Genomic DNA, 201,820 nt, shown 5'->3' on the forward strand with positions numbered 1-201,820 from the left:
GAAACTGACGGTTCTTCCCTCTTGCTGCCACAGGTCATCCTCGGAAATGCCCTGTCACCGAGATTATCGTGTCTCACTTGAGGGGTGCAGTCCAGCACTGTCACCGCGACTCGGATTTCGCGTGTTTTGCCAGACGGGGTCGCTGGAGCGGCAGGGCGGATCAAGCTGCAGGCCTTGCGAAGGCGTCGCGGTCCGGCGACGCTTCGATTTTGCGCCACTGTGCCGGAGTGATGCCCATGTGGCTCTTGAAGGCGCGCTGGAACGCCGCTTCGGATTGATACCCGACAGCTTCAGCCACGGCGCCGGTCGAAAGCGAAGATCTTTTCAGTTCGTTCGCGGCGAGCGCCATCCGGATATCGGTCAGGAGATCAGCGGCTGAGCGCCCGAGCTTCTCCTGGAATTGCCGCGCGAGCGTGGCTCGCGACATGCCGCACAGACGCCCCAGCTCGGGCAGCGACCATGCGCGCGCCGGCTCCTTGAACAGAGCGGCCACCGCCGGTGCAAGGCGCGGATGACCGGCCAGGGCAAGCAAACCGCGCGGCGCGTCGTCGGTGAGGCTGGCGAGCCGCAGCACGAGCGCGAACATCGCACTCGACAGTGCGTTCAACATCGCACGTCCACCGAGACGATCGTCTGCGGACTCGCTGCGCATCAAGGCGACGAGGCCGGCCAGTTGTCCCGCCGCGTCGCTGTCGCCGGCGCCAACGCCGGCATGCACGACGAGGCGCGGTGGCAGATAGCTACGTAGCAGGCGGTCATGCGGCGGCGCGATGGCAAAGTGTCCGCACAACAGGTCGAGCCGTTCCCCCGAGCCGAGATTTTCGCTGATCGTGAAATTGAGAGACGCGCGATTGCGCGCCGGCAGCGGCGCGGCGCCGCTGCCGTCGTGCATGACGTGCCGGGGATTGCCGGGAAGCAGCAGAATGTCTCCGGGCTCAAGTTTCAGCGGCCGGCCCTCCGCCGGATCGTCCAGCATCGCCGAGCCGGCAAGCACGGCGTGATACGGAATTTCGTTCGGCTCGCCCGGCCCCTGATCGATGCGCCATGGCGCGCCGTAGGCGCAGAGCAGGTCGAGCCGCCCGCGTACGGGCATCATCTCGAACAGCCGGCTCAGCCAATCCATCGCAATCTCCTGAACAGGCTCAAATTGACTCCTGAACAGGCTCAAATTGAGACGATTAAGCATGTATTCGGGATTTATCGACATTCAAAGTATCAGGCCGGGACCCTATTGTCACCCTGCAAACGTTCACCAACCCAACAAGGAGTGCCAACAATGTCCCGTCTTTCCGTTCCCAGTTTCGAAACCGCAACCGGCGCGACCGCTGAAGTCTATGGCCAGATCAGGAAGGCGATCGGCAGCGTGCCCAACACCTTTGCCGCGATCGGCGCCCATGGGCCGGATGCGCTCAAGTCCATCCTGCTCGCCGACAGCGTGCTCGCGTCGGGCTCGCTATCGAAGCGCGACCAGGAAACCATCAAGCTCGTCATCTCCGAGGTCGCCGGTTGCGACTACTGCGTGGCCGCGCACAGCCTGCTTGGCAAGCTCGCGGGCCTGAAGCCTGATGAGTTGAAGCGGATCCGCGAGCGCCGGGCGACCGGCGATGACAAGCGCGACGCGCTGATCCGGTTCGTCCGCAAGCTCGCGCAATCCAGCGGCACTGTCAGCGACGCGGATTTCGCCGCGATCAAGGCTGCCGGCTACACCGACGCGCAACTCGTCGAGATCAGCCTGGCCTTCGCGACCACCGTCTTCACCAACGTGTTCAACCGCATCAACGACACCGAGATCGACTTCCCCGCGCTCGCCTGAAGCGACCGCCCAGTCAGATCTTGAATGAAAGGATCACGACAATGACCGCGATTACCGACAACATGCAAAATCCGTTTGTCCGCGCGCTGCAAAAGTCCGGCCTGCTTGCGGAGGATCTCGACTACCACCTCGTTCGAGCGTCGATGGTGATCATGTTTCTCTTCTTCGGCTACCAGAAATGGTTCCCGTATGAATTCGAGCGACTGGTCCCATTCATCAGCAACGGGCCGCTGATCTGGTGGCTCTATCCCGTCTTCGGTCACGCGGGCGCCAGCTATTTCCTTGGCGCCTCGGAGTGGACGTTCGGGACGCTGCTGCTCGCCGGCTTCTGGGACAAGCGGCTCGGCGTGCTCGGCGCCCTCGGCTCGACCGGTACCTTCATCGCGACGGTCACGATCATTCCGTTCATGCCGGATGGCTGGGACGTCGCTGCGGGAGGATTCCCCGCGATGACCGGCAACGTCCCCTTCCTGATGAAGGACGTCGTTCTGCTGGCAGTGTCATTCTATCTGCTGAGGCAGGATGTGGTTCGGCTGATGCGGCGATGACTTCAGCCGACGAAAGATGTCAAAGGCGCAGTCATCGCCTGCAAGCCGAAGCGCGACGAGACGTAAGCCTCGCCGCGCTTCGCGAAGGCCCAGCATGCGGCGCTCTCACTCAAAAAAATCGTTGAGAAAAGCTGCTGCCAGAGGCTGAGGCGTTGGCATGAAGGGTTCTGTGCACGGTCACCGTAACTCCACCGTAACTCGCCAGCCCAGAGCGTCACGCGCTTTGGAAAGCAGCTCCCTCGGCGTCGCGAGGAATTGCCACCGACATGATCACGAGTGCCGCTTCGATCCGTCCGCTCCGCCCTGGGGCGGAGTCGTACTCGGCTAGGTGCCAGAGCCTCGCTGCTCCAATCTCTTCTTTTCCCGCTTTTCCAGTTCCGATCTGACTCTTTGATCGAGAAGATCAAACCGGTGGCCCTCGATCAACGAATTGGTGCGGCCGTTTCCTCTCGGATAGAACGTATCTGTCGACTTGAGGCAGGTGACTTCGGGTGGATCGAGCCGGAGCAACTTGAAGTCGTCCTCGCGGCTTCTCGCATCGACGACGCAAAGTGCATAGGCCGCACGCCACTGGGCATTCAGCTCGTAGCCGCCCTTGACGTCGTTCAGCAATTCATCGACCTTTTGCTTTTCAGTTTTTTGCGTGGCTCTCGCCTTCGGGAAGGCCATGCTGATTTTGACCTTGTGCATATCCAGGCGCGACCCGGCGAAGTTTGTACTGGCGTTCACCAGCCGGAACTCCTTCGGGACTGGCGCGAGCGTCACGGCCCCGCCAACCCTTCCATCGAACGCCGTGGTGAAGGTGAGCTCGTCGGTGAAGGTATCCAGGGCGCCCTCCTGAACTGCAATCTTCAAGAACGACGTCACGGCGCGCGCCAAGCCGATCGAGCCGGTGATTGGATACAGCCCGCGCTCGGGTTGAGGCTCGAATGGCGGACGGCCCGTCGGGGTGTTGGGAAAGTACTCGACGGAGCGGTTAATGTCGTTGCAGAAATTGTACCAGTTCTGCGTCAGAAGGCCCTTGAACGTGTCCTGGTTCTTGAACGTGCGTTTGGCCTGTCTGGTCGTATTGGCATTGCCGCCAGCGCCGACATCGACAGTGCCGGCCGGGTTGAGCACAGGCAACCTGAAGCCGACGCTGGCATCGGCATGGTTGGTTTCCGTGATGTCGAAGGTCCATTCATAGGCAATAGCAATATCCATGTATTGCTCCCAATCGTCTTGCTTCGCGGTATTGGGAAAGCGCTTGTGCAGCAGCTTCACATTGTCCTCACCGCCAGTCTTGTCACCGATGGTGTTCGGGTCGAATCTCGTCACCGGCGGATCCTCGTCCGCAAACCAGACCTCGACCTGGTGGACGAGGCCGAGCCTGAGCTCGCAACGGGCGGCTGCCACGATCGCTTCCGTCGGGATCGGGGACACGTCATCCACCAGCGGATGGATCGAGCACCCCGTCAGCGCTGTCACGGCGAGAACCGCGCAGATGCCACCCGCGCCGCTTGATGGTCTGCAGCCACGTGCGGCCGCTCGTTTCAATGGCCACAGATCGAAGTTGCGACCACGCCCCAATTGACGGATCGACTCGACGATACTTGTACGCATGACGCCCCCAACTTATCGCTCAAAATACAACACGTTGAAAAAACACAACCAGCCCAGGTGAGTGCGCCGAAGGTGCCGGCCTGGATCAGACCGCTTCATTGCAAGTCACCAGATAACCCCACACGACGAACGGTTCGCGCTGTCTCGAGCGGCGGCAGCGAACCGGTGGCGCCCTTCACAGCCCGTCAATTTCGGAGCGGTCTCGCCCGTTGCCGGGCTAGGGCCGCGCAAGCCTGCATCGTTGGTCATAAGGCCACGCACGATCGAGCCCCACGACGCACCATTCGAGCTCATAGCTTGGGCCATCCGCAATGATCGCGTAGTAGAGCGGGTAGATCAGGCGCTCAGGGCCGCGCCACGCCTTGATCTGCCCTTCGCAGAAACGGCGCGGCGGCGTGAGGTATTGTGGCCATGACTTCCAACTGGCTTTGCCTGTGTGAATGCCTTCGAAGCCCGAGGCTGAATGTCTGCCACGGTATTCAGCAGCGATCCGATCGATGACCGCAGGATCATTGCAGCGGGGCCCGGAATACCACGCGGACGGCCGATTGCCCTTCGCGACCCCGGCAGCGGACCAGGCGGGCGACGCGCACAACGTGCTTGCGATCATGAAGCACAGTGCCGTGGCTCCAGCGCATCGCACCGCATGCTTCCACGCTTTGGCGGCCTGGAGCAGCGCGATCGTTGACAGAAACGCCGTAGAGGGAATGAATCCGATCCGCCCAAAAGCCGACGACACGGCTGCGACAGATCTCAAATGGTGTGGCGTTGTCGCCAGACGCCGACGCGTAGCCCCCATGTCCGCCCCCGCAGAACAACAATGTTAAGTTGCAACGTGCGGCGACAGATTGTCAAGGGCCGCTTCACGAGGCGTCCTGGATTGCCGAGGTGCTTTGCGCTCGGGCCGACGGAAGCGGTTCATCGGCATCGCCGACTGGCCGATCGAGAGCGGGACTGAAGCAACCTCGGACCTCAACGACCTGGGCATCAAGGCGGACGACATCCAGTACGCAGCTCTCGCGAAACCCATCGCGTGCGAAGCGACAACCAACTACGACGGCAATCTCCGCTCGGCGATTATCCGCACAGGCGCAAAGGCAACGCAATCCACCACGTCGAACAGCACTTCAATGCTGCGATCGAACGCCCGCGCAAAGGCAATGGCATCATCGCACCGTTCGTCGGCGATGCCAGTGCCGAGCGTGCAATGGGGCGTCCAAGCGCCGGGCCGGTAATGAGGGCGACAATGTGCTGGATCGATTGCCGCGCTGATAGCGCCGTGGATGCGGGTCAGGGTCTCGTTCACCGCCGGCTCCGCCCAAAGGACAAGCGGAGAACCTTCGAACCAGCGAATACATTTGAATTCGATGCGCAGTTGCGTTTCGCCAGCAACGGCTGCCTGCATGGCGTCCCACGCAGTCTGTTCGTCGATCGCAAGCCCGTCGTAGATCGCAAACGTGACATGCGGACGGTAGCCGAGGGCGCGCATCGACGGCTCGACTTCGAACGCGGCGACTTGATCCCACAGCCGTTCGATCTCATTTGCGGACTGGTTATCGGCCCGGATGTTGATCGCCAATGCCACAGGTTCACCAGCGGGTGGAACAATCAAATCGAGATCAGGGGAAGGCTCGCTTCGGAAATTGGCGCTCCCTAGGGGAATTGAACCCTGTTTCAGCCCTAAGCGAGCCAAATAATGGTCCTTCTCCGTTCGCCAGTCATTCCCCCGGCGAGCGATGATGATCTGGCGCAGCGATACAGCTATCTGCTCGCCGTTCCCAAGCCGATCATCGCCGGCATCAATGGTGCAATCGCGGGCGTTGGTCTTTGCATCGTGCTCTATTGCGATCTCCGCTTCATGGCCGCGGGCGCAAAGCTGACCACGTCCTTTGCCCGGCGCGGCCTGATCGCAGAGCACGGCAGCGCCTGGATGTTGCGTCAGCTGATCGGCCCGATGAATGCCGCAGATCTTCTACTTTCGGGGCGTGTGGTCGAAGCTGCAGAAGCCGAGCGGCTCGGCCTGGTCAGAATGCTGCCCGCAGACGATTTCCGCGAAACCGTTCAACAAACGGCATCGGATTTCGCCAATCTGTGCTCGCCCCGATCCATGCGCATCATCAAACAGCAGCTGACGGCGGCTCCTCGGCAAACGCTGGCCGAAGCCACGCAGTTCGCAAACAGGGAAGTCGCGATCTGCCGCGGAACGGAGGACTTCAGGGAAGGCGTTGCCCACTTCCTCGAAAAGCGAGCGCCGCGCTTCACCGGCGAGTGAAGGTGCGTTCGAGGACGCCAGCGGCGATCGAGACCGAGGCTTGATGAGAGATGGCGCTCGGCTGAAGGGGCCGCCCGTCGACCACAGCGCCAAATAAGGGGGTCATGCCCTCTCATTGCGCAGCCGGCGATAAGATTGAGGGCACGCGCTCCGATCGTTGCCGTAGATGCTGATATGCCGGCACTGCGATGCAACCATCTACCGCAAGAAAGCGCACAAAATCGTAGTTTGGAGTGCAAAATCGCAGCCTTGGTAGCGGGAGACCGCTACATGGCCAAACCCACTACTGTGGAGGCGCTGTTCTCATACCGGAGGGCAGCTTAACTCCCGACCTCGCGCCTTGATAGCCCGCCAGAAGCCGCCGTTCTTACGCGGTCCCCGCACGCCCGTGCGTCGACGTAAAATTCACGATTCCGACGGAGCCGCTGATTAAGAGTCGAATGAGCTTTCTGCAAAATCAATTTCCATTCCGACAAACACGTTGTCCAGCCTGCATTGAGCCCGCAGCAGAATTTCTCTTTGTCGGAATGTCGGGCTGAGGCCGGAGTATACAGCGATTCAATACGAGTTTGCGCGGCTGCTGCGAGCAACCATCAGCAAAGATACCTAGATGTTCATCCCGCAAGTGCACGTCGCGTATGCCAATCAGTCACAGACTGGAAGGCGTGGCCCGCGCGCGCGAGAACATCTTCCGACAAATGCGGTCCCACCAGTTGCATACTCAGCGGCAAGCCGTCCGACGCCATACCGTTTGGCAGGGTTATGGTTGGACTGCCCGAAAAATCGAACACCGCGGTGAAGCGCAGAATGCTCATTAGAACGTTCGGATCCGCACCGTATTCGCCCATTTTGGTAAGTGTGGGGATCGGCACGGGCATAGTAGGGATCAGTAGCAAGTCGATCTCGCCGAACAGCTTGGCCAGACTGCCGGAGAAATTCAGCCGCTCGTGATGGATCGCGGCAATCTCGACGCCGCTCATCGACCTGCCCTGATCGATCAGCTGCGCCAGGTCTGGGCCATATTCTGATTTCCGCGACGGATAGGTTTCGAGGTGGGCCTCCGCCGTCTCGATCGAGCACATGGGAATCCACATGCTGACAAGCTTTTCGTAGGACGGGAACTTGACCTCACGAATGTCGGCGCCAAGCTCCGCGAGCGTGCGCTCGGCCTCCAGCAAGGCCGCGACGACCTGTGGATCGATCCCCTCCTGGGTATATTTGCGATCTACACCGATCCTCACACCACGTAAGCCGTTCCCGATCCCGGCCAGATAATTCGGTACGGGCGCTTGCAGCGCGGTCGGATCGTTCACATCAGCGCCCGCGATGATTCCGAGCATGGCCGCGGCGTCTGCAGCACTGCGGCACATAGGTCCGACATGGTCGAGCGAATCCGCCAACGGAAAAACGCCGTGTCGACTGACACGCCCCCATGTCGGCTTGATCCCAGTCAGCCCGCACGTCGCCGATGGAAACCGGATCGAGCCGCCGGTATCGCTGCCGATCGAGCCGAAGCAAAGTCCAGCCGAAGTCACCACGCCCGATCCACTGGAGGAGGAACCGACCCAGTAATTGACGTTCCAGGGATTGAGCGGCGCCTGATCATCGGGATGGTGGCTGGTATAGGCACCCTCTGTCATTTTGAGCTTGCCGAGCGTAACGGCTCCGGCGAGTTCCAGACGGTCGACGATCGTCGCGTTGAACGAGGGCACGAATTTGGCATGGATCGTGGTGCCGCCCGCGGTCGGCGCGAATTTGGTGTAGCAGAGATCCTTCAACCCGATTGGCACCCCGTGCAGCGGGCCACGCCGGATTCCTTTGGCGACTTCCGCGTCGCAACGCTTCGCCTGCTCCATGGCGCGTTCAGCAAGGACGAGCGCATAGCCGTGGAACTGGCCGTCGAGTCTCGCGATCCGGCTCAACATCACCTCGGTCACTTCCGAGGGTCGAAGCTCGCCGCGCTGGAACAGCCCGGAAATCTCTACGATCGATTTGTAGTGAATCGGATCTGCTGACATCTGACAGCCCTGCTCTTGTCGGGAATACCTATTTCTCGCCGGTCCCGCTGACGGCCCGGTCTTGCGACGGCTCTGATCTCGCTTGGGGCCTAGAACTGAACCCCGCGCGTGAGGGCACCGTCCACGACAAGATTGGTCCCGGTGATGAAGCTTGCCGCCTTGCTGGCAAGGAACACGGCGCCGTTCGCCATCTCCTGCGGCGTGCCCATGCGGCCGGTCGGATTCAGCGCCAGCGCGGTCTTGTACAATTCGGGATTGCCGTTCTTGATCATATTCCAGACACCGCCCTCGAAATAGGTGTTGCCCGGCGAGACCGAATTGGCGCGGATGCCCTTGCCGGCAAGCTGGAAGGCCAAGCCTTGGGTATAATGGATGATCGCGGCCTTGAACGTGCCGTAGGGACCACTGGCGAAGTCCACCTCCCGCCCCGACACGCTGGAAATGGTGACGATTGCGGCGGCTTTGCTCTTCTCGAGATACGGCATCGCGGCGTTGACGAGCCGTACCGTGCCCATCATGTCAGTGGAGAACTCCTTCTCCCAGCTCTCCTCGTCCTGCCCGATCGAAAGCGCGCTGACATTGGCGACGACGACGTCGATGCCGCCGAGCTTCGAGGCCATGTCCTCAACCCAGGCTTTGAGCGCCGGGCCTTTAGAAACATCAACCGCATCACCGAATGCTGCGACGCCCTTCGCCTTGATTGCGGTGACCGCACTGTCGACGTCGGCTTTATTGCGCGCGCAGATGCCGACATCGGCACCCTCCGCCGCGAACGTGTCGGCGATCGCCCTGCCGATTCCCTTGGTGCTGCCGGTAACGAGTACTTTTGCTCCCTTGAGTCCCAGATCCATGTTCATTCCCTCCGTTATGCATGACTCACACGCGCGGTATTCGCCGTCATCCGGCGCTATCGCTCAGAGCAGGAGCTGTCCGCGGACGTTGTCCTCGTTGACCTCGCTGCCTGCGAGCGATTGCGTGATCTTGCCCTTCTCCATGATGTAGCAGCGCTCGGCGATCGCGAGGATGGTATCCAGATTCTGCTCGACGAAGATGATGGTGGTGCCGAGCTCATCGCGAAATGATTTCAGTGCCTCGCAGATGTGCTGGACGATCGAGGGTTGTATCCCTTCGGACGGCTCGTCCAGAATCATCAGCGATGGATTGCCGATCAGTGCCCGGCCGATGGCGAGCTGCTGCTGCTCGCCGCCGGACATGGTGCCAGCGGCCTGCCGCCGGCGCTCCTTCAGGCGCGGAAAATACTGGTAGACGAGCTCCGGAAGCTTCTTGCCCCTGGTTCCGCCGATGAGCTCGCCGACCTGCAAGTTCTCCTCGACGGTCATCTGCGGAAAGACGTCGCGGCCCTGAGGGATGTAGCCGAAGCCTGCTCGCGCCCGCGCATCAGCTTCAAGGTGAGTTATGTCACGCTCCATGAACGAGATTGTGCCGCGCCAGCTCTGCAGCAATCCGATCAGGCATCGCATAAGCGTGGATTTGCCAACGCCGTTACGGCCGATCACGCCGACAATCTCACCGCGTGCGACCGACATGGTGACACCCTGCAGGATCGGCGTTGCCCCGTAGCCGGCCCATAGTTCCGAGACATCGAGGATCCGGTCAGTGGACATGCTTTCAGTGGACATGGGTCTTACCCAGATAGATTTCCGCGACCTTCTCGTCCGCAAGGATCGTCTCGAGGTTACCGCGCGCAAATATCTTGCCGAGATGCAGAACCGTGACTTGCTGAGCGACCTGGCGGACGAACGCCATATCATGCTCGACCACCAGCACCGTCATGCCCTCCGCATTGAACGACTTGATCAGTTCGCCAGTTTTGAAAGTCTCTTCCGAAGACATGCCGGCGGTCGGCTCGTCCAGTAGCAACAGCTGCGGCTTCAACGCCAGCGCCATTCCGATCTCGAGCCATTGCTGCTGGCCGTGCGATAGCGCTCCTGCGAGTTTGTCGCCGTCTGGCGCGAGATTGAGCAGCGTCAGAAGGCGATCCTCTTCGGCAGCGCGCTCCGTGCCGGACATTCGCCCCTGTAAAGCCGTTTGGATGTTCTGCCGAACCGGCAGCTCCTTGAACACACTCGGGGCTTGCATCTTGATACTCATGCCGCGCTGCACGCGCGCATAGGGACGCTCGGCAGTGATGTCGACCGTGTCGAAGAAGATGCTGCCCAGAGTTGGCGGGTAGAGACCCACAATCAGCTTGAACAGCGTGCTCTTGCCGGCACCGTTGGGGCCGATCAGGCAGTGGACCTCGCCGACATTCACGGTGAGGTCGACGTCGGACACGGCGGTCAACCCGCCGAAGCGCTTCGATACCCCTTTGACTTCCACCAGGGCCATGATCAGAATTCTTTCGACTGCAGGCGAGCAGTCTCCGTAAGGCTCGCGCCGGCATCGCGCGGCCCTCGCCCGCCCCACCAACCGGCAGCAAGCTTGCCGATACCGAGCACAAAACCCTGCGGCGCCAGCATCACCGTAGCGAGCAGCAACGCTCCCATCAGCACCAGCGCCGCCTGCTGACTATAGACCGTGATGGTCTGAAACCCGAACAGCAGCAGGAACGACCCGACCAAAGTTGCGGTAAGATCGCTTCGTCCGGAGAAGGCGACCCAGACAATCGGCATAGCGGCCGCTGGCAAGCCGATGCTCGACGGCGTGATGAACTGGCCCCACGATGTGTACAGGGCACCACTCAGCCCTGCGAGGCCGCTGCCGATCACGAAGGTCAGAAGTTGATATTTCCTGACGTCATAACCTAGCATCTCGGCGCGCTGCGGGTTCTCGCGCGTCGCCACGATGACGTTGCCGATGCCTGAATTCACCAGCATACGCAGCGCCAGATAGATGATGACGATCAACGCAATCATGACGTAGTAGAGCGCAGATCCCTCGATATAGAAGTCGCCGACGGCAAGAGGGTCCATGCCCTTCATCCCGTTGAAGCCGTTCAGCCGCGCCGGCCCGATGTGCCATTCCGGCCCCGCTGTCTGACCAAGGAAGAAGGCGAGCACAAGCGTCGCGGATAAGGTGACGATGCCGAAGAAGATGCCGTTGATACCGCCCCAGATCATAAAGTAGCCGAGAATGCCGGCTGCCACCATCGAGATCGCCACAGAGAAGACAAGCGCAGCGATCGTCGCCGTTCCGCCGCCCATGTTGATCGCGAGCACGCCATAGCCGTAGCCGGCAATGCCGAAGAACAGGGTCTGCCCGAACGACAGCATGCCGCCATAGCCCCACATCAAGCAGAGGCCCAGCGCCATGAAGATCCAGATCAGGAAGTAGGCAAAATTTCCGACATCATAAGAGTCGGCGAACAGCGGATAGCTCAACGCACCTGCCAGCACGACAAAGAAGCAGGACCAAAAGGTCTTTCCGCGTCCGAGCGTCTGTGGGCCTTCGAGCAGCTTGAACATCAAAATCGTCCTTTAGCGCCCACGACGAACCAGCACACTGGAGAGACCTTCAGGCAGCACCCGAATGATCAGGATGACGGCCACCAGCATGCCGATCTGTCCGATGATCTGACCGTAGCTTGCGTTCAGCGCCATCCGGATCATCGCCAGGAATACCGCGGCCGGCGCCGTTCCGAGCAGCACGTTCGCTCCTCCGATCACGACCGTGACGAAGCTTTCGACGACGAAGGTCGCACCCATGGTCGGGATCAGCGTCATGGTCGGCGCGTACAGCGCCCCGCAGAGCCCAGCGAGACCGGTGCCGATCCCGAAGCTGATCGCGTAAATGCGGCCGGTGCGCGCGCCCAGCGCCTTGGCCATCGCCGCATTCTGCATCGTCGCGCGCGCGATCACGCCGAAGCGCGTCTTCATGAAGATGATGTAGAGACCGGCAAGCACCGCCACCGCGCAGCCGAACAGCACCAGACGATAGGTCGAGAAAGTGTAGCCTCCGATCGCAAAGCTCCCCTCGGGCGTGCCTATGCCCCGCACCGCGGAGCCTATGATCAGGAGCATGGATTGCGTCACGATGAGGCTCAGCCCCCAGGTGGCGAGCAGGGAATCGAGCGGCCGCTTGTAGAAGCGCCGCACGATCAGGAATTCGACCGCGACACCGATGAGCCCCGCCGTCAGCGCCGCCAGGATCTGTGCAATCGGAAGGGGCACCCCCAGATTGACCAGACCCACGGTGACGTAGGCACCACACATGATGAACTCGCCGTGCGCCATGTTGATGACGCCCATCATGCCGAACACGATGGCAAGCCCCGCGGCCGAGAGGATGAGGAACGCGAAGACGTCGGCGAACTGATAGAATAACGAGAAGAGTTCAGCCGACATTCCGGTCCCTTTGCCCATCCGCTTGTTCGCGGCGCCGCGTCGTTGCGGCGCCGGCCTGACTTGACATCGCGATGCACATCACGAGCAAAATCCGTGCCCGTCACGTCTCACGACTTGTTCGGAAGATGACTAGGCGTGTACTGATCCTTGTCGTTCTTCTTGGTGAGATCGCAGCCGATCTGTCCGAGCCAGTAGGGCTGGATCGTTCCGTAGTCCTTCTCCACCGTCACTTCGTGCTTGGGCCCGACCGAGATCAGGCGCATGCGGTGCGACGTGTGTTGGCTCTTCGGATCGATACAGACCTTGCCTTCGGGCGCATCGATACAGGCATCGCCCGTTGCGATCACCTTCCGCATGTCATCGAGCTTGGTCGACTTCGCCTTCTCGACCAGCGCCTTGTACATGTAGAGCGCATTGTAAGCGTTATAGCCCATGTCGTTGATGTAGAGCTCGTCCGGGAATTTGGCGTGCCAGCGCTTCTTGAACTCGTTGGCCTCCGGCGTATCGATCTCCTCGAACCAGTTGGCGGTCGCATGCATGTTGTTGAGTGCCGGCGGCTTGAACCGCTTGTGCTCGAAGCCGAGCATGACCTTGATCGACGACCCCATCGGCAGATTGAGGTTGGCCGCAGCCGCCTGCTCGAAGAAGGAGTCCTGTGCCGCACCGACATTGATCGTCAGGAGCCAATCCGGCTTCGCCTTCTGGATGTTCTGGATCGTCTGCGCGAATTGCGACACCCCGAGCGGAATGAACTCTTCGCCCACGACCTCGCCGCCCAGATCCTTCATGATCTTGCGGTTCCACTCCGCCGAGATCTGACCGAAATTGTAGTCGGCGGCAATGACATAGACTTTCTTGCCGAACTTCTCGACCATCCAGGGAATCAGCGTCGAAAATTGCTGCTCGGGCACCGCCCCCATGCTGATCATGCTGGCGTCGCAGACGCCGCCTTCATATTGATTGGTGTAGATATACGGCGTCGAGGTGCGGTCAACGATCGGGCGCAGCGCCTCGCGCGAGGCTGATGTAATGCCGCCGATCAGGACGTCCACCTTGTCGCGATTGAGCAGACGGCGCCCGAATTCCTGATAGCGAGCGTTGTCGCCTTGCGGATCGAGATGGATCAGCTCGATCTGCCGCCCAAGGATGCCGCCGTTCTTGTTGATCTCCTCGACGGCAAGCTGGGAGCCATGGAGCTTCGGCATCCCCATGAACGCGAGGTCGCCGGAGACGTCCTCGAGCAGACCGACTTTCAGCGGCTCTGCCGCCTGGACTAACCCCAGCGCCGATGTTCCAAGCAAAGCGCCAAGCAGAGCGATACCAATTCTACGTCCGGAGTTCATGTTGATGTCCCCTGTCCTTGAAGATGATTGAATGTCATGGCTTGAGGTAATTTTTCAGGATCGACGCGCCCATCGTGTATTTGGGGTCGACCATGTTGCCGAGCCGCATACGGCCGGCCTGGCTGAGCAGCATGTAGGCGTCGATCTCGTCGAATCCATAATCGGCGGCCATCCACCGCACTAGCTCGCGATAGGCGATGCGCGCCGCGTCCTCGAGCGGGCGGGCGCTGCCAATCGTCATGATGAAGTCACGCGTCTCTAGCCGGGGCCACGCAAAGCTCCAGTTCTTGATCAGGTCGATCTGCAGCGTGACGGTCGCGCGTTGTTCGAGAGCGACACCGGACAGTTCGCCGTCGCCCTGCGTCGCGTGGCAGTCGCCGACATAGAGCATCCCTCCATCGGTGTGCACGGGGAAATAGATGACGGCGCCAGGGGCGACGTCGGGCAGATCCATGTTGCCGCCGTGGTAGTCCGGCTGCAGCGACGAGATGGCCTCGATCTCCGGTGAGACACCGATTGTTCCGATGAACGGCTCATAGGGTAGCGTGATCTTGTCGTTCCAGCGCACGCCATTCCTGTCGACATGCAGCTTTTTCACGCGTTCCGGCAACGGCGGATTGAGCAACGCCGTTGAGGCGGTCCCGACCAGCCCGCCGAATTCAGGAATGATGCAGGTCGTACCTGCTGGTTGCTCGCCCCGCGTCTCGACATCGCGGATATAGATTGCAAGGCAATCGCCCTTCTTGGCGCCCTTGACCGCGATCGGTCCGCATTGCGGGTTCAGGTAGGGGAAGTTCAGTTTGGCAGTGGGGCTGTCGCTTTCGCTGGTGAGCACCCCGCCAAAGGCGTCCTCGGTTTCTACGACCACCACCCCGCCTGGATCGATCGACAGGGTCGGCTTTGCATAAGGACCGTAGACATAGTGGAAGCCGCCCTGCTGCTCGATCGTCAAGCTATGGGTTGCGCCGGTTGCACCCTTCGCGACCGCGCGTTTGGCCATGATGGAATTCTTCAACCAGTCTTCAGCGGGCATTCGAATGGCTCCTCAACTCAGATACCGGGATGACGCTTGTGCCAGTCGGTCACGCGCTGGAAGGCGTCGCCGGCTCGAACGAGACTGGCTTCGTCGAAGTGACGGCCGACGAACTGGAAGGCGACCGGACCGCCATTCGCCGCGAAGCCGCCCGGCAGCGTCACTGTCGGGCTCCCCGTCATGTCGAATGGGCATGTGAAGCGGAGCAACCCGGCGATCAGCGATGCGTCCTCGCCCAACGATCCCATTTTGGCGAGCGTGGGTGCTGCGAAGGCCTGAGCCGGCAGCGCGATGAGATCGACCGCCTCGAACAGCAGGCGGACCGCGCCGCGGAACGCTTCGCGGCGCAGCACGATCTTCTGATAGTCCATGCCCGATTGTTGCCGGCCGAGATCGAGCAGACCTGCAAGCGCTGGCCCATACTCGTCCATGCGCGACGGATAGGTCTCCTCATGCGCGACAGCCACCTCGATGCCGCACAATGGGAACCAGTCGTCGATCACCGCCTTCGGATCGGGGAACGTGATCTCCTTGATTTTCGCGCCCAGATCTGCCCCGACGCGGAGACCTTCACCAAGCACCTTTGCCGCGGCATCGTCGGTGCCTTCGCTGGTCCAGCGCCGGTCGACACCGATCGTCACACCGCGCAAATTGTCGGACAGATCTGCGAGATAGTCAGGGACCGGCAACGGAACCGATGTGGTGTCCTTCGGATCCTGGCCCGCGATCACGCCGAGGATCGCGCCGCAATCGACTGCGCTGCGCGCCATCGGCCCGATATGATCCAATGTCGCCGCGAGTTCGAACGCGCCGTAGCGGCTGACGCGGCCCCAGGTCGGCTTGAGGCCGGTGGTGCCGTTGGCAGCAGAAGGAAAGCGAATCGATCCGCCCGTATCGGTGCCGAGCGATCCAAAGCAGAGCCCCGCAGCGGTAGCGACGCCAGAGCCGCTTGAGGATGCGCCGGGCCAGAGATCCGCATTCCACGGGTTCTTCGGCGGATCGATCTTCGGATGATGGTCGGCGTAGGCTCCCTCGGTCTGCTGCAACTTGCCGAGAATGATTGCGCCAGCATCCTTGAGCCGCGCAACGACGGTTGCGTCCTCGCTCGGACGGAAGTCTTGATGGATCGTCATACCATGGGCCGCTGGCGCACCCTTGGCCCAACAAAGATCCTTCACCGCAATTGGAACCCCATGCAGCGGCCCTCTGACCTTCCCGGATGCGATCTCCTTCTCGGCGGCGGCCGCTTGCGCAAGCGCGGACTCCGCCATCACGTAAGCGTAGCTCTTGAGCTTGCCGTCGAGTTGCTCGATCCGCCCGAGCATCGCCTTTGTCACTTCGACCGACGACAGCTCCTTCGCATGGATCTTCTGTCCGACGTCGACGAGCCCGAGGTAGTGGAGGTCTGTTGTCGCCATCGCTCATCCCCGCGTCCAATACAACGCAGGCGCGGGCTACCTTGCCGCCGCGCATGCGTCATCGTTTTGGCGACCCGGATGCATCGCCAATGTCCTGGCGGCAAAACGAAAAAAGCCACCCGCCCCTCCCAAACGAGGTGACGAATGGCTCAAATGCCGCGGCTATGATCTGTCGCAGAGGGCCCGACATCGAACGATGCACTTGGTGCGGAGAGCTGGACGTCATCGGCCAGACCGGCGCACGCGAAGTTCGACAGGAAACCCTGTAGGCAAAAATCTAAGGACCTGCCTACCGTATTGTCAACGATGCTGTCTGCCTAAATTTCGCGAAGCTGCTGCGCAGCAAATCGGCAAGTCTATTGCGCTCACATCAGTGATGATGATTTCATCTATGCGTTGCGCCAACGAAAGCTATCGATGACAAAGCCGTCCATTCCCGTTGGTATCGTCTGTTCGCAGTCCGGGCCCTATCAGGCTATGGGTCGCGAGATCCTCAAGAGCGCCCTGATGGCTGTCGACGAGATCAATAGCGCTGCCGACTTCGATTTCTCGATCACCGCCCATGTCCGCGATCCCCGCGGAATCATCGCGGAATATCATACGGTCTGCGACGATCTCATCCGCAATGTCGGCGTCGAGCACATCGTCGGTTGCTATACGTCGGCATCGCGAAAGCAGGTCCTGCCGATCGTGGAGCGCACCGATCGCCTGCTTTGGTATCCCGCGCGCTACGAGGGATTCGAATGCTCCGACAACGTCATCTATGTCGGGGCGTCACCAAATCACAACGTGCTGCCCCTCGTCCGCTACGTGCTCAACAATCTGTCTCGCGAGTTCTTCTGCGTTGGTTCCAATTATGTCTGGACCTGGGAGACCAATCGCGTCACCCGCGAACTCGTAAGCTCGGCCGGTGGCCACATCCTGGCCGAACGGCTACTCGAGCTCGGTGAAGACGCCGTCGGACATATCGTCGACGAGATTGTGCGCAAAAGACCTCCGATCGTGTTCAACACGCTGGTCGGAAGCTCGAGCTATGATTTCATCCACGCTTTCCACGCCGCGACCGAAGCTGCAGGGCTCGATATCCCGATGCTGAGCTGCAGCCTGTGCGAGCCGGAACTTGCGATCGTCGGGCCGGCATCGACGGGCTGTATTACATCCTCGGCCTATTTCGAGAGCATTCGCCTGCCCGAGAACCGCGCATTCGTCGCGCGCTGGAAGGCGCGTTACGGCGATGGCAGCAGCCCCTCCGTCGACGGGCAATCTGCCTATGTCGCGGTTTATCTGTTGGCGCGGGCACTGCAACGCGCGGGCACCTCGAATATCGGAGAGGTCCGGCGCGCCGCGGCCGGCCATCGCTACAATTCGCCGCAAGGGCAGGTCTGGATCGACGGCAGCAACAACCATTGCGTCCTTACACCGCGGCTCGCCGTGTCCAATCCCCACGGACAGTTTGATATCTTCTGGGAAGCCGACGCCCCTGTTAAGCCTGATCCTTACCTGACGCAGCTCGACGTCGCCGTCAGCCCGTCGCGGGAGACCACGACGGGCGGGACTTCGCCGAATGCGCCGCATTTGCGGGTCGTGAAATGAGCAAGCCGTCTTCATTTTCGCTGCGCGGACGCAAGGCGCTGGTCACCGTCAAGGACGAACGCGACACCTCGATCGTCAAGCGTCAATTTGAGCGACTCGGGGTCGAAAGCATCGCGTGGACGCCTTCCGAAGCGATCGACTTCGTTCCGGACGTGGCCTTGATCGACGACGAATTCCTGCCGCTGGCGCGGCCGGCACAGCGCGTAGTTCACGGGCGATGCCCGGTGATCGCCCTGGTCGGCACGGAAACGCCGAGTCGGCTGAAGCTAGTACTCGAACTCGATCCGGCGGCGTTTTTGGTCAAGCCGCTGCGCTCGGCCGGCATCTACGCGGCGCTCGTCATGGCGTTCGAGCGCAATGAACGCACGAACGAATTGCAGCAGCAGGTTGTCAAGCTGGAACAGCGCTTGCGGTCGCGTCGCATCGTGCTCGCCGCAGTGCTTCAGGTCATGCACTCCCATTCACTCGCGGAGCCAGCCGCCTTTGCGCTGATCCGTCGATCCGCGATGGAGCAGCGCAAGACGATCGAGGAACTTTCGGCCGAGATTACGGCGCGAGGCTCTTTGCCCAGAGCAACTGGCTAAGCAGGCAGGTCAACCGATCTCCCGACGTACTTTGGCCGCCGCATCGCACATCGCCTTCAGCTTCCCGAATGCGAGGACATGTATTTCATCCCGCAATCCGGCGCCGGGACAAGACGGTCCGGTGAGACATGTTTAACGCGATAAAGGGCGCGAAAGCCAAAAGCATCGTATGCCTCTATCCCCCAAACCGCAATCGTCGTCGGATAGCTTATTCCGCTTGATCGATGAAGGCCATCAATCCCGCTTTGGGTCAAGATGCCGACATTTGCTGCAACGCGGACTACTTCCGTCTCGGACCAATTCCGACAAAATTTGTCCGCTGGTTATGTAATGCGGTCAGAGGCGGGACCGACCATCCTCGAACGGCGCGCCCCGTGAGAATTGGCAGGTTTGGCGTGTCCGGAATACATCGACTGCTTGAACCGGCAGGACTGGGCTCAGCTTCAGCGGTTTGTCCATGGCGAGGTGCACTACAATGGCGAACGGATTGGACTGTCTGGTTATCGCGAAATGCTGGAAGGAGATTTTCGTGAGATTCCGGATCTTCAGTTCGACGCTCAACTCCTTGTCTGCGAGCCCCCGCACATATCAATTAGGCAATATGCCCGGCTGGTGCACCGTTGGGTCGAAAGCATCGGCTTGGAGCGAGCATTTTTTGGCACGCATTCGATGAGGCGGACGAAGGCCGCCCAGATTTACCGCAAAATCGGAAACCTCCGCGCCTTGCAACTTCTCCTCGACCATACAAAGTTGGAGAGCACCGTCCGATATCTCGGGATTGAGGTAGATGACGCTCTAAATATCGCCGAGCAGATCGAGCTCTAACAGCCTCCGGTGGCTGTCGACGAATCGTAGAGCGTCATCGCCAGCATCGCTGATATCGCGTAGCCCGCGCGTCGGCGGGACGTCTGCGCTACTCATAATCGTAAGACTGCAACGCTCAAGGACGCGCGTTAATCTAATGTGGTATAGTTTTTGCTAGTTTCGTGTTAGCTTGATGGCGCGCGCGCTGGTTCGCAGCGTCCGCACATTCGTCAAGCCAACCAACCCCACGAGGAAGACATGGCAAAAAAAGCGAAGAAAGCAAAGAAGACTGTCAAGGCGACCAAGAAGGTCGCCAAGAAGACCAAGAAGATGAAGAAGTAAGCACGCGGTTTTCCGCAAGCCAAAGCCGCCGCGGTATCGCGACCACCATCGCTGGTGAGCTTGACACATCGCAACATGTCTCTGGCCGAAAACGCGGCGACGATCAGACCGGCCCCATGTGCACCCAGCTCAAGAAGCCTACGACTGATGCACATGGGTCCGGTTTTTTGTATCCGGTCGTTGGTCGGGTCGCGCGTCGCACCCGTGTCAGTCGATTCCTCGGATTGCGACTTAGCGCCCTTCGCCCATCCCTTCGTTGAATAGGCGGCGTCGGGACGCCTCCAGCGCTCATGCATTGACGATAGCGACCGGCTGCTTTGCGCCAACAGCGGCCGCTCGTGGTAGTGCCCAGCTTTGACCTTGACGCCATTTCGCAGCGGGTGCAGCAGCCGCTAGGCGTCGGGAGTTGCTGCGTGATCACGCTCACCTCGTTCAGAGAGTTCAACGAGGGGGCGGAGATATCGGGTTAGCAATTGATGAGCGCGCGCCCCTCGCCTGCATTGCCGCCATCTGGACCAACTGGACGCCGCTCGCCGACACCATGAAGAAGAAGTCGGCGAGGAAGGAAGGCGGGAACAACCAACGACCTCTTCACGTTCCTCACGCCGGAGCCGCATTTGGAAGTTGGCGCTATCATCCTCGAGCAATGCCGGTGATTCTCACGACGCCGGCCGAAGTGGAGAATTGGATGAGGGCGTCATCCGACGAAACCGACGCACGATCTGTTGGGACGGTAAGAACCCCTGCGGACAGGCATTTGTGAGCACTTGGCTTAGCTTGCGATTTCGCGGGGGTCATATGGAGCCGATGTCGATCGATTGGCGCGGCGGCGCCGCATTGTCCTGGCCAACCGCCGCCGAACTCTCGGCGAGCGTTATCCCGCCCCGGGATTGCTTTTGCGTGAGCTTGAGAATGCCAAGTTAGTCTTGCAGCGCAAGGTATTGTCATGGCCACCGGTCTTGCGCGCGCAGACCTGAGCCGCTCCATCGGACGGTAGGCAATTACAGTGGGATGGTGTAGGCGTCAGGACACACTTCGGCGGACGTCTTGCTCAATGTTGAAGCTGGAGGTCGGTGACCGAGCTCCTGAAGAGTCCTGGTTGAAAGAAAGTCATGACGTCCCGTCGTTCCAGCCTCTATGGACCAACCAATCAACCTGACCAGGATGCGAATCTGACTACGGCCTATTACCCTGATGCGACGTGGCAGCACAGGACGCCGTCAGAGTCGGGTGTCGGTCCCAACCTCCTGAAGCGCGCGATCGATTTTGCAGTCGCCGGAGAGACGAAGGCGCCTCGTGACCTGGTGATGAACCATTATCAAACCTTTGGCCGCGAACCGTTCGGCTACGCGATCGGGCCGATCCGGGAACGGGGAGATCCGACTGGAATCATCATTCACAAGGGCTACATCGTGGCCGAATGGGGAGAACCGCTGAGGGTCGATATGACTCACAGCGTGACCAAGAGCTTCCTTTCCAGCGTCGTCGGAATTGCCGTCGAGCGGGGCATGGTCAAAAGCGTCCATGACGTCGTACGGGATTATGTCCCACCGGTGCAGCTCTACACCTCGTCTTCGACCACCAACAAATCGGATCGGCTCAACGCGTCGGATCTGCTGTTCCCGTTTGAATCGCCGCACAACCGCACGATCACCTGGGACGATCTGTTGCGACAGACCAGCGACTGGGAAGGCACGCTATGGGGCAAGCCGGACTGGGCGGATCGGCCTGGCGACAATCCGGCGGAATGGGGGACGTTGCCGCGCAACAAGCCGGGCACATTTTATAAATACAACGACACCCGCACGAATGTGATGGCGCTCGCAGCCCTCAACGTCTGGCGGCGCCCGCTGCCACAGGTTCTGAAGGAAAACATCATGGATCCGATCGGCGCCTCCAGCACCTGGCGCTGGTTCGGCTACGAGAATTCCTGGGTCGTTCTGGATGGCACCGTAATGCAGTCGGTTACCGGCGGCGGGCACTGGGGCGGAGGCATGTTTATCAATGCCTACGACATGGCTCGCTTCGGCTACCTCACGCTGCGTCGCGGCAAGTGGAAAGATTGTCAATTGCTCTCGGAGCAATGGATCGATCAGGCACGCACGCCTACCAAGCCGGAGCCGATCTACGGGTATATGAACTGGTTTCTGAACACTGACCGGAAGCGCTGGCCGAGTGCTCCGGCCACCGCTTTTGCCCACGTCGGCAACGGCACCAACATGGTCTATGTCGATCAGGAGCACGATCTCGTGGCCGTAGTTCGCTGGATCGATCCTGAGGCCATCGACGGTTTCCTGAAGCGGTTGCTGGCGGCAGTCGAACAGGGATAGAGGGCGCCATCGCTCGGCAAAGACCGCCGTGGCGGCAGGAGCCGCAGCGAGGACGATGGCATGCGGGTTGCTTCTATTCCGCGACGCGTATGTTCCTGCGTCGTCTGCTTCTTTTCGGAGTTGGGAGGACAATAAATGCGATCGGATACCTGGCTCCGCGGCCTGCTGCTGGCCGCCTGCACGACACTGGCAATGGCGGCCCCGGCGCGGGCGCAAAAATCGGCTGACACACTGCGCATCACCTGGCGCGATGCCATTCCCGATGTCGACCCGTACTATAATTCGCAGCGCACCGGCATGGTCGTGGCATTCCACGCTTTCGATTGTCTGGTGTATCGCGATCCCGTCACCATGGAGATGAAGCCTGCTTTGGCTACGTCGTGGAAGCAGGTCGATGCCACCACAATCGACTTCACCCTGCGCGAGGGCGTGACGTTTCAGAACGGCGACCCGTTTACTGCGGACGATGTGGTCTACACGATCAACGATATCATCCGCGACAAGCAGGTCGCAATCCCGGCCTATTACACATCCTATGCCGGCGCCGAGAAGATCGACGACTTTCACGTGCGCCTCAAGCTGACCGGTGTGTCGCCGGCCGTGATGGAATATTTGGCGATGGTCACGCCGATCTGGCCGAAGGCCTATCGCGAGAAAATCGGTGCCGATGCCTACGCCCGGGCTCCGATCGGCACCGGCCCCTACAAGATCACCAAAGTCGACGGCACCACCGAGATCGATATGGAGCGGTATGACGGCTACTACGCCGGCAGCCCCAAGGGCCGGCCTGCGATCCGTTATATCAAGATCCACGAAGTGCCGGATGCCACGACTGAACTGACCGAACTCCTCGGCGGAAAAGCCGACTGGATATGGGGCTATAATGCCGATCAGTTCGCGAATATCGCGCGGATGCCAAATCTGGAGGCGGTGCGGTTCGGCACCATGCGGGTCCATTTCATGACGGTCGACGGCGCCGGCCGTTCCGGCGCCGACAATCCGCTGACCAAGCTGAAGGTGCGGCAGGCGGTCATCTCGGCCATCGACCGCGGTACGATGGCCAAGCAGCTGATCCAGGGCGATTCGCAGGTCATCGACACGCCGTGTTTCCCCAGCCAGTTCGGCTGTGACGTATCGGCGGCCGTGAAATATCCATACGACCCGGCCAAGGCCAAGCAGCTTCTGACCGAGGCCGGCTATCCCAACGGCTTCGATACCGAACTCGTGTCCTATGCAACACCGCAGGTAGGCGCGGCCGTGCAGAACTATCTCAAGGCTGTCGGCATCAACCTGCGCATCCAGCAGCTCCAGATCGGCGCGGCCATCCAGCTGGCGGAAGCCGGCAAGGCGCCGTTGTATTCGGGGAGTTGGGGCAGCAATTCCGTCAACGATACCTCGGCGTTCATGCCCTATTGGCTCGGCGGCGGATTGAACGACTACGCGCGCGACGCCGATGTGCAAAAGCTGTTGAAACAGGCCGGAGCCAGCATTGATCCGGAGGAGCGTCGCAAGGCCTTTGGCGAGGCGATCCACCTCGCCACGGAACGCGTTGATTTCGTGCCGCTGTTCAGCGACGTCCGCTATGTCGCATTTTCAAAGCAGTTGAATTTCCGGGGCTTCCCGGACGATGTGCCGCGGTTCTATCTGTCGACCTGGAAATAGCGGCGGGCGCCTGCCCTATGACGGGATTGCCAGCAGACATTCGACCAGACGGCCATCCTTGCGGATGTTGTCCGGCATCGTAGCGGCGCATTTCGCCAATGCGCTCGGGCAACGCGGGTGGAAACGGCAGCCCGGCGGGATATTGGTGGGATCCGGGTAGGCATCGCCCAGGCCGACATCGGGAATGCCGAGAGCCGGATCCGGTGTCAGCACGGAGGCCAGCAGCGCCTGTGTGTAGGGATGCGTGGGGGTGCCGAACAGCTCCTGCGCCGGCGCCTGCTCGACGATCCGGCCGAGGTACATCACCGCCACTTCGGTGGCGATGTATTCCACCACCGCCAGGTTGTGGCTGATGAAGAGATAGGTCAGTCCGAGCTCCCGCCGCAATTCCGCCAGCAGATTGAGAATCTGCGCCTGCACGGAGACATCCAGCGCGCTGGTGGGCTCGTCGCATACAACGATGCGCGGATGCAGCACGAGGGCACGCGCGATGGCCACACGCTGCCGCTGGCCGCCGGAGAGCTGGCCCGGCATGCGCTCGGCCATCTCGCTGGAAATCCCGACGCGCGCCAGCATCTCCATGACGCGATCGACCTGCTGCGCCTTCGGCAGATTGCCCTGGGAGGCCAGCGGCAGGCCGACGATGTCGCGAATGCGCTGGCGCGGGTTGAGCGAGGAGTACGGGTCCTGGAACACGGGCTGGATCAGTCGGGCACGTTCGCGGCGATCCATGCCGGTCAGGCTGCGTCCATCCACCAGAATCTCGCCCGAAGTTGGCGGCAACAGACCCATGATGAGCCGGGCAAGCGTTGACTTGCCGCAGCCTGACTCGCCCACCACCCCCAGCACATCGCCCGTTGGGAGTGAGAACGTCACCCCATCGACCGCGCGCACCGGACGACGGGCAGCGGCCATGCCGCTGCGCTGCTGGAATTCGCGGTACACGTTCCGAACTTCGATCGCATGGGTCATGCCGCAGCAGCCCGCTTCCAATCCGGCGGCAGCCGGCAGCGATAGCAATGATCACCGCCGGCGTCGCGCAGCGGCACTCTCTCGGCGCATTCCGGCGCAGCCAACGTACAGCGGTCACGAAATCCGCAACCCACGTAGCCCGGCGCTATGCGAGGTACCACGCCTGGGATGTTGCCCAGCGGCTCGCCCGTCCGCGTCATGCCGGGCACGGGAATGCAGTCCAATAGCCCGCGTGTGTAGGGGTGCGTGGGCGCGGCGAACACCTCGGCCACCGTACCGGTTTCGACCACCTCGCCCGCATACATCACCGAGACTCGCTGCGCCATCCGCGCCACCACGCCGAGATCGTGCGTAATCAGCAGCAATGCCAGCCCCAACTCCTGCTGCAGCTTCTGCAGCAGCCGCAGGATCTGCGCCTGTACCGTCACATCGAGAGCCGTTGTCGGTTCGTCGGCGATCAGCAACTCCGGATCGCACATCAGCGCCATGGCGATCATCACCCGCTGGCGCAGGCCGCCCGAGAGCTGGTGGGGATATTGCCCGAGGCGCATCCCCGGAGCGGTAATGCCCACGCGCGCCAGCAACTCGGCCGCCCTGTCCATGGCCTGCCGCCGTGCCGCCCCACGATGGCGTTCGAACACCTCGGACATCTGCGATCCGATCGTATAGGCCGGGTTCAGGCTCGTCATCGGTTCCTGGAAGATCATCGCCATCTTGTCGCCGCGCAGCCGCGCAGTCTGCCGCTCGGACATGCCCAACAGATCCTGCCCCTGAAAGCGGAGGTGATCGGCGGAGCGGGCGATCCCGCGCGGCAGCAGGTTCATCACCGATAGCGCGGTAACGGATTTGCCGCAGCCGGACTCGCCGACCAGGCAATGCGTTTCGCCGCGCGCCACCACCAGCGTCACGCCCCGCACGGCTCCGGTCTGCGCGAAGGAGACGCCCAGATTGGCGACGCTGAGAACCGGGTCCGGTACGACGGGTGTCATCGCCGCATATCCGCCCCGAGCAAGTCGCGCAGTCCGTCGCCCAGCAAGTTGATGCCGAGCACGAGCACAAACAGCGTGACCCCGGGGGTCATGATCACCCACGGGCTGAAGAACATGTATTCCTTGGCTTCGGCGATCATCAGCCCCCAGCTCGGCAAGGGCGGCGGCACGCCGAGACCGAGAAATGATAGGGCCGCCTCAAGCAGGATCGCCAACGCCATTTCCAGCGTCGCCACCACCACCAGATGATTGGCGATATTGGGAAGCACCTCGCGCAACAGAATATGCAGGCGCGATGCACCGGCAGCCTGGGCGGCGGCGATGTAATCGAGGTTGCGCACCTGCATTGCGGTGGTACGTGCCACCACGGCGAAACGATCCCACAGCAACAGCCCGAGCGTCAGAATCACCACCGCAAGCGAACTGCCAACCAGCGCCACCACCGTCAACGCCACCAGGATCAGCGGGATCGACAGGCGGCAGGTAATCAGGAACATCACGACGTCGTCGGTCCGCCCGCCATAAAACCCACCGATGATTCCCAGCGTGATGCCGATCAGGCCGGATGTGATGACGGTCAGTACGCCGATCAGCATGGAAATGCGCGCACCATAGATCAGGCGCGACAGGTAATCGCGCCCGATCTGATCCGTGCCCAGCAGATGCTCCGGTAGGCTGCCGTCCATCCACACCGGGGGGATGAGGCGCAGGTTGAGGTTTTGAGCGAACGGATCATGCGGCGTCAGACAGGGTGCGAAAATCGCGACCAGCATCGCAGTGCCCACGATCACCGCGCCCAGGAGCGTGGCGAGGTGACGAGAGGCAGCTAACCGTCGGCGGCCCGACCGGGCTTGTGCGATCAAAACACTCATCCGCGCAGCCTCGGGTCGAGCACCGCATTCATCATGTCTGCCAGCAAGGTCAGCACGATGTAGATGACCGCCAGGAACAGAACGACGGCCTGCACCACCGGGAAATCATTTTTTGTGATGGATTCCCAGGCCAGATAGCCGACGCCCGGCAGTGCGAACACCGACTCAACCACCACGGAGCCTCCCAACATGAAGCCAAGCTGCACGGCCGCGATCGACACGACAGGCATCGCCGCATTGCGCAAGGCGTGCTTGAGGATGATCTTGGGCCGGCTTAACCCCTTCGCGCGCGCGGTGCGAATGTAATCCGCTGCCAATGCGTCGATCATTCCTGAGCGGGTCAGGCGCATCAGCGCCGGGATCGCCGAAAATGCCAACACGATCCCCGGCATGATGTAGCCCTGCCATGTATCGACGCCGGAAATAGGCAGCCACTGCAATTCCAATCCCAGCAAGACGATCATGACCAGACCGAACCAGAATCCCGGCATCGCCTGCCCCAGCAGTGCCACCATCATGATGCCTCGGTCCATCGCCGAGCCCTCTCGCACCGCCGCCAGAATGCCGAGCGGCAGGGCGACCAACAGCGCGATAGAAAGGCCGGTCAGGCCAAGCGTCAGAGTGACTGGCAATCGGTCGCGGATCAGTCCCCATACCGGGACGTGGTAGAGGAAGGATCGGCCGAGATCGCCCTCGGCAGCGTGGCCGGCCCAATCGAGAAACTGCACCACTAAGGGCCGGTCGAGGCCATAATTCCGGGTAATGATCGCGATGTCGGCTGCACTGGCGTTCGGACCTGCGATAGACGCGGCCAAGTCGCCGGAAAGGCGAGTCAAGATGAAGCTGACGACCAGAACGGTGAGACACACCAAGGCGGCCAGCCACAGTCTGCGGACGATAAGCAAGATCATAGTGGAGGACTACGATAGCGTGCGGGTCGCTGCAAGTTCTGATATAGAATCCTTAGCAACGGCGACATCCGCATCTGCCAATTGTTTTCTGCTTATCCACGCAACGTGCTCGCCAATTTGCCCAAAGCAGCAACGACCACCGCTCTCGCTGTGTACGAGCTAAGAAGTTCATTGCGTTTTAATTGAAGCAGATCTCTAACTGGAGGTACGCCATAACTATTACCTGCCGCGAATTGGGACTGAACTCTTTAGCGGAGGAAAACGCCTTAACGATACTGCTGCCGCAGCGGGCTGGCTTTAGCTAGCTGCAGCCGCAGCCGTGTGATCCGACTCGGATTGCTTTCGGCGAGAAGGATATCGCCGTCGGGCGTCCCGGAGATGCCGTGCGCGCCATTGAGAATCGGCCGACAGCGGCCGAGCCGCTCGCCTTTGGGGCCGACTTTCTGCAGACTCGGCACCATGTCGCTGACGTAGGCGCAGCCCTCATCATCGCCCCAGATTGCGACGGGCTGGTAGAACCCACCCCAGGTTTCGAGGTGCTTGCCCTCGCGGTCGAAGACCTGCACGCGGTTCGAGCTGCGGTCGACCACGACGACACGGCCGTCCGCAAAGGTCCAGATCGCATGCGGCCAGCCGAACTGACCATCGCCCGACCCGTGGCTGCCCCAGCTTGCGATCAGAGCGCCGGCAGCATCGAAGCGATGGACCCGGCTCGCAGCGTAGCCGTCCGAGACATAGATCTCGCCCCAAGCCGAGACATGCACGTCAGTCGGATGGTTGAAGGGCGCAAGCGGTACACCGCGTTGGCCTAACCCGCCGAGCCGTTCGCCCGCTGGCGAGCATATGATCACCTCATGCATGTCACGGTCGACTGCGAGGATGCGCCCCGTGGCGTCGGCCGTCAGCATGTGGGAATCGGCGATCAGATCGCCGCCCCAACCCCTGAGATAGGCGCCGTCGGGCGCCAGCTCGATCACGCGCGGGTCGTTGGGATGCACCAACGGATCGTGCCGCAGCATCACGAAGACATGCCCGCGCGGATCGACGGCGACGTCGGTAACAAAGCCCGTGTTGAGCGGCCAGGAGCCGAAGGGACGCTCGACGCGATAGAGCCTGTCTCCGAGTTCAACAATCAGTTCATGCATGGCCAAGGCTTTTCCTTCAGGCGAGTTTACCGGCGAAAGGATGCGTTGCTGCCCAGTGCCGGGCAATGTCTAGCCGCCGCGTCACCCATACCTCTTGATGGCCCTGGACATAGTCGAGGAAGCGCGCGAGGCCGGCCGCGCGCGCCGGATGGCCGATCAGGCGCATATGCAAGCCGACCGACATCATCTTCGGCTGCGTTGCGCCTTCCGCGTAAAGCATGTCGAAGGCGTCCTTGTGCCACGCGAAATAATCGGCCGACGTGCCAAAGAACCCGGAGCCGAACTTGCCATCATTGTTGACGAGCGAATAGGGAACGACCAGATGCGGCTTGCCGTCGACGACCTTCCAATAGGGCAATTCGTCGTCGTACGCGTCGGAATCATAGAGAAAGCCGCCCTCCTCTACCACCAGCCGGCGCGTGTTCACGCTCGGCCCATAGCGGCAATACCAGCCGAGCGGTCGCTCCCCGACCGTCACCTTGAGCGAGGCGATCGCCCTGGCGATGTGCTCACGTTCGTCCTCCTCGCTCAATTCATAGTGCTTGATCCAGCGCCAGCCATGGCTGCAGACGTCGAAGCCCGAGGCTCTGATCGACGCCGCTGCCTCGGGGTTGCGTTCGATCGCGAGCGCGCACCCGAACACAGTCAGCGGCAGGCCGCGCTCCTGGAAAAGTCGCATCAGCCTCCAGAAACCGACGCGGCTGCCGTAGGCGAACATGCCTTCGCCGGCGAGATCGCGCCCTTTGACGCCTGCCGGCAGGCCCGACGACTCTGTCAGGCCGATCTCGGTATAGCCTTCGCCGTCCTGCACGGAAGGCTCCGAGCCCTCCTCGTAGTTCATCACGAAATTGATGGCCACGCGCGCGCCGCCCGGCCATTTGGGATCTGGCGGGTTCGCGCCGTAGCCGATCAGGTCGCGGTCATAGGTCATGGCCAGTCTCCGGGTCTTGGAAGGTCGTGAGGTTCGGGATTCTACACGCTCATACGTTTCCGTTAGCCCGATCAGCCAGTCCATGACGATAACCAGCACCGGCGTCGCCAGGAGAAGGCTGCCGGCGATGGAGCCGATCCGCACGTCGAGCATCGATTCCATCATGGAGGTCGTGATCACGATCAGCACCGGCCCGACCAGAATCAGGATGCCGAGACCGGCCAGGATGCCGATCAGCCATGAATAGCTGACGTTGTTGAAAGTCGAGCTTTGCATCGTCTGTCCCCAGGTCGTCTACGCGAAGCGGCCGAGCCAGCCTAGCGCCATGATGCCGGCCAGCACGTTGAACAGCAGCGTCAGCGAGACCACAGACAACCATCGAGTTCTGCCAGATCAGCGCCGGCAGCGATCTGTGACGGCATCGGCCGCTCCTATTCTGCTGCAGCGAACAATGAGCGGCAGTCTATGGCAAGCTTTTCTGGCGAGGCCTTGATCAAGCGCTCCTCGATCGCGCTCAAGTGATGGTTCGTGGCGGCGACAGCGCCGGTCACATTGCCTTTCTCGATCATGTCAATCAAGGCTGCACGCCACGGCGTTCGCGATCGAGTAGAGCGCTTTCAAGCGCCCCTTGGATCCGGGAGTGAAAACCAGTTCGCCTCTGCATCACGCGCGTTGTGGTACGGCGACGCAATCAAATCGAGGCGAACCGCCGCTGTTGGATCGTGCTCGCTCCGGTGTGGCCGCGGCCTTCGGGTGGAACAACCATTGTCGACGGGTCGATCGCCTGCCTAGAAAATCGTCAACTAATTGCTGCGTGCGAATAAATCTTCAGCAACGACAGGTCGGCTCGCGACCGGCTATAGCCCAAGGCTTGCGGGATTCAACGGCTTATCCGGCTGGCACGCATCGTGCTTCGCTCATGGTAGCGCAGCATCGTTCCGGCGATCGCTCCAGGTTGGCGTGCCACGCACTGTAAAGTCCATGCGATGATCGCATCCCGCTACCGGCTTGGCGTGCGCGCGCCGAGCCACCACAAAACTTCATATCAGAGGCGGCTTGGGCGCATTGCGCACAAGCATCTCCACACGATTGGAAGCCTCGCGCGCGCAGAGTTCCACTGCGGCTTCGCCCCATTTCCGATGCAACAACCGTCACAACGGAGGGAGTAATCCATGTGCGATCGAACCGGCTGCATGCACCCGCCGAACTTCCGAACGATGGACTTCAGCCGCCGCAAGGTGCTCAAAGCTGCGGCGGCGACCACGCTGACGATGGCCGTCGGTGGCGGCTTGATGGGCGCGGCTCACGCGGCGGCGAATACCCTCAAGTCCACCCATGGCACCGGCTTCTGCAATCTCAATATCTTCCTGTCTCACGCCTTACAGACTGCGAAGGATGACGGCGTCGAGATACAATTCATCAACACGCCGACATTTGCCGAACAGGTCACGTTCCTCGGCATCGGTCAGGTCGATGTCGGCCTGATGCCATACACGAGCTTCATGGCGCTGTTCGATGCCGGCGCTCCGGTCAAGATCGTCGCCGGTGGCGGCATCGAGGGCTGCGTGATCGTTTCGCAACCCGGACTGGACAGCCCAGAGAAGCTGAAAGGCAAGACGCTCGGCACCTTCCAGCTCGATACGCTAGAGGTCATGCCTTACGACTTCCTCAAGAAGCACGGCGTCAGTTTCAAGGACATCAAGGTCCGTTATATGGGAACCACCCCGGAGGCGGTCGAGGCATTCAAGGCGGGCGCGCTCGACTGGATCTGCACCATCGAGCCCTATGGCACCGCGCTGCTAAACGACGTCAAGGGCTCGCACAAGCTCACCGACGGCACCGACATCTATGGCAAGGGCTATACCGACTGCGTGCTGGCGTGTCGCTCCGACCTGATCAAGCAGAATCCCGCCGGACTCAAGGCCCTCATCAAAGGCATGATGAAGGCGCAGGCGATGGCCGAAACGAAACCGGAGGAAACTCTCACCCAATTGGTCGGCGCCTATTACAAGACCTCGATGGAGAACGCCAGAATTGCGATGGGCAAACAGCCAGCGGTGGTCGACGCACGCAGCCAGACCCAGTTCATCCTCGACCGCACCGACTCGCTGGTAGAGATGGGTTACATCAAGAATAAGCCCGGCCGTGACGCGATCGACTGGACCCTGCTCGAACAGGTCATCGCCGAGAACAAGGAACTCTACGCTAGTCTCAAATACAAGTCGGGATGAGCGGACCGGTGACCGACGTCGCTCACCCACCGGAAGGAGTAGCTGGCATAGCCGGCGCCAATGCGTCGCAGCGGCCTCGCCGATTCGTGCTGCCGGAGGCGGTCATCCGCGCCGCTCCGCGCATCGGCTGGGCGCTGATGTCGGTCGGCCTGTTCGCCGGGATCTGGGAACTGCTCTGGCTGTGCGGGGTGACGGACCCGAAACTGCTGCCGCCGCCTCATATCTTTCTCGGCAACTTCCCCGAGCAGGCCAAGTTCTTCAATACGGCGCAACGCTGGCAGATCGGCGTCGGCCTCAACACCGGTCCATCCGCCGGCATGGCGCTCGTGATCACCGTGCTGGCGTCGGCGGCGCGGGTGTTCGCGGGATTGCTGATTGCGTCGGCCCTGTCGATCAGCATCGGCGTGGCGGTGCGGTATTTTCTCGTGGTGGAGAAGCTCGCCCTGCCGACCATCACGCTGTTGTCGCCGGTCTCGCCGATCGCTTGGCTTCCGGTCGCGATCTTCGTGTTCGGCATCGGCAACGCGCCGGCGATCTTCATGGTCGTGGTCGCGCTGTTCTTCCATATGGTGCTGGCCACCGTCAGCCAGATCGACGGCGTCAATCGCAACCTGATCAATGTCGCACGCACGATGGGCGCGTCGAAATGGCAGATCTACAGCCGGGTCATCGTGCCGGCGATCCTGCCAGGCCTGCTGATGGTTCTACGTCTTAATATGTTCGGAGCCTGGATGGTGGTGCTGGTCGCCGAATCCACGGGCGTCGGATATGGCCTCGGGCAGGTGATCATGCTGGCGCGCAACACCTTCAATCCCTCGCTGGTGTTCTTCACCATCGCGCTCATCGGTCTGCTCGGTTTCTGTTCCGACTCGCTGATGCGGCTGCTGCAACGAAAGATCCTGTATTGGGTGCCCGAGACGACGGGGGTGTTGCGTGGTCTCTAAACCGTTCAAGCCGATCTCATCCCAGGACGCCGTGGTCTGCCGCAACGTCAGCAAGGTGTGGGCGGAAGGCACCAAGCGGGCGCATGTCGCATTGAGCGACGTGGACCTCGACGTGACGCCCGGCGAGTTCATCGTCCTGCTGGGTCCCTCCGGCTGCGGCAAGAGCACTCTGCTCTATCTGATCGCCGGCCTGGAACGGGAATCTGGCGGCGAGGTCTGGTCGTTCGGGGATCGCGTCGCTGGTCCGTCGCCCGAGCGCAGCCTGATTTTCCAGGAGACCTCGCTGTTTCCATGGCTCACCGTGGGGCAGAATGCCAGCTTCGGCCTCTCTATCCGCGGCGACAGCGCTGAGGCCCGTAGGACCGCGGCGCGCGAGGTACTCGCCCGCGTCGGCCTGACCGAGGCGATCGATAAGCGGCCCGACGAACTGTCCGGCGGCATGCGCCAGCGCGTCGCCGTCGCACGCGCGCTGGCGATGCGGCCCAAGGTGCTCTTGATGGATGAGCCGTTTGCGGCGCTCGACGTGCAGACGCGAGCCAAGATGCAGGATTTCCTGCTCGACGTCTGGCGCGACAGCGGCGCGTCGGTTCTGTTCGTCACCCATCACATCGATGAGGCAGTGGCGCTCGCAGATCGGGTCGTAGTGTTCACGTCGCGTCCAGGTCGCATCAAGACGATCGTGCCGGTCGATATTCCGCGCCCGCGGGATCCGTTTTCCTCCGAAGCCGAACTGTTGCGCCGGCAACTGACCGAGCTGATGCGTGACGAGGTCGATCGCGCCTTCGCTGAGCAGGAAGCGCTTGCCGCCACCGCCTGACCAAGACGACCTGACCAAGCCCCATCCCGCACGTCGCTCGCGCCAAATCCGGAGCACCGCCATGTCCACCTCCCTCATTCGCAGCCGTGCCATCATCGCGCAGGCGCTGGATCGCCAGACTTGGCAACAGATCGACGACGGCGCCGTGCTGCAGGAGGACGGCGTCATCGCCGCCGTCGGCACGTACGCGGACCTGCGCAAGCGCTATCCGAACACGGTCGTGATCGGCAGCGGCGACGAGATCATGCTGCCGGGCTTCGTCAACGGCCACCATCACGTCGGACTGACCCCGGTTCAGCTTGGCTCGCCCGACATGCCGCTGGAATTGTGGTTCATCACCCGCATGGTGACGCGCAATCTCAACATCTATCTCGACACGCTCTATTCGGCGTTCGAGATGATCGCGTCCGGCATCACCACGGTGCAGCACATCCACGGCTGGATGCCGGGCACACTCAGTGAGGTGGAAGCCAAGGCCGAACAGGTCGTCCGCGCCTACGAGGATATAGGCATGCGGGTGTCCTACTGCTACGCAGTGCGCGATCAGAACCGACTAGTCTATCAGGCCGACGATGCGTTTGTCGCGAGCCTGCCGAAGGAGCTGCAGGGACCGATGAAGCGCTGGTTCGAGCGTTTCAAGCTCGGTCTCGACGACGCGATCGGTATGTTCGAATCGATGTACGCTCGCCACAACAACAAGCCGAGGGTGAAGATCCAGCTTGCGCCCGCGAACCTGCACTGGTGCTCCGACAAGGCGCTGACCGTGCTATCGCAGACCTCGAAGAAATACCAGGTGCCGATGCACATGCACCTGCTCGAGACCTCGATGCAGAAGGAATATGCCTGGTCGCGCGGCGGCTGCACCGCAGTCGAATACATCGACCGCTTCGATATGCTCGGCCCGCACATGACGCTGGGCCACGGCGTCTGGCTCAGCGAAAAGGACATCGCGCGCATAGCAGAGGCCGGCGCTTGTGTGTGTCACAACTGCTCCTCCAATTTCCGGCTTCGCTCCGGCATCGCGGCGCTCAACCACTTCGAGGCCGAAGGGATCAACACCGCGATCGGTCTCGACGAAGCCGGCATTAACGACGACCGCGACATGCTTCAGGAGATGCGGCTGGTGCTGCGCGCCCATCGTGTGCCCGGCATCGGCGACGAGGTTCCCACCATGGCGCAGGTGTTCCGGATGGCGAGCATCGGCGGCGCAAAGACCACTGGATTTGGCGAACAGATCGGGACGATCGCGGAAGGCAAAGCCGCCGATCTCTCCCTGATCGACTGGAAGCAGATTTCCTATCCGTATCTCGATGAGGAGATGCCGATGCTCGACGCGGTCATTCAGCGCGCCAAGACCGACGGCGTGCGCACCGTCATGTGCAACGGCGAAGTGATCTACGACAATGGCCGCTTCACGCGAGTCGATCGCGAGAACGCGCTCAAGACACTGCATGACGAGCTGCAGCACGCGCTAAGCGATGATGAGGTCGAACGGCGCAATCTCTCCAAGGCGCTGCTACCGCATGTGAAGAAATTCTACACCGGCTATGTGGATCCCGCGAAACACGAGCCGTTCTACCGGCAGAGCTCGCGACTCTGACGCGGGACTCAACAGGCGTTTGCCCAAGCTGCCATTGCTCACGAAACTGCTGACGTTGGTTGTGGCAGTCCAGGACTCCATTGTATGATTGCGCTACCGTGAGGTTCGCCAGCCTAACTTTTTTTGAATGACGGCTTACTGGATATCACCGCAACGATACGAATCGACGCCGTTGCGGAAGTCCGTGAGACTTAGAACCCAGTCGTCAATGCTTGGTCGACAAGGGAGAGCCGCTCCACAACCGTCCCCGCGAACAGCACCGCGCCGGGTGCGATGACGGCATTGGCGCGGATCTTCACGCCGTCACCGACCACAGCTCCGAATTTGCTTTTGCCCGTGTCGACACGTTCTCCCTTGTGGACGAATGTGATCGTTCGGCCAGGCCATTCATTGCGGTGATTTGCGATGATGGATCCCGCCTCCAAGTTGACGCCGCAGCCAATGATGCTCTCGCCAACGAAGTTGAAGTGAGCGAGTTTCGATCCCCGAAACAGGAAAGTAGCCTTAAGCTCGCCACCAGGCCCGAGAGCGCACTCGGCCTCCAACCAGCCCCCACCGCGAATCAGAGAACGTGCCGCCACGTAGCAGCGCGGGCCAATGATTGCCGGCCCTTTGATGGTGGCGCCAGCCTCAACGCACGCTGTCACGTGAACCGCGACGCCATCCCTAACGCGATAGTCGGCATCAAGCCGAGCCTGAAGCTCTTCCACTATGGAATCTGCTCGCTCCGTGAGTTCCAACGGCGCACCCACACCCAAGCCTCCAAAGACCGAGGAATCGAACTCCGCGATGTGCTCGCTTACGAATTGCATGAACCACCCCTTGATTCTGCGCATGTTGAGCAACGCTGTGACGGTCTGTAATCCACCGACGTGAAAACCCTTTGTCCACGGCTGCGCCCGAGAGAGCGGCCGCAACATGTCCGAGATTGGCCCGACCAAGCGGTTTCGATAAACCGCACAAGCAGCGAAGGTCCCTCTAAACAGCCGCTGCGATCGAGCTATTGTGCATGAATTCTCGGATGAGCGAAAAGACCGTTCCGGGGTCGTCGCATGAATGTCGTGGCCGCAGCCGGCTAGCCGTTCGAAGCGAACCAGATGGGAAGGGCAGCGAGCGGGCCGTCGCCTCCGCGAGCAACATAGGGACGATAAGGTCGTGCTCAGCGCCGATCATCGAATTGCGAAGGTTTCCCGAGTGCCCTCTGCCCAAGAGGGCGACCCCGATTGGGCAGCTTAGGCCCCCAACCCTGAGAGCTGGGGCCCCTTTTGGGGACGCATGCTTTATCGCTCCCCACCCTCCTTAGGGCAAAGGCCAAGCCGATCGGATATCGATTTCGGGTCAATCGCGTCACTTTGGCCGCGTGCCGTTCTCTTCCGGTCTACCCCTGTGAACGGACATCATCAGACCGCCCCGGCATGTCTCAAACGGGCCCTTTTCGGACTTGCCGAGACGCGGCACCGATGTCTGGTTCTGAAGTCAATGCGGACATCGCAACGCTTGCGTGCGCGAGGTGGGTTTTTCAGTAGTGCCGAGTCACCCGAAGACCAATTCTTCCATAACAACGCATACGCGAACGCAGCCGATTTGACCAAAATCTTCCTCAGTCGGTCGCGGACGAGCCGCGTTGGCTGTTATCCGGATCCACAAGTGGCAAGCTTTTCGTGCCTTGGGCGCGGCGGGCCAAGAAAGGCGCCTCGGCGCCGCGTCGATCGGCAGCGACGCTAGGCCGGTCGGGGCGAATTTGCGTTGCTTGGGTCAGATGCGCTGGCCGCGTCTTTTCCCCAGGATTTGGCCAGGACAATGAAAGGCATTTCGATCAATCTCCAAAATATCCAGGCCATCGGAGTGGTGTAGCCAACGGCCAGCAAAGAAGTGGCGAATGTGGATCGCGCGCCCGATCGAGCTCCCAAAGAAAGGCCGATCGGTGCAGCAAGTAAAAGCTGTACGAGATTGCGCCGGCGAACCGCGCAGGCGCGGTGTCAAGCACAGCGAAGAGCCGGTTCTTCTGATCGATTGCGATCAGGTAAATCAACGCTGCCGCGCCGATGCTTTCGCCAAGGATGGTTGGCGCAGTCTGTTTTCTCAGTCCGCAAAGAAGTAAGACGGTTAGGGCGAGAGCTACAGCCAGAGCGTAAAATCGCGGTTGATGCCGTCTTTGCGAGCCGAAATGCAACAAGACGCCGATGACGAAAGCATAGAGCGGGGCGAGATTGGTGAACCCGCCGAGCAGGTGAGCGTAGGGTCCCCAAAAAGAGATGGCGAACAGGACCAAACAAAGCGCGATCAGCGGTGGCGGTCCTAATCTTTGATGCACGCCAAAGCATAGAAGAATGAGTGGAGATGCCAGGCACTCCACCGTCATCGACCACATCACCCCGTTGATGTCGCTCCGGACCATCAGGGCGTTGAGGACGATATTGGTCCAACTAAACGAGGCTTCGAAGCCGACAAAAAAGTAGAGCGCGGAGAGCAGGAGAACAGTTGCCGCTGCAGCTGGCAGAAGCCGGAATATTCGGTTGCGAAAAAATCTAACAACGCCGCGCAGGCGATGGGTCTAGGCACTACGCCGATGATCGGGTTTGATCCGGTCGGCGTGTCACGTGAGTTTAGTCTCGGCGATAATGAGGTCCCGGCACTCCTCGTTGCCGTCGGCTATCCGACGGAGGCGAATTGGCCGCAGAAGCCGCGTCGGCCGATCTCGGACGTGCTCGCGTTCGCGTAACTCTTCTAACCAGCCCCGGTCGCGTTTCACACCAGCCTCGTCGAGCTCTCGGGAGATCGGTTGTGCGGTGAAGGCGGCCGGCCTGTCGCGCACGAGCGCCGGGAGCGCATCCATCGCTGCGACCGACAACCGACAAATACGTGATGGCAATCGTACAACCTTTAAATCGGTGCTGATGAGGCAAAAATGCACCTCAACCCAGAGTCCCTCAGCTTTGCGCTGTCGATTTGAGATCTCGGCAGCATCGCCCGTGCCGCCAATATCCTTGACATGAAACAAGCGATTCTGAGCCGAGAACTCACGGCCCTTGATCGCGCAGATGTCCGATTTATTCGCCCCAATATCCAAATCTACGACGCACACGTAGTCGACCTGTACCAACGGGTCTGCGCGCATTATCTCGTTGGGGTGCAGAAACAAAGTTTGCTGGCGCTCCCTAGGGGAATCGAACCCCTGTTTCAGCCTTGAGAGGGCCGCGTCCTAACCGCTAGACGAAGGGAGCGTGTGGGCTAGCCAATAACCTCGAAATTTGTCCGCCGCAAGGACCCGAACGGGCCTTTTACGGCTCATTGGCAAATTTCAGCTTTCCCGCCGGCCTCAGTGTGTGGGCGTCGAAGGTGCGGATTTCGGTGACCCCGCCGACATCGAGCGTGATCACCAGCCGGTCGCCGGCGACCCCGGTCGAGACGATTTTGGCGCCCGTCGGCAGGGTGGCGGTGACATCACTGGGCGCCTCGGGCGCCCTTCCCTCCGACTTGAAAAGGCGGTAGCCCACCGCGATCAGCACGGCGCAGATTGCCAGCGCCGTGGTCAACCCCGCGATCAGCATCATCCGCCGCACCCGCGCAAACAGCGCGGCCTGCTCGGGGCTCGGGTCGGGAACAGCGGTATCAGACGTCGTCATGGAAAGCTCAGGTTCAGCGCGGAGGTTGGAGGTCGTGGTCGGCGGCGACGAGGGCTCGGCCCGGCTCGACCGCGTGCTGGCGGCGCGCCTTCCGGACTTGTCGCGATCAAGGCTGAAAGCCCTGATTCTGGCGGGCGCGGTGAGCCTCAAGGCCGCCGCGGTCCGCGACCCCGCTTATCACGTCACTTCGGGCGATACGATCATAATCGACGTGCCGGAAGCGGCGGCGCCGGAGCCCAAGGGCGAGGACATCGCGCTCGATATCGTGTTCGAGGATGACGACATCATCGTGCTCAACAAGCCGAAGGGGCTGGTGGTGCACCCCGCGGCCGGGCACGAGACCGGGACGCTGGTGAATGCGCTGATCGCCCATTGCGGCACCTCGCTGTCGGGCATCGGCGGCGTGCGCCGGCCCGGCATCGTGCACCGGCTCGACAAGGACACCACCGGGCTGATGGTGGTCGCCAAGAACGACCTCGCGCATCAGTCGCTGACCGCGCAATTCGCCGACCACGGCCGGACAGGTGCGATGCGGCGCGGCTACATGGCGTTCGCCTGGGGTGTGCCGGGCCGCCATCGTGGCACGGTGGATGCGCCGATCGACCGCCACCCGTATGCGCGGGAGAAGATGGCGGTGCGCCAGAGCGGCCGCGAGGCCGTGACGCACTGGGAGATCTTGCAGAGTTTTGCCGGGCGCGACGGCAAGCCGATCGCGACCCTGCTCACCTGCGAGCTCGAGACCGGGCGCACCCACCAGATCCGCGTCCACCTCGCCCATATCGGCCATCCTCTGTTGGGGGACGCGGTCTATGGCCCGCATTTCAAGACCAAGGCGAACCAGCTCGGCCTCGAGTCGCAGGCCGCTTTAACGGCCCTTGGACGGCAGGCGCTGCACGCCTATCTGCTGGTATTAGAGCACCCGAGAACTGGAGAACTTCTTCACTGGGAGGCGGCTCTGCCGGAGGATTTGCTTCTCCTGGAGGGCGCTCTGAAAGCGGCGCTATGACGCGGGCGGTTTAAGAAAAGCTTGACATTACAAAAAGTTATAGCAGCCACACGGGGACGTGACGTCAGCAATCCTTCCCTTTTTGACCCCCGATAGGGTATATTGCGCCTGCGTTGAAATGACCAACGCGGAACATCGCAGCTACGACTGGCTTTAACCAAGCGGTCGTCTGCCTGGCCCGCCGCTATCGGGGGCCTGAACCTGTTTGGAGGGCGCACTATGGCCCGTACCGCTGCACTGCCGGTCCTCAATGGAGAATCCGGCCTCTCTCGCTACCTCGCCGAAATTCGCAAATTTCCGATGCTGGAACCCCAGCAGGAATACATGCTCGCCAAGCGTTGGCGTGAGCATGACGATCGCGAGGCGGCGCACCAACTCGTCACCAGCCATCTCAGGCTCGTGGCCAAGATCGCCATGGGCTATCGCGGCTACGGCTTGCCGATCTCCGAGGTCGTCTCGGAAGGCAATGTCGGCCTGATGCAGGCGGTGAAGCGTTTCGAACCCGAGAAGGGGTTCCGTCTCGCCACCTACGCCATGTGGTGGATCAAGGCGTCGATTCAAGAGTACATCCTGCGTTCATGGTCGCTCGTGAAGATGGGCACCACCGCGAACCAGAAGAAGCTGTTCTTCAACCTGCGCAAGGCGAAGAGCAAGATCAACGCGCTGGACGAAGGCGATCTCCGCCCGGACCAGGTGAAGATCATTGCCAAGCGTCTCGGCGTCACCGATCAGGACGTGATCGACATGAACCGCCGCCTCGGTGGCGACGCGTCGCTCAACGCACCGATCCGGGACGACGGCGAAGCCGGCGAATGGCAGGACTGGCTGGTCGACAATACGCCCAACCAGGAAGCCATGATGGCCGAGCACGAGGAGTATGATCACCGCCGTGACGCCCTCAACGGCGCCATGGGCGTGCTCAACCCGCGCGAACGCCGCATCTTCGAGGCACGCCGCCTCGCCGATGACCCGATGACGCTGGAAGACCTTGCTGCCGAGTTCGGCGTATCGCGCGAGCGCGTCCGCCAGATCGAGGTCCGCGCCTTCGAGAAGGTGCAGTCCGCGGTCAAGGGCACGATCGCAAGGGCAGAACAAGCCGCGCTGGAAGCCGCGCACTAAGCGCGGTTTCGCTAGCGCCAGAGAATGGCGGATCGAGAAGAGACAGAAAGCCGGCGGCAACGCCGGCTTTTTTGTTGGGTGGAGAAGTGCGGCACTTCCGGAGGCGCCAGCCGGACCCGCCCTTGAACCCTTGCTGCCGGTCAACCGACCAAAAAACATCGGACCGACAACATCAAGCGAACGGACACGCCCCGTGTCGATCATCCTGCAATCCACCGTCGGCGGCTTCTCCGCCCAGTTCATGCGCAAGCTGCCGCTGGTCGAACAGGCGATGCGCGAGCACGGGCTCGATCCCGCCGAGTTCGTGATCTCGAAGGACAATGCGTCGACCGCGACGGTGCCGTTCGTCGGGCCCTTCTTCTACGATTACAGCGTGTTCTTCGGCGACGACCAGTTCACCGTCACCGAGCCGAACGACATGGTGTTTCTGGACTACTTCTTCAAACGCGTGCTGGCGGCCGACGAGCCGCCGGAATTGCCGCGGCGGCCGGGATTGATGCAGCGGTTGTTCGGGTGGATGACGCAGCCGGTGTAACCCCTCTCGTCATTCCGGGGCGCAACGAAGTCGCGAGCTATGATGCGCAATTGCGCATCTGAGAATCCATCAGGCGACAGCGTTGGTGGATGAATGGATTCCGGGCTCGCGCTGCGCGCGCCCCGGAATGACAGATCTCTACTCACCCCACTGCCGCGCCAGCGTCGCGAGCGCGCAGCCTTCGCAATAGCGCGCGTCCTTGTAGTCGATCCAGTTGTGCGCATAGACGTGATCGAGCGGGATGCCGTAGCGCGCGCGCAGGACCTGCACGAGGATCTTCCACGCCGCGACCTGCGCCGCGGTCGGGCCCGTCGTGACATCGGGATAGTTGCCGGCGAACTCGACGCCGATCGAGTTGTCGCGCACGACCTGATGGTAGGTCGGCTTGTTGTCGATGTATTTGTTGTCGTCGCGGTTGGCGCCGTCGGTATGGGTTGGCACCAGGTTTTCCGCGACCGACCAATAGACCGTGCCGTCGGTCTCGACCCAGACCATCACGCCGCGCCGGGTCGGGTTCTTGAACTGCGCCTCGGCGCCGCCGCGCGCCGAGCCCGTTGGCCCCTCGGTCTGGTGCACGATGATGTTGCGCCACGCATGCGCCTGCTCGACGTCACCCCACGGCGCGAGCCAGACGATCTTCAGGCCGCGAATGTCGGGCGTGCCGGAGGCGCGCGCGAGCTTGGCGAGCTCGGCATCGGTTGCGGCGGCGGGAGCGATCAGGGCAATAGCGGCGAGAACCGCCGCGACCAGGCGAGACATCATCATGCGGGGTCCAATGCGGATCCCAACCTAGCATGGCCTCAGGCGAATTTGCGGGCGGCCTCGACCCGTCCGGGCGGCTCGGGCGAGAGCGGCGGAGCCGGATCGTAGACCGCAAAATCGTTCTTGCCGTTCTTCTTGGCGGCATAGAGGGCGTGATCGGCGTGCGCGATCAGCCGGTCCGGGAATTGACCGATGCTGCGATCCCATTCCGCAACGCCGATCGAAATCGCAATCGGGATGTCCTTGGCCGTGCAGGCTGCCGCATCCTGGCGGCAGACCTCCAGCACGCGGCGGGCGATCAGCGCGCCTTCGCGCAAGGAGGACGACGGCAGCACGACGCAGAACTCGTCGCCGCCGGTGCGGGCGAGCATGTCGCCCGGCCGCAGCCGCGTCTGCGCCATCAGGGTGAAGTGCTGGAGGCAGGCATCGCCCGCGGCGTGTCCGTGGGTGTCGTTGATGGTCTTGAAGCCGTCGAGGTCGATCACCAGCAGCGAGAACGGCTCGCCGCTGCGCTCCGAGCGGGCGCATTCCTCGGTCAGGCGCTGCAACAGATGGCGGCGGTTGGCGACGCCGGTGAGATCGTCGAGCAGCGCGAGGTCGGCGACCTCGTTGCGCAGCCGGTCCATCGCCATCAAGAGGAAGCCGAAATTGAGCGTCATCGACAGGAACAGGAGCCCCAGCACCATAACGGCGTGGGACTGGCTGCCGGCGACCGAGGAGAAATCGCCGCCGAGCAGATTGCCCGCAGTACGAGCCGCAAGGATCGCGATGATGGTGATGATCACAATGCCGGACAGCCGGGCGCCGGGACTGACGCGGCCTTCCGGCGGCAAGAGCAGGAGGCGCAGCGACAGCAGCAGCGGCAGAGCCTGACCGAGCGTGTAGCTGAGCATGCGCAGCTGCATGTGGTCGAAGACGATCTTGAAGAACACGACACCACTGAGGCTCAGGATCCCCGTCGCGACCATGACACGCCAGGTTACCGGCCGGTCGTAGAAGCGCTGAATGCCCACGGCAGCAAGGCAGCTCGCCGCGATGATGCCGGCAGCTCCGAACAGAAGCGGCACAGGAGAGTCGACGAACAGGCGGACCAGCGCCGTCATCGCGCCCGCCGCACCGACGAAGGCCGATGCCATCCAGAACCGCGCCGCCTCGAATTTCGGATAGGAGCGCGTCACATAGGCCCAGATCAGGCCGAGCGCCAGGAAGTTGACGACGAAGACGGTCCAAAGCGTCGGTACGTTCAGCATGGCGACCGCGGCACGCGCAGCGTCCCGCCCTCCATATCCGGCTGCCGTTCGTCCATGACCTGCCCCCGTGTTCTTGCGGGAGACAATGCGCGGTTCGCGCTTAACGGAATCTCACCACGATGTTCTAAAGCGCGCCTTTGGTTTTGGATTCATGAACGGCGCGCGCCGATTGTCGGATCGTTAGGCATGTCGCGGCGTGCATGGGCGGTGGTGCCGTGGCGTGCTGCGATGCGGATTCGCGGACAAAAAGCAGCCAAAAATGCATCTGAGCTGTGGATAACGTAATGACATGGATATGACAGTGCGGGGCAGGCGCCCGCGAATCTGCTGAGTTTGTCAGCGAGGATGTTGCGAGGCTGGCCCTCCGCCGAGCATCCCTCGTGTCGCGTTCCACCATTAACCCTTGAGAGGATATTATGGCTAAGAAAGCGAAGAAGGCGGCGAAGAAGAAGGCGAAAAAGGCCAAGAAGGCGAAGAAGAAGTAACGCAGCTTCTATTTCTTTTGCCCGGGTGGAGCCTCGCTCCTCCCGGGCTTCGGGTCAGGTTGAATGAGTTTGAAGGTGGCGGGCGCGAGGCCCGCTTTTTTACTGGCGCCTTGTCGCGACCCGCTCCGCTCTCTCACTCCCTCGCCCCGCTCGCGCTGAGAGGGTGGGGTGAGAGGCGCTTCCATAAAGACGGTGACAGTCGGACTCGCGGAGAGTCCCCCTCACCCGGATTGCATCTTCGATGCAATCCGGCCTCTCCCCGCAGGCGGGGAGAGGCGAAGCAGCTATCTTTCCGCGAACGCCAGCTTGGCGCCGAGTAAGGCAAAGCCCGCCGCAAAGCTGCGGCGCAGCCAGGCCATCACGCGGGGACGGGAGATGACGCGTTCGCGCACCGATGCCGCGCAGAGGCCGTAGACGACGAACACCGCAAAGGTCATCGCCATGAAGGCGCCGCTCAATTCCAGCATCCGCGCCAGCACATGCGCCTCATCCGCCGCGATGAACTGCGGCAGGAAGGCGAGGAAGAAGATCGAGAGTTTTGGGTTGAGGATGTTGATCAGGAAGCCTGTGACGATGACGCGGCCGCTCGAGCGCTCCTTGATCTCGCGGTCGACCGAAAGCGCCCCGGTCTCGCGCAGCGCCTGCCAGGACATATAGAGCAAGTAGAGTACGCCGCACCATTTCAGCGCGGCAAAAGCGAGCGCGCTGGTGTGGAGCACGGCGGCCAGGCCCAGCATCGCCGCCGTCATATGCGGCACGATCCCGAGCGTGCAGCCGAAGGCGGCAGCTAAGCTGGCGCGGGAGCCGCGCGTGAGCGCCGCGGCCAAGGTGTAGAGCACGCCGGTCCCGGGGGACACGACGACGATGAGCGAGGTGAGCAGGAAGGACAGGGTCATGAGCAGACCCTATCACCGCGCCTCCTGGCAAGAAAGCCAGTAACGCGGATGATGCGTCAGGACAGTTGCGCGAGCTCGGCCTCGCGCAGCACGTCGAGCGGTGCCCATGGCTTGGCCCAGAACTTTGCGCCGTCAGGCAAGGCCTGCGCCAGAGGCCGACCGGAGGTGACGACGACGTCGAGCTTCGGATTGCGGTCCTTGGCGACATGCGCCAGTTCGACCCCGTTCATGCGACCGGCGAGTTGCACGTCGGTCATCATCAGGCACAGCACACCCGCGCTCTTTTCAAGCACGAGCTCGGCGGCCTCGGCACTCTCGCACTGGATCACCAGGTAGCCGCTCTCTTCCAGCAGGAGACTTAGCATCTCCCGCTGCATGGCATCGTCCTCAACAATCAACGCGGTCGCTTGATATGGCTGTGACTGTCCCATTGGACTGCTCCATAAATGCTCGCATCCGCTCAACTAACGTAGGTTAAGGACACAGGGCGCGATATGGTTCAGTTCCAAACTGAAAATATGTACAGATTAGCTCCGATTTCGCGATTGAGGCAGCCAGCGTGACTGTGATTCGCGGCGCGATCGCCTCACGTCTCCGGCGCGCGAGTCTCTCCATTGGCCCCAGCTTGACCGGGGCATCCAGCTCGCCGCGGCTTCTCCGTATCCTTCACCGCCTCTGGATACTGGATCACCGCTTTCGCGGGTGATGACACTGCGTGTATGGCTTGAGCGCGGCGTCTCTCAGACTCTCATCACTGCCCCACCAGCCGGTCGGCAAAATACCCGATCGTCTTGCGGTAGATCAGCGCCCTGTTCCACTCGCGCATCGCCTCGAAATTGGCGGTGCCCTCGCCGTAAGGCGCTCCCATCTTGAAGCCGTTGGTGTGGAGCAGATTCGCGGTCGAGGCGAGCACGTCGGGGACGCTGTGGCGGAGGTCGACGCGGCCGTCGCCGTCGAAGTCGACGCCGTAATTGACGTAGGACGACGGCAGGAACTGGGTCTGGCCGATCTCGCCGGCATAGGCGCCGATGAGATCGCGCAGCGGCAGATCGCCGCGTTGCACGATCTTGAGCGCGGCGAGCAGTTCGCCCTGGAACAGCTCGGTGCGGCGGCAGTCATGCGCCAGCGTCGCCAGCGTGCGGATCACCGGCAGCTTGCCGATATCGCCCTTGCCGAAATCGCTCTCCAGGCCCCAGATCGCGACCAGTATCTGCCGCGGCACGCCGAACTGCTGCTCGATGCGCGAGAGCAGCGCGGCGTGACGCTGAAGCAGCGCGCGGCCGCCATTGATGCGGCCGGGGCCGACGCGGGTCGAGACATACTGCTCAAAGCTCTTGTTGAAAGTGTAGCGCTGGCGCCGGTCGAAGGCGAGCACGGCGCCGTCCTCGGTGATCCCGCTGAAGGCCGCGCTGGTCGTGCTCGCCGAGACGCCGGCGGCCTGCGCTTCCGACGTCATGCTGGCGACAAAGCTGTTGAAGTCGCCGCCGCAGCGCGCGGCCTCGGCCGGCCCGCCAGCCAGCGAGAGGATGAAGGCGGCGGCCGAGGCGTATCTCAACATGCGGGAAAATCCTCAAAATCTTGCACGAAACAGCACGCGATCATGCCCGGGAACAGGAGTCCCGTCAAAGCGGCAAATCCCGCCAGAACCGATCGCTGCGTGCGTGCGACTAAAGAGTTGCGCTCGCCTCATCCCCAACCGATCGAGATGACCACGCCCATTCCGCGCCGGATGTTTGCTGTCCTCGCGTTGCTCTCGCTCCACGCCGTTACTTGCTTGGCTGCGACACCGATGCCTGCGGCGTTGGTGGAGCAATGGATTCTCAGATGCGCAATTGCGCATCATAGCTCGCGACGTCGTCGCGCCCCGGAGTGACAGCGAAACTGACGCGGCACACGCGCAACATGAAGTGTGCATCGCAAAGACGGAACGCATCTGCATGCACCGGATGAGACCTTCTGCACGCGCGCCGGACCGAGATGCACATCAACGCGCTCTCACACGTAGCGCGATGGCTCTCGCTGCATTGCGAGAGCAGAAAATGAACAAAGTATTTCGGCTATCCAAACATCTCGTTCAGGAACGTACGGGAACCGGCGACGACGTTCGCCGCATATCTGATCCGCTCGCGGCGACATCAACGCGATGACAATTTATCTTGCCAGCGCATGGCGCAAGTTATAGCGTTCTATTTTAGGTTGTTGCCCTGCCAGCCCCGGGCGACGCTGAAGACCCAAAATAAACGGCGGGCTTTCTCGGCCCGCCGTTTATTGACGCAGGGTCGGCATCGGACCACACGAGGCGATTGACGCTTCGATCGGGCGAGCGGATTTCGGCAAATAGTTGCGCAGAGAGCTCCCGGATCAGCGCTGGCAGCCCTCAAAGTCATTTGACTGTAGCGCACTTATCGACGACAAGCCGGCCATGGCCAAAAAACCCGGAACCAATCCGAAGGGCGAGTTCGCCTTTTTCAACGTCCTCTATGAGGACGGCTCCCAGCGCTCCAACCGGCGCGTGCCCGCGGAATTGCTCGGAGGCCTCGAGGGCGATGAGCCCGCCCGCGGCTTCATCATGGAGCAGGACCGCGAGATCGGCGAGAAAGCCGGCCGCCCGCCGCTGGCGATCAAGAGTATCGACCGGGTCGGCGCGAAGAGGAAATAGGCTGCGCCCGCGCAATACGCGAAGCGTCGGCACAAACAAGAACGGCGGGCCTCGGCCCGCCGCTTTCGTGTGGATAGCTGCCCGGATTGCCTCCGGGCATGCCTGAATCAGTTGTCCAAAAAGCTCCGCAGCTTCCTTGACCGCGACGGATGCTTCAGCTTCCGCAGCGCCTTGGCTTCGATCTGGCGGATGCGCTCGCGGGTGACCGAGAACTGCTGGCCGACTTCTTCCAGCGTGTGGTCGGTGTTCATGCCGATGCCGAAGCGCATGCGCAGCACGCGCTCTTCGCGCGGGGTGAGGGAAGCCAGCACGCGGGTGGTGGTCTCGCGCAGGTTCGACTGGATCGCGGCGTCGATCGGCAGGATCGCGTTCTTGTCCTCGATGAAATCGCCGAGATGCGAATCCTCTTCGTCACCGACGGGCGTTTCCAGCGACAGCGGCTCCTTGGCGATCTTGAGGACCTTGCGGACCTTCTCCAAGGGCATGCCGAGCTTTTCGGCCAGCTCTTCCGGGGTCGGCTCGCGGCCGATCTCGTTGAGCATCTGCCGCGAGGTGCGCACGATCTTGTTGATCGTCTCGATCATGTGCACGGGGATGCGGATAGTGCGCGCCTGGTCGGCGATCGAACGGGTGATCGCCTGCCGGATCCACCAGGTGGCGTAGGTGGAGAACTTGTAGCCGCGGCGGTACTCGAACTTGTCGACGGCCTTCATCAGGCCGATGTTGCCTTCCTGGATCAGGTCGAGGAACTGGAGGCCGCGGTTGGTGTACTTCTTGGCGATCGAGATCACGAGACGGAGGTTGGCTTCCACCATCTCCTTCTTGGCCTGGCGGGCTTCGCGCTCGCCCTTTTGCACGGAGTGCACGATCTTGCGGAACTCGACGATCTCCAAGCCGGTCAGCGCGGCGAGCTGATGAACCTCGTGACGCAGGTCCTTGATGCGGTCCTTCTCATGATGGACGAAATTCTTCCAGCCCTTTGCCGAAAGCTTCGAGACACGGTTGAGCCAGCGCGGATCGAGCTCCGAACCGGTGTAGTTACGCAGGAAGTCCTCGCGCGCCACGCCATGGCTGTCGGCAAGGCGCATCAGGCGGCCCTCGTGCGAGACGAGGCGCTTGTTGATGTCGTAGAGCTGCTCGACGAGTGAGTCGATACGCGCCTGGTTCAGGCGCAGCGACTTCACCTCGACGATGATCTCGTCCTTCAGCTTCTTGTACTTGCGCTCCTGGTGCGGCGAGAGCGACTCGTTCTGGAGCTGGTTCTGGATGTCCTGTTCCTGAAGCTTGCGCAGCTTCTTGTAGCTGTCGGCGATCTTGTCGAAGATCTCGACGACCTTCGGCTTGAGTTCGGCCTCGATGGCCGCAAGCGACATCTGGTTCTCGAACTCGTCGTCGTCCATGTCGGACTCGGCGGCGGACTCGGCCGGATCCTTTTCCTCGCCGGCTTCGGCGCCACCGGCACCAGGCTGCGCGGCGCGGAACGGGGTCGGCGACGGCGGCGCAGCGGGGGGAGCAACATGCGCGGGCGCACCGACTGCCGCAGCAGCCTGGCCGCCTTCAGCGGGCGCTTCGCCGTTCTCGCCGTTGGGACCGCCGATCATCGCAGTGTTCATGCCGGCCTTGGCATCGGGCCCGGCATAGGTCGCTTCGAGATCGATGATGTCGCGAAGGAAGATCTTTCCTTCGTTCAATTCGTCGCGCCAGATGATGATGGCCTGGAAGGTCAGCGGGCTTTCGCAGAGGCCCGCGATCATCGCCTCACGGCCGGCCTCGATGCGCTTCGCAATCGCGATTTCACCTTCGCGGGACAACAGCTCGACGGTGCCCATCTCGCGCAGATACATGCGCACGGGATCGTCGGTGCGCTCGCCCGGCTCGCTCTTCTTGACCTCGGTGACGGCCTTCTGGGTGACCTCGACGAGCTCGTTGTCGGTCTCGTCCTCGCCGCCCTCGTCCTTGTCGTCCTCGGCCTCGCTATCGTCGGCCTCGGTGACGTTGATGCCCATGTCCGAGAGCATGGACATGATGTCCTCGATCTGCTCGGGCGAGGTCTGGTCGGACGGCAAAACTTCGTTGAGCTGATCGAAGGTCACGAAGCCGCGCTTCTTGGCCTGCTTGATCATCTTCTTCACTGCCGCGTCGGACAGATCGAGCAACGGCGAGGGCGCGTCCTGGGAATCCTTCTCCGGAGCATCCGCTGCCTTGTCGTCTTTTTCCTTGTCCTTCGCCTGCAGCGTCTTTGCCTTGGTGGCCATCCATTGCTCCTAAACGCGTTTCACACAGACGTTCGCCGCGCCTGCCTGAAATCGCTTGAACCTGTTGCTCGACGCTCTCGCTTCGTCAGATCTCGACACGGAAAGGGCGGCGCGAACATCTGATCGCCACCCCCAACTTTCTCTCGCCGGATTTGCCTAACGCTTCGTGAGCACCTTTGTCGCAGCGGATGCAGGTGAAGTGCCAACAGCTATTGCGCGGATTCATTCCTGACGCGTCTGTTCTGCCTGCGGCCGCCTGGGGGCCAAAGTGCTACAAGACCGTTAAGCCTCGATTAACCCTGTTTTTGCCGCCAAACCTTGGATTTGGCGAGTCTTTTAGCGGTGCCTAGCCCGGCCGTCCGCATGATTCTTTCATCACACGCTCTTCTGGAACCGGCCCGACAGCTCGCCAAAACCCTCGATCAGGGCCTCGGTGCCGTCGACTTCGCCTATCCGAGCCTTGACGTCACGCAGCCACGCCAAATTGGCCTCGCTGGGGTCCTCCCCCAAGGCCAGCTCGGCGTCCTTCAACTCTCTAAGTAGTGAATGGTATTGCCGATGCAAGGCAACGAGCTGATGCCAAGTGGAAAGAACGTCATCCCTCGCCGCACCCTCGCGGGCCCCCCACACGGCTTGCGTCGTGATGCCGTTCTCAACTCTTTGAAGAAGCTGTGAAAATCCGCCCTTCTCGATGTCGGATCGCATCTTCTCGGCCTGCTCACCAGGGTCCGGGCTGTGGTGATGATCGTTGGCGAAGGCGGCGATGATGCCGGCCCGGAGCTTGTGAGCCTCGGGATGGGCGAACTCCAGGGCGGCCACCTCCTCGAGGTGGTCGTGCAGCAGCCAGGGGTGATTGATCAGGATTTGCAGGATCAGGGCTTCGCGGCGGGAAATGGCGCTGCGCTGGCCCCGCATGATCGGGCTTGCCGCCAGTTGAGGGCTCGCCGCCTGGTAGGGGCCGGAAGGGAGCTGGACCGGACCAGGACCGCCGCGGCGGCCTTGGCCGCCAAATCCCTGGCCGCCGAATCGATTCGCCTGTCCACCGCCGCGAGGCTGGAACGGGCGCCCCGCGGCGCCTGAGCGGAAATTGCCGCGGCCGGCAAAGCCGCCGCGTCCACCCTCGGGCGCAAAGGTGCGCTGGAGCCGCTCGGCAAGATCCTGGCGATAATAGCGCCGCACCACCTCGTCGCGGATGCCGTTGGAGAGCTCCTTGATGCGCGCCTCCAGCGCGGCGCGGCGCTCGGGCGTGGCAAAATTGCCGCCTTCGAGCTCCCGCGACCAGAGCATATCGGCGAGCGGGCGCGCCGCCGCGATCACCTCTTCGATCGCACCACGGCCGCCGGAGCGCACGAGATCGTCGGGGTCCTGCCCTTCCGGCAGCAACGCGAAGCGCAGGCTCTTTCCCGGTGCGAGGAATGGCAGCGCGAGGTCGGCGGCGCGATAGGCAGCTTTCTGCCCAGCTTTGTCGCCGTCGAAGCAGAGGATCGGCTCGTCCGCCATCTTCCAGAGCAGCGCGAGCTGGTTTTCGGTCAGCGCCGTGCCGAGCGGCGCGACGCTGCCTGCAAAGCCCGCGGTAACCATGGCGATGACATCGACATAGCCTTCGACCACGATCAGCGCCGCGCCGTTGTGAGATGCGGCGCGCGCGGTCTGGTGATTGTAGAGATTGTCGCCCTTGTGGAAGAGCGGCGTTTCCGGCGAGTTCAGATATTTTGCCGCAACGTCCTTCTCCAGCGCGCGCCCGCCAAAGGCGATGACACGGCCGCGCAGATCGGTGATCGGAAACATCACGCGATCACGGAAGCGGTCGTAGGGTACGGGAATGCCGTCGCCGGCAACGAGCAAGCCGGTCTCGACCATGTCGTCGACGGAAACGCCGAGCTTGCCGAGATGCTCCTTCAGCGCAAAGCGGTCTAGCGACGCATAGCCGAGACGGAACTGCAATTGCGTCGCCGGCGAGAGCGCGCGATCGGCGAGATAGCCGCGCGCCTTGGCGCCGAGGCGGGAGGCCAGCGTCTCCGCGAAAAACTTCGCCGCGAGATCCATGACGTCATGCAGCGACTTGCGCCGCTGCTCGTGCCGCGCTGCATCGGGCGTCACCGCCGGCAGCGGCAGCCCCGCCATGTTCGCCAGCCGCTCCACGGCCTCGGCGAACGGCAGGCCGTCGGTCTCCATCACGAAGGTGATGATGTCGCCGTGGTTGCCGGAGGAGAAGTCGTGGTAAAACCCCTTCTGGTCGTTGACGTAGAAGGATGGCGTCTTCTCCTGCTGGAACGGCGACAAGCCCTTCCACTCCCGCCCGGCCTTCTTCAGCTTGACGCGCTTGCCCACGACCTCGGAGACCGAAAGCCGGGCACGCAGTTCGTCGAGGAATTGGGGCGTGAAGCGCATGGGCTCTGTGTAGCGCGAAACCGTATGAGTCGGGCGAAGGATCAGGGATATAGGTGCCGACCGCCTAAAAGTTAGGTTTGTCAGGATTATACGCGCTGTTCACAGCCCTCTCCGTCATTCCGGGGCGATGCGACGGGACCGCGCGGAGAGCGGCCCGGAGCATCGAGCCCGGAATCCATTTCTCCCAGCATTCGGGCGGGATTCCGGGCTCGCGCCAAGAGGCGCGCCCCGAAATGACGGTGGAGAGAGGCCTTGAACCCCGACCGGTTCCACGCTTCCATGGGCCATGTTCAGGACGTTTCGGGGCGGCCAGAGCGGGGGTTGGCGCGTCACCTCGATTTCGCCCGTGACGGGCGAGCCCCTGCCCTTCATGCCGGCGCTGTCGGTGATCGACGGGGATGCCGTCTCGTTGCCGCTGGTGCCCTCGCGCAATGCCTGGCGGCTGGTCGGCGTCCCGAGTTCGCTGCGCTACACCGAGCGCGCGGAGAAGCAGCAGCTCACAGCTATGCAGGCCGGGCTCGGCCGGCGCGAGGCCACTTCCGCCGCGCTGATCCCGATCCGCAAGTCGCAAGCCTGGTGGGAGCTGACGCAGGAGGAGCGGCGCAGTATCTTCGAGGACAAGTCGCACCACATTGCCAGCAGCCTGCGCTTCCTGCCCGCGATCGCGCGCCAGCTCTACCATTGCCGTGATCTCGGCGAGCCCTTCGACTTCCTCACCTGGTTCGAATTCGCGCCCGCGCATGCCTCGCTGTTCGAGGAGCTGGTCGCAATGCTGCGGCGGACGGAAGAGTGGACCTACGTCGATCGCGAGGTCGACGTCCGCGTGGTGAAGGAAGTGCTGTCGGCTTAGAGCATGATCCGGAAAAGTGCGCAGCGGTTTTCCGAGAAGATCATGCTCAAGAAATAACTAGTGTTCGAGGAAACGGCCGGACTCGATGCGCGGCAGGTCGGTGACGGGCCAGTTGTAGATGTAGGTCCAGGCCTTGTCGGTGGCGCCGTCCGGCACCGTCACGTCGATCAGTCTGCGCAGATATTCCGTCGGCTCCGGAAAGCCTTCGCCGCAAGCTTCATACATGTCGAGCTCACGCAGGAGCTCGTCGGGGGCGCGCAGGTGGAAGAGTTCGCCGTGGACAAGATCGGACGGTGCGTCCGACAGCAGCAATCCCGGATAATGCTTCACGAGAACGAGCCTGCCGCGGCAGGTCGCTTCACCCAGGAAATCCGCATGGCCCGCAAGCAGCCGCGCCATCGGATGGTCGAAGCCGCGCATCAGGGTGCCGTAGACGAAGAGACGATCGGAGGTCATGGCGGGTGTCTATAGCTGTGAATTATCCGGAACGACAGCGCCAAGCCGTCGTCCCGGCCCTCGCCGGGACGACGTTGGCGAGACATTACGCTCGACATCCGCTCGCGAGCGCGCAGCGCCACCTCACCCCACCTTCGCCACCTCGTCGCTCACCACCTCGAACTTCTTCAGCTCCATCCGGCCGAAGCTCGTCGAGAGTGCGACGTCGGCGGCGTCGCGCCCTGTGGCCATCAGGATGCGGCCCATGCGGGGGACGTTATGGCGGGCGTCGAAGGTGAACCATTTGCCGGAGAGCCAGGCCTGAAACCATCCGGAGAAATCCATTGGGGACGGATCCGGCGGAATGCCGATATCGCCCATGTAGCCGGTGCAATAGCGCGCGGGGATACCCATGCAGCGGCAGAAGGCGACGGCCAGATGCGCGAAGTCGCGGCAGACGCCGGTCTTCTGTTCATAGACGTCGTGCGCCGATTTCATGTGATGGGCGTGTTCGTAGCCGAAGGTGACGTGGCCGTGCACCAACTCCGTGATGGCGCAGACGCGCTCCCAACCAGGTTTCGTCTTGGCGAACAGCGACCAGGCGACGTCAGTGAGCTTGTCGGTCTCGCAATAGCGGCTCGGCATCAGATAGAGCATCAGCTCGTTCGGCAGCTCTTCGATCGGGACTTGCTGCGCGCCCGACATCACCTCGTCGGGCAGGCCGGTATCACGCACCAGCGCGCTGCCCTTCAGCGTGACGCCGCCGGCGGGCGCGACGAGGCGGCCGCACACATTGCCAAAGCCGTCGTGATAGAAGCGGATGGGAACGTCGGGCTCCGCAACCACCGTCTCCTTGCCGATGATGTCGGCCTGTCGCGAGGGGTGGATGTTGAGCATGATCACCATCGGCGTCGGCTGCGCTGCCGCGTAGGTGATCTCGAAGCCGACCTTGATCTGCATCTATAAGACCTCTGCCTCCATCTCTTCCTCGGTGTCCTGGTCGTCCGAGACCACCTTGATGGTCACGTCCATGGCTTCGAAGGCATCCCCGGAGCCGATATAGACGCCGTGCAGCGGGATCGCCTGGCGCGGATCGCGGGCGACCGCGACGCGGATGAGGTCGCGGGTGCCGACGATGCCGTTGGTCGGATCGAACTCGATCCAGCCCGCGCTCGGCAGATAGACCTGCACCCAGGCGTGCGTCGAGCCACCGCCGACGTGATGTTGCTCGATATCCTCGGGCACGAAGATGTAGCCGGAGACGAAGCGTGCGGCGAAACCGAGGTGACGCAGCGCTTCGATCATAAACAGCGCATAGTCCCGACAAGTTCCCGTGCCCGACTGCAAAGTGTCGAGCGGATGCTGCGTGCCGGGCTCATGGCGCTTGCGGTATTTGAACTGCTCGCGGATGCCGTGCGTCATGCCGCTCAGGATCTTGAAGGTCGGCGACGGCGAGTCTTCGTCGAGGAAGCCGCGCGCCCACTCCGCGATCTCGCCGTCGGGATCGGCATATTGCGGCGTGATGTACTGGACGAGATCGGGAAACTCCTCGTCGTCGTAGACGAAGGGATAGAAATAGGCTGCATCGTCCGGCGTCAGCGCGAACTCCTCCACCGGATTGTGCTCGACGGTGACGTGCCAGTCGAAGGTCAGCGTGTCCGCGCGCTCGTCGAAATTGGCGATCGCAACCGAATTGCCGAACACGTCGTGGATCCAGTGCAGCGACATCGGCGTGGGCGAGATCTCGAGCCTCGAATCGAGCACGCGCAGATCATGCCCGTCGCGCGGACGCAGCATGATGCGGTGTTCGCCGAACGCCACCGGGCGGTTGTAGCGATATTCGGTCTTGTGATGAATCGTCAGGAGCGGCATCGTGAGGCAATCATGGTGTTTTTGGGCGGGCCAATCTATAGCGATTCTGCCCAATTCTTGGGGCGACTGCTTTTTCCATAGGCAATCAGGATGGCTTTAGACACAGCTGAGGCGACCGATCAACTCCTCGGCGAGGGTGACATTCCGCCAGTGCATGAGGTCAATGCGGGGGGAGCATCGCCCTTCCTGCTCACCTCGGACCACTACGGGCGGGTGCTGCCCCGCGCGCTCGGCGATCTCGGCGTCGCCGAGCGCGAGCTGACGCGGCACATCGCCTGGGACATCGGGATTGCGGGAGTCGCCGAGCGGCTCTCAGAAATGCTCGATGCGCATCTGGTCGCGCAACGCTATTCGCGGCTCGTGATCGACTGCAACCGTCCGCCGGGCGCGGTGAGCTCGATCCCCGTCATCTCCGAGGCAACGGCGATTCCGCGCAACGAGGGCATTTCGGAGCATGAGCGCGAGGCGCGGCGGCGCGAGATTTTCGCGCCCTATCATGGCCGCATCGATGCCGTGATCAACGACCGCGTGCATGCGAAGCGCCCGACGGTGCTGGTGTCGCTGCACAGCTTTACGCCGGTCTATGCCGGCGTCGCCCGGCCCTGGCACATCGGCGCACTCTATAACCGCGACACGGTGCTGCCGCATCTCCTGCTCAAGCACCTGCGCAGCGAGAGCGACCTCGTCGTCGGCGATAACGAGCCCTATGCGGTGAACGACCTCACCGACTACACCATTCCCGTCCACGGCGAAGCCCGCGGCCTGATCAACACCGGCATCGAGATCCGCCAGGAGCTGATCGCGGACCAGTCCGGCCAGCAACAATGGGCGGAACGGCTGGCCAGGATCTTTGCGGAAATTGAGGTCGAGTTAAAGGCAGAGAGGCTGGTGTAGCCCTCACTTCGCCCTTGTAAGCGCCAGCCAGATTCCGCCGCCGATCATGAAGCCGCCTGAGACGCGTGACATCATGCGTGTGCGGCGGGCCGAGAAGAATTTTCGCGCGCGGCCGGCGGCCGTGGCGTAGAGCGCGTCCGTCATCGCCGCCGTCACCATGAAGGTGGCACCTAACAGGGCGACTTGCGGGAAGTGGGCGCGGTTCATGTCCATGAACTGCGGAATGAAGGCGCCGAAGAACACCAGCACTTTCGGGTTCGACAGCAGCACAAGAAAGCCCTGGAGGAAGAAGCCGCCGCGCGGCGGCGCTGGCGGCTCGTCGACCTTGACGCCTTCGACCGGCGCCCAGATCAGCCTGACGCCGAGCCAGATCAGATAGGCAGCACCAGCAAAGCGCACCCAGTCGAACCAGTAGCCCATGGTCGCCATCAGCGAGGTCAGGCCGATCGCGACGACGCCGATGACGATGGCAAGGCCAGCCTGCGCGCCGGCGACATTGGTCAGTGCCGCACGGGTGCCGTGGCGCAGGCCGTTGGCGATGACGAGCGTGACAATCGGGCCCGGCAACAGCGCGAGCGCGATGCAGGCGGCGAGGAAGGCGAGATAAGCTTGCAAGGACATCATGGCGGAGACTCGCTAAGGGCGGTTCGGGTCATTAATGCATGGCGGAGACAGGAACGGAAGCTATGACTGTCTGCAACACGCCGGCCTCAAACACCGCCGTCATACCCCGCGAAGGCGGGGGATATCCAGTACGCCGCGGCTTCTCCGTATCCCGCAACCGCCTCTGGAATACTGGATCACCCGCCTTCGCGGGTGATGACAGCGGTGGATGTGGTGCAGGTGTGCCACCATCACCTTCCATCCAGCGCAGCGGTCACCCACCGGTTCATCTCCGGTGTTTCCAGGAAAGCGAGCGCCGCGCGCTGCACGGCATTCGCCTCGCCCGCGCCCTGCGCCACCGCAACGAGCAGGTCGCAGCGGCGCGAAAGCGCGATGCCGGCGGCGGCGCGGCGCGTGCCGTCGGGCATGTCGACATCATAATGCCTGATGCGCCCCTGCATGGCGGCGATGCTCACGATCTCGCCCGGCGCGATCGCCGCGAAGCGCGGACTGATCAGGTCAATGTCGGTCACACGGTCGACCTCGTCGTCATCGGCGACGCCAGTGTCGCAATTGCAAAAGCCGCGTTTGGCGCGGACGTAGAGTTCGGCGCCGTCACAGTCGCCCACGATACAGCGGAACGCGCGGCCCGAGGGCCAGCCGTCGCGGGGAAACGGCCACGCAATCTCCTGCCAGTGCGCGGCGCGTTCTGTCTCGTATGCATGCACGCCCGACAGCGCTCCGAGAGCGATCACGGCAATCAGCATGGTCGCGGCGCGCCGCATCGTCAGTTCTTCGGCAGGCCGGCGACGGCGCGCGCGGGCCCGGTCAGTTCGAGGATATGCAGGCCCGTGTTGGCGCGATCGACGATGTAGATGTAACCGCGATCATCCGTCTCGACGTTGTTGGTCTGGATCGCAACCTTGCAGCGCTCGCCGCCCTCAATGGGAATGCAGCGTTTGTCGGTCGCCTGCGTGATCGAAGGAATGAAATAGCCGACTTCCCTGGGATGATAGGGATCGCGGATATCGAGCGCGCGCACGCCGGCATTGAAGAAGGCGATGAAGGCCATCTTCTTGTAGTAGACCGGCGCCATGCTTTCGTTCGAGGAGTGCGAGCCGAAGCGGCCGCCGCGCTGGCAGAACTGACTGCTTGCCTCCGGCACGGTGTAGCTCGAGATCATCATCGGCCGCGTCTCGGTGGTGACGTCGGCGAACCACACCATCTGCCGCGCCTCGCCGCATTCGTTCAAGATCGCCTCATCCACGATCATGACGATGTCGCGGGTCTTGCCGTCCTTGTCCTCGGCGAATTCGGCGACGGGCATGTCGAGCATCGGAAACGTCGTGTGGGCGCCGTTGAAGGCCGACATTGGCATCCGCGAAATCTCGGGATAGCGCAGATTGTCCGGCGTCGGCTCCTTACCGCCGTTCAGGAGTTTTTCGCGATCGACGATCTGCAGGATACCGCCCTTGTTGGTGCCGTAGCCGAAATAGACTCGGTTGCCCTGCGGCCCCGTCGAGATCGGCCCGTGCAGTTCGGTCGGCACCACGCCGGTTGACCCCGGCTCCTGACCGGGGAGACCGAAGTCGCGGATTTTTTGCGGATGCGCGGGATCACTGAGATCATAGACCTGCGTCATGCGCCGCGTGCGCCAGTCCGGCGCGCCCGAGACGAGATAGGCAATGCCGGTGTCGCATTCCCACCAGCTCTTGTGCGTGTCCTTCAAGCCACCGAGGCGTGTGATCAGCACGGGGCTGGCGGGATCGGCGACGTTCCAGATCTCATGCGCCTCGCTGCCGAAGGTGCGCAGCATGTAGACCGCATTGGGATCGCCCTTCGGCAACGACTTGCCATCGCAAACCCGCACCATCTGCGCGCCGCCGGATTCATACTTGCCCTCCTGCCCCGGCAGGTGCCGCAGATATTTGGGATGCGCGGGATCGGTGACGTCGACGATCGAGGTTCCGTTCGGCTCGGCTTTGCCCGTCATCGGATTGACGGGCGCGGGCACGACGTCGGTGCCGCCATGATGGCCGATATAGGCAATCCAGCGGTCGCCCTGGTGATGGATGGTCGGCTGATAGGCGCTGCGTGCCTGGAGATCGTCGGTGCCGACGAGCTTCATGTTGGAAGCTTCTGGCGGCGCGCCGATCGTCTGCTTCTCGGCGTAGGCCGTGGTGCTGCCAGCAAAAAGGACGAGGCAGGCAGCAAGTGGGACGCAACGGAACATGAAGTCCTCCCGGAACCAATCTGCGTTGGCTGAGCTTCGAGGCTAACACAGCCGGCGAGACGCGCCAAAGACACCATCTTGACATGCAACTATTTAGTTGCCTATTATCATCGCCATGGATGAAGTCTTCAAAGCGCTCGCCGACGTATCCCGACGGTCGCTGCTGGACAGGCTTCACACCAGGAACGGCCAGACGCTGAACGAACTCTGCGAGGGCCTCGCGATGACGCGTCAGGCCGTGACGAAGCACCTTGTCATTCTGGAAGAGGCCAATCTGGTCACGACCATCAGGCATGGCCGCGAGAAGCTGCATTACCTCAATCCGGTGCCGATCCATCAGATCGGCGAACGCTGGATCAAAAAATTCGAGCGTGGCAAGCTCGCCGCACTCAGCGAATTGAAACGCCAGTTGGAGAAGCGCGATGAGTAAGCCGCAATTCACCTATGTGACCTACATCGAGACCACGCCGGAAAAACTGTGGGAGGCGCTGACGTCGAGCGAATTCACCAGACAATACTGGTTCGGCGCCGAGGTCAGGTCAGACTGGAAGGTCGGCTCACCCTTCGCGCTCCTGCTCGACGGCGAGACCACCGATTCCGGTGCGATCCTCGAGGCCGATCCGCCGCGGCGGCTGTCCTACAGCTTCAAGCATCAGAAATTCGAAGAGCTGCGCGGTGAACCGATATCACGCGTCGTCTTCACCATCGAACCGTTCGGCTCGCTCGTGCGTTTAACCGTGCTACATGACGGTTTTGTCGAGGGCGGCAAGTATCTCGGCGCCATCTCCAATGGCTGGCCGGCGATCCTGTCCGGGCTCAAGAGCCTGCTGGAGAGAGGCCAAGTGCTCGCCATTCCGCGCGCGGCGCTCAAGAAGGGATTTGACGCGAAATGACCCTCGATCAGTTCAAGCCGCTCACGGTCTACACCATCTACATCGCCTCCACGCCCGAGAAGGTCTGGGAGGCGCTGACGTCGGCCGAATTCACCCGCAAATACTTCTTCGGCAATGCCGTGGAAGTCGAGCCAAGGCTCGGCGGCGCATTCATCGTTCGCACGCCCGACGGCGCCGTGCACATCAGCGGCGAGGTGCTCGCATACGACCCGCCGAAAAAGCTCTCGGTCACCTTCAACGTCAACTGGCCGGAGTTGATCGAGAAGCTCGGGCCAACCCTGGTTACCTACGACATCGAGCCGGTCGGCGACGCGGTGCGGCTCACCATGAGCGAGGGCCATGACCGGCCGCTCAGCGACGACATTCTTGCCGGCGGCCGCTCGGGCTGGCCCGCGATCCTGTCGGGGCTGAAGAGTTTGCTGGAAACAGGCAAGGCGCCGCAGATCAAGATGGCGCCACCGGCGCAAATGCTGGCGGCATTGAAGGCGATGGGGATCAGGACGCCGTAGGCACCCCGTCATTGCGAGCGAAGCGAAGCAATCCAGCAATGCATCCGCGGAGAGATTCTGGATTGCTTCGTCGCAAGAGCTCCTCGCAATGACGGCGTTTGTTGAAGCAACCTACCCCTTCGCCCGCAACTCCCGTCGCAGCACCTTGCCCGTCGCCGTCATCGGCAGCGTCTCCGCGAACTCGACAAACCGCGGATATTCGTGGGCGGCGAGCTGCACCTTGACGAATTCCTGGATCTCGCGCGCGAGCGCGTCGCTTGGCGTAAAGCCCGGACGCAGCACGATCCAGGCCTTGATCGATTCCGTTCGGATCGGATCGGGAATGCCGACCACCGCGGCCATCGCCACCGACGGATGCTTCATCAGCGTGTGCTCGATCTCGGACGGGCCGACGCGATAACCGGCGGTGGTAATGACATCGTCCTCGCGGCTGACGTACCAGAAATAGCCGTCGTCATCCTGCACGCCGAGATCGCCGGTGAGCAGGAATTCGCCGGCATATTTCTTCGCCGTCGCCTCCGGATTGCGCCAGTATTCGATCATCGTGCACGGGCACGGCTGGCGCACGCCGATGATGCCGCGCTGTCCCCGCGGCCGCTCCTCGCCCTTGTCGTTGACAATGCGAACGTCAAAACCCGGCGTCGAGCGGCCCATCGAGCCGGGACGGATCGGAAACAGGTTGGAATTGCTGCCGATCACGAGATTGCACTCGGTCTGGCCGAACACCTCATGCGCATCGATGCCGAACGTCTCGCGCACCCAGCCGAGAAGCTCGCCGCCGAGCGATTCACCGCCAGTAAAAATGCTGCGCAGCTTGACGCCGGAATGCTTCACGCCGGCCTGCCGCATCAGCTTCAGCGCGGTCGGCGGCAGGAAGACGTTGCGGACGCCGAGGTCGGCCATCATCTGCATCGCCGCCTGCGGTTCGAATTTTCGCGCGCGGTGTCCGACCAGGGGGATGCCGTGATACCAGAACGCGAACAGGCCGTTGACGAGCCCGCCGATCCAGGCCCAGTCCGCCGGCGTCCACATAAGATCGCCGGGCCGCGGCAGGAAGTTGTGGCACATCTCGACATTCGGGAGATGGCCAAGCACGACGCGATGCGCATGCAACGCACCCTTGGGATTGCCGGTCGTGCCTGAGGTGTAGATGATCAGCGCGGGATCATCGGCGGACGTGTCGACCAGTGCAAAGTCATGCGATGCGGCCTTCACCGAATCCCAGAATGACTTCGTGCCCGCCGGCGCGCGTTCGCCGACCACATAGACGTTCTTCAGGTCCGGCAGGCGATCGCGGATCTTCGCGAGCTTTTCCCAGCCACCTTCGTCGGTGACGATCGCCTTGGCTTGCGAGTTCGACAGGCGGAATTCCAGTGCGTCCTCGCCGAACAAGGCAAACAGCGGGATCGAGATCATTGCCGATCGGAACGCCGCCATGTGCGCGATCGGCAGCTCCAGCGATTGCGACAGAAACACCGCAACGCGGTCGCCGCGGCCGAGCCCGTCCGCCTTCAGCACATTGGCGAAGCGGCGCGACATCTCCGCGACCTCGTCGAACGAGGTGCGCGTGGTGGCGCCGTTCTCGTCGACATAGACCAGCGCGAGGCGGCCGGTGCCATCGGCATGGCGGTCGCAGCAGGCCTCCGCCATATTGAAGCGCGCCGGGACGTCCCAGCGGAAGTTGCGGTAGAGCTCGTCGTAGGTTGCGGCTTCGGTGAGCATGGTCGTTTCCCGGCAGCGTCGTCATGGCGGGGCTCGTCCCGGCCATCCACGTTCTTGTTTAGCCCTGAGTTTAAGGGCGTGGATACCCGGGACAAGCCCGGGCATGACGATGCGGAGGCATCTTGCTCCCTAACAGCGCACCGTCCGGAAGAAATTCCTGACCTCACCGACATACAACTCGGGCTGCTCGAAGGCCGCGAAATGGCCACCCTTCTCCATCTCGCTCCAATGCGTGACGTTGTGGAAGTTCGGCTCCATCCAGCGCCTGACCGGCGTGATGATTTCCTTGGGGAACACGGCGACGCCGGTCGGGACCTTCACGAGGGGCGTGGTCCGGCGCTTGCCAAAACTTTCCCAGTAGAGCCGCGCGGACGACGTCGCGGTCTCGGTCACCCAATAGAGCATGACGTTGTCGAGCAGTTCGTCCTTCTCAAAGATGTTTTCGGGGTGGCCATTGCAATCGGTCCAGGCCCAGAATTTTTCCAGGATCCAGGCCGCCTGCCCGCTCGGCGAATCCGTCAGCGCGTAGCCGAGCGTCTGCGGCCGCGTCGATTGCTGTTTCGAATAGCCGGAGTCGAGATCGACATAATGCTTGAGGCCTGCGAGCGCGCGCTTCTCCTCCGGCGTCGGTTCACCACCCTCGACCTTCGGCGCCGCGTTGAAGGCGAGCGTGATGTGGATGCCGGCGCAATGCTCGCCGTCCTGCATGCCGAGCGAGCTTGTCACCGCCGAGCCCCAGTCGCCGCCCTGCGCACCGTAGCGCGCATATCCGAGCCGATCCATCAGCTTCGCCCAGGTCGTGGCGATGCGGTCGACACCCCAGCCGGTGGTCTTTGGCTTGGCGGAGAAGCCAAAGCCCGGCAAGGAAGGGCAGATCACGTGGAAGGCATCCGCGGGATTGCCGCCATGGGCGACAGGATCGACCAGCGGCGCGATCACCTTCTGGAATTCGACGATCGAACCGGGCCAGCCATGGGTGATGATCAGCGGCAGCGCGGATGGCTCCATCGAGCGCACATGCAGGAAGTGGATGTCGAGCCCGTCGATCTCGGTCGTGAACTGGTCGAAGCGGTTGAGCTTTGCCTCTCGCGCGCGCCAGTCGTAATCGTTCGCCCAGTAGGTGCAGATCTGCTGGATCCACTTCAGCGGCGCGCCCTGGCTCCAGTCATCGACCAGCTCCGCCTCCGGCCAGCGCGTGCGGGCGAGACGCGATTTGAGATCGGTCAGGATGTCGTCGCTGATAGCGATGCGAAACGGTTTAATCGCGCCGGTCATCGTTGCCTCCCTTGTCATTCCGGGGCGCGCGAAGCGCGAGCCCGGAATCCATTGATCAACGGATTCGGTGGCACGATGGATTCCGGGCTCGACGCTGACGCGTCGCCCCGGAATGACGACCTAACCCGTCAGCGCCGCCTTCACCAAACCAGAGGCCTTGCCGAAATCCATCTGGCCGGCGTACTTCGCCTTCAAGGCCGCGATCACCTTGCCCATATCCTTCATGCCGCTCGCGCCCGTCTCGGCGATGATCTCCGAGATCGCCTTCTTCACGTCGTCATCCGACATCTGCTTCGGCAGATACGCCGAGATCACCGCGATCTCCTCGCGCTCCTGCGCGGCGAGCTCGGCGCGGCCGCCCTTGTCGTAGAGCTCGACGGACTCCTGACGCTGCTTGATCATCTTCTGGAGCACGGCCAGCAGGTCGGCATCCGACAGCGGCGGCTTGCCGTTGCCGCGCGCCTCGATGTCGGCGTTCTTGATGGTCGAGTTGACCATGCGCAGCGTGGAAAGCTTGCGCTCTTCCTTGGCCTTCATGGCCTGCTTCACCGCATTGTTGATGTCGTCGCGCAACATGGCCGTAATCCTCTCAATCCATTGCGCCTGATCTAAGCCGTTTGCGGCAAAGAGGCCATACCGGCCCCGTCGCACTCCGGTTCATTGTTTCCGAAACGGCGCCGAAACGGCGCAAAAATTACCATTTCCAGCTTAAGTGCCTGGGACTACCTGTCAAATATGCAAAAACGCATGTGAATCCGCCCTCTCCCGCTTTGACGGCGGCGCTCGCGGCGACTATGAAGCGGGCTCATGACACATCATGATAACGATCCCGCCTGGCCGGACCACAAACCGACCGCGCTCCTCGTGCTCGCCGATGGCACGGTGCTCGAAGGCTTTGGTCTCGGCGCCGAAGGCCATGCCGTCGGTGAAGTCTGCTTCAACACCGCGATGACCGGCTATGAGGAGATCCTGACTGATCCCTCCTATGCCGGGCAGCTCATCACTTTCACCTTCCCGCATATCGGCAATGTCGGCACCAACGAGGACGACATCGAGACGGTGAACATGGCCGCGACGCCCGGCGCGCGCGGCGTGATCCTGCGTACCGCGATCACCGATCCTTCGAACTACCGCGCCACCAAGCACCTCGACCAGTGGCTGAAGGCGCGCGGCATCATCGGCCTCTCCGGCATCGACACCCGCGCGCTGACCGCGCTGATCCGCGACAAGGGCATGCCCAATGCCGTCATCGCGCACGCCAAGAACGGCGAGTTCGACCTGCATGGCCTCAAGGAAGAGGCGCGCGAATGGCCGGGGCTCGAGGGCATGGACCTCGTGCCGATGGTCACTTCCGGCCAGCGCTTCACCTGGGACGAAACGCCGTGGCTCTGGGAAAAGGGCTTTGGCCGGCAGGACAAGCCGGAGTTCAACGTCGTCGCCATCGACTACGGCATCAAGCGCAACATTTTGCGCCTGCTCGCCGGCGTCGGCTGCAAGGTGACGGTGGTGCCGGCGACGACGTCATCCGAAGACATTCTGGCGATGAAGCCGGACGGCGTGTTCCTGTCCAACGGCCCGGGCGATCCGGCCGCGACCGGAAAATATGCGGTGCCGGTGATCAAGGACGTGATCAAGTCGGGCACGCCAACGTTCGGCATCTGCCTCGGCCACCAGATGCTCGGCCTCGCCGTCGGCGCCAAGACCAGGAAGATGCATCAGGGCCATCACGGCGCCAATCATCCCGTGAAGGACGAGACCACCGGCAAGGTCGAGATCACCTCGATGAACCACGGCTTTGCGGTGGACGAGAACACATTGCCGAAGGGCGCGACGCAGACCCACATCTCGCTGTTCGACGGCTCCAATTGCGGCATCCAGCTCGACGGCAGGCCGGTGTTCTCGGTGCAGTACCATCCCGAGGCCTCACCGGGCCCGCGCGACTCGCACTACCTGTTCCAGCGGTTTGCCGACCTGATGCGGCAGAAGAAGAGCGCGTAAGGCGCGCTCTCGCGCCCCGGGCGCAGTGCAGCGCGCTACTCTTCGCGGCGTGATGCGCTGCTGAACCGGGGCCCACGGCTTCCGCACATTCTTGGTCCCGGCTCTGCGAAGCAGCGCTTCGCGCTGCATCGCGTCCGGGACCAAGAGGAACGCAATGCGGCTGGCGTCGGTTAATAAGCACGGTCCTTTCGGGAGCCCCGCCATGTCCGTCACCCGCGACAATGCCGAGCCGCGCGCCATCGTGTTCGAGGACGATGGACTCGTGCCGAACAACATCCTGCCGTTCCTCGTCTACCGGGGCGCGGTCAAGCTCGATCCAAAACATCCAGAGGAGACCATCGAACACCTGTTCGGCGCCAACGGCTGGGGCGGCACGTGGCGCAACGGCGTCTACGACTATCTGCACTATCATGCGACCGCGCATGAGGTGCTCGGCGTCGCACGCGGCGGCGCGCGGGTCCGCTTCGGCGGCGATCGCGGCCAGGAGCTGGAGATTGCGGCGGGCGACGTCGCGATCCTGCCGGCAGGCACGGGACACCAATGTATCAAGGCAAGCGGTGATTTCTGTGTGATCGGCGCCTATCCGCCGGGATCGAAGATGGAGATCACGCGGCCGACGCCGGAGAATCATGCCAAGGCGCTGAAGACGATTCCGAAGGTCGCGCTGCCGCCGGCCGATCCGGTGACGGGCAAGGACGGAGCGCTGATGCGTCTGTGGCGATAGTGAGTCACGAACCTGGCTGCACACTCCGCCGTCGTCCCGGCGAAGGCCGGGACGACGTTGTTGAAGCAGTCCGGCGAAAAACTACGCCTCGTTGCCGCCTTCCTGGCGGGTGGCTTCGAACAGGAACCAGGTGCGGCGCTCGGTCTCGTCGATAAAGTTTTCGAGGATGCTGGCGCTAGCGACGTCGCCGGCATCGTCGCAGACCTCGTGCGCCTTGCGCATCGCGCTCGCGACGTGCTTGTTGTCCTGCATCAGCTCACGCAGCATCTCGCGCGGCGGGACGTAGTCCTCGTTGTTGTCCTTGATGGTCTGGAGCTTGGCGACCTGCCCGATCGACTTCAGCGTCGTGCCGCCGATCTTGCGGACGCGCTCGGCGAGCTGGTCGGTGGTGGCAAAAATCTGGTCCGACTGCTCGTCGAGCAGCAGATGGTAGTCGCGGAAGTGCCGGCCGCTGATGTGCCAGTGGAAATTCTTGGTCTTGAGATAGAGCGCGAAGGCGTCGGCCAGCAGCACGTTGAGCGCCTCGGAAACCTTGTTGACGGCCTGGGGCTGCAGATCTGTGGGGGTGTCGAGGTCGGGCGAGACCTTGTTGTTGGTTTTGCTCACGGGATACCTTCCTGTTAGGACGCGGACATTGACGGCGCGCCGTCGCACCCCTAACGCAAGGCGGGCAGCGCCGGTTCCTCTGTCGGAACCGTTTGGCCGGGACCCTTCGGATACCATGGACGATTGGATCGATTATTACGACTCCACGCACACGATCTATGTCAGCAAGCTGCATCGCAATTTGCACTTCCAGATCATCGCGCGGGACATCATCGACTACATCACATCGCCCGAGGCGACCGTGCTGGATTATGCCTGCGGCGAGGCACTGTCGGCGAGCCAGGTGGCGGCGGCCTGCGGCAAGCTGATCCTGGCCGAGCCCGCACCGGGTGTGCGCGGCCGGCTGATCGCGCGGTTTGCCCCGAACACGAAGGTCCGCGTCCGCTCGCTCGACGACGTCCGCAAGATGCAGGACCAGTCCATCGACCTCGTCATCATGAATTCGGTCGCGCAATATATGACGGCGGAGGAGCTCGATGCCGCGCTCCGCAACATCCGGCGATTGTTGACTCCATCCGGCAAGCTGGTGCTCGGCGACATCCTCCAGCCCAATGTCGGCATGGGCCGGGACGTGATGGCGCTGCTCAGCTTCGGGCTTCGTCACGGCTTTTTGAAAGACGCGCTGGTCGGGTTGGTCAGCACGGCGCTGTCAGATTACCGTCATCTGCGCTCGCGGATCGGGCTTCAACGCTACAGCGAGGATGAGATCACCGCCAAGCTGAAGGCGGCGGGCTTCGCGGTGCAACGCGCCAACACCAATATCGGCCACAACCGCTGGCGCATGACCTTCATCGCCCGGCCGCCGTTAGTCCATTAAGCTTCCTGGGTCCGTTAAGTTCTTGGGTCCGTTAGGCTTAACAATTGGCTTAGGTGGCTTGTCTCACTCCGATCGGCAATGATCGCTGCGGCCCGGTGGCGGAAGCGTCCACGCGAGAGCAGTGCAATGCTCTTTATCCTGGTTCAAATCCAGGCCGGGTCTCCAGCCTTCGCAGCTGACGCTGCTTCGGCTCGGCAGGCCCTATCGTAGCGAAGGCTGCCGCGGCGAAGCCCGAAGGGCGAAGCCGGGCTCGGCTCGGCAGGCCCTCCAACAAAAATGTCTTCAACCCCCCTCTACCACATCACATTCGGACACAAGCTGAAGCCGGTCGGCGTCCTTGGCTGCGGAGCTGAGCACGGCGTCGAGCAGGCCGGGGAAGCGCGCCTCCAGATCCTCGCGGCGGAGCCGCATGAAGCGGTTGGTGCCGGCCACGCGCGTCAGCATCAGTCCGCATTCGCGCAGCTTGGCGAAGTGATAGGCGAGGTTGGATTTGCCGCTCAGCCCGTTGAAGTCGCCGCAGCGGAGCTCGCTGCTGACACGTTCCTGCTGGGCGAGCTGGTAGACGATCGCGAGCCGGATCGGATCGCTCAGGCAATCCAGAACCATCGGCAGCTCGATCTGCTCGCGGGTGGGGTGAAGAGGCGTGCGGCTCATGATCCGGAATCATAGCGACGCAACCGCAATGTTCAATAGTTCTTGAACCAATTGACACCGGAACCTTTGCGTTTGATAGTTCAATAAACATTGAACTAGGGATCATTTCCGATGAGCGTCTTCTGGCTGGCCCTAGCGGCCTTTGCGATCGGCACCGAAGGCTTTGTCATTGCGGGGCTTTTGCCGGCGATCGCCACTGACCTGTCAATTTCGATCTCAGCCGCGGGCCAATTGGTCACCGCCTACGCGCTCACCTATGCCGTGGGCTCGCCGATCCTTGCGGTGGCACTGAACAACATCGACCGCCGCACCGTGCTGGCCTTGGCGCTCACGACCTTCATCGCCGGAAACCTCGCTGCCATGGTGGCTTCTAGCTACGCCCTGCTGCTCGCTTCCCGAATGCTGATGGCACTTGGCTCCGGGCTGTGCATGCCGACGGCGCTCGCCGTGTCCGTGGCGGTTGCCTCGCCTGAACGGCGCGGGCGCGCGGTGGCGCTGGTCACTTCGGGCCTCACGGTTGCAACCGTGGTCGGCGTTCCCCTCGGCAATCTCGTCGGCAGCCTGTTCGGCTGGCGCGCGACCTTTGCCATGGTCGCCGTGATTAGCGCGGTGGCGCTCGCCGGCCTCCTGCTCGGCCTGCCCCGCGGCCTGCCGCGGAACACGGCCTCGCTCGCCGAACGGCTGGCGGTAGCGCGTCACAGCAGTATCTTGGTTGCGCTTCTCATCACGGTGCTCTGGGCGCTCGGCGGCTTCACCGTCTTCACTTATTTCGCAGTCCCGCTGCACGGCCTCGGCTTCGATGCTTCGCAAATCAGCGTTGCGCTGCTGGTGTTTGGCGCCGCCGCTGCGATCGGGAACATGTTCGGCGGCGTTTTGGCCGACCGGCTGGGCACGCTCGCCACCGCGGCCCTCGGGCTCGCCGGCATGGCCACCGCGCTGATTCTGCATTCGCTGGTCCTGAAATTAATGCCCGGCCAAGCGCATTACGCCGTGCTCGGCGCGATCTTCCTCTGGGGCATCTCGGGCTGGGCGTTCTATCCGGCGCAGGTCGCCAGCATGATCCGGATCGAGCCCCAGGCCTCGATGATCGCGCTCTCGCTCAATGCTTCCGCCATGTATTTGGGCTTCGCCATCGGCGGTGCCCTGGGCGGCGCGGTGCTAGCCACCCTCTCGCCAAACGACCTCGGCTGGATCGGCGGGACGAGCGTTACGGCCTCGCTTCTGGTGCATCTCGCCCGTGGTTGGCAGACGCGGCCAAAACCCGTCAAAATTGCTGGTTGATGGGCGTTTTTCGGGGTTTCGCCGCCCCGGAAACTGGTCTAAGACCCACCCGCGCGCGAGGGAGACCACCGCGCTCTCGACCACAGGGGACGCGCGGTAGCGCGCCCTTTTTTTGTGCCCAAATTCCACTTCGGCGAGAGTTGATGCCCAAACGTACAGACATCACCACCATCCTGATCATCGGCGCCGGTCCCATCGTGATCGGCCAGGCCTGCGAGTTCGACTATTCGGGCACGCAGGCGGTGAAGACGCTGAAGGAAGAGGGCTATCGCATCGTCCTCGTCAACTCCAACCCGGCCACCATCATGACCGACCCGGAATTGGCCGATGCGACCTATATCGAGCCGATCACGCCCGAGATCGTCGCCAAGATCATCGAGAAGGAACGCCACGTCATTCCCGGCGGCTTCGCGCTGCTGCCGACCATGGGGGGCCAGACCGCACTGAATTGCGCGCTGTCGCTGCGCCGGCAAGGCACGCTCGAGAAGTTCGACATCGAGATGATCGGCGCCACCGCGGATGCGATTGACAAGGCGGAGGACCGCCAGCTGTTCCGCGAGGCCATGACCAAGATCGGGCTTGAGACGCCGAAGTCGCGGCTCGCCAACGCCTCCGAGCTGAAGAAGTCCTTCCGCGACAAGTACCAGGCCGAACGCGCGAAAGCGTCCGGTGCGGCGCTCGAAGAGCTCGAGCGGCAATGGACTCTCGGCGAAAGCGACCGCCGCAAGCGCTACCAGGAATATGCGCTCGGCCAGGCGCTCATGGCGCTGTCCGAGATCGGCCTGCCCGCGATCATCCGTCCCTCCTTCACGATGGGCGGCACCGGCGGCGGCATTGCCTACAACAAGGAAGAATTCCTCGACATCATCGAGCGCGGTCTCGACGCCTCTCCCACCAACGAAGTGCTGATCGAAGAATCCGTGCTCGGCTGGAAAGAGTTCGAGATGGAGGTGGTGCGCGACAAGAAGGACAATTGCATCATCGTCTGCTCGATCGAGAACCTCGATCCGATGGGCGTGCACACCGGCGATTCCATCACGGTTGCGCCGGCGCTGACCTTGACCGACAAGGAATACCAGATCATGCGCGACGCCTCGCTGGCGGTGCTGCGCGAGATCGGCGTGGAGACCGGCGGCTCCAACGTGCAGTTCGGCGTCAATCCGGAAGACGGCCGCATGGTCGTCATCGAGATGAATCCGCGTGTTTCTCGTTCTTCGGCATTGGCTTCGAAGGCCACAGGCTTCCCGATCGCCAAGGTCGCGGCCAAGCTCGCGGTCGGCTACACGCTCGACGAAATCGCCAACGACATCACCGGCGGCGCCACGCCGGCCTCGTTCGAGCCGACTATCGACTACGTCGTCACCAAGGTGCCGCGTTTCGCCTTCGAGAAATTCCCGGGTGCCTCCACCACGCTGACGACGTCGATGAAGTCGGTCGGCGAGGTCATGGCGATCGGCCGCACCTTCCAGGAAAGCCTTCAGAAGGCGTTGCGCGGGCTCGAGACCGGGCTGACCGGCCTCGACGAGATCGAGATCGAAGGTCTCGGCCACGACGACGACAAGAACGCGATCCGCGCCGCGCTCGGCACGCCGACGCCGAACCGCATCCTTCAGGTCGCCCAGGCCATGCGGCTCGGCTGGTCGAACGAAGACATCTTCAATTCCTGCAAGATCGATCCGTGGTTCCTCAGCGAGATGCGCGGCATCGTCGACATGGAAGAGAAGGTCCGCAAGAACGGCCTGCCGGGCAACGCCTTCGGCATGCGCTCGCTCAAGACCATGGGCTTCTCGGACGCGCGGCTCGCGGTGCTCGTGGCGACAACCGAGGCCGAGGTGACCGCCAAGCGCCACGCGCTCGGCGTCCGTCCCGTCTACAAGCGCATCGACACCTGCGCGGCCGAATTCGCCTCGCCGACCGCCTACATGTATTCGACCTATGAGGCGCCGTTCGCGGGCGCGCCGGCGGACGAGAGCGCACCGTCGGACAAGAAGAAGGTCATCATCCTCGGCGGTGGCCCGAACCGCATCGGCCAGGGCATCGAGTTCGACTATTGCTGCTGTCACGCCTGCTTCGCGCTGCATGATGCCGGCTACGAATCCATCATGGTCAACTGCAACCCGGAGACGGTGTCGACCGATTACGACACCGCCGACCGGCTCTATTTCGAGCCGCTCACTGCCGAGGACGTGCTGGAGATCATCGCGAAGGAGCGCACCAACGGCACGCTGCACGGCGTAATCGTGCAGTTCGGCGGCCAGACCCCGCTGAAGCTGGCGCGCGCGCTCGAAGCCGCCGAGGTGCCGATCCTCGGCACCTCGCCCGATGCGATCGATCTCGCCGAGGACCGCGACCGCTTCAAGCGCGTCCTCGACAAGCTGCGTCTCAAGCAGCCGAGGAACGGCATCGCCTATTCGGTCGAGCAGGCCCGCCTGGTCGCAACCGATCTCGGTCTGCCGCTGGTGGTGCGTCCTTCCTACGTGCTCGGCGGCCGCGCCATGCAGATCATCCGCGAGGAGAACCAGCTCGGCGATTATTTGCTCGGTACGCTGCCGGAGCTGGTGCCGGCCGACGTCAAGGCGCGCTACCCGAACGACAAGACCGGGCAGATCAACACCGTGCTCGGCAAGAACCCGCTGCTGTTCGACCGCTATCTGTCCGACGCGACCGAGATCGACGTCGACTGCCTCTGCGACGGCAAGGACACTTTCATCGTCGGCATCATGGAACACATCGAGGAAGCCGGCATCCATTCCGGCGACTCCGCCTGCTCGCTGCCGCCGCACTCGCTCGATGCCAGGATGATCGAGGAGCTGGAGCGGCAGACGCGCGAGCTGGCGCTCGGCCTCGACGTCGTCGGCCTGATGAACGTGCAGTACGCGATCAAGGACGGCGATATCTATGTGCTCGAAGTCAACCCGCGCGCCTCGCGCACGGTGCCCTTCGTCGCCAAGGTGGTCGGTACGCCGGTCGCAAAGATTGCCGCGCGCATTATGGCCGGCGAGAAACTCGCCGACTTCAAGCTGAAGAAAGCAGACTTCAAGCATGTCGGCGTGAAGGAATCGGTGTTTCCGTTCGCCCGCTTCCCCGGCGTCGACACCGTACTCGGCCCGGAGATGCGCTCGACCGGCGAGGTCATGGGCATCGACCGCTCCTTCGCGGTGGCGTTCGCCAAGAGCCAGCTCGGTGGCGGCACGCGGGTGCCGCGCAAGGGGACCGTGTTCGTGTCGGTGCGCGAGAGTGACAAGACGCGCATTGCCGACGCCGTGCGCGAGTTGCATTCGCTCGGCTTCAAGGTGCTGGCGACATCGGGCACGCAGCGCTTTCTCGCCGATCAGGGCATCCCGACCGAGAAGGTGAACAAGGTGCTGGAGGGGCGGCCGCATATCGTCGACGCCATCACCAATGGCGACGTCCAGCTCGTCTTCAACACCACTGAAGGCCCGCAGGCGCTCGCCGACAGCCGCTCGCTGCGGCGCGCGGCCCTCTTGCATAAAGTGCCGTATTACACCACTCTTTCCGGGGCCGTGGCGGCCGCGCAGGGCATCAGGGCCTATCTGGGCGGGGACCTTGAGGTTCGTACCCTGCAGAGCTACTTTTCAGACACCTGATCATTAGCGGCGGCAAAGCCTCCGCTAAGTGATTGGCGATGAAGCCACAATGGCCGGAGGAACTGTCCGGTCGGGTGGCAGTTCTGTTCCGTTGCCAAGCCCATATCTGTCAATGTCCGGTGGCCCATGTGTCGAGCCTCCGGAGAGACCGACGAATCAAGGTTGCGGGCGCCCATCCGCGTATTGGGGCGCTCGATCGAAGGACGAGAGAGAAGATGGAAAAGGTTCCGATGACCGCGGGCGGCTTTGCCGCGCTCGGGGAAGAATTGAAGAAGCGCCAGTCCGAAGACCGTCCGCGCATCATCGAGCATATCGCGGAAGCGCGCTCGCACGGCGACCTGTCGGAAAACGCGGAATATCACGCCGCGAAAGAAGAGCAGTCCCACAATGAAGGCCGCATTGCCGAGCTCGAGGACAAGCTCGCGCGCGCCGACATCATCGATATCTCGAAGCTGTCCGGCGACACCATCAAGTTCGGCGCCACCGTGACGCTGGTGGATGAGGACACCGAGAAGAAGGCGGTGTGGCAGATCGTCGGCGAGGTCGAGGCCGACGCCAAGAAGGGCCGCATTTCCATCACCTCGCCGCTCGCGCGCGCGCTGATCGGCAAGAAGAAAGGCTCAACCGTCGAGGTCAACGCACCCGGCGGCGCCAAAGCGTATGAGATCACCAAGGTGGAGTGGCGGTAGGGATTTGCCGTCGCGCGTGACGATGTTTTGAAAGGGCCGCGCAATCCGCGCGGCCTTTCTGTTGCTCCGTGTTGCTGTTATGAGGCGGGGTGCGCCCTCACCGCTCGTCATTGCGCAGCGAAGCAATGCAGACTGTCACCACGGAACGATTCTGGATTGCTTCGCTGCGCTCGCAATGACGGGAAGGCGACAGCAAAGCCTTTGGTGTCGTGTCCAGGACAAGCTGCAACGCGTCAGCGTTGCGGCGCGGAGCCGGGATCCAGGGTCGCCGCGCGATCCGCTGCTGCATGGGCCCCGGCTCTGCAGCGCACCGCTGCGCTGCGTCCGGGGCGCAAGATCGGAACAATGGGGAGAAGATGCAGCGAGCTACCTTCGCCCCTTCACATCGAGCGGCACCGCCGCCTCGTATTTGGAATTGTGCAGCACCAGCGAGGTCCGCACGTTGCGTACGTGGGGGGCTGCGGTCAGGTGCGTGACGAAATCCTGGAACGTCGCCATGTCGGGCGCGACGCATTTCAGGATGAAGTCGACCTCTCCCGACAGCATCCAGCATTCCCGAACCAGCGGCTCGGCGCGGACGAACTCCTCGAAGGCGCGCAAATCCGCTTCGGCCTGGCTGGACAGGTGCACGGCGGCAAACACCGTGACGTCGAAGCCGAGCTTCCGCGCGTCCAGGAGGCCGCGATAGCCCTGGATATAGCCCTCCTCCTCCAGCGCCCGGACGCGGCGCAGGCAGGGCGGGGGCGAAATACCGACCCGTTTGGCCAGCTCAACATTGGTGATTCGACCGTCGGCCTGGATCTCGGCGAGAATTTTGAAGTCGATCTCGTCTAGGTTCCGCGACACGTGATTGGAACTCCTGGCCTTACGGCGGTATCGGGTGGGTCTGTCGCAATCCTCATAGCCCAGTCTGAGTCAAATGAGCAATTTTATTGCGCGTGCAGCGCAATCGACTTTTGTTCCTTGTTGGAAAAATCCGCCGCCAGGGAATGCAATTCTTGCATAGCTCACCAGAAGGCTTAGATTAGCTCTGATATTTCAGCGCCTCCGCGAGGCCTCCCGGCACGTTCCGCGCCCGCGCTGCAAATCCCCCGTGAAAGGCGTCCGTGAATATGTCCGCCCCTGTCCATGCAAAGGTCGTCATCATTGGCTCCGGCCCCGCCGGCTACACGGCGGCGATCTACGCTGCCCGCGCAATGCTCGAGCCGATCCTGATCCAGGGCATCCAGCCGGGCGGCCAGCTCACCATCACCACCGACGTCGAGAACTACCCGGGCTTCGCCGACGTCATCCAGGGCCCATGGCTGATGGAACAGATGGAGAAGCAGGCGCTGCACGTGGGCACCCAGATCAAGACCGATCTGGTGATCAAGCTCGACACCTCGCTGCGGCCGTTCCGCCTCACCTGCGACTCTGGTGACGTCTATCTCGCCGAATCCGTGATTCTCGCCACCGGCGCCCAGGCGCGCTGGCTGGGGATCTCCTCCGAGGAGACCTTCAAGGGTTTTGGCGTCTCGGCCTGCGCCACCTGCGACGGCTTCTTCTACCGCGGCAAGGACGTGATCGTGGTCGGCGGCGGCAACACCGCGGTCGAGGAGGCGCTGTTCCTGACCAATTTCGCCTCGCAGGTCACGGTGGTTCACCGCCGCGACCATTTCCGCGCCGAGCGCATCCTCCAGGACCGCCTGTTCAAGCATCCCAAGATCAAAGTGGTCTGGGAAAGCGCCATCGACGAGATCTGCGGCGAGGCCAACCCGGGCAAGGTCACCCATGTCCGCCTCAAGAACGTCAGGAGCGGCGCGCTGACCGAGCTGAAGGCCGACGGCGTCTTCATCGCCATCGGACACGCGCCCGCGACCGAGCTCGTGAAGGACCAGGTCAAGCTCAAACCGTCGGGCTATGTCGAGGTCGCCCCGAACTCGACCGCCACCTCGATGCCCGGCCTGTTCGCCGCCGGCGACGTCGCCGACGAGACCTATCGCCAGGCCGTGACGGCCGCAGGCCTCGGCTGCATGGCCGCGCTCGAGGCCGAACGCTTCTTGGCCCTGCGCGCCAGCGAGCGCGCGGCAGCGGAATAACGATCATGGCTCGAACACGCGACGGATTTACGGATATGGACTGGGACAAGCTGAAGGTGTTTCACGCGGCGGCGGAAGCGGGCAGCTTCACGCATGCGGGCGAGCAGCTCGGCCTCTCGCAATCGGCGGTCTCTCGCCAGGTCTCGGCGCTGGAGCAGGAGCTCTCGGTCTCGCTGTTCCATCGCCACGCCCGCGGCCTGATCCTCACCGAGCAGGGCGACCTCTTGTTCCGCACCGCGCATGACGTTTTCATGCAGCTCCAGGCGGCGCGCGCGAAACTGACCGACAGCCGCGAGCGGCCGAGCGGCGATCTCAAGATCACCACCACGCCCGGCGTCGGCATCAACTGGCTGATCCCGCGGCTCGGCGAATTCACTGCGCTCTATCCGGAGATCCGGATCTCGCTGATCGTCACCGACGAGGAGCTGGATCTGTCGATGCGCGAGGCCGACGTCGCGATCCGCACCCGCAAGCCGACGCAGCCGGATCTGATCCAGCGCAAGCTCTTCGCGATGGGCTTCCACGCCTATTGCTCGCCGGACTACATCAAGCGCTTCGGCACGCCGCGTACGCTGGAGGAGCTCGACTCCCACCGCATCATCACGCTCTCCGACGGCAACTTCGCGCCGCATCTTCAGAACCGCAACTGGCTGGTCGAAGCCGGCCGCAACGGCAGCGGTCCGCGCGAGGCCTATTTCAGGGTGAACAACATCCTCGGCCTCGTGCGCGCCTGTCAGCAGGGCCTCGGCATCGCAGCACTTCCGGATTACCTGATCGAAGAACAGAGCCGCCTCGTGCAACTGTTCGGCGAATCGGATTCGATTCAGCTCGATACGTATTTCGTCTATCCGGAAGAGTTGAAGACGGTCGCACGCGTGCAGGTGTTCCGCGACTTCGTGGTGAGCAAGGCGCAGCGCTGGCCGTCCTGATTTCCGCATGTCTGACATGCGGCTTGGACGGTTGCTGCATGGCGCGAGGCAAGCCCATAATGTTTCCACGCTGAGCCTTCGCGTTGCGCATTTGTCCCCCTCCTCCAGTGGCGCGGGAGTTCAGTAATCCCTCTTGGAAGGTGATTGTGTCGGCCTCACGTGGCCAATACCTTAAGCCGGGCTCGTTCGAGCCCGGCTTTTTTTCATGCAATTCGGCATTCGCCTTCCGCGTGTATTGACAGTTCCACGCATACCCCGCATCATTTGCCAATGATCACGAAGTCGTGCGCAATCGTCTGGAAAAAAGGCCCCCATTCGGGGACCTCGGATTTTTGCGCGCGCTAAACGAACTTCGTCATCGCTGCAAATCCCGAAAACCCCGCCGCCTGGACGGGGTTTTTTCATGTGCCCTCCGTCTCAGGTTTTTTCCCGAGAAGGAGAAGGAACATGACTGACCTACGAACGCATATGCACGGGCTCTGGCTGCCGCTGGTGACGCCGTTTCGTGACGGCCGTCTCGATGAGACGTCGCTGCGGCGGCTGACGCGGCACTACGCCGGAGAGGCCGTCGACGGCTTCATCCTGGGGGCCACCTCCGGCGAAGGCATGACGCTGCGGGATGCCGAGCTCGAACGCCTCGTCGCCATCGTGCGCGACGAGATGGCAGCCGGCCGCCGTACCATTCCGATCTGCCTCGGCCTGTCCGGCGCCGACACGTCGCGGCTGAAGGACCGTCTCGACGAGACCGCGGACTGGCCGATCGATGGCTATCTGATCGCGAGCCCCTATTATTTGCGGCCATCGCAGCGCGGACTGCTGGCGCATTTCGAAGCGCTCGCCGATCACGCCGCCTGGCCACTGGCGCTCTACAACATTCCCTATCGCTGCGCGGTCAACATCACCAACCAGACCATGCTGCGGCTTGCCGAGCATCCCAACATCGTCGGATTGAAGGATTGCGGCGCGAACCGCGAGCAATCGATCGCGCTGCTGCGCGACCGGCCGAAGGGCTTTCGCATGCTCACCGGCGAGGACGCCAATTACTTTGAGGCGCTCACTGACGGCGCCGACGGCGGCATCCTGCTCTCCGCCCACATCGAGACCGCAATCTTTGCCGCCGTTCACACTGAAGTGAAGCGCGGCAATCACGAAGCGGCGCTGGCGCGCTGGCGCGAGGTCACTGAGCTGACGCGCCTGTTGTTCGCCGAGCCGAGCCCGGCGCCGGCGAAGTACTGGCTGTGGCGAACGGGCCTGATCGACAGTCCCGAAGTGCGCCTGCCGATGGTGGAAGTGAGCAGCGAGCTCGCAGCCCAACTCGATCGCGAGATCGAGCGGCGCATGCAGGTCGCGGCATAGACCATGTCCCCGCCATCTCGCGCAGCTTGCGACTCCTCAAACGAGGCTGCCGGCGTTCGCGCCAGCAGCCCTGGACTCCGCTGGTGGACCCGCATCCTCGGGGCCGCATGGCAATGCCTGTCAGGAACGGACCGGTACAAATGGGTCGACAAATGTCCGCTCTCCGAGAGGCTGCGCCGCGACATCGGCCTGACGAAGGACGTCATGACATCGGTGTGGGACCAGATTGACGAGATCCGGCGGAAGCATGGTGGATGGGTAGCGGCGTAGATCCTGTTACCCTCCCCTGGAGGGGGAGGGTCGGCGCGCGATCGAGCGAAGCGAGACGCGTGACGGGGTGGGGTGATCTCTCAACTCGGGCAGTACGCAAAGTGGAGAGGCTGTCACCCCACCCCGCTTCACATCTCGCTGCGCTCGCTGTGAATCGACCCTCCCCCTCCAGGGGAGGGTAAGAAGCACGTGGTTAACCGCGCGCGAACGGCCTTCGCAGCCGCCGCATGGAGCATCCACGGCTCGTTTACGCAATGGCGCCTATCGTTCCGCTGCAAAGTCTTCAAACAGGGGGAATAACCATGGGGCAACGCAGTCGTCCGACGGCGGCAGACATCTTCGCGTCCGCTGATCTCTTGCAGGGAATTCTGGTGGTGTCGTCGTTCGGCTTCTGGGCCGTGATGCTCGGCCTGATGCCGGTGCTGCTGTTTCGCGTCTGGCTCGCCTGACACTCACCCCGCGCGGATGGTTAATCCGCGGGTCACACCTGTGTTCAAATGCCAGCGGAGTTGCGACCGGGAACTTAAAACATCTCGCGCGACACTTGAGCCCATAAGCGAAGAAATCGCGGGGGCGTTTGTGAATAGTCAGAATGATATGGCGTCGCATTACGACGCCGGGCAGCAGAGCTTTACCACCGGGGACATTCTCTGGACCGTCGGCATCTGGTCGGTGATCCTGACGCTGACGCCGGTGATCGTGTTCTACATGCTGATGGTGGCGTAGAGCGCGATCGTCATCCCCAAAAACGCAAAACGCGCGGACGTCCGCGCGTTTTTCGTCCGGGGAAATGAATGATGAAATTATGCCGCCTGCTTGTGCATTGCGCCGGAAGCCGACGCCGTGCCGCGAATAGCCTTCACTGAACGCTCGATCGCTGCCCACAGCCTTGCAATTTCCTGAGCCGCACGGCTCTCGGACTGATATTCCTGCGCGCCTTCGCCGTGGCTCAACGCCATCAGCAAATCCGAACGGTTGGTGATCTGGCCGCCCCACACCGGTGCACGGAATTTGGCGAGCGCTTCGCGGGCGATGGCGACGATCGGGCTTTCCACATCGTCGCGACGGGCCGGCGCACCGTTGAGCACGACCGCGTAGGGCTTGCGCGCCGCGCGGCACATCTGGATGGTTTCCTGCACCGCGTTGACGTCGAACACGCCGGGACGCGCCGGAATGATCACCATCGTCGCGTTCCTGATCGCGTCATCGACGACGGCCGACAGGTTCGGCGGCGTGTCGATCAACACCCATTCATATCCATCGCGCTTGGCAGCGGAGACGATGCCGCTGACAGAGTTCACCGCAGACTTGATCGGCGGCTCGTTGGTGCCACGCAGCTTGTGCCACAGCGTGAGCGATCCTTGCGGATCCGCATCGACGAGCAGAATAGGCTTAGTCGCCTTGATCTGCGCGGCGAGATGTGCGGCCAGGGTACTCTTGCCCGAGCCGCCTTTACGCGATGCAAAAACAATAACGTTCATACCTCTGGCCTCCAGATTGACCCCAGGCCATGAAAATGAATCACCGCGCTGATTCGTGAAAGAAAAATTTATCAGGAGTTGCGTCACAGCCACGAAATAACAAGGCGTGTTGGCTTTTGAGTCACACTGCTTCGCGCGACGACGGACACAAACCGTCGCGAAGCGCCCTTCACACGGGTAATCGTGCGTTTTTTGAGCAACGACGAGGGAAAAAGCGGAATGCAACCTCGCCGCGCAAAACATTTCGCGACTCTTTCCCATCGGATGCAAGCGCAATTGCAGCAGGCGTGCGCGCTATCAGGCGAACAAAAGGAGTCCAGTGGCTGTCGCGTGGCTGGTGCCTGAGTCATTTTGACGCGAGGGGGAGGTGCAAGACGCTGCAGGCCTGCCGCGAAGGAGCGCGCGAGGCAGCGCTCAGGCGTCTTCGGGCTTTTTCTTCCTGGTCGCCCTCGGCTTGGTGCTCTTCCTGGCCACGTGAGGCTTGATGTTGGTCGGCTGGCTGGCGCGCATCTCACTTGGCTCCGGTCCCTGCCGGAAGAACGGCCGGCACTGCGGCGAGAGCTGCGCCTTCTTCTGGATCATGCAGGCGGTGATGGCGTCGACGTTCGGAACGAACTCGCCGCACAGCCGCATCGCATCCGGCGTGCAGGCCTGCTGCTCCTCCGGCGTGTAGGCAAAGCCTGCACCCGGCTGGATCAGCACGGCCAGGGCAACCCCCGACACGGCAGCAATCAAGGACTTCTGGAAACGGAACGCCGGCATGATCCCCCCAAATGTCGAACAGGGAGGATAGTGGGTGAACGCCTGTTCGTTGGCAACCGAGGGGGGATGCGAAAACCGGGAGCTGTGCGGTCTCGGCAACAGCCGATCCAACCCGGCACGACTCCAGGCGTAATACAGCTAACCCTTTGGCGGACCTGGCGAGATCGGGTTCGGCCCAAGGCTTCGGCGACCGTCCGACAAAAAACGCGAAAACAACCCCATGCACAGTAGCCAAGCCCAGGCGGCGCCTTGCGGATTTTACGAAGCCCTTTTGACTCGTCGGGCAAAACAGGGGCATGATGCCATCATCGAGAGCGCGTGGGGTTGTCGGCCTATATCCCCGTGAGGGGAGGACCGCATGGCCACCGTGTTGATCGTCGCGCCGGTGTTTGCGCTGATCGCGGCCGGCTATGCGGCGGTGATGTTTCGCTTCGTCTCCGAGACCGCACACAAGGGCATCTCCGAATTCGCCTTCAGCATCGCCATTCCCGCTTTGCTGTTCCGCACCATCGTGGTGTCGGAATTCCCCGATGTCAGCCCCTACAGGATGTGGGGCGCCTATTACGGGGCACTGGCCATCACCTGGATCGCGGCGCTGGCAATCTCGGCCTTGTTGCGCGCGCGGCGCGAGGACCGCGAGGACGGCGTCGTGTTCGCGATCGGCTCGGTCTACGGCAACATCGTGATGCTCGGCATTCCGCTGACGCTCTCGGCGCTGGGCAACGAGGCCGCGGGGCCGATGGCGCTGATCCTGTCGGTGAACACGCCGCTGCTCTGGCTCTGCGGCATCCTGCAGATGGAATTGGTCAGCCGCAAGCAGACCGGCTCGGCCCTGTCGGTGATCCGGCCCGTGCTCGCTGATCTCGCGCGCAATCCGCTGATGCTGGCGATCGGCTTCGGCGTCGTCTGGCGCTTCACCGGGCTTGGCCTCAATCCCGTCGTCGACAGGACGATTGAGCTATTGGCGCAGGCGGGTTCACCGGCAGCACTGATCGCGCTCGGCATCAATCTGTTCCGGTTCGAGGTCAAGGGCGAGACGTCGACCGTCGTCGTGATGAGCGCTCTGAAACTGCTGGCGATGCCGGCGGTGGCGTTCGTGCTGGTGCAACTGTTGAACCTGCCGCCGCTAGCAGCCGGCGTGGTCGTGCTGTTCGCGGCGATGCCGACCGGCGCGAACGCCTACATTTTCGCAGTGCAGTATCAGCGTCTGGTGAACCCGGTATCGGGGGCGGTGGCGCTGGGCACGCTGCTGGCTGCGGTGACGTTGCCGGTGGTGGTGCTGATGGTGGCGGGGATCAGGTAGTTCCGTCCTTTGTCCGAACAGCCGGCCCCTTATGCCTGCGATCGGAGCCCCCAGAACGCGATCAGCAGAAGCGCCGCCGCCCCGATCCCGAGCAATACGAGAATTGCTTCCAGCATGACGAATCAAGCCCGACCGTTTGCACACGAACATACACACGGCTGGGCTCCTGTCATCAAGGCGGCTCTTGACGGTGAAAGGGCCCGCCCGGCGCAGCCGTCTCTCGCATACGCAAAAACCCCCGGCGCGCAAACGCCGGGGGTGTTCTCAAAGCAATCAATTGGTCTAAGCAATGGCTCGCCTATAACAGACAATGCCGGTTGCGCTTGTGAAGTAGTTCACAGATAGCAACAGAAAATCCCGCTAGCTTGAACGGAAGCGCTGCGGCCAGCGCCGGCATTTCTTGTTTCTGTCATCTAAGTTCGCCAGAATTACAGGGCCGGGATTTAAAGCCCCGGCCAGGGGAATACCGGCGTCGCGGGGCGAAGATATTCCGCTCCGGAGACGTCTTGGAATGTTGCCTCGGGACCGCCTCACCCCGTGAAGCAAAAAGGAATGAATTAGTACCCGTCAAAGGAAGACGATGATGATTGACGATCAGTTGGCGCGTGCGCATCGCAACAATATCCGACGCTATCGCCACTTATTGCAAACGAGCCTGACAGAGTTCGAGCGCCAGTTTGTCGAAAGACGCTTGAACGAAGAGCAATCGAAGCTGGAGATATTGCTCGGCTCGCTTTCATGCGAAGCACACCGCGACCGATCACGAGGCCCGGACAGTCGCTCGGCCTAGGCGCTTGGAGCGCTTGCGTTGGTTGGTGCGACAGTAGGCCCGCCAGCGTGCCCGGCGCGAACGCGTATATCTTTGCGGTTCAGTACAAGCGGCTGGTGAACCCGGTGTCGGGAGCGGTGGCGCTGGGCACGCTGCTGGCGGCGGTGACGTTGCCGGTGGTGGTGATGGTGGTGGCAAGAGTGAAGTAGCGCTCACGCCGACAGCCGATGAACCATCGGCTTAAGCAGCCCAGTCCACAATCGCGTCAATGAAAGTCTGAGCCTGGCGGATCGCGTCCAACCGCGTCGCACAGACACCGACCGACACTGTCCGGCCCTTTCCCACAGTCCACTTCCAACCGGAAGGGTAGCTCATTTCAACGATCGAGAAGCTTACGCCGCGATGTTCCACGGAGGACCTCCGCTAACATGTTGCTGTGTCCATAGCCTATTCCAAATGCTGAATATGGTCCAGCCAGAGACAGCCGCAGACCTGCTGTCGGCTGGCGCTCTCGGAAAGCTCGAAACAACCCCAACGAGATCGGGCATGGACGCTAACTCCGTTCATTGACCGTCGTCGTGGCGTGCGCGCTCAAACTGCCGGCAATGCCGACCGGCGCAGCGAGCGGGCGACATGGGCGACCGCGCCCGACAGACCGACGAAATTGAAGATCCGCCAGTGCCTCACACCCAAATGCCGTGATCGATCTGATCCAGCATCTCTTCGACGACCCGCGCCCCCGCCTCCGTCGCGGAGGTAAGCGAGCGGCGCCTCACCGCGCAAAGCCTTCTTGGACTTGCGCAACCAGCTATGTGCCTTCGCGGTATCGCCGAACACGTTGACGGCCAGGCGATCGACCTGCGCCACCCGCACGGCTTTGCTGCCCTCTTCGATCGTCAATACTCGTCCTCCGACAGCAAACAAGGTGACTGAAAAGCATATCTGAAGATCCTTCAAGTGCCCTATGACAAATCGATGCTGGACCACTTGAGCACTTGAAGTTAAGTGCACTGTCACCGTAATTCCAAGTTAAGTGCACTGTCACCGTAATTCCGTAATTCCGGGGGCTGGACGGGGCGGAAAACCAGGCTCAGCGGCGAGACGACCGTACCGAGCCCCTGACATCCGATGTCTTGACGAGCACGGCATCGGGCGCCTCGATCGGGCCATTTAGATATTTCGCCCGCGCCATCTGCTCGATCTTCGACCGGTTTCTGAGGAAAGCCTGCACCCTGTCCTTGTCGAGCCCGTCGGTCCCAAAGTGGTCGTCGAGCGCCTCTCGGCTGATCGCGCAGGCCACCGGCCGGCCAAGTGCTCGTCCTGCGAATGCAACGACGTCCCGGCTGAAGTCGTAACGTGGAGGGGCGCTGTCGAATTCCAGATCAATGCCCGGAATCAGAGACCGCACGGCACCGACCGTGCTCAGCGTCAGGTCACGGGCGACGCTCTCGACCTCTCTCAGTCCTTCTTCGAGCAGCTGGCGCCATGTTGGACCACGCTCGCGTGCTTCGTCCCAGGCTTCCTTCAAATCGTGCGGCCTCAGCTCGGAAAGTGCCCGCAACAACGCTTCGGCCTGCTGAATGTCCTTATCGCGCTTGGCCACCCCCTCTCGTCGGCGCCGTGAAACGATGAGCTTGTGGATCGCAAAGCGTGCCGGCGCGGGAACGTGAACGGATACGCCGGCGCCGTGCAGTATCACGGCCGGCTCGGGATCGTGGATCAGATAATCCAGGAAACGAAGCGGCTGCGCGTCGGTTTGCAGGGCAGGCAAAGCCTGAGGCTCACCCGTCTCCCGACCGGTGTTGGGGGTGAGGAAATCAACTCGCACTCCGCCCTTTGCCGCGTAGCTCGTCACACGCCTTCCATCCACGACGTGCGGCACCGCTCGGAAGGTCGTGTCGACGCCCTTCAAGATCTCGAGAACCGGAGGCGTGCTGTCTCCAACTGCGACGGAGGCATTCTTGAATTGAGCAATGTCGATGTCGCCCGTTTGCAGCAGAGCGCCGGGAAGCCGTACGCCAAGCATTCCGGGGTAAGCCTGAAATGCAACGGTGCCGACCAGCACGCCGCGGAGTCGAAAGACCCCCGCGTTGGCCAAGGCAGCGAGAACGTTGCCGATGTCCGGAATGGGGCGCGGCAAACCGAAGGATCTGACGAGTGTCGATACGAGCGCGCGCCTTTCTTTGATGTCGTCACGATGCTCCTTGTGACGCGCGATCCGATCCAGCAATTCGGGAGTTTCCGGGCCGACATATCTCTGGCTCCGATTTTCGCCCGCGCCCGTTTGAAAGTACCAGTACCTTCGCGCCTTCACCGTCTTGGCGATGAACGAACCATCTTCCGCGAACGCACTGTCAAACGCTGCATTGGTGCAGCGGTCCAACAGTTCGGCGTAGGTGGTTTGCAGGACCAGCTTAGGGGGTGCCACGGCTTCTTACCGGAGTTATACTCATTTCGCAGATTGAGTATAACATATCTTTGGCCGGTCCCAAGTGGTTATACGCAGTTGGCGAAACGATGATAACGCGGACGCCATGGGCGGGCGGCCACCAGTCCGTTTCGTAATGCCGGGCTAAATCATTGCCATCGCTGGTACAGTTGGGTGGGCTCGAACCACCGACCTCCTGTTCCACAGACAGGCGCTCTAACCAACTGAGCTACAACTGCATCCTTGCGAGCCGCCTCTGGGGGCGCCCTGAGCGGGCCGTACCAAGGGGGGCTGGACGGGGCGGAAACTAGGTGCAACGGCCGTTTTTGGCAAGGCCGCAATCCCTTCGAATCGCCCCTCAGACGAGGTTATTTCCAAAGCAAAACCCGGGCCCTGCGGCCCGGGTTTCTTAATCAAATCAAGGCCGGTCGCTCAGGCGGCGGGCGGGTAAAGCTTCGCGGCGCTGGCCTTGATCGGCTCGGCGGTCGCAGTTGCAACCCGCTGGGTGATCTCGGCAAGCTCCTTGGCCTGGGCCTGGAAGGTCTCGAGCTGCTGGCGGCCATGGCTGGTCCACAGCGCGAACGCATCCGATGGCGACTTCACGCCAAGCAGCTCCTGGGCGAAGTCCAGATGGGCTGTGGTGTTGGCCTTCATGAATTCCATCAGCTTGGCGGTGTACTCGCTCGCGCCCTTGCTGGCGGAGGTGAACACGGCCTCGATGGTGCCGTTCTGGCTTTCGGCGGCGTCCTTGAACTTGGCATAGCTCTCGCGGGCCTGCGAAACGCCCTTTTCGGCGAACGCACGCACCTGCTCGGGAACCTCGAACGGAATGATGGAGGCAGAGAATGGATCAGTCGCAGCTGTCATGGTTGTCCCTCACGATAATGAAAAATTGAGTGAGCCCTCCGGCGCCCGCCGGCCCCAAATCGGGGCCAAAATCGGCGGGTACAAAGTCTGGAAACGCAAAACTAACGAGATGGCTCGCCCAGCGCCGAGCAGTATCGCTGCCTAACATGTCAACATTGTGCGGCGCAAAGCGATCGGGGCTGTGCCGGGAAATTTAATCCCGGGGAGGACGAGGTTCCTGACGGGAGGAACCCGTGGTTGCGGTACCACAGGGTTTAAGGAGCGACATCACGCTTCGGGAAATTCCATTCTGTCATTCCGGAGGCCGAGCGGGGCGAGGGAGCCAGGATGCGCAATTGCGCATCCTGGCTCGCGACTTCGTCGCGCACGTCCATCTGCGAATCCTGCGGATGCATCCGGGGTGCGGCTTGCGGGTTCGGCCGGATTAAGGTTATCGCGGCTTTAGGTCTTGCCCCGTAGACTGGGGCCGTGGACCTGCCCGCGCCCGCGCGCGATACTAACCCTTTCTTAAGGCTGCCATTCCCGGCCGCCGCCGCACGAGACGCATGACAGCTCAAGCAAGCCGGTTGGATGAGTAGTTCGGATTTCCAGTTGCGAGGCGTGGGCGATCCGCGGCTGGCCGTGCATGCGACCTCTCCGCTGCCCGCGTGGCTCTGGTCGATCGACGGCACACGCGTGCTGTGGGCCAATGCGGTTGGCGCAAAATTCTTCGGCGCGTCCAACGCCGCTTCTCTCGCGCAAAAGACATTCGGGCCCGCGGACAGCCATCGCCGCCAGGTCGCCCAGCTCGCCCGCCGCCTGCCCGCGGGCGGCGCTATCAGGCTCGAGCGGCTGCGCGGCTTCGGCGCGGCGCTCGGCACCCTGATGACCTGCGCCTGCGCGCGGCTCGAATTTGCCGACGGCAGCCATCTTGCCGAAGGAAGCTCTGCCGTGCTCGTCACCGCGATGAGTGCAACGGGGCGCACCATGCCGCTGGTCGAGCGCCTGCACCGGCTGGTCGACGGCGCCGAGGTGCCGATGGCGGCGTTCGCGCCCGACGGGCTGTTCATCGGCGCCAGCGAGGCCGCCCGCCCCCTGCTCGGCTTTCGCGATCTCGGCGAGGCCGGCCTCGAGCAGGCCCGCAGCGATGCGTTGAAACAGGGCCGTGTCGAACTGCCGATCGGCATCGGCAACATGGTGCTGCAACGGGTCGGTCTAGGTGCCGACATTGGTCTGGTCGCGCTGATCGAGCCGGTCACCATCCAGGCCGAGCCCGCCGCGGCCGCGACTGAGAGCATGCTGGAGCCTGCGCCTGAAGCGCCGGTTCAGCCTGCGCAACAGGCCATCGAGACGCCAAGCGAACCGCCGCCATCGAACGAGACAGCCGGGATCGCGCTGTTCGACGCGTTTGCCGAGCCGATCGAGGCGCCGGCGCCGACGGAGACGATCGCACCCACGTCCGCGCCAACCGCACAAGAGACGGCGGCGGACGCAGCGCCAGCCCAGGAAACTGTCGCTGAGCCAGCCGAAACTGCTGCCAAAACTCCGGTTGAAAACCCGCCCGAAGCCATCGTGCCGCCGCAAGCCGAGCCGATCACTTCAGGCATGGTCGAGCCGCCGTCTGGCCCCGCGGAGCCGCCCGTACCGCGCCAGCATCCGCTGCGCTTCCTGTGGCAGATGGATGCGGAGGGGCGCTTTGTGCTCGCAACCAGCGAGTTCGTCCGCCTCATCGGCACGCACACGGCGGCCGGCTTCGGCCGGCCCTGGCGCGAGATCGCCGACGAGTTCGCGCTCGATCCCGATGGCCGCGTGGCGCAGGCACTTGCCAGCCATGACACCTGGGCCGGGATCACCGTGAACTGGCCGGCCGATGGCGGCGAGCATTTGCCGGTCGAGCTTGCGGGGCTGCCGGTCTACGACAGCGAGCGCAATTTCGCGGGGTTCAAGGGCTTTGGCGTCTGCCGCGATCTCGACGGCCTCAACCGGCTCGATGCGCTCAGGCGCTACGAGCTGTTCACTGATCCACCGGCGCAGCACGGCCTGTCCGCCGAATTGGTCGAGCCTGATCCCGAACCGGAGGCACCCCCTCCGCCGATCGAGCCGCCTCCGCCCGCAATCGAGCCTGAGCCTGAACTGCCCGAGCCCATCACCGAAGCGAATTCACACTCAACCGATCTGGAAACGCCCGTGGAAACGCCTCCCAACGTCGTGCCGTTCCGCCCGCCCGGCGATCCCCGCTCGCCGACGCTGACGCCGGTCGAGAACAGCGCGTTCAACGAGCTGGCCCGGCAATTGTCCGAGCGGCTCGAACGCGAGCGCGAGACGATCGCCTCGAGCACGTCCGAGCCGCTCGCAGCGGAGATCACGCCCGAACCGCTGCCGCCGGAGCCTGAGGCGCCGCACGCGCCGGCCGAATGGCTGACCCAACCCGCGCCTCCCGCGCACGGCCACAGCGCGCGCGACCGCACGCTGCTCGACCTGTTGCCGACCGGCATCCTGATCTACCGCCTCGACCGCCTGCTCTATGCCAACCCCGCCTTCCTCGCGCGCATGGGCCATGCCAGCGTGAGCGCGCTGGAGCATGCCGGCGGGCTCGACGCGCTCTATGTCGAACCGGGCGTGTCGCAGGCCAGCAGCACGTCGCAGGCCGGCACGCCGGTGACGATCAGCGCGGCGATCGCCAACGGCGAACAGCCGCTTGCGACCACCGAGGCGCATCTGCACACCATCGACTGGGACGGCGAGAGCGCGCATGCGCTGATCTGCGCGCTGCCCCACGCTACAGCTGTCGTCGCAGCCCCTGTCATCACCGAGCGGGCTGCAACGGTCCCCGTCACTCCCGAACCTGAACTCGAAAGGGGCGATGCAGAAGCCGAAGATCTCGCCGCGATCCTCGACACCACGGCCGAGGGCATCGTCATGTTCGATGCCGACGGCAACATCCACGCCTGCAACCGTAGCGCCGAGGCGCTGTTCGGCCATGACGGCGAGACCCTGTTGCAGCAAAATCTGGTGACGCTGTTCGCGCCCGAGAGCCAGAATGTCGTCATCGACTATCTCGAGAGCCTCAAGAGCCAGGACATCGCGAGCCTGCTCGATCACGGCCGCGAGGTGCTGGGCCGCGAGAAAAACGGCGGCGTGATTCCGCTCGCCATGATCATGGGCCGCACCCGGCCCGACGGCCCGAATTTCTTCGCGGTGTTCCGCGATCTCTCGCAGAGCAAGAAGGGCGAGAACGAGCTGACGCGGGCCCGCCGCCTCGTCGACGGCGCCGCCAACGCCAAGGCCGACATGCTGGCGCGGATCAGCCACGAGATCCGCACGCCGCTCAACGCCATCATCGGCTTCGCCGAGGTGATGATCTCCGAGCGCTTCGGCACGCTCGGCAACGAGCGCTATGGCGAGTACATGAAGGACATCCGCGCCTCCGGCGAGCGCGTCATCACCATCATCGACGATCTGCTGGAGCTGTCGCGGATCGAGACCGGCAAGCTCGATCTCAACTTCGCCAACCTCAACCTCAACGATCTGGTCGAAGCCTGCGTCGTGGTGATGCAGCCGCAGGCCAATCGCGAGCGCATCATCATCCGCACCTCGCTCGCGCACGCGCTGCCGCAGGTTACCGCCGACGCCCGCGCGCTGCGGCAAGTCACCATGAACCTGATCGCCAACTCGATCCGGCTTGCGAGCGCCGGTGGCCAGATCATCGTCTCGACCGCGCTGAGCGACCGCGGCGAGATCGCGCTGCGCATCCGCGACACCGGCCACGGCCTCAGCGAGCGCGAGGTTGCGGCGGCGATGGAGCCGTTCCGTACCCCGCCGCCGGGCGACGCCTCGGACAATTCGGCGCTCAGCCTGTCGCTGACCAAGGCGCTGGTCGAAGCCAACCGTGCCCAGTTCAACATCAAGAGCACGGCCAACACCGGCACGCTGATCGAAGTGGTGTTCGCACCGGCGCTGGCAAGGGCGTGAGCGGGAAATGCGGAATCAAGTCGGGCGATGAGGCTTGAGTGTGTGGCGCATAGCTTCCACGACATCGTCGTCCCGGCGAAGGCCGGGACCCATACCGCGGAATCTATCGACTGCGCACGGTGTTAGTCCCGCAGCGACGCGTCTTCGCCAAATTCAATTCGGTGGTTATGGGTCCCGGCCTTCGCCGGGACGACCCGCGTTGAGAGAGCTCGCCAGCTAGAAGCAGCTCAAACAAAAAGGGCACGGCGCGCGCCGTGCCCTTTCGCATTCATATAGCCTGGATCAGCTGTAGATCTCGAACAACCCAGCGCCGCCCTGGCCGCCGCCGATGCACATCGTCACCACGCCCCACTTGGCCTTGCGGCGCTTGCCTTCCTGGAGCAGGTGGCCGGTGAGACGAGCGCCGGTCATGCCGAAGGGATGGCCGATCGCGATCGAGCCGCCGTTGACGTTGTACTTCTCGGGATCGATGCCGAGCTTGTCGCGTGAATAGAGGCATTGGCTGGCGAAGGCCTCGTTGAGCTCCCAGAGATCGATGTCGTCGATCTTGAGGCCGTGGCGCTTCAACAGCTTCGGCACGGCGAAGATCGGGCCGATGCCCATCTCGTCCGGCTCGCAGCCCGCCGCCGCCCAGGCGACGAAGCGGCCCATCGGATTGAGGCCGCGCTTCTCAGCATCCTTGGCTTCCATCAGCACCACGGCGGCGGCGCCGTCGGAGAGCTGGCTGGCGTTGCCGGCCGTGACGTACTTGCCCGGACCCTTCACCGGCTCGAGCTTGGCAAGGCCTTCCAGCGTGGTCTCGGGACGGTTGCACTCGTCGCGGTCGACGACATAGTCGACGATCGACTCGGCCTTGGTCGCCTTGTCGACCACCTTCATCTTCGTGTTCATGGGGACGATTTCGTCCTTGAACTTGTTGGCCTGCTGGGCGGCGGCCATGCGGCGCTGCGACTCCAGCGAATACTCGTCCTGATATTCGCGGCTGAGCTTGTAGCGCTCGGCGACGATGTCGGCGGTATCGATCATCGCCATGAAGATCGCCGGTGCGGTCTTGAGCAGTTCCGGATCGACCCATTCCTTCGGCGATCCGCCGCCCGGAATCGAGATGCTCTCGACGCCGCCGGCAACGATACAGTCGGAGCCATCCGAGCGGATCGAGTTCGCGGCCATCGCGATAGTCTGGAGGCCAGAGGAGCAGAAACGGTTCACCGACACGCCGCCCGTGCTCTTCGGGAGCCCTGCGAGCAGCGCGGCCTGGCGGCCGATGTTCGGCGCGCCATGGGCGCAATTGCCGAGATAGCAATCCTCGACATAGTCCTTCTCGACACCGGCGCGGTCGACGGCATGGTGGATGGCGTGGGCCGCAAGCGACATCGGCGGCGTGATGTTGAACCCGCCGCGGCCGGACTTCGCCAGACCCGTGCGCGCATAGGAAACGATGACGGCTTCACGCATTGTTTTCTCCCTTTTCGAAACGATTGATACGGAGCGTCCTGACGCCATTGGTACACAAAGTTTGGCGGCCGCGGGAGAAATAAAGCGCGGCGCTGCACCAACAAAAACGCCGCCCTCGCGAGAGGGCGGCGTTGTTCCGCAGGTCGGAATATATGATGCCCGTCATTCCGTGGCGCGCGCACCGCGAAATGGAGGGGCCTCAGAACGTCAGCGCCTTGACCTGCTTGACCTGCGGCAGCGCTTGCACCTTGGCGAGCAAATCGGCCGGCACCGCGCCGTCGACCTCGATCAGCGCGATGGCGTCGCCGCCCTGCGCGACGCGGCCGAGATGGAAGGTCGCGATGTTGATCTTGGCATCGCCCAAAAGGCTCGCGAACTTGCCGATGAAGCCCGGCTTGTCCTCGTTGGTCACGTAGATCATCGACTTGCCGAACTCGGCATCGACCCGGATGCCCTTGATGTCGACGAGACGCGGCTTGCCGTCGTGATAGACGGTGCCGGAGACCGAGCGCTCCTGGCGTTCGGTCGCGACCGTTACGGTGATCAGGCTCTCATAGTCGCTTTGCGCAGCGCGCACGATCTCGTCGACCACCATGCCGCGCTCCTTGGCGACGACCGGCGCGGAGACGACGTTGACCTCACCCAGCATCGGCCGCAGCAGGCCCGACAGCACAGCTGACGTGATCGCCTTGATCTTCATCTCGGCGACGTGTCCCTCATAGGTGATCTCGACCTTGAGGATGCCGGATTCGGTGAGCTGGCCGGCAAACGAGCCGAGCTTCTCGGCGAGCGCGATGAACGGCTTCAGCTTCGGCGCCTCTTCCGCGGTGATCGAGGGGAAGTTGACGGCATTGGAGATCGCCCCGGTGAGCAGATAGTCCGACATCTGCTCGGCGACCTGGAGCGCGACGTTCTCCTGCGCCTCGGTGGTGGAGGCGCCGAGATGCGGCGTGCAGATCACGTTGGGATGGCCGAACAGCACGTTCGCATTGGCGGGCTCCTCGACGAAGACGTCGAAGGCGGCGCCGGCGATGTGCTTGGAATTGAGCGCATCGACCACCGCCTGCTCGTCGACCAGGCCGCCGCGGGCGCAGTTGATCAGGCGCGCGCCCTTCTTCATCTTGGCGATCGCGGCCGCGTCGATGATGTTTCTGGTCTTCTCGGTCAGCGGGGTGTGCAGGGTGATAAAGTCGGCGCGCTTCAAGAGGTCATCGAGATCGACCTTCTCGACGCCGATGTCCCTGGCGCGCTCCGGCGACAGGAACGGATCGAACGCGACGACCTTCATGCGCAGGCCGAGCGCGCGATCGGCGACGATCGAGCCGATATTGCCGCAACCGACGACGCCGAGCACCTTGCCGGTGATCTCGACGCCCATGAAGCGGTTCTTCTCCCACTTGCCGGCCTGGGTCGAGGCGTCGGCCTGCGGGATCTCGCGCGCCAGCGCCAGCATCAGGGTGATGGCGTGCTCAGCGGTCGTGATCGAATTGCCGAACGGCGTGTTCATCACGATGATGCCCTTCGCCGTCGCGGCAGGAATCTCGACATTGTCGACGCCGATGCCGGCGCGGCCGATCACCTTGAGGTTGGTCGCCTTCTCCAGGATTTTTGCCGTCGCCTTGGTCGCGGAGCGGATCGCAAGGCCGTCGTAATTTCCGATGATCTCGGCGAGCTTGTCCTTGTCCTTGCCGAGGTTGGGCTGGAAGTCGACCTCGACGCCGCGATCTTTGAAAATCTGCACGGCGGCGGGAGAGAGCGCGTCGGAAATGAGAACTTTGGGTTTGGTCATCTGAATGTTCCTTCGCCCCGCTACGAGGCGGGCCACTGGGCTGATGTGGTGAAGTTTCTGATCACTTCTCCCTCTCCCCGTTGTTACGGGGAGAGGGTCGGGGTGAGGGGCAGCCACAAGCGAGGTGCAAGCCGCAAGAGCCCCTCACCCGGCGCTATGCGCCCTCTCCCCGCAAGAACGGGGAGAGGTGAAAAGAAACTTACGCCGCCTTGGCGAGCTGCGCCTTGCTCTCGGCAAAGGCCCAGTCGATCCACTGCGTCAGGAGCTCGACGTCCTTCGCCTCGACGGTCGCACCGCACCAGATCCGCAGGCCGGCCGGCGCATCGCGGTAGTAGGCGAAGTCGTAGCCCGCGCCCTCCTTCTCGACCAGCGCGACCAGCTTCTTGCAGAACTCGGCCTGCGCGTCGCCCGAGAGTGAGGTGATCGTGGGGTCGGTGAACTTCAGGCACACCGAGGTGTTGGAGCGGATCGCGGCGTCCTTGGCCAGGAAGTCGATCCAGGGCGTTTTCGCCTTCCAGTCGGCCAGCACCCTGGTGTTGGCGTCGGCGCGGCCGATCAGCGCCTTCAGGCCGCCGATCGACTTGGCCCAATTCAGCGCATCGAGATAATCCTCGACGCAGAGCATCGACGGCGTGTTGATGGTCTCGCCGACGAAGATGCCTTCGTTGATCTTGCCGCCCTTGGTCATGCGAAAGATCTTCGGCAGCGGCCAGGCCGGCTTGTAGGTCTCGAGCCGTTCGACCGCGCGGGGCGACAGGATCAGCATGCCATGCGCGGCTTCGCCGCCGAGCGCCTTCTGCCAGGAGAAGGTGACGACATCGAGCTTGGCCCAGTCGAGGGCTTGCGCGAACGCGGCCGAGGTGGCGTCGCAAATGGCCAGGCCTTCGCGGGTCGCGCTGATCCAGTCGGCGTTCGGCACGCGCACGCCGGAGGTGGTGCCGTTCCAGGTGAAGACAACGTCGCTGTTGGGGTCGACCTTGGAGAGGTCGGGAATTTCACCGTAGGCCGCATTGAGCTTGGTGACGTCCTTGAGCTTCAATTCCTTGACGATGTCGCTGACCCAGCCCTCGCCGAACGATTCCCAGGCGAGCGTGGTGACGGGCTTTGCTCCGAGCAGCGACCACAGCGCCATCTCGACCGCGCCGGTATCGGAGGCCGGCACGATGCCGATGCGATAATCGGCGGGCACTTCAAGCACTTCGCGCGTCAGATCGATCGCGAGCTTGAGCTTGGTCTTGCCGACCTTCGCGCGATGCGAGCGGCCGAGCGCGGCGTCCTTGAGATTTTGGGCGTTCCAGCCGGGGCGCTTGGCGCAGGGGCCGGAGGAGAAATGCGGCACGTTGGGCCGCGAAGCGGGCTTCGCTACAGTCATGATCTACCCTTCCAGATAGTAAGCCTCCCGTTGGGGGGAGGTGTCCCGCCGCGGCTGATACGGGAAACAGGAAGAGTCGTCAAGGAAGTTCCGGCGTCTCACGCGCGAGTGATGGCGCCTCCGGCGCAATGTCCGGGGATTCGACGGCAGCGAGCGCGTTCAGCAAGTCCGTGGCATCGCTGATCAATTGCGCGGCGCGGCGGCGGCTGCCGACTTTCAAAATGCATTTGTCATTGGCCTGCACAATATAGTCGTTGCCGACCTTGATCATCGAATAGCTTGTCATCGAAATCCCCGAACCGACCGAGCCCGGTTTCAGAAGCAGCGGTAGCACCGTTCGTTCCTGGTTCCACGTGAACGACGGCTCCGTAGTTTATCAGCTCTTAAGATGAACGAACGCGCGATCCGATTTCGCTGATCGCGCAACGGTCGCGACACGCTGCCTCAAAAGCGGACAGTCATGCCGACATGACTCGCTGCAAAACCGAGACGCTTGTAGAAGCGCTGCGCGTCGACGCGGCTCTGATGCGTCAGCAGTTCAACCAGATTGCAGCCGCGCGCTTTTGCTTCGGTCACGGCCCACTGCACCAATTGCTCGCCGATGCCGCGGCTGCGGCAATCAGTGGCAACGCGGACATCCTCGAGCAGACCGCGGATGCCGCCTTGCGAGCTGATGCCCGGGAGGATCGCGAGTTGCAGGCAGCCGACCACCCTGCCCTCGCTTTCCGCGACCACGAGCGTGAGGTTTGGATCGCGCTCGACTCGTTCGAACGCCGCGTAGTAGATGGCGGGCAGCGGATCCTCCACCCGCTCGCGGGCGCGGCCGAGATGATCGTCGGCGAGCATCGCGATCATCGCGGCGACGTCGTCGCGACGCGCGGGGCGGATGGAAACGGAACTATCGGTCATATGAGAGAACTCCAGACTCAGCGTGCTGAGGGAAGGCCGAGATACGCCTCGGCTTCGCCGATCCAGCGGCGAATAGCCGCGTAGCGGCCGAGATCGAAGCCGCCTTCATGCGCCACACGCGTATAGGCGAGCAGCGAGACGTCGGCGAGCGAAACCACGTCGCCGGCGAAGAAGCGGCTTGCGGCGAGATGGGCTTCCATCCGGTCGAGCGCCGCATAGCCGCGCTTGACCTTCTCCGGATCGAGCTCGGATACGTCCTTGCCGAGATAGACGATCTGGAAGCGGCACACCGCGATATAGGGCTCGTGGCTGTACTGCTCCCAGAACAGCCATTCGTCCATCTTGGCAGCAGTAAAGGCGTCGCGCGGAACGAGCGCGCTGTCGCGGGCGAGATAGCGGATGATGGCGTTGGACTGCGCCAGGGTGCGGCCATCGTCGAAGGCCACGGTCGGCACCTGGCCCGCGCCGTTCATCTTCAGGAATTGCGGCGTGCGCGTCTCGCCCTTGCGCGTGTCGATCTCGATCCAGCGATAGGGCAATGCGAGCTTGTCGCAGACCCACTTCACCTTCAGACAATTGCCGGAATTGGTATCACCGTAGATCTGCATCGCTGCCGCCCCGCCTCTAGGAACAGAGCATCAGGACGATGCCGCCCTGTCAACCGGCGGCCGGTGCGGCGTTTAGAACTTGTAGCCGACGCCCGCTCGGACGGTGTTGATGCTGGTGTCGACCGCCGAGCTGAAGCGGATATACTCGTACTCGGCCCGCACGAACAGACCACCGACCAGGTTGACATCGACACCGAGACCCGCAGTGTAGCCGTAGATCAGGTGATTGTGCTGGGCATCCGTCGAATTCAATGGTGCCAGCGCCGTGTAAGTCCCCAACTGGGTCGTGCTCACACGATCCTGCACGTTGGCAGTGCGCACGATGTCGGCGTTGCCGAGCGCGAGACCCGCGAACATGTAAGGCAGGAAGCATCCCCACGCGTAAGCCGCGCGACCGCGGAACGTCCCCATGTCGCTGATGCTGATTGAAGATGTGGAGGTCGCCGTGACGTCATGGAAATTGCCGTCGGACAGTGCAGTGGCGCTGACGCGCCGCTCGCTGGCCGACGCCGTTCCGCCGAACGTGCCGTGCAGCCAGCTGATTTCGAGGCCCAGCACGACGTCGTCCCACTGCGCGTTGTAACCGACGAAAGCGCCGTAGCCCGTGGTGCGCTGTGAGGCCTTACCCAGTCCGAGATTCCACTGAGACACGCCCATCGAGCTTTCGATCAACGTATCGGCCAACAGGGCTGCCATCATGTTGCTGGTCGAGCCACTGAAGTTCTCGTCAGAGGAGCCATAGCCGGCCTGGGCGCCGATATAGCTGCCTTCCCAGTTCGGCCGAGAACTGGTCAGACCGTCGGTGAAGCCGCCGCGCAGGATGGGCAGATCCGGCATATCGGCCGCTTGCGCGGCAGACACCGTCCCCAACATCGCCGCCGCCAACATCAGCCTACGCATTGCAACGCTCCATCGAACTCGAACTTTCGCTGGTGATCATGGCTCGTTAACCTTAACCAATGGTTGCGTCAGACACTTTTGACGCTGTTGCGCCATGAAAAATACGCAAAGCAAAACGGCGCGGGATGATCCCGCGCCGTTAAGAGACTTTAAGCGATGGGGCGAACGATCAGCCCTTGGTGACGAGCGGCGGCGGCGCGTAGACCGGCGGGTTGTCGAAATTCCAGCGCACGCCAAGCTTCAGGTCGTTCGAAGTGATGTTCTTGATCTTGAAGACATTGCCAGTGGTGTTGCCGGTGTAGTCCGACAGCACACCGGTCTGGCCTTCGCCGAGACTCACGTAGCTGTAAGCAAGTTCGAGGACCAGGTTCGGATTGACTTGGTAGGCGAGACCCGCATGAGCCGCCCAGGCGAAGTTCCACTTTGAGCCCGTCGGAGCGGTGGCGAAGCTGGTAGTCGAGAACGGCAGATTGTTGGTGCCCGTGTCGGAGAAGTTCGCAATCGAGACACGCGCACCGCCGACGCCGGCACCGATGAACGGCGTAATGCACCACCAGGTACCGAGATCGACATAAGCGTTGGCCAACACCAGCCATTCGGACTTGCTGGCGCCGTAGTTGTCAATGCCGTTGTAGGCCACGCCGCCCGCCGTACCGGTAAAGCGATCGGTCGCCTTCATGTTCGCATTGCCGCGGTACTGCCCGGTGATGTCGGCCCGGAACCAGTTGTTGAAGCGGTAGCCGGCGCCGACGCCGTAGATGCCGCCGGTGTCGAACGACGACTGTTGATTGAACGAGGTGAGCTGCGAATAAGCCGACTCACGTCCGTAGTGAACGTCGCTGGTCCGCTGATTGCTGAAGCCAATGTCGCCACGCAGGTACCAGCCGCCGAAGTCGGCGGGAGGAGCCGGCGCGTACATCGGGGGAGCCGCGATCGGCATGTCGGCGGCGAACGCCATCGACGAGATCAGAGTAGCCGCACCCGCGGCAAGGAGAGACTTAACGCAACGCATTGGCTTCGTCCTTATGGCCGGTGAGGCAAAATAAGGGCGCCTCACGTTCTGGAAACTCACGGGAGGACGATGGCAGCAAATGCTTAAGCGCCACTTAACCCTAATTTTTAAGGTTGATTTTCTCTCACCGCACGTGCGCATGCTGCGAGAGCGTTGCAAAAATGCGGCGCCCGCGCGCCGCAATTGCTAACGATGTATGAAGCCGCAACGCGGCGAAAAAGGATGTGTTAACGCGCGTGCTGCGGCAGCTTGGGCAGGAATACCGCGAGCAACCCGATCGCCGGAAGGTAGGCGCAGACCTGGTAGACGAACTCGATCGAGGTGTGATCGGCGAGCTTGCCGAGCACGGCGGCGCCAAGGCCGCCGATGCCGAAGGCGACGCCGAAGAACACGCCGGAGATCATGCCGAAGCGATGCGGCACCAATTCCTGCGCGAACACGATGATCGACGACGTCGTCGAGGAGATGATGAGGCCGATGATGACGCTGAGCACCGCGCTCGCAGGGAGGCCGGCATAGGGCAGCGCCAGCGTGAACGGCAGCGCGCCGACGATCGAGATCCAGATCACGATCTTGCGGCCGAAGCGATCCCCGAGCGGTCCGCCGAAAAACGCGCCGACCGCATTCGCGGCCAGGAAGATGAAGAGATAGATCTGGGCTGCCTGCGTCGACACGCCAAAACGGTCGATCAGATAGAAGATGTAATAGCTCGACAGGCTCGAGACGTAGAGCTGCTTCGAGAACAGCAGGGCGACGAGCACGGCAAGCGCGACCGCGACGCGGCGCGAGCTCGGTGCGTCGGGATGAGCCTGGGCCACCGCCGTCTTCTTCGCCTTGATCTGCGGCTCATACCAGCGGCCGATGCGCCAGAGGATGACAATGGCGAGGAACGCGATCGAGGAGAACCAGGCGATGCTGCCCTGCCCGAACGGCACGACGATCAGCGCAGCCAGCACCGGTCCCATCGAGGTCCCAAAGCTGCCGCCGAGCTGGAACACCGACTGCGCTAAGCCATAGCGGCCGCCGGAGGCGAGCCGCGCGATGCGCGCGGACTCCGGGTGGAACACCGCGGAGCCGAGGCCGACCAGAGCAGCCGCGACGAGGATGACAAGATATTGGTGCGCGGCGCTGAGCAGCAACAGGCCGAAGAAGGTCGAGGCCATGCCGATCGACAGCGAATAAGGCTGCGCCTTCTTGTCGGTGTAGTGGCCGACCACCGGCTGGAGCAGCGAGGCCGTGAACTGGAAGGCCAGCGTGATCATCCCGATCTGCGCAAAGTCGAGCGCGTAGGTGTCCTTCAGGATCGGATACACCGAGGCGATCAGCGACTGCATGGTGTCGTTGAGAAAGTGCGAGAAGCTGATGCCGGCAAGCACGATATAGGCCGGCCCCGCGGCCGCCTTGGCGACAGAAGGTGTGACGTCGCTGACGACGACAGGCTCGGCCAGCGTTTCCTCGGAGACGACGACAGGCTTGTTCAATGGATCGATCCCGGCAGGCGCGGCGAACCGCCGCACCGCCTAACTACGATGCTCGCTGCGGCCGAACCACCGCCAATCGTCGATAGCTGGGATGCGCGTGTGGCCTCGCGTTCACGTCAGTGAACTTGCGGGCCTGCATGGTTCGAGACGCCCGCTTTGGGCGGGCTCCTCACCATGAGGGTCTTGGATTTCGCCGAGAACCAAGACCTCCTCCTGAGGGCCCGCCAAAGGCGGGCGTCTCGAAGGATGGGCTGCAAGCGCTTAAGCCGCCGCCTGCCCGAGCGCCGAGACGATGGTGTCGACGACGTCCTCGACGAGGATGCGGTCCTCGCCCTCGGCCATGACGCGGATCACCGGCTCGGTGCCGGAGGAGCGGATCAACAGACGGCCGTGGCCGTTGAGCCGCTGCTCGCCATCGGAGATCGCCGACTTGACGTCGGAATCATCGAGCGGCTTGCCACCCTTGTGGCGGACGTTCTTCAGGATCTGCGGCAGCGGATCGAAGCGATGGCAGACCTCGGACACGGGCCGGCGCAGCTTCTGCACCACCGCCAGCACTTGCAGCGCGGCAACAAAACCGTCGCCGGTGGTGGCGTAGTCGGACAGGATGATGTGGCCGGACTGCTCGCCGCCGAGATTGTAGCCACCGCTCAGCATCTGCTCGAGCACGTAGCGGTCGCCGACCGGCGTGCGCACAAGATCGAGCCCCTGCCCTTTCAGGAAGCGCTCGAGCCCCAGATTGGACATCACGGTGGCGACGATGCCCGGACGCGACAGCCGTCCGTCTTCCTTCCAGCTCTGCGCGATCACCGCGAGCAACTGGTCGCCGTCGACGAGATGGCCGCGCTCGTCGACCAGGATGACGCGGTCGGCGTCACCGTCGAGCGCGATGCCGATATCGGCGCGCATCTCGCGCACCTTCCTGGCCAGCGCCTCCGGCGAGGTCGAGCCACATTCCTTGTTGATGTTGAAACCGTCGGGCTCGACGCCGATCGGCACTACGTCGGCGCCCAATTCCCACAGCGCTTCCGGCACCACCTTGTAGGCCGCACCATTGGCGCAATCGACCACGACGCGCAGGCCGTCGAGCGAGAGGTCGCGCGGCAGCGTGCGCTTGGCGAATTCGATGTAGCGGTCGTGCACGCCGTCGATACGGCGGGCGCGGCCCAGGCTCGCGCTCTGCGCCAGCCGCTTGTCGAGGGACTCGTCGAGCAACTGCTCGATCTGCTTCTCGACGTCGTCGGAGAGCTTGAAGCCCTGCGGGCCGAACAGCTTGATGCCGTTGTCCTCGAACAGATTGTGCGAGGCGGAGATCATCACGCCGAGATCGGCGCGCATCGACTTGGTCAGCATCGCCACCGCCGGCGTCGGCATCGGGCCGACCAGCAGCACATCCATGCCGACCGAGGTGAAGCCCGCAACCATGGCGTATTCGATCATGTAGCCGGACAGACGGGTGTCCTTGCCGATTACGACCCGGTGGCGGTGATCACCGCGCTGAAACGCAAGGCCAGCGGCCTGGCCGACCTTGAGTGCGAGCTCCGGCGTGATCAGTCCGTTGGCGCGACCCCGAATCCCGTCCGTCCCGAAATATTTGCGGCTCATATCGTCCCCCACGCAACAACCAGGGATCCCGACTACAACCCCCGGGTGCCCGGACGGGCCCCGCATCCCTGATTTGCTGAGGTCTTATAAAGCCATCGCGGCTAACTTGGCTTCAAAAAATATAATGAATCATTACGGAACCGGGGCTGCCTTCACCACGGTAACCTATTGTTAACGCTATATTTTTGGCTGAAGCGCCAGAACGGAAGGGAACCCTCCTAGTCCGTCCGCTTGACATGACTGTCCCCGCGGCTCGGCGCCGGCTGGGTGACGTTGACGGGATCAGAGCCCGGAAAGGTCTCTTCCAACCCCTCCTCCAGCGCCTCCTCGAGCCGGCGCTTCTCCTTGATCTCCTCCGGCGTCGGCTCGCTGTGCGGTCTGGTCATGGCGCCCTCTCTGCAAACGGTTTCGCAAACGATTTGGCTGTGCATCCAACCATGCTAGATGACCCCTCAATCTTCCGATGCAAGACTTCCGATGCAAGACGGGCCGGGGAACGTTCATGAAGCACATCACCTGTATCGACGATCTTCGCGCGCTGCATAAGCGCCGCGTGCCGAAAGCGTTCTTCGACTATTGCGACCGCGGCTCCTATGCCGAGGAGACGCTGCGCGCCAACCGCGACGATCTCCAGGACATCAAATTCCGCCAGCGCATCCTGGTCGACGTCTCCAGGCGCGACACCGCGACCACGATCCTGGGCGAGCCCTCGACCATGCCGCTGATCCTGGCGCCCGTCGGCCTCCTGGGCATGCAGCATGGCGACGGCGAGATCTACGCCTGCCGCGCGGCGCAGGCCGCCGGCATCCCGTTCACGCAGTCGACGATGTCGATCTGCTCGATCGAGGACATCGCTGCCAATGTCGAGAAGCCGTTCTGGTTCCAGCTCTACGTGATGAAGGACCGCGGCTTCATCAAGGAGCTGATCCAGCGCGCGATGGCGGCGAAGTGCAGCGCGCTGGTGCTGACCGTCGACCTCCAGGTGATCGGGCAGCGCCATGCCGACATCAAGAACGGCATGACGATCCCGCCCGAGTGGACGCTGTCGAAATTTTTGGATTTCGCGACCAAGCCGGCCTGGGTCTCCGGCGTGCTGCGCGGCAAGCGCCGCACCTTCGGCAACATCGCCGGTCACGTGAAGAACACCGCGGATCTCAACCGCCTCGCGGAATGGACCGCGTCGCAGTTCGATACCTCGCTGAGCTGGAAGGACATCGAGTGGGTCCGCAGCATCTGGCCGGGCAAGCTCATCATCAAGGGTATTCTGGACGTCGAGGACGCCGAGGAAGCCGCCAAGACCGGCGCGCAGGCGCTAGTGGTGTCGAACCATGGCGGCCGTCAGCTCGACGGCGCGCCGTCGTCGATCGAAGTGCTGCCCGGGATTGCCGACGCGGTCGGTGACAGGATGGAGATCATGTTCGACGGCGGCATCCGCTCCGGCCAGGACGTGATGCGCGCGCTCGCGCTCGGCGCAAAATCCTGCATGATCGGCCGCGCCTATGCCTACGGCCTGGGTGCCGGCGGCCAGGCCGGCGTCGCCAAGGCGATCGACATCATCCAGAAGGAGCTGCTCACGACCATGGGCCTGTGCGGCGTCAACAAGGTGGACGAGATCGACGATCACATCATTGCGGTGCCGTAGGGCACTCCTAAGGTTTCCGAAGGCGGCCGCAACAATCTCCGCTGTCGTCCCGGACAAGCGCGCCTCAAGCGCGCGCCGATCCGGGACGACGGCGGAGACTATGGCGCCGTTTGCGCGCCCCCTCACATCGGCGGCGTGACGCCGTCGCGGCCGACATTGACTCTGTTGGCTTCCAGCGAGCCGTCTTCCTTCTTCGCCGCGCCGAAGATGATCAGCTTGGCGCCCGGCTTGATCTCGGACTTGTCGCTGGCGACAAAGGTGACGATCGGGGTCTCCGGCGGCACCACTACTTTCTTCTCACCGTCCTTGTACTTGACCGTGATGTTCTGGCCGTCGGTGCCCTTGGCCGTCTGCGCCACGGTCGCGTTGGTCATGGTGGAATTGGCGCGCGCATCCCAGGGACGAAAACCTTCGGCGGCGCCGCGCTGGTTCTCCGGGAAGATGTGCACGGCGATCGCCTTCTGCGTGCCGTCGGGCTCGGGCATGGCGGTGACGCCGATATAGGAGCCTTCCTTGATCTCCGACAGCGAGGTCTTGACCACGGCAAAGACGGCGACGTTGTCGGTCATGTTCACCTTCACGTCGCTGCCTTCGCGCGTCTTGATGCCGAGCATATTGCCATCGACGCTCTCGATCGTGCCGCGGATGCGGACCGTCGGCGCCTGTTGCGCCGAAACGGATGAAACGAATACGCAGGTGACAAAGGCGGCCACGACGGCGCGTGGCATCCAGTTATTCAGCTTCGGCATGGTCTTGTCCCTTAGGTGTATTGCGGCGATCAATCACGGCAAACCCCGCGCGACCGCCGCTATTCCAGCACCCCGCGATCACATCGGCGGTGTCAGGCCATCACGGCCGACGCTGACCCGGTTGGTCTCGAACGAGCCGTCCGGCAATTGCTTCATGAAGGCGACGACCTTCGCGCCGGTCTTCAGGTCGGACTTGTCGGCCGGAACGAAGGTCACCACCGGCGTCATATCGGAGACGAACACCTTTTTCTCGCCGTCCTTGTACTTCACGAGCAAGGTATGGCCATCATTGCCGACCACGCTTTCCGACACCGTGGCATTGGTCATGCTGGAGTTGGGTTTCAGATCATAGGGCCGCGAGCCCTCGCCGGTGCCGCGCATGCTCTCCGGGAACACATGGACCTCGACGGCGTTCTCGCCACCCTCCGGTCCCGGCACAGTGGTGGCGCCGACGAAAGAGCCGACCTTGATGTCGGCGAGCGAGATCTTGGTGATGCCGGCCACGCGCACGTCGGAAGCAATGTGGAGCTTGACGTCTTCACCGCTGCGCGACTTGACCTGCATCGTGTCGCCTTCGACGCTTTCGATCGTGCCGCGCACGCGTGTCGGCACCGGCGCCTTCTGCGCGAATGCTGAGAGGGTCGAGACGGCCACCATCGCGACGGCGATGAGTGGACGTGTAAAAGTTGCACGTTGAACAGACATGACGGTCTCCGGTTGTCCCCACGGACATAGAACTCCGGAGACCGCGTGCTATTCGCTCAAGTCTTTGTGAGATCGGCCTCGACCAGCGCGCGCAGCTCCGCCGTGACCTCCGGCCTTTGGCCGAACCACAGTTCGAAGCCGCGCACCGCCTGGTGCAGGAGCATGCCGAGCCCGTCGGCGGTCTTCAGGCCACGCGCCTTTGCGGCCGCAAGCAGCGGCGTCACCAGCGGAACATAGACGAGGTCGGCAACGACGGCCGCTTCCGGCAGGCGCGCCACGTCGATATCGAGTGACGCCTGGCCATGCATCCCAAGCGACGTTGTGTTCACGAGAAGTTTTGCCCGCGGCAGGACGTCGTTGATCCCGTCCCAGGCGACCGGATGCACGTTCGGGCCGAACTGTTTTGCCAGCGTCTCGGCCCGTGCAAGGGTGCGGTTGGCGAGATGAACGCGGGCGACGCCCCGCTCAAGCAGGCCAAACACGACCGCGCGCGACGAGCCGCCGGCTCCCAGCACCAGCGCCTCTTCGGCGCGATCCCAATCGGGCGCGCTGGCATCGAGATTGTTGATGAAGCCCTCGACGTCGGTGTTGGTCGAGCGCAATTCACCATCCGCGAACCACAGCGTGTTGGCGGCGCCGACCGCCTTCGCGCGTGCATCCGGCGTGGACAACGCGAGCACGCCCTCCTTGTGCGGGATGGTGACGTTTGCGCCCACAAACCCCCGCAGCGACAGCCGCAGCACGAAGTCGCGGAGATCGTCGGGCGGAACGGCCTCAATGACATAGCCACCCGCGATCTCGAGCGTGCGCAGCCAATAATGATGGATCAGCGGCGAGCGCGAATGCGCTGCCGGCCATCCGATCAGACAGGCTGCAGGAGTTTTGGTCTCGGTCATCCTTCCCTCGGGTCGTGTCGGAGGCGATCCATTTCGCGTCCGGCCGGCCCTGTCAAGCGCGCGGGCGCCGCATCGCGATGGCCACGGCCGCGCTCAAGGCGAGCGCGGCGCCAGCGGCAAACCAGATCGCGGCGAGGTTGATCCAGGCATAGAAGAGCGCGCCGGCCGCCGAGCCTGCAACCAGCGCCGCCCACAACAGCAAGTTCGGCGCCCAGCCCCAGCGTGGACCGCCGCTCAGACTGACGGCGAGGAGATGGCCGACCTTGACCAGCGCGCCCGTGACATAGGTGAGGCCGAGGCCCGCGCCGCCGTCGATCTGGAACACGGCATTCTCGAGGCCCATCGCGAGCACGATTCCCGCAATCGCGAGGCCAGGCAGGCCGAACGCGTGGCAAAGCGCGGCGACCGCAAGCAGCGCGGCTTCGGTGAGAAGCAGCCAGGGTTGCCGCTCGGTGCCGCCGCCGAGCACCACCAGGCTGCCGGCCGCAGCTCCAGCCACGAACAGCACGATCAGGGCGACGGCGCCGGCGGCCTGCCACCACTGTGCCTCCGCAAGACTTACGCCGAGGCGCGTGGAATTGCCGCTCATGAATGAGACGAACAGGCCGCCGAGATGCAGAAAGCCGATGCCGTCGACATAGCCCGCGAGCGCGCTGAGCGCGCTGGCCAACGCAATATTGCGACGCGAGTCCAGCATTCCGATGCACCACCGCCGTGACGTCGCGGCAGTGTCGATCAAATCGGCCGGCTTGAGAAGCGTGCGCCGCTGGTGTACGGCGGTAAACGCAAGCGCTTGCGTGGCGACGTCTCGTCACCTCTCCCCGCAAGAGCGGGGAGAGGTTGTGAGAGAGCGGTGCGTGCCTTACTGCGAGATGCGGATCACGCCGCGTCGCGATGTGCGGCGATGATCTGGTCGGCGGCGCGCCCGATCACCTCGGCCATGTGATCGAACTGCCGCGTGAAGCTGCCGGCACCTGCGGTGGCCGAGCGCAGCTCCACGATCAATTCGCCGATCTCGGCTTCCGGCATCATGGCGCGGACGCAGTCCCAACCGCTCCAGCCGCCGCGGGTGTCGAAGCCGAGGATCTGGCCGCGCCGCGCCGACAGGATCGCATTGATCTTGGCGGTGGCGTCGGTCGGACAGACGATCTCGACCACGTGGATCGGCTCCAGCAGCACCGACTGGCATTGCGGCAGGCCTTCGTTGAGCCCGACCCGCGCCGCCGTGCGGAAGGCGAGGTCAGACGAATCGACGCTGTGGTAGGAGCCGTCGGTCAGCGTCACCTGTAGATCAGTGACGGGAAAGCCGAGCGGGCCGCGCGTGAGCCCGTCGACGACGCCCTCTTCCACCGCCCCGATGTAGTTGCGCGGCACCGCGCCGCCGACCACCTTCTCGGCGAACTTGAAGCCCTCGCCGCGCGGCAGCGGTCGGATGTCGAGCACGACGTCGCCGAACTGACCGTGGCCGCCGGACTGCTTCTTGTGACGACCGCGCTGGGTGATCGGCTTGCGGATGGTCTCCTGATAGCCGATCGCGGGCGGATGCGACGTGATCTTGACGCCGAAGCGGTCGCGCAGCCGCTCGCTGGCCACACGCAGATGCATCTCGCCCTGCCCCCACAGCACGGTGTCATGGGTCTGGGCGTTCTGCATGACGACGAGTGAGGGATCCTCCTCGTGCAGCCGCGCCAGCGCCTGGCCGAGCTTGACGTCGTCCTTGCGGTCGATGGCTGCGATCGAAGCCGCGAGCACCGGCGGCGTCGGCTCGAGAGCGGCCAGCGCGGCCGGCTGGGTCTTGCCGCTCGAGACCGTGTCGCCAGTCTTGACCGGATCGAGCTTGGCGAGCGCCACCGTGTCGCCGGGTTCGGCCGAGGCACGCTTGGTGTCGTAAGCACCGTTGACGGCGAGGATGCCGGAGATGCGGCTCGTTCCGCCGGAGGAGGATTGCAGCGTGGCGCCGTCCTCGAGATGGCCGGCGAGCAGCCGCGTCAGCGACAGCTTTCCGCCGTGTTGCGAGTGCAGCGTCTTGAAGACGAAGCCAAGCGCGTCCTTGCTGTCGGGTGCGCCAAGACGCTTGGCGGTCTCCACGATACCGGGCGCCTCGTGGCGCAGCGCCTTCATCAGGCGCAGCACGCCGTTCTCGCGTGCGGCCGCACCCAGCAGCACGGGACAGATCTGCCCTTCGCGCAATTCGCGGGCGAGGTCGTCGAACACGGCATCGCGCGGCGGCTGGATGTCCTCGAGCAGTTGCTCCATCAGCGCATCGTCGTGGTCGGCGAGCTTCTCCAGCATCGAGAAGCGGGCTTCCTTCTCGCGGTCGAGATCGCCGCCTTCGAGCGCGATCACCTCGGAGGCCTTGTGCTCGCGATAGATGAAGGCGCGCTCCAGAGCGAGATCGACGAAGCCTTCGATCAACTCGCCGTTCCAGATCGGAATCTGGCGCAGCACCAGGGGCACACGCGAGGCCGGCTGGAGCGTTGCGAGCGTCTCGCGGATGCGCTTGTTGGCGCGATCGATCTTGTTGAGGAACAGGAAGCGCGGGATCTTCAGCTCCTCCAGCTCGCGCAGAATGATCTGAAGCTGCGGCAGCTTCTTCTCGTCGGCCTCGCAGACCACGACCGCGGCGTCGACAGCGGGAAGTGCTGCGCGCATGTCGTGGGCGAACTCGACGGAACCGGGACAATCCAGGAAGGTGTAGCTGTCGCCCATGAAACTCGTGGTGGCGGCAGTCAGCCCGACGGTCATCTTGTGATGACGGGCCTCGGCACTGGCGTCGCCGACCGAAGTTCCGGCGTCGACGCTGCCGGCGCGCGGGATTGCGCTCGTTCGCGCCAACATCGCTTCAAGAAGTGTGGTTTTACCGCTTTGGAAAGGGCCCACCAGCGCAATGCACCGTGGACCTCGGGGACTTCTGACGTCTTGTCCCATTCGCCGCCTCCTTCATCTGGAGCTCGGCCCATGATTGGGTCGGCAGCAATGGATGCTCTGCCGGTCCTTATCGTTTGGCAAGCGCGAAACGTCGCTGCGTTGCGTCGCGATCACACACGTGAAATTGTTAACGGCCCGGACGCAGTTCCAGGCTCTCCAGGCCGGCGGCGACGTTGAGGCCAACCTGGCCCTGCACGCTGAGCGGCTGGAGCGCGATCGAATTGTTGGAGCCGCCGACCAGCACGTTGCCGCCGAGGCCGACGCCGACCGACGCGCTGCCCTGCGCGCCCGCATAGCTGCCGGAGAGATCGCCGGGGCCGAGCCGGTCGACCGGTGCGAACACGCCCCAGGCGAGCGCGGTCTCCTGGGTGATGCCGAGATCGAGGCCGACTTTTCGGATCGTCGCGACGTAGCGGTCCTCGGGCACGCCGTCGGCGCGAAGCACGCAGCCGAGATTGGTCACCGATCCCACCACGAAGCCGATGCTGGCGCCGCCGCGGCATTCGAGCACGCCGACCCGCACCATCCGCTGCTGCGCGCTGGCGCCCGCAATCGAGGCGACGAGGCTCGCGACGGTAAGTCCGGCGAGGAGGAGTGAGCGGCGCATGAAATGTCTCCGGCTATGAAAGTGATGCGAGCAGAGCGGGCGCCATTCCCGTGACGCGCGACGTTCTATGGCACAATAGTTTTGGCGGGGCCAGATCGCACTCCGCAATAAAAAAGGCCCGCTTGGAAAGCGGGCCTTTTCGTTTCTGATTGCGACAGGCTCAGCGCAGATTGCCGCAGAAGCGCTGGATGCGCTTGCAGGCATCTTCGAGGTCCGAGGTCTTGGTCGCATAGGAGATGCGGAAGGCCGGGCCGAGGCCGAAGGCCGAACCCTGCACCACGGCGACGCCTTCGGTCTCCAGGAGCTCGGTGACGAACTGCTCGTCGTTGGAGATGACGTTGCCCGAGGGCGCTTTCTTGCCGATCGTGCCGGCGCAGGACGGATAAACGTAGAACGCACCCTCGGGGCGCGGGCACTCGATGCCGTTGGCCTGGTTGAGCATGGAGACGACGAGGTCGCGGCGCTCCTTGAACACCTTGTTGTTGGCGGGGATGAAGTCCTGCGGACCGTTCAGCGCCTCAACCGCCGCCCACTGCGAGATCGAGGACGGGTTCGAGGTCGACTGCGACTGGATCGTCGACATCGCCTTGATGAGCTGCGCGGGGCCGCCGGCATAGCCGATGCGCCAGCCGGTCATGCAATAGGCCTTCGAGACGCCGTTCACGGTGAGCGTGCGGTCGTAGAGCCTCGGCTCAACCTGCGCCACAGTGGTGAACTGGAAGTCGTCATAGACGAGGTGCTCGTACATGTCGTCGGTCATCACCCAGACATGGGGATGCCTGACCAGCACGTCGGTGAGCGCCCTCAGCTCGGCGCGCGTATAGGCCGCACCGGTCGGGTTCGAGGGCGAGCACAGGATCACCCATTTGGTCTTCGGCGTGATCGCGCGCTCGAGCGCTTCGGCCTGGAGCTTGAAACCGGTCGCCGCAGTGCAGACCACCGGCACCGGCTCGCCGCCGGCGAGCGCCACCATCTCGGGATAGCTGACCCAGTAGGGCGCCGGAATGATCACCTCGTCGCCCGGATTGATGGTCGCCATCAGCGCGTTGTAGAGCACCTGCTTGCCGCCGGTGCCGACGATCACCTGGTTCGGCTTGTAGACGACGCCGTTCTCGCGCTGAAACTTCGCGATGATGGCTTCCTTCAGCTCGGGGATGCCGTCGACAGCGGTGTACTTGGTCTTGCCGGATTCGATGGCATGGATCGCCGCCAGCTTGATGTTGGCGGGCGTGTCGAAATCGGGCTCGCCGGCGCCGAGACCAATGACGTTGCGGCCCGCCGCTTTCAGCGCACGTGCTTTATCCGTGACCGCGATGGTCGCGGACGGCTTCACACGGTCGAGCGCAGCGGCAAGGAAGGGCATCGTCATCTCCTGACAAGCGTCGTGAACCCATGGGTCGTCACGACTCTGATTGTGGGAATGAGGCACCCTAAAACGAGCGCCGCTGCACCGCAAGAAACTTCGACCCGATCTCGAAAAAGTTTACGGATTTGAGCGTTTCCAGGCACGATTTCCCGCAATAATCCGCAACTTTGCCCCAGGAATCCCTCATATCCGGCAAGGCATGTCCTCGGAGCAATTTTGCAGCTTTGGAACACCATGAAACGAGAACATCGTCATGCCCGGGCCTTGTCCCGGGCATCCACATTCTTCGTGCCGTGTGGCAGAGCTTGGATAGCCGGGACATAGGCGAGCGAAAGCGACGCCGTCCTTCGGATGGCTATGCCGGCCATGACGATGCGGAAGCTTCAGTGCCCCAAAACGCGATCGCCTTGCCTCGGACACGATCGCGCGGAGCGAAGTATCCGCACGTTGACGCAAGCGTGATCTGATTTGCAGCGTCGCGCGAAAATGATCTTCCGCGGCGTTGCAGTGCGGTAGGGTTTTCGAGTTTTTCTATTGCCCGGCCCTTGCGGCGGATTCGCATCGGCATCATTGTTTAGCCGCGTTGCAGGGCAACAAGCCCCGCGCCTTCACGTCTTTCGGAATCGAACTCCCAGAATGTACAAGCTCTATTCGATGCAACGGTCCGGCAACAGCTACAAGGTCCGCCTTGCGCTGGCGCTGTTGAACTTGCCCTACGAAGCGGTCGAAGTGGACATTCTGCGCGGCGAGAGCCGCACGCCGGATTTCCTGGCCAAGAATCCGTCAGGCCAGGTGCCGCTGCTCGAGGTCGGCGACAACCGTTTCCTCGCCGAGTCCAACGCCATCCTGTGGTACGTCGCTGTCGGCACGCCGCTCGCGCCGGAGAACCGGATCGATCGCGCCGACGCGCTGCAATGGATGTTCTTCGAGCAGCACGCGCTCGAGCCGAATATCGGCGCCGCCTATTTCTGGCTGTCGCTGGTCAAGGGCGGCCGCGACCTCCAGACCCACGCACTGGAGGACTGGATGGAGCGCGGCTATGGCGCGCTCCAGGTGATGGAGAACCACCTCAAGACCAACGCCTACTTCGCCGCCCGCCAGCTCACGGTCGCCGACATCGCGCTCTACGGCTACACCCATCTCGCCGACCGCTGCGACTTCGACCTCTCGACCTTCCCGGCGGTCCGGGACTGGCTGAAGCGCGTCGAAGCGGCGCCGGGCTTCGTGGCGATGGACTGGCGGCCGGCCGACATTGAAGACCCCGCCAGCATCGCGGCTGGGGCCTGAGAACCGAAACGGCGTTAAGAAATAGCGGGCATAGCGTTAACCTTTGCCGCAATCCCGCCACTTTCAGTGAGATAGCCGCCGCAATATTGCCGGTTGAAATTGTGAAATTGTTCGGCGTCGCGAGTGATTCGCTCGCACGTTGAAGGATTTGGACCATGGTACGGGCGTCCGGCACGGCAGGCTTTCAGAGCCGACCTGCTGTCGCCGCCTCTTCCCGGTTGACCAATACGGTGGTGGCTTCGCTCGCAATCGCGGCGCTGTCGCTGTGTCTGATTGTCACCCTGACGGTGCTGTCGACGAAGGCGACCATGGCGATGGGTCTTCCGAGCTGACCCCCGTTCATCCTCGAGCAGCCTTCGAAGCACCCTGTGAGCACCCGCGCCGACAGGCACGCGGGAGGACATCGATGAAATCACCTGCGGTAGTCGTCGCAATTGCGCTGGCCGCGGCCATTCTGGTCGCGGCATCGCTGTTGATCCTGACCGGCGCGCGCAAGAGTGCTGGCACGTCAACGCTGAACGCGCCGACGCATCTGCAACGCGCAATGCCGTTTCATTTGGCTTAAAATCCTTCGAAAGCTTCGCTCTCCCCGGCAAGCGCCCCTTAAGCACCGCGCGCGAAATCACATCACGATCGCGCAACGATCGGTCAGTCTGGCCGCGTTACCTCGTTCAGGAGGAGCGAGACAGGACCATGCGGTTCGGATGGCGAGCGATCTCCGGTCCGGCGCTGACGGCAGCGACCGCGCTGCTGGCGATCGTGCTCGACCGTCATTTCCCCGCTCCCGCACTCGCGCCACTGTTCGTCTGCATCGTCGCGCTCGCCGGTTCGCTTTCGGGCTTTGCGTCCGCGCTTGGCAGCGCAACGATCGCCGTGATCGGTGCGGCGCTGCACTCTCTCAGCCATCGTACCATGCCGGGCTTTGCCGCGGCTGATCTCGTGCAACTCGGCCTGCTGGCGATCACGACCGCCGGCACCGCTGCCATCACCGGCCTGATGCGCGAGCGCCTGCTCGACGCCTTCGCCTCCGAGCGCCGCAACCACACCACCGCCGCACGGCTGTCGGCCGCGCTCGACGAGGTCGATATCGGCATCGTACTGCTCGATGCCGAGACCCGCGCCGAATTCATCAACCGCGCGTTCCGCGACTATTTTGCACTGCCCGACGAGAAGGCCGACGACAGGCCGCCCTTCATCGCGCTGATGTATCACGGCCGCGACACCGGCGCGTTCGAGCTGCCGGAGGACGAACTGGGCGCCTTCATCGCGCAGCGCATGGAGATGGTGCGAATCGGCGATGCCACGCCGATCAATATCAACTTGCGGAATGGCGAGGTGCTGCGCTTCGTCTGCACCGCGCTGCCCGACGGCGGACGCATGCTAAGCTATACGCCGGTCACCGACCTCGTCCGCCACACCGATACGCCCTCGCGCGGCGACTACTACCGCTCGCTGCGCGATCCCACAGGCCGCAGGCTGATCCGCTATCTGCGTGTTGCTGAGTAACACAAGAGCACGATTGATCCGCGCGCCCATCATCACGTATGAAGGACGCCTCATCGATTGCGGAATTTGCAGATGTCGCTCACCATTCGCTCCGTCACGCGGCAGGATTACGATCAATGGCTGCCGCTGTGGGACGGCTACAACGCCTTTTACGGCCGCTCCGGTCCGACCGCGCTTGCGCCCGAGATCACGCGCGTGACGTGGCAGCGTTTCTTCGATGCCTACGAGGCCGGTGCATGCGCTGGTCGCCGAAAGCGACGGCCGCCTGCTCGGGCTCACGCATTATCTGTTTCATCGCAGCACCACCGCGATCGAACCGTCCTGCTATTTGCAGGATCTGTTCACGCGCGAGGCCGCGCGCGGCAAGGGCGTCGCCTCGGCGCTGATCTACGGCGTCTATGAGCGCGCAAAGCTCGCGGGATCACCGCGCGTCTACTGGCAGACGCATGAGACCAATGTCACGGCGCAGAGCCTGTACGACAAGGTCGCGGAACGCTCCGGCTTCATCGTCTATCGCAAGATCTTCTGATCCTACCGCAGGAGCCCTGTGGATAACTCTCCCTGTCACCCGCGCGTAACACTCCGGGGTTAGGTTGCGCCTGCGTCTGATCAGGCCCCCCGTCACCGATCAAGCGCCCCAAAGCGGTCCCCGTCAGTCGCCGCGTCTGACTGGGGCCGCATTTTTTTGCCTGCGATTTCCTTTCCACGATTTCCTTGCCGGCATGGCAGCAACGCGGGGCCACCCGCTTGCCGGTGCAGCGCACCGCGGTCACAATGGGCACTGCTTTGTTCTGACAGGATCTTCCATGGAAATTCGTAATCTCGGCGGCTCTGGCCTGCGCGTGTCTGCGGTCGGGCTCGGCTGCAACAATTTCGGTCAGCGCACCGATCTGGAGACCTCGCGCAAGGTGATCCACCGCGCACTCGATCTCGGTATCACGCTGTTCGACACCGCCGACATCTATGCAGGGATGGGCGGCTCGGAGACGGTGCTCGGCATCGTGCTCGGCGACCGCCGCAAGGACATCGTGCTCGCCACCAAATATTCCAAGCCGATGGCAGCCGACGGCACCAAACAGGGCGCCTCGCGCCGCTACATCATGAACGCGGTCGAAGCCAGCCTGACGCGGCTCAAGACCGACTACATCGATCTCTACCAGCAGCACGATTACGATCCGCTGACGCCGATGGAAGAGACCTTGCGTGCGCTCGACGACCTGATCCGCCAGGGCAAGGTCCGCTACATCGGCAATTCCAACTTCCCGGCCTGGCGCATCGCGGAAGCCGAGTTCACCGCGCGCGCGATGAATGTCAGCCGCTTCGTCTCGGCCCAGGACGAATACAGCCTCGTGGTGCGCGACATCGAGAAGGATTTGCTGCCCGCTGCGCAGGAATACAAGCTCGGCCTGCTGCCGTTCTTCCCGCTGGCGAGCGGCCTGCTCACCGGCAAGTATCAGCGCGGCGCAGCGGCGCCCGCCGACACGCGCTTTGGCAAGGCGCCGGCGCTGCGCGACCGCTACGTCACGCCGCGCAACGAAGATATCGTCGAAAAGCTCCAGGCCTTTGCGAAAGCGCGCGGCCACTCGATGCTCGAGCTCGCCTTCTCCTGGCTCGCCGCGCGCCCGCAGGTGTCGAGCGTGATCGCGGGCGCGACCCGCGTCGAGCAGGTCGAGGAGAACGTCAAGGCGATCGCCTGGCGGCTCAGCGCCGATGATGTTGCCGAGATCGACAAGATCACCAAAGGTTGACGTTTTGGAGCACGGCGCTACTTCGCGCCGCGCCCGACCGTCTGCATCACCTCAAAGCCTTCGAACTGGGGATGGCCGAGATAGAGCGGCTTGTTGTCGCCAGCGCGCTGATGCGCGGCCCGGAAAGCCTCCGACTTGGTCCATGCGTCGAACGCCGCATGGTTCGCCCACACGGTGTGCGAAGCATAGAGCGTGTGGTCCTCGAGCTCGGGCCCCCGCAGCAGATGGAATTCGACGAAACCCGGCACCTTGTCGAGATGGGTGTCGCGCGAAAGCCAGACCTGCTCGAAGGCCGATTCGGAGCCTTTGGCGACGCGGAAGCGGTTCATGGCGATGTACATTGCTTGTCTCTCCTGATGCTCCGCCATTATCTCGTCATTCCGGGACGCACCGCAAGGCGCGGGCCCGGAATCCATTTTACCATAGAGCCTGCGGAGAAATGGATTCTCAGATGCGCAATTGCGCATCATAGCTCGCGGTACGCGCGCCCCGGAATGACGGTTTATACAACCAGCCCCTTCATCGGCCTTGCGCTTGCGCTGTCCGGAAACACTGTCTCTGCCAGCACGCGATCCGACAGACCGAACTGACTCTGCAGCACGCCCTTGATAACGGCGCGGAGATCGGTGGTGGGCTTGAGGTCGCGGCCTTCGTAGAGGTTGGCGAGCTTGAGACCGGGCCAGTCGGAGATGACGCGGCCGCCTTTCACCGCGCCGCCGGCGAGCAGCGCAATGGTGCCGGTGCCGTGATCGGTGCCGTCGGTGCCATTGATGCGCGCGGTGCGGCCGAACTCGGTGGCGACGATGATGACGGTGTCGCGCCAGCGGTCACCGAGGCCGCTTTCGAATTCGGCGAGCGCGCCGTCGAGCCCGCCGAGCAGGAAGGCGAGACGGCCGACCGGGCCGCCTTCATTGGCATGCGTGTCCCAGCCGTCGAAGGCGAGTGCGGCGATGCGCGGACCGTCATCGGCCGCCATCAGCTTTGCCGCGCCGCGCGCCACCTGCCGCATCTGCGCGACCGCATTGCCGGGCTTTGGCTTCATGTCGTCGCCGGATGCCGCCTTCTCGAGCTGGAGCCCCTGCGACAGCGCCGAGGCCAATGCAGGATCGCGGTGACGGTAGAGCTCGACGAGCCGCATCGCGGTGTCGTCATCGGCCTGCGGCAGCGCGACCGGCGCCCAGCCAACGGTCGGCGCCGCGCCGCGCAGCACCAGCGGCGTGGTGGGGCCGACCGCGAGCCCGCTCGACACGCGCTCACCGCGCGGCAGCGCCTCCAGCGCACGGTTGAGCCAGCCGGACTGCACGCGGCCGGGACCGGCGTAGCCGCTTTCGAGCACGTCCTGGCCGTCGAAATGCGAGCGATCGCGATAGGGCGTCGCCACCGCATGGATCACCGCGGCATGCGTATCGCGGTACATGCGGGCGAATTCAGGCATCGACGGATGCAGTGCGAAGAAGGAATCGAGCATGATGGCGGGATGCGCGCCATCCGCGGTGAGCGCGATCGATCCGTGCAGGCCGGCATAATCGGGATCGCCGACCGGCGCGACGGTCGCGAGCCCGTCGAGCGCGCCGCGCAGGATCACCACGATCAGGCGGGGATCGCGCCCGTCCGCCGCGCGCGCCAATTTCGGCAAATAAGCCCAGGCCGCGAAGGAGGCGCCGCCGAGCAGAAGGCCGCGGCGCGAGGTGAGCAGCCGGTTCTCGGTGCAATCCATCACATCATCTCCTCTGCATTTCCGGCGACATCAACAGCAGCGCCACCGCCTGCTGGCGCGATTCCGCGCGCTCGATGGTCCGTCGCGTTTCGACTGAGGCCGCATCCGCGGCTGCGAATTCCAGGAGGTCGAGCGGGTCGATGTTGTTGCCGAGCCGCGCGCCCATCTGCGAGGCAATGTCGAGCCTCAGCTTGATGCCCTCGGGCGCGGCCCAGGCGGCGCTGGTGTCGGGAAAACCGTTGGGTCCGGCCGGCGACCATAGCGGCTGTCCCAGCAGATTCAGGTTGTTGAGATAGCCGCCGGGGTCCTCCGGCACGCGGGCGAGCAGCCGGCCGCTCGCGACAACGAAATCGTAGGGCGAGCGCATCTTGGTCAGCGGCGCTTGCCAGGCTTCGCCGGAATCGACCAGCGCGGTCGCAAGCGCCTTGAGATCGCCGTCGGTCTTGACGAAGACGTCGCGCAATCGCGCCACGAGAGCCGGCGGCGGATCGTCGGCTATGAAGTGACGGACGAATTTGGTGGCGATGAAATTCGCCGTCGAAGGATGGCGCGCGATGTCGGCAAGCGCGGCCTCGCCTTGTGCGAGGCCGGTCGGCTCATAGGTCTTGCCGAGCAGCATTTGCGGCCCGGGCTGGTGCGCATTGGTGTTGAACACGAACGAGCCGGGCACCCCTAACTGGCCCTGCCGGCCGGCAAAGGTCCAGCCGGTGATGATGCGCGCGAGCGAGGTGACGTCCTCCTGCGTATAGCCGCCGCCGACGCCGAGCGTATGCAGCTCCATGATCTCGCGCGCGAGATTCTCGTTCAGGCCGCGCTTGCGGTTCTGGCCCGCGCGGGAATCCGGCCCGAGCGATTGCTGGTTGTCGAGGAAGAACAGCATCGCCGGATGTTGCTCGACCGCCTTGAGCATGTCGGCGAAGCGCCCGAGCACATGCGGCCTGATCGCCTCGCGCTCGAACGCACCGGCCCACATCCGCGCCAGCTCGCCCTTGTTGGCGGAGATGCAGAAATGGTTGGACCAGAACACCACAAGGCGCTCGGTGAAGCCGCAATCGACCAGTGTCGCGCGCTGCAACCGCGCCAGCGCCTCAGCGCGAAACGTCTTCTGGATCACGTTGAGCGGCTGCGGAGACGGCTTTGCGGCCGGCGGCGCCGCGACATTGGGCTGCATGCTGTCGGGCTTCGCCGCGCTGCCAGACGGCTTCGCCTCGGCCATCTGGCCGGCGATCTCGGTCATGACAGTGTTCAGCGAGAGATTGCGGCGCAATTTGTTGTCGGGCTTCTGATCGGCCGGCGCCGGTGCGGGCGGCGCCTCAGTCGGAGCGCCCGCTTTTGCCGCAGCCTCACGCGCCTGCTTGACCTGGTCCTGATAGGCGAACGCAGCTTGCCCGAGCTGCGGGGTCGATTGCAGGCCCGGCGCCTCCAGCAACACGCCTGAGGGGCGGGCCAGTTCCGCCTTCACGAAACCTCTGGGATCGGAGGCCGCATTGATCAGGTCGCCCGATGCCCCGCCGCGGGCCCCGAATCCGAAGCGGTTGAGCGCAACGAGGGCGGCTTGCGAATCGCGGGCCATCGATCTGTCCTCCGCGCGTTGCCAACCGCTTTCCGAGTCCATGCGCAACGCCTAATATACCGCAGCGGGAGATGAACCCGACATGAAAATGACGGCGAAGCTTTTGCGCAGATCATGACAAATCCGAAAGAAACCTCAACGCAGGAACCGCAGCCGCGCCGTCTGGCCTGTTCCCGCTGCGGCACCGAGTTCGGCTGCGACCTGTCGGGCACCTGCTGGTGCGCGGAGGAGACGGCGCGCCTGCCGATGCCGATCAAGGGCGAGGATTGCCTGTGCCGGGAGTGTTTGCGCAAGGCGGCAGCGGAGGCGTCGCGCAACCAGGATGGAGTGCAAGCGTAATCCGGGCTACGAAGCCTAGACCGGATGTCCCGGCGCCTTCCGCGCCATTCCATCGAATGCGTCGAGCAGCTTCTCGCGCCAGGCGTAGATCGGATCATCCGTTTCGAGCAGCTTGAACGGGCTGACCACGCGCGCCCATTGAAAGCCGCCGAACACGATGTAGTCGGCATAGTTCGGCGCATCGCCGCCGATATAGGGCTGCTTCTTCAAGGTCTGGCGCATCACCTCCAGCGATTTGCGAAACGCAACGACGCCGGTGTCGCGGTTCGCCTGGACCTCTTCCAGGCTCTTGCCGAACCGCGCCTCGCGCGACTTTCGGAAATAGGCGGCATCGACCTCGGCGAGGTTTTTCGGGATGTCGGCGACGATCAGCATAGAGAGGCCGCCGACAATGGCGATGTCGCCCCACGCATTGAGCATGCGCGCCATGGCGCGACCGCCCGCGCCGCCGAACAGGGACGGACGGTCCGGAAAATTGTCCTCGAGATAGTTCGCGATCGCCCAGGAATCGACCACCGGTCTGTCATGATGCAACAGCACCGGGACCCTCTCAGAGCCGTGCGGCGCGATCGTGCTCTTCTCGGTGAAGCGCCAGGGCAGCGATTCCGCCGACAGCCCCTTATGCGCCAGCGCCATCCGCGTGCGCCAGCAATACGGGCTGAACGGGCGCGAGGCGTCGGTGCCGACGAGTTCGAAGAGTTTGAGTGACATGGCTGGTGTTCCGTCATTGCGAGCGCGGCGAAGCAATCCAGTCTGCCGCCGCGGAAACATTCTGGATTGCTTCGCGCGCGCTCGCAATGACGATGTGGAGTCGCCGCGACGCGCCTACCGCACCACCGACGCCGTCTGTCCGAACAGGATCTTGCGCTCCTCGTCGGTGCGGATCGCGGGCTTGCCGAAATTCGGGTTGACCTCTTTCGCCAGCGCGTAGGCGCGCATCGTGGCGGGACGGGCGCGGATGGTCTCGAGCCAGCGCTTCAGATGCGGGAAGTCGTCGATGTTCTGGCCCTGGTTGGCGTGGCCCACCACCCAGGGGTAGGACGCCATGTCGGCGATCGAATAGTCGCCGGCGACGAAGTCGCGATCGGCGAGGCGCTTGTTGAGCACGCCATAGAGACGGTTGGTCTCGTTGACATAGCGATCGATCGCGTAGGGAATCTTCTCCTGCGCGTAGTTGCGGAAGTGATGGTTCTGGCCGGCCATCGGGCCGAGCCCGCCCATCTGCCAGAACGTCCACTGGATGACGTCGTAGTGCGCGTAAGGATCGGTCGGGAGGAACCGGCCGGTCTTCTCGGCGAGATAAAGCAGGATCGCGCCGGATTCGAAAAGCGGCAGCGGCTTGGTGCCGCCTTTCGGTTCGTGATCGACGATCGCGGGGATGCGGTTGTTGGGCGCGACGGCCAGGAACTCCGGCGTGAACTGCTCGCCCTTGCCGATGTTGACCGGGATGACTTTGTATTTCAGCCCGGTCTCCTCGAGGAACATCGTGATCTTGTGGCCGTTCGGCGTGGACCAATAATGCAGGTCGATCATGGCTGGATATCCCGGGCTGGAAGGATCTTCGCAAGAAGATGCGACTGCATGAATTTCGCCCCGGGCGCGGCTCAAGTCAATAGTTCTGGCAATGACGGCCGCGTGATTGCAGCGAAGGTTCAGCGCCCGTTCGCGCGCAACAGCTTCTCGCCGTCCTCCGTCACCGCGACGATCAAGCCGATTCCGGGCAACGTCTCGCGCGCGACATAGCCGCGATCGGCGGCGTCTTCCCAGATGGTAAGACGCGGGCACGAGGTCTTCCAGGTCGAGACCACCTCGGCATAGGCGCGCGGCTCGCGCGCGACCCATTCGACGAAGTCCAGCACCAGCGGATCGACGGTCTCGTTCATTGCAAACCTCCCTTGTCGAAGGCGGCCAGCACCGGCGCGCGGAGCAGCAGCCAGCTGCCATAGGCAATGTAGTAGCAAGCGATCGTGGTGATCAGGCGCGTTGCCCAGGTGCGGTACTGCTGGTCGCTCATCGCTTCCAGCAGGCGGCGCGCAAGGCTGGTGCCGAGCATCGAGGCCGCGACCGCAACCGCGGCCAGCGTCAGATCGAGCGAAGCGGCCTGGTCGATGATGCCGCCGAAATAGACGAGCTTGGTGAAATGGCTCGCGACCTGGCAGGTCGCTTTCGTCGCCACGATTTCGCGCCGGCCGAACTTTCCGCCGAGGAAGAAGGTGTCGAGCAGCGGGCCCGACACGCCGGTCATCAGCATCAAGCCCATACAGATCGAGCCGTAGAACGCGCCCTGCCAGATGCTGTCCGGATTCGGCTTGATGCCGGACGGCATCATCCGCGCCATGAACGGGGTGACACCGAGCATCAGCAGCGCGACCGGCTTGTCCGGCACGTAGCGCGTGATCGACCACGCCGCGAGCGCGACAGCGCAGCCGATCAGATAGACCGCGACCGGCCGCCAGCGGATATGCGCGCGCCAGAGAAGCGCGCGCCAGCCATTCGAGGCCATCTGCGTGATCGCATGCAGCACCATCGCGGTCGGCAGCGGCATCAAGGCCAGCAGCACGCCGATCAGGATCAGCCCGCCGGCCATGCCGAACAGCCCCGACAGGAAGGCTGTGGCGACCATCAGCAATCCGAGGGCAGCGATCATGATTGATGTCACGAGGGGTTCTCCGGTGGTGGGCACCTAAGGGACGCAAACTGCCCGCGCTCCCTCGCCCCGCCCTTGCGGGGAGAGGGTGGGGTGAGGGGCTGTCGCCGCAGTCACGGCAAGAGTTGGACTCGCGGAAGCTCCCCCTCACCCGGAATTTGCGCTTCGCTCAAATTCCGGCCTCTCCCCGCACGCGGGGAGAGGCGAAGTGCACCGCCACCGCGTCATCAAATCAGCATGAACTACGCCAATGTTTCTGCCGCGCTTGCTCCCCTCACGCAAACTGAGTTATCTTGCCCTGGCATCAGCTTTCCTGAGGGTCCTTGCATTTGCGGCGACTGCTCTTTCTCAACGGCATCAAGGCATTCGAGGCGGCAGCGCGGACCGGCAGCTTTGCTGCGGCCGGCGTCGAGCTGAACGTGTCGGCGGCGGCCGTCAGCCGCATGGTGCATCTCCTGGAAGAGCGGCTCGGCGTCGCGCTGTTCGAGCGCAAGGCCAACAAGCTCGTGCTGACGCAAGCAGGCCGCGCCTATCAGAGCGGGCTGACGCCGATCTTCGATGCGCTGGCAAGCCTCACCGCGCAGGTGACGGCGCCGTCCGGTGTCCGCGTGCTCACCATCGGCGTCGGCCACACTTTTGCGATGCGCTGGCTGATCCCGCGGCTGTCGGAGTTTCGCAACGAGGAGCCCGACATCGAGGTGCGCTTCACCACCGGCGGCGCCGAGGTCCCATTCGGCGAGGACTGGAGCTGCGGCATCAAGCTCGGCACCGGCGACTGGCCGGGGCTGGTCGCCGAGCCACTGTTCGCCGGCGACCTCACGCCGGTCTGCGTGCCCCGCCTCGCCTCCGGCCTGAAGCGCCCGGCCGATCTCAAAGGCCCGAGCCTGATCCGCGTGACGCATTCGCCGGAGGACTGGCCGATCTGGCTCAAGGCCTCCGGCCTGACGCGCATCAATGCGCGCGGGCCGGAGTTCCAGTTCTACGGCCAGGCGCTCCAGGCCGCCGCCGACGGGCTCGGCATCGCCATGGGCATCCGGCCCTATATCGACGACGATCTCGCCGCCGGCCGGCTGGTGGCGCCGTTCGACCTCTCGGTTCCCAAGGGCATGCGCTGGTACCTGCTCTATCGCAGCTTCCAGACCGAGCAGCGCGACTTCGCCGCGTTCCGCCGCTGGATCATGCGCGCGGCATCCGAGCCCGCGGCCCGGCCGGTGAAGCGGATCGGCCGCATTACGGCGCGGAACTGACGCTGCCGGGCAAAAAAGCCCGCCGCTTGTGAATGGCTTCACATACTGAACCCGACAAATGTGGTCCCGTGACCCTCCGACAAGACACTTTTGGGGACTACCATGACGACCATCTACGACGGCTTTGACATCGAATCCTTCGAAGCTGGCAAGGGACTGTGGCACGCCCGTATCCGGCGCGCCGATTTCAGCCCGGTTGCCATCGACGGCGTGCTGTTTCCGGCCATGGAAGTCGGCTTCGCCTGGCCCGATCCCGACGCGGCGATCGCGGATGCCAAACACCACATCGATCGCTTCCGCCGGCGCGCCGACGACAGCGACGACGAATAAGCGAGCGGGATTGCGAGAACGGATCGCAGGGACAGCGCGGCGCAACAGGGGAAACCGGTCATGTCAGTCATCGACATCGAAGACGCAGTGCGGTCGAGGATCTACGCCCGCACCGTCTTGTCCAACTGCCCGGAATGCGACGGCGATCTCACGGTGCTCCGTGTGATCGGCGGCCGCGCCGGATGCGAGTACTGGACCATGCGCTGCACCGATTGCGGCGGGATCCATCTCGACATCCTCGAGCCGCGTCTGGTGGCCGAGGACGACGAGGGGCCGCTGCCAGCGGCGTGATCCAAAGATCTGCTGCTCGCCTGCTGCCAACCTGCTGTCAGCAGCCTGAGCACGGACGGGCATTCGCTCTTTTCTGAGGGGCGGACTCGTCCCATATTCGGGGCATGGCGAAGAAACCTGCTCCCCCCGCAAAATCCCCCAAAACCAAGACGCCGAACTCGAAGGCACACCGGCCTGACGTGCAGCCGATCGGGCCGGCGCTGGCCGAGTTGCTCAATCCCGCGATCAATCGCGGCGACGCCGGCATGGGCTCGGGCACCGGCCTGCAGCCGCCGCCGGACAATTCGCGCGACCGCCGTGCCGGCGGCGAGGCTGCTGCGCATCGCGCGCGGTCCTCGACGCCCAAGGACTTTCCGGCTGATCGGCCCGCAGAGCTGGGGGAAGCCGCTCAGGCCAATTACGGAACCGCGGCCACGATCCCGACGCTCGATCCGGAACTGGCCCGTCAGCTCGGGCTTCCCACTGAAGAGGACGATGCCGAGGCGCTCGCCCGTCCACCGCGCAACAAGATGGAGGCGCTCGGCGTCAAGGCGACCGCGGAGGCGCTGGAGGCGCTGATCCGCGAGGGCCGGCCGGAGTTCCGCAGGGACGACGGCTCGGTGCAGGTCTGGACGCCGCACCGGCCGCCGCGCCCGGAAAAGTCCGAAGGCGGCGTGCGCTTCGAGATCAAGTCGGAATACCAGCCGCGCGGCGACCAGCCGACCGCGATCGCCGAGTTGGTCGAAGGCATCCAGCGCAACGACCGCTCGCAGGTGCTGCTCGGCGTCACTGGCTCCGGCAAGACCTACACCATGGCCAAGGTGATCGAGGCAACGCAGCGCCCCGCCATCATCCTGGCGCCGAACAAGACGCTCGCCGCCCAGCTTTACGGCGAGTTCAAGAACTTCTTCCCCGACAACGCGGTCGAATATTTCGTCTCGTATTACGACTACTACCAGCCGGAAGCCTACGTCCCGCGCACCGACACCTATATCGAAAAGGACTCGTCGATCAACGAGCAGATCGACCGCATGCGCCACTCCGCGACGCGCGCGCTGCTCGAACGCGACGACGTCATCATCGTTGCGTCCGTGTCCTGCATCTACGGTATCGGCTCGGTCGAGACCTATACCGCGATGACCTTTGCCTTGAAGAAGGGCGAGCGCATCGACCAGCGCCAGCTGATCGCCGACCTCGTCGCGCTGCAATACAAGCGGACGCAGGCCGACTTCACCCGCGGCACCTTCCGCGTGCGCGGCGACGTCATCGACATCTTCCCGGCGCACTATGAGGACCGGGCCTGGCGCGTGAATCTGTTCGGCGACACCGTGGAGAATATCGAGGAATTCGATCCGCTCACCGGCCACAAGCAGGACGAGCTCGAATTCATCAAGATCTACGCCAACTCGCACTATGTGACGCCGCGCCCGACCCTGGTGCAGGCGATCAAATCGATCAAGTCTGAACTGAAGCAGCGGCTCGACCAGCTCCACGACCAGGGCCGCCTGCTGGAAGCGCAGCGGCTGGAGCAGCGCACCACCTTCGATCTCGAGATGATGGAGGCGACGGGGAGCTGCGCCGGCATCGAGAACTATTCGCGCTATCTCACCGGGCGCCGCCCCGGCGAACCGCCGCCGACGCTGTTCGAATATGTGCCTGACAACGCGCTGGTGTTCGCCGACGAAAGCCACGTCACCGTGCCGCAAATCGGCGGCATGTTCCGCGGCGACTTCCGTCGCAAGGCAACGCTCGCGGAATACGGCTTCCGCCTGCCGTCATGCATGGACAACCGCCCGCTCCGCTTCGAGGAGTGGGACATGATGCGGCCGCAGACGGTCGCGGTGTCGGCGACGCCCAGCGCCTGGGAGTTGAACGAGAGCGGCGGCGTGTTCGTCGAGCAGGTGATCCGCCCCACCGGCTTGATCGACCCTCCCGTCGACATTCGTCCCGCCCGCACCCAGGTCGACGATCTCGTCGGCGAAGTCCGCGCCACGGCCCAGGCCGGCTATCGCTCGCTGATCACGGTGCTGACCAAGCGCATGGCGGAGGACCTCACTGAATATCTGCATGAGCAGGGCATTCGCGTCCGCTACATGCACAGCGATATCGACACCATCGAGCGGATCGAGATCATCCGCGACCTCAGGCTCGGCGCGTTCGACGCGCTGGTCGGCATCAATTTGTTGCGCGAGGGCCTCGATATTCCCGAATGTGCGCTGGTCGCCATCCTCGATGCCGACAAGGAAGGCTTTCTGCGCAGCGAGACCTCGCTGATCCAGACCATCGGCCGCGCCGCGCGCAACGTCGATGGCAAGGTGATCCTCTATGCCGACCAGATGACGGGCTCGATGGAGCGCGCCATCGCCGAAACCGACCGCCGCCGCGAAAAGCAGGTCGAGTACAACACGGCGCATGGCATCACGCCGGAGAGCATCAAGAAGTCGATCGGCGACATCATGAACAGCGTCTACGAGCGCGACCACGTGCTGGTCGAGGTCGGCGGCCATGACATGACCGACGACGTCATCTCGATCGGCCACAACTTTGAAGCCGTGCTCGCCGATCTCGAAACGCGGATGCGCGAGGCGGCAGCCGATCTGAACTTCGAGGAAGCCGCCCGCCTGCGCGACGAAGTCAAACGCCTGCGCGCCACCGAGCTCGCCGTGGTCGACGACCCTACCGTCAAGCAGCGCACCGTGCAGGGCAAGGCCGGCGCCTATGCCGGAACGAAGAAATACGGCGATGCCGCCAACCTCCCCGTCAGCGCGATGAAGAAGAAGACCGTGAGCCCGGCGCTGAAGGCCAGCGGCGGCGGCGGCAGCTCGAAGGTGCACAAGCCGCATCTCGACGAGATGCACGGCCCAGAATCGCTGCCCTATCGCGCCGACCGCGCCCTGCCGTCAAAGCCATTCGGCGGCGAGAGCCGGATCATCCAGCCGACGGACTCGCGGCAATCAGGGCCGGAGTTCGGGCCGGCGCCGAAGTCGACGGGGGGCATGCCGGGGCGGCGGGGTGGGTGGAAGAAGAGGTAGATCCGTTCAATCAATCAGGATAGCTGGTCAATGCTGTCCCTCACCCCACGCTCGCCGTCGCCACCGCCATCACCGACAGCATCAGCACGATCGCCACGAGCTGCATCGAGGCTGCCGGATGGGTGCGCCATTCGGTGATCTTGTCGGAGAGCGACAGATTGGGATCGAAGAAGCTCGGCTCGTAAAGCAGCCTGGAGAGTGCCGGGATTGCCGACCCCAGCGTCACCGCGATCACCGCGTGAACGAGGGACGCGCAGGCGACGAAGATGGCGACGCCGGGATCGCCGACGAGGTCGTGGTTGCCGAGCAGCTTGAGCAGCAACGCGGCAGTTGCGAACATCGGGAAGCTCTGGAGGATCGCTGTCAGCGCAAAGCCTTCGAGCGCGTTGTACAGTCGGGATTTTATCGCGGCGGCGGTGACGGCCATGGCACGTCTCCCTGATGACATGCGGATGACATTAGCCGCATCGGGAGACGGGTGATGTGAGATGGGTCACGGGCTGTACCTCGCCCCGCTCTTGTCCGCCGAAGCTTCAGCGAGGGCGGATGCCGGGAGAGGTCGACTTCCTCACGCACGCGCCGATCGACGTGCTGCCGCATATGGGCCCACGCCACAGCAAGAAAGAGCTGCGAGAACTCTGGCAGACGATCCGGTCGCGTTATTCGGAAGTCCGCTGCAAGACGACGCAGATCGTCGCCGAGGGCGACGAGGTCGCGACCTACAGGCACACCTACAGGAAGCACGCAACGACCGCGTCGTGCAGTTCTCATGGCGGTGTTCGACGGACAGATCGCGCAGATCCGCGAGATCATCGATTCCTACCATCTGGTGCAGCAGGTGCTGGAGCGGGAGATCGGGTCGCTGATCGTGGGGGTGGACGGCGGCTGAGGCCAGCGACGACCTGCCTGCCAGCTTCTCGGTGTCGTCCTGGCGGAGGCCGGACCCATACCGCGGAATCTCTCGGTTGCGGGTGGTCGAAGTACCGAACGGCGAATCTTCGCCAAACTTCTCCCTGGGGTTATGGGTCCTGGCTTTCGCCAGGACGACACTGAATATGGGGTGGGCGCTCGCGAACCCCCGACGTGGCCCCCGTTGAACCTCCCTCCCCGCTCCTCCAGCCTCGGGCCAGAACCGGGACCGGTAAAATACGGGGTTCTATTGCAAATCTCACAAAGCGCGCTCAATTGTGCATTGCGAAAACGTGAATTGCGTTTTGGCCGAAATCCCCCTATCTGTTCGTACACTAATGAATTGAGCAGCCCCCGGCGCCTTGCTGTGCATGGGGTTGTTTTTCGTTTTTTTGCAAGCCAGTCCCAGGACGTCCCAAAATGACAGAGCACAGCCTCTGGCGTTTTTCGCGCGCATTGCACCGCGCGATCAACGACCGGCATTTCGAGGATATCGAGGCCCTGATCGACGAGGATGTCGACTGGGCGGTCTACGGCCCGATCGACATGTTTCCGTTCCTTGGCGCGCGCCAGGGCAAGGCGGCCGTGCTCCAGGTCATCCGCCAGCTGGCCGACAATTTCCGGGTCCGCCGCTTCGAGCGCGAGAGCATCATGCTGGGCGTGGATTCCGCCTCCTCGATGCTGCGCTATTCGCTCACCGCACTGGATTCCGACAAGCCGATCTCGCTGCGGGTGGCGCAGTTCGCCCAGTTCAGGGCGGACCGGCTCATCAACATGCGCGTGCTGATCGACACGTTCGATCTGGTCGAGCAGGCACTCGGCCGCGCCATTCATCTGCCGAAGATGACCGGCGTCGGCTGAGGGGGACACCAACGGGCCCCGCAATTCGGGACCGATCGATTGATGCTCCCCGCGACGCGTCCTGGCCTCCAGCCCCGCCGGATGCCGTCGTGGAGAAGCTCGTCATCGGGCGCGCGCCTTTCGCGCGGCCCGTTGGTTCGTTATCGAGGTGAGGCGAGCGCCACAATTTCGCAACGATAGTTCCGCATTCTGGGCGCGAACTGGGCTCGCGGGCAGGACGATGGAATTCTCGACAGGTTTTGGCTGGACCAGGCTGCCGGTGCTGACGGCCGCATTCATTTTCGGCTCGGTGCTGACGGCCTCGGCGCAGATCATTCCTCCCGCGGCTGACGAGGAAGTCGAGGCCGCTGATACCCCCGACGTCAACGACCCCGACGTGCTCAAGGGCATCGACGTCGACAAGCTCGACTGGGGCCAGCTCGCCATCGACGCCGGCGCGCTCAACGACATCATTACCGCCAAGAAGCGCGCGCAGGCTGCCGCCAAGGAGGCGCTGAACTGGTCGTCGAACCCCAACGCCAACGGCTCCTCGGCGGTGACCGTGAAGCAGTCGGTGTCGTCGTTCTGGGACACCCGCATCGGCGCCGACATGACGGTGGCGAAGGAGCCGACCACGATGTCGGAGCTTTTGGCGCAGAAGGCCGCCAATGGCGGCAGCCTGCCGCAATCCTCCGGCAACGCCTGGGCCGCCGCGACCGCCCCGGGCGCGGGCCCCGTCTGGGACAAGACCGCGGTCGAAGCCCGCGTCGATCCCGGCGCCGAACAGAGCAAGCTCGGGGCGTCGTTGACCAAATCGGTGCCGCTGTCGAACGACACCTCGCTGACGCTCCAGAACGGCTACAGCGTCAACCAGCAGGGCACCACGGCGCTGCCCGGCATCGCCGGCCGCACCACGCGCAATTACGAGACCGACCAGTCCGCCAGGGTCGAGATCACCGACACCGGCACCAGCATCACCGCGGGCCAGACGCTGTCGACCACCGACGACAAATGGCTGCGCAAGTTCGGCGCCGAGCAAAAGCTGTTCGACAACGTCACGGTCTCCGGCTCCGTCGGCGAGACTTCGCAGGGCGCGATCAACAAGAGCCTGACCGCGGGCTTCAAGAAGAGCTGGTGAGCTTTTCGCCTCGCCCCTCTCTCTCCATGAGGGGGATAGATAAAATGCGGACAAAGCGCCACGGCAAAGCCCCCGAATGGTCCGTCCTTGCCGCATCTTGGCCCATTTGCTGTCAAAATCCGACGCCCTGATGGATCGGCCTTACAGACGTCGTCGTGCGGGGGACACTCGCGCTGCGCCCAACGCGAACAGGGGAACAACGATGAACGCCATTCGTCCGGAAAAGACTGAATCGACCGAGACCGAAACCGTCGACACCAACCTCGCCGCAGTGACGGAAGTCGAAGCCGGCATCCGCGATTTCGTCCGCAACGACATCGCCTATCTGCGCCGGCCGGCGGCGACGGGCGCCGAGCCAGCGCTCGATCCAAGCGCGGAAGCCACCGTCACCAACGTCAACTCGCTGATCCAGCGCGTCGCCGGCACCTCGCTCGCCGAGATCGAGAATCTGATCTCCGAGCTCGAGAGCCTGCGCGACCTGCTCCATGCCGAAGGCCAGCGCGTCCAGCGCGAGATCTCGGGCTACGCTCAGCTCAGCCAGGCTGCGATGAAGTCGACCCGGATGATCTCCGACAACGTCGCCCAGTGGAAGCGCGCCGCCGACGGCCTGCGCAACAGCTGATCGCAAGCAACACGCATCACCAGCCGCCGCGCTCCCGAAAGGGACGCGGCGGTTTTGATTCGAGGGGTCTCGTGCCCGGACGCGGTGCGGCACGCAGTGACGCGCCGCAGAGCCGGGGCCCAGACCAGCGGATGAATGCGTGTCGCGATGGGTCCCGGCTCCCGCATTTGAACCCTCCGCCCATCCCCGGCGACCAAAGCCAAGCGCCCGCAGCCGTTGCGGCCCGGGCCCGGGGACATGTCAGATGGAAAGCATTCGGCCCGACAACAGGGACCCGATACCGCTGCGGCCGGCGCCGAACCAGTTCGGCACGATCATGCTGCGCTTTGTCGGACTGCTGGCGGTTGCGATCGCGATACTGGCGTTCGTCTATAGCCGCTGATCAAGGGCCGGAGCGCGGCTCCGGAGAGTTAACGAACTCTTAACGGCTTGCTTCGACGGTCGAGGCTTCCAGGGTGTAGGCGCCATCGGCATAGCCCTTCACCACCATGCCGGCGACCAGCATGACGGCCAGCGTCGCGGTAGCGAAGATAAATCCGACCAGCTTGAGTGCGCCGCGGTCTGCCATGGTTCTCGTCCCCTGTACTCTGCCCAGTTCGTTCAAATAGACAGCGACAGGTTCATAATTGGTTAGCAACTCGAGGGTTCCGGCAGCTGCTTCGCGGGCCAGCCATCTTGCGGAGGCTTATGGCAGCCGCCCCGAATCGCGTCCATAGCGCGCGGGCAACAGTTCCGTGATTTCTCTCCTCCCTCTCCCGCCCTTCGCCGGGAGAGGGTTGGGGTGAGGGGCCTCCCTCCACACGATAAGATCATCGAGAGACCTGTACCCCCTCACCCGGATCGCAAGAGCGATCCTACCTCTCCCCGTAAGCACGGCCGCAAGCGGGGCGAGGTGAGGAGCAGCCCGCTCAATCGATTCTAAATTGCGAACCCTTCCGCATCGGCACGAAGGCGGTGGCGGTGATGGAATAGACGTCCTCGCCGCGCTGGTTGGTGCCGGTGGTGCGGGCGGTCAAAATGCCCCAGCCGGGGCGCGAGCCGGAGGCGCGCTTGTCGACGACGACACTGGCGTAAGCGACGGTGTCGCCGGCGAGCACCGGCTTGATCCAGCGCAGATCGCGGAAGCCTGGCGACGGTCCCCACACCGCAACCTCCTCGCCGCGCGCGATTGCCTCCTGCGTCAGGCGCTGGCCGTCTGCGACAAGGAGACTCATGCAGGCCGAGCCGACATGCCAGCCGGAGGCGGCGAGCCCACCGAACAGCGAGTTCTTGCCCTCCTCCTCGTCGAGATGAAAACGCTGCGGATCGAATTTTTTCGCGAACCTCTTGATGGAGTCCGCCGTAAACGTGTAGGCGCCGATCTCGCGGCGATGGCCGATCTCGATCTCGTCGAAGAACCACATCAGACCGCTCCCTCGCGCCTCTCGATCAGGATCGGCGAGGTCATCTCGCACAGCGTGTCGCCCTTGGCGTTGCGCACGGTGCATTTGAACTTGACGATACCGAGCCTGGGCCGGCTCTTAGAAGTGCGGGCCTCCACGACGTCGACGTCGAGCATGAGGTCGTCGCCGGGCCGCAAGGGAGAAAGCCAGCGCACCTCGTCGACGCCGGGCGAGCCGAGCGACGCGGCGCGGGTGATGAAGCCATCGGCCATCATCCGCATCATCAGCGAACAGAGATGCCAGCCCGAGCCGGAAAGGCCACGCAGCATGCTCTTACTGGCGGCCTCCTCGTCGAGGTGCATCGGCTGCGGATCGAACTCGGCGGCAAAAGCCAGGATCTCGTCGCGGGTGACATGGCGCGGGCCGAACGTGCCGAACCGGCCGGGTGGGAAATCTTCGAAGGTCAGGGTCATCTTTGGATTGCTGGTGGGAATGACAGATTGTGGCCGCACTTTGCGGCAATCTCAACCCGCCGGCCCGCATGGCTCGTGCTACATTCGGCGAGTCGGGCCGGACCGGCCGCCTGGTCAGATTGACGCGGCCGGCGGTGCGATTTGCCGGGGGGAGAGAGATGTTTTCATTCAGCGATCTGTTTCAATGGGACCGCTTTATCACGCCGACGATCATCAAGACCTTCTACTGGCTGGTGATCGGCGTGATCTGCCTGCTCGGACTCTCCGGCATCTTCGCGGGCCTCAGCGCGATGGCGATCAGCCCGTTCGCCGGCTTCCTGGTGGTGCTGGAGTCGATCGCAGGCGTCGTCGTCGGCATCGTGTTCTCGCGCATCGCCGCGGAGCTGATCCTGATCATCTTCCGCATCAACGAGCATCTCGGCGCGATCAGGGACCAGGGTGGCGGGGTGCGGTGATCTCTCGTGTCCCGGACGCGGTGCGGCACGCAGTGACGCTTCGCTGCGTCCGGGACCCATGCATCCATAATCGAGGCTTCTGGGCCCCGGCTCTGCGGCGCACCGCAAGTGCGCTGCGCTGCGTCCGGGGCACACGACAAAGATCCTACGTATTAAACCGGAAATGCATCACGTCGCCGTCGGCGACGACGTATTCCTTGCCTTCGAGCCGCAGCTTGCCGGCATCGCGGGCGCCGGCTTCGCCGTTGAGCGCGATGTAGTCGTCATAGGCGATGGTCTCGGCGCGGATAAAGCCCTTCTCGAAGTCGGTGTGGATCACGCCGGCCGCACCGGGCGCCTTGGTGCCGCGATGGATGGTCCAGGCGCGCGCCTCCTTCGGTCCCACCGTGAAATAGGTGATGAGCTGGAGCAGGGTGTAGCCGGCGCGGATCAGGCGATCGAGGCCGGCCTCTTCGAGACCCAGCGTCTCCAGGAAGTCGGTGCGCTCGTCACGCGAGATCGTCGCGATCTCGGATTCGATCTTGGCGGAGATGACGACGGCAACCGCGCCCTCTTTCGCCGCCTGCTCTTCGACCGCCTTGGAGAAGCCATTGCCGGTGGCGGCCGAGCTTTCCTCGACGTTGCAGACGTAGAGCACGGGCTTCGACGACAGCAGGCCGAGCATCGAGAACGCGCGCTCCTCCTCGGCCTTGCGTTCGACCAGGCGCGCGGGCTTGCCCTCGCGCAGTAGCACCAGCGTGCGGTTGACGAGGTCGAGCTGCTCCTTGGCGTCCTTGTCGTTGCCCTTGGCCTTCTTGGAGAGGTTGTCGACGCGCTTCTCGAGGCTGTCGAGGTCGGCGAGCATCAGCTCGGTCTCGATGGTCTCGATGTCGGCGAGCGGCGCGATCTTGCCCTCCACGTGAGTGATGTCGGAGTCTTCAAAGCAGCGCACGACATGCGCGATCGCATCGACCTCGCGGATGTTGGCGAGAAACTGGTTGCCGAGGCCTTCGCCCTTGGAGGCGCCGCGCACCAGGCCGGCGATGTCGACGAAGGTCAGCCGGGTCGGAATGATCTGCGCCGATTTGGCAATCGCCGACAGCTTGTCGAGCCGCGGATCGGGTACGGCGACCTCGCCGACATTCGGCTCGATGGTGCAGAACGGATAGTTCGCCGCTTGCGCCGCGGCCGTCTCGGTCAGCGCATTGAACAAGGTCGACTTGCCGACATTGGGCAACCCGACAATCCCGCATTTGAATCCCATAGTGTCCTGGCCTCCGCGCCCCGCGCGTGAATGTCTTCCCAACTCGTCATGCGCGGGCTTGACCCGCGCATCCATCGTCTTTGAAAGGATGGATCGCCGGATCAAGTCCGGCGATGACGAGCGTTATTTCTCGCCGTTGTCGTCCTTGGTCAAAAATCCCTTCGCCTGCATGGCGAGATGCACCCTGTTGGCGAAGGTCGCGTTCGTGCCTTTGGCGAGCAGCGCGGCGTGCTCGGCCACCGCATCGCAGAGCGTCGCCACCCAGTCGTTGTCGGCCTTGGCGAAGTCCGACAGCACATGGCCGTGCACCAATTCCTTGACGCCGGGATGACCGATGCCGAGCCGCACCCGGCGGTAGTCATTGCCGATATGGGCGGAGATCGAGCGCAGGCCGTTGTGGCCGGCGATACCGCCGCCGATCTTGACCCGCACCTTGCCCGGCGGCAGTTCGAGCTCGTCGTGGAACACGGTGACGTCGCCGGGCGCGATCTTGAAGAAGCCCGCCGCCTCCTGAACGCTGCGGCCGGAGTCGTTCATGTAAGTCGTCGGCTTCAGCAGGATGACGCGCTCAGGTCCGAGCGCGCCTTCCGAGGTCTCGCCCTGAAAGCGGCGGCGCCATGGTGCAAAACCATGACGCCGTGCGATCTCGTCGACGGCCATGAAGCCGATATTGTGCCGGTTGCGTATGTATTTCGCGCCGGGATTGCCGAGCCCAACAAAGAGTCGCATGACGCGGCGCGCCCCTCGCTCGGCGCGCGATCAGAGACCGCGCGCCAGCTTTGAGAGATTACTTCTTCTTGTCGCCGGCGGCGGGAGCCTTGGCAGCCGCTGCCGGAGCAGCAGCACCCGCAGCCGGAGCAGCCGCGCCAGCCGCCGGAGCAGCAGCCGCACCAGCCGCCGGAGCCGCACCACCAGCAGCAGCTGCAGCCGCCGCCTTCTGCTCTTCTGCGTAGCCGGACGGCGGCACGATGGTGACGAGGGTCGCGTCCTCGCGCGTCAGCGCCTTCACGCCAGCCGGTAGCATGATGTCGGCCAGATGCAGCGAGTGACCGATTTCGAGCGAGCCGACATCGGCCTCGATGTACTGCGGGATGCTCTCGACGCTGCATTCGAGCTCGATCGCATGCGCGACGATGTTGACGGCGCCGCCGCGCTTCACGCCGGGCGAGCCTTCCGCCTTCACCACGTGCAGAGGCACGCTGATGCGGATGGTGGCGCCTTCGCCGAGCCGCATAAAGTCGACGTGGATCGGGAAGTCCTTGACCGGATCGAGGTGGAAGTCGCGCGGAATCACGCGGTGCTTCTTGCCGTCGAGGTCGATGTCGACCAGCGTGGTCAGGAACCGGCCGGCGAGGATGCGCTGGCGCAGTTCACGATCATCAACCGAGATCGGGAGCGGCGGCTGCTTGTTGCCATAGATCACTCCGGGCACTTTCCCGGCGCGACGCTCAGCCCGGGCGGCCCCCTTGCCGCTCTTCGGACGTGCGGTCGCCTTCAATTCCTTGACGGTCGCCATAACGTTAAGTCCTTGTTTTTGCAAAAGTTAATGGGCCGCAAGGCGGCCCATGGTGTACGCCGCAGCAAGCCTCCAGGGGTGCGGGGGCCGCGGACGTGGCGGGCTTTTACCCGGAAGACGCGGAAATGACAAGGAGAATGGGCTGCCGGCCGCCACGGTAGCCCGGATGGAGCGCAGCGCAATGCGGGGTCAATGCCCGCGGGAACCTCCCGGATTGCGCTGCGCTCCATCCGGGTTTCTACGACCTGCCGTCGTCACCCGCCGAGCTTGGCCTCCAGCGCCGCGATCCGCGCCTTCAGCGCTTCGTTCTCCTCGCGGGCGAGCCGTGCCATGTCCTTGACCACCTCGAACTCCTCGCGCTTGACCAGATCCATGTCGCGCAGGAATTTTTCGGCCTGGTTGCGCAGCACCGTGTCGAACTCTCGCTTGGCGCCCTGCGCGGCGCCGGCGGCATCGTTCATCAGGCGGCCGATCTCGTCGAAAAACCGATTGGTGGTCTGGGTCATTTCAGTCTCCTGGCGGCCTTCGATAAACTTTGCGCGAACAGCTCGGAAGACAATGGCAATCCGAACGGAGCGGTTCAAGGGCTGACCGGAGGTATCCTTGTCATGCCCCGGTTTCCTTGCAATCGTATTCAACGTCCCTGCATAACAAGAATCACAAAGCGGAACGCAAGACATGATCGAGCAGCAGATCGCAATTCCCACCAAGGACGGTCACACCGCGACCTTCATCGCCCATCCCGAGCGCGGCGGCCCGTTCCCGGTCGTCCTGTTCTACATGGACGCGCCGGCGATCCGCGAAGAGCTGCGCGACATGGCGCGGCGGCTCGCGACATCGGGCTATTACGCGATGCTGCCGAACCTCTATTACCGCTCCGGCGTGATGGAGCTCGGGGCACTCCCGGCCGATCCGAATGCGCCGGAGCGCAAGCGCATGTTCCAGCTAATGGGCTCGCTCACGATTCCCATGATCATGGACGACACCAGGGCACTGCTCACCTATGCCGAGGGCCAGGCCGCAGCGAATACAAAACTGATCGGCACCGTCGGCTATTGCATGAGCGGCCGCTATGCCGTCAACGCCGCCACGCATTTCCCCGATCGCGTCAGGGCGGCCGCCTCGATCTACGGCACGCAGCTTGCCACCGAGCAGGACGACAGCCCGCATCTCGCCCCAGCCAAGACCAAGGCCGAGCTCTATTTCGCCTGCGCCGAGACCGACATCTACGCGCCCACCGAGATCATCGAGAAGGTCAAGCAGGGCATGAGCGGCGCCAAGGCCGAAGTCGAGATCTATCCCGGCACCCATCACGGCTTCGCCTTCCCCAAGCGTCCGGTCTATGACCGCGACGCCGCCGAGCGGCACTGGGAGCGGCTGCTGGCGCTCTACCGCCGCAACCTCGTCCAGCCATAGAAGGCGCGATGCCCTTTCTGCTCATCGACTTCCCGTCCTTCAACCCGATCGCGGTCGCGATCGGTCCGTTCGCGATCCGCTGGTATGCGCTGGCCTATATCTGCGGCATCGTGTTCGGCTGGCTCTATGCGCGATCGCTCCTCAAGAAGGAGCGCCTGTGGGGCGGCCCCGCGCCGATGTCGCTGGTGCAGATCGACGATTTCATCCTCTGGGTCACGCTCGGCATCATCCTCGGCGGCCGCACCGGTTACGTGCTGTTCTACAATTTGCCCTTCTTCATCGAGCACCCCGCCGCGATCTTCCGGCTGTGGGAGGGCGGCATGTCCTTCCATGGCGGCTTCCTCGGCTGCGTCGTCGCGGTGATGTGGTTCGCCTATCGCAACAGCATCCCGATCCTGTCGCTCGGCGACATCACCACCGCGGTCGCTCCGGTCGGACTGCTGCTCGGGCGTATCGCCAACTTCATCAATGGCGAATTATGGGGCCGCGCCACCGACCCCAACCTGCCCTGGGCGATGATCTTCCCCAACGATCCCACCCATTTGCCGCGCCATCCGAGCCAGCTCTATGAGGCCGGCATGGAAGGCATCCTGCTGTTCACGGTGCTGGCGGTGATGATCCGCCTCGGCGCCTTGAAGCGGCCCGGCATGATCCTCGGAAGCTTCATCCTGATCTATGGCCTGACCCGCATCGCCGGCGAACATTTCCGTGAGCCGGACGTCCAGCTCGGCTTCCTCTGGGGCGGATTAACCATGGGCATGCTGTTGTCGATCCCGATGCTTATTGTCGGCGGTATACTTATTGTAAGGGCAGTACGGCGCGGTGCGCCGAAGCCCGCAGGGGCCATTCGTTAATTCCTTTCGAGAAAGCAGGCCGTGACCGACTCGCCGCTACTCAACGAGATCAAGGCGCTGATCAAATCCTCGGGCCCCATGCCGGTCTGGCGGTACATGGAACTGTGCCTGATGCATCCGCGCTATGGCTATTACGTCTCGCGCGATCCGCTCGGGCGCGAAGGCGACTTCACCACCGCGCCCGAGGTCAGCCAGATGTTCGGCGAGCTGCTCGGCCTGTGGACCGCGTCGGTGTGGAAGCAGATGGGCTCGCCGCAATTCCTCCGGTTGATCGAGCTCGGCCCCGGCCGCGGCACCATGATGGCGGACGCGCTGCGCGCCTTGCGCGTGCTGCCGCCGCTCTACCAGGGGCTTCATGTCCATATGGTCGAGGTCAATCCCGTCCTCCGCGAGCGGCAGAGTGCGACGCTGGCGGGCGTGCGCAACATCGCCTGGCACGACAGCATCGACGACGTGCCGGAAGGCCCCAGCATCATCCTTGCCAACGAATATTTCGACGTGCTGCCGATCCACCAGATGGCGAAGCGCGAGGACGGCTGGCACGAGCGCGTGATCGAGGTCGACCCCAACGGCAAGCTTCAGTTCGGCGCGGCGTCCGAGCCGACGCCGCGCTTCGACGTATTGCTGCCGCCTTTGGTGCGCGCCGCGCCCGTCGGCGCCGTGTTCGAATGGCGGCCCGATTCCGAGATCATGAAGCTCGCAACGCGGGTGCGCGACCAGGACGGCGCGGCGCTGATCATCGACTACGGCCATCTGCGCAGCGATGCCGGCGACACGTTCCAGGCGATCGCGCGCCACTCCTTCACCGATCCCCTGAAGGCGCCGGGTCAGGCCGACGTCACCGCCCATGTCGATTTCCAGGCGCTCGTGCGCGCAGCGGAAGACGTCGGCGCACACGTGCACGGTCCGGTGACCCAAGGCGACTTCCTCAAGCGCATCGGCATCGACACCCGCGCAGCCGCGCTGATGCAGAAGGCGACGCCGGAGGTTGCCACCGACATTTCCGTGGCGCTCAAACGCCTGACCGACACGGGACGCAGCGGCATGGGCTCGATGTTCAAGGTGCTCTGCATCTCCGAGCCGCGGCTGACGGGAATTGCAGGCCTCAGCGATCTCGAACAGGCTGGAGGCACGTCATGACCCTTGCTTCGTCGCTGCTGTCGGCGGTGCCCGGTTTGCGCCATTGCTTCTTCACCCGTGAAGGCGGCGTCTCGGGCGGCATCTATGCCGCGCTCAATGGCGGGCTCGGCTCCAGCGATGATCCGGCCCATGTCGCGGAGAACCGCCGCCGCATGGCCGAACATGTCGGCGTGGCGCCGGAACGCTTTCTCAGCCTGCATCAGATCCATTCGCCCGATGTCCTCGTCGCCGAAGCCCCGTGGCCGAGCGGGCCGCGGCCGAAGGGCGACGCGCTGGTCACGAAAACACCCGGCATCGCGCTCGGCGTCTCCACCGCCGATTGCGGGCCGGTGCTGTTCGTCGATCCCCATGCGCGCGTCATCGGTGGCGCCCATGCCGGCTGGAAGGGCGCGCTGACCGGCGTGCTGGAATCCACGATCTCCGCTATGGAAAAGCTCGGCGCCTCGCGCAGCGGCATCATCGCCGCGATCGGCCCGCTGATCCGGCAGGACAGCTATGAAGTCGGCAACGAGTTCGTGGCGCGCTTCATCGAGGCTGACGCGGAGAATGCTGTGTTCTTCATTCCGTCAGTGCGTGAAGGCCACGCGATGTTCGACCTTGCCGGCTTCATCCGGAAACGGCTGGAAGCCGCTGGCATCCTGATGATCGATGATCTGGGCCTCGACACCTATGCCGACGAGCGCTTCTTCAGCTATCGCCGCTCGGTGCATCGCAAGGAGCCGGACTACGGCCGGCACATTCACGCGATCGCGCTGGAGGGGTGACCATACAGGCAACGCCGTGTCATTCCGGGGCGATGCCCAAGCATCGAACCCGGAATCCATCATGCAGCAGTTGATGCGACGAAATGGATTCGAACTCGGGTAAACCCGAGTTCGGGTGGCGCGCCCCGGAATGACGGTGTTTGTGGCGCCCCCGCCCTAGACGTTAATGCATTTTAACGATATCGCTGCCCTCCATAATGAGGGAAGCGTCATCCAACTTGCGTCGCGCGGGCTCGCGCGGGCTGGCCGTCTTGCTGCTGGCGGCTGCGGCCGCGCTTGGCGGCTGCGCCGGCGGGGGCGCTGCGAACAACTCCTATGCGATGGTGCCGAGCGCCGGCTCCGGCGCAACGGTCGCCTTCGAATCGATCGACGGGCCGCCGCCGCAGGTGTTCGACCGCATGGTCGGCGTGCTCGACAGCGAATCCAAGCTGCGCAGCCTCTCCGTGGTCTCCCGCGAGGGGACGGCTGCCTACCGCGTCCGCAGTTACCTCTCCGCCCAGGTGGTGCGCGGCAAGACCGTGATCGCCTGGGTCTGGGACGTCTACGACGCCAACCAGCAGCGGGCGCTCCGCCTCTCGGGCGAGGAACCGACCTCGGCCAAGGGCGGCCGCGATCCCTGGTCGGCCGCCGACGACCTCGTGCTGCGGAGGATCGCCCAGGCCGGATTCAGCGGACTTTCCAATATGATCAACGGCACGCCGGATGCACCGGGCGCTGTTCCGGGCCTGCGGGGACCGGCGGTGGCGAGCGCGACGCCAGTGGCGCCCGCGGCGGACCTGCCGGCCTCGGCGCTCGGCTATGCCGCCCAATAACCACCGCTAAACCACGGCCTCAAGTACCGGCCAAACCGTTGGCCCGACTCGGGATTTTCGCAGGGAAAACGTAGCATCCCGGGTTGCCAGTTCGGCCTTCGGCCTGATATTTCCTCGCGCGTCGTAACCGTGCTCCAGTGGGTTCTGAGATGTTGAACGTCGTATCCAGCAAAGCGCGGGAGGAAGCGTCGATGTCGGCCAAAAACGGCTCAATCAAGCTCGTCGCCGGCAACTCCAATCCGGCCCTCGCGCAGGCCATCGCGCAAGGCCTGGACCTGCCGCTGACCAAAGCGGTGGTGCGGCGCTTCGCCGACATGGAAATCTTCGTCGAGATCCAGGAGAACGTCCGCGGCTCGGACGCCTTCGTGATCCAGTCGACCTCGTTCCCCGCGAACGACCACCTGATGGAATTGCTGATCATCACCGACGCGCTGCGGCGCTCGTCGGCGCGCCGCATCACCGCGGTGCTGCCCTATTTCGGCTACGCCCGGCAGGACCGCAAATCGGGTTCGCGCACCCCGATCTCGGCAAAGCTCGTCGCCAATCTGATCACGCAGGCCGGCGTCGACCGCGTCATGACGCTCGACCTGCATGCCGGCCAGATCCAGGGCTTCTTCGACATTCCGACCGACAATCTCTACGCGGCGCCGCTGATGGTGCGCGACATCAAGGAGAAGTTCGACCTCTCCAAGGTGATGGTGATTTCGCCCGACGTCGGCGGCGTGGCGCGTGCGCGCGGCCTCGCCAAGCGCATCAACACCCCGCTCGCGATCGTCGACAAGCGGCGTGAGCGCCCCGGCGAATCCGAGGTCATGAATGTGATCGGCGACGTCGCCGGCTATACTTGCATCCTGGTCGACGACATCGTCGATTCCGGCGGCACGCTGGTGAACGCGGCCGATGCGCTGGTCGCCAAGGGCGCCAAGGACGTCTACGCCTATATCACGCACGGCGTGCTCTCCGGCGGCGCGGCCGCCCGCATCGCGAACTCCAAGCTGAAGGAGCTCGTGATCACCGACTCGATCCTGCCGACGGACGCGGTGGTCAAGTCGCAAAATATCCGCACGCTGCCGATCGCCAGCCTGATCTCGGACGCAATCGCGCGCACCGCGGCGGAAGAGTCGGTGTCGAGCCTGTTCGACTAATATTAGTCTCTCCGAATCGTAGGGTGGGCAAAGGCGCAAAGCGCCGTGCCCACCCTTTCTTATAGGTCAGAGACGGTGGGCACGCTTTGCTTTGCCCACACTACAGCTCGCGAATGTATTGTTGCCAGCCCCGCCCCATGACATCATCCGGATACCGAGTCATCTCTGCCCTCTGGATGCCTGATGCCACGCCGGAAATTTGCTTGGGAAAAGCTGTCGGATGAGCAGTTGCTCCAACAGCGCCTCAGCAGCCTGAGGGTTGCGATCGAAGGCACCTGGCTCGAGGGTTGTGTCAGCACCCTCCACGAAGAGCTCGAAGAGAGGAGTATCTGGCTGCGGCCACACACATGGATTTCGAGCGAATGGTTCAGTCCGGGAGATGTCCCCGGCATCGCCATCCCGTTCTATCTCGCCCATCCCCGCTTGATGAAGCTCGAGAAGAAGATGATGTTCGACGTCGAGGGCGGCACCTGGCGCGAATGCATGGCGATCCTCCGTCACGAGGCGGGCCATGCCATGCAGCACGGCTACCAGCTGCAGCGCCGGCGTCGCTGGCAGCAGCTGTTCGGCCCGTCGTCGAAACGCTACCCGCGCTACTACCGGCCCAATCCGGCCAGCCGGCGCTATGTCCAGCATCTTCGGCTCTGGTACGCGCAGAGCCATCCGGACGAGGATTTCGCCGAAACTTTCGCGGTGTGGCTGCGGCCCCGTTCGAACTGGCGGACGCGATATGCCGGTTGGCCGGCGCTGAAGAAGCTCGAATATGTCGACGAGCTGATGAGCGAGATTGCGGGCAAGCGACCGCTGATCACGACGCGTGAGCGTGTCGATCCGCTACGTACTCTCAGCCAGACGCTCGAAGACCACTACAAAAGGAAGCAGGCGTTCTACGCCTTCACGCCCCCGAAGACCTATGACCGCGACCTCTCCAGGCTGTTTTCAGCCGATCCACGGCATCACCGGTCAAAGCCGGCTTCGGCCCTGATCAGACGTCACCGCGCCCAGATCAGGCAACTGGTCTCGCGATGGACGGGCGAAAACCAGCTCACCCTCGATGCCGTGCTCGACGACATGATCTCCCGCTGCCGTGAGCTCGATCTGCGTGCCGTCGGCCCCGAACAGAAGCTCGTTCTCGACTTCACCGTCCTCGTAACCGCCAAGACGATGCACGCGCTGTTTGGCCCGTCTCGGCGCAAATGGATCGCGCTATGAGACGCCTGCGCATTCTGGTGCTCATGCATCCGGACTTCGTGCCTCCGGAGTCAAGCGACGGATACACCGCGCAGGAGATCAACGCGTGGAAAACAGAATACGACGTGGTGAGTACCTTGCGCGCGGCCGGCCATGAGGTTCGCCCACTCGGCGCGCAGGAGGAAATCAAGCCGGTGCGCGTCGAGATCGAGGGCTTCAAGCCGCACGTGGTTTTCACGTTGCTGGAAGAGTTCCACTATAACGTCGCATACGACCAGCACATCGCAAGCTATCTCGAACTGATGAAGGTCCCGTATACCGGGTGCAATCCGCGTGGCCTGATCCTGGCGCGCGGCAAGGACCTGTCCAAGACGCTGGTGCATCATCGTCGGATCGCGGTGCCGGCCTTCGCCGTTTTCCCGATGCGCCGCAAAGTCAAACGGCCGACGCATCTTGCGCTGCCGCTGATCGTCAAGAGCCTGAACATGGATGGCTCCTTTGGTATCTCGCAGGCATCGATTGTCGATACGGACGAAAAGCTGGCCGAGCGAGTCGCCTTCATCCACGAGCGGGTCGAGTCCGCCGCCATCGCCGAGCAATTTATCGAGGGGCGAGAGCTCTATGTCGGCGTGCTCGGCAACAATCGGCTGCGTGTTCTGCCGGTTTGGGAACTGAAATTCGGCAGCATGGGCGGGCGCAGGTCGCGGCACATCGCCACCGAAAAAGCCAAGCACGATACCGATTACCAGGAGCGCGTCGGAATTGTCGACGGACCGGCCAAGGACCTCGCGCCCGAAGTCACCGCGCGCATCCAGCGCGCGGCGAAACGCATCTACCGGGCGCTCGGCCTAGATGGATACGCGCGCATCGACTTTCGTCTTTCCGCCGATGGCACGCCGTATTTCATCGAAGCAAACCCCAATCCCGAAATCGCCAAGAGCCAGGAATTCGCCACGGCGGCGCAACATGACGGACTCAAGTATCCGGATCTCCTGCAGCGCATCCTGACCCTCGGGATCAGCCGGGCCAAGGCGGGCGTGTCGCTGGGTTGATAGCAAGACGGCATGCGTGGCGGTGATCGTAAGGTGCTAACTCGCCTCCGCCCTCGCGCTGACAACTTCTGCAAACGACTTGAAGAACTCTCCTGCCAGCTTCGTTGCGGTCGAGTTGATCAGCCGTGCGCCGAGCTGCGCGAGCTTGCCGCCGATCTGCGCGTCGACCTCGTAGTGCAGGATGGTCATGTCGGCGCCCTCGGATTCCAGCCGCACCAATGCGCCGCCCTTGGCAAAGCCGGCGACGCCGCCAGAACCCTCGCCGGAGATGCGATAGCTGTTGGGCGGATCGAGATCGGACAGCGTCACCTTGCCGCCGAACGTCGCCTTCACTGGGCCGACCTTGAAGATCACGGTCGCCGTCATCTCGTTCGGGCCGGTCACCTCCAATGACTGACAGCCGGGGATACACTGTTTCAGCACATCGGGGTCGTTCAGCGCCGCCCACACCTGGTTAAGTGACGCGGGGATGCGCTGGCTGTCGTTCATCTGCATGATCGGATCTCACTCTGTGCTTGCTGACTGATTGGCGGCGCGCTGACCGCGCCGTCGTACCTCGGTGATCTCGGCGAGGATCGACATCGCGATCTCCTCCGGCGTGATGGCGCCGAGATCGAGCCCGGCGGGCGCCTTGACGTCGTCGATCCCGGCCGCGGTGGCGCCTTCCGCAATCAGCTTGGCGCGCAGCGAGGCCATCTTGCGGCGGCTGCCGACGAAGGCGTGATAGTCGGCCCTCGTTGCGACGGCCGCGCGCAACGCGGCCTCGTCGCCCTTGCCCTGCGTCGAGACCACGATGAAGCGCTTTGCCTCGCTGAGTTCACCGAGCCGGTAGCCGTCGATGATAGTGTCGGCGTCGGGCTGCGCGGTGAGATCGGCGGCGGGCGCGGCCAGCGTGACGTGGTAGCCAAGCGTGCGCGCCTGTGCCGCGAGCGACAGCGCCACCGGACTGGCACCGAGGATCACGAGCGAGGGATGCGGCAGCACCGGCTCGACGAAAATGTCCATCGTCCCCTTGCTCGGACACATGTTGCTGGCAAAGCGGATGCCGTCGCGGCTCTCGCCCGCGCTGACGCCGAGCTCGGTGAGCAGGTTTTCCGGCTGCACCGACACCATGCGCGGCTCGCCGTCGGCGAGCGCCTCGCGTGCCGCTTTCAGCACCGCGCCTTTGGCGCAACCGCCGCCGATCCACCCGGCAACGATGGTACCGTCGGCAGCGATGATCGCCTTGGCGCCGGCCTTGGCCGCGGTCACCGACACCGTGCGCACGACGGTCGCGAGCACGAAAGCGCGCTCGGCAGCCTTCATCTGCGCCACCAGATCCAGCACTTCGACGTGAGCGCTCATCGGTGCCTCCTCTAGAGCTTCGCCAGATAGGGTTCGAGCGCGCGCAGGCTTTGCAGCGAATTCGCCGGCGCGTAGAGATCGACGTGCGGCAGCGCCGCCTTGATGCCCCTGGCTTCGGGCGAATAGCCCTCCCAGGCCATCATCGGATTGAGCCAGACGATGCGGCGGCAGCGCCGGTGCAGCGCCGCCATTTCCCGCCCGAGCAGGGCGGCATCGCCGGTTTCGTAGCCGTCGGAGACGATCATCACGCAGCTGCGCGAATGGATCACGCGCGCGGCGTGCCAGCGGTTGAAGGTTTGCAGGCTTTCGCCGATCTTCGTGCCGCCGCCCGCGCCCTGCGCCATGATCGAGAGCCGGTCGAGCGCGCGGCCGGCGTCTTTCTCTTTCATCGCATCGGAGACGTAGGCCAGCCGGGTGTGGAACAGAAACGCCTCGGCCTCGCGGAACTGGTCGAGCACGCCGTGGATGAAGCGCAGGAACACCGATGTGTACATGTTCATCGAGCCGGAGGCGTCGAGCAAGATGATCAGCCGCAGCGGCTTGTCCTTGCGCTGCCGTTTCACCAGACTGATCGGCACGCCGCCATGGCTGATATTGCGGTGGATGGTGCGCCTGAGATCGAGCCGGTAGCCGCGCCGTCGCGCCAGATCGCGCCGGGTCAGCCGTGTGCGCATCACCCGTGCGAGCTGTGCGGCGGCCTCATGGGCCTGCGCGACCTGGTCGGGATCGCCAAGCTTTCGGAAATCGACCTCGGCAAGATTGTCCGCACGCGAGGCACCTTCCATGCGACCCTCGCCGGAGCGACCTTCCGGCGCTTCGTCGGAAGACGGAAGCTGGTCGGTGACGGATTGGCCGGTGCCCTGCTCGGCCGTCGTGTCCTGAAGCGTCTTCAGCGACGGGTTGCTGGCGCCGGGCGACGAACCGATGGTGCGGGAGCGCGAGCGCACGCGTTTTCCCAGCCAGAACGCATCGAACAGCCCGTCGAACTTGTCCCAATCCGACTTGCGCGCGGAGAACAGATGCTTGAACGCCGCGCGCAGCAGGCCCGGCCGCGCCGCGAAGCCGGCCGACATCAGCGTCGCCGCATCCTGGCCCTCGGCGAGCCCGACGCGAAAGCCGGCATCGCGCAGGGTGCGCAGGAAGGCGGCGAGCTTCGCGGACACGAGGCGGGAGACCTCATTCAGATCGTCGTATCCGGGGCTGGATCCACAGCAACTCATGCGACCCTCCCCAGCAGGCGCTGTGTCACCTCCGGCGTGACGCGGGCGCGGTCCTCATGGGTCTTCAGCAGGCAAATCAGCGTCTCATGCACGGTCTCGGGCGCGTCGCGGAGATCGCTGATGTCGAGACCGACGAGCGCTGCCGCCCAATCCAGCGTCTCCGCCACGCCCGGGACCTTGCGCAACTCTTCCTTGCGCACGCCCTCGACCATGCGCGCGATTTGCAGCGACAGCGACGGGCTCGCACCAGCAATGCGCGCGAGGATGATGCGGGCCTCGCGATCGACATCGGGATAATCGACGTAATGATAGAGACACCGCCTGCGCAGCGCATCGGAGAGCTCGCGCGTGCCGTTCGAGGTCAGCACGACATGCGGGATCGTGACGGCGGCAATGGTGCCGAGCTCGGGGATTGATATCTGGAAATCAGACAGCAGCTCCAGCAGGAAGGCCTCGAACTCGTCGTCGGCGCGGTCGATCTCGTCGATCAGCAGCACCGGTGCCTTCGACCGGCGGATCGCCGCGAGCAATGGCCGCTCCAAGAGGTATTTTTCCGAGAACACCTGGTCCTCGATGCTGTCAGCCCCGCGATGCGCCTGGATCGCCAGCAATTGCCGCTGGTAGTTCCACTCGTACAGCGCGGACGACTGGTCGAGCCCTTCATAGCATTGCAGCCGGATCAGCTCCGTCGCATGAATTTTCGCGAGCGCCTTCGCCACCTCGGTCTTGCCGACGCCCGCCTCGCCTTCGAGGAGCAGCGGACGCCGCAGCAATTGCATCAGCGAGATCGCGGTCGCGAGGTCGGCATCGGCGATGTAGCCCGATGCGGCCAGCGCTTGCGCGATCACGTCACGGCCTCTCATCGCTACGCCACCGCGCCCAGTTCCTTCGCCGCCTTCCAGTTGCGCCAGAAATCGTGCGGCATCTGGATGTGCGTGCTGCCCAGGAACGAGAACGCGTCGTTGACCGCGTTGGAGAAGGCCGGCACGCCGCCGACATTCGGGCTCTCGCCGACGCCCTTGGCGCCGATGGGGTGATGCGGCGACGGGGTGACGGTGAAATCGGTCTCCCAATGCGGCGTCTCCACCGCGGTCGGCATGAAGAAGTCCATGAACGAGCCGGTCACGACGTTGCCGACCTCGTCGTAGCGGATCTCCTGGCCCATCGCGATCGCGAAGGCTTCGGTGAGGCCGCCATGCACCTGGCCCTCGATGATCATCGGGTTGATGCGGGTGCCGCAATCATCGAGCGCATAGAAGCGTCGGACCTTGTACACGCCGGTGTCGACGTCGATGTCCATCACGCAGAGATAGGCGCCGAACGGATAGGTCATGTTGGGCGGATCGTAGTAGCTCACGGCTTCCAGCCCCGGCTCCATGCCAGGTGGCACGGAGTTATAGGCTGCCCAGCAGATGTCCTTCATCGACATGAATCTTTCCGGCAGGCCCCTCACCCGGAAACCGTCGATGTCGAATTCGAGATCGTCCTCGTGCACCTCGAGCTTGTAGGCCGCGATCATCTGCGCCTTGGCCTTGATCTTTCGCGCAGCCATGGCGATCGCCGCGCCCGCCACCGGCGTCGAGCGCGAACCGTAGGTGCCGAGCCCGTAAGGCGCGGTGTCGGTGTTGCCCTCCTCCACCATGATGTTGTCGGCGGGAATGCCGATCTCGGTCGCGATGATCTGGGCCCAGGTGGTCTCGTGACCCTGGCCCTGGCTCTTGGAGCCAACCCGCGCGATGCCGGCCCCAGTTGGATGCATGCGGATCTCGCAGGAATCGAACATGGCGATGCCGAGGATGTCGCAATTCTTCGACGGCCCCGCGCCGACAATCTCGGTGAAAAAGGAGACGCCGAGGCCCATGATCTCGCGGGTCTCACCGCGCGCGAACGCGGCACGCTTCTCCGCCTGTTCCTTGCGGAGCGCGGCGTAGCCGGTTGTCTCCATCATCTTGCGCATCGCGGTATGGTAGTCGCCGGAATCGTATTCCCAGCCCAGTGCCGAGTGATACGGGAACTGTTCCGGCTTGATGAAATTCTTCAGCCGCAGCTCTGCCGGATCCATGTTGAGCTTCTGCGCCAGAATATCCATGGCGCGCTCGATGCAATAGGCCGCTTCCGTGACGCGGAACGAGCAACGGTAGGCGACGCCGCCCGGCGCCTTGTTGGTATAGACGCCGTCGACCGCAAGGTGCGCTGTCGGGAAGTCGTAGGATCCGGTGACGATGTTGAAGAAGCCGGCTGGCCATTTCGACGGGTCGGCACAGGCGTCGAACGCGCCGTGATCGGCGAGCACGTGCACGCGCAGACCGGTGACCCTGCCCTCTTTGGTCGCCGCGATCTCGGTCGTCATGTGATAGTCGCGCGCGAATGAGGTCGCGGTGAGGTTTTCGATGCGGTCCTCGACCCATTTGACCGGCTTGCCGGTGACGATGGAAGCCACGGCCGCACAGATGTAGCCGGGATAGGCGCCGACCTTATTGCCGAAGCCGCCGCCAATGTCGGGCGCGATCACGTGGATCTTGTGCTCTGGCAGCTTTGCGATCAGTGCCACCACGGTGCGGATCACGTGCGGGGCCTGGAAGGTGCCGTAGATCGTCAGCTCGCCCTTGATCTTGTCGAAGGAGCAGACGCACTGGCAGGTCTCCAGCGGCGACGGATGGGTGCGGTGATAGGAGATCATCTCCTTGATCTTGACTTCGGCCTTGTTGAAAGCGGCGTCGGTCAGCTCCTTGTCGCCGACGGTCCATTCAAAGATGTGGTTGTCGTGCTTGCGCGGCCCGTGCGCGCCGGTGGTCTTGCCGACGAGGTCCTCGCGCAGCACCGGTGCGCCGGCGTCCATCGCCTTGAAGGGATCGACCAGCGGCGGCAGCGGTTCGTATTCGACGACCACCTTGTTGATACCGTCGTCCGCCGCATAGCGGTCAGTCGCGACCACGAAGGCGACCTCCTGGTTCTGGAACAGCACCTTGCCGTCGGCGAGCACCATCTGCACGTCGCCGGCGAGCGTCGGCATCCAGGCGAGGTTCACGGTCTTCAGCGTCTCGGCGGTGATCACCGCGAGCACGCCGGGGACCTTCAGCGCCTCGCTGTCGTCGATCTTCTTGACGCGCGCATGCGGATGCGGCGAGCGCACGAAGTCGCCATGCAGCATGCCCGGCAGCTTGACGTCGTCGACGTAATTGCCCCGGCCCTGCGTGAAGCGGATGTCTTCGACGCGCTTGCGCTTGCAGCCCATGCCTTCGAGGGCGGCGCTGCGTTGTTCCCGCGTGGGAGTGAGGTCATTCATTCTGCGGCCTCCTGGAATTCCACGCCGTTGATCTTGGCGCTCGCGTACTGGATTGCCTTGACGATGTTCTGGTAGCCGGTACAGCGGCAGATGTTGCCGGAGATGCCCATGCGGATTTCCGGCTCGCTCGGCGAGGGGTTCTCTTTCAGGAGCCGATGCGCGCGGACAATCATGCCGGGCGTGCAGAAGCCGCATTGCAGGCCGTGCATCATGCGGAAACCTTCCTGGAGCGCCGACAGCGTGCCGTCGGCATTGGCCATGCCTTCGATCGTGATGATGTCGCTTCCATCGGCCTGGACCGCAAACATGGTGCAGGATTTCACCGACATGCCGTCGATATCGACGGTGCAGGCGCCGCAATGCGTGGTCTCGCAGCCGATATGGGTACCGGTCATCTGCAAATTCTCGCGGATGAAGTGCACCAGCAGCGTGCGCGGCTCGACGAGGCCTTCGACCTCGGCGCCGTTCACTTTCATGGTCACATGTGTTTTTGCCATCGATCCCCTCCCTTATTTCGCGCGGCCGGCGGCGCGCTGAAGCGCGCGGGTCACCATGATGCCGCCGACATGTTTTCGGTATTCGACGGGCCCGCGTGCATCGGCCGCCGGCGCCATGATCGCTTCGGCTGCCGCGGCCGCCTTCTTCAGCGTTGCAGCGTCCAGGCTGGTACCGATCACGGCGTTGGCGGCATCGGTGGCGAGCAGCGGCGTTTCGTGGACATTGGTGAGGCCGATCGTGCAGGTCGCGACCTTGCCGCCCGCCATGGTCAGCACGACGGCGGCCGCAGCGGTCGCGTAGTCGCCGACCTTGCGCTTGAGTTTTTCGTAGGCGTAGCCGTGGCCGGCCGCCGGCGCCGGGAACGAGACGGAGGTGAGGATCTCGCCAGGTTCCAGCGCCGTGAAGTAGGCACCCTGGTAGAAGTCAACCGCCGGCACGTCGCGGGAGCCGCTTGGGCCTTCGAGGCGATAGCTCGCCCCCAGCGTCATCATCAGCGCCGGCATGTCGTTGCCGGGATCGCCATTGGCGACGTTGCCGCCGATCGTGCCGCGGTAGCGCACCTGCGGATCGGCGATCAGCAGCGCCGTCTCGTGCAGGATCGGCGCCGATCTGGCGATCTCGTCGGAGGCCAGCAGATCGTGCTGGGTCGTCATCGCGCCGATGACGAGGTTGTCGCCGTCGCGGCGGATGCCCCTAAGGTTCGCGATGCCGTGCAAATCGATCAGATGGGCGGGGCTGGCGAGCCGGAGCTTCATCATCGGCACCAGGCTGTGCCCGCCGGCCAGCGGCCGCGCATCCTCGCCGAGGTCTGACAAGAGCTTGACGGCATCGGCGACACTCGCCGGCCGGTGATAGCTGAATGAGCCCGGGATCATTGGTCTCCTCCTCGTCGTCCTTTGCGCGTGACGGCACGGACGTTGGAGGGGACGGTCACTCCCGGCGGGGCCGCCCGCAATCATTCGGGCACGGAACAGCGGATTTCGCACGAGTTGCGGCGGGGAACGCACGAATTGCGTCAGGGGCGGCGACGTAAGAGCCGCGATCTCGCTGCAACCTCTCGCGCTTGCGGGGGAGGTCGGCGCGAAGCGCCGGGTGGGGGCTCTCTCCAGAAAGGGGCGGTCCCGTTGCGGAAACACCCCACCCCAGCCCTCCCCCGCAAGCGGGAGAGGGAGCGCACTTGCCGCGCGGTCGGAGCGTTACGCGTGCCGCCGGTTCGCCAGCCCCAGCCGCGCCTTCACCTCGGCGATCTTGGCCCGGCTCACCGGCACCCGGTGCGGCGAAGGGCCGTCGAGCTCGAGCACGGCACCGTCGCCCTCTTTGCGGACCAGCGCGACATGGGGGATGGCGACGATATGGCTGCGGTGGACCCGCAGGAACAGCGAGGGATCGAGCTGCGCCTCGGCCTCCGAGATCGACCACGGGCACATCCGCTCGCGCGTGCCGTCGTGGACGCGAGTGTAGTGCGCATCTGCCCGGACGCTGCGCACATTGGCTGTCTCGATAAAGTGCGTGCCGTCGGCGCCCTCGACCGGCAGCCGTGGCGCCGGCGCACGCGGCGGCTGGCCGAGGCCACCGAGCGGGCCGACCGGACGCGGCGATGTGGCGGCAACCGGTTCTGCGATGGCCGGCGCGACCGAGGGCGAGACTGCATCAACGGCAACGGAGGCCTGCACCTGCCGCCGCGAATCCGGCACCAGCGAGAGCAGGAAGCCGGCCGCTATGACGAAGCACAGCACGGCCACGACGATCGACAGGATTTGCTGCGACGCGGCAAGGCCGCCGCCGACATGGTGGTGCGCCGCGCCCGTCAGCGGCTCGAAATGCATGCCCAGCATCGCCGTGTAATGCATGCCCGAAACAGCCACGCCGAAGACGACCGAGCTGACGATCAGGCGAACGCCCTCCTGCTGCGCCAGGAAGGCGCGCAGGCCGCCATAGGCCGTGACGATCGCAACCAGCACCGACAGCAGCACCATCGAGCGGTCATGCACGATGCCAAAGGGACCGGCGAGACCATGGATTCCGACATAATGCATGCTGGCGATGCCGACACCGAGCAGCACGGCCGACGAGGCCACCCTCTTTAATGAGGGATCACCGATCGAGACGAAGAACAGCGAGATGCCGACCACCAGCGCGCAGATCAGGAACGAGATGATGGTGGGCAGGACGAGATAGACCGTGTCCGGCGGCAGCGGCGCGGCCAGCATGCCGACGAAATGCATGGTCCAGATGCCGACGGCCAGAAACGCCGCCGCACCCGCGAGCAACACGCGGTTGCTGACGCCGGGCGTGTTGCGGATGCGAGCCGCAAGCGCAAAGCCGGTATAGCCACCCAGGCTCGCGATCGCCACAGAGAGCGCGACGAGATAGGGATCGTGTCCTTCGAACATGATCTTGTCGGCCGCCCGTCTCCACGGAGCGGCCTCCTCCCGCCGCCGACTTTATAGGGACGGCGGCGGGATTGACAATCAGCGGCGTGTGAGCGGACGGCTACAAGTCCGGTACTGCCGGACCCTCATGGTGAGGAGACGCGCAAGCGCCGTCTCGAACCATGAGGCCCGACTGTGGCCTTCATCCCTCGAGACGCGCTGACGCGCTCCTCGGGATGAGGAGATGGAGTCGTTGTGATCGCTTACACAATTCCCGCCGCGACCTGGCCGCGCAGGCGCTCCAGGCCGAGCAACGTCTCCGCACAGGCCGCCGCGACCTCGACGCCCTTGATCGCAAAGTGCCTCCGGAAGAAATCGTAGTGCACCTCGGTCTCGTGGAATTGCTGCGGCGTCAGCACGGCCGAGAACACCGGCACCTCGGTGCGCAGTTGCACATCCATCAGCGCCTTGATCACGGTGTCGGCGACGAACTCGTGGCGATAGATGCCGCCGTCGACGACGAGGCCGGCCGCGACGATCGCGGTGTAGCGTCGCGTCTTGGCGAGGATCTGCGCATGCAGCGGGATCTCGAACGAGCCCGGCACCTCGAACACATCGACATGGGTGAGGTGGCGCGCTTCCGCCTCCCTGATGAAGGCGATGCGGGCCTCCGCGACCACGTCGCGGTGCCAGCAGGCCTGCACGAACGCCACCCGCTGCGGTTTTGCAAAGCGCGGATGCTCGGGCGCCGGATCCTGCGGAACCGGCGGTTGGGTGACTTCAGAAGTTTCGACTTGGGAAGTTTCGACTTGGGAAGTTTGGACTTGGGGATCTTGCAACATCTGATTCATGGCTTTCCTCAGTTAAGGACCAGAATCAGGGCACACGGAACGACAAGCAGCCGCATCCTGCGATGCGTCTGCCACCGACCGTTCTCTTTCATCCGGACTTTAACCGTCGGCTTCGGAGTTGCACCGAATCTGCTGACCCTTCCCTTCAGGAACATCCCTTGGGGGAGGCGCTCGCGGGCTTGGGCTTTTGGAGCCCTTACCGCCGGTGGGGACTTTCACCCCGCCCTGAGAACATCGGCCGTCCGGGATGAACGGCCTGACCGGAAATATGACGCCGGTCCGCGGCCACAGCAAGCGTGTTCCGCATGGGGAATCCGCATGGTCCCATGCCGCCATGGCGGTTCGGCCCTCGCCGGGCGGAATTAACGATTGGACACACGGGCGGCTCGATCCGATTCCGATTTGTTCTCAAATTAATAATTGTGTCCGAGATGAGCTGTGGACGAGCTGGATCGAGGTTGTGGACGGACTCCGGACCCGGTTGCGCAGATTCCGCAAATCACATCAGTTGATCCGCGACAAGCCCGCGCTGATCCCGGGATCGCAATAGCGACTCCTAGTGGATCGCCTTAGCGATATTAAGGGAGCGCGCGCCGGACCAACCGCGTGCGTATCAAAGACAACAAAAAGGCAAGAGGTCGAGACGGCATGTCCCTGCTCGAAGGCACCATCGACTCCCGAAATCACCCGCTTGCGGTGGTCGAGGATATCGCTGCCAGCAACAACTGGCCGTTCGAACGCTCCGGCGAAGACGAACTCACGATTGTCTCGAAGGGACAATGGACCGACTATCAGCTCTCCTTCACCTGGATGGGCGAGATCGAGGCATTGCATCTGGCCTGCGCGTTCGACATGAAGATTCCGGTCGCGCGCAGAGGCGAAGTGCAGCGGCTGGTTGCCGCGATCAACGAGCAATTGTGGGTCGGGCATTTCGACCTGTGGACCAATACCGGGATGATCATGCACCGCCAGGCGTTGGTGCTGCCGGGCGGCCTGACTGCGTCGACCGCGCAATGCGAAGCGATGCTCGCCGGCGCCATCCACGCCAGCGAGCGCTATTTTCCGGCGTTCCAGTTCGTGGTGTGGGCAGGCAAGAGCACGACGGACGCAATGGACGCGGCGATGTTCGATACGGTGGGCGAGGCGTAAGGCACGCCACCTCCCAACGCGGTGAGGAAGCCACGACTCTCTCCTCACCGTCGTCCCGGACAAGCGAAGCGCAGATCCGGGACCCATACCGCGTGATGCCCCGTGTGGCACGCCGCTTGTTGCCAACGCCTCCATCCACTAGAACCGCCTGTGGTTATGGGTCCCGGCCTTCGCCGGGACGACACTGATTTTGTGGCAACGGCTATGGCAAACAACAGCGCTCTCCAAAACATCACCGGCACCATCCTGCTCGCCGGCGCCGGCAAGATGGGTGGCGCGATGCTGACCGGATGGCTGGCCGGCGGACTCGATCCGCGCCGGGTCGTGGTGGTCGAGCCGTACCTCTCGCCAGAGATCAGCGCACTTGCCGCCAAAGGCGTTGCGCTCAATCCCGATGTGACGACGGCCGGCATAGTCGAGACGCTGGTCGTCGCGGTGAAGCCGCAATATTTCCGCGAGGCCGGCGCCAAGCTGAAGCCGTTCGTCTCGGACAAGACCTCGGTGGTGTCGATCATGGCGGGAACCACGATCGCGTCGCTTCAAGAGGTCTGCGGCGGCGCCGTGGTGCGGGCGATGCCGAACACGCCGGCCGCGATCGGCCGCGGCATCACGGTGGCGGTCGCGGCGAACAATGTCAGCGCGCAGCAACGCGCGGTCGCCGACGCGCTGCTGCGTGCCACCGGCTCGGTGGAATGGGTCGACGATGAAAGCCTGATGGACGCGGTGACCGCCGTGTCCGGCTCGGGCCCGGCCTATGTGTTCCTGCTCGCCGAAGAACTCGCGCGCGCCGGCGTCGAAGCGGGATTGCCCGAGGCGCTGGCGACCAAGCTCGCGCGCGAGACGGTCGCCGGCTCCGGCGAGCTTCTGCATCAATCGGAGCTGCCCTCCGGCACGCTGCGCCAGAATGTCACCTCGCCCGGCGGCACCACCGCCGCAGCCCTCGGCGTGCTGATGGGCGAGCCGGGCCTGCGCGAGTTGATGATCCGCGCCATCGCGGCTGCGACGCAGCGGTCGAGGGAATTGGCGAAGTAGCGCGATGCGTAGGGTGGGCAAAGCGAAGCGTGCCCACTATCCGTAGCACATGCGGAGACATGGTGGGCACGGCGCTTCGCGCCTTTGCCCACCCTACGATTTCGAGCCTGCTCCCAGCCGCTTGTTGAACATCGCGACATTGACCAGACCGCGCGCGTGGCGGCCTTCGCCGAGCTTGCGCGTGCCCTCGAACGCCTCGACCTCGAAGCGGATGACCCGGCGCTCGACCGCAACCACTTTCGCCGTGGTCCGCACCGACGCACCGACCAGGGCTGCTGCGAGATGGCGGATGTCGACCTCGGTGCCGACGGTGACCCAGCCCGCCTGAAGCGCAGAGCGGATCGCATCGCCCGACGTCATCTCCATCTCCAGGATCATCATCGGTGTCGCATAGACAAACGGCATGCCCGGCACGAAATGCCCGACCGTGCGCTCCACCGGCACCACCAGCGTGCGCTCGGCGCTCATGCCGACCTTGATGAAGTCGCGTGCGTCCATCGTCCCTCACACACGATGTCGTCCCGGACCAGCGAACGCAGTGAGCGCTGATCCGGGACCCATAACCACAGGAAGTCGTGGTTACGGGGACTCGGAGTTACCGCTTCGCCAGATAACCACTCCCTGTGGTTATGGGTCCCGGCCTTCGCCGGGACGACGGTTGTTATTGCCGCGCCAGCAGCGACTACTTCTTCGCCGCCGCCGCGCGCTCCACGAACGTCTTGCCGCCCTTCATCTTGTGGGCGAGCGGAGCTTCGTTGATCTGGATGACGACGGCGTCGGCATCGACGCCGAGATTCTTCACCAGTGCCTGGGTGATGTCGCGCATCATGCCGGCCTTCTGTTCATCGGTGCGGCCCACGGCCATGCTGACGGTGATCTCAGGCATTGTGTTCTCCCTCTGGTTCTTCCGTAACAACCGGACTTGCTTGTCCGGCGAAGCCTTGGCTTAGCCGGATCCCGGCCATCCACGTGCTTTCCTATCAAACAAGACGTGGATGCCCGGGACAAGCCCGGGCATGACGGCCTGCCGGAATGGCTATCCCCACGTTACGTCATGGCGCGCCAGGACTTCACGCACTTTTGCGACGAGGTCGGCTTCGCTGCACGAGAATTGCGCCGGGCGGCTCTCGCGCCATTCCTGGTTGGAGGCAATCGCAGCGGCCGCCTTCGCGCCTTCGATCAGGTCCTTGATCTGCACCTCGCCGCGCGCCTTTTCATCGGAGCCCTGGATGATGACGCAGGGCGCGTTGCGGCGGTCGGCATATTTGAGCTGGTTGCCCATGTTCTTGGGATTGCCGAGATAGAGTTCGGCGCGGATGCCCGCGGTGCGCAAGGACGCGACCATCCTCTGATAGTCGGCGACGCGATCGCGGTCGAACACGGTGACGACGACGGGGCCGAATTCGGGCCGCGTGTCGAGCTTGCCGAGCAGCGTCAGCGCGGCCTGAAGCCGCGATACGCCAATCGAGAAACCGGTCGCCGGCACCGGCTCGCCGCGGAAGCGCGAGACGAGGCCGTCATAGCGTCCGCCACCGCCGACGGAGCCGAAGCGCACGGGGCGGCCTTTTTCGTCCTTGGTGTCGAGCAGGAGTTCGACCTCGTAGACAGGGCCGGTGTAGTATTCGAGGCCGCGCACCACGGAGGGGTCATAAGCGATTTGTTCTTTCGAATAGCCGGCCTGATCGCAGATATAGAGGACCTGCGTCAGCTCAGACGTACCGCTCGTGTCGCCGCCAACCTGCTCAATCGATTTTCGAACCCGATCAAGTTTTTCGGCCGCATCTTCGCCAGTAGACGTTATGTAGTCGAGCACGATTTGTATTGCCTTCGGCGGCAGCTTTGCACCTGGCGTAAAATCGCCTTTACCCTCTTCTCCACCGTCCCAGCGACCATCCCCGAGCAACAATTTCACGCCATCGATGCCAAGCCGATCAAGCTTGTCGATCGCGCGAAGAACTGTCAGTCGCCGGCCTGCACTCTCTTCACCCTTAAGGCCGCATGCCTCCAACACCCCATCAAGGATCTTGCGGTTGTTGATCTTTACCAAGTACTGGCCACGCTGGACGCCAAGCGCCTCCATCGTATCCGCAGCCATCATGCAGATCTCGGCATCCGCCGCCGGCGTCGCCGAGCCGACCGTATCCGCGTCGAACTGCATGAACTGGCGGAAGCGGCCGGGGCCGGGCTTCTCGTTGCGGAACACGTAGCCGACGCGATAGCTGCGATAGGGCAAGACAAGACCGTCGGTCCCGTAACGCTCGCCGACGTAGCGCGCGAGCGGCGCGGTCAAATCGTAGCGGAGCGAGATCCACTGCTCGTCGTCATCCTGGAACGAGAACACGCCCTCATTCGGACGATCCTGGTCGGGCAGGAATTTGCCGAGCGCATCGGTATATTCCATCGCCGGCGTTTCCACCGGCTCGAACCCGTAGAGCTCGTAAACGGCGCGGATCTTCTCGACCATCTCGCGCGTCGCCCGGATCGCGGCGGGATCGCGATCCTCGAGCCCGCGCGGCAACCGCGCCTTCAGTTTCTGGGGTTTTTTGAGTTTTTCGGCCATGCGCGGTTCGTATCAGCGCATGCCCCGGGCGGCAAGCGCCGCGGCTTCCTAACCTCTCCCCGCCCTTCTGCGGGGAGAGGTCGAAATTCGCGATCGCGAATTTCGGGTGAGGGGCATGGCACGCTGCCCGTCGCGAATTCGGAACTTGCGGATCGAAGAGCCCCTCACCCCACCCTCTCCCCGCAAGGGCGGGGCGAGGGAGCGAGAGAGCATGCGCACCTCACACAACAGCCAATCAAATCACCTTTTTGATCCAGTTGTGCGGATCGTTGGTGCGGCCGTACTGGATGTCGACGAGCTGCTTGCGCAGGCCCATGGCGACGGGGCCGGCGGCGCCGCCGCTGATCTCGAAGTCGCCGCTCACCGAGCGCACCTTGCCGATCGGCGAGATCACGGCGGCAGTGCCGCAGGCGAAGGCTTCCTTCAGCTTGCCGCTCGCGGCATCCTTGCGCCATTGGTCGATCGAGTATGGCTCCTCGCGCACCGTCTTGCCGGCGTCCCTGGCAAGCGCGATGATGGAATCGCGGGTGATGCCCGGCAAAATCGTGCCTAGCGGCGGCGTCGACAGCGAGCCGTCGTCGAACACGAAGAACACGTTCATGCCGCCGAGCTCCTCGACATAGCGGCGCTCGATCGCGTCGAGGAAGACGACCTGGTCGCAGCCGTGCTGGATCGCCTCGGCCTGCGCGCGCAGGCTCGCGGCATAATTGCCGCCGCACTTGACGGCGCCGGTGCCGCCGACCGCGGCGCGCGTGTAGTTCTCCGACACCCAGATCGACACCGGTGCAGGCCCGCCCTTGAAATAGGAGCCGACCGGCGAAGCGATCACCGCAAAGATGTATTCGGACGACGGCTTGACGCCGAGGAAGGTCTCGCTCGCGATCATGAAGGGCCGCAGATAAAGGCTGCCCTCGCCGCCCGGCATCCAGGCGCGGTCGATGCGCACCACCTGCTCGACCGCCTCGATGAAGACGTCTTCGGGGATCTGCGCCATCGCCATGCGGTCGGCCGAGTCCTTGAAGCGCCGCGCATTGGCGTCGGGGCGGAACAGGTTCACGCCGCCATCGTCGCGCTTGTAGGCCTTGAGGCCCTCGAAAATCTCCTGCGCGTAGTGCAGGACAGCGCCGGCCGGATCGAGCTGGAAATTGGCGCGTGCCTCGATACGCGCCTCATACCAGCCGCCCTTGGCCTGGTTATAGCGGACCACTGCCATGTGATCGGTGAAGACCCGGCCGAAGCCGGGGTCAACGAGCTTGGCGACCCGGTCCTTCTCGGGTGTCGGATTGGATGCGGGCTGGATGTCGAATGTCATGCTCATGTCCTTGGCTCCCGCTGCCGATGGCGGCGCTGTTCTGGCGCCCACCTGCCCGTTTCGGGCCCGGCTGGCTTGATTAGAGTTCTGGCCGGACCACCGCCAGCCTTGTTACGGCCGGTTTCCGTGGCCAGCATGCCGTCGAGGACATGCTTTTGCGGAAGGCGGAAGTCCAGTATGTTTTGCCGAAATGCCGCTCGACAATCGCACGGTAGATCTGATCCGGCCGTTGCCGCCTGTCCGGCTCTCTCCGGCCGCCCTTGGAAATGCCACCCGCTGCGAAACGATCTAAAGTTTCGTACGGGTTGATCGTTTTGTAACATTGAACCCAAGATACGTCAATATGCCTGACATAAATTTCGCGACTCCCTCTCATGACGCTGCCGAGCCCAAGCCGACCGCGCCCGAAGGAAGCAATTTGCGCTGGGATATCATCGAGCTGCTGTTCTTCGCCTATCGCGATTTCGTCGGCGATCCCGACCAGGAGCTGGAGGCTTTCGGCTTCGGCCGGGCCCACCACCGGGTCATGCACTTCGTCTACCGCTATCCCGGCCTGAAGGTCGCCGACCTGCTCGACGTCCTGCGTATCACCAAGCAGTCGCTCGGCCGCGTGCTCAAGCAGCTGCTGGACGAGGGCTACATCGTGCAGAAGACCGGCGACAATGACCGCCGCCAGCGCCTGCTCTATGCGACGCCGAAGGGCGAGGCGCTGGTGCAGAAGCTCGCCGGCCTCCAGACCACGCGGATCACCAAGGCTCTCGCCGAGATGGCGCCGCAGGATGCCGAAACCGTCAAGCGCTTCCTGCGCGCGATGATCGATCGCGACGATCCGGACAAGGTGCTGGAGACGATCTTCGCCACCATCAATCAAGACGCAAAGGAGTGACTGTGCCGCTCGCTGCCACGCTCGCCCGCCCGCCGGCGCAACCGGCCGACGATGCCCCGCATCTGCTGCTGGTCGACGACGACCGCCGTATCCGCGATCTCTTGTCGCGCTTCCTCGCCAGTGAAGGCTATCGCGTCACCACGGCTTCAAGCGCCGGTGATGCGCGTTCAAAGCTTTTGGGCCTGCATTTCGACTTGCTCATCCTCGACGTCATGATGCCCGGGGAGACCGGCTTCGATCTTGCCCGCTTCATCCGGACGTCCTCATCGGTGCCGATCGTGATGCTGACGGCGCGCCATGAAGCCGAAGCCCGCATCGAGGGCCTTCAGATCGGCGCCGACGATTACGTGGCAAAGCCGTTCGAGCCGCGCGAGCTTGCGCTGCGCATCAACAACATCCTCAAGCGCGCCGCGCCGCCGCCGCAGGCCGCAACCGTGGAGAAGATCGCGTTCGGTCCCTACATCTACCATCTCGATCGCGGCGAGTTGCGCCAGGGCGAGGAGGTCATTCACCTCACCGACCGCGAGCGCGAGATGCTGCGGATCCTCTCGGAGACACCAGGCGAGACCGTGCCGCGCAGCGCGCTGACCGGCAACGGCAGCGTCAACGAACGCGCCGTCGACGTGCAGATCAACCGGCTGCGGCGCAAGATCGAGAACGACCCCGCCAATCCCCTGTTCCTCCAGGCGGTGCGTGGCATCGGCTACCGGCTGGTGGCCTCGCCATAAAGCAGTGAAGCGCAACTGATGAGCACGATCGATACCGGCCTGACGCTGCTGCGAAGCGCCGCTGGGCGCGTCTCCGCCGCCAATGGCTGGATGGGCAACGCGTTCAAGGGCTGGATGCCGACCGGCCTCTATGCCCGTGCGCTGCTGATCATGATCGTGCCGATGGTGATCCTGCAATCGGTCGTCGCCTTCGTGTTCATGGAGCGGCACTGGAACACGGTGACGCGTCACTTGTCGGCCGCGGTGGTGCAGGACATCGCCGCGCTGATCGACGTCTACAAGGGCTACCCGCAGGACAAGGACCGCGATCTGATCCGCCGCATCGCGCAGCAGCGCCTGGGGCTCGTGGTGGACTTCCTCCCCGCAGGCGACATGCCGCCGCCCGGACCAAAGCCGTTCTTCTCGCTGCTCGACCAGACGCTGTCGGTGCAGCTCGGCCGCCAGATCGGGCGCTCCTTCTGGATCGACACGGTCGGCCGCTCCAACCTCGTCGAGATTCGCATCCAGCTCGATGACGCCGTGATGCGCGTGTTCGCGCAGCGCAGCGCCGCCTATGCCTCGAACTCGGAGATTTTTCTATTCTGGATGGTCGGAACGTCCTCGATCCTGCTGATCGTCGCGGTGCTGTTCCTGCGCAACCAGATCAAGCCCATCCTGCGCCTGGCGGACGCCGCGGAAAGCTTTGGCAAGGGTCGCGAAGCTCCGAACTTCAGACCGCGGGGCGCGCGCGAGGTGCGGCGCGCCGCGGTGGCCTTCCTCGAGATGAAATCCCGCATCGAGCGCACGATGGAGCAGCGCACCGCGATGCTCGCCGGCGTCAGCCACGATCTGCGCACCATCCTGACCCGCTTCAAGCTCGAGCTTGCGCTGATCGGCGAAAGCCCCGAACTGGAGGGCATGCGCAAGGACGTCGACGAGATGTCGATGATGCTGGAGGACTACCTCGCCTTTGCCCGCGGCGATTCCGGCGAGCAGGCCCAGCCGACCGACATGGTGCAAGCGCTCGAGGAGCTGCGCAGCGACGCCGAACGCCACGGCCACACCGCAACTGTCACCTTCCACGGCCTGCCCGTGGTCACCGTGAAGCCGGCCTCGTTCAAGCGCTGTCTCGCCAACCTCGTCACCAATGCCGCGCGCTACGGCAAAGCCATCGCCATCACCGGCCAGCGCGACCATCGCTATCTGACCGTCACGGTCGACGACGACGGACCGGGCATTCCCGCCCATCTGCGCGAAGAAGTGTTCAAGCCATTCCTGCGGCTGGACAATGCCCGCAACCAGGACGAAGGCGGCACGGGCCTCGGCCTCGCGATCGCCCGCGACATCGCCCGCTCCCATGGCGGCGACATCACGCTCAGTGACAGCCCGATGGGCGGATTGCGGGCGAGCGTGCGGATACCGGTGTAGCTTCTCTTACCTCGCCCCGCTTGCGGGGAGAGGTCGGATCGCCCTTGCGATCCGGGTGAGGAGGTACAGGTCTCTCGACGAGCGCGCGTGTGGAGAGAGGCCCCTCACCCCAACCCGTAAGAACGGGGCGAGGGAGCGCACCGGCGACGTGGCCACCTACTTCGGCAGCAGCGCCTTCAGCTTGTCGACGTCGCGCACGTTCATCTTGAAGCCGCCGGGCATCACGATGTCGCCGGGCTTCTGGTCCGGCTTGCACGCGCCCAGCCATTTCGCTTCGAGCGTCATGGTGGTGTCGCGCCCCGCCGTGCCGGCCGGGCCGCCTTGTGCGTGCGAGGAGGTCTTCACGGTATAGGCCGAATTGAAGTCGCCAACGATCTCGGCATGCGAGGTCGTGGTCATGCCGGCGACGTTGCACTCGGAATCGCTGAGATAACCGGTCGACGTCTTCGTGATGTCCTGCTTGGAGCAGATCTGCTTGGCCATCGGGGAGACGTTGTTGTTCATCTCCTTGTCGACTGTCTCGTCGGTGCAGTGCTGCATGGTCATTTCCGGCATCGCGGAGCCGCTCCTGACCATCTTCAATTCCCACAGGCCGGCCTTGCGCACCGGCAGATCGTCGGCGTTGGCGCTGCCTGCCGACAACACGAGCCAAACGGCCGAACCGAGCAAAGCAAGCTTGCGCGTCATACGAGGCTCCCGGCTGAGATGTCTTGGCGTTAGCTTGGTGTTACGAAAAACGCCTCAGTAAAGCGTGCGGATCGGCCGGTCGGCCGCGCCATAGGGCACCCAGCGGCAGGCGAACGAGATGTAGCCGCCCTCATAGGCCTGCACCGCGAGGAACTTGACCACCTTGCCGTACTGCGCGCAGTGATCGACAGCGACCTGCCGCGCATCAGCCTGTGTCGCCAGCGAATAGGCGATGATGCCACCGGTGTCGTTGCCCTTGAAGGGCGGCACCGGAAGGATATCGGCGCGCGCCGACTGGCTCGCCATCATACCCAAGGCAAGAAGGCCCGCGGCCGCAATGATTCGCATTCCCGTCACTCCGATTGGTTGGCGGCAGTTTACGGTGCCGGCGCCGCGGTGGAAAGAACGGATAGGCCGCCTACCGCGACGTTATGGTCAACTCGTCGGCAAGTGTTGCCGCGCTGCACTTGACCTCCCCCGCCCTTCGCGGCACCGTCCGACCTTCGCAGATCATGCTGTCTGGATTGCCCATGCGCGCTTCGACCTCCCTGAAATCGCTCCGCTTTGCCGCCCTGCTCGGCCTCATGTTCGGGGCGCTGTCGCTTGGTGAGGCCAGGGCCGCCAATCCGCTGGAGCTGAATTTCTGGCTGAGCGGGCCGCGTTATGACGGCCGCGTCGCCGATTGCGACAAGGCACTGCCGACGATCGCCACCCAGTTCTGGGAGAAGGAAAGCTCGTTCTGGAATTCGTCGTTGAAGATCACGGGCTTCGCGGCCGTTCACGAGACCGCGTTTCGGCCCTGGGCATCCGACAATATCCCACGCCGCTACTGCACCGGCGAGGCCATGCTCACCGACGGCAAGGTGCGCCAGGTGCACTTCTCGATCATCGAGGACGGCGGCTTTGCCGGCTTCGGTCAGGGCGTCGAGTGGTGCGTGGTCGGGCTCGACCGCAACTGGGCCTACAACCCGTCCTGCCGCGCCGCAAAGCCCTGATTCGGGCCGATCACGCGGCCGGACGATCGGCGCTTGAAATTTGTTCTTGAAATGTTCTTGTCGCCTGCTAGGCTGTTTTGCACAGTCTAGTTGAGGGGCGTCGCCATGTTTCATTCCAGATTGCATTCGTTCTCCCGCCTGATGATCTCGCTCACCCTTGCCCTCCCCCTTGCCGCCGGGCTGGTTGGGCTTGCCGGCGCCGCGAAAGCCCAAGACAGGCGGCAGAACGCGCCCGGCGAGTTCGATTTCTATGTGTTGTCGCTGTCCTGGTCGCCCTCGTTCTGCGAGGAAGCTTCCGAACGCGGCGGGCGCTCGCAAATCCAGTGCGGCGGACGGCCCTACGCTTTCGTGGTGCACGGCCTGTGGCCGCAATATGAGAACGGCTTTCCGGAATATTGCCAGCGGCCGTCGCCGCGGCTGAACCGCAACATCGTCTCCTCGATGCTCGACCTGATGCCGGCGCCGGGCCTGATCTTCAACGAATGGGACAAGCACGGCACCTGCTCCGGGCTCACCGACCGCAACTATTTCGAGACGATCCGAAAAGCACGCGCCGCTATCAAGATTCCGGCCGAATATCTCGACCTGTCGGAGGCCAAGACCGTGGCGCCGGCCGAGGTCGAAGAGGCCTTCATCAAGGCCAATCCGGGTTTGAGCAATGCCGCCATCTCGGTCACCTGCAACCGGACACGGCTCTCCGAAGTCCGCATCTGCCTCAGCAAGGACTTGCAATTCCGCGGCTGCGAGGAGATTGACCGCCGCGCCTGCCGCCGCGACCAATTGACGATGCCGCCGATCAGGGGTGGGTAGAGGAAGCTCTCGTGCCCCGGATGCAGTGCAACGCGCCGCGAAGCGCGGCGGAGTGCACTGCTGATCCGGGGGCCTATCACGAAATAAGAGGCTGGGTCCCGGCTCAGCGGCGCAGCGTTACGCGCTGCACCGCGTCCGGGACACATGATCCTGCCTCTTTGCTCGAGCCGTCACGTGGCGTAGTGCTCTTCCCATGAACTACCGTCACGCCTTTCACGCCGGCAGCTTCGCCGATGTCATCAAGCACATCGTGTTGGCGCGCATCCTGACCTATTTGCAGGACAAGCCGGCCGCCTTCCGCGTCATCGACACCCATGCGGGCGCCGGTCTCTACGATCTCGACAGTGACGAGGCGCGTCGCGGTGGTGAGTGGCTGACCGGGATCGCGCGGCTGATGCAGGCGCGCCTCTCGAACGAAACCGTCGCGCTAACGAAGCCCTATCTCGACATCGTCCGCGCCTTCAATCCGAAGGGCGAGCTCAAGGCCTATCCGGGCTCGCCGCTGATCGCGCGCGGCCTGATGCGGCCGCAGGACCGTCTCGTCGCCTGCGAGCTCGAACCGAAGGCGCGCAAGGCGCTGATCGACGTGCTGCGCCGCGACGAACAGGCCCGCGTGGTCGATCTCGACGGCTGGGTGGCGCTGCCGGCCTTCGTGCCGCCGAAAGAGCGCCGCGGGCTCGTCCTGATCGATCCCTCCTTCGAGGCGAAGGACGAGTTCGAACGGCTTGGTGAGGCCTTCTCCACAGCTTTCGCGAAATGGCCGACCGGTATCTATGTAATCTGGTATCCGGTGAAGAGCCGGCGCGCCACCGACGCGCTGGCGCAATTGGTGACGCGCGCTGCAGCCGCAGCAAAACCGCCGGGAAAATGCCTGCGACTCGAATTCAGCGCCGCGCCGCAAATTGACGGCGCACCTCTCACTTCCACCGGGCTGCTGATCGTCAATCCGCCCTATACGCTGCAAGGCGAACTCAAGACGATCCTGCCCGAGCTGGAGATGCCGCTCGGCCAGGGCGGCGCTGCCAGATTCCGATTGGAGGTGCCAAAGCCCTAAGCCGCCGCCATTCTTGGGAAAAAGATGCAGTAGCGGTAGTCAATCTGCAAAGAACCGTATTATGCTGTTTCCGTGACTGGCTTTACGTTCCGCTTCCGCGAATGGTTGCGGCGGAGTGAGGGCCTAAGAAAGATCCAGTCGGACCGAATGGTCTGCCCAAGGATGGCCAGCTCCCGGGCTTCGTGAAGCCCGGTCATGCTGCGACGCGCGTCTGCGTCGCGGCGGAGGAGCAATGAGGGGGAGTTTCCCGATGGCCATGACGGGAACGGTTAAGTTCTTCAACGGCGAGCGCGGCTACGGCTTTATCAAGCCGGATGACGGCGGTCGCGATGTCTTCGTTCACATCACCGCTGTGGAGCGGGCGGGACTGAAGGACCTTGCCGAAGGACAGCGTATCACATTCGAAGTCGAACCGGACAAGAAGGGGAAGGGGCCGAAGGCGGTCAATTTAGTCATCCTCGCCTAGCGGGCCTCACGCAAAAAACCTGGCGCAAAAAAATCCCGGCCGCGAGCGGCCGGGAGGCTGTAGTCCGGTATTTTCTTGTTGCTATCAGAAGTGATAGTTCACGCCTGCGCGGACAACGCTGGCGCTATAACCATTTGACACGCCTGTAATTGCGAACTGACTCGTCGACAGATCGATGTAGAGGTATTCGAGCTTCGCGCTCCAGTTCGGCGCGAAACCGACTTCTGCGCCGACGCCGGCGGTCCAGCCAGCGGTGGTGTGCGATTCCGTCCAGCCGAAGGTCTGCGCGCGCAACTCGCCGAAGGCGAGGCCCGCGGTGCCGTAGAACAGCACATTGCTGAAGGCATAGCCGGCGCGGCCCCGCAAGGTGCCGAACCAGGGATTGGAAAACTTCCACGGCGCGAAGGTATCGTCGGCGCCGGCGGCCTGGATGTCGCCCTCGACGCCGAACACCCACGGGCCGTTCTGGAAATTGTAGCCGGCCTGCACGCCGCCGACGAAGCCGGAAGGCTTCACAGGAGTGTTGCTCACCGAGCCCCATTCATAACCGATATTGGCGCCGAGATACGGGCCGGCCCAGCTATAGGCATTCAGCGGCTGATTGACGGTATAGGGCGCACGCTGCCCGTAATTGAGATCGGCGGCCTCTGCCGAAGCTGTCCAGCCGGCTGCAACCAACGCGGCTGCGCCCACAACGAACCTCTTCATCGGTACTCTCCAACGCAACTGCCGCAACCGCTGCGATGCCTGCACCGCCGCGCAAGGCAAAACCGCATGGTTACGGAACCAAGACTTTTTCGCGTAGGATTTATCGAGAGTTTTAAGTTAAAGGCCTGTTAAGACCCGTTACCGCGCTGTTAACAGACTTAAGGAAGCGTTACCGGGAACTGCGCCCGCGATCCTGTGCGTGCGGCATGGCCGGAACTTCAAATCGGCATCCCCAGCGCTTAAATTCGTCCCATGGTTCACGATTCCACCGACAATCCGGACGACGCGCGCGCACCCAAATCGCCGCACCGCACCGCAACGGCCGCCCCGCCAGAGGGGCTGACGCCGCCAGACCTCGATCCCGCGACTGCAAGCGGCGACGACGAGGACGATTCGCGGCTACCGGACATCCTGGAAGAGACCGGCGCGGTCGGCGAAGGCCCACTGGCGACCGGCCATGAGGCGATCGAGCGCGCGGTGCGGCTCGCGCCCACCTCGCCCGGCGTCTATCGCATGCTCAGCGCGAACGCCGACGTGCTCTATGTCGGCAAGGCCAAGAACGTCAAAAAGCGGCTGTCCAACTACGCGCGCCTCAGTGCGCCGCAGCCGGCGCGCATCCTGCGCATGATCGCAGCCACGGTCTCCGTGGAAATCGTCTCGACCACGACCGAGACCGAGGCGCTGCTGCTCGAGGCCAACCTCATCAAGCAGCTCCGGCCGCGCTTCAACGTGCAGCTGCGCGACGACAAGTCGTTTCCCTATATCCTAATCACCGGCGACCATTGGGCGCCGCAGATCCTGAAGCACCGCGGCGCGCAGTCCCGGCCCGGACGCTATTTCGGCCCGTTCGCTTCAGCAGGCGCCGTGAACCGCACGATCACTGCCCTGCAGCGCGCGTTCCTGATCCGCTCCTGCACCGACTCCTTCTTCGAGAGCCGCAGCCGGCCCTGCCTGCTCTACCAGATCCGCCGCTGCGCCGGCCCCTGCACCCGCGAGATCGACTTTCCCGGCTATACGACGCTGGTGCGCGAGGCAACCGACTTCCTGTCCGGCAAGAGCCAGGCGGTGAAGCAGGAGCTCGCAGGCGAAATGGAGAAGGCCTCCGGCGAGCTCGAATTCGAGAGCGCGGCGCTCTACCGCGACCGCCTCGCCGCGCTCTCGGCGATCCAGTCGCAGCAGGGCATCAATCCGCGCACGGTCGAGGAAGCCGACGTGTTCGCGATCCACCAGGAGGGCGGCTTCTCCTGCGTCGAGGTGTTCTTCTTCCGCACCGGCCAGAACTGGGGCAACCGCGCCTATTTCCCGCGCGCGGAGAAGACCTTTACACCGGAAGAGGTGCTTGGCTCCTTCCTCGCCCAGTTCTACGACGACAAGCCGCCGCCGAAGGTCGTCCTGCTCTCGCACGGGATCGAGGAGAGCGAGCTGCTCGCCAACGCGCTGTCGATCAAGGCCGGCCACAAGGTCGAGGTCTCCACGCCGAAGCGTGGCGAGAAGAAGGAGCTCGTCACCCACGCGCTGACCAACGCGCGCGAGGCGCTTGGACGCAAGCTCGCCGACACCGCGACCCAGAGCCGTCTGCTCGACGCCATGGCCACGACGCTGAACCTGCCGCATCCGCCGAAGCGCATCGAGGTCTACGACAACAGCCACATCCAGGGCACCAATGCGGTCGGCGCCATGATCGTCGCCGGCCCCGACGGTTTTGTGAAAAATCAGTACCGCAAGTTCAACATCAAGTCGGAAGGGCTTACGCCGGGCGACGACTACGGCATGATGCGCGAGGTGCTGGAGCGCCGTTTCAAGCGCCTGATCAATCCGCCCGAGGACAACGCCGCCAAGGCGAAAGACGACGATTTCCCGCAATGGCCGGATCTCGTGGTCATCGACGGCGGCCGCGGACAGCTCAATGCGGTCCGGGAGATTTTTGCAAACCTCGGCCTGACCCAGGTGTCGCTGATGTCGGTCGCCAAGGGACCGGACCGGGATGCCGGCCGCGAGACCCTGTTCATGCCGGAGCGCGAGGCGATCAAGCTGGAGCCGCGCGACCCCGTGCTCTATTTCATCCAGCGGCTGCGGGACGAGGCACATCGCTTCGTCATCGGCTCGCACCGCAAGCTGCGCAAGAAAGACATTCGCGAGGCCGGTTTGCAGGAGATTCCGGGCATCGGCCCGTCACGCAAACGTGCCTTGCTGCATCATTTCGGAACCCTGAAGGAGATCGAACGGGCCTCGATCACCGATCTCGGCAAGGTTCCGGGGGTGAGCGCCGAGAGCGCCCGCAGGATTTTCGACTATTTCCATCCCCAGCCGGGGTGAACTAAAGGGGCCGCGGTCATATGGTCGTCGCATCCCGCGCCCCATTTGGGAGCGGGACGGTTGACCTTCAGGCACCAGCGGTATTGGTAGGACGGATGAACATCGCCACGACAAGAGGGACAACCAGCCGCGCGATGTCCCTGCCGAACATCCTGACCTACGGCCGGATCGCCGCGATCCCGGTCGTGGTCGGTTGCATCTACGCGCAGTCGATCATGGACGGCCCGCTCTGGCTGCGCTGGGTCGCGGTGGCCATTTTCATCGCGGCCGCAGTGACCGACTACCTCGACGGCTATTACGCGCGAATCTGGAATCAGCAATCGGCGTTCGGCCGGATGCTCGATCCGATCGCCGACAAGCTGCTGGTCGCCTCCTGCCTGCTGATGCTGGCTGCCGACGGCATCATCCATGGCTGGTCGCTGTGGGCCGCCATCGTGATCCTGTGCCGCGAGATCCTGGTCTCGGGCCTGCGCGAATATCTCGCCGCGCTGCGCGTGAGCGTGCCCGTGACCAAGCTTGCGAAGTGGAAGACCACGGTTCAGCTCATTGCCATCGGCTTCCTGCTCGCGGGCGAGGCCGGCGACCAGGTCGTGCCTGTCGTCACGCAGATCGGCCTGTTGCTACTGTGGGCATCGGCAATCCTCACCATGTACACCGGCTACGATTACTTCCGCGCCGGCATCCATCACCTCATCAAGGAGGATGAGGGATGAAGCTGAAATACTTCGCCTGGGTGCGCGAACGCGTCGGCATGGCCGAAGAGACCATCGAACCGCCGGCGACCGTGCGCACCGTGGAGGAACTGATCGCCTGGCTGTCCGGCCGGAGCGAAGCCTACGCCTATGCGTTCGAGAAGCCGAAGGTGATCCGCGCCGCGATCGACCACGCCCACGTCCGGCCGGACGCCGCGATCGCGGGCGCACGCGAGATCGCATTCTTTCCGCCGATGACCGGCGGCTAGGCGCATGACCGGCCCAGTCACCATCCGCATCCAGCAGGACGATTTCGACATCGCGCGCGAGATCGCGAGCCTGACCAGGAGCCGCACCGACATCGGCGCAGTCGTGAGCTTCTCCGGCATCTGCCGCGCCGACGACGACAGCGCGAAGATCGCGGCGCTGACGCTCGAGCATTATCCCGGCATGGCCGAGGAAGAGATCAAGCGCCATGTCGACGAGGCGGTGTCGCGCTGGCCGCTCAACGGCGTCACCGTCATTCACCGCGTCGGCCGGTTCATGCCCGGCCAGAACATCGTGCTGGTGCTGACCGCCTCGCAACACCGAAAGGCGGCGTTCGAGGCGGCCGAGTTCCTGATGGATTACCTCAAGACCAGCGCGCCGTTCTGGAAGAAGGAAGAGAGCGCCACCGGCACCGGCTGGGTCGAGGCCCAGGCCCGTGACGACGAGGCCGCCGCACGCTGGACCCGGTCCTGATGGCAAAAGCTTCCAAGAAGACCGCGCGCGGCCGCGCCGCGCCTAAACTCGCGAGGGTCGGCCGCGGCGAGCTTCTGACGCTGATCGATTTCGTCCGCTATGCGGTGAGCCGCTTTGTCGAGGCAAAGCTTGCCTTTGCCCACGGCACGACCGATCCGGTAGCGGAAGCAGCTTTCCTGGTCTGCGAGGCCCTGCATCTGCATCCCGACCAGTTCGAGGCCTTTGCCCACGCGCGCGTCACGGCTGCGGAAGGCAAGACCATCCTCGATCTCATCCATAAGCGCGTCACCACGCGGAAGCCGACAGCCTATCTGGTCAACAAGATCTACATGCGCGGCCTGCCGTTCTATGTCGACGAGCGCGTCATCGTGCCGCGCTCCTTCATCGGCGAGTTGCTGGAGTCGCATTTCGGCGGCTACGGCGAGGCGGGCTCGCTGATCGACGACCCCACTTCCGTCGAGCGGGTGCTCGATCTCTGCACCGGATCGGGATGCCTTGCGATCCTCGCCGCGCATCATTTCCCGAATGCCGCGGTCGACGCCGTCGATCTTTCCAAGGGCGCGCTCGAAGTCGCGGCGCGCAATGTCAGGGAGCACGGGCTGGACGAGCGCATCAGCCTGCATCGCGGCGACCTTTTCGCGCCGCTTGCCGACAACAAATACGATTTGATCATCACCAACCCGCCTTACGTCGACGCCGAAGGCATGGCGGCGCTGCCGCCGGAGTGCCGCGCCGAACCGAAGCTCGCCTTCGACGGCGGTCCTGACGGCCTCGACGTGGTCCGTCGCATCCTGCGCGATGCGCCCGGCCATCTCACGGCGGACGGCGGCCTGCTCTGCGAGATCGGTCGCGGCCGCGAATCGCTCGACGAAGCCTTTCCGGAGCTGCCGCTGCTCTGGCTCGACACCGAGGAGTCCGAAGGCGAGGTGTTCTGGATCGCGGCCGCCGATCTCGGCTGAGCTGACGCGCGGGACATGTGCCGGCAAGTCAGGCCGAAGATCGTCCGGCCTGACCGAACTCCGGCTCAGCGTTTGCTGATCACCGCCTCCAGATATTCGCTATGCACGACGACCGTGCCGTCGTCGGCATGGTTGAACTCGCCGAGAAGCGTCATGAGATCGCGCTTCAGCGCAGCCTGGCCGGTCTCGTCGAGCGCGGCGAAGGCTTTCAGGATCGGCCCGTAGAATGACTTGAAGACCTCAAGCCAGTGGTCCGGCGAGCGATAGCGGAACACGAACATGCGCGGTTCGGCGGCGATCTCCGAGGCCTGGCCTCCGAACATCTCCTGAAGCCGCGCTGTGGTGCCCCACAAGGCCGGCGACTTCACGCCGGCCGGTGGCGGCAGATGCTTGCCGATGGTCTTGAAGAGCTGGCCGATGAAGCCTTGCGGCGTCCAATTGGCGAGGCCGATCTTGCCGCCGGACTTGCAGACGCGCGCGAGCTCGGAAGCCGCCTTGTCCTGGTCCGGCGTGAACATCACCCCGAAGGTCGAGACAACGACGTCGTAGCTTGCGTCCGCGAACGGCAGCGCCTCTGCATCCGCTTCGCGGAATTCGACCATCAGATGCTCCGCCGCCGCCCGCTCGCGCCCGCGCTTGAGCAGCGCCGGCACGTAGTCGGTGGATGTGACGTCACACCAGCGCCGCGCCGCAGCCAGCGTCGCATTGCCGTTGCCGGCGGCAACATCCAGCACTTTGCTGCCGGCGCGCAGGTCCAGCGCCTCGCAGAGCTGTTCGCCGACGATCTGCAAGGTGGTGCCGACGACGGCATAGTCGCCGGACGACCAGGCGCCATGCTGGCGCTGCTTGACGGCGGCGAGATCGGGCTGGGCTGCGGCTGGCGTGTTGAGCGCTGCGGATGTCGACATGGCAATCTCCTGCGGTTTAAAAACAGCAGGACGATAGAGCGCATGTAATCGGCTGGCCTTGAGAGCGGCGTTAGTTTACGTTCAGAGCACCTTGATTTCCGGTCCGGAGCCGAGGCGCAGCGTGACATTTCAATTCGAGGATTTCGTGCTCGATCCCGGGCGCCGCGAATTGCGGCGGGCGGATACGCTTGTCGCGCTCGAGCCGCAGGTGTTCGATCTGCTGCTCTATCTTGTCCACGACCGCGAGCGCGTGGTGACGCGGGACAATCTGCTCGATGCTGTCTGGAACGGCCGCGTGGTCTCGGAATCGACACTGACCAGCCGGATCAACGCCGTACGGCGCGCAGTCGGCGATTCCGGCGAGGAGCAGCGGCTGATCCGCACCGTCGCGCGCAAGGGCGTGCGCTTCGTCGGCGAAGTCACAGAACTCTCCGTCGCGGCGAAGCCGGCTGCGGCGGACAAACCGTCCAGCGCGGCGCCTGCGGCATTGCCGCTGCCCGACCGTCCCGCGATCGCCGTGCTGCCCTTCACCAACATGAGCGGGGAGGCCGAGCAGGATTATTTCTCCGACGGCATCAGCGAGGACATCATCACCGCGCTGTCGAAGCTGCGCTGGTTCTTCGTGATCGCGCGCAACTCGTCCTTCATCTACAAGGGCAGGACGGTTCATTTGCGCCAGGTCGCGGAAGAACTCGGCGTGCGCTATGTCGTCGAAGGCAGCGTCCGCAAGGACGGCGACCGTGTTCGCATCACCGCGCAGCTCAACGATGTCGCCACCGGCAGCCATCTCTGGGCGGAACGCTACGACCGCGAGCTCGCCGACGTCTTCGCCGTGCAGGACGAGATCACCGAAGCTATCGTCGCCGCGATCGAGCCGCAGCTCTATGCCGCGGAGAATTTTCGCGCCCAGCGCAAGCCGCCCGACAGCATGGACGCCTGGGATCTGCTGATGCGCGCGCTCTCGCATTACTGGCGGGTGACCCGGCAGGATCACGTCGTTGCACAAGCCCTGCTCGAAAAGGCCATCGCGCTCGACCCGAACTACGGCAAGGCGCTCGGCCTGCTCGGCACCAGCTACATGTTCACGGCGCATATGGGCTGGACGGAGATGGGTGCCGCAATATCCGTCGCCGAGCGCGCGGCGCGGGCCGCGATCCGCGCCGACGATGAGGATGCCTGGGCGCACAATGCGCTCGGCCATGTCCATTTGTTCGCGCGGCGCTTCGAGGACTCGCTCGCCGAGTTCGAGACGGCGCTCCGGCTCAATCCGAACTTTGCGCTGGCGCAGGGCTATTATGGGCTGGCACTGGGCTATTGCGGCCGCTGGCAGGACGCCGGCGAGGTCGCGCGCCGGGCGATCCGCCTCAGCCCGCGCGACCCCTATGCCCCCGTCTATTTCGGCATCGCCGCCTATGCCCGCTTCCTCGGTGCCGACTACGAGGAGGCGATCCGGCTCGCACAGGAGGCGCTGCGCCAGCGCAGCGACTTCGTCGGCGCGCACCGGGTGCTGACCGCGGCGGCCGGCATGGCGGGGCACGCCGAGATCGCCCGTGCCGCACTCGGGGAACTCCGGCGCGCCCAGCCGAACGTCTCGCTCGCCTGGATCGCCGAGTTCATGCCGATCAAGCTCGCCCCTGACCGCGAGCACTATCTCGAAGGCTTTCGCCGGGCTGGCCTGACTTGAGCCGCGAAGATGCCGCTATCCCCTCGAATCAACAATGATGTTAAGGTCGCTTCGCTTGGGGGAGCATGAGGCGTGACGGGTCCGGACGGCGGCCCGTGTTTTCCCGGATGAGACAGCCAGCACCAGAGGCGTAACGCGCGGCATGATTCGCATTTCGACGATTTTCATCGCCATCTGCATGGTTCTGGTCGCGGCCTCGCTCGGGCTTGTGCTCTACTCGGTCGCCGGCATGAGCGGAACCGAATCCGCGATCGTGGCGCTGACCGCGCTGACCTTCCTGATCCTCTACAACGCAGTGTCGATGCGGCTGCGCGACCGCAGCGACGTCGGCGGCCAGATCGCCGATCTGTCGCGCGGCACCGCCGATCTCGCCCGCCAGGTGGCCGAGTTCGGCCGCCGGCTCGCCGCGATCGAAGGCCGCATCGCCTCCGCCAATTCGACCAACTCCGACCGCGTCCAGTCGGTGATCGGCGAGATCAACGAGCTTGGCGGGCTGGTCAGGCAGCTCGCCGCCACCGTATCGGCCCACGAAGACATGCTGGCTGACGGCACGCCGGTCCCCGCCCCGGTCGCCAAACTGGAGCCGGAGGCGCCGATCGACCTGATCGCAATGCCCGAGGAGCAGCTGGTCGCGCCCGCCCCGCTGCCGCTCCCGACAGCGCCGAGGCCCGCGCCCGCGGTCCAGGCCACCAATGCGATCCAGACCGCCGGCGCACGCAGCCCGACCCAGATGCTGGCCACGCTGCGCAATGCGATCGACGAGAACCGCATCGACATCTTCCTCCAGCCGATGGTGACGCTGCCGCAGCGCAAGGTGCGGTTCTACGAGGCGGTGACGCGGGTGCGCGACGAGCGCGACCAGCTGATCGCCGCCGAGGAGTTCATCAGCATCGCCGAAGCATCCGGCCTGATCGGGCGCATCGACAACATGGTGATGCTGCGCTGTGTGCAGGTCCTGCGCCGGCTGATGGTGCGTAACAAGGATGTCGGCGTGTTCTGCAACGTCGCGGCCTCCACGCTCGGCAACTCCACCACCTTCGCGCAATGCCTGGACTTCCTCGAAGCCAACCGGGCGCTGGCGCCGTCGCTGGTGCTGGAGTTCAAGCAGTCGACCTTCCGCACCCTCGGCCCCGCCGAGACCGAGAATCTCGCCGCGCTCGCGCAGCGCGGCTTCCGCTTCTCGATCGACCATGTCACGGACTTACGGATCGAGCCGCGCGAGCTCGCCGACCGCGGCGTGCGTTTCATCAAGGTCCCCGCGTCACTGCTGCTCGATCCGAGGCAGGCGTCGACCTCCGACATTCATCCCTCCGACCTGTCCGACTTGCTCGGCCGCTTCGGCATCGACCTGATCGCCGAGCGGATCGAGGGCGAGCGCGCGGTGGTCGACCTGCTCGACTATGACGTACGGTTCGGTCAGGGCTTTCTGTTCGCGCCGCCCCGGCCATTGCGACCCGAGGGGGCATCTGCTACCGCCGGGGCCCCGCCGAACCAGGCGCAGGACATTCAGGGACCCAATGGCTCCGGTACACCCAGCCCAGGCGCAACGTCTGCCGCGCCTCCATCACAGCGCATCACCGGCAACGCGGCGCTCGCGCGCCGTGTCTGATCGGCCGCACGCATCATGACCACGCTGCATTTCGCCAAAAGCCTGCGCGAACTCGTGGGCGGGGTTGACGTCGTGCTCAGCGACATCTGGGGCGTGGTCCATAACGGCCTGGAATCCTTCCCCGAGGCCTGCGAGGCACTGCACACCTATCGCAGCCGCGGCGGTACGGTGATCCTGATCACCAATGCGCCGCGGCCCGCCGACTCCGTGCAGCGGCAATTGCGCAAGCTCGGCGTCGCCGACGAGACCTATGACGCGATCGTCTCCTCCGGCGACCTGACGCGGCTCTATGTCGCCGACCATCCCGGCCGCAAGATGTTCTGGCTCGGCCCCGAGCGCGACAACTCGATCTATCGCGGCCTCGATGCGGCGCTCGCACCGCTGGAGGAGGCCGACTACATCGTGTGCACCGGCCTCTATGACGACGAGACCGAGACGGCGGAAGATTATCGCGGTATGATGCTGAAGGCGCGCGAGCGCAAGCTGACGCTGGTCTGCGCCAACCCCGATATCGTGGTGGAGCGCGGCGACCGGCTGATCTATTGCGCCGGCGCGATCGCGGAGCTCTACCGCGAGCTCGGCGGCGAGGTGATCTTCTACGGCAAGCCGCACCGGCCGATCTATGAGCGCGCGATGGCGCTCGCCGGCGAACGCCAGGGCCACCAGATCGACCGCAGGAAGGTGCTGGCGATCGGCGATTCCGTCCGCACCGATCTTACCGGCGCGCGCGAATTCGGCATCGACTGCCTGTTCGTCACCCGCGGCATCCATTCCGAGGAATTCGAGGGCCTCGACCAGCTCGACCCGGCGTCCGTGATGGAATTATTCGGCCACCCGCCGAAGGCGCTGATGCGCGAATTGAAGTGGTGATCTCTGTCGTTCCGGAGGAACAACGCAGCAACACAGAAAGCCCGGGACAAACGCCCGGGCTTTCCGAAATCGCACGATGGCTTCGATTGCGCCTTACGCGCTCGCCATATCCGGGAAGACCGCCTCGATCTTGGTCTTCAGCGTCGCCGCGTTGAACGGCTTGACGATATAGTTGTTCACGCCGGCCTTCTTGGCCGCGATCACGTTCTCGGTCTTCGATTCCGCCGTGATCATGATGAAGGGCGTGGTGGCGAGGTTCGGATCGGCGCGCACTTCGCGCAGCAGATCGTAGCCCGTCATCGGCTCCATGTTCCAGTCGGAGATCACGAGCCCGTACTTCTTGCCGCGCATCTTGTTCAGCGCCGCCGAACCGTCGCTGGCATCATCGATGTTCTCGAAGCCAAGCTGCTTCAGCAGATTCCTGATGATACGGATCATGGTGCTGTAGTCGTCCACCACAAGAACCGACATCGTCAAATCAACCGCCATCTCGACTCCCCCAACGCAAACCCAGGAAATATTGCGATCGGACCTGCCGGGCCGTAGCCCCGCAGTTCCACCTTTCAAGGACTAGCACCAAGGCGTTAAACAGCGCGTTAACTGGGGCCGACCCCGATGAACTGAAATCGCGTTCAATGCGGTCGCCCCTCCCGCTTGACTTCATCGGGCGGGTCAAGCCACGGTCCCGGCCGGTCCCGCCGGCTCGAGAATTCCCCTGATGGCCCCGCATTTTACCGTTATCCGCGACACCACGCCGGATTCCGCGATTCTGAAGGGGGCCGTGGTCGCCATGGGTAATTTCGACGGGGTCCATCTTGGCCACAGGGCCGTGATTGCGGCGGCCCTGGAAATGGGCCGCCTGCATGGCCGCCCTGCGCTGGCATTGACCTTCGAGCCGCATCCGCGCCGGTTTTTCAGCCCCAACACCCCGCAATTCCGCCTGACGGACGAGCGAGCCAAGCTGCGGCTCCTGGCCGGGACCGGGCTTGCCGGCGCGGTGGTCATGACCTTCGACAAGGCCCGCGCCGGGACCACCGCGCAAGACTTCATTCATCATGACCTGATCGGACGCCTCGGCGTCAGCGGCATCGCGGTCGGCTACGACTTCCATTTCGGCAAAGGGCGCGTCGGCTCGCCGAGCCTTCTGGTCAACGAGGCGCCCCGGCTCGGCATCGAGGTCGACGTGCAGCCGCATATCGATATCGACGAGCGGCCGGTCTCCTCCAGCGCCATCCGGATCGCACTCGCCGAGGGACAGCTCGACGAGGCGACCTCCATGCTCGGCGCGCCCTGGTTCATCACCGGCGAAGTCATCCACGGCGAGAAGCGCGGCCGCGACCTCGGCTATCCCACCGCCAACATCCGCCTCGATGCCAATTGCGGCCTGAAGCACGGCATCTATGCGGTGCGGGTCGGCCGCGGCGCCGAGCGGCTGAACGGGGTGGCGAGCTTCGGCCGCCGCCCAACCTTCGACAATGGCGCGCCCCTTCTCGAAATCTTCCTGTTCGACTTCAAGGGCGACCTCTACGGGCAGGCGCTGGACTGCGCCTTTGTCGGCTTCATCCGCGAGGAGCTGAAATTCGACAGCCTGGAGGCCCTGATCCGCCAGATGGACGACGATTCCGCCCGCGCCCGCGCCATGCTGGCCGCCGCCCCGGACGCATTTCCGCGGCTTGGCGAGATCGATTAATTAATCGGGCTAGGCGAGCAGCCGTGGATCGAACGGCGCCTGGATCACCTCGGCCACGCTGACACGCGCTGCATCCGGATGTGCGGGGTTCAGGAGAAAGTTAGCTCCCTGCGCGCTTATCGCGGACGGCACCTGCAAGATCGCAGTCGTTGACCGATCGAGCCATCGATCCCCAACCTCACGGCTGGCCATCGTCTGGGTGCGCCAATCTGGGACAATTCCGGCCCGACTGCCTCAACGACAATGTCGTCGGGGACCGCGATACGCAGCAACTGGTACGTCGGCGGGACCAGATCGCGATCCATGTGGACCAGCGTTTCCAGCAACGCACTCGACGGATGATCAGCGAGATAGACGATCCGCCTGCCCTGCGAATGCCATCTGCCAGCGGCCCTCAGACCGCCAATTCCGGACAGATCGGCGTAGTTCGAAATCCGCCAGAGCTTCATCTTGCGGACTCAGGCAAAAATTCCGTGATCGATCTGCTCGAGCAACTCGCGGACGACAGCCGCGCCAAGTTCATCTTGCAACAGATCGACCGGCTTCTGGCCAGATAGGGACCGATTTGGTCGATCGAGCCAAGCCACTGCCTTTGCCGTATCGCCAAAGACGCGGTTGGCCAGCGTCCTGATCTCCAGAATTCTGACCAGCGACCCCGATGGAGAAAGATCGTCTATCGCCTGGCGGACTAGTTCCGCGGTATCATTCTGGCCAGCCTCGACCAACACGGCGTAGGCGTCCTCAAGGGAGGACGTAATCTCTGGATGTGCCTGGGCATCTCGCCTTCCACCAAGTCGGCGGAGTTGCTTGAGCTCCTCGAACACCTCGGCAAGCGGCTCCGCGTTCATGGAATTAGTCTCCGTTAATCAATACATTAGTTCTGCGGCAGAATTCCGCAATAGTGCCTCGCCGTCAGGATCGGGCCGTTCGCCCCTTTGCGCTTCCCCCGCCCCCCTGCTATGGAAGGCCCATGCTTGCGCGGCGCATCATAGGGATTAGCGGCCCGGCTTCCGCCTGAGCCTTTGGCTCGGCGCAAGACCGGGATTTTGTCGTTTCACCCCCGCGATTCCAGTCGCCATCTGTTCCCGCGCCCTTCCGAGCCAGTCAGCCTCATGTCCGAAAAGCCGCAAAAGTCCCAAAAGTCCGAAGTCAAAGACTATTCGAAAACCCTGTTCCTGCCGCAGACGGACTTCCCGATGCGCGCCGGCCTGCCGCAGCGCGAGCCGGAGATCCTCAAGCGCTGGTACGAGATCGGCCTCTACGAGAAGCTGCGCGAGAGTGCGAAAGGCCGCGACAAGTTCGTGCTGCATGATGGCCCGCCCTACGCCAACGGCAACATCCATATCGGAACGTCGCTGAACAAGATCCTCAAGGATCTCGTTACCAAGAGCCAGCAAATGCTCGGCTTCGATTCCAACTACGTGCCGGGCTGGGACTGCCACGGCCTGCCGATCGAGTGGAAGGTCGAGGAGGAGCACTATCGCAAGAAGGGCAAGCAGAAGCCCGACTTCCGCGACAGTGCCGCGATGATCGATTTCCGCAAGGAATGCCGTGCCTACGCCACGCACTGGCTCAACGTGCAGCGCGAGGAGTTCAAGCGTCTCGGCGTCATCGGCGACTGGGATCACCCCTACGCCACCATGAACTATCCGGCCGAGGCCCAGATCGCGCGCGAGCTGATGAAGTTTGCCGCCAATGGCACGCTGTATCGCGGCTCCAAGCCGGTGATGTGGAGCGTGGTCGAGAAGACGGCGCTTGCCGAAGCCGAGGTCGAGTACGAGGACTACACCAGCGACATGGTCTGGGTGAAATTCCCGGTCACCTCGCCCGCGCACGGTGCGCTCGCCTCAGCGAGTGTCGTGATCTGGACCACCACGCCCTGGACGCTGCCCGGCAACCGCGCCATCTCGTTCTCGCCGAAGATCGCCTACGGCCTCTTTGAGGTCACCGACGCGCCGGCTGACAATTGGGCCAAGACCGGCGATCTCCTGATCCTTGCGGACGCCCTCGCCGAAGAAGTGTTCAAGCAGGCGCGCGTGACGGCCTATAAGAAGGTCCGCGACATCCCCGGCGACACCATGGACGCGATCGAATGCGCGCATCCTCTGAAGGGCCTTGCCGGCGGCTACGAATTCATCGTGCCGCTACTGTCCGGCGATCACGTCACCGACGACACCGGCACCGGCTTCGTGCACACCGCGCCGAGCCACGGCCGCGAGGACTTCGACGTCTGGACGGCGAGCACGCGCGAGCTTGACGCCCGCGGCATCAACAGCGCGATCCCCTACACCGTCGACGAGAACGGCGCCTTTACCGACCAGGCGCCGGGCTTCGCGGGCAAGCGCGTCATCAACGACAAGGGCGAGAAGGGCGACGCCAACGAGGCCGTCATCAAGGCGCTGGTCGAAAACGGCATGCTGCTCGCACGCGGCCGGCTCAAGCACCAATATCCGCATTCCTGGCGCTCCAAGAAGCCGGTGATCTTCCGCAACACGCCGCAATGGTTCATCGCGATGGACAAGGATATCGCGGTGAACGGCAAGACCAAGTCCGGCGACACGCTGCGCGCCCGTGCGCTGCACGCGATCTCGGTGACGCAATGGGTGCCGCCGTCGGGCGAGAACCGCATCAACGGCATGATCGAATCGCGGCCCGACTGGGTGATCTCGCGCCAGCGCGCCTGGGGCGTGCCGATCGCCGTGTTCGTCCGCGAGAAGGGCGACGGCTCGGCCGAGATCCTCCAGGACGAGGCCGTCAACACGCGCATCGGCGACGCCTTCGAGAAGGAAGGCGCGGATGCCTGGTACGCCAAGGGCGCGCGCGAACGCTTCCTGGGTTCGCGTGCCAACGAGGACTGGCAGAAGGTCGACGACATTCTCGACGTCTGGTTCGATTCCGGCTCGACGCACGCGTTCGTGCTCGAAGATCCCGTGCACTTTCCCGGCCTCGCCGGCATCAGGCGCAAGGTCGACGGCGGCACCGACACCGTGATGTACCTGGAAGGCTCGGACCAGCATCGCGGCTGGTTCCACTCCTCGCTGCTGGAGAGCTGCGGCACGCGGGGGCGCGCACCCTATGACATCGTGCTGACGCACGGCTTCACCCAGGACGAGCACGGCCGCAAGATGTCGAAGTCGCTCGGCAACACCATCGAGCCGCAGGCCGTCATCAAGGAATCCGGCGCCGACATTTTGCGGCTCTGGGTCGCCGCCTGCGACTACACCGACGACCAGCGCATCGGCCCGGAGATCCTGAAGAACACGGTCGAGACCTACCGCAAGCTACGCAACACGGTGCGCTGGATGCTCGGCACGCTGCACCATTACAAGCCGGCCGACGCTGTCACGCCCGCCGAGATGCCCGAGCTCGAGCGGCTGATGCTGCACGAGCTCGCGATCCGCGCCGAAATGGTCCGCAAGGCCTATGAGACGTTCGACTTCAAGAGCGTGGTGGCGACGTTGTCGGCGTTCCTGAACAGCGAGCTGTCGGCGTTCTATTTCGACATCCGCAAGGACACGCTGTATTGCGATCCGCCGTCCTCGCTGACGCGCAAGGCGGCACTGACCACGATCGACCTGCTGTGTGCCTCGATCCTGAAATGGCTGGCGCCAGTTCTGAGCTTCACCGCGGAGGAAGGCTGGCGGATGTACAAGCCCGACGCCGAGCCCTCGGTGCATCTGACGCTGTTCCCGGAGGGGCTGGAAAAGCTCCGCGACGACAAGCTCGCCGCGAAGTGGGAGACGATCCGCAACGTCCGCCGCGTCGTCACCGGTGCGCTCGAGCTTGAACGTGCCGCCAAGAACATCGGTTCGTCGCTCGAGGCCTCGCCGGTGATTTATATCGCCGACCGCACCATGCTGGCGACGCTGTTCGACACCGATCTCGCCGAGATCTGCATCACCTCGAACTATGAGGTGCGCGAGGGCGAGGCTCCGGCTTCGGCGTTCCGTCTCGATACCGTGCCCGGCGTGGCTGTCGTGGTGGAGAAGGCGGTGGGCACCAAATGTGCCCGCTCCTGGAAGATTTCGCCGACGGTCGGCGAAGACCCCGAATATCCCGACGTCACCCCGCGCGATGCCAAGGCGCTGCGCGAATGGAAGGCGCTGGGGGTGGGGGTTTAACTTTGTGTCGTCCCGGCGGAGGCCGGGACCCATAGCCACCACCGCCGATTGCAGCGAAGGCAGATGACCACGAGTCCTTCAAACAACGTCCGCCTCGGAGTATGGGTCCCGGCCTTCGCCGGGACGACGGCGGAGTTTATCGCAGCAACGGCGGCCATCTGCCCATGACCCCCCTCCGCGCCGGCATCATCTCGGCCATCGTCACGGTCGTCCTCGACCAGGCCTCAAAGCTCTGGCTGCTGAACGTGTTCGACATCGCCCGTTGGGGCGCGGTGAAGGTGACGCCGTTCTTCGACCTGGTGCTGGCCTGGAATATCGGGATCAGCTTCGGCTGGCTCCAGAATGACGGCCAAGCGGCGCAGCTCGCCCTGATGGCCGTGAAGGCCGTCGCGGTGGTCGCGCTGGCGATCTGGATGGCCCTCTCCCACACCCGGCTTGCCACCGTGGCGCTCGGATTGATCATCGGCGGCGCCATCGGCAACGGCATCGACCGCCTGGCTTATGGTGCGGTGGTCGATTTCGCCCTGTTTCATATCGAGATCGGCGGAAATACCTTTAATTGGTACGTCTTCAACCTGGCGGACGTGGCCATCGTTGCTGGGGTGGCGGCGCTATTGTATGATTCCTTCCTGGGGGTACCCGCCGCAAAAGCGCCCTGATCCCGGCCGATACGGACCGGAGGTGGAACCCCGCTTTGCGAGGGTGGCCGCGCGCGACGCGGCATCTGCCACAATATGGAACAGGTATGGTGATGCGCAGCTCGGAGACCAGCGGTTCGATGGTTCGAGACCCCCAGCGGGGGATTTGGCGGGCGCTGAAATTGTCCGCCGTCGCGCTCGGCATCGGCCTCGTCATGTCGGCAGGCCCGGTCCGCGCCGGTGACGACGGCGATGATGATGACGACATGACCTTCGAAGAGAAGCTCATCGACAATCTGATGTCCGGTATCGGCGCCAAGAGTATGGAGAAGAAGGGTATCGAGTACCGCGAGCGGTCGCCGCTGGTGGTGCCGCCCAAGCTCGACCTGCCGCCGCCCGCCGGGACCGAAGCCAAGAACGCGCCGAACTGGCCGAAGGACCCCGACGAGAGGCGCCGCAAGGAAGCCATCGCTCAGCGGAAGAAGGCGGTCAAGGCGACCGAGAACTGGCAGGCCGCCCAGCCGCTGACGCCCGCCGAGATGAGGGCTGGCCAGACCGCCGCCCCCGAGCGCACGAACAATGATCCTATCCAGCCGGGCACCAACGGCAACCCGTCGATGAGCCCCGCCCAACTCGGTTTCACCGGCGGTCTGTGGAACATGATGAAAGGCGGCAAAGACGAGACCAAGCAATTCACGACCGAGCCGCCGCGCCAGTCGCTGACCGAGCCGCCGCCGGGATATCAGACGCCTTCGTCGAGCTATGCCTATGGCGCCGGTGAGGATAAGACGCGTCATACGTTTTTCGACATCATGTCCGGCAAGGACAGAGAACAATAGCGCCTATCGCCCGCCGCGACCTCTCGGAACGCGCCGGCTTGGCTAGGCGCAGATTTGGTGCGCCCGGTCTGTGTGACTCGGCGCACAATTTGCTTACGTACAGTTTAGTTGCGCGTTGATAGCGTTCTCTGCTTCGTGACGCGCAGCGTCAACCGCACGGTGTACCATCCCGTGCCTCCGAGCCGGACGTCAGGGCTCGGCCTTTCATAAGGATCATGATGTCCTCCTACCGATCGGCTGCCTGCCTCCTTGCCGCGCTGCTTACGACAAGTGTCCTATCGTCTTGCGCCGCCTTCGCCCAGACCACGGTAACATCGGCTCCGCCCGCCAGCTTCACGCTCAGCAACGGCCTCCAGGTCGTGGTGATCCCGGACCACCGCACGCCCGTGGTCACGGAGATGATCTGGTACAAGGTCGGCTCGGCCGACGAGACGCCGGGCAAGTCCGGCCTCGCCCATTTTCTCGAGCACCTGATGTTCAAGGGCACGGAGAAGCATCCGGTCGGCGAGTTCTCCCAGACTGTGCTTCGCGTCGGCGGCAATGAGAACGCCTCGACCTCGGTCGACTACACCAACTACTACCAGCGGGTGCCGCGCGAACAGTTGCCAACCATGATGGAGTTCGAGGCCGACCGCATGACCGGCCTGATCCTCAAGGATGAGAACGTGCTGCCCGAACGCGACGTCGTGCTCGAAGAGTACAACATGCGCGTCGCCAACAGCCCCGACGCGCGGCTCAACGAGCAGATCATGGCCGCGCTCTATCTCAACCATCCCTACGGCCGTCCGGTGATCGGCTGGCACCAGGAGATCGAAAAGCTCAATCGCGAGGACGCGCTCGCCTTCTACCGCCGCTTCTATGCGCCGAACAATGCGATCCTGGTGATCGCCGGCGACGTCGAGGCCGCCGACATACGCCCGCTGGTCGAGCGCAATTTTGGTCCGATCCCCGCCCAGCCGGCGATCCCCGCCCGGCGCATCCGCCCGCAGGAGCCGGAGCCGGCCGCACCGCGCACGGTCACGCTGTCCGACCCACGCGTCGAGCAGCCCGGCTTGCGACGCTACTACCTGGTGCCCTCCGCAACGACGGCCGCGGCCGGCGAGAGCGCAGCCCTCGACGTGCTCGCGCAATTGATGGGCAGCGGCAACAACTCCTATCTCTACCGCGCACTCGTCGTCGACAAGCCGCTCGCCGTCTCCGCCAGCGCCAGCTATTCCAGCATCTCGCTCGACCCGACCCAGTTTGCGATCTCGGCCTCACCGAGGTCCGGCGTCAGCTTCGCAGACGTCGAACAGGTCATCGACGGCGTCATCGCCGACATCGTGCAGAATCCGATCCGCGCCGAGGATCTCGAACGGGTCAAGACCCAGCTCATCGCGGAGGCGATCTACGCCCAGGACAACCAGGCGGTCCTGGCGCGCTGGTATGGCGGCGCGCTGAGCACCGGCCTGTCGATCGAGGACATCAGGAGCTGGCCGAATCGCATCCGCGCGGTCACCGCTGAACAGGTCCGTGAAGCTGCGCAAAAATGGCTCGAGAAAAAGCGCTCGGTGACCGGCTATCTGATCAAAGACACCGCACCCGCCAAGCGCGAGGAGAAGCGTTCGTGACCCATTCCTTTCTTCGCGCACGTCGCGTCGCGCTGACCTTCGTCACCGGTGCTGCACTCGCGCTTGCTGCTGTCTCGCCATCGCAGGCGGCCGCAAAGATCCAGCACCTGATCTCGCCGGGCGGCATCGAAGCCTGGTTCGTTCAGGACGCAACCGTGCCGCTGATCGCCATGGAATATTCCTTTGCCGGCGGCTCGGCGCAGGATCCCAAGGACAAGCCGGGCGTCGCCAATCTCGTCGGCGACCTGCTCGACGAAGGCTCCGGCGATCTCGACTCCAAGACGTTCCATGAACGGCTTGATCGCCGCGCCATCGAGCTCTCCTTCAGCGCCACCCGCGACACCTTCCGCGGCAGCCTGCGCATGCTGCGCGACAACAAGGACGAAGCCTTCGACCTGCTGCGGATGTCGCTGACCTCGCCGCATTTCGACACCGTCGATGTCGAGCGGATCCGCTCGCAAGTGATCTCGAGCCTGCGCCGCGAGACCACCAACCCGACCTCGCTGGCGAGCCGCAAATTCCTGGAGATCGCCTTCGGCGACCACCCTTACGGGCGACAAACCAACGGCACGCTGGATAGCGTACCGACCATCACGGTCGCCGACATGAAGGACTATGTCGGCCGCGTGCTTGCCAAGGATACGCTGAAGATCGCGGTCGTCGGCGACGTCGATCCCGCCACGCTCGGCAAGCTGCTCGACCACACGTTTGGTGCCCTGCCCGCCAAGGCCAATCTCGTGCCGGTCCCCGATATCGACGCGGCAAGGCCGCCGCAGCGCGCCTTCGTGCCGCTCGACGTGCCGCAGACCGTGATCACCTTCGGCGGCCCCGGCGTGAAGCGCAGCGACCCGAACTTCATGGCGGCCTATGTCGTCAACCATATCCTCGGTGGTGGTGGATCGTCCTCCCGGCTCTATCGCGAAGTGCGCGAGAAGCGCGGGCTCGCCTATTCGGTGTTCGAATCACTGCTCTGGATGGAGCATTCGGCGCTCGTCATCGGCAATACCGGCACGCGCGCCGACCGCGCTGGCGACACCATGGATGCCATCGAGAAGGAAGTGCGCCGCATCGCCGACGAGGGCCCGACGCAGAAGGAACTCGACGAGGCCAAGTCCTACCTCAAGGGCTCGCAGATGCTGGCGCTCGATACCTCCTCCAAGCTCGCGCAAGCACTGCTGCAATATCAGCAGGACAAGCTGCCGATCGACTATATCGAGAAGCGCAATGCCATCGTCGATGCGGTGACGCTGGACGACGCCAAAGCCGCCGCCAAGCGGCTCTGGGCCCAGGGACTCCTGACCGTCATCGTCGGCCGCGCCCCGCAGGCCGCCGCGCAACCGGCTGCAGCGGCGCCGAAGTCGAATTGAGGCTTCTTCTGTGCGCTTCCTGAAATGGCCGGGTTCGCCCGGCCATTTGCGTTTCGCATGAGCGCCATTGCCGAACGTGGAGGTCCGGGATATGTCCGGACATCACGAATGGTGCCATCATGCTGCGGATATCCCGCGACCTCGTCATCGACGAGGACGACATCGAGATCGGCTTTGTCCGCGCCTCCGGTCCCGGAGGCCAGAACGTCAACAAGGTCGCGACCTCGGCGCAATTGCGTTTCGATACCCGCAAGCTGACCTTGCCGGAAGATGCAGCCTTGCGCCTTGCCCGCCTGGCCGGCCAGCGCATGACCAAGGACGGCGTCATCGTGATCCAGGCGCAGCGCTTCCGCACCCAGGAGCGCAACCGCCAGGACGCCATAGACCGCCTCACCGAAATCCTGCGCGAGGCGATGGTGCGACCGAAGCCAAGGCGCGCGACGCGGCCGACCTTTGGCTCCAAGCAGCGCCGGCTCGAGGGCAAGAAGCGTCGCAGCGACATCAAGGCCGGTCGCGGCGGCGGCCGCGGACTCGACGATTGATTGACCAAGACATCGACCAAGAAACCTCCGGCCGCCGAGCGACCGGAGGTTTGCTGTGTCAGGTGGCGTCAGTAACGCTTTCCGGTGGTGGCGCCTGAAGCGGAATCGTCGACCGTTCCCTTGTGTGTGGCGCTGCCGGTAGTGCCGACCGTGCCCTTTGTTCCCTTGGTCGACTTCATGCCGACCTTCTCGCCCGCAGCACCCGGCTGCGCGCTCAAATCCTCTTCATCGCTGCTTGAGGCGCCGCCCTGCATGGTCTTGCCCTGCGCGCCGCCGCGCAACTTGGTGTCGGACGGCGCGCCTTGCGCAAGAACCGGCCCCACCAGCAATGCCGAGAGAGCACATGCGATCACAGAGGTCTTCATCAACTTCATCCATTTCTCCTGGATTTGTTCGCGATGAACGGTTCGGCGTATCTCCACGCCGTTCGCCCGGACCGTCTCACCGCGCCGAGATCCGAACGGCGCGGCCCCATGCAATCCGCGTCGTGTGGTCATCGTTTAGGAATTTCGCGGCCATTTCGCGAAAATGCTTTCCTCATATGCGGCGGCGCGGAACACGCGCAGGCCGCGAGCACCCGCGTTTGAGTGCTGACGGCTTCGACAACGAAACAGCCCGCTACTACCACCGCATGTTTGGCGGCGCCTAGAGTTTGCGCACGCTGACTTTGATATGGATGGGCGGGCTCTTGGCGATGCGCGCAGTCGTGCTGGGATTGTGCACCGCGGTGGTGCTGGTGGTGCGGGTGGCCGATGCGCAAATGCCCTTGCCGGCCGCAAAGCCACCGCCGGATGGCGCAACGCTGTTCAAGCAGCAATGCGCGGTGTGCCACACCACCAACGTGTCGGAACCGATGCGGCAAGGTCCGCCGCTGGTCAATATTGTGGGACGGCCGGCTGGCAAGACCGAAGGGTTTCACTATTCGGACGGTCTCGCGAAAGCGGACTTCGCCTGGGACGAGGCCAGGCTCGATGCATGGCTGACCAATCCGCAGGCCGTCGTTCCCGGCGTAGTCATGGCCTACCGACAAGCGAAGCCGGAGACGCGCGCCGCCATCATCACCTACCTCAAGGAGCTGAACTGAATGGCAAAGCCTGTCCATTCCATGATCCGCGTGCTCGACGAGGCCCGCTCGCTCGACTTCTACAAGCGCGCCTTCGGCCTCGAGGTTACCGACCATCTGAAATTCGCAGACTTTGCCCTGATCTATCTGCGTCACCCGTCCTCACCTTTCGAGGTGGAGCTGACCGTCAATTTCGATCGCAAGGAACCTTATGCGCTCGGCGACGGCTACGGACATCTCGCCGTCGTGGTCGAGGATCTCGATGCCGAGCATGCGCGCTTCGAGCGCGAGATGCTCGCACCGGGGCCGCTGCGCGATTTCAAGCATGACGGCAGGACGCTGGCGCGTTTCTTCTTCGTCAGTGATCCCGATGGCTACAAGATCGAGGTGATCCAGCGAGGCGGACGTTTCAACTGAGCAAATCAAAAAATCCAAATCACGAAAATCCACGGAGGAATCCCATGAGAGAAGTCGATCGTCGAAGCAAGCACAGCCGCCGCGTCTTTCTCAAGGGCGCAGCGACCGCCGTGCCGGTCGCGGCCGTTGCAGCGAGCGTCGCCGTCAGCATCGAGGGCGCCTGGGCCGATGAGGCGAGTGCACTTTCACCTGCGACGATGAAGACGTTGCTGAAGGTCGCGCGCGACATCTATCCGCACGATGCCCTCGGCGACAGCTACTACATCACCGCGATCAAGCCCTGGGACGGCAAGGCGGCCAAGGACCCCGCCGTCAAGGCGCTGATCAGCGAAGGCATCACCAGGCTCGATCAGAACGCGCGCGACCGCCACAAGATGCCCTATGCCGAGCTGCCCTGGGAATCCGATCGCGTGGTGCTGCTGACGGAGATCGAACAGAGCGACTTCTTCCAGAAGGTGCGCGGCGACCTCATCGTGTCGCTTTACAACCAGAAAGAGGTCTGGCCGCGGTTCGGTTACGAGGGCTCGTCCGCCGAGCATGGCGGCTACATCAACCGCGGCTTCGCCGACATCGACTGGCTGCCGAAGGCCTAAGGCACACCCCAACGGTTGAGGAGAACGCAAATGGCAAAATTCGATCTGAACGACTCCAGCGTTGTGGTGGTTGTCGGCTCCGGCGCCGGCGGCGGCACGATGGGCAACGAACTGGCGCAAAAGGGCGTCAAGGTCGTCATCCTCGAGGCCGGTCCGCGCATCGAGAACCAGGACTTCATCAACGACGAGTGGGACAGTTTTTCCCAGCTCGCCTGGACCGATGCCCGCACCACATCAGGAACATGGCGCGTCGCCAAAGACTTCTCGGGTCTCCCAGCCTGGATCGTCAAGGCGGTCGGCGGCTCCACCGTGCATTGGGCCGGCGCGTCGCTGCGGTTCGACGAGCACGAATTCAAGGTCAAAAGCACCTACGGCAACATTCCCGGCGCCAATTTGCTGGACTGGCCGGTCACGCTCGCCGAGATGGAGCCGTGGTACGCCAAGGCCGAGAACAAGATGGGCGTGACCCGCACCAACGGCATTCCCGGGCTTCCCGGCAACAACAATTTCAGGGTGCTGGAGGCCGGCGCGAAGAAGCTCGGCTACAAGACCGTGCACACCGGCAACATGGCGATCAATAGCCAGCCGCGCGACGGTCGCGGCTCCTGCCAGCAGATCGGCTTCTGCTTCCAGGGCTGCAAATCCGGCGCGAAATGGTCGACGCTCTACACCGAGATCCCCAAGGGCGAGGCGACCGGCAACCTCGAGGTGCGGCCGAGCAGCATGGCGGTCAAGATCGAGCACGACGCCGGCGGCAAGGTGACCGGCGTGGTCTACGCCGACGAGCGAGGTGCGATGCAGCGCCAGAAAGCGCGCATCGTGGCGGTGGCCGGCAATTCGATCGAGAGTCCGCGGCTGCTGTTGAACAGCGCCTCCACCATGTTCCCCGATGGCCTTGCCAATTCATCCGGACAGGTCGGCCGCAACTACATGCGTCACATGACCGGCAGCGTCTACGCGGTGTTCGAGAAGTCCGTGCACATGTATCGCGGCACCACCATGGCCGGCATCATCCGCGACGAGGCCGCCAACAATCCGAAGCGCGGCTTCGTCGGCGGCTACGAGATGGAGACGCTGTCGATCGGCCTGCCCTTCATGGCGGCATTCCTCAACCCCGGCGCCTGGGGACGTCCGTTCACTGCAGCGCTCGACAGCTATCCGCGGATGGCCGGCATGTGGCTGGTCGGCGAGGACATGGCGCAGGAGACCAACCGCATCACGCTCGATCCGGTTGTGAAGGACAAGTTCGGCCAGCCGGTCGCGAGCGTGCATTTCGATGATCATCCCAACGACGTCGCGATGCGCGCCCACGCCTACAAGCAGGGTGCGGCGGTCTACGACGCCGTCGGCGCCACCGTGAGCTATCCGACGCCGCCCTATCCGAGCACGCACAACCTCGGCACCAACCGGATGAGCGAGAAGCCGCGGGACGGCGTGGTCAACAAGTTCGGGCAGAGCCACGACGTCAAGAACCTGTTCGTCTCCGACGGCAGCCAGTTCACCAGCGGCGCGGCCTGCAATCCGACCCTGACCATCGTCTCGCTCGCCATCCGGCAGGCGGATTACATTGCGGGCGCGATGCAGAAGAAGGAGATCTGATCCCTCGCTGTCATCGCACTCACGATGATGGCGTGGACGCGGCACGCTTTGAATTCAGTCGTCGTCCCGGCGAAAGCCAGGACCCATTATCCTCGGGAGGAGTTTGACGAAGGCTCGTCGTTCGGAACAGGCATCGTCGATCACTGATAGATTCCGCGGTATGGGTCCTGGCCTTCGCCAGGACGACACCGAGGGTGCGGAAGCGGATTCGCGATCGTGCTATTCGGCCGCGTCGAGGATAGGCGCGACGGTTTCCTTGAAATCCCGCGCCGGCGTGGCGTTTCGGGAGCGGTCGATCAGGCATGAACAGCGCAGCAGTGAGGCGAAATTGTTGACCTCGCCATGATGGTCGAGGACTTCGTTGTAGAGCGTCGTCAGGAACTTGCCGAGGCTCATGCTCTCCCTGGCCGCGATCTCCTCCAGCGTGTCCCAGAACGCCATTTCCAGCCGGATCGAGGTGCAATGACCGTCGATCCGCAATGAGCGGGTCTGGGATTCATAGTCGCGTTGGGGCTGGTGCGCGAAGAGATGGCACATGGCGTCCTCCCGTCCTGTTGCCGTTTTTTCACGATGCTACACCTGCTCTCCGGACCTCACAATCAAGACTGAGGGAGGACGACGGCCGACGCGTGGTTTGCTCGAACGTCCAATGGCTTCAAGGCGATAGTCCACACTCCTCCCCAGCGGGCCAAGTTACCCGTCGTTTGCCTGTTGCTTGGCGCATGCTTTTGACGCAACACGGCATAGAATAGCGCGTCCGCGAATCCAGGATCGAATCCAAGTCCGAACCCATGCCCGTCCGCCAATTGCCAGAGCAGGTCGTCAACCGCATCGCCGCGGGCGAGGTGGTCGAACGTCCCGCGAGCGTGGTCAAGGAACTCGTCGAGAATGCGATCGATGCCGGCGCGAGCCGGATCGACGTCTTCACCGATGGCGGCGGCCGGCGCCGGATCGGCATCACCGACGACGGCAGCGGCATGACCGCGAAAGATCTAGCGCTCGCGGTGGAGCGCCACGCCACCTCCAAGCTCGACGATGAGGACCTGCTCCAGATCCGTACGCTCGGGTTCCGCGGCGAGGCGCTGCCCTCGATCGGCTCGGTGGCGCGGCTGTCGATCACCACGCGGCATGCCAGCGAGCCGCATGCCTGGGCGCTCACCGTCGAGGGCGGCGAGAAATCCGAGATCATGCCGGCGGCGCTGGCGCATGGCACCCGCGTCGAGGTCAACGATCTCTTCTATGCGACGCCGGCGCGTCTGAAATTTCTGAAGACCGACCGGACCGAGGCCGAGGCGATCCGCGAGGTGGTCAGGCGCCTCGCCATGGCGCGCCCCGACGTCGCCTTCACGCTGGCCGGCGAAGAGCGTGCGCCGGTGACCTGGGCGGCGGCGCTACCCGGAGCGGCCGGCCGCCTGACGCGGCTCGGCGATATCCTCGGCGCGGAGTTCCGCAGCCACGCCATCGAGGTTCATGCCGAGCGCGAGGGTGTCGTGGTCGCCGGCTATGCGGCGGCGCCTGCCCTGACGAGGGCCAACGCGCTCGGGCAGTACCTTTTCGTCAATGGCCGCCCGGTCCGCGACAAGCTGATCCTCGGCGCGGTGCGCGGGGCCTATGCCGACTACCTGCCGCGCGACCGCCATCCGGTGGTGGCGCTGTTCGTCACACTCGACCCGCGCGAGGTTGACGCCAACGTGCACCCGGCCAAGACCGAGGTGCGCTTCCGCAACGCCGGTCTCGTGCGCGCGTTGATCGTGCACGGATTGAAGGAGGGGCTTGCGCGCGAGGGGCGGCGCACCGCCGCCAATAGCGGCGAGAGCGCATTGTCCTCGTTCCGGCCCGCCTTCACGCCGCGTCCGGCGAGCTGGGACTGGCGGCAATCGCCATCCGCTCCGGCCGGGCCGCTGCCATCGTTCGAAGGCGCCGCCGCGCCTGCTTTCGCCGAGCGCGCGCAAGCCGCCTTCGACGTTGGCGCGCCGAGCGCCGACGTTCGGATCGACACGCAGCCGGTGGCCGACCTTGTCGATCGCCCGCTTGGCGCCGCACGCACGCAGCTCCACGAGACCTACATCGTGTCGCAGACCCGCGACGGCCTGATCATCGTCGACCAGCACGCCGCCCATGAGCGCATCGTCTATGAGCGGCTGAAGGCCTCACTGGCCGAAAACGGCGTGCAGCGGCAGATCCTGCTGATCCCCGAGATCGTCGAGATGGACGAGGCCACGGTGGAGCAGCTGCTTGAACGCAGCGAAGAACTCGGATCCTTCGGCCTTGCGATCGAATCCTTCGGCCCCGGTGCGGTAGCGGTGCGCGAGACGCCGTCGCTGCTCGGCAAGACCAATGCGGGCGGCCTGTTGCGCGATCTTGCCGAGCACATGGCCGAATGGGACGAGGCGCTGCCGCTGGAGCGCCGCCTAATGCACGTCGCCGCCACCATGGCCTGCCACGGCTCGGTGCGCGCCGGACGCAGGCTGAGGCCGGAGGAGATGAACGCCCTGCTCCGCGAGATGGAGGAGACTCCGAACTCCGGCCAATGCAACCACGGCCGACCGACCTATGTCGAGCTGAAGCTCGCCGATGTGGAGAAGCTGTTTGGGCGGAGGTGATTTACGCGTTGCACTTCAGAAACACGAACTCCGTGTCGTCATAGGCGCGCCGCTCCAACTCCTCGAAGCCATCAGGCGTCGCGAACTGCGCGGCCTTCGCCTCTTCAACCACGAGCAGCGCCCCCGGCGTGAGCCAGCCACCGTCGCGCAAGCTCGCGAGCGCTTTTTCCGCAAGACCCCTGCCATAGGGCGGGTCGAGGAATACCAGCGAGAACGGCTCGACCGGATGCGCCGGACCGAGATCGGTCGCGTCGCGGCGGTAGACTTTCGTCACGCCGCCAAGCCCCAGCGCCTCGACATTGTTGCGCAACAGTGCGCGGGCCTCGGCGCCATTGTCGACGAACAGCGTGAACTTCGCGCCGCGCGAGGCCGCCTCGATGCCGAGCGCACCGGTGCCGGCGAAGAGATCGAGCACGCGCGCGTCCTGGATCGGATCGTCATAGGCGTGCACGAGGATGTTGAACACGGACTCGCGCAGGCGGTCCGCCGTGGGGCGGATGTCGCGCGAGGACGGTGAGGCGAGATTGCGCCCCTTCAAACGACCGCCGACGACGCGCAACGTCAGTCCTCCCGCGGCGTCAGGTCGCGCTTGCCGTGATAGCCGCGCTTGGGACGGCGCGGTGGGCCATAACCACTGGCTTCAGCCTCGTTGCGCTCGCGCGCCTCGTCGCTGCCAGTACGCTGCACCACCACGCGGCGGCCCTTGCGGTCGTTGATCACAGCGCGCTTGCTGGCGGGCTTGGTCTCGCCCGATGCAGAATCGTCGCCCGACGATGATTTCTGCGGCACGTCGAATTGCGCTCCCGACTTCTCGATTATCTTGTCGCCGAGCTGCTCGCGCAGCACGCGCGAGCGGATCTCCTCGACCTGGCCTTCGGGGACCTCGCCGAGCTGGAACGGGCCGTAGGAGACGCGGATCAGCCGGTTCACTTCAAGGCCGAGATGAGCGCAGACGTTACGCACCTCGCGGTTCTTGCCTTCACGGATCGCGAACACCAGCCAGACATTGGCGCCCTGGTCGCGCTCCAGCGTCGCTTCGATCGGACCGTATCTGACGCCCTCGACCTCGATGCCGTTCTTGAGCTCGTCGAGCTGGGCCTGCGTGACGTCGCCATGGGCGCGGACGCGGTAGCGGCGCAGCCAGCCGGTATCGGGCAGTTCGAGCGTGCGCGCGAGCCCGCCGTCATTGGTGAGCAGCAGCAGGCCTTCGGTGTTGAAATCGAGCCGGCCGATCGAGATCAGCCGCGGCAGGCCTTCAGGCAGATTGTCGAACACGGTCGGACGCCCCTCGGGATCGTCATGTGTCGTCATCAGGCCGCGCGGCTTGTGGTAGAGGAACAGCCGCGTGCGCTCGCGCTCCGGCAACGGCTTGCCGTCAACAGTGACGACATCGTTCGAGGTGATGTCGAGCGCCGGCGAATTGATGACGCGGCCGTTGACGCTGACGCGGCCCTGCGTGACCATCTCTTCGGCGTCGCGGCGCGAGGCGAGGCCCGCACGCGACAGCACCTTGGCGATGCGCTCGCCAGCCTTCTTCGGCTTCGGCTCCTCGTCGCGCCGTGGACGGCGATCGAAATCACGATCGCGCTCGCGATAGGCGCCGCGGCCGCCGAACGCCGGCCGCTTCTCGAAGATCCTGCTCTCATCCTCGTTTTCACGGCGCGGACGATCGCCAAAGCGACCTTCGCTGCGCGGATGCTCGTGCCAGTCGGAGCGGCCTTCGGAGCGCTCGCGCGGGCGATCGAATTTGGGGCGGTCACCGCCGCGCCCACCGCGTTCCCCATCGCCGTCGCGGCGGGGCCGGTCGAATTTGGGCCGCTCGCGGAACGGACGATCACCCGATGCACGATCGTCACGCGACCGCGCGAAGCGCGGACGGTCCTCGCCGCCTTCGCGCTTCTGCCAGGGCTTGTCTTCGCTGCGGTCACGGCCGCCGAAATCCTTGCGCGGGCCCTTGCTGAAGTCCTTGCGCGGCGGCCGGTCGCCGCGCGGAGCCGAATCGCGCTTCTGCCAGGGTTTTGAATCGCTGCGCTCGCCACGATCGCGCGGACGGTCGCTGCGGTCCGGCGCCCCCCGCGAGAACTTCCGCTCGCCGTCAAACTTGCGTTCCGGGCGTTCACCACGCGGCGCGTAGGGCCGCTTGTCGCCAAACTTCTTGTCGCCGGACCGAGCGGCCGGACGGGAGTCGTCGCGATCACGGCTGCGCGCCGGGCGGTCGTCGCGCCCATAGGACGGGCGATCACCGCGCGGCTTGAACGGCCGCTTCTCGCCATCGCGCGACGGACGATCGGAAAACGGGCGGTCGCCACGCGCCTTGAAGCTGCGCTCGCCGCGATCCTCGCGAGGCCGGTCGTCGCGCTTGAACTTCGGACGGTCGCTGAAGTCACGGCGTGGGGCATCGCCCTCCTCGCGGCGGCGGAACGGACGGCCCTCGCGGTCGCCGCGGGGCGGGCGGCTGTCACGGTCGCCCTTACCCTCAACGCCGCGCTTGGCGAACTTCTTCTCGGGGCCGCGCGGCTTGCCGGACCGACCCTTGGGCGGGCCTCGATCACGCCGGCCGCGGGAATCGTTGTCTTTGTCGCTGTCGCGAGGCATGAATAATCTCACTTAGGGGTGGCCAGAAAGCATTGTGCGCGCTCGCTTCGAGCCGCATGCTCAGGCAAATCCGGTATTCACTCTTGCTGAAGGCGGAGCTACTAGCAGGTTTCTGGCGATGATACGAGGCTTGAAAGCCCCCTCATTCATGGATTTGGCGCTCAAAACGGCCGAAAATGCCGGAAAGGCGGGCGAAGTTCCGATTGGGTGCGTGGTGGTCCGCAATTACGAGGTCATTGCCACCGCCGCCAACCGGACGCTGACCGATTACGACCCCACGGCCCATGCCGAGATCATTGCGCTGCGCGAAGCCGCCAGGAAAATCGGCAGCGAGCGCCTGGTCGACTGCGACCTCTACGTGACGCTGGAGCCCTGCACCATGTGTGCGGGCGCGATCTCTTTTGCAAGGGTCCGCCGGCTCTATTACGGCGCGGCCGACCCCAAGGGCGGCGCGGTCGAGTCCGGCGTGCGGTTCTTCACGGCGCCGACCTGCCATCACGTGCCGGATGTCTATTCCGGGGTCGGCGAAAGCGAGGCGGCCCGGCTGCTCAAGGACTTCTTTCGGGAGCGGCGTTAAGCTGCCGAGAAAAACTCGCGCAACGCCTTTGCGGTGACGTCCGGATTCTCCTCCGTGAGGAAGTGACCGGAATCCACCGGCATGCCGTCCACATTCGTGGCCCATTGCTTCCAGATGTCGAGCGGCGTCGCTGCGGCCTGGGCGATGCCTGCGCCGCCCCACAGCGCCAGCATCGGGATCGTGATCTTCTTGCCGGCCTCGAAATCGGCCTTGTCGAGGTCGTAGTCGATAGTGGCGCCGGCACGGTAGTCTTCGCACATCGCATGCACGCGGGCGGGATCGCGGAACGGCGCGATGTAGTGCTCCAGTGCGCGCCTGTCGATCGCATCGAGCGTCTTCGACTTGGTCTGGCTCGCCATCTTGAAGCGCAGGAAGAATTCGCCTTGGCCTGCGATCAGCGTCTCCGGCAGCGGGGCAGGCTGCGCCAGAAAAGTCCAGTGATAGATCTTCAGCGCGTAGGCGCGGTTCATCCGCTCCCAGTAATTATAGGTCGGCAGGATATCGAGCACCGCGAGTCGCGACAGCCGGCCGGGATGGTCGAGCGCGAGGCGGTAGGAGACGCGGCCGCCGCGGTCGTGGCCGGCAAGCGCGAAGTGCACGTGGCCAAGCTGCTCCATCGCCTCGACCATGGCCTTCGCCATCGCGCGCTTGCTGTAGGGCGTATGCAGCGCATCGCTCTCGGACATGTCCGACCAGCCATAGCCCGGCAGGTCGGCGATGATCAGCGTGAACTTGTCGGCGAGCTGCGGCGCGACGCGATGCCACATCACATGCGTCTCGGAGAAGCCGTGCAGCAGCAGCAACGGCGATCCGTTGCCGCCAACGCGCGCGAAGATGCGGCCTGAGGATGTGTTGACCCATTCGGAGGCGAAGCCGGGATAGAGGTCGGCGAGATCGGACATGAGATTAGACATGGGTTCCATCAGCTCAAAACAAAAATGTCGAAAACAACCCCATGCAAAGTAGCACGGCCGTCCTCGGCGAGGGACGCTAAGCCCAACAGCCGATTGCGCATTTTTGGAATGACGATGTGGCGGAGCGATGGCGCGAGATTCCCGCCAGCGCGCTTTGCGCCGCGATCGGAAAAACCGCTGTCAGCCCTTGGCCTTCTCGGCTTCCACCGCTTGCCAGCCGATATCGCGGCGGCAGAAGCCTTCCGGCCAGTTGATGCGGTCGACGGCCTGATAGGCGCGCGCCTGCGCTTCGGTCACGGTCGCTCCTAACGCGCAGACATTGAGCACGCGGCCGCCATTGGCGAGAATAGCGCCGTCCTTCGCGACCGTGCCGGCGTGGAAGATCTCGACGGTGTCGACCCTGGCCGCGTCATCGAGCCCCTCGATGCGCGTGCCCTTCTGGTAGTCGCCGGGATAGCCCTTCGCGGCCATCACCACGGTGAGCGCGGATTCCGGATACCAGCGCAGGTCGAAATTTTTCAGCTGCCCGTCGCAGGAGGCGAGGAACGCCGGCACGATGTCCGACATCATGCGCAGCATCAGCACCTGGCACTCGGGATCGCCGAAGCGGACGTTGAACTCGAACAGCTTTGGGCCCTGCGTCGTCAGCATGATCCCGGCATAGAGGATGCCGCAAAACGGCGTGCCGCGCTGCTTCATGCCGGCCACCGTCGGCAGAATGATCTTGGCCATGATCGCGTCGTGGATCGCCGGCGTCACCAGCGGCGTCGGCGAATAGGCGCCCATGCCGCCGGTGTTCGGGCCGACGTCGTGGTCGAACACGCGCTTGTGGTCCTGGGCGGAGGCCAGCGGAATGGCTGTCTCGCCGTCGCAGAGCGCGAAGAAGCTGATCTCGCGGCCCGGCAGGAACTCCTCGATCACGACCTCGGCGCCGGCCTCGCCAAACGCGCCCTCGAACATCATGGCGATGGCGTCCTCGGCCTCGCGCACGGTCTTGGCGACGACGACGCCCTTGCCGGCGGCCAGGCCGTCGGCCTTCACCACGATCGGCGCGCCCTGGCTCTGCACATAGGCGCGCGCATCATCGGCATTGGTGAAGCGCTTGTAGGCACCGGTCGGGATGCCGAATTCGGTGCACAGCGCCTTGGTGAAACCCTTGGAGCTTTCGAGCTGGGCGGGGATCCTGTTCGGCCCGAACGCCTTGATGCCGGCCGCGGAGAGATCATCGACGATGCCGGCGGCAAGCGGCGTCTCCGGGCCGACCACCACGAGCTCGACTGCGTTTGTCTTGCAGAAATCGATCACGGCGGCATGGTCGGCGACGTCGAGCGCCACGCACTCGGCCTCGCGCGCGATCCCGGCATTGCCGGGCGCGCACCAGAATTTGGTCACCAGGGGAGAGGCCGCGATTTTCCACGCCAGGGCATGTTCGCGGCCGCCGGAACCAAGCAGGAGAATGTGCATCGAAGGCTCGAAATGACGGGTTTGCTGGAGGCGGAGGTCGCACGAATCGCGGCGGGTCTCAAGGGGGGCTGGCTTCGAACTCCCCGTCATTCCGTGGCGCGCGCCTTGGGCGCGAGCCGAAATTCATCCGGCCATGCGCAGACTAGTCGGTGACGCTCCGGAAGCCACCCCAGAACTCGGCCGAACCACGAACGTTGCGCAATACGGACGAATAGGTTTTATACAAGACCAGACGTGGCCATTCGCCTCCGCTCCAGCGCCACCTCCGTCAAATGCTCGCGGGGCACGCGGGCCGGCGTTCGGGCGGCGCTTGAGCGTAGCTGTTCGTTTATCGCTGGCTGGGCGGGATCGCGGAGCTGGCCTTAGGCCAAGGTGTTCGGCCTTCCTCGCAGAAGAACTGTTCGGATACCTGCCGATTTACGAACAGAGCAAAAGGGCGACTTTGGACTACCCTCCAACGCTCCCTGCGCTGTCGCAATGGGTCCCCTTGTGTCCCGGGGGCCCTATGGAAAAGCAGGGCACCCCCCAGTTTCAAAAACTGAGCCTAAAGGGCTGCGGCCGCCGCCCAGCTGGCATCAGTACCGGAGCCGCTCTCATCTTGGGTCTCGCGAAAGCGGAATGATGCAGCGCGGTCTACTGGGCATCATTGCCCAACGATCAGTTGTGTTCGCCTTCATGAAAGTTGCTTCGATCCGTGTCCGCATATAGTGGTTGTTCGCAAGCAAGCTGGAAATCGCATGAAACGAACCGATAGGGATGTCCCGGACGACGCTCTCCTCGCTTCTGTGGCCGCGCATTCACTGGGGAAGCTCCCCGTCCTTTCTGCGGAACAGTTTCAAGCGCTATGTCGCGACATGCAGGGCGCTTTTCCAGACTTGGTACAAAGAAGCCTTAATGGCCTAGTCGAACATGGCGGCGCTGCCACGAGTTCTTCTTCGCGGGCCGAATTCGACATTTGCGGTCCTGAGCCCAGTCCCGTCGACTTTGATTGGCGGTTTGATCAGCGAACAGCACTTCGTTTGGCAGAGACCCTGATAGGGCCGGGCAATCGTGAAGTCCTCTGCGTTGGCGCACCAACGGTTTATGGTGCAATCCGATCGCTCGGAGGAAAAGGCTTTCTGGTAGACCGCAACCCATTGCTCGCTAGAAATCTCGCTCCCGGAACGTATTGTATCGCAGACATCTCGACCGAAGAGATGCTGGACCAGCAATTCGGTCACAAGTTTGACGCGGCTATCATCGATCCGCCGTGGCATCCGGAGGCTTACGGCCTTTGGCTTGCCCGTACGCAGCCACTGCTGCGCGCTGGTGCCGATGTATTTGTGACGATGTTCCGTAGGTTCACTCGGCCAGGAGCGCTGGAAGAACGGGCTCAGTTGCTTGAGCGCTTTGAAAAGATTGGCCGTGTTAGTGGCGTGCCATTCGAAGCAGTGTATTCAACTCCTCCGTTCGAGCAGGAAGTGTTGCTCCGTCTCGGGCTCCCAAATTTGCCGAGTTGGCGGGCCGCAGATATCTACAAAATTGCCCTTCATCAGCAACCGGAGCTCTCGGTCTTCCACCCGGTTGCATGGCCTACGCATAAGTGGAAGCGCTATAGTTTGGATGGTCAGGTAATTGCCGTGAAGGATATTCCGGATGACGAAGGAAAAATCCAAGTTGCAAGCGAATTTCCATCATGCATCAAAACTGTGAGCCAGCGTGATCCAGCGCGGTCGCTTTACACAGTGTGGACCTCAAGAAGTTGCGCTGCAGTTGTCAGAGGTACGAAGAGGCTCGCTGCGATCCTCGAAAGATCAGGGGAAGTCCCGGTAGAGCAATCCGACCTACAGGCCGCGTCCCAGCTTGCAAGAGACTTAGGTTTTCAATTCCGGAGATAGCCGTGCCCGATACTTGCGTCCTGCGCTTTCGTGACATTGAAGGTGATGACACCGTCCAAAAGCACCGGCAGCTAATTAGTGCGTCCGGCTCTGTATGGTGGGGGTGGTGGAAGAAGCTCGCTGAGCCTGATCGTTGGCGAGAGATAGAAGAGTTACAAGATAAGGCTCGCAAGGAAGCGCTTTCGGTTGGATTGTTTGATTATTCTACTCCGAGTTTCTTTGTCGCCAACATGGTCGACTGCGTAGTGACAAAAGGTGAGCGGGTGTTGTCGCCGGATGCGCGGCAGACGCCTTCGTATGCTTCCGAGAAGCGTTGCCCGGCTTGGTTTCGATTTGCGGCGATTGAAGAAGTTACGGCCGCAGAATTTGAAGAGCGCTTTGGTCCGCCTCCAAGTGGAGATGGTACATTTTTCCCCATTTGGAGAGACCGTTCGCGGGCGTCTCTAAAGCTTTCCGATCCAATCAAAGCAAGCCGACCGTCGATACTGCATCTGTCCGATATACACTTCGGGACGGATTTCGGTTTCCCGCAACGGTCCGGGCCCGGTCAGACACCGTTGCTCGACGTTATTGAGCGTGACTTGAGGGACGATCCTCCCGGCTTAATCGTCGTTTCGGGGGACATCACAAGTCGAGCCGATGCTAATGTTTTGCAAAACGAGGGATTGCGATTTCTTAGGGCGCTCTCCGACGCTCTGAAGGTGCCAAAGGAGTGCTTCGTCATCGTTCCAGGAAATCATGACATTGCGCTTCAGAATTATGCTCCGACCGATTATTCGCACGAAGCAGCATACAATTTGTTCACCAAGGAGTTCTTCGGGCGTGAGATGAAGTGCCCAGAGCTGCGGAGATTTGGATTTCCTAACGGGCGGACGATTGAGCTTCTGGCCATGAACTCCGTGCGCTTGCGGCACAAGGCCGAGAGCCAATTTGGCTATGTCCAGTGGCGCTTGTATGATGACGCCCTTCGGCTCACCGAAAGAAATCCGGACGATTTCCGCATTGCGGTTCTGCATCACCACCTCGTTCCAGCTTCGCGGGAAGAGCGAACCGATCCGAACTATAAAGAGGCGGCAATAAGCGTGACGCTGGATGCGGGCGCAGTTGTGGAAGGCCTGCAATCTAACGGGTTTAAGCTGGCCCTGCATGGTCATCAGCATGTGCCTGCCATTGCGCGAATTGACCGCGGTTCTCCGGTCGGCGGCAAGGTAAAGCTATCTGAGGACGGGGGTATGGTCGTTCTCGCCGCGGGAAGTGCGGGCGCAACTCGTCTGTCTGATGAAATGCGAGATAATTCTTACAACGTCATCAAGCTTCTGGATAAAGGTTATTCAGTCGAAGCGAAGCGGTTTAATCCCGCCAAAGCTCCTGAAATCCTATTTCAGTCTAATTTCGATTGACGTACCGCAGCGTGACGTAACCTTCCGGGTATTGCGGTGACAGTCCACTAATTTCCAAAGCCAGCGCAGTTGATACCATTTAGTGCACTGGACTGCACCCCTCAAGTGAGACACGATAATCTCGGTGACAGGGCATTTCCGAGGATGACCTGTGGCAGCAAGAGGGAAGAACCGTC

At 63.7% G+C, this 201,820-nt stretch carries 200 protein-coding genes, 3 tRNA genes, 3 pseudogenes and 1 riboswitch; of the genes and pseudogenes, 95 read left to right on the forward strand and 111 right to left on the reverse strand.

Annotated elements, in window-relative coordinates; all coding sequences use genetic code 11:
* Positions 1-160: 160 nt before the first annotated feature.
* Positions 161-1,123, reverse strand: coding sequence for a cupin domain-containing protein (locus ABIB73_RS27890; RefSeq protein ID WP_354229205.1), 963 nt, complete (start codon positions 1,121-1,123; stop codon positions 161-163).
* Between the two features lie 153 nt (positions 1,124-1,276).
* Between ABIB73_RS27890 and ABIB73_RS27895 the strand changes: the two genes are divergently transcribed.
* Complete coding sequence (locus tag ABIB73_RS27895; RefSeq protein ID WP_354229207.1) at positions 1,277-1,813, forward strand: carboxymuconolactone decarboxylase family protein; 537 nt, start codon at positions 1,277-1,279, stop codon at positions 1,811-1,813.
* Positions 1,814-1,854: 41 nt separating this feature from the next.
* On the forward strand, positions 1,855-2,361 hold the full coding sequence (locus ABIB73_RS27900; RefSeq protein ID WP_354229209.1) for a YkgB family protein: 507 nt from the start codon (positions 1,855-1,857) through the stop codon (positions 2,359-2,361).
* A 324-nt stretch (positions 2,362-2,685) separates the two neighbouring features.
* Here ABIB73_RS27900 and ABIB73_RS27905 read toward each other — a convergent pair whose 3' ends face one another.
* From ABIB73_RS27905 to ABIB73_RS27915, 3 genes are all read right to left on the reverse strand, one after another.
* A complete protein-coding gene (locus ABIB73_RS27905; protein ID WP_354229211.1) occupies positions 2,686-3,963 on the reverse strand; it encodes a Y4kA family protein in 1,278 nt (425 codons plus the stop codon).
* Positions 3,964-4,180: 217 nt separating this feature from the next.
* Positions 4,181-4,573 (reverse strand): hypothetical protein, encoded by a 393-nt coding sequence (locus ABIB73_RS27910; protein WP_354229213.1) that lies wholly within the window; start codon positions 4,571-4,573, stop codon positions 4,181-4,183.
* A 441-nt stretch (positions 4,574-5,014) separates the two neighbouring features.
* A complete protein-coding gene (locus ABIB73_RS27915; protein WP_354229215.1) occupies positions 5,015-5,881 on the reverse strand; it encodes a 2'-5' RNA ligase family protein in 867 nt (288 codons plus the stop codon).
* Between ABIB73_RS27915 and ABIB73_RS27920 the strand changes: the two genes are divergently transcribed.
* Positions 5,762-6,235, forward strand: coding sequence for an enoyl-CoA hydratase-related protein (locus ABIB73_RS27920; protein ID WP_354229544.1), 474 nt, complete (start codon positions 5,762-5,764; stop codon positions 6,233-6,235). The genes ABIB73_RS27915 and ABIB73_RS27920 overlap by 120 nt on opposite strands.
* A 614-nt stretch (positions 6,236-6,849) precedes the next feature.
* Here the strand turns inward: ABIB73_RS27920 and ABIB73_RS27925 are convergent.
* The 9 genes from ABIB73_RS27925 to ABIB73_RS27965 all read right to left on the reverse strand — a co-directional run bounded on the left by ABIB73_RS27925 (position 6,850) and on the right by ABIB73_RS27965 (position 16,351).
* On the reverse strand, positions 6,850-8,253 hold the full coding sequence (locus tag ABIB73_RS27925; protein WP_354229217.1) for an amidase: 1,404 nt from the start codon (positions 8,251-8,253) through the stop codon (positions 6,850-6,852).
* An 89-nt stretch (positions 8,254-8,342) separates the two neighbouring features.
* Positions 8,343-9,104 (reverse strand): SDR family NAD(P)-dependent oxidoreductase, encoded by a 762-nt coding sequence (locus ABIB73_RS27930; RefSeq protein ID WP_354229219.1) that lies wholly within the window; start codon positions 9,102-9,104, stop codon positions 8,343-8,345.
* Between the two features lie 63 nt (positions 9,105-9,167).
* A complete protein-coding gene (locus tag ABIB73_RS27935; protein WP_502918462.1) occupies positions 9,168-9,893 on the reverse strand; it encodes an ABC transporter ATP-binding protein in 726 nt (241 codons plus the stop codon).
* Complete coding sequence (locus ABIB73_RS27940; RefSeq protein WP_354229221.1) at positions 9,883-10,602, reverse strand: ABC transporter ATP-binding protein; 720 nt, start codon at positions 10,600-10,602, stop codon at positions 9,883-9,885. Before ABIB73_RS27940 ends, ABIB73_RS27935 begins: the two co-directional genes overlap by 11 nt.
* Positions 10,603-10,604: 2 nt before the next feature.
* On the reverse strand, positions 10,605-11,678 hold the full coding sequence (locus ABIB73_RS27945) for a branched-chain amino acid ABC transporter permease (protein ID WP_354229223.1): 1,074 nt from the start codon (positions 11,676-11,678) through the stop codon (positions 10,605-10,607).
* 12 nt (positions 11,679-11,690) lie between these two features.
* Positions 11,691-12,557, reverse strand: coding sequence for an ABC transporter permease subunit (locus tag ABIB73_RS27950; protein WP_354229225.1), 867 nt, complete (start codon positions 12,555-12,557; stop codon positions 11,691-11,693).
* A 107-nt stretch (positions 12,558-12,664) separates the two neighbouring features.
* Positions 12,665-13,900, reverse strand: a complete 1,236-nt coding sequence (locus ABIB73_RS27955) for an urea ABC transporter substrate-binding protein (RefSeq protein WP_354229226.1) — start codon at positions 13,898-13,900, stop codon at positions 12,665-12,667.
* A gap of 34 nt (positions 13,901-13,934) precedes the next feature.
* Positions 13,935-14,933 carry an acetamidase/formamidase family protein gene (locus tag ABIB73_RS27960; protein ID WP_354229228.1) on the reverse strand — a complete coding sequence of 333 codons (999 nt, stop codon included), beginning with the start codon at positions 14,931-14,933 and terminating at the stop codon, positions 13,935-13,937.
* Positions 14,934-14,950: 17 nt separating this feature from the next.
* The gene (locus ABIB73_RS27965) at positions 14,951-16,351 is read right to left on the reverse strand and encodes an amidase (RefSeq protein ID WP_354229230.1); all 1,401 of its coding nucleotides are present in this window, start codon (positions 16,349-16,351) and stop codon (positions 14,951-14,953) included.
* Between the two features lie 417 nt (positions 16,352-16,768).
* Between ABIB73_RS27965 and ABIB73_RS27970 the strand changes: the two genes are divergently transcribed.
* The 3 genes from ABIB73_RS27970 (at position 16,769) to ABIB73_RS27980 (ending at position 19,353) form a co-directional block, all read left to right on the forward strand.
* A complete protein-coding gene (locus tag ABIB73_RS27970) occupies positions 16,769-17,944 on the forward strand; it encodes a transporter substrate-binding domain-containing protein (protein WP_354229232.1) in 1,176 nt (391 codons plus the stop codon).
* Entirely contained in the window at positions 17,941-18,528 is a 588-nt protein-coding gene (locus ABIB73_RS27975; protein ID WP_354229234.1) for an ANTAR domain-containing response regulator, read from the forward strand. Before ABIB73_RS27970 ends, ABIB73_RS27975 begins: the two co-directional genes overlap by 4 nt.
* 417 nt (positions 18,529-18,945) lie before the next feature.
* Positions 18,946-19,353: an ester cyclase gene (locus ABIB73_RS27980; RefSeq protein WP_502918463.1), complete on the forward strand. Its 408-nt coding sequence runs from the start codon at positions 18,946-18,948 to the stop codon at positions 19,351-19,353.
* A 209-nt stretch (positions 19,354-19,562) separates the two neighbouring features.
* On the opposite strand, the gene ABIB73_RS27985 is transcribed toward ABIB73_RS27980, so the two are convergent.
* Entirely contained in the window at positions 19,563-19,970 is a 408-nt protein-coding gene (locus tag ABIB73_RS27985; RefSeq protein ID WP_354229237.1) for a hypothetical protein, read from the reverse strand.
* A gap of 96 nt (positions 19,971-20,066) precedes the next feature.
* On the opposite strand from ABIB73_RS27985, the pseudogene ABIB73_RS37650 reads away from it, so the two are divergent.
* From ABIB73_RS37650 to ABIB73_RS27995, 3 genes and pseudogenes are all read left to right on the forward strand, one after another.
* Positions 20,067-20,383, forward strand: a pseudogene (locus tag ABIB73_RS37650) (SOS response-associated peptidase); the annotation flags it as partial.
* A 403-nt stretch (positions 20,384-20,786) separates the two neighbouring features.
* Entirely contained in the window at positions 20,787-22,004 is a 1,218-nt protein-coding gene (locus ABIB73_RS27990; RefSeq protein ID WP_354229239.1) for a serine hydrolase domain-containing protein, read from the forward strand.
* Positions 22,005-22,139: 135 nt separating this feature from the next.
* Positions 22,140-23,666, forward strand: a complete 1,527-nt coding sequence (locus tag ABIB73_RS27995; RefSeq protein WP_354229241.1) for an ABC transporter substrate-binding protein — start codon at positions 22,140-22,142, stop codon at positions 23,664-23,666.
* A gap of 15 nt (positions 23,667-23,681) precedes the next feature.
* On the opposite strand, the gene ABIB73_RS28000 is transcribed toward ABIB73_RS27995, so the two are convergent.
* From ABIB73_RS28000 to ABIB73_RS28030, 7 genes are all read right to left on the reverse strand, one after another.
* Positions 23,682-24,638: an ABC transporter ATP-binding protein gene (locus ABIB73_RS28000; RefSeq protein ID WP_354229243.1), complete on the reverse strand. Its 957-nt coding sequence runs from the start codon at positions 24,636-24,638 to the stop codon at positions 23,682-23,684.
* Entirely contained in the window at positions 24,635-25,627 is a 993-nt protein-coding gene (locus tag ABIB73_RS28005) for an ABC transporter ATP-binding protein (RefSeq protein WP_354229245.1), read from the reverse strand. The genes ABIB73_RS28000 and ABIB73_RS28005 overlap by 4 nt, the downstream gene beginning before the upstream one ends.
* Complete coding sequence (locus ABIB73_RS28010) at positions 25,624-26,499, reverse strand: ABC transporter permease (RefSeq protein ID WP_354229247.1); 876 nt, start codon at positions 26,497-26,499, stop codon at positions 25,624-25,626. Before ABIB73_RS28010 ends, ABIB73_RS28005 begins: the two co-directional genes overlap by 4 nt.
* A complete protein-coding gene (locus ABIB73_RS28015) occupies positions 26,496-27,410 on the reverse strand; it encodes an ABC transporter permease (protein ID WP_354229249.1) in 915 nt (304 codons plus the stop codon). The genes ABIB73_RS28010 and ABIB73_RS28015 overlap by 4 nt, the downstream gene beginning before the upstream one ends.
* A gap of 266 nt (positions 27,411-27,676) precedes the next feature.
* Positions 27,677-28,555, reverse strand: a complete 879-nt coding sequence (locus tag ABIB73_RS28020; protein WP_354229251.1) for an NHL repeat-containing protein — start codon at positions 28,553-28,555, stop codon at positions 27,677-27,679.
* A 16-nt stretch (positions 28,556-28,571) separates the two neighbouring features.
* Entirely contained in the window at positions 28,572-29,675 is a 1,104-nt protein-coding gene (locus ABIB73_RS28025) for a polysaccharide deacetylase family protein (RefSeq protein WP_354229253.1), read from the reverse strand.
* Positions 29,676-29,917: 242 nt separating this feature from the next.
* On the reverse strand, positions 29,918-30,064 hold the full coding sequence (locus tag ABIB73_RS28030; RefSeq protein WP_354229255.1) for a hypothetical protein: 147 nt from the start codon (positions 30,062-30,064) through the stop codon (positions 29,918-29,920).
* A 594-nt stretch (positions 30,065-30,658) separates the two neighbouring features.
* Between ABIB73_RS28030 and ABIB73_RS28035 the strand changes: the two genes are divergently transcribed.
* The 4 genes from ABIB73_RS28035 to ABIB73_RS28050 all read left to right on the forward strand — a co-directional run bounded on the left by ABIB73_RS28035 (position 30,659) and on the right by ABIB73_RS28050 (position 35,078).
* On the forward strand, positions 30,659-31,717 hold the full coding sequence (locus tag ABIB73_RS28035; protein ID WP_247984246.1) for an ABC transporter substrate-binding protein: 1,059 nt from the start codon (positions 30,659-30,661) through the stop codon (positions 31,715-31,717).
* A gap of 8 nt (positions 31,718-31,725) precedes the next feature.
* Entirely contained in the window at positions 31,726-32,661 is a 936-nt protein-coding gene (locus ABIB73_RS28040) for an ABC transporter permease (RefSeq protein WP_247989512.1), read from the forward strand.
* Positions 32,651-33,478 carry an ABC transporter ATP-binding protein gene (locus tag ABIB73_RS28045; protein WP_354229257.1) on the forward strand — a complete coding sequence of 276 codons (828 nt, stop codon included), beginning with the start codon at positions 32,651-32,653 and terminating at the stop codon, positions 33,476-33,478. The genes ABIB73_RS28040 and ABIB73_RS28045 overlap by 11 nt, the downstream gene beginning before the upstream one ends.
* A gap of 61 nt (positions 33,479-33,539) precedes the next feature.
* The gene (locus ABIB73_RS28050) at positions 33,540-35,078 is read left to right on the forward strand and encodes an amidohydrolase family protein (protein WP_354229258.1); all 1,539 of its coding nucleotides are present in this window, start codon (positions 33,540-33,542) and stop codon (positions 35,076-35,078) included.
* Positions 35,079-35,269: 191 nt separating this feature from the next.
* On the opposite strand, the gene ABIB73_RS28055 is transcribed toward ABIB73_RS28050, so the two are convergent.
* The 5 genes from ABIB73_RS28055 to ABIB73_RS28075 all read right to left on the reverse strand — a co-directional run bounded on the left by ABIB73_RS28055 (position 35,270) and on the right by ABIB73_RS28075 (position 38,704).
* Positions 35,270-35,890, reverse strand: a complete 621-nt coding sequence (locus ABIB73_RS28055; RefSeq protein WP_354229259.1) for an LbetaH domain-containing protein — start codon at positions 35,888-35,890, stop codon at positions 35,270-35,272.
* A gap of 1,004 nt (positions 35,891-36,894) precedes the next feature.
* The gene (locus ABIB73_RS28060) at positions 36,895-37,623 is read right to left on the reverse strand and encodes an acyltransferase family protein (protein WP_354229548.1); all 729 of its coding nucleotides are present in this window, start codon (positions 37,621-37,623) and stop codon (positions 36,895-36,897) included.
* Between the two features lie 51 nt (positions 37,624-37,674).
* On the reverse strand, positions 37,675-38,196 hold the full coding sequence (locus ABIB73_RS28065) for a hypothetical protein (RefSeq protein ID WP_354229260.1): 522 nt from the start codon (positions 38,194-38,196) through the stop codon (positions 37,675-37,677).
* Between the two features lie 31 nt (positions 38,197-38,227).
* Positions 38,228-38,302 (reverse strand) — tRNA-Glu (locus tag ABIB73_RS28070).
* Positions 38,303-38,359: 57 nt separating this feature from the next.
* Entirely contained in the window at positions 38,360-38,704 is a 345-nt protein-coding gene (locus ABIB73_RS28075) for a hypothetical protein (RefSeq protein WP_354229261.1), read from the reverse strand.
* Here ABIB73_RS28075 and ABIB73_RS28080 point away from each other — a divergent pair.
* From ABIB73_RS28080 to ABIB73_RS28090, 3 genes are all read left to right on the forward strand, one after another.
* Positions 38,703-39,710, forward strand: a complete 1,008-nt coding sequence (locus ABIB73_RS28080; protein WP_354229262.1) for an RluA family pseudouridine synthase — start codon at positions 38,703-38,705, stop codon at positions 39,708-39,710. The two genes, ABIB73_RS28075 and ABIB73_RS28080, sit on opposite strands and share 2 nt — an antisense overlap.
* A gap of 219 nt (positions 39,711-39,929) precedes the next feature.
* Positions 39,930-40,829 (forward strand): RNA polymerase sigma factor RpoH, encoded by a 900-nt coding sequence (gene rpoH, locus ABIB73_RS28085; protein WP_354229263.1) that lies wholly within the window; start codon positions 39,930-39,932, stop codon positions 40,827-40,829.
* Positions 40,830-41,022: 193 nt separating this feature from the next.
* Positions 41,023-41,364: a hypothetical protein gene (locus tag ABIB73_RS28090; RefSeq protein ID WP_354229264.1), complete on the forward strand. Its 342-nt coding sequence runs from the start codon at positions 41,023-41,025 to the stop codon at positions 41,362-41,364.
* A gap of 138 nt (positions 41,365-41,502) precedes the next feature.
* On the opposite strand, the gene ABIB73_RS28095 is transcribed toward ABIB73_RS28090, so the two are convergent.
* The 5 genes from ABIB73_RS28095 to ABIB73_RS28115 form a co-directional block, all read right to left on the reverse strand.
* Complete coding sequence (locus ABIB73_RS28095; protein ID WP_354229266.1) at positions 41,503-42,129, reverse strand: peptidoglycan recognition protein family protein; 627 nt, start codon at positions 42,127-42,129, stop codon at positions 41,503-41,505.
* A gap of 35 nt (positions 42,130-42,164) precedes the next feature.
* Positions 42,165-43,376, reverse strand: coding sequence for a GGDEF domain-containing protein (locus ABIB73_RS28100; protein ID WP_354229268.1), 1,212 nt, complete (start codon positions 43,374-43,376; stop codon positions 42,165-42,167).
* Positions 43,377-44,145: 769 nt separating this feature from the next.
* Complete coding sequence (locus ABIB73_RS28105) at positions 44,146-44,757, reverse strand: LysE family translocator (protein ID WP_354229270.1); 612 nt, start codon at positions 44,755-44,757, stop codon at positions 44,146-44,148.
* Between the two features lie 56 nt (positions 44,758-44,813).
* Positions 44,814-45,188 carry a response regulator gene (locus tag ABIB73_RS28110; protein ID WP_354229272.1) on the reverse strand — a complete coding sequence of 125 codons (375 nt, stop codon included), beginning with the start codon at positions 45,186-45,188 and terminating at the stop codon, positions 44,814-44,816.
* 320 nt (positions 45,189-45,508) lie between these two features.
* A complete protein-coding gene (locus ABIB73_RS28115) occupies positions 45,509-46,315 on the reverse strand; it encodes a lytic murein transglycosylase (RefSeq protein WP_354229274.1) in 807 nt (268 codons plus the stop codon).
* A gap of 864 nt (positions 46,316-47,179) precedes the next feature.
* On the opposite strand from ABIB73_RS28115, the gene ABIB73_RS28120 reads away from it, so the two are divergent.
* Positions 47,180-47,416, forward strand: coding sequence for a hypothetical protein (locus ABIB73_RS28120; RefSeq protein ID WP_354229276.1), 237 nt, complete (start codon positions 47,180-47,182; stop codon positions 47,414-47,416).
* Positions 47,417-47,523: 107 nt separating this feature from the next.
* Here the strand turns inward: ABIB73_RS28120 and rpoD are convergent, their stop codons facing one another.
* Together rpoD and dnaG are read right to left on the reverse strand one after the other, a co-directional pair.
* Positions 47,524-49,671, reverse strand: a complete 2,148-nt coding sequence (gene rpoD / locus ABIB73_RS28125) for an RNA polymerase sigma factor RpoD (RefSeq protein WP_354229278.1) — start codon at positions 49,669-49,671, stop codon at positions 47,524-47,526.
* A gap of 375 nt (positions 49,672-50,046) precedes the next feature.
* The gene (gene dnaG / locus ABIB73_RS28130; protein ID WP_354229279.1) at positions 50,047-52,062 is read right to left on the reverse strand and encodes a DNA primase; all 2,016 of its coding nucleotides are present in this window, start codon (positions 52,060-52,062) and stop codon (positions 50,047-50,049) included.
* 286 nt (positions 52,063-52,348) lie between these two features.
* On the opposite strand from dnaG, the gene ABIB73_RS28135 reads away from it, so the two are divergent.
* Complete coding sequence (locus ABIB73_RS28135) at positions 52,349-52,912, forward strand: chlorite dismutase family protein (RefSeq protein WP_354229281.1); 564 nt, start codon at positions 52,349-52,351, stop codon at positions 52,910-52,912.
* A gap of 57 nt (positions 52,913-52,969) precedes the next feature.
* Here the strand turns inward: ABIB73_RS28135 and ABIB73_RS28140 are convergent, their stop codons facing one another.
* From ABIB73_RS28140 to ABIB73_RS28150, 3 genes are all read right to left on the reverse strand, one after another.
* Entirely contained in the window at positions 52,970-53,368 is a 399-nt protein-coding gene (locus ABIB73_RS28140) for a gamma-glutamylcyclotransferase family protein (RefSeq protein ID WP_354229283.1), read from the reverse strand.
* Positions 53,369-53,491: 123 nt separating this feature from the next.
* On the reverse strand, positions 53,492-54,307 hold the full coding sequence (locus tag ABIB73_RS28145; protein WP_354229285.1) for a transglutaminase-like domain-containing protein: 816 nt from the start codon (positions 54,305-54,307) through the stop codon (positions 53,492-53,494).
* Complete coding sequence (locus ABIB73_RS28150; protein WP_354229287.1) at positions 54,308-55,219, reverse strand: transglutaminase family protein; 912 nt, start codon at positions 55,217-55,219, stop codon at positions 54,308-54,310.
* A 90-nt stretch (positions 55,220-55,309) separates the two neighbouring features.
* Between ABIB73_RS28150 and ABIB73_RS28155 the strand changes: the two genes are divergently transcribed.
* Positions 55,310-56,113 carry an N-formylglutamate amidohydrolase gene (locus ABIB73_RS28155; protein WP_354229289.1) on the forward strand — a complete coding sequence of 268 codons (804 nt, stop codon included), beginning with the start codon at positions 55,310-55,312 and terminating at the stop codon, positions 56,111-56,113.
* Between the two features lie 3 nt (positions 56,114-56,116).
* Here ABIB73_RS28155 and ABIB73_RS28160 read toward each other — a convergent pair whose 3' ends face one another.
* The 3 genes from ABIB73_RS28160 to ABIB73_RS28170 form a co-directional block, all read right to left on the reverse strand.
* Entirely contained in the window at positions 56,117-56,737 is a 621-nt protein-coding gene (locus ABIB73_RS28160) for a LysE family translocator (RefSeq protein ID WP_354229290.1), read from the reverse strand.
* Between the two features lie 230 nt (positions 56,738-56,967).
* On the reverse strand, positions 56,968-57,501 hold the full coding sequence (locus ABIB73_RS28165) for a hypothetical protein (RefSeq protein WP_354229292.1): 534 nt from the start codon (positions 57,499-57,501) through the stop codon (positions 56,968-56,970).
* A 2-nt stretch (positions 57,502-57,503) separates the two neighbouring features.
* Positions 57,504-58,949 (reverse strand): LVIVD repeat-containing protein, encoded by a 1,446-nt coding sequence (locus ABIB73_RS28170; RefSeq protein ID WP_354229294.1) that lies wholly within the window; start codon positions 58,947-58,949, stop codon positions 57,504-57,506.
* 115 nt (positions 58,950-59,064) lie between these two features.
* On the opposite strand from ABIB73_RS28170, the gene ABIB73_RS28175 reads away from it, so the two are divergent.
* From ABIB73_RS28175 to ABIB73_RS28185, 3 genes are read left to right on the forward strand one after another with little or no spacing between them, the layout of a single operon-like run.
* A complete protein-coding gene (locus ABIB73_RS28175; RefSeq protein WP_354229550.1) occupies positions 59,065-59,379 on the forward strand; it encodes an ArsR/SmtB family transcription factor in 315 nt (104 codons plus the stop codon).
* Complete coding sequence (locus ABIB73_RS28180; protein ID WP_354229296.1) at positions 59,372-59,842, forward strand: SRPBCC family protein; 471 nt, start codon at positions 59,372-59,374, stop codon at positions 59,840-59,842. The genes ABIB73_RS28175 and ABIB73_RS28180 overlap by 8 nt, the downstream gene beginning before the upstream one ends.
* Positions 59,839-60,351 (forward strand): SRPBCC family protein, encoded by a 513-nt coding sequence (locus ABIB73_RS28185; RefSeq protein ID WP_354229298.1) that lies wholly within the window; start codon positions 59,839-59,841, stop codon positions 60,349-60,351. Before ABIB73_RS28180 ends, ABIB73_RS28185 begins: the two co-directional genes overlap by 4 nt.
* Positions 60,352-60,462: 111 nt before the next feature.
* On the opposite strand, the gene ABIB73_RS28190 is transcribed toward ABIB73_RS28185, so the two are convergent.
* From ABIB73_RS28190 to ABIB73_RS28200, 3 genes are all read right to left on the reverse strand, one after another.
* Complete coding sequence (locus ABIB73_RS28190) at positions 60,463-62,073, reverse strand: acyl-CoA synthetase (protein WP_354229300.1); 1,611 nt, start codon at positions 62,071-62,073, stop codon at positions 60,463-60,465.
* A 129-nt stretch (positions 62,074-62,202) separates the two neighbouring features.
* On the reverse strand, positions 62,203-63,348 hold the full coding sequence (locus ABIB73_RS28195) for an epoxide hydrolase family protein (RefSeq protein ID WP_354229302.1): 1,146 nt from the start codon (positions 63,346-63,348) through the stop codon (positions 62,203-62,205).
* A 120-nt stretch (positions 63,349-63,468) separates the two neighbouring features.
* Entirely contained in the window at positions 63,469-63,924 is a 456-nt protein-coding gene (locus ABIB73_RS28200) for a GatB/YqeY domain-containing protein (protein ID WP_354229304.1), read from the reverse strand.
* 231 nt (positions 63,925-64,155) lie between these two features.
* Between ABIB73_RS28200 and carA the strand changes: the two genes are divergently transcribed.
* Complete coding sequence (gene carA / locus ABIB73_RS28205) at positions 64,156-65,346, forward strand: glutamine-hydrolyzing carbamoyl-phosphate synthase small subunit (RefSeq protein WP_354229306.1); 1,191 nt, start codon at positions 64,156-64,158, stop codon at positions 65,344-65,346.
* A gap of 202 nt (positions 65,347-65,548) precedes the next feature.
* Complete coding sequence (locus ABIB73_RS28210) at positions 65,549-66,070, forward strand: hypothetical protein (protein ID WP_354229307.1); 522 nt, start codon at positions 65,549-65,551, stop codon at positions 66,068-66,070.
* An 81-nt stretch (positions 66,071-66,151) separates the two neighbouring features.
* Here the strand turns inward: ABIB73_RS28210 and ABIB73_RS28215 are convergent, their stop codons facing one another.
* Positions 66,152-66,676, reverse strand: coding sequence for a Dps family protein (locus ABIB73_RS28215; protein WP_354229309.1), 525 nt, complete (start codon positions 66,674-66,676; stop codon positions 66,152-66,154).
* Between the two features lie 115 nt (positions 66,677-66,791).
* Between ABIB73_RS28215 and ABIB73_RS28220 the strand changes: the two genes are divergently transcribed.
* The gene (locus ABIB73_RS28220; RefSeq protein ID WP_354229311.1) at positions 66,792-67,493 is read left to right on the forward strand and encodes a class I SAM-dependent methyltransferase; all 702 of its coding nucleotides are present in this window, start codon (positions 66,792-66,794) and stop codon (positions 67,491-67,493) included.
* Between the two features lie 89 nt (positions 67,494-67,582).
* Positions 67,583-67,658, forward strand: a tRNA-OTHER gene (locus ABIB73_RS28225).
* 117 nt (positions 67,659-67,775) lie between these two features.
* Here ABIB73_RS28225 and ABIB73_RS28230 read toward each other — a convergent pair.
* Entirely contained in the window at positions 67,776-68,147 is a 372-nt protein-coding gene (locus ABIB73_RS28230) for an ArsR/SmtB family transcription factor (protein WP_354229313.1), read from the reverse strand.
* A gap of 111 nt (positions 68,148-68,258) precedes the next feature.
* Here ABIB73_RS28230 and ABIB73_RS28235 point away from each other — a divergent pair, with 111 nt between their 5' ends.
* The 3 genes from ABIB73_RS28235 (at position 68,259) to greA (ending at position 73,725) form a co-directional block, all read left to right on the forward strand.
* On the forward strand, positions 68,259-69,428 hold the full coding sequence (locus ABIB73_RS28235; protein ID WP_354229315.1) for an MFS transporter: 1,170 nt from the start codon (positions 68,259-68,261) through the stop codon (positions 69,426-69,428).
* Positions 69,429-69,571: 143 nt separating this feature from the next.
* On the forward strand, positions 69,572-73,036 hold the full coding sequence (carB, locus tag ABIB73_RS28240; RefSeq protein WP_354229316.1) for a carbamoyl-phosphate synthase large subunit: 3,465 nt from the start codon (positions 69,572-69,574) through the stop codon (positions 73,034-73,036).
* Positions 73,037-73,251: 215 nt separating this feature from the next.
* Positions 73,252-73,725, forward strand: coding sequence for a transcription elongation factor GreA (gene greA / locus ABIB73_RS28245; RefSeq protein WP_027534300.1), 474 nt, complete (start codon positions 73,252-73,254; stop codon positions 73,723-73,725).
* A 97-nt stretch (positions 73,726-73,822) separates the two neighbouring features.
* On the opposite strand, the gene ABIB73_RS28250 is transcribed toward greA, so the two are convergent.
* Both ABIB73_RS28250 and ABIB73_RS28255 read right to left on the reverse strand, forming a co-directional pair.
* Entirely contained in the window at positions 73,823-74,014 is a 192-nt protein-coding gene (locus tag ABIB73_RS28250; protein WP_354229318.1) for a hypothetical protein, read from the reverse strand.
* A 77-nt stretch (positions 74,015-74,091) separates the two neighbouring features.
* Positions 74,092-74,571 carry an Lrp/AsnC family transcriptional regulator gene (locus ABIB73_RS28255; RefSeq protein ID WP_045003640.1) on the reverse strand — a complete coding sequence of 160 codons (480 nt, stop codon included), beginning with the start codon at positions 74,569-74,571 and terminating at the stop codon, positions 74,092-74,094.
* 266 nt (positions 74,572-74,837) lie between these two features.
* Between ABIB73_RS28255 and trxB the strand changes: the two genes are divergently transcribed.
* From trxB to ABIB73_RS28280, 5 genes are all read left to right on the forward strand, one after another.
* Positions 74,838-75,803, forward strand: coding sequence for a thioredoxin-disulfide reductase (trxB, locus tag ABIB73_RS28260; RefSeq protein WP_354229320.1), 966 nt, complete (start codon positions 74,838-74,840; stop codon positions 75,801-75,803).
* Between the two features lie 5 nt (positions 75,804-75,808).
* Positions 75,809-76,732: a LysR family transcriptional regulator gene (locus ABIB73_RS28265; RefSeq protein ID WP_007614700.1), complete on the forward strand. Its 924-nt coding sequence runs from the start codon at positions 75,809-75,811 to the stop codon at positions 76,730-76,732.
* A 447-nt stretch (positions 76,733-77,179) separates the two neighbouring features.
* On the forward strand, positions 77,180-78,088 hold the full coding sequence (locus ABIB73_RS28270) for a 4-hydroxy-tetrahydrodipicolinate synthase family protein (RefSeq protein ID WP_354229322.1): 909 nt from the start codon (positions 77,180-77,182) through the stop codon (positions 78,086-78,088).
* A 572-nt stretch (positions 78,089-78,660) separates the two neighbouring features.
* Complete coding sequence (locus ABIB73_RS28275) at positions 78,661-78,807, forward strand: hypothetical protein (protein ID WP_354229324.1); 147 nt, start codon at positions 78,661-78,663, stop codon at positions 78,805-78,807.
* A 130-nt stretch (positions 78,808-78,937) separates the two neighbouring features.
* Entirely contained in the window at positions 78,938-79,084 is a 147-nt protein-coding gene (locus ABIB73_RS28280) for a hypothetical protein (RefSeq protein ID WP_354229326.1), read from the forward strand.
* Between the two features lie 77 nt (positions 79,085-79,161).
* On the opposite strand, the gene ABIB73_RS28285 is transcribed toward ABIB73_RS28280, so the two are convergent.
* Positions 79,162-79,839: an AAA family ATPase gene (locus ABIB73_RS28285; RefSeq protein ID WP_354229552.1), complete on the reverse strand. Its 678-nt coding sequence runs from the start codon at positions 79,837-79,839 to the stop codon at positions 79,162-79,164.
* Between the two features lie 414 nt (positions 79,840-80,253).
* Positions 80,254-80,601 carry a hypothetical protein gene (locus tag ABIB73_RS28290; RefSeq protein WP_354229328.1) on the reverse strand — a complete coding sequence of 116 codons (348 nt, stop codon included), beginning with the start codon at positions 80,599-80,601 and terminating at the stop codon, positions 80,254-80,256.
* Between the two features lie 358 nt (positions 80,602-80,959).
* Between ABIB73_RS28290 and ABIB73_RS28295 the strand changes: the two genes are divergently transcribed.
* The 3 genes from ABIB73_RS28295 to ABIB73_RS28305 all read left to right on the forward strand — a co-directional run bounded on the left by ABIB73_RS28295 (position 80,960) and on the right by ABIB73_RS28305 (position 82,882).
* Complete coding sequence (locus ABIB73_RS28295) at positions 80,960-81,904, forward strand: AEC family transporter (protein WP_354229330.1); 945 nt, start codon at positions 80,960-80,962, stop codon at positions 81,902-81,904.
* A gap of 583 nt (positions 81,905-82,487) precedes the next feature.
* Positions 82,488-82,694 carry a hypothetical protein gene (locus tag ABIB73_RS28300; RefSeq protein WP_354229332.1) on the forward strand — a complete coding sequence of 69 codons (207 nt, stop codon included), beginning with the start codon at positions 82,488-82,490 and terminating at the stop codon, positions 82,692-82,694.
* Positions 82,695-82,741: 47 nt separating this feature from the next.
* Positions 82,742-82,882: a hypothetical protein gene (locus ABIB73_RS28305; protein WP_354229334.1), complete on the forward strand. Its 141-nt coding sequence runs from the start codon at positions 82,742-82,744 to the stop codon at positions 82,880-82,882.
* A 382-nt stretch (positions 82,883-83,264) separates the two neighbouring features.
* On the opposite strand, the gene ABIB73_RS28310 is transcribed toward ABIB73_RS28305, so the two are convergent.
* From ABIB73_RS28310 to ABIB73_RS28325, 4 genes are all read right to left on the reverse strand, one after another.
* Positions 83,265-83,573, reverse strand: a complete 309-nt coding sequence (locus ABIB73_RS28310; RefSeq protein WP_354229336.1) for an antitoxin Xre/MbcA/ParS toxin-binding domain-containing protein — start codon at positions 83,571-83,573, stop codon at positions 83,265-83,267.
* 190 nt (positions 83,574-83,763) lie between these two features.
* Positions 83,764-85,101 (reverse strand): GSU2403 family nucleotidyltransferase fold protein, encoded by a 1,338-nt coding sequence (locus ABIB73_RS28315; RefSeq protein WP_354229338.1) that lies wholly within the window; start codon positions 85,099-85,101, stop codon positions 83,764-83,766.
* Positions 85,102-85,263: 162 nt separating this feature from the next.
* Positions 85,264-85,340 (reverse strand) — tRNA-His (locus tag ABIB73_RS28320).
* 193 nt (positions 85,341-85,533) lie between these two features.
* Positions 85,534-85,968: a phasin gene (locus ABIB73_RS28325; RefSeq protein WP_354229340.1), complete on the reverse strand. Its 435-nt coding sequence runs from the start codon at positions 85,966-85,968 to the stop codon at positions 85,534-85,536.
* Between the two features lie 570 nt (positions 85,969-86,538).
* Here ABIB73_RS28325 and ABIB73_RS28330 point away from each other — a divergent pair.
* Positions 86,539-89,919 (forward strand): PAS domain-containing sensor histidine kinase, encoded by a 3,381-nt coding sequence (locus ABIB73_RS28330; protein ID WP_354229342.1) that lies wholly within the window; start codon positions 86,539-86,541, stop codon positions 89,917-89,919.
* A gap of 282 nt (positions 89,920-90,201) precedes the next feature.
* Here the strand turns inward: ABIB73_RS28330 and ABIB73_RS28335 are convergent, their stop codons facing one another.
* The 11 genes from ABIB73_RS28335 to ABIB73_RS28385 form a co-directional block, all read right to left on the reverse strand.
* Entirely contained in the window at positions 90,202-91,374 is a 1,173-nt protein-coding gene (locus ABIB73_RS28335) for a thiolase family protein (RefSeq protein WP_354229344.1), read from the reverse strand.
* Positions 91,375-91,573: 199 nt separating this feature from the next.
* Positions 91,574-93,163, reverse strand: a complete 1,590-nt coding sequence (gene serA, locus ABIB73_RS28340) for a phosphoglycerate dehydrogenase (protein WP_354229346.1) — start codon at positions 93,161-93,163, stop codon at positions 91,574-91,576.
* Positions 93,164-93,362: 199 nt separating this feature from the next.
* Positions 93,363-94,535: a phosphoserine transaminase gene (locus ABIB73_RS28345; protein WP_354229348.1), complete on the reverse strand. Its 1,173-nt coding sequence runs from the start codon at positions 94,533-94,535 to the stop codon at positions 93,363-93,365.
* A gap of 79 nt (positions 94,536-94,614) precedes the next feature.
* Positions 94,615-94,806, reverse strand: a complete 192-nt coding sequence (locus ABIB73_RS28350; RefSeq protein WP_354229350.1) for a hypothetical protein — start codon at positions 94,804-94,806, stop codon at positions 94,615-94,617.
* A 173-nt stretch (positions 94,807-94,979) separates the two neighbouring features.
* The gene (locus ABIB73_RS28355) at positions 94,980-95,444 is read right to left on the reverse strand and encodes a GNAT family N-acetyltransferase (RefSeq protein ID WP_354229352.1); all 465 of its coding nucleotides are present in this window, start codon (positions 95,442-95,444) and stop codon (positions 94,980-94,982) included.
* Between the two features lie 17 nt (positions 95,445-95,461).
* On the reverse strand, positions 95,462-96,052 hold the full coding sequence (locus tag ABIB73_RS28360) for a glutathione S-transferase family protein (RefSeq protein ID WP_354229354.1): 591 nt from the start codon (positions 96,050-96,052) through the stop codon (positions 95,462-95,464).
* A gap of 72 nt (positions 96,053-96,124) precedes the next feature.
* Entirely contained in the window at positions 96,125-96,952 is an 828-nt protein-coding gene (locus ABIB73_RS28365) for an outer membrane protein (RefSeq protein WP_354229356.1), read from the reverse strand.
* Between the two features lie 169 nt (positions 96,953-97,121).
* Positions 97,122-97,964 carry an outer membrane protein gene (locus tag ABIB73_RS28370; protein WP_354229358.1) on the reverse strand — a complete coding sequence of 281 codons (843 nt, stop codon included), beginning with the start codon at positions 97,962-97,964 and terminating at the stop codon, positions 97,122-97,124.
* Between the two features lie 227 nt (positions 97,965-98,191).
* The gene (locus tag ABIB73_RS28375) at positions 98,192-99,445 is read right to left on the reverse strand and encodes an MFS transporter (protein WP_354229360.1); all 1,254 of its coding nucleotides are present in this window, start codon (positions 99,443-99,445) and stop codon (positions 98,192-98,194) included.
* Positions 99,446-99,706: 261 nt separating this feature from the next.
* Positions 99,707-101,050 (reverse strand): phosphoglucosamine mutase, encoded by a 1,344-nt coding sequence (gene glmM, locus ABIB73_RS28380; protein ID WP_354229362.1) that lies wholly within the window; start codon positions 101,048-101,050, stop codon positions 99,707-99,709.
* Between the two features lie 218 nt (positions 101,051-101,268).
* On the reverse strand, positions 101,269-101,436 hold the full coding sequence (locus tag ABIB73_RS28385; RefSeq protein ID WP_354229364.1) for a hypothetical protein: 168 nt from the start codon (positions 101,434-101,436) through the stop codon (positions 101,269-101,271).
* Between the two features lie 116 nt (positions 101,437-101,552).
* On the opposite strand from ABIB73_RS28385, the gene ABIB73_RS28390 reads away from it, so the two are divergent.
* On the forward strand, positions 101,553-102,692 hold the full coding sequence (locus ABIB73_RS28390; protein ID WP_354229366.1) for an alpha-hydroxy acid oxidase: 1,140 nt from the start codon (positions 101,553-101,555) through the stop codon (positions 102,690-102,692).
* A gap of 122 nt (positions 102,693-102,814) precedes the next feature.
* Here the strand turns inward: ABIB73_RS28390 and ABIB73_RS28395 are convergent, their stop codons facing one another.
* From ABIB73_RS28395 to ABIB73_RS28425, 7 genes are all read right to left on the reverse strand, one after another.
* On the reverse strand, positions 102,815-103,420 hold the full coding sequence (locus ABIB73_RS28395; protein ID WP_502918464.1) for a single stranded DNA-binding domain-containing protein: 606 nt from the start codon (positions 103,418-103,420) through the stop codon (positions 102,815-102,817).
* A 99-nt stretch (positions 103,421-103,519) separates the two neighbouring features.
* Positions 103,520-104,146, reverse strand: coding sequence for a hypothetical protein (locus ABIB73_RS28400; protein WP_354229370.1), 627 nt, complete (start codon positions 104,144-104,146; stop codon positions 103,520-103,522).
* 56 nt (positions 104,147-104,202) lie between these two features.
* Positions 104,203-105,042 carry a shikimate dehydrogenase gene (locus ABIB73_RS28405; RefSeq protein WP_354229372.1) on the reverse strand — a complete coding sequence of 280 codons (840 nt, stop codon included), beginning with the start codon at positions 105,040-105,042 and terminating at the stop codon, positions 104,203-104,205.
* Positions 105,043-105,094: 52 nt separating this feature from the next.
* Entirely contained in the window at positions 105,095-105,739 is a 645-nt protein-coding gene (locus ABIB73_RS28410) for a YoaK family protein (protein ID WP_354229374.1), read from the reverse strand.
* 182 nt (positions 105,740-105,921) lie between these two features.
* Complete coding sequence (locus ABIB73_RS28415) at positions 105,922-107,970, reverse strand: elongation factor G (protein WP_354229376.1); 2,049 nt, start codon at positions 107,968-107,970, stop codon at positions 105,922-105,924.
* Positions 107,971-108,097: 127 nt separating this feature from the next.
* Entirely contained in the window at positions 108,098-108,577 is a 480-nt protein-coding gene (locus ABIB73_RS28420; protein WP_354229377.1) for a DUF992 domain-containing protein, read from the reverse strand.
* A gap of 160 nt (positions 108,578-108,737) precedes the next feature.
* Positions 108,738-109,940, reverse strand: coding sequence for a pyridoxal phosphate-dependent aminotransferase (locus tag ABIB73_RS28425; RefSeq protein WP_354229379.1), 1,203 nt, complete (start codon positions 109,938-109,940; stop codon positions 108,738-108,740).
* 639 nt (positions 109,941-110,579) lie between these two features.
* Here ABIB73_RS28425 and ABIB73_RS28430 point away from each other — a divergent pair.
* The 6 genes and pseudogenes from ABIB73_RS28430 (at position 110,580) to ABIB73_RS28455 (ending at position 114,484) form a co-directional block, all read left to right on the forward strand.
* Complete coding sequence (locus ABIB73_RS28430; protein ID WP_354229381.1) at positions 110,580-111,230, forward strand: glutathione S-transferase family protein; 651 nt, start codon at positions 110,580-110,582, stop codon at positions 111,228-111,230.
* 155 nt (positions 111,231-111,385) lie between these two features.
* The gene (locus tag ABIB73_RS28435; RefSeq protein ID WP_354229383.1) at positions 111,386-111,562 is read left to right on the forward strand and encodes a hypothetical protein; all 177 of its coding nucleotides are present in this window, start codon (positions 111,386-111,388) and stop codon (positions 111,560-111,562) included.
* A gap of 74 nt (positions 111,563-111,636) precedes the next feature.
* Positions 111,637-111,795, forward strand: coding sequence for a hypothetical protein (locus tag ABIB73_RS28440; protein ID WP_354229385.1), 159 nt, complete (start codon positions 111,637-111,639; stop codon positions 111,793-111,795).
* Positions 111,796-111,923: 128 nt separating this feature from the next.
* A complete protein-coding gene (locus ABIB73_RS28445; RefSeq protein WP_354229386.1) occupies positions 111,924-112,736 on the forward strand; it encodes a PAS-domain containing protein in 813 nt (270 codons plus the stop codon).
* A gap of 72 nt (positions 112,737-112,808) precedes the next feature.
* Positions 112,809-113,265 (forward strand): annotated as a pseudogene (locus ABIB73_RS28450) (GNAT family N-acetyltransferase).
* 277 nt (positions 113,266-113,542) lie between these two features.
* Positions 113,543-114,484 carry an aldo/keto reductase gene (locus ABIB73_RS28455; RefSeq protein ID WP_354229387.1) on the forward strand — a complete coding sequence of 314 codons (942 nt, stop codon included), beginning with the start codon at positions 113,543-113,545 and terminating at the stop codon, positions 114,482-114,484.
* Positions 114,485-114,501: 17 nt separating this feature from the next.
* Here ABIB73_RS28455 and hmuQ read toward each other — a convergent pair whose 3' ends face one another.
* The 3 genes from hmuQ to ABIB73_RS28470 form a co-directional block, all read right to left on the reverse strand.
* Positions 114,502-114,825, reverse strand: coding sequence for a heme-degrading protein HmuQ (gene hmuQ, locus ABIB73_RS28460; RefSeq protein ID WP_354229388.1), 324 nt, complete (start codon positions 114,823-114,825; stop codon positions 114,502-114,504).
* Between the two features lie 161 nt (positions 114,826-114,986).
* Positions 114,987-116,201 (reverse strand): DUF1501 domain-containing protein, encoded by a 1,215-nt coding sequence (locus ABIB73_RS28465; protein ID WP_354229390.1) that lies wholly within the window; start codon positions 116,199-116,201, stop codon positions 114,987-114,989.
* Positions 116,202-116,205: 4 nt separating this feature from the next.
* Positions 116,206-117,774, reverse strand: coding sequence for a DUF1800 domain-containing protein (locus ABIB73_RS28470; RefSeq protein WP_354229392.1), 1,569 nt, complete (start codon positions 117,772-117,774; stop codon positions 116,206-116,208).
* 114 nt (positions 117,775-117,888) lie between these two features.
* On the opposite strand from ABIB73_RS28470, the gene ABIB73_RS28475 reads away from it, so the two are divergent.
* The gene (locus tag ABIB73_RS28475) at positions 117,889-118,113 is read left to right on the forward strand and encodes a cysteine-rich CWC family protein (protein WP_354229394.1); all 225 of its coding nucleotides are present in this window, start codon (positions 117,889-117,891) and stop codon (positions 118,111-118,113) included.
* Positions 118,114-118,128: 15 nt separating this feature from the next.
* Here ABIB73_RS28475 and ABIB73_RS28480 read toward each other — a convergent pair whose 3' ends face one another.
* From ABIB73_RS28480 to ABIB73_RS28495, 4 genes are all read right to left on the reverse strand, one after another.
* A complete protein-coding gene (locus ABIB73_RS28480) occupies positions 118,129-118,824 on the reverse strand; it encodes a glutathione S-transferase family protein (protein WP_354229396.1) in 696 nt (231 codons plus the stop codon).
* Between the two features lie 114 nt (positions 118,825-118,938).
* Positions 118,939-119,646 carry a glutathione binding-like protein gene (locus ABIB73_RS28485; RefSeq protein WP_354229398.1) on the reverse strand — a complete coding sequence of 236 codons (708 nt, stop codon included), beginning with the start codon at positions 119,644-119,646 and terminating at the stop codon, positions 118,939-118,941.
* A gap of 119 nt (positions 119,647-119,765) precedes the next feature.
* On the reverse strand, positions 119,766-119,996 hold the full coding sequence (locus ABIB73_RS28490) for a hypothetical protein (RefSeq protein ID WP_354229400.1): 231 nt from the start codon (positions 119,994-119,996) through the stop codon (positions 119,766-119,768).
* Positions 119,993-120,772 carry a TSUP family transporter gene (locus ABIB73_RS28495; RefSeq protein ID WP_354229401.1) on the reverse strand — a complete coding sequence of 260 codons (780 nt, stop codon included), beginning with the start codon at positions 120,770-120,772 and terminating at the stop codon, positions 119,993-119,995. The genes ABIB73_RS28490 and ABIB73_RS28495 overlap by 4 nt, the downstream gene beginning before the upstream one ends.
* Positions 120,773-121,089: 317 nt before the next feature.
* Between ABIB73_RS28495 and ABIB73_RS28500 the strand changes: the two genes are divergently transcribed.
* The 4 genes from ABIB73_RS28500 (at position 121,090) to uvrB (ending at position 125,639) form a co-directional block, all read left to right on the forward strand.
* Complete coding sequence (locus tag ABIB73_RS28500) at positions 121,090-122,007, forward strand: LysR substrate-binding domain-containing protein (protein WP_354229403.1); 918 nt, start codon at positions 121,090-121,092, stop codon at positions 122,005-122,007.
* A gap of 102 nt (positions 122,008-122,109) precedes the next feature.
* Positions 122,110-122,337 (forward strand): hypothetical protein, encoded by a 228-nt coding sequence (locus ABIB73_RS28505; RefSeq protein WP_247320737.1) that lies wholly within the window; start codon positions 122,110-122,112, stop codon positions 122,335-122,337.
* A 60-nt stretch (positions 122,338-122,397) separates the two neighbouring features.
* The gene (locus ABIB73_RS28510) at positions 122,398-122,628 is read left to right on the forward strand and encodes a hypothetical protein (RefSeq protein WP_354229405.1); all 231 of its coding nucleotides are present in this window, start codon (positions 122,398-122,400) and stop codon (positions 122,626-122,628) included.
* Between the two features lie 104 nt (positions 122,629-122,732).
* Positions 122,733-125,639, forward strand: a complete 2,907-nt coding sequence (gene uvrB / locus ABIB73_RS28515) for an excinuclease ABC subunit UvrB (protein ID WP_354229407.1) — start codon at positions 122,733-122,735, stop codon at positions 125,637-125,639.
* A 40-nt stretch (positions 125,640-125,679) separates the two neighbouring features.
* Here the strand turns inward: uvrB and ABIB73_RS28520 are convergent, their stop codons facing one another.
* On the reverse strand, positions 125,680-126,066 hold the full coding sequence (locus tag ABIB73_RS28520) for a hypothetical protein (protein ID WP_354229409.1): 387 nt from the start codon (positions 126,064-126,066) through the stop codon (positions 125,680-125,682).
* Between the two features lie 902 nt (positions 126,067-126,968).
* On the opposite strand from ABIB73_RS28520, the gene ABIB73_RS28525 reads away from it, so the two are divergent.
* The 4 genes from ABIB73_RS28525 to ABIB73_RS28540 all read left to right on the forward strand — a co-directional run bounded on the left by ABIB73_RS28525 (position 126,969) and on the right by ABIB73_RS28540 (position 129,530).
* The gene (locus ABIB73_RS28525; RefSeq protein ID WP_354229411.1) at positions 126,969-127,409 is read left to right on the forward strand and encodes a nuclear transport factor 2 family protein; all 441 of its coding nucleotides are present in this window, start codon (positions 126,969-126,971) and stop codon (positions 127,407-127,409) included.
* Between the two features lie 220 nt (positions 127,410-127,629).
* Positions 127,630-128,526: a hypothetical protein gene (locus ABIB73_RS28530; protein WP_354229412.1), complete on the forward strand. Its 897-nt coding sequence runs from the start codon at positions 127,630-127,632 to the stop codon at positions 128,524-128,526.
* A 202-nt stretch (positions 128,527-128,728) separates the two neighbouring features.
* Complete coding sequence (locus tag ABIB73_RS28535) at positions 128,729-129,148, forward strand: hypothetical protein (RefSeq protein WP_354229414.1); 420 nt, start codon at positions 128,729-128,731, stop codon at positions 129,146-129,148.
* A gap of 244 nt (positions 129,149-129,392) precedes the next feature.
* Positions 129,393-129,530 (forward strand): hypothetical protein, encoded by a 138-nt coding sequence (locus ABIB73_RS28540; protein WP_354229416.1) that lies wholly within the window; start codon positions 129,393-129,395, stop codon positions 129,528-129,530.
* 39 nt (positions 129,531-129,569) lie between these two features.
* Here ABIB73_RS28540 and ABIB73_RS28545 read toward each other — a convergent pair whose 3' ends face one another.
* The 3 genes from ABIB73_RS28545 to ABIB73_RS28555 form a co-directional block, all read right to left on the reverse strand.
* Positions 129,570-129,716 carry a hypothetical protein gene (locus ABIB73_RS28545; RefSeq protein ID WP_194477789.1) on the reverse strand — a complete coding sequence of 49 codons (147 nt, stop codon included), beginning with the start codon at positions 129,714-129,716 and terminating at the stop codon, positions 129,570-129,572.
* Positions 129,717-130,056: 340 nt separating this feature from the next.
* Positions 130,057-130,551, reverse strand: coding sequence for a MaoC family dehydratase (locus tag ABIB73_RS28550; RefSeq protein WP_354229418.1), 495 nt, complete (start codon positions 130,549-130,551; stop codon positions 130,057-130,059).
* Entirely contained in the window at positions 130,551-131,003 is a 453-nt protein-coding gene (locus ABIB73_RS28555; protein ID WP_354229420.1) for a MaoC family dehydratase, read from the reverse strand. The genes ABIB73_RS28550 and ABIB73_RS28555 overlap by 1 nt, the downstream gene beginning before the upstream one ends.
* 158 nt (positions 131,004-131,161) lie before the next feature.
* Between ABIB73_RS28555 and ABIB73_RS28560 the strand changes: the two genes are divergently transcribed.
* Entirely contained in the window at positions 131,162-131,458 is a 297-nt protein-coding gene (locus ABIB73_RS28560) for a DUF4282 domain-containing protein (protein WP_354229422.1), read from the forward strand.
* Between the two features lie 145 nt (positions 131,459-131,603).
* Here the strand turns inward: ABIB73_RS28560 and ychF are convergent, their stop codons facing one another.
* The 4 genes from ychF to ABIB73_RS28580 form a co-directional block, all read right to left on the reverse strand.
* The gene (gene ychF / locus ABIB73_RS28565) at positions 131,604-132,701 is read right to left on the reverse strand and encodes a redox-regulated ATPase YchF (RefSeq protein WP_354229424.1); all 1,098 of its coding nucleotides are present in this window, start codon (positions 132,699-132,701) and stop codon (positions 131,604-131,606) included.
* Between the two features lie 123 nt (positions 132,702-132,824).
* Positions 132,825-133,430: an aminoacyl-tRNA hydrolase gene (gene pth / locus ABIB73_RS28570; protein ID WP_354229426.1), complete on the reverse strand. Its 606-nt coding sequence runs from the start codon at positions 133,428-133,430 to the stop codon at positions 132,825-132,827.
* A 58-nt stretch (positions 133,431-133,488) separates the two neighbouring features.
* Complete coding sequence (locus ABIB73_RS28575; protein WP_354229428.1) at positions 133,489-134,217, reverse strand: 50S ribosomal protein L25/general stress protein Ctc; 729 nt, start codon at positions 134,215-134,217, stop codon at positions 133,489-133,491.
* 254 nt (positions 134,218-134,471) lie between these two features.
* Positions 134,472-134,723 carry an accessory factor UbiK family protein gene (locus ABIB73_RS28580; protein ID WP_148777675.1) on the reverse strand — a complete coding sequence of 84 codons (252 nt, stop codon included), beginning with the start codon at positions 134,721-134,723 and terminating at the stop codon, positions 134,472-134,474.
* A 172-nt stretch (positions 134,724-134,895) separates the two neighbouring features.
* Between ABIB73_RS28580 and ABIB73_RS28585 the strand changes: the two genes are divergently transcribed.
* From ABIB73_RS28585 to ABIB73_RS28620, 8 genes are all read left to right on the forward strand, one after another.
* Entirely contained in the window at positions 134,896-135,633 is a 738-nt protein-coding gene (locus ABIB73_RS28585; RefSeq protein ID WP_354229430.1) for a dienelactone hydrolase family protein, read from the forward strand.
* 8 nt (positions 135,634-135,641) lie between these two features.
* A complete protein-coding gene (gene lgt / locus ABIB73_RS28590) occupies positions 135,642-136,487 on the forward strand; it encodes a prolipoprotein diacylglyceryl transferase (RefSeq protein ID WP_354229432.1) in 846 nt (281 codons plus the stop codon).
* Positions 136,488-136,508: 21 nt separating this feature from the next.
* A complete protein-coding gene (locus ABIB73_RS28595) occupies positions 136,509-137,627 on the forward strand; it encodes a class I SAM-dependent methyltransferase (protein WP_354229434.1) in 1,119 nt (372 codons plus the stop codon).
* Positions 137,624-138,391: a peptidoglycan editing factor PgeF gene (gene pgeF / locus ABIB73_RS28600; RefSeq protein WP_354229436.1), complete on the forward strand. Its 768-nt coding sequence runs from the start codon at positions 137,624-137,626 to the stop codon at positions 138,389-138,391. Before ABIB73_RS28595 ends, pgeF begins: the two co-directional genes overlap by 4 nt.
* Before the next feature lie 197 nt (positions 138,392-138,588).
* Positions 138,589-139,203, forward strand: coding sequence for a hypothetical protein (locus ABIB73_RS28605; protein WP_354229438.1), 615 nt, complete (start codon positions 138,589-138,591; stop codon positions 139,201-139,203).
* A 191-nt stretch (positions 139,204-139,394) separates the two neighbouring features.
* A complete protein-coding gene (locus ABIB73_RS28610) occupies positions 139,395-140,348 on the forward strand; it encodes a ribose-phosphate pyrophosphokinase (RefSeq protein WP_354229439.1) in 954 nt (317 codons plus the stop codon).
* A gap of 183 nt (positions 140,349-140,531) precedes the next feature.
* Positions 140,532-141,560, forward strand: a complete 1,029-nt coding sequence (locus ABIB73_RS28615; RefSeq protein WP_354229441.1) for a putative zinc-binding metallopeptidase — start codon at positions 140,532-140,534, stop codon at positions 141,558-141,560.
* A complete protein-coding gene (locus ABIB73_RS28620; protein WP_354229443.1) occupies positions 141,557-142,591 on the forward strand; it encodes a D-alanine--D-alanine ligase family protein in 1,035 nt (344 codons plus the stop codon). The genes ABIB73_RS28615 and ABIB73_RS28620 overlap by 4 nt, the downstream gene beginning before the upstream one ends.
* A 36-nt stretch (positions 142,592-142,627) precedes the next feature.
* Here the strand turns inward: ABIB73_RS28620 and ABIB73_RS28625 are convergent, their stop codons facing one another.
* From ABIB73_RS28625 to ABIB73_RS28665, 9 genes are all read right to left on the reverse strand, one after another.
* Positions 142,628-143,086: an SRPBCC family protein gene (locus ABIB73_RS28625; RefSeq protein ID WP_354229445.1), complete on the reverse strand. Its 459-nt coding sequence runs from the start codon at positions 143,084-143,086 to the stop codon at positions 142,628-142,630.
* 9 nt (positions 143,087-143,095) lie between these two features.
* Positions 143,096-143,935 carry an XdhC family protein gene (locus ABIB73_RS28630; RefSeq protein ID WP_354229447.1) on the reverse strand — a complete coding sequence of 280 codons (840 nt, stop codon included), beginning with the start codon at positions 143,933-143,935 and terminating at the stop codon, positions 143,096-143,098.
* An 11-nt stretch (positions 143,936-143,946) separates the two neighbouring features.
* Positions 143,947-145,155, reverse strand: a complete 1,209-nt coding sequence (locus ABIB73_RS28635; protein ID WP_354229449.1) for a vWA domain-containing protein — start codon at positions 145,153-145,155, stop codon at positions 143,947-143,949.
* Positions 145,152-146,018 (reverse strand): AAA family ATPase, encoded by an 867-nt coding sequence (locus tag ABIB73_RS28640; RefSeq protein WP_354229451.1) that lies wholly within the window; start codon positions 146,016-146,018, stop codon positions 145,152-145,154. The genes ABIB73_RS28635 and ABIB73_RS28640 overlap by 4 nt, the downstream gene beginning before the upstream one ends.
* Before the next feature lie 2 nt (positions 146,019-146,020).
* Entirely contained in the window at positions 146,021-148,441 is a 2,421-nt protein-coding gene (locus ABIB73_RS28645; RefSeq protein ID WP_354229453.1) for an aerobic carbon-monoxide dehydrogenase large subunit, read from the reverse strand.
* Entirely contained in the window at positions 148,438-148,938 is a 501-nt protein-coding gene (locus ABIB73_RS28650) for a (2Fe-2S)-binding protein (protein WP_354229454.1), read from the reverse strand. Before ABIB73_RS28650 ends, ABIB73_RS28645 begins: the two co-directional genes overlap by 4 nt.
* A gap of 12 nt (positions 148,939-148,950) precedes the next feature.
* Positions 148,951-149,814, reverse strand: a complete 864-nt coding sequence (locus tag ABIB73_RS28655) for an FAD binding domain-containing protein (RefSeq protein ID WP_354229456.1) — start codon at positions 149,812-149,814, stop codon at positions 148,951-148,953.
* A gap of 321 nt (positions 149,815-150,135) precedes the next feature.
* Entirely contained in the window at positions 150,136-151,332 is a 1,197-nt protein-coding gene (locus tag ABIB73_RS28660) for an MHYT domain-containing protein (RefSeq protein ID WP_354229458.1), read from the reverse strand.
* 242 nt (positions 151,333-151,574) lie between these two features.
* Positions 151,575-152,162: a 6,7-dimethyl-8-ribityllumazine synthase gene (locus ABIB73_RS28665; RefSeq protein ID WP_354229460.1), complete on the reverse strand. Its 588-nt coding sequence runs from the start codon at positions 152,160-152,162 to the stop codon at positions 151,575-151,577.
* A 76-nt stretch (positions 152,163-152,238) separates the two neighbouring features.
* A riboswitch (FMN riboswitch) is annotated at positions 152,239-152,399 on the reverse strand.
* A 411-nt stretch (positions 152,400-152,810) separates the two neighbouring features.
* On the opposite strand from ABIB73_RS28665, the gene ABIB73_RS28670 reads away from it, so the two are divergent.
* Positions 152,811-153,311, forward strand: a complete 501-nt coding sequence (locus tag ABIB73_RS28670; protein WP_354229462.1) for a type III secretion system chaperone family protein — start codon at positions 152,811-152,813, stop codon at positions 153,309-153,311.
* Positions 153,312-153,515: 204 nt separating this feature from the next.
* Entirely contained in the window at positions 153,516-154,343 is an 828-nt protein-coding gene (gene proC / locus ABIB73_RS28675; protein ID WP_354229464.1) for a pyrroline-5-carboxylate reductase, read from the forward strand.
* Positions 154,344-154,436: 93 nt separating this feature from the next.
* On the opposite strand, the gene ABIB73_RS28680 is transcribed toward proC, so the two are convergent.
* The 4 genes from ABIB73_RS28680 to ABIB73_RS28695 form a co-directional block, all read right to left on the reverse strand.
* Positions 154,437-154,841 (reverse strand): thioesterase family protein, encoded by a 405-nt coding sequence (locus tag ABIB73_RS28680; RefSeq protein ID WP_354229466.1) that lies wholly within the window; start codon positions 154,839-154,841, stop codon positions 154,437-154,439.
* A gap of 184 nt (positions 154,842-155,025) precedes the next feature.
* Complete coding sequence (locus ABIB73_RS28685) at positions 155,026-155,259, reverse strand: tautomerase family protein (protein ID WP_354229468.1); 234 nt, start codon at positions 155,257-155,259, stop codon at positions 155,026-155,028.
* Positions 155,260-155,379: 120 nt separating this feature from the next.
* Entirely contained in the window at positions 155,380-156,903 is a 1,524-nt protein-coding gene (gene hisS / locus ABIB73_RS28690) for a histidine--tRNA ligase (protein WP_354229470.1), read from the reverse strand.
* Positions 156,904-157,138: 235 nt separating this feature from the next.
* Positions 157,139-158,221: a branched-chain amino acid aminotransferase gene (locus ABIB73_RS28695; RefSeq protein WP_354229472.1), complete on the reverse strand. Its 1,083-nt coding sequence runs from the start codon at positions 158,219-158,221 to the stop codon at positions 157,139-157,141.
* Positions 158,222-158,558: 337 nt separating this feature from the next.
* Here ABIB73_RS28695 and ABIB73_RS28700 point away from each other — a divergent pair, with 337 nt between their 5' ends.
* Genes ABIB73_RS28700 through ABIB73_RS28710 form a run of 3 tightly spaced genes read left to right on the forward strand, consistent with a single transcriptional unit; the run spans position 158,559 to position 161,236 of the window.
* Positions 158,559-159,101 carry a MarR family winged helix-turn-helix transcriptional regulator gene (locus ABIB73_RS28700; RefSeq protein WP_354229474.1) on the forward strand — a complete coding sequence of 181 codons (543 nt, stop codon included), beginning with the start codon at positions 158,559-158,561 and terminating at the stop codon, positions 159,099-159,101.
* A complete protein-coding gene (locus ABIB73_RS28705; protein ID WP_354229476.1) occupies positions 159,098-159,829 on the forward strand; it encodes a response regulator in 732 nt (243 codons plus the stop codon). The genes ABIB73_RS28700 and ABIB73_RS28705 overlap by 4 nt, the downstream gene beginning before the upstream one ends.
* An 18-nt stretch (positions 159,830-159,847) precedes the next feature.
* Complete coding sequence (locus ABIB73_RS28710) at positions 159,848-161,236, forward strand: ATP-binding protein (RefSeq protein ID WP_354229478.1); 1,389 nt, start codon at positions 159,848-159,850, stop codon at positions 161,234-161,236.
* A gap of 156 nt (positions 161,237-161,392) precedes the next feature.
* Here ABIB73_RS28710 and ABIB73_RS28715 read toward each other — a convergent pair whose 3' ends face one another.
* Complete coding sequence (locus ABIB73_RS28715) at positions 161,393-161,923, reverse strand: DUF3617 domain-containing protein (RefSeq protein WP_354229480.1); 531 nt, start codon at positions 161,921-161,923, stop codon at positions 161,393-161,395.
* Positions 161,924-161,977: 54 nt separating this feature from the next.
* Positions 161,978-162,271 carry a hypothetical protein gene (locus ABIB73_RS28720; protein WP_354229482.1) on the reverse strand — a complete coding sequence of 98 codons (294 nt, stop codon included), beginning with the start codon at positions 162,269-162,271 and terminating at the stop codon, positions 161,978-161,980.
* Between the two features lie 182 nt (positions 162,272-162,453).
* Here ABIB73_RS28720 and ABIB73_RS28725 point away from each other — a divergent pair, with 182 nt between their 5' ends.
* The 4 genes from ABIB73_RS28725 (at position 162,454) to ABIB73_RS28740 (ending at position 165,248) form a co-directional block, all read left to right on the forward strand.
* The gene (locus tag ABIB73_RS28725; protein ID WP_354229483.1) at positions 162,454-162,918 is read left to right on the forward strand and encodes a hypothetical protein; all 465 of its coding nucleotides are present in this window, start codon (positions 162,454-162,456) and stop codon (positions 162,916-162,918) included.
* Positions 162,919-163,023: 105 nt separating this feature from the next.
* The gene (locus ABIB73_RS28730; RefSeq protein ID WP_354229485.1) at positions 163,024-163,728 is read left to right on the forward strand and encodes a ribonuclease T2 family protein; all 705 of its coding nucleotides are present in this window, start codon (positions 163,024-163,026) and stop codon (positions 163,726-163,728) included.
* A 193-nt stretch (positions 163,729-163,921) separates the two neighbouring features.
* Positions 163,922-164,782 carry a 23S rRNA (adenine(2030)-N(6))-methyltransferase RlmJ gene (locus tag ABIB73_RS28735; protein WP_354229487.1) on the forward strand — a complete coding sequence of 287 codons (861 nt, stop codon included), beginning with the start codon at positions 163,922-163,924 and terminating at the stop codon, positions 164,780-164,782.
* 250 nt (positions 164,783-165,032) lie between these two features.
* A complete protein-coding gene (locus ABIB73_RS28740) occupies positions 165,033-165,248 on the forward strand; it encodes a cold-shock protein (RefSeq protein ID WP_028176631.1) in 216 nt (71 codons plus the stop codon).
* Between the two features lie 84 nt (positions 165,249-165,332).
* Here the strand turns inward: ABIB73_RS28740 and ABIB73_RS28745 are convergent, their stop codons facing one another.
* Positions 165,333-165,956, reverse strand: coding sequence for an outer membrane protein (locus ABIB73_RS28745; protein ID WP_354229489.1), 624 nt, complete (start codon positions 165,954-165,956; stop codon positions 165,333-165,335).
* Positions 165,957-166,208: 252 nt separating this feature from the next.
* Here ABIB73_RS28745 and uvrC point away from each other — a divergent pair, with 252 nt between their 5' ends.
* The 5 genes from uvrC to prmB all read left to right on the forward strand — a co-directional run bounded on the left by uvrC (position 166,209) and on the right by prmB (position 170,664).
* Complete coding sequence (gene uvrC, locus ABIB73_RS28750) at positions 166,209-168,272, forward strand: excinuclease ABC subunit UvrC (protein WP_354229491.1); 2,064 nt, start codon at positions 166,209-166,211, stop codon at positions 168,270-168,272.
* A gap of 95 nt (positions 168,273-168,367) precedes the next feature.
* Complete coding sequence (pgsA, locus tag ABIB73_RS28755; RefSeq protein ID WP_354229493.1) at positions 168,368-168,985, forward strand: CDP-diacylglycerol--glycerol-3-phosphate 3-phosphatidyltransferase; 618 nt, start codon at positions 168,368-168,370, stop codon at positions 168,983-168,985.
* Positions 168,982-169,233, forward strand: coding sequence for a molybdopterin converting factor subunit 1 (gene moaD, locus ABIB73_RS28760; RefSeq protein WP_354229495.1), 252 nt, complete (start codon positions 168,982-168,984; stop codon positions 169,231-169,233). Before pgsA ends, moaD begins: the two co-directional genes overlap by 4 nt.
* A 4-nt stretch (positions 169,234-169,237) precedes the next feature.
* The gene (locus tag ABIB73_RS28765) at positions 169,238-169,705 is read left to right on the forward strand and encodes a molybdenum cofactor biosynthesis protein MoaE (RefSeq protein ID WP_354229497.1); all 468 of its coding nucleotides are present in this window, start codon (positions 169,238-169,240) and stop codon (positions 169,703-169,705) included.
* A complete protein-coding gene (gene prmB / locus ABIB73_RS28770) occupies positions 169,705-170,664 on the forward strand; it encodes a 50S ribosomal protein L3 N(5)-glutamine methyltransferase (RefSeq protein WP_354229499.1) in 960 nt (319 codons plus the stop codon). Before ABIB73_RS28765 ends, prmB begins: the two co-directional genes overlap by 1 nt.
* Before the next feature lie 65 nt (positions 170,665-170,729).
* On the opposite strand, the gene ABIB73_RS28775 is transcribed toward prmB, so the two are convergent.
* On the reverse strand, positions 170,730-171,572 hold the full coding sequence (locus tag ABIB73_RS28775; protein WP_354229501.1) for a class I SAM-dependent methyltransferase: 843 nt from the start codon (positions 171,570-171,572) through the stop codon (positions 170,730-170,732).
* A 121-nt stretch (positions 171,573-171,693) separates the two neighbouring features.
* Between ABIB73_RS28775 and ABIB73_RS28780 the strand changes: the two genes are divergently transcribed.
* The 3 genes from ABIB73_RS28780 to ABIB73_RS28790 all read left to right on the forward strand — a co-directional run bounded on the left by ABIB73_RS28780 (position 171,694) and on the right by ABIB73_RS28790 (position 175,735).
* Positions 171,694-173,256, forward strand: a complete 1,563-nt coding sequence (locus ABIB73_RS28780) for a winged helix-turn-helix domain-containing tetratricopeptide repeat protein (RefSeq protein WP_354229503.1) — start codon at positions 171,694-171,696, stop codon at positions 173,254-173,256.
* A 142-nt stretch (positions 173,257-173,398) separates the two neighbouring features.
* Entirely contained in the window at positions 173,399-174,865 is a 1,467-nt protein-coding gene (locus ABIB73_RS28785) for an EAL domain-containing protein (protein WP_354229505.1), read from the forward strand.
* A gap of 15 nt (positions 174,866-174,880) precedes the next feature.
* Positions 174,881-175,735, forward strand: coding sequence for a TIGR01459 family HAD-type hydrolase (locus ABIB73_RS28790; RefSeq protein WP_354229507.1), 855 nt, complete (start codon positions 174,881-174,883; stop codon positions 175,733-175,735).
* 93 nt (positions 175,736-175,828) lie between these two features.
* Here ABIB73_RS28790 and ABIB73_RS28795 read toward each other — a convergent pair whose 3' ends face one another.
* Positions 175,829-176,224 carry a response regulator gene (locus ABIB73_RS28795; RefSeq protein ID WP_354229509.1) on the reverse strand — a complete coding sequence of 132 codons (396 nt, stop codon included), beginning with the start codon at positions 176,222-176,224 and terminating at the stop codon, positions 175,829-175,831.
* Positions 176,225-176,453: 229 nt separating this feature from the next.
* Here ABIB73_RS28795 and ABIB73_RS28800 point away from each other — a divergent pair, with 229 nt between their 5' ends.
* Positions 176,454-177,425 carry a bifunctional riboflavin kinase/FAD synthetase gene (locus ABIB73_RS28800; protein WP_354229511.1) on the forward strand — a complete coding sequence of 324 codons (972 nt, stop codon included), beginning with the start codon at positions 176,454-176,456 and terminating at the stop codon, positions 177,423-177,425.
* Positions 177,426-177,434: 9 nt separating this feature from the next.
* Here ABIB73_RS28800 and ABIB73_RS28805 read toward each other — a convergent pair.
* Together ABIB73_RS28805 and ABIB73_RS28810 are read right to left on the reverse strand one after the other, a co-directional pair.
* A pseudogene (locus tag ABIB73_RS28805) lies at positions 177,435-177,874 on the reverse strand (RES family NAD+ phosphorylase).
* A gap of 9 nt (positions 177,875-177,883) precedes the next feature.
* On the reverse strand, positions 177,884-178,273 hold the full coding sequence (locus ABIB73_RS28810; protein ID WP_354229513.1) for an antitoxin Xre/MbcA/ParS toxin-binding domain-containing protein: 390 nt from the start codon (positions 178,271-178,273) through the stop codon (positions 177,884-177,886).
* A 264-nt stretch (positions 178,274-178,537) separates the two neighbouring features.
* Here ABIB73_RS28810 and ileS point away from each other — a divergent pair, with 264 nt between their 5' ends.
* The 6 genes from ileS (at position 178,538) to arfB (ending at position 186,542) form a co-directional block, all read left to right on the forward strand.
* The gene (gene ileS, locus ABIB73_RS28815) at positions 178,538-181,546 is read left to right on the forward strand and encodes an isoleucine--tRNA ligase (RefSeq protein WP_354229514.1); all 3,009 of its coding nucleotides are present in this window, start codon (positions 178,538-178,540) and stop codon (positions 181,544-181,546) included.
* A gap of 164 nt (positions 181,547-181,710) precedes the next feature.
* Complete coding sequence (gene lspA / locus ABIB73_RS28820; RefSeq protein ID WP_354229516.1) at positions 181,711-182,205, forward strand: signal peptidase II; 495 nt, start codon at positions 181,711-181,713, stop codon at positions 182,203-182,205.
* A gap of 92 nt (positions 182,206-182,297) precedes the next feature.
* Positions 182,298-183,023, forward strand: coding sequence for a hypothetical protein (locus ABIB73_RS28825; protein WP_354229553.1), 726 nt, complete (start codon positions 182,298-182,300; stop codon positions 183,021-183,023).
* A gap of 215 nt (positions 183,024-183,238) precedes the next feature.
* Positions 183,239-184,633 (forward strand): M16 family metallopeptidase, encoded by a 1,395-nt coding sequence (locus ABIB73_RS28830; RefSeq protein ID WP_354229518.1) that lies wholly within the window; start codon positions 183,239-183,241, stop codon positions 184,631-184,633.
* On the forward strand, positions 184,630-186,000 hold the full coding sequence (locus tag ABIB73_RS28835) for a M16 family metallopeptidase (protein ID WP_354229520.1): 1,371 nt from the start codon (positions 184,630-184,632) through the stop codon (positions 185,998-186,000). Before ABIB73_RS28830 ends, ABIB73_RS28835 begins: the two co-directional genes overlap by 4 nt.
* A 119-nt stretch (positions 186,001-186,119) precedes the next feature.
* The gene (gene arfB / locus ABIB73_RS28840) at positions 186,120-186,542 is read left to right on the forward strand and encodes an alternative ribosome rescue aminoacyl-tRNA hydrolase ArfB (protein WP_354229522.1); all 423 of its coding nucleotides are present in this window, start codon (positions 186,120-186,122) and stop codon (positions 186,540-186,542) included.
* Between the two features lie 68 nt (positions 186,543-186,610).
* Here arfB and ABIB73_RS28845 read toward each other — a convergent pair whose 3' ends face one another.
* On the reverse strand, positions 186,611-187,039 hold the full coding sequence (locus tag ABIB73_RS28845; RefSeq protein WP_354229524.1) for a hypothetical protein: 429 nt from the start codon (positions 187,037-187,039) through the stop codon (positions 186,611-186,613).
* A 197-nt stretch (positions 187,040-187,236) separates the two neighbouring features.
* On the opposite strand from ABIB73_RS28845, the gene ABIB73_RS28850 reads away from it, so the two are divergent.
* Genes ABIB73_RS28850 through ABIB73_RS28865 form a run of 4 tightly spaced genes read left to right on the forward strand, consistent with a single transcriptional unit; the run spans position 187,237 to position 190,214 of the window.
* On the forward strand, positions 187,237-187,626 hold the full coding sequence (locus ABIB73_RS28850) for a c-type cytochrome (RefSeq protein WP_354229555.1): 390 nt from the start codon (positions 187,237-187,239) through the stop codon (positions 187,624-187,626).
* A complete protein-coding gene (locus ABIB73_RS28855; RefSeq protein WP_354229526.1) occupies positions 187,627-188,022 on the forward strand; it encodes a VOC family protein in 396 nt (131 codons plus the stop codon).
* A gap of 44 nt (positions 188,023-188,066) precedes the next feature.
* On the forward strand, positions 188,067-188,615 hold the full coding sequence (locus tag ABIB73_RS28860) for a gluconate 2-dehydrogenase subunit 3 family protein (protein WP_354229527.1): 549 nt from the start codon (positions 188,067-188,069) through the stop codon (positions 188,613-188,615).
* Positions 188,616-188,645: 30 nt separating this feature from the next.
* A complete protein-coding gene (locus ABIB73_RS28865) occupies positions 188,646-190,214 on the forward strand; it encodes a GMC family oxidoreductase (RefSeq protein ID WP_354229529.1) in 1,569 nt (522 codons plus the stop codon).
* 219 nt (positions 190,215-190,433) lie between these two features.
* Here ABIB73_RS28865 and ABIB73_RS28870 read toward each other — a convergent pair whose 3' ends face one another.
* Positions 190,434-190,751 (reverse strand): ribbon-helix-helix domain-containing protein, encoded by a 318-nt coding sequence (locus tag ABIB73_RS28870; RefSeq protein WP_354229531.1) that lies wholly within the window; start codon positions 190,749-190,751, stop codon positions 190,434-190,436.
* Between the two features lie 254 nt (positions 190,752-191,005).
* Here ABIB73_RS28870 and mutL point away from each other — a divergent pair, with 254 nt between their 5' ends.
* The gene (gene mutL / locus ABIB73_RS28875; RefSeq protein ID WP_354229533.1) at positions 191,006-192,817 is read left to right on the forward strand and encodes a DNA mismatch repair endonuclease MutL; all 1,812 of its coding nucleotides are present in this window, start codon (positions 191,006-191,008) and stop codon (positions 192,815-192,817) included.
* 1 nt (position 192,818) lies between these two features.
* On the opposite strand, the gene rsmD is transcribed toward mutL, so the two are convergent.
* A complete protein-coding gene (rsmD, locus tag ABIB73_RS28880) occupies positions 192,819-193,376 on the reverse strand; it encodes a 16S rRNA (guanine(966)-N(2))-methyltransferase RsmD (protein WP_354229535.1) in 558 nt (185 codons plus the stop codon).
* A gap of 2 nt (positions 193,377-193,378) precedes the next feature.
* Complete coding sequence (locus ABIB73_RS28885; RefSeq protein WP_354229537.1) at positions 193,379-195,412, reverse strand: pseudouridine synthase; 2,034 nt, start codon at positions 195,410-195,412, stop codon at positions 193,379-193,381.
* 118 nt (positions 195,413-195,530) lie between these two features.
* Here ABIB73_RS28885 and ABIB73_RS28890 point away from each other — a divergent pair, with 118 nt between their 5' ends.
* Entirely contained in the window at positions 195,531-195,989 is a 459-nt protein-coding gene (locus tag ABIB73_RS28890) for a nucleoside deaminase (RefSeq protein ID WP_354229557.1), read from the forward strand.
* Here ABIB73_RS28890 and ABIB73_RS28895 read toward each other — a convergent pair.
* Complete coding sequence (locus tag ABIB73_RS28895; RefSeq protein WP_354229559.1) at positions 195,986-196,891, reverse strand: alpha/beta fold hydrolase; 906 nt, start codon at positions 196,889-196,891, stop codon at positions 195,986-195,988. The two genes, ABIB73_RS28890 and ABIB73_RS28895, sit on opposite strands and share 4 nt — an antisense overlap.
* Positions 196,892-197,083: 192 nt before the next feature.
* Positions 197,084-198,367, reverse strand: coding sequence for a phosphoribosylamine--glycine ligase (gene purD / locus ABIB73_RS28900; RefSeq protein WP_354229539.1), 1,284 nt, complete (start codon positions 198,365-198,367; stop codon positions 197,084-197,086).
* A 737-nt stretch (positions 198,368-199,104) separates the two neighbouring features.
* Here purD and ABIB73_RS28905 point away from each other — a divergent pair.
* Entirely contained in the window at positions 199,105-200,244 is a 1,140-nt protein-coding gene (locus ABIB73_RS28905) for a hypothetical protein (RefSeq protein WP_354229541.1), read from the forward strand.
* Between the two features lie 2 nt (positions 200,245-200,246).
* Entirely contained in the window at positions 200,247-201,644 is a 1,398-nt protein-coding gene (locus ABIB73_RS28910; protein ID WP_354229543.1) for a metallophosphoesterase family protein, read from the forward strand.
* Positions 201,645-201,820: the final 176 nt, after the last annotated feature.

Source organism: Bradyrhizobium sp. F1.4.3 (assembly GCF_040548375.1).
In the GTDB taxonomy this organism is placed as follows: Bacteria; Pseudomonadota; Alphaproteobacteria; order Rhizobiales; family Xanthobacteraceae; genus Bradyrhizobium.

Bases quoted from the DNA above. Each gene is read 5' to 3' on its own strand.
- ABIB73_RS27890 (WP_354229205.1), bottom strand. From the start codon at position 1,123: ATGGATTGGCTGAGCCGGCTGTTCGAGATGATGCCCGTACGCGGGCGG.
- ABIB73_RS27895 (WP_354229207.1), top strand. From the start codon at position 1,277: ATGTCCCGTCTTTCCGTTCCCAGTTTCGAAACCGCAACCGGCGCGACC.
- ABIB73_RS27900 (WP_354229209.1), top strand. From the start codon at position 1,855: ATGACCGCGATTACCGACAACATGCAAAATCCGTTTGTCCGCGCGCTG.
- ABIB73_RS27905 (WP_354229211.1), bottom strand. From the start codon at position 3,963: ATGCGTACAAGTATCGTCGAGTCGATCCGTCAATTGGGGCGTGGTCGC.
- ABIB73_RS27910 (WP_354229213.1), bottom strand. From the start codon at position 4,573: ATGATCGCAAGCACGTTGTGCGCGTCGCCCGCCTGGTCCGCTGCCGGG.
- ABIB73_RS27925 (WP_354229217.1), bottom strand. From the start codon at position 8,253: ATGTCAGCAGATCCGATTCACTACAAATCGATCGTAGAGATTTCCGGG.
- ABIB73_RS27930 (WP_354229219.1), bottom strand. From the start codon at position 9,104: ATGGATCTGGGACTCAAGGGAGCAAAAGTACTCGTTACCGGCAGCACC.
- ABIB73_RS27935 (WP_502918462.1), bottom strand. From the start codon at position 9,893: ATGTCCACTGAAAGCATGTCCACTGACCGGATCCTCGATGTCTCGGAA.
- ABIB73_RS27940 (WP_354229221.1), bottom strand. From the start codon at position 10,602: ATGGCCCTGGTGGAAGTCAAAGGGGTATCGAAGCGCTTCGGCGGGTTG.
- ABIB73_RS27945 (WP_354229223.1), bottom strand. From the start codon at position 11,678: ATGTTCAAGCTGCTCGAAGGCCCACAGACGCTCGGACGCGGAAAGACC.
- ABIB73_RS27950 (WP_354229225.1), bottom strand. From the start codon at position 12,557: ATGTCGGCTGAACTCTTCTCGTTATTCTATCAGTTCGCCGACGTCTTC.
- ABIB73_RS27955 (WP_354229226.1), bottom strand. From the start codon at position 13,900: ATGAACTCCGGACGTAGAATTGGTATCGCTCTGCTTGGCGCTTTGCTT.
- ABIB73_RS27960 (WP_354229228.1), bottom strand. From the start codon at position 14,933: ATGCCCGCTGAAGACTGGTTGAAGAATTCCATCATGGCCAAACGCGCG.
- ABIB73_RS27965 (WP_354229230.1), bottom strand. From the start codon at position 16,351: ATGGCGACAACAGACCTCCACTACCTCGGGCTCGTCGACGTCGGACAG.
- ABIB73_RS27970 (WP_354229232.1), top strand. From the start codon at position 16,769: ATGACAAAGCCGTCCATTCCCGTTGGTATCGTCTGTTCGCAGTCCGGG.
- ABIB73_RS27975 (WP_354229234.1), top strand. From the start codon at position 17,941: ATGAGCAAGCCGTCTTCATTTTCGCTGCGCGGACGCAAGGCGCTGGTC.
- ABIB73_RS27985 (WP_354229237.1), bottom strand. From the start codon at position 19,970: ATGCATGAGCGCTGGAGGCGTCCCGACGCCGCCTATTCAACGAAGGGA.
- ABIB73_RS27990 (WP_354229239.1), top strand. From the start codon at position 20,787: ATGACGTCCCGTCGTTCCAGCCTCTATGGACCAACCAATCAACCTGAC.
- ABIB73_RS27995 (WP_354229241.1), top strand. From the start codon at position 22,140: ATGCGATCGGATACCTGGCTCCGCGGCCTGCTGCTGGCCGCCTGCACG.
- ABIB73_RS28000 (WP_354229243.1), bottom strand. From the start codon at position 24,638: ATGACCCATGCGATCGAAGTTCGGAACGTGTACCGCGAATTCCAGCAG.
- ABIB73_RS28005 (WP_354229245.1), bottom strand. From the start codon at position 25,627: ATGACACCCGTCGTACCGGACCCGGTTCTCAGCGTCGCCAATCTGGGC.
- ABIB73_RS28010 (WP_354229247.1), bottom strand. From the start codon at position 26,499: ATGAGTGTTTTGATCGCACAAGCCCGGTCGGGCCGCCGACGGTTAGCT.
- ABIB73_RS28015 (WP_354229249.1), bottom strand. From the start codon at position 27,410: ATGATCTTGCTTATCGTCCGCAGACTGTGGCTGGCCGCCTTGGTGTGT.
- ABIB73_RS28020 (WP_354229251.1), bottom strand. From the start codon at position 28,555: ATGCATGAACTGATTGTTGAACTCGGAGACAGGCTCTATCGCGTCGAG.
- ABIB73_RS28035 (WP_247984246.1), top strand. From the start codon at position 30,659: ATGTGCGATCGAACCGGCTGCATGCACCCGCCGAACTTCCGAACGATG.
- ABIB73_RS28050 (WP_354229258.1), top strand. From the start codon at position 33,540: ATGTCCACCTCCCTCATTCGCAGCCGTGCCATCATCGCGCAGGCGCTG.
- ABIB73_RS28055 (WP_354229259.1), bottom strand. From the start codon at position 35,890: ATGCAATTCGTAAGCGAGCACATCGCGGAGTTCGATTCCTCGGTCTTT.
- ABIB73_RS28065 (WP_354229260.1), bottom strand. From the start codon at position 38,196: ATGCGCGCAGACCCGTTGGTACAGGTCGACTACGTGTGCGTCGTAGAT.
- ABIB73_RS28080 (WP_354229262.1), top strand. From the start codon at position 38,703: ATGGAAAGCTCAGGTTCAGCGCGGAGGTTGGAGGTCGTGGTCGGCGGC.
- ABIB73_RS28075 (WP_354229261.1), bottom strand. From the start codon at position 38,704: ATGACGACGTCTGATACCGCTGTTCCCGACCCGAGCCCCGAGCAGGCC.
- rpoH (WP_354229263.1), top strand. From the start codon at position 39,930: ATGGCCCGTACCGCTGCACTGCCGGTCCTCAATGGAGAATCCGGCCTC.
- ABIB73_RS28095 (WP_354229266.1), bottom strand. From the start codon at position 42,129: ATGATGATGTCTCGCCTGGTCGCGGCGGTTCTCGCCGCTATTGCCCTG.
- ABIB73_RS28100 (WP_354229268.1), bottom strand. From the start codon at position 43,376: ATGCTGAACGTACCGACGCTTTGGACCGTCTTCGTCGTCAACTTCCTG.
- ABIB73_RS28105 (WP_354229270.1), bottom strand. From the start codon at position 44,757: ATGACCCTGTCCTTCCTGCTCACCTCGCTCATCGTCGTCGTGTCCCCC.
- ABIB73_RS28110 (WP_354229272.1), bottom strand. From the start codon at position 45,188: ATGGGACAGTCACAGCCATATCAAGCGACCGCGTTGATTGTTGAGGAC.
- ABIB73_RS28115 (WP_354229274.1), bottom strand. From the start codon at position 46,315: ATGTTGAGATACGCCTCGGCCGCCGCCTTCATCCTCTCGCTGGCTGGC.
- ABIB73_RS28120 (WP_354229276.1), top strand. From the start codon at position 47,180: ATGGCCAAAAAACCCGGAACCAATCCGAAGGGCGAGTTCGCCTTTTTC.
- rpoD (WP_354229278.1), bottom strand. From the start codon at position 49,671: ATGGCCACCAAGGCAAAGACGCTGCAGGCGAAGGACAAGGAAAAAGAC.
- dnaG (WP_354229279.1), bottom strand. From the start codon at position 52,062: ATGCGCTTCACGCCCCAATTCCTCGACGAACTGCGTGCCCGGCTTTCG.
- ABIB73_RS28135 (WP_354229281.1), top strand. From the start codon at position 52,349: ATGTTCAGGACGTTTCGGGGCGGCCAGAGCGGGGGTTGGCGCGTCACC.
- ABIB73_RS28140 (WP_354229283.1), bottom strand. From the start codon at position 53,368: ATGACCTCCGATCGTCTCTTCGTCTACGGCACCCTGATGCGCGGCTTC.
- ABIB73_RS28145 (WP_354229285.1), bottom strand. From the start codon at position 54,307: ATGCAGATCAAGGTCGGCTTCGAGATCACCTACGCGGCAGCGCAGCCG.
- ABIB73_RS28150 (WP_354229287.1), bottom strand. From the start codon at position 55,219: ATGCCGCTCCTGACGATTCATCACAAGACCGAATATCGCTACAACCGC.
- ABIB73_RS28155 (WP_354229289.1), top strand. From the start codon at position 55,310: ATGGCTTTAGACACAGCTGAGGCGACCGATCAACTCCTCGGCGAGGGT.
- ABIB73_RS28160 (WP_354229290.1), bottom strand. From the start codon at position 56,737: ATGATGTCCTTGCAAGCTTATCTCGCCTTCCTCGCCGCCTGCATCGCG.
- ABIB73_RS28165 (WP_354229292.1), bottom strand. From the start codon at position 57,501: ATGCGGCGCGCCGCGACCATGCTGATTGCCGTGATCGCTCTCGGAGCG.
- ABIB73_RS28170 (WP_354229294.1), bottom strand. From the start codon at position 58,949: ATGTTCCGTTGCGTCCCACTTGCTGCCTGCCTCGTCCTTTTTGCTGGC.
- ABIB73_RS28175 (WP_354229550.1), top strand. From the start codon at position 59,065: ATGGATGAAGTCTTCAAAGCGCTCGCCGACGTATCCCGACGGTCGCTG.
- ABIB73_RS28180 (WP_354229296.1), top strand. From the start codon at position 59,372: ATGAGTAAGCCGCAATTCACCTATGTGACCTACATCGAGACCACGCCG.
- ABIB73_RS28185 (WP_354229298.1), top strand. From the start codon at position 59,839: ATGACCCTCGATCAGTTCAAGCCGCTCACGGTCTACACCATCTACATC.
- ABIB73_RS28190 (WP_354229300.1), bottom strand. From the start codon at position 62,073: ATGCTCACCGAAGCCGCAACCTACGACGAGCTCTACCGCAACTTCCGC.
- ABIB73_RS28195 (WP_354229302.1), bottom strand. From the start codon at position 63,348: ATGACCGGCGCGATTAAACCGTTTCGCATCGCTATCAGCGACGACATC.
- ABIB73_RS28200 (WP_354229304.1), bottom strand. From the start codon at position 63,924: ATGTTGCGCGACGACATCAACAATGCGGTGAAGCAGGCCATGAAGGCC.
- carA (WP_354229306.1), top strand. From the start codon at position 64,156: ATGACACATCATGATAACGATCCCGCCTGGCCGGACCACAAACCGACC.
- ABIB73_RS28210 (WP_354229307.1), top strand. From the start codon at position 65,549: ATGTCCGTCACCCGCGACAATGCCGAGCCGCGCGCCATCGTGTTCGAG.
- ABIB73_RS28220 (WP_354229311.1), top strand. From the start codon at position 66,792: ATGGACGATTGGATCGATTATTACGACTCCACGCACACGATCTATGTC.
- ABIB73_RS28230 (WP_354229313.1), bottom strand. From the start codon at position 68,147: ATGAGCCGCACGCCTCTTCACCCCACCCGCGAGCAGATCGAGCTGCCG.
- ABIB73_RS28235 (WP_354229315.1), top strand. From the start codon at position 68,259: ATGAGCGTCTTCTGGCTGGCCCTAGCGGCCTTTGCGATCGGCACCGAA.
- carB (WP_354229316.1), top strand. From the start codon at position 69,572: ATGCCCAAACGTACAGACATCACCACCATCCTGATCATCGGCGCCGGT.
- greA (WP_027534300.1), top strand. From the start codon at position 73,252: ATGGAAAAGGTTCCGATGACCGCGGGCGGCTTTGCCGCGCTCGGGGAA.
- ABIB73_RS28250 (WP_354229318.1), bottom strand. From the start codon at position 74,014: ATGCAGCAGCGGATCGCGCGGCGACCCTGGATCCCGGCTCCGCGCCGC.
- trxB (WP_354229320.1), top strand. From the start codon at position 74,838: ATGTCCGCCCCTGTCCATGCAAAGGTCGTCATCATTGGCTCCGGCCCC.
- ABIB73_RS28265 (WP_007614700.1), top strand. From the start codon at position 75,809: ATGGCTCGAACACGCGACGGATTTACGGATATGGACTGGGACAAGCTG.
- ABIB73_RS28270 (WP_354229322.1), top strand. From the start codon at position 77,180: ATGACTGACCTACGAACGCATATGCACGGGCTCTGGCTGCCGCTGGTG.
- ABIB73_RS28275 (WP_354229324.1), top strand. From the start codon at position 78,661: ATGGGGCAACGCAGTCGTCCGACGGCGGCAGACATCTTCGCGTCCGCT.
- ABIB73_RS28285 (WP_354229552.1), bottom strand. From the start codon at position 79,839: ATGAACGTTATTGTTTTTGCATCGCGTAAAGGCGGCTCGGGCAAGAGT.
- ABIB73_RS28290 (WP_354229328.1), bottom strand. From the start codon at position 80,601: ATGCCGGCGTTCCGTTTCCAGAAGTCCTTGATTGCTGCCGTGTCGGGG.
- ABIB73_RS28295 (WP_354229330.1), top strand. From the start codon at position 80,960: ATGGCCACCGTGTTGATCGTCGCGCCGGTGTTTGCGCTGATCGCGGCC.
- ABIB73_RS28300 (WP_354229332.1), top strand. From the start codon at position 82,488: ATGATTGACGATCAGTTGGCGCGTGCGCATCGCAACAATATCCGACGC.
- ABIB73_RS28325 (WP_354229340.1), bottom strand. From the start codon at position 85,968: ATGACAGCTGCGACTGATCCATTCTCTGCCTCCATCATTCCGTTCGAG.
- ABIB73_RS28330 (WP_354229342.1), top strand. From the start codon at position 86,539: ATGAGTAGTTCGGATTTCCAGTTGCGAGGCGTGGGCGATCCGCGGCTG.
- ABIB73_RS28335 (WP_354229344.1), bottom strand. From the start codon at position 91,374: ATGCGTGAAGCCGTCATCGTTTCCTATGCGCGCACGGGTCTGGCGAAG.
- serA (WP_354229346.1), bottom strand. From the start codon at position 93,163: ATGACCAAACCCAAAGTTCTCATTTCCGACGCGCTCTCTCCCGCCGCC.
- ABIB73_RS28345 (WP_354229348.1), bottom strand. From the start codon at position 94,535: ATGACTGTAGCGAAGCCCGCTTCGCGGCCCAACGTGCCGCATTTCTCC.
- ABIB73_RS28350 (WP_354229350.1), bottom strand. From the start codon at position 94,806: ATGATCAAGGTCGGCAACGACTATATTGTGCAGGCCAATGACAAATGC.
- ABIB73_RS28355 (WP_354229352.1), bottom strand. From the start codon at position 95,444: ATGACCGATAGTTCCGTTTCCATCCGCCCCGCGCGTCGCGACGACGTC.
- ABIB73_RS28360 (WP_354229354.1), bottom strand. From the start codon at position 96,052: ATGCAGATCTACGGTGATACCAATTCCGGCAATTGTCTGAAGGTGAAG.
- ABIB73_RS28365 (WP_354229356.1), bottom strand. From the start codon at position 96,952: ATGCGTAGGCTGATGTTGGCGGCGGCGATGTTGGGGACGGTGTCTGCC.
- ABIB73_RS28370 (WP_354229358.1), bottom strand. From the start codon at position 97,964: ATGCGTTGCGTTAAGTCTCTCCTTGCCGCGGGTGCGGCTACTCTGATC.
- glmM (WP_354229362.1), bottom strand. From the start codon at position 101,050: ATGAGCCGCAAATATTTCGGGACGGACGGGATTCGGGGTCGCGCCAAC.
- ABIB73_RS28385 (WP_354229364.1), bottom strand. From the start codon at position 101,436: ATGACCAGACCGCACAGCGAGCCGACGCCGGAGGAGATCAAGGAGAAG.
- ABIB73_RS28390 (WP_354229366.1), top strand. From the start codon at position 101,553: ATGAAGCACATCACCTGTATCGACGATCTTCGCGCGCTGCATAAGCGC.
- ABIB73_RS28395 (WP_502918464.1), bottom strand. From the start codon at position 103,420: ATGCCACGCGCCGTCGTGGCCGCCTTTGTCACCTGCGTATTCGTTTCA.
- ABIB73_RS28400 (WP_354229370.1), bottom strand. From the start codon at position 104,146: ATGTCTGTTCAACGTGCAACTTTTACACGTCCACTCATCGCCGTCGCG.
- ABIB73_RS28405 (WP_354229372.1), bottom strand. From the start codon at position 105,042: ATGACCGAGACCAAAACTCCTGCAGCCTGTCTGATCGGATGGCCGGCA.
- ABIB73_RS28410 (WP_354229374.1), bottom strand. From the start codon at position 105,739: ATGCTGGACTCGCGTCGCAATATTGCGTTGGCCAGCGCGCTCAGCGCG.
- ABIB73_RS28415 (WP_354229376.1), bottom strand. From the start codon at position 107,970: ATGGGACAAGACGTCAGAAGTCCCCGAGGTCCACGGTGCATTGCGCTG.
- ABIB73_RS28420 (WP_354229377.1), bottom strand. From the start codon at position 108,577: ATGCGCCGCTCACTCCTCCTCGCCGGACTTACCGTCGCGAGCCTCGTC.
- ABIB73_RS28425 (WP_354229379.1), bottom strand. From the start codon at position 109,940: ATGCCCTTCCTTGCCGCTGCGCTCGACCGTGTGAAGCCGTCCGCGACC.
- ABIB73_RS28430 (WP_354229381.1), top strand. From the start codon at position 110,580: ATGTACAAGCTCTATTCGATGCAACGGTCCGGCAACAGCTACAAGGTC.
- ABIB73_RS28435 (WP_354229383.1), top strand. From the start codon at position 111,386: ATGGTACGGGCGTCCGGCACGGCAGGCTTTCAGAGCCGACCTGCTGTC.
- ABIB73_RS28440 (WP_354229385.1), top strand. From the start codon at position 111,637: ATGAAATCACCTGCGGTAGTCGTCGCAATTGCGCTGGCCGCGGCCATT.
- ABIB73_RS28445 (WP_354229386.1), top strand. From the start codon at position 111,924: ATGCGGTTCGGATGGCGAGCGATCTCCGGTCCGGCGCTGACGGCAGCG.
- ABIB73_RS28455 (WP_354229387.1), top strand. From the start codon at position 113,543: ATGGAAATTCGTAATCTCGGCGGCTCTGGCCTGCGCGTGTCTGCGGTC.
- hmuQ (WP_354229388.1), bottom strand. From the start codon at position 114,825: ATGTACATCGCCATGAACCGCTTCCGCGTCGCCAAAGGCTCCGAATCG.
- ABIB73_RS28465 (WP_354229390.1), bottom strand. From the start codon at position 116,201: ATGGATTGCACCGAGAACCGGCTGCTCACCTCGCGCCGCGGCCTTCTG.
- ABIB73_RS28470 (WP_354229392.1), bottom strand. From the start codon at position 117,774: ATGGCCCGCGATTCGCAAGCCGCCCTCGTTGCGCTCAACCGCTTCGGA.
- ABIB73_RS28475 (WP_354229394.1), top strand. From the start codon at position 117,889: ATGACAAATCCGAAAGAAACCTCAACGCAGGAACCGCAGCCGCGCCGT.
- ABIB73_RS28480 (WP_354229396.1), bottom strand. From the start codon at position 118,824: ATGTCACTCAAACTCTTCGAACTCGTCGGCACCGACGCCTCGCGCCCG.
- ABIB73_RS28485 (WP_354229398.1), bottom strand. From the start codon at position 119,646: ATGATCGACCTGCATTATTGGTCCACGCCGAACGGCCACAAGATCACG.
- ABIB73_RS28490 (WP_354229400.1), bottom strand. From the start codon at position 119,996: ATGAACGAGACCGTCGATCCGCTGGTGCTGGACTTCGTCGAATGGGTC.
- ABIB73_RS28505 (WP_247320737.1), top strand. From the start codon at position 122,110: ATGACGACCATCTACGACGGCTTTGACATCGAATCCTTCGAAGCTGGC.
- ABIB73_RS28510 (WP_354229405.1), top strand. From the start codon at position 122,398: ATGTCAGTCATCGACATCGAAGACGCAGTGCGGTCGAGGATCTACGCC.
- uvrB (WP_354229407.1), top strand. From the start codon at position 122,733: ATGGCGAAGAAACCTGCTCCCCCCGCAAAATCCCCCAAAACCAAGACG.
- ABIB73_RS28520 (WP_354229409.1), bottom strand. From the start codon at position 126,066: ATGGCCGTCACCGCCGCCGCGATAAAATCCCGACTGTACAACGCGCTC.
- ABIB73_RS28525 (WP_354229411.1), top strand. From the start codon at position 126,969: ATGACAGAGCACAGCCTCTGGCGTTTTTCGCGCGCATTGCACCGCGCG.
- ABIB73_RS28530 (WP_354229412.1), top strand. From the start codon at position 127,630: ATGGAATTCTCGACAGGTTTTGGCTGGACCAGGCTGCCGGTGCTGACG.
- ABIB73_RS28535 (WP_354229414.1), top strand. From the start codon at position 128,729: ATGAACGCCATTCGTCCGGAAAAGACTGAATCGACCGAGACCGAAACC.
- ABIB73_RS28540 (WP_354229416.1), top strand. From the start codon at position 129,393: ATGGAAAGCATTCGGCCCGACAACAGGGACCCGATACCGCTGCGGCCG.
- ABIB73_RS28545 (WP_194477789.1), bottom strand. From the start codon at position 129,716: ATGGCAGACCGCGGCGCACTCAAGCTGGTCGGATTTATCTTCGCTACC.
- ABIB73_RS28550 (WP_354229418.1), bottom strand. From the start codon at position 130,551: ATGTGGTTCTTCGACGAGATCGAGATCGGCCATCGCCGCGAGATCGGC.
- ABIB73_RS28555 (WP_354229420.1), bottom strand. From the start codon at position 131,003: ATGACCCTGACCTTCGAAGATTTCCCACCCGGCCGGTTCGGCACGTTC.
- ABIB73_RS28560 (WP_354229422.1), top strand. From the start codon at position 131,162: ATGTTTTCATTCAGCGATCTGTTTCAATGGGACCGCTTTATCACGCCG.
- ychF (WP_354229424.1), bottom strand. From the start codon at position 132,701: ATGGGATTCAAATGCGGGATTGTCGGGTTGCCCAATGTCGGCAAGTCG.
- pth (WP_354229426.1), bottom strand. From the start codon at position 133,430: ATGCGACTCTTTGTTGGGCTCGGCAATCCCGGCGCGAAATACATACGC.
- ABIB73_RS28575 (WP_354229428.1), bottom strand. From the start codon at position 134,217: ATGGCGACCGTCAAGGAATTGAAGGCGACCGCACGTCCGAAGAGCGGC.
- ABIB73_RS28580 (WP_148777675.1), bottom strand. From the start codon at position 134,723: ATGACCCAGACCACCAATCGGTTTTTCGACGAGATCGGCCGCCTGATG.
- ABIB73_RS28585 (WP_354229430.1), top strand. From the start codon at position 134,896: ATGATCGAGCAGCAGATCGCAATTCCCACCAAGGACGGTCACACCGCG.
- lgt (WP_354229432.1), top strand. From the start codon at position 135,642: ATGCCCTTTCTGCTCATCGACTTCCCGTCCTTCAACCCGATCGCGGTC.
- pgeF (WP_354229436.1), top strand. From the start codon at position 137,624: ATGACCCTTGCTTCGTCGCTGCTGTCGGCGGTGCCCGGTTTGCGCCAT.
- ABIB73_RS28605 (WP_354229438.1), top strand. From the start codon at position 138,589: ATGAGGGAAGCGTCATCCAACTTGCGTCGCGCGGGCTCGCGCGGGCTG.
- ABIB73_RS28610 (WP_354229439.1), top strand. From the start codon at position 139,395: ATGTCGGCCAAAAACGGCTCAATCAAGCTCGTCGCCGGCAACTCCAAT.
- ABIB73_RS28615 (WP_354229441.1), top strand. From the start codon at position 140,532: ATGCCACGCCGGAAATTTGCTTGGGAAAAGCTGTCGGATGAGCAGTTG.
- ABIB73_RS28620 (WP_354229443.1), top strand. From the start codon at position 141,557: ATGAGACGCCTGCGCATTCTGGTGCTCATGCATCCGGACTTCGTGCCT.
- ABIB73_RS28625 (WP_354229445.1), bottom strand. From the start codon at position 143,086: ATGCAGATGAACGACAGCCAGCGCATCCCCGCGTCACTTAACCAGGTG.
- ABIB73_RS28630 (WP_354229447.1), bottom strand. From the start codon at position 143,935: ATGAGCGCTCACGTCGAAGTGCTGGATCTGGTGGCGCAGATGAAGGCT.
- ABIB73_RS28635 (WP_354229449.1), bottom strand. From the start codon at position 145,155: ATGAGTTGCTGTGGATCCAGCCCCGGATACGACGATCTGAATGAGGTC.
- ABIB73_RS28640 (WP_354229451.1), bottom strand. From the start codon at position 146,018: ATGAGAGGCCGTGACGTGATCGCGCAAGCGCTGGCCGCATCGGGCTAC.
- ABIB73_RS28645 (WP_354229453.1), bottom strand. From the start codon at position 148,441: ATGAATGACCTCACTCCCACGCGGGAACAACGCAGCGCCGCCCTCGAA.
- ABIB73_RS28650 (WP_354229454.1), bottom strand. From the start codon at position 148,938: ATGGCAAAAACACATGTGACCATGAAAGTGAACGGCGCCGAGGTCGAA.
- ABIB73_RS28655 (WP_354229456.1), bottom strand. From the start codon at position 149,814: ATGATCCCGGGCTCATTCAGCTATCACCGGCCGGCGAGTGTCGCCGAT.
- ABIB73_RS28660 (WP_354229458.1), bottom strand. From the start codon at position 151,332: ATGTTCGAAGGACACGATCCCTATCTCGTCGCGCTCTCTGTGGCGATC.
- ABIB73_RS28665 (WP_354229460.1), bottom strand. From the start codon at position 152,162: ATGAATCAGATGTTGCAAGATCCCCAAGTCCAAACTTCCCAAGTCGAA.
- ABIB73_RS28670 (WP_354229462.1), top strand. From the start codon at position 152,811: ATGTCCCTGCTCGAAGGCACCATCGACTCCCGAAATCACCCGCTTGCG.
- proC (WP_354229464.1), top strand. From the start codon at position 153,516: ATGGCAAACAACAGCGCTCTCCAAAACATCACCGGCACCATCCTGCTC.
- ABIB73_RS28680 (WP_354229466.1), bottom strand. From the start codon at position 154,841: ATGGACGCACGCGACTTCATCAAGGTCGGCATGAGCGCCGAGCGCACG.
- hisS (WP_354229470.1), bottom strand. From the start codon at position 156,903: ATGGCCGAAAAACTCAAAAAACCCCAGAAACTGAAGGCGCGGTTGCCG.
- ABIB73_RS28695 (WP_354229472.1), bottom strand. From the start codon at position 158,221: ATGAGCATGACATTCGACATCCAGCCCGCATCCAATCCGACACCCGAG.
- ABIB73_RS28700 (WP_354229474.1), top strand. From the start codon at position 158,559: ATGCCTGACATAAATTTCGCGACTCCCTCTCATGACGCTGCCGAGCCC.
- ABIB73_RS28710 (WP_354229478.1), top strand. From the start codon at position 159,848: ATGAGCACGATCGATACCGGCCTGACGCTGCTGCGAAGCGCCGCTGGG.
- ABIB73_RS28715 (WP_354229480.1), bottom strand. From the start codon at position 161,923: ATGACGCGCAAGCTTGCTTTGCTCGGTTCGGCCGTTTGGCTCGTGTTG.
- ABIB73_RS28720 (WP_354229482.1), bottom strand. From the start codon at position 162,271: ATGCGAATCATTGCGGCCGCGGGCCTTCTTGCCTTGGGTATGATGGCG.
- ABIB73_RS28725 (WP_354229483.1), top strand. From the start codon at position 162,454: ATGCGCGCTTCGACCTCCCTGAAATCGCTCCGCTTTGCCGCCCTGCTC.
- ABIB73_RS28730 (WP_354229485.1), top strand. From the start codon at position 163,024: ATGTTTCATTCCAGATTGCATTCGTTCTCCCGCCTGATGATCTCGCTC.
- ABIB73_RS28735 (WP_354229487.1), top strand. From the start codon at position 163,922: ATGAACTACCGTCACGCCTTTCACGCCGGCAGCTTCGCCGATGTCATC.
- ABIB73_RS28740 (WP_028176631.1), top strand. From the start codon at position 165,033: ATGGCCATGACGGGAACGGTTAAGTTCTTCAACGGCGAGCGCGGCTAC.
- ABIB73_RS28745 (WP_354229489.1), bottom strand. From the start codon at position 165,956: ATGAAGAGGTTCGTTGTGGGCGCAGCCGCGTTGGTTGCAGCCGGCTGG.
- uvrC (WP_354229491.1), top strand. From the start codon at position 166,209: ATGGTTCACGATTCCACCGACAATCCGGACGACGCGCGCGCACCCAAA.
- pgsA (WP_354229493.1), top strand. From the start codon at position 168,368: ATGAACATCGCCACGACAAGAGGGACAACCAGCCGCGCGATGTCCCTG.
- moaD (WP_354229495.1), top strand. From the start codon at position 168,982: ATGAAGCTGAAATACTTCGCCTGGGTGCGCGAACGCGTCGGCATGGCC.
- ABIB73_RS28765 (WP_354229497.1), top strand. From the start codon at position 169,238: ATGACCGGCCCAGTCACCATCCGCATCCAGCAGGACGATTTCGACATC.
- prmB (WP_354229499.1), top strand. From the start codon at position 169,705: ATGGCAAAAGCTTCCAAGAAGACCGCGCGCGGCCGCGCCGCGCCTAAA.
- ABIB73_RS28775 (WP_354229501.1), bottom strand. From the start codon at position 171,572: ATGTCGACATCCGCAGCGCTCAACACGCCAGCCGCAGCCCAGCCCGAT.
- ABIB73_RS28785 (WP_354229505.1), top strand. From the start codon at position 173,399: ATGATTCGCATTTCGACGATTTTCATCGCCATCTGCATGGTTCTGGTC.
- ABIB73_RS28790 (WP_354229507.1), top strand. From the start codon at position 174,881: ATGACCACGCTGCATTTCGCCAAAAGCCTGCGCGAACTCGTGGGCGGG.
- ABIB73_RS28795 (WP_354229509.1), bottom strand. From the start codon at position 176,224: ATGGCGGTTGATTTGACGATGTCGGTTCTTGTGGTGGACGACTACAGC.
- ABIB73_RS28800 (WP_354229511.1), top strand. From the start codon at position 176,454: ATGGCCCCGCATTTTACCGTTATCCGCGACACCACGCCGGATTCCGCG.
- ABIB73_RS28810 (WP_354229513.1), bottom strand. From the start codon at position 178,273: ATGAACGCGGAGCCGCTTGCCGAGGTGTTCGAGGAGCTCAAGCAACTC.
- ileS (WP_354229514.1), top strand. From the start codon at position 178,538: ATGTCCGAAAAGCCGCAAAAGTCCCAAAAGTCCGAAGTCAAAGACTAT.
- lspA (WP_354229516.1), top strand. From the start codon at position 181,711: ATGACCCCCCTCCGCGCCGGCATCATCTCGGCCATCGTCACGGTCGTC.
- ABIB73_RS28825 (WP_354229553.1), top strand. From the start codon at position 182,298: ATGCGCAGCTCGGAGACCAGCGGTTCGATGGTTCGAGACCCCCAGCGG.
- ABIB73_RS28830 (WP_354229518.1), top strand. From the start codon at position 183,239: ATGATGTCCTCCTACCGATCGGCTGCCTGCCTCCTTGCCGCGCTGCTT.
- arfB (WP_354229522.1), top strand. From the start codon at position 186,120: ATGCTGCGGATATCCCGCGACCTCGTCATCGACGAGGACGACATCGAG.
- ABIB73_RS28845 (WP_354229524.1), bottom strand. From the start codon at position 187,039: ATGACCACACGACGCGGATTGCATGGGGCCGCGCCGTTCGGATCTCGG.
- ABIB73_RS28850 (WP_354229555.1), top strand. From the start codon at position 187,237: ATGCGCGCAGTCGTGCTGGGATTGTGCACCGCGGTGGTGCTGGTGGTG.
- ABIB73_RS28855 (WP_354229526.1), top strand. From the start codon at position 187,627: ATGGCAAAGCCTGTCCATTCCATGATCCGCGTGCTCGACGAGGCCCGC.
- ABIB73_RS28860 (WP_354229527.1), top strand. From the start codon at position 188,067: ATGAGAGAAGTCGATCGTCGAAGCAAGCACAGCCGCCGCGTCTTTCTC.
- ABIB73_RS28865 (WP_354229529.1), top strand. From the start codon at position 188,646: ATGGCAAAATTCGATCTGAACGACTCCAGCGTTGTGGTGGTTGTCGGC.
- ABIB73_RS28870 (WP_354229531.1), bottom strand. From the start codon at position 190,751: ATGTGCCATCTCTTCGCGCACCAGCCCCAACGCGACTATGAATCCCAG.
- mutL (WP_354229533.1), top strand. From the start codon at position 191,006: ATGCCCGTCCGCCAATTGCCAGAGCAGGTCGTCAACCGCATCGCCGCG.
- ABIB73_RS28885 (WP_354229537.1), bottom strand. From the start codon at position 195,412: ATGCCTCGCGACAGCGACAAAGACAACGATTCCCGCGGCCGGCGTGAT.
- ABIB73_RS28890 (WP_354229557.1), top strand. From the start codon at position 195,531: ATGATACGAGGCTTGAAAGCCCCCTCATTCATGGATTTGGCGCTCAAA.
- ABIB73_RS28895 (WP_354229559.1), bottom strand. From the start codon at position 196,891: ATGTCCGATCTCGCCGACCTCTATCCCGGCTTCGCCTCCGAATGGGTC.
- purD (WP_354229539.1), bottom strand. From the start codon at position 198,367: ATGCACATTCTCCTGCTTGGTTCCGGCGGCCGCGAACATGCCCTGGCG.
- ABIB73_RS28905 (WP_354229541.1), top strand. From the start codon at position 199,105: ATGAAACGAACCGATAGGGATGTCCCGGACGACGCTCTCCTCGCTTCT.